Annotated in this window: 184 protein-coding genes, 1 tRNA gene, 7 pseudogenes and 1 riboswitch (2 of these 193 only partly in view); of the genes and pseudogenes, 95 read left to right on the top strand and 97 right to left on the bottom strand. The window is 72.7% G+C overall.

All coding sequences use genetic code 11. The features are described 5' to 3' along the window. Positions 1-959, bottom strand: the 5' portion of a protein-coding gene (locus ACIP84_RS08460) for an NADH:flavin oxidoreductase/NADH oxidase (protein WP_401796151.1). Its footprint begins 127 nt before the window's first position; 959 of the gene's 1086 nt are visible here — the first part of the coding sequence; it begins with the start codon at positions 957-959; the stop codon falls past the left edge of the window. A 125-nt stretch (positions 960-1084) separates the two neighbouring features. Between ACIP84_RS08460 and ACIP84_RS08465 the strand changes: the two genes are divergently transcribed. Next, positions 1085-1468, top strand: a complete 384-nt coding sequence (locus ACIP84_RS08465) for a helix-turn-helix domain-containing protein (protein WP_355959269.1) — start codon at positions 1085-1087, stop codon at positions 1466-1468. A gap of 106 nt (positions 1469-1574) precedes the next feature. Here the strand turns inward: ACIP84_RS08465 and ACIP84_RS08470 are convergent, their stop codons facing one another. Beyond that, positions 1575-2225 carry a DUF305 domain-containing protein gene (locus ACIP84_RS08470; RefSeq protein WP_401796154.1) on the bottom strand — a complete coding sequence of 217 codons (651 nt, stop codon included), beginning with the start codon at positions 2223-2225 and terminating at the stop codon, positions 1575-1577. A gap of 272 nt (positions 2226-2497) precedes the next feature. On the opposite strand from ACIP84_RS08470, the gene ACIP84_RS08475 reads away from it, so the two are divergent. Continuing rightward, on the top strand, positions 2498-3937 hold the full coding sequence (locus tag ACIP84_RS08475; RefSeq protein ID WP_355959282.1) for a hypothetical protein: 1440 nt from the start codon (positions 2498-2500) through the stop codon (positions 3935-3937). 27 nt (positions 3938-3964) lie between these two features. On the opposite strand, the gene ACIP84_RS08480 is transcribed toward ACIP84_RS08475, so the two are convergent. From ACIP84_RS08480 to ACIP84_RS08495, 4 genes are all read right to left on the bottom strand, one after another. Further along, complete coding sequence (locus tag ACIP84_RS08480) at positions 3965-4609, bottom strand: TetR/AcrR family transcriptional regulator (protein ID WP_401796157.1); 645 nt, start codon at positions 4607-4609, stop codon at positions 3965-3967. Positions 4610-4738: 129 nt separating this feature from the next. Then, entirely contained in the window at positions 4739-5422 is a 684-nt protein-coding gene (locus tag ACIP84_RS08485) for a phosphatase PAP2 family protein (protein WP_355959265.1), read from the bottom strand. An 87-nt stretch (positions 5423-5509) separates the two neighbouring features. Continuing rightward, a complete protein-coding gene (locus ACIP84_RS08490; protein WP_401796160.1) occupies positions 5510-6451 on the bottom strand; it encodes a M56 family metallopeptidase in 942 nt (313 codons plus the stop codon). A 119-nt stretch (positions 6452-6570) separates the two neighbouring features. Then, the gene (locus ACIP84_RS08495) at positions 6571-7152 is read right to left on the bottom strand and encodes a DUF5134 domain-containing protein (RefSeq protein ID WP_401796163.1); all 582 of its coding nucleotides are present in this window, start codon (positions 7150-7152) and stop codon (positions 6571-6573) included. 171 nt (positions 7153-7323) lie between these two features. Here ACIP84_RS08495 and ACIP84_RS08500 point away from each other — a divergent pair. The 6 genes and pseudogenes from ACIP84_RS08500 (at position 7324) to ACIP84_RS08525 (ending at position 12723) form a co-directional block, all read left to right on the top strand. After that, positions 7324-7874, top strand: a pseudogene (locus tag ACIP84_RS08500) (GNAT family N-acetyltransferase). A 157-nt stretch (positions 7875-8031) separates the two neighbouring features. Further along, positions 8032-9447, top strand: a complete 1416-nt coding sequence (locus ACIP84_RS08505) for a DUF6421 family protein (RefSeq protein ID WP_355959258.1) — start codon at positions 8032-8034, stop codon at positions 9445-9447. A gap of 35 nt (positions 9448-9482) precedes the next feature. Beyond that, complete coding sequence (locus tag ACIP84_RS08510; RefSeq protein WP_355959257.1) at positions 9483-10244, top strand: SDR family oxidoreductase; 762 nt, start codon at positions 9483-9485, stop codon at positions 10242-10244. Then, entirely contained in the window at positions 10241-11320 is a 1080-nt protein-coding gene (locus ACIP84_RS08515) for a threonine aldolase family protein (protein WP_401797080.1), read from the top strand. Before ACIP84_RS08510 ends, ACIP84_RS08515 begins: the two co-directional genes overlap by 4 nt. Positions 11321-11404: 84 nt before the next feature. Continuing rightward, positions 11405-12004 carry a transglutaminase family protein gene (locus ACIP84_RS08520; protein WP_401797083.1) on the top strand — a complete coding sequence of 200 codons (600 nt, stop codon included), beginning with the start codon at positions 11405-11407 and terminating at the stop codon, positions 12002-12004. Positions 12005-12030: 26 nt separating this feature from the next. Continuing rightward, positions 12031-12723 (top strand): phenylalanine--tRNA ligase beta subunit-related protein, encoded by a 693-nt coding sequence (locus ACIP84_RS08525; protein WP_355959255.1) that lies wholly within the window; start codon positions 12031-12033, stop codon positions 12721-12723. 84 nt (positions 12724-12807) lie between these two features. Here the strand turns inward: ACIP84_RS08525 and ACIP84_RS08530 are convergent, their stop codons facing one another. Further along, complete coding sequence (locus tag ACIP84_RS08530) at positions 12808-13530, bottom strand: lysophospholipid acyltransferase family protein (protein ID WP_355959253.1); 723 nt, start codon at positions 13528-13530, stop codon at positions 12808-12810. A 246-nt stretch (positions 13531-13776) separates the two neighbouring features. On the opposite strand from ACIP84_RS08530, the gene ACIP84_RS08535 reads away from it, so the two are divergent. From ACIP84_RS08535 to ACIP84_RS08555, 5 genes are all read left to right on the top strand, one after another. Further along, entirely contained in the window at positions 13777-14103 is a 327-nt protein-coding gene (locus tag ACIP84_RS08535) for a TlpA family protein disulfide reductase (RefSeq protein WP_401796168.1), read from the top strand. Between the two features lie 197 nt (positions 14104-14300). Continuing rightward, a complete protein-coding gene (locus tag ACIP84_RS08540; RefSeq protein ID WP_209493566.1) occupies positions 14301-14831 on the top strand; it encodes a flavin reductase family protein in 531 nt (176 codons plus the stop codon). Positions 14832-15030: 199 nt separating this feature from the next. Then, positions 15031-15816, top strand: coding sequence for an electron transfer flavoprotein subunit beta/FixA family protein (locus ACIP84_RS08545; protein WP_355959249.1), 786 nt, complete (start codon positions 15031-15033; stop codon positions 15814-15816). An 87-nt stretch (positions 15817-15903) separates the two neighbouring features. After that, a complete protein-coding gene (locus tag ACIP84_RS08550) occupies positions 15904-16866 on the top strand; it encodes an electron transfer flavoprotein subunit alpha/FixB family protein (RefSeq protein ID WP_401796172.1) in 963 nt (320 codons plus the stop codon). Positions 16867-17037: 171 nt separating this feature from the next. Further along, entirely contained in the window at positions 17038-18327 is a 1290-nt protein-coding gene (locus tag ACIP84_RS08555; RefSeq protein ID WP_401796175.1) for a DUF6986 family protein, read from the top strand. 105 nt (positions 18328-18432) lie between these two features. Here the strand turns inward: ACIP84_RS08555 and ACIP84_RS08560 are convergent, their stop codons facing one another. Further along, entirely contained in the window at positions 18433-19467 is a 1035-nt protein-coding gene (locus ACIP84_RS08560) for a LacI family DNA-binding transcriptional regulator (protein WP_355959245.1), read from the bottom strand. Positions 19468-19658: 191 nt separating this feature from the next. On the opposite strand from ACIP84_RS08560, the gene ACIP84_RS08565 reads away from it, so the two are divergent. Then, on the top strand, positions 19659-20606 hold the full coding sequence (locus ACIP84_RS08565; protein ID WP_401796179.1) for an ROK family protein: 948 nt from the start codon (positions 19659-19661) through the stop codon (positions 20604-20606). 170 nt (positions 20607-20776) lie between these two features. Here ACIP84_RS08565 and ACIP84_RS08570 read toward each other — a convergent pair whose 3' ends face one another. Then, entirely contained in the window at positions 20777-20959 is a 183-nt protein-coding gene (locus ACIP84_RS08570) for a hypothetical protein (protein WP_327160675.1), read from the bottom strand. A 156-nt stretch (positions 20960-21115) separates the two neighbouring features. Between ACIP84_RS08570 and ACIP84_RS08575 the strand changes: the two genes are divergently transcribed. After that, complete coding sequence (locus ACIP84_RS08575) at positions 21116-22150, top strand: NUDIX domain-containing protein (protein ID WP_355959241.1); 1035 nt, start codon at positions 21116-21118, stop codon at positions 22148-22150. A gap of 69 nt (positions 22151-22219) precedes the next feature. Here the strand turns inward: ACIP84_RS08575 and ACIP84_RS08580 are convergent, their stop codons facing one another. Then, positions 22220-22921 (bottom strand): MBL fold metallo-hydrolase, encoded by a 702-nt coding sequence (locus ACIP84_RS08580; protein WP_401796183.1) that lies wholly within the window; start codon positions 22919-22921, stop codon positions 22220-22222. Between the two features lie 85 nt (positions 22922-23006). Then, positions 23007-24371 carry a dipeptidase gene (locus tag ACIP84_RS08585; RefSeq protein WP_401796186.1) on the bottom strand — a complete coding sequence of 455 codons (1365 nt, stop codon included), beginning with the start codon at positions 24369-24371 and terminating at the stop codon, positions 23007-23009. A gap of 246 nt (positions 24372-24617) precedes the next feature. Here ACIP84_RS08585 and ACIP84_RS08590 point away from each other — a divergent pair, with 246 nt between their 5' ends. Then, positions 24618-26225: a geranylgeranyl reductase family protein gene (locus tag ACIP84_RS08590; RefSeq protein WP_401797086.1), complete on the top strand. Its 1608-nt coding sequence runs from the start codon at positions 24618-24620 to the stop codon at positions 26223-26225. A gap of 88 nt (positions 26226-26313) precedes the next feature. On the opposite strand, the gene ACIP84_RS08595 is transcribed toward ACIP84_RS08590, so the two are convergent. Further along, positions 26314-26808 (bottom strand): nitroreductase family deazaflavin-dependent oxidoreductase, encoded by a 495-nt coding sequence (locus ACIP84_RS08595; RefSeq protein WP_401796189.1) that lies wholly within the window; start codon positions 26806-26808, stop codon positions 26314-26316. A 187-nt stretch (positions 26809-26995) separates the two neighbouring features. Here ACIP84_RS08595 and ACIP84_RS08600 point away from each other — a divergent pair, with 187 nt between their 5' ends. Then, positions 26996-27691 carry a TetR/AcrR family transcriptional regulator gene (locus ACIP84_RS08600; protein ID WP_355959235.1) on the top strand — a complete coding sequence of 232 codons (696 nt, stop codon included), beginning with the start codon at positions 26996-26998 and terminating at the stop codon, positions 27689-27691. A 20-nt stretch (positions 27692-27711) separates the two neighbouring features. On the opposite strand, the pseudogene ACIP84_RS08605 reads toward ACIP84_RS08600, so the two are convergent. The 4 genes and pseudogenes from ACIP84_RS08605 to ACIP84_RS08620 all read right to left on the bottom strand — a co-directional run. Further along, positions 27712-27858 (bottom strand): annotated as a pseudogene (locus ACIP84_RS08605) (N-acetyltransferase); the annotation flags it as partial. A 3-nt stretch (positions 27859-27861) separates the two neighbouring features. Next, positions 27862-27948, bottom strand: a pseudogene (locus ACIP84_RS08610) (phosphotyrosine protein phosphatase); the annotation flags it as partial. A 15-nt stretch (positions 27949-27963) separates the two neighbouring features. After that, complete coding sequence (locus ACIP84_RS08615; protein WP_401796193.1) at positions 27964-28452, bottom strand: hypothetical protein; 489 nt, start codon at positions 28450-28452, stop codon at positions 27964-27966. A gap of 121 nt (positions 28453-28573) precedes the next feature. After that, positions 28574-28723, bottom strand: a pseudogene (locus ACIP84_RS08620) (aquaporin family protein); the annotation flags it as partial. 259 nt (positions 28724-28982) lie between these two features. On the opposite strand from ACIP84_RS08620, the gene ACIP84_RS08625 reads away from it, so the two are divergent. After that, complete coding sequence (locus ACIP84_RS08625; RefSeq protein ID WP_401796196.1) at positions 28983-30353, top strand: sensor histidine kinase; 1371 nt, start codon at positions 28983-28985, stop codon at positions 30351-30353. Continuing rightward, on the top strand, positions 30350-31015 hold the full coding sequence (locus ACIP84_RS08630; RefSeq protein WP_401796199.1) for a response regulator: 666 nt from the start codon (positions 30350-30352) through the stop codon (positions 31013-31015). The genes ACIP84_RS08625 and ACIP84_RS08630 overlap by 4 nt, the downstream gene beginning before the upstream one ends. A gap of 106 nt (positions 31016-31121) precedes the next feature. Here ACIP84_RS08630 and ACIP84_RS08635 read toward each other — a convergent pair whose 3' ends face one another. Next, on the bottom strand, positions 31122-32672 hold the full coding sequence (locus ACIP84_RS08635; RefSeq protein ID WP_355959233.1) for an MFS transporter: 1551 nt from the start codon (positions 32670-32672) through the stop codon (positions 31122-31124). A gap of 87 nt (positions 32673-32759) precedes the next feature. Here ACIP84_RS08635 and ACIP84_RS08640 point away from each other — a divergent pair, with 87 nt between their 5' ends. Continuing rightward, positions 32760-33158, top strand: a complete 399-nt coding sequence (locus ACIP84_RS08640) for a MarR family winged helix-turn-helix transcriptional regulator (protein ID WP_401796201.1) — start codon at positions 32760-32762, stop codon at positions 33156-33158. Positions 33159-33170: 12 nt separating this feature from the next. On the opposite strand, the gene ACIP84_RS08645 is transcribed toward ACIP84_RS08640, so the two are convergent. Together ACIP84_RS08645 and ACIP84_RS08650 are read right to left on the bottom strand one after the other, a co-directional pair. After that, on the bottom strand, positions 33171-33506 hold the full coding sequence (locus ACIP84_RS08645) for a hypothetical protein (protein WP_401796204.1): 336 nt from the start codon (positions 33504-33506) through the stop codon (positions 33171-33173). A gap of 175 nt (positions 33507-33681) precedes the next feature. Continuing rightward, entirely contained in the window at positions 33682-34911 is a 1230-nt protein-coding gene (locus ACIP84_RS08650; protein ID WP_401796207.1) for an MFS transporter, read from the bottom strand. Positions 34912-35192: 281 nt separating this feature from the next. Here ACIP84_RS08650 and ACIP84_RS08655 point away from each other — a divergent pair, with 281 nt between their 5' ends. Both ACIP84_RS08655 and ACIP84_RS08660 read left to right on the top strand, forming a co-directional pair. Then, on the top strand, positions 35193-35426 hold the full coding sequence (locus ACIP84_RS08655) for a hypothetical protein (RefSeq protein ID WP_355959227.1): 234 nt from the start codon (positions 35193-35195) through the stop codon (positions 35424-35426). A 366-nt stretch (positions 35427-35792) separates the two neighbouring features. Further along, on the top strand, positions 35793-37019 hold the full coding sequence (locus tag ACIP84_RS08660; RefSeq protein WP_073902194.1) for an ROK family protein: 1227 nt from the start codon (positions 35793-35795) through the stop codon (positions 37017-37019). A gap of 74 nt (positions 37020-37093) precedes the next feature. On the opposite strand, the gene ACIP84_RS08665 is transcribed toward ACIP84_RS08660, so the two are convergent. Together ACIP84_RS08665 and ACIP84_RS08670 are read right to left on the bottom strand one after the other, a co-directional pair. Further along, the gene (locus ACIP84_RS08665) at positions 37094-37567 is read right to left on the bottom strand and encodes an SRPBCC family protein (RefSeq protein ID WP_401796211.1); all 474 of its coding nucleotides are present in this window, start codon (positions 37565-37567) and stop codon (positions 37094-37096) included. A 9-nt stretch (positions 37568-37576) separates the two neighbouring features. After that, positions 37577-38242, bottom strand: coding sequence for a DUF4232 domain-containing protein (locus ACIP84_RS08670; protein WP_401796214.1), 666 nt, complete (start codon positions 38240-38242; stop codon positions 37577-37579). 293 nt (positions 38243-38535) lie between these two features. Between ACIP84_RS08670 and ACIP84_RS08675 the strand changes: the two genes are divergently transcribed. Then, positions 38536-39306: an SAM-dependent methyltransferase gene (locus tag ACIP84_RS08675; RefSeq protein WP_401796217.1), complete on the top strand. Its 771-nt coding sequence runs from the start codon at positions 38536-38538 to the stop codon at positions 39304-39306. A gap of 104 nt (positions 39307-39410) precedes the next feature. Here the strand turns inward: ACIP84_RS08675 and ACIP84_RS08680 are convergent, their stop codons facing one another. Both ACIP84_RS08680 and ACIP84_RS08685 read right to left on the bottom strand, forming a co-directional pair. Continuing rightward, on the bottom strand, positions 39411-39995 hold the full coding sequence (locus ACIP84_RS08680; RefSeq protein ID WP_401796220.1) for a DUF4865 family protein: 585 nt from the start codon (positions 39993-39995) through the stop codon (positions 39411-39413). A gap of 35 nt (positions 39996-40030) precedes the next feature. Next, positions 40031-40615 (bottom strand): TetR/AcrR family transcriptional regulator, encoded by a 585-nt coding sequence (locus ACIP84_RS08685; protein ID WP_401796223.1) that lies wholly within the window; start codon positions 40613-40615, stop codon positions 40031-40033. 199 nt (positions 40616-40814) lie between these two features. Here ACIP84_RS08685 and ACIP84_RS08690 point away from each other — a divergent pair, with 199 nt between their 5' ends. From ACIP84_RS08690 to ACIP84_RS08700, 3 genes and pseudogenes are all read left to right on the top strand, one after another. After that, the gene (locus tag ACIP84_RS08690; RefSeq protein ID WP_355959216.1) at positions 40815-41114 is read left to right on the top strand and encodes an SHOCT domain-containing protein; all 300 of its coding nucleotides are present in this window, start codon (positions 40815-40817) and stop codon (positions 41112-41114) included. Beyond that, positions 41111-41872: pseudogene (locus ACIP84_RS08695) on the top strand (ABC transporter ATP-binding protein); the annotation flags it as partial. The gene ACIP84_RS08690 and the pseudogene ACIP84_RS08695, both read left to right, overlap by 4 nt. 161 nt (positions 41873-42033) lie before the next feature. Beyond that, a complete protein-coding gene (locus ACIP84_RS08700) occupies positions 42034-44601 on the top strand; it encodes an FtsX-like permease family protein (RefSeq protein ID WP_401796226.1) in 2568 nt (855 codons plus the stop codon). A 34-nt stretch (positions 44602-44635) separates the two neighbouring features. On the opposite strand, the gene ACIP84_RS08705 is transcribed toward ACIP84_RS08700, so the two are convergent. Further along, the gene (locus ACIP84_RS08705; RefSeq protein WP_401796229.1) at positions 44636-45271 is read right to left on the bottom strand and encodes an ATP-binding protein; all 636 of its coding nucleotides are present in this window, start codon (positions 45269-45271) and stop codon (positions 44636-44638) included. 205 nt (positions 45272-45476) lie between these two features. Then, on the bottom strand, positions 45477-45803 hold the full coding sequence (locus ACIP84_RS08710; RefSeq protein WP_355959209.1) for a hypothetical protein: 327 nt from the start codon (positions 45801-45803) through the stop codon (positions 45477-45479). Positions 45804-45989: 186 nt separating this feature from the next. Between ACIP84_RS08710 and ACIP84_RS08715 the strand changes: the two genes are divergently transcribed. Beyond that, positions 45990-47132, top strand: a complete 1143-nt coding sequence (locus tag ACIP84_RS08715; protein WP_401796232.1) for a PLP-dependent cysteine synthase family protein — start codon at positions 45990-45992, stop codon at positions 47130-47132. Here the strand turns inward: ACIP84_RS08715 and ACIP84_RS08720 are convergent. The 3 genes from ACIP84_RS08720 to ACIP84_RS08730 all read right to left on the bottom strand — a co-directional run bounded on the left by ACIP84_RS08720 (position 47092) and on the right by ACIP84_RS08730 (position 49133). Further along, positions 47092-47592: an SRPBCC family protein gene (locus ACIP84_RS08720; protein ID WP_401796235.1), complete on the bottom strand. Its 501-nt coding sequence runs from the start codon at positions 47590-47592 to the stop codon at positions 47092-47094. The two genes, ACIP84_RS08715 and ACIP84_RS08720, sit on opposite strands and share 41 nt — an antisense overlap. Before the next feature lie 244 nt (positions 47593-47836). Then, entirely contained in the window at positions 47837-48283 is a 447-nt protein-coding gene (locus ACIP84_RS08725) for an SRPBCC family protein (protein ID WP_401796238.1), read from the bottom strand. 22 nt (positions 48284-48305) lie between these two features. Further along, complete coding sequence (locus ACIP84_RS08730) at positions 48306-49133, bottom strand: DeoR/GlpR family DNA-binding transcription regulator (RefSeq protein ID WP_355959202.1); 828 nt, start codon at positions 49131-49133, stop codon at positions 48306-48308. Positions 49134-49267: 134 nt separating this feature from the next. On the opposite strand from ACIP84_RS08730, the gene ACIP84_RS08735 reads away from it, so the two are divergent. Then, a complete protein-coding gene (locus ACIP84_RS08735; protein ID WP_401796241.1) occupies positions 49268-51706 on the top strand; it encodes a hypothetical protein in 2439 nt (812 codons plus the stop codon). Here ACIP84_RS08735 and ACIP84_RS08740 read toward each other — a convergent pair. The 5 genes from ACIP84_RS08740 to ACIP84_RS08760 form a co-directional block, all read right to left on the bottom strand. After that, on the bottom strand, positions 51676-54081 hold the full coding sequence (locus tag ACIP84_RS08740; protein ID WP_401796243.1) for a right-handed parallel beta-helix repeat-containing protein: 2406 nt from the start codon (positions 54079-54081) through the stop codon (positions 51676-51678). The genes ACIP84_RS08735 and ACIP84_RS08740 overlap by 31 nt on opposite strands. A gap of 458 nt (positions 54082-54539) precedes the next feature. Then, positions 54540-55148: a hypothetical protein gene (locus ACIP84_RS08745; RefSeq protein ID WP_355959197.1), complete on the bottom strand. Its 609-nt coding sequence runs from the start codon at positions 55146-55148 to the stop codon at positions 54540-54542. 139 nt (positions 55149-55287) lie between these two features. Then, entirely contained in the window at positions 55288-56112 is an 825-nt protein-coding gene (locus tag ACIP84_RS08750; protein ID WP_401796246.1) for an MOSC domain-containing protein, read from the bottom strand. A gap of 54 nt (positions 56113-56166) precedes the next feature. After that, on the bottom strand, positions 56167-56667 hold the full coding sequence (locus tag ACIP84_RS08755) for a DUF6643 family protein (RefSeq protein ID WP_401796249.1): 501 nt from the start codon (positions 56665-56667) through the stop codon (positions 56167-56169). A 482-nt stretch (positions 56668-57149) separates the two neighbouring features. Next, the gene (locus ACIP84_RS08760; RefSeq protein WP_401796252.1) at positions 57150-58373 is read right to left on the bottom strand and encodes a glycosyltransferase; all 1224 of its coding nucleotides are present in this window, start codon (positions 58371-58373) and stop codon (positions 57150-57152) included. Between the two features lie 58 nt (positions 58374-58431). On the opposite strand from ACIP84_RS08760, the gene ACIP84_RS08765 reads away from it, so the two are divergent. From ACIP84_RS08765 to ACIP84_RS08790, 6 genes are all read left to right on the top strand, one after another. Then, entirely contained in the window at positions 58432-59226 is a 795-nt protein-coding gene (locus tag ACIP84_RS08765) for a glutamate racemase (protein ID WP_401796255.1), read from the top strand. 299 nt (positions 59227-59525) lie between these two features. Beyond that, positions 59526-60098: a hypothetical protein gene (locus ACIP84_RS08770; protein ID WP_355959189.1), complete on the top strand. Its 573-nt coding sequence runs from the start codon at positions 59526-59528 to the stop codon at positions 60096-60098. An 85-nt stretch (positions 60099-60183) separates the two neighbouring features. Beyond that, a complete protein-coding gene (gene lnt, locus ACIP84_RS08775; protein WP_401796259.1) occupies positions 60184-61977 on the top strand; it encodes an apolipoprotein N-acyltransferase in 1794 nt (597 codons plus the stop codon). Between the two features lie 81 nt (positions 61978-62058). Next, the gene (locus tag ACIP84_RS08780) at positions 62059-62541 is read left to right on the top strand and encodes an NUDIX domain-containing protein (RefSeq protein WP_355959185.1); all 483 of its coding nucleotides are present in this window, start codon (positions 62059-62061) and stop codon (positions 62539-62541) included. A gap of 55 nt (positions 62542-62596) precedes the next feature. Then, a complete protein-coding gene (locus ACIP84_RS08785; RefSeq protein WP_401796262.1) occupies positions 62597-63439 on the top strand; it encodes a 3-hydroxybutyrate dehydrogenase in 843 nt (280 codons plus the stop codon). 190 nt (positions 63440-63629) lie between these two features. Then, a complete protein-coding gene (locus ACIP84_RS08790) occupies positions 63630-65522 on the top strand; it encodes a helix-turn-helix domain-containing protein (protein WP_401796265.1) in 1893 nt (630 codons plus the stop codon). 77 nt (positions 65523-65599) lie between these two features. Here the strand turns inward: ACIP84_RS08790 and ACIP84_RS08795 are convergent, their stop codons facing one another. Beyond that, positions 65600-66970, bottom strand: a complete 1371-nt coding sequence (locus ACIP84_RS08795; RefSeq protein ID WP_401796268.1) for an MFS transporter — start codon at positions 66968-66970, stop codon at positions 65600-65602. Positions 66971-67456: 486 nt separating this feature from the next. Between ACIP84_RS08795 and ACIP84_RS08800 the strand changes: the two genes are divergently transcribed. Further along, positions 67457-67966, top strand: a complete 510-nt coding sequence (locus ACIP84_RS08800) for a DUF6924 domain-containing protein (protein ID WP_355959177.1) — start codon at positions 67457-67459, stop codon at positions 67964-67966. A 446-nt stretch (positions 67967-68412) separates the two neighbouring features. Here ACIP84_RS08800 and ACIP84_RS08805 read toward each other — a convergent pair. Beyond that, a pseudogene (locus ACIP84_RS08805) lies at positions 68413-68681 on the bottom strand (HNH endonuclease); the annotation flags it as partial. Positions 68682-69386: 705 nt separating this feature from the next. Here ACIP84_RS08805 and ACIP84_RS08810 point away from each other — a divergent pair. From ACIP84_RS08810 to ACIP84_RS08820, 3 genes are all read left to right on the top strand, one after another. After that, the gene (locus ACIP84_RS08810; protein WP_401796271.1) at positions 69387-69764 is read left to right on the top strand and encodes a hypothetical protein; all 378 of its coding nucleotides are present in this window, start codon (positions 69387-69389) and stop codon (positions 69762-69764) included. 79 nt (positions 69765-69843) lie between these two features. Beyond that, complete coding sequence (locus ACIP84_RS08815) at positions 69844-70437, top strand: VanZ family protein (RefSeq protein WP_401796274.1); 594 nt, start codon at positions 69844-69846, stop codon at positions 70435-70437. A gap of 232 nt (positions 70438-70669) precedes the next feature. Continuing rightward, positions 70670-71737 (top strand): hypothetical protein, encoded by a 1068-nt coding sequence (locus tag ACIP84_RS08820; protein WP_401796276.1) that lies wholly within the window; start codon positions 70670-70672, stop codon positions 71735-71737. A gap of 308 nt (positions 71738-72045) precedes the next feature. Here the strand turns inward: ACIP84_RS08820 and ACIP84_RS08825 are convergent, their stop codons facing one another. Continuing rightward, entirely contained in the window at positions 72046-75507 is a 3462-nt protein-coding gene (locus ACIP84_RS08825; protein ID WP_401796279.1) for a DNRLRE domain-containing protein, read from the bottom strand. 532 nt (positions 75508-76039) lie between these two features. Here ACIP84_RS08825 and ACIP84_RS08830 point away from each other — a divergent pair. Further along, positions 76040-82759 carry an RHS repeat domain-containing protein gene (locus ACIP84_RS08830; RefSeq protein WP_401797089.1) on the top strand — a complete coding sequence of 2240 codons (6720 nt, stop codon included), beginning with the start codon at positions 76040-76042 and terminating at the stop codon, positions 82757-82759. Positions 82760-82863: 104 nt separating this feature from the next. After that, complete coding sequence (locus ACIP84_RS08835; protein WP_401796282.1) at positions 82864-83802, top strand: hypothetical protein; 939 nt, start codon at positions 82864-82866, stop codon at positions 83800-83802. Between the two features lie 25 nt (positions 83803-83827). Here ACIP84_RS08835 and ACIP84_RS08840 read toward each other — a convergent pair whose 3' ends face one another. Together ACIP84_RS08840 and ACIP84_RS08845 are read right to left on the bottom strand one after the other, a co-directional pair. Beyond that, positions 83828-85195 carry a pyridoxal phosphate-dependent decarboxylase family protein gene (locus ACIP84_RS08840; RefSeq protein ID WP_401796285.1) on the bottom strand — a complete coding sequence of 456 codons (1368 nt, stop codon included), beginning with the start codon at positions 85193-85195 and terminating at the stop codon, positions 83828-83830. A 192-nt stretch (positions 85196-85387) separates the two neighbouring features. Next, complete coding sequence (locus ACIP84_RS08845) at positions 85388-86290, bottom strand: UbiA family prenyltransferase (protein ID WP_401796288.1); 903 nt, start codon at positions 86288-86290, stop codon at positions 85388-85390. A 6-nt stretch (positions 86291-86296) separates the two neighbouring features. On the opposite strand from ACIP84_RS08845, the gene ACIP84_RS08850 reads away from it, so the two are divergent. The 3 genes from ACIP84_RS08850 to ACIP84_RS08860 are packed head-to-tail and all read left to right on the top strand — an operon-like array spanning position 86297 to position 89011. Continuing rightward, entirely contained in the window at positions 86297-87454 is a 1158-nt protein-coding gene (locus ACIP84_RS08850; protein WP_401796291.1) for a type III polyketide synthase, read from the top strand. A gap of 13 nt (positions 87455-87467) precedes the next feature. Beyond that, the gene (locus ACIP84_RS08855) at positions 87468-87983 is read left to right on the top strand and encodes an isoprenylcysteine carboxyl methyltransferase family protein (RefSeq protein WP_401796294.1); all 516 of its coding nucleotides are present in this window, start codon (positions 87468-87470) and stop codon (positions 87981-87983) included. Continuing rightward, positions 87980-89011 (top strand): NAD(P)/FAD-dependent oxidoreductase, encoded by a 1032-nt coding sequence (locus ACIP84_RS08860; protein ID WP_401796297.1) that lies wholly within the window; start codon positions 87980-87982, stop codon positions 89009-89011. Before ACIP84_RS08855 ends, ACIP84_RS08860 begins: the two co-directional genes overlap by 4 nt. Before the next feature lie 124 nt (positions 89012-89135). Here ACIP84_RS08860 and ACIP84_RS08865 read toward each other — a convergent pair whose 3' ends face one another. The 6 genes from ACIP84_RS08865 to ACIP84_RS08890 form a co-directional block, all read right to left on the bottom strand. Beyond that, positions 89136-90278, bottom strand: coding sequence for a hypothetical protein (locus tag ACIP84_RS08865; protein WP_401796299.1), 1143 nt, complete (start codon positions 90276-90278; stop codon positions 89136-89138). A 169-nt stretch (positions 90279-90447) separates the two neighbouring features. Next, complete coding sequence (locus ACIP84_RS08870) at positions 90448-91047, bottom strand: pentapeptide repeat-containing protein (protein ID WP_355959155.1); 600 nt, start codon at positions 91045-91047, stop codon at positions 90448-90450. A gap of 28 nt (positions 91048-91075) precedes the next feature. After that, on the bottom strand, positions 91076-95788 hold the full coding sequence (locus tag ACIP84_RS08875; protein WP_401796302.1) for a putative T7SS-secreted protein: 4713 nt from the start codon (positions 95786-95788) through the stop codon (positions 91076-91078). A 2-nt stretch (positions 95789-95790) separates the two neighbouring features. Continuing rightward, positions 95791-96435 (bottom strand): hypothetical protein, encoded by a 645-nt coding sequence (locus ACIP84_RS08880; RefSeq protein ID WP_355959152.1) that lies wholly within the window; start codon positions 96433-96435, stop codon positions 95791-95793. After that, positions 96432-96890 carry a hypothetical protein gene (locus tag ACIP84_RS08885; RefSeq protein ID WP_401796305.1) on the bottom strand — a complete coding sequence of 153 codons (459 nt, stop codon included), beginning with the start codon at positions 96888-96890 and terminating at the stop codon, positions 96432-96434. The genes ACIP84_RS08880 and ACIP84_RS08885 overlap by 4 nt, the downstream gene beginning before the upstream one ends. Before the next feature lie 135 nt (positions 96891-97025). Then, the gene (locus ACIP84_RS08890; protein ID WP_401796307.1) at positions 97026-98183 is read right to left on the bottom strand and encodes a DUF2235 domain-containing protein; all 1158 of its coding nucleotides are present in this window, start codon (positions 98181-98183) and stop codon (positions 97026-97028) included. An 89-nt stretch (positions 98184-98272) separates the two neighbouring features. Here ACIP84_RS08890 and ACIP84_RS08895 point away from each other — a divergent pair, with 89 nt between their 5' ends. From ACIP84_RS08895 to ACIP84_RS08905, 3 genes are read left to right on the top strand one after another with little or no spacing between them, the layout of a single operon-like run. After that, positions 98273-99451 (top strand): caspase family protein, encoded by a 1179-nt coding sequence (locus ACIP84_RS08895; protein ID WP_401796309.1) that lies wholly within the window; start codon positions 98273-98275, stop codon positions 99449-99451. After that, the gene (locus ACIP84_RS08900; protein WP_401796312.1) at positions 99448-100755 is read left to right on the top strand and encodes a hypothetical protein; all 1308 of its coding nucleotides are present in this window, start codon (positions 99448-99450) and stop codon (positions 100753-100755) included. The genes ACIP84_RS08895 and ACIP84_RS08900 overlap by 4 nt, the downstream gene beginning before the upstream one ends. Further along, positions 100755-101795, top strand: a complete 1041-nt coding sequence (locus ACIP84_RS08905; RefSeq protein WP_401796315.1) for a hypothetical protein — start codon at positions 100755-100757, stop codon at positions 101793-101795. The genes ACIP84_RS08900 and ACIP84_RS08905 overlap by 1 nt, the downstream gene beginning before the upstream one ends. Positions 101796-101929: 134 nt before the next feature. Here the strand turns inward: ACIP84_RS08905 and ACIP84_RS08910 are convergent, their stop codons facing one another. After that, positions 101930-103390 (bottom strand): catalase, encoded by a 1461-nt coding sequence (locus ACIP84_RS08910; RefSeq protein WP_355959141.1) that lies wholly within the window; start codon positions 103388-103390, stop codon positions 101930-101932. A 129-nt stretch (positions 103391-103519) separates the two neighbouring features. On the opposite strand from ACIP84_RS08910, the gene ACIP84_RS08915 reads away from it, so the two are divergent. The 7 genes from ACIP84_RS08915 to ACIP84_RS08945 all read left to right on the top strand — a co-directional run bounded on the left by ACIP84_RS08915 (position 103520) and on the right by ACIP84_RS08945 (position 112746). Continuing rightward, positions 103520-103918: an NTP pyrophosphohydrolase gene (locus tag ACIP84_RS08915; RefSeq protein ID WP_401796318.1), complete on the top strand. Its 399-nt coding sequence runs from the start codon at positions 103520-103522 to the stop codon at positions 103916-103918. Positions 103919-104021: 103 nt separating this feature from the next. Further along, positions 104022-105269, top strand: coding sequence for an ABC transporter substrate-binding protein (locus tag ACIP84_RS08920; RefSeq protein WP_401796321.1), 1248 nt, complete (start codon positions 104022-104024; stop codon positions 105267-105269). Between the two features lie 13 nt (positions 105270-105282). Next, a complete protein-coding gene (locus tag ACIP84_RS08925) occupies positions 105283-108030 on the top strand; it encodes an ATP-binding cassette domain-containing protein (RefSeq protein WP_401796324.1) in 2748 nt (915 codons plus the stop codon). Beyond that, positions 108027-108785 (top strand): ABC transporter ATP-binding protein, encoded by a 759-nt coding sequence (locus tag ACIP84_RS08930; RefSeq protein WP_401796327.1) that lies wholly within the window; start codon positions 108027-108029, stop codon positions 108783-108785. The genes ACIP84_RS08925 and ACIP84_RS08930 overlap by 4 nt, the downstream gene beginning before the upstream one ends. A 184-nt stretch (positions 108786-108969) precedes the next feature. After that, positions 108970-109794: a class I SAM-dependent methyltransferase gene (locus tag ACIP84_RS08935; RefSeq protein WP_401796330.1), complete on the top strand. Its 825-nt coding sequence runs from the start codon at positions 108970-108972 to the stop codon at positions 109792-109794. Positions 109795-110005: 211 nt separating this feature from the next. Beyond that, positions 110006-111151, top strand: coding sequence for a PQQ-dependent sugar dehydrogenase (locus ACIP84_RS08940; RefSeq protein ID WP_401796333.1), 1146 nt, complete (start codon positions 110006-110008; stop codon positions 111149-111151). Between the two features lie 164 nt (positions 111152-111315). Further along, entirely contained in the window at positions 111316-112746 is a 1431-nt protein-coding gene (locus ACIP84_RS08945; protein ID WP_401796336.1) for a lamin tail domain-containing protein, read from the top strand. Between the two features lie 137 nt (positions 112747-112883). Here the strand turns inward: ACIP84_RS08945 and ACIP84_RS08950 are convergent, their stop codons facing one another. The 6 genes from ACIP84_RS08950 to ACIP84_RS08975 form a co-directional block, all read right to left on the bottom strand. Then, positions 112884-113546, bottom strand: coding sequence for a deoxynucleoside kinase (locus ACIP84_RS08950; RefSeq protein ID WP_355959130.1), 663 nt, complete (start codon positions 113544-113546; stop codon positions 112884-112886). 318 nt (positions 113547-113864) lie between these two features. Continuing rightward, positions 113865-114437, bottom strand: coding sequence for an antibiotic biosynthesis monooxygenase (locus tag ACIP84_RS08955; RefSeq protein WP_401796339.1), 573 nt, complete (start codon positions 114435-114437; stop codon positions 113865-113867). Between the two features lie 335 nt (positions 114438-114772). After that, positions 114773-117091 (bottom strand): 5-methyltetrahydropteroyltriglutamate--homocysteine S-methyltransferase, encoded by a 2319-nt coding sequence (gene metE / locus ACIP84_RS08960; protein WP_401796342.1) that lies wholly within the window; start codon positions 117089-117091, stop codon positions 114773-114775. Positions 117092-117253: 162 nt separating this feature from the next. After that, positions 117254-117482, bottom strand: a riboswitch (cobalamin riboswitch). 109 nt (positions 117483-117591) lie between these two features. Next, the gene (locus ACIP84_RS08965; RefSeq protein ID WP_355959126.1) at positions 117592-117945 is read right to left on the bottom strand and encodes a UBP-type zinc finger domain-containing protein; all 354 of its coding nucleotides are present in this window, start codon (positions 117943-117945) and stop codon (positions 117592-117594) included. After that, a complete protein-coding gene (locus ACIP84_RS08970; RefSeq protein ID WP_401797092.1) occupies positions 117942-119459 on the bottom strand; it encodes an ATP-binding protein in 1518 nt (505 codons plus the stop codon). The genes ACIP84_RS08965 and ACIP84_RS08970 overlap by 4 nt, the downstream gene beginning before the upstream one ends. Positions 119460-119605: 146 nt before the next feature. Beyond that, the gene (locus ACIP84_RS08975; RefSeq protein ID WP_401796345.1) at positions 119606-121282 is read right to left on the bottom strand and encodes an FAD-dependent oxidoreductase; all 1677 of its coding nucleotides are present in this window, start codon (positions 121280-121282) and stop codon (positions 119606-119608) included. A gap of 400 nt (positions 121283-121682) precedes the next feature. On the opposite strand from ACIP84_RS08975, the gene ACIP84_RS08980 reads away from it, so the two are divergent. Next, positions 121683-123569: an AMP-dependent synthetase/ligase gene (locus tag ACIP84_RS08980; RefSeq protein ID WP_401796348.1), complete on the top strand. Its 1887-nt coding sequence runs from the start codon at positions 121683-121685 to the stop codon at positions 123567-123569. A 198-nt stretch (positions 123570-123767) separates the two neighbouring features. Here the strand turns inward: ACIP84_RS08980 and ACIP84_RS08985 are convergent, their stop codons facing one another. The 8 genes from ACIP84_RS08985 to ACIP84_RS09020 form a co-directional block, all read right to left on the bottom strand. Next, positions 123768-125174 (bottom strand): M1 family metallopeptidase, encoded by a 1407-nt coding sequence (locus ACIP84_RS08985; protein WP_401796351.1) that lies wholly within the window; start codon positions 125172-125174, stop codon positions 123768-123770. A 44-nt stretch (positions 125175-125218) separates the two neighbouring features. Further along, complete coding sequence (locus ACIP84_RS08990; protein ID WP_401796354.1) at positions 125219-129127, bottom strand: Pls/PosA family non-ribosomal peptide synthetase; 3909 nt, start codon at positions 129125-129127, stop codon at positions 125219-125221. A gap of 419 nt (positions 129128-129546) precedes the next feature. Then, entirely contained in the window at positions 129547-131847 is a 2301-nt protein-coding gene (locus ACIP84_RS08995; protein WP_401796357.1) for an alpha-N-acetylglucosaminidase, read from the bottom strand. A gap of 321 nt (positions 131848-132168) precedes the next feature. Beyond that, the gene (locus ACIP84_RS09000; protein ID WP_401796360.1) at positions 132169-133434 is read right to left on the bottom strand and encodes a ThuA domain-containing protein; all 1266 of its coding nucleotides are present in this window, start codon (positions 133432-133434) and stop codon (positions 132169-132171) included. Then, positions 133431-135671, bottom strand: a complete 2241-nt coding sequence (locus ACIP84_RS09005; RefSeq protein ID WP_401796363.1) for an RICIN domain-containing protein — start codon at positions 135669-135671, stop codon at positions 133431-133433. Before ACIP84_RS09005 ends, ACIP84_RS09000 begins: the two co-directional genes overlap by 4 nt. 145 nt (positions 135672-135816) lie before the next feature. Beyond that, the gene (locus ACIP84_RS09010) at positions 135817-137184 is read right to left on the bottom strand and encodes a ricin-type beta-trefoil lectin domain protein (protein ID WP_355959116.1); all 1368 of its coding nucleotides are present in this window, start codon (positions 137182-137184) and stop codon (positions 135817-135819) included. Between the two features lie 274 nt (positions 137185-137458). Beyond that, a complete protein-coding gene (locus ACIP84_RS09015; RefSeq protein ID WP_401796367.1) occupies positions 137459-139171 on the bottom strand; it encodes an ADP-ribosyltransferase domain-containing protein in 1713 nt (570 codons plus the stop codon). Positions 139172-139325: 154 nt separating this feature from the next. Beyond that, entirely contained in the window at positions 139326-139994 is a 669-nt protein-coding gene (locus tag ACIP84_RS09020) for a macro domain-containing protein (protein ID WP_355959114.1), read from the bottom strand. A 269-nt stretch (positions 139995-140263) separates the two neighbouring features. Here ACIP84_RS09020 and ACIP84_RS09025 point away from each other — a divergent pair, with 269 nt between their 5' ends. Together ACIP84_RS09025 and ACIP84_RS09030 are read left to right on the top strand one after the other, a co-directional pair. After that, positions 140264-140566: an ArsR/SmtB family transcription factor gene (locus tag ACIP84_RS09025; RefSeq protein ID WP_401796370.1), complete on the top strand. Its 303-nt coding sequence runs from the start codon at positions 140264-140266 to the stop codon at positions 140564-140566. Then, complete coding sequence (locus ACIP84_RS09030; protein ID WP_355959111.1) at positions 140563-140955, top strand: VOC family protein; 393 nt, start codon at positions 140563-140565, stop codon at positions 140953-140955. The genes ACIP84_RS09025 and ACIP84_RS09030 overlap by 4 nt, the downstream gene beginning before the upstream one ends. A gap of 78 nt (positions 140956-141033) precedes the next feature. Here ACIP84_RS09030 and ACIP84_RS09035 read toward each other — a convergent pair whose 3' ends face one another. Continuing rightward, a complete protein-coding gene (locus ACIP84_RS09035) occupies positions 141034-141177 on the bottom strand; it encodes a hypothetical protein (protein WP_401796373.1) in 144 nt (47 codons plus the stop codon). 95 nt (positions 141178-141272) lie between these two features. Between ACIP84_RS09035 and ACIP84_RS09040 the strand changes: the two genes are divergently transcribed. After that, positions 141273-141662 carry a transposase gene (locus tag ACIP84_RS09040; protein ID WP_401797095.1) on the top strand — a complete coding sequence of 130 codons (390 nt, stop codon included), beginning with the start codon at positions 141273-141275 and terminating at the stop codon, positions 141660-141662. Positions 141663-141929: 267 nt separating this feature from the next. After that, positions 141930-142427, top strand: coding sequence for an RICIN domain-containing protein (locus tag ACIP84_RS09045; protein ID WP_401796376.1), 498 nt, complete (start codon positions 141930-141932; stop codon positions 142425-142427). A gap of 65 nt (positions 142428-142492) precedes the next feature. Here ACIP84_RS09045 and ACIP84_RS09050 read toward each other — a convergent pair. The 3 genes and pseudogenes from ACIP84_RS09050 to ACIP84_RS09060 form a co-directional block, all read right to left on the bottom strand. Further along, a pseudogene (locus tag ACIP84_RS09050) lies at positions 142493-142840 on the bottom strand (transposase); the annotation flags it as partial. A gap of 55 nt (positions 142841-142895) precedes the next feature. Then, entirely contained in the window at positions 142896-143252 is a 357-nt protein-coding gene (locus ACIP84_RS09055; RefSeq protein WP_401796378.1) for a hypothetical protein, read from the bottom strand. Positions 143253-143376: 124 nt separating this feature from the next. Beyond that, positions 143377-143724, bottom strand: a complete 348-nt coding sequence (locus ACIP84_RS09060) for a TIGR02391 family protein (protein ID WP_401796381.1) — start codon at positions 143722-143724, stop codon at positions 143377-143379. Positions 143725-144162: 438 nt separating this feature from the next. On the opposite strand from ACIP84_RS09060, the gene ACIP84_RS09065 reads away from it, so the two are divergent. From ACIP84_RS09065 to ACIP84_RS09085, 5 genes are read left to right on the top strand one after another with little or no spacing between them, the layout of a single operon-like run. After that, positions 144163-145476 (top strand): ATP-binding protein, encoded by a 1314-nt coding sequence (locus tag ACIP84_RS09065; protein WP_401796384.1) that lies wholly within the window; start codon positions 144163-144165, stop codon positions 145474-145476. A gap of 1 nt (position 145477) precedes the next feature. After that, positions 145478-145885 (top strand): roadblock/LC7 domain-containing protein, encoded by a 408-nt coding sequence (locus ACIP84_RS09070; protein ID WP_229312772.1) that lies wholly within the window; start codon positions 145478-145480, stop codon positions 145883-145885. Further along, positions 145882-146238, top strand: a complete 357-nt coding sequence (locus ACIP84_RS09075) for a DUF742 domain-containing protein (RefSeq protein ID WP_355959101.1) — start codon at positions 145882-145884, stop codon at positions 146236-146238. Before ACIP84_RS09070 ends, ACIP84_RS09075 begins: the two co-directional genes overlap by 4 nt. Further along, complete coding sequence (locus tag ACIP84_RS09080) at positions 146219-146842, top strand: ATP/GTP-binding protein (protein ID WP_355959100.1); 624 nt, start codon at positions 146219-146221, stop codon at positions 146840-146842. The genes ACIP84_RS09075 and ACIP84_RS09080 overlap by 20 nt, the downstream gene beginning before the upstream one ends. Continuing rightward, positions 146839-148284 (top strand): cytochrome P450, encoded by a 1446-nt coding sequence (locus ACIP84_RS09085; RefSeq protein ID WP_401796388.1) that lies wholly within the window; start codon positions 146839-146841, stop codon positions 148282-148284. Before ACIP84_RS09080 ends, ACIP84_RS09085 begins: the two co-directional genes overlap by 4 nt. Before the next feature lie 66 nt (positions 148285-148350). Here the strand turns inward: ACIP84_RS09085 and ACIP84_RS09090 are convergent, their stop codons facing one another. Beyond that, a complete protein-coding gene (locus tag ACIP84_RS09090) occupies positions 148351-149403 on the bottom strand; it encodes a hypothetical protein (RefSeq protein WP_401796390.1) in 1053 nt (350 codons plus the stop codon). Positions 149404-149999: 596 nt separating this feature from the next. Here ACIP84_RS09090 and ACIP84_RS09095 point away from each other — a divergent pair. After that, positions 150000-150620: a hypothetical protein gene (locus tag ACIP84_RS09095; RefSeq protein WP_401796393.1), complete on the top strand. Its 621-nt coding sequence runs from the start codon at positions 150000-150002 to the stop codon at positions 150618-150620. A gap of 24 nt (positions 150621-150644) precedes the next feature. On the opposite strand, the gene ACIP84_RS09100 is transcribed toward ACIP84_RS09095, so the two are convergent. Both ACIP84_RS09100 and ACIP84_RS09105 read right to left on the bottom strand, forming a co-directional pair. Continuing rightward, positions 150645-151130: a VOC family protein gene (locus ACIP84_RS09100; RefSeq protein WP_355959095.1), complete on the bottom strand. Its 486-nt coding sequence runs from the start codon at positions 151128-151130 to the stop codon at positions 150645-150647. A gap of 138 nt (positions 151131-151268) precedes the next feature. After that, positions 151269-151940 (bottom strand): hypothetical protein, encoded by a 672-nt coding sequence (locus tag ACIP84_RS09105; protein WP_401796396.1) that lies wholly within the window; start codon positions 151938-151940, stop codon positions 151269-151271. 325 nt (positions 151941-152265) lie between these two features. Between ACIP84_RS09105 and ACIP84_RS09110 the strand changes: the two genes are divergently transcribed. From ACIP84_RS09110 to ACIP84_RS09135, 6 genes are all read left to right on the top strand, one after another. Continuing rightward, positions 152266-154539, top strand: coding sequence for a SpoIIE family protein phosphatase (locus tag ACIP84_RS09110; protein ID WP_401797098.1), 2274 nt, complete (start codon positions 152266-152268; stop codon positions 154537-154539). A gap of 3 nt (positions 154540-154542) precedes the next feature. Beyond that, positions 154543-155226, top strand: coding sequence for a transcriptional regulator (locus ACIP84_RS09115; RefSeq protein ID WP_401796399.1), 684 nt, complete (start codon positions 154543-154545; stop codon positions 155224-155226). A 117-nt stretch (positions 155227-155343) separates the two neighbouring features. Beyond that, positions 155344-158613, top strand: a complete 3270-nt coding sequence (locus ACIP84_RS09120; protein ID WP_401796402.1) for a type 2 lanthipeptide synthetase LanM family protein — start codon at positions 155344-155346, stop codon at positions 158611-158613. Between the two features lie 120 nt (positions 158614-158733). Next, positions 158734-158934, top strand: coding sequence for a hypothetical protein (locus ACIP84_RS09125; RefSeq protein ID WP_187624205.1), 201 nt, complete (start codon positions 158734-158736; stop codon positions 158932-158934). A 73-nt stretch (positions 158935-159007) separates the two neighbouring features. Next, positions 159008-162115, top strand: coding sequence for an AAA family ATPase (locus ACIP84_RS09130; RefSeq protein WP_401796405.1), 3108 nt, complete (start codon positions 159008-159010; stop codon positions 162113-162115). A 236-nt stretch (positions 162116-162351) separates the two neighbouring features. Beyond that, a complete protein-coding gene (locus ACIP84_RS09135; protein ID WP_401796408.1) occupies positions 162352-164214 on the top strand; it encodes a BTAD domain-containing putative transcriptional regulator in 1863 nt (620 codons plus the stop codon). Between the two features lie 174 nt (positions 164215-164388). On the opposite strand, the gene ACIP84_RS09140 is transcribed toward ACIP84_RS09135, so the two are convergent. The 6 genes from ACIP84_RS09140 to ACIP84_RS09165 are packed head-to-tail and all read right to left on the bottom strand — an operon-like array spanning position 164389 to position 172659. Further along, entirely contained in the window at positions 164389-166647 is a 2259-nt protein-coding gene (locus ACIP84_RS09140) for a prolyl oligopeptidase family protein (protein WP_401796411.1), read from the bottom strand. Next, on the bottom strand, positions 166644-168272 hold the full coding sequence (locus tag ACIP84_RS09145; RefSeq protein WP_401796414.1) for an MFS transporter: 1629 nt from the start codon (positions 168270-168272) through the stop codon (positions 166644-166646). Before ACIP84_RS09145 ends, ACIP84_RS09140 begins: the two co-directional genes overlap by 4 nt. Then, positions 168269-169228 (bottom strand): DUF6895 family protein, encoded by a 960-nt coding sequence (locus ACIP84_RS09150; protein WP_401796417.1) that lies wholly within the window; start codon positions 169226-169228, stop codon positions 168269-168271. The genes ACIP84_RS09145 and ACIP84_RS09150 overlap by 4 nt, the downstream gene beginning before the upstream one ends. Before the next feature lie 2 nt (positions 169229-169230). Next, the gene (locus ACIP84_RS09155) at positions 169231-170469 is read right to left on the bottom strand and encodes a radical SAM protein (protein ID WP_401796420.1); all 1239 of its coding nucleotides are present in this window, start codon (positions 170467-170469) and stop codon (positions 169231-169233) included. Continuing rightward, positions 170466-171482 carry a DUF6895 family protein gene (locus tag ACIP84_RS09160; protein ID WP_401796423.1) on the bottom strand — a complete coding sequence of 339 codons (1017 nt, stop codon included), beginning with the start codon at positions 171480-171482 and terminating at the stop codon, positions 170466-170468. The genes ACIP84_RS09155 and ACIP84_RS09160 overlap by 4 nt, the downstream gene beginning before the upstream one ends. After that, on the bottom strand, positions 171454-172659 hold the full coding sequence (locus ACIP84_RS09165; RefSeq protein ID WP_401796426.1) for a glycosyltransferase: 1206 nt from the start codon (positions 172657-172659) through the stop codon (positions 171454-171456). Before ACIP84_RS09165 ends, ACIP84_RS09160 begins: the two co-directional genes overlap by 29 nt. Positions 172660-173286: 627 nt before the next feature. Here ACIP84_RS09165 and ACIP84_RS09170 point away from each other — a divergent pair. The 6 genes from ACIP84_RS09170 (at position 173287) to ACIP84_RS09195 (ending at position 180577) form a co-directional block, all read left to right on the top strand. Beyond that, positions 173287-174504, top strand: coding sequence for a radical SAM protein (locus tag ACIP84_RS09170; protein ID WP_401796429.1), 1218 nt, complete (start codon positions 173287-173289; stop codon positions 174502-174504). Between the two features lie 191 nt (positions 174505-174695). Continuing rightward, positions 174696-175295: an iron-containing redox enzyme family protein gene (locus ACIP84_RS09175; protein ID WP_401796432.1), complete on the top strand. Its 600-nt coding sequence runs from the start codon at positions 174696-174698 to the stop codon at positions 175293-175295. After that, positions 175292-175510, top strand: coding sequence for an aroma-sacti cluster domain-containing protein (locus ACIP84_RS09180; RefSeq protein WP_355959071.1), 219 nt, complete (start codon positions 175292-175294; stop codon positions 175508-175510). Before ACIP84_RS09175 ends, ACIP84_RS09180 begins: the two co-directional genes overlap by 4 nt. Positions 175511-175639: 129 nt before the next feature. Continuing rightward, a complete protein-coding gene (locus ACIP84_RS09185; protein ID WP_401796435.1) occupies positions 175640-179119 on the top strand; it encodes an adenylate/guanylate cyclase domain-containing protein in 3480 nt (1159 codons plus the stop codon). Next, a complete protein-coding gene (locus tag ACIP84_RS09190; RefSeq protein ID WP_401796438.1) occupies positions 179116-179967 on the top strand; it encodes a S8 family peptidase in 852 nt (283 codons plus the stop codon). Before ACIP84_RS09185 ends, ACIP84_RS09190 begins: the two co-directional genes overlap by 4 nt. A 25-nt stretch (positions 179968-179992) precedes the next feature. Continuing rightward, positions 179993-180577, top strand: coding sequence for a GAF domain-containing protein (locus tag ACIP84_RS09195; protein WP_355959067.1), 585 nt, complete (start codon positions 179993-179995; stop codon positions 180575-180577). Positions 180578-180658: 81 nt separating this feature from the next. On the opposite strand, the gene katG is transcribed toward ACIP84_RS09195, so the two are convergent. Then, a complete protein-coding gene (gene katG / locus ACIP84_RS09200) occupies positions 180659-182848 on the bottom strand; it encodes a catalase/peroxidase HPI (RefSeq protein WP_401796441.1) in 2190 nt (729 codons plus the stop codon). A gap of 248 nt (positions 182849-183096) precedes the next feature. Between katG and ACIP84_RS09205 the strand changes: the two genes are divergently transcribed. Beyond that, the gene (locus ACIP84_RS09205; protein WP_401796444.1) at positions 183097-183552 is read left to right on the top strand and encodes a Fur family transcriptional regulator; all 456 of its coding nucleotides are present in this window, start codon (positions 183097-183099) and stop codon (positions 183550-183552) included. 102 nt (positions 183553-183654) lie between these two features. On the opposite strand, the gene ACIP84_RS09210 is transcribed toward ACIP84_RS09205, so the two are convergent. Then, positions 183655-185277 carry a mucoidy inhibitor MuiA family protein gene (locus ACIP84_RS09210; RefSeq protein WP_401796447.1) on the bottom strand — a complete coding sequence of 541 codons (1623 nt, stop codon included), beginning with the start codon at positions 185275-185277 and terminating at the stop codon, positions 183655-183657. 8 nt (positions 185278-185285) lie between these two features. Next, entirely contained in the window at positions 185286-187571 is a 2286-nt protein-coding gene (locus ACIP84_RS09215; RefSeq protein WP_401796450.1) for a DUF4139 domain-containing protein, read from the bottom strand. Between the two features lie 222 nt (positions 187572-187793). On the opposite strand from ACIP84_RS09215, the gene ACIP84_RS09220 reads away from it, so the two are divergent. Both ACIP84_RS09220 and ACIP84_RS09225 read left to right on the top strand, forming a co-directional pair. After that, the gene (locus tag ACIP84_RS09220; protein ID WP_401796453.1) at positions 187794-189275 is read left to right on the top strand and encodes a glutamate--cysteine ligase; all 1482 of its coding nucleotides are present in this window, start codon (positions 187794-187796) and stop codon (positions 189273-189275) included. A gap of 36 nt (positions 189276-189311) precedes the next feature. Then, on the top strand, positions 189312-190664 hold the full coding sequence (locus ACIP84_RS09225) for an MFS transporter (protein ID WP_401796456.1): 1353 nt from the start codon (positions 189312-189314) through the stop codon (positions 190662-190664). Between the two features lie 88 nt (positions 190665-190752). Here the strand turns inward: ACIP84_RS09225 and ACIP84_RS09230 are convergent, their stop codons facing one another. Beyond that, a complete protein-coding gene (locus ACIP84_RS09230; RefSeq protein WP_355959054.1) occupies positions 190753-191670 on the bottom strand; it encodes a S1 family peptidase in 918 nt (305 codons plus the stop codon). Between the two features lie 636 nt (positions 191671-192306). Beyond that, positions 192307-193479, bottom strand: a complete 1173-nt coding sequence (locus tag ACIP84_RS09235; protein WP_401796459.1) for a serine hydrolase domain-containing protein — start codon at positions 193477-193479, stop codon at positions 192307-192309. A gap of 318 nt (positions 193480-193797) precedes the next feature. On the opposite strand from ACIP84_RS09235, the gene ACIP84_RS09240 reads away from it, so the two are divergent. From ACIP84_RS09240 to ACIP84_RS09255, 4 genes are all read left to right on the top strand, one after another. Next, positions 193798-195624 carry a glycoside hydrolase family 15 protein gene (locus ACIP84_RS09240; RefSeq protein WP_401796462.1) on the top strand — a complete coding sequence of 609 codons (1827 nt, stop codon included), beginning with the start codon at positions 193798-193800 and terminating at the stop codon, positions 195622-195624. Positions 195625-195815: 191 nt separating this feature from the next. Next, positions 195816-196385 (top strand): PadR family transcriptional regulator, encoded by a 570-nt coding sequence (locus ACIP84_RS09245; protein WP_355959050.1) that lies wholly within the window; start codon positions 195816-195818, stop codon positions 196383-196385. A gap of 101 nt (positions 196386-196486) precedes the next feature. Continuing rightward, a complete protein-coding gene (locus ACIP84_RS09250; RefSeq protein ID WP_401796466.1) occupies positions 196487-198241 on the top strand; it encodes an acyl-CoA dehydrogenase family protein in 1755 nt (584 codons plus the stop codon). A 313-nt stretch (positions 198242-198554) separates the two neighbouring features. Continuing rightward, on the top strand, positions 198555-200030 hold the full coding sequence (locus tag ACIP84_RS09255) for a SulP family inorganic anion transporter (RefSeq protein WP_401796469.1): 1476 nt from the start codon (positions 198555-198557) through the stop codon (positions 200028-200030). A 28-nt stretch (positions 200031-200058) separates the two neighbouring features. On the opposite strand, the gene ACIP84_RS09260 is transcribed toward ACIP84_RS09255, so the two are convergent. Continuing rightward, complete coding sequence (locus ACIP84_RS09260) at positions 200059-200730, bottom strand: DUF2278 family protein (RefSeq protein ID WP_401796472.1); 672 nt, start codon at positions 200728-200730, stop codon at positions 200059-200061. A gap of 156 nt (positions 200731-200886) precedes the next feature. Here ACIP84_RS09260 and ACIP84_RS09265 point away from each other — a divergent pair. Next, positions 200887-200971: transfer RNA gene (locus ACIP84_RS09265), tRNA-Leu, on the top strand. A 124-nt stretch (positions 200972-201095) separates the two neighbouring features. Here the strand turns inward: ACIP84_RS09265 and ACIP84_RS09270 are convergent. Further along, the gene (locus tag ACIP84_RS09270; protein WP_401796475.1) at positions 201096-201866 is read right to left on the bottom strand and encodes a TioE family transcriptional regulator; all 771 of its coding nucleotides are present in this window, start codon (positions 201864-201866) and stop codon (positions 201096-201098) included. A 58-nt stretch (positions 201867-201924) separates the two neighbouring features. On the opposite strand from ACIP84_RS09270, the gene ACIP84_RS09275 reads away from it, so the two are divergent. Then, on the top strand, positions 201925-203172 hold the full coding sequence (locus ACIP84_RS09275) for an erythromycin esterase family protein (RefSeq protein WP_401796478.1): 1248 nt from the start codon (positions 201925-201927) through the stop codon (positions 203170-203172). A gap of 255 nt (positions 203173-203427) precedes the next feature. Further along, complete coding sequence (locus tag ACIP84_RS09280) at positions 203428-205092, top strand: TROVE domain-containing protein (protein WP_401796481.1); 1665 nt, start codon at positions 203428-203430, stop codon at positions 205090-205092. Positions 205093-205101: 9 nt separating this feature from the next. On the opposite strand, the gene ACIP84_RS09285 is transcribed toward ACIP84_RS09280, so the two are convergent. Continuing rightward, positions 205102-206019: a DUF6891 domain-containing protein gene (locus ACIP84_RS09285; protein WP_401796484.1), complete on the bottom strand. Its 918-nt coding sequence runs from the start codon at positions 206017-206019 to the stop codon at positions 205102-205104. A 78-nt stretch (positions 206020-206097) separates the two neighbouring features. Here ACIP84_RS09285 and ACIP84_RS09290 point away from each other — a divergent pair, with 78 nt between their 5' ends. Then, entirely contained in the window at positions 206098-206886 is a 789-nt protein-coding gene (locus ACIP84_RS09290) for an alpha/beta fold hydrolase (RefSeq protein WP_401796487.1), read from the top strand. A gap of 29 nt (positions 206887-206915) precedes the next feature. On the opposite strand, the gene ACIP84_RS09295 is transcribed toward ACIP84_RS09290, so the two are convergent. The 4 genes from ACIP84_RS09295 to rox all read right to left on the bottom strand — a co-directional run bounded on the left by ACIP84_RS09295 (position 206916) and on the right by rox (position 211095). Further along, positions 206916-208022 (bottom strand): MerR family transcriptional regulator, encoded by a 1107-nt coding sequence (locus tag ACIP84_RS09295; protein WP_401796490.1) that lies wholly within the window; start codon positions 208020-208022, stop codon positions 206916-206918. Positions 208023-208066: 44 nt separating this feature from the next. After that, entirely contained in the window at positions 208067-208738 is a 672-nt protein-coding gene (locus tag ACIP84_RS09300; protein WP_401796493.1) for a HEAT repeat domain-containing protein, read from the bottom strand. 89 nt (positions 208739-208827) lie between these two features. Further along, entirely contained in the window at positions 208828-209526 is a 699-nt protein-coding gene (locus ACIP84_RS09305; RefSeq protein WP_401796496.1) for a 4'-phosphopantetheinyl transferase family protein, read from the bottom strand. A gap of 108 nt (positions 209527-209634) precedes the next feature. Next, positions 209635-211095 carry a rifampin monooxygenase gene (rox, locus tag ACIP84_RS09310; RefSeq protein WP_401797101.1) on the bottom strand — a complete coding sequence of 487 codons (1461 nt, stop codon included), beginning with the start codon at positions 211093-211095 and terminating at the stop codon, positions 209635-209637. Positions 211096-211519: 424 nt separating this feature from the next. On the opposite strand from rox, the gene ACIP84_RS09315 reads away from it, so the two are divergent. Further along, the gene (locus ACIP84_RS09315) at positions 211520-212938 is read left to right on the top strand and encodes an amidase (protein ID WP_401796499.1); all 1419 of its coding nucleotides are present in this window, start codon (positions 211520-211522) and stop codon (positions 212936-212938) included. A 61-nt stretch (positions 212939-212999) separates the two neighbouring features. Here ACIP84_RS09315 and ACIP84_RS09320 read toward each other — a convergent pair whose 3' ends face one another. Further along, on the bottom strand, positions 213000-213329 hold the full coding sequence (locus tag ACIP84_RS09320) for a plasmid stabilization protein (RefSeq protein ID WP_355964492.1): 330 nt from the start codon (positions 213327-213329) through the stop codon (positions 213000-213002). 61 nt (positions 213330-213390) lie between these two features. Further along, the gene (locus tag ACIP84_RS09325) at positions 213391-213906 is read right to left on the bottom strand and encodes a DUF6328 family protein (RefSeq protein ID WP_355964491.1); all 516 of its coding nucleotides are present in this window, start codon (positions 213904-213906) and stop codon (positions 213391-213393) included. A 253-nt stretch (positions 213907-214159) separates the two neighbouring features. Here ACIP84_RS09325 and ACIP84_RS09330 point away from each other — a divergent pair, with 253 nt between their 5' ends. Then, positions 214160-214552 carry an STAS domain-containing protein gene (locus tag ACIP84_RS09330; protein WP_401796503.1) on the top strand — a complete coding sequence of 131 codons (393 nt, stop codon included), beginning with the start codon at positions 214160-214162 and terminating at the stop codon, positions 214550-214552. A gap of 34 nt (positions 214553-214586) precedes the next feature. Then, positions 214587-215258: an ATP-binding protein gene (locus tag ACIP84_RS09335; RefSeq protein ID WP_401796506.1), complete on the top strand. Its 672-nt coding sequence runs from the start codon at positions 214587-214589 to the stop codon at positions 215256-215258. 18 nt (positions 215259-215276) lie between these two features. On the opposite strand, the gene ACIP84_RS09340 is transcribed toward ACIP84_RS09335, so the two are convergent. Next, positions 215277-216260, bottom strand: a complete 984-nt coding sequence (locus ACIP84_RS09340; RefSeq protein ID WP_401796509.1) for a SigB/SigF/SigG family RNA polymerase sigma factor — start codon at positions 216258-216260, stop codon at positions 215277-215279. A gap of 212 nt (positions 216261-216472) precedes the next feature. Between ACIP84_RS09340 and ACIP84_RS09345 the strand changes: the two genes are divergently transcribed. Then, positions 216473-216934 carry an ATP-binding protein gene (locus ACIP84_RS09345; protein ID WP_355964487.1) on the top strand — a complete coding sequence of 154 codons (462 nt, stop codon included), beginning with the start codon at positions 216473-216475 and terminating at the stop codon, positions 216932-216934. A 144-nt stretch (positions 216935-217078) separates the two neighbouring features. Here ACIP84_RS09345 and ACIP84_RS09350 read toward each other — a convergent pair whose 3' ends face one another. The 3 genes from ACIP84_RS09350 to ACIP84_RS09360 are packed head-to-tail and all read right to left on the bottom strand — an operon-like array spanning position 217079 to position 219854. Beyond that, positions 217079-217585 carry a hypothetical protein gene (locus ACIP84_RS09350; protein ID WP_401796512.1) on the bottom strand — a complete coding sequence of 169 codons (507 nt, stop codon included), beginning with the start codon at positions 217583-217585 and terminating at the stop codon, positions 217079-217081. Beyond that, positions 217582-219135: an ATP-binding protein gene (locus tag ACIP84_RS09355; protein ID WP_401796515.1), complete on the bottom strand. Its 1554-nt coding sequence runs from the start codon at positions 219133-219135 to the stop codon at positions 217582-217584. Before ACIP84_RS09355 ends, ACIP84_RS09350 begins: the two co-directional genes overlap by 4 nt. Before the next feature lie 23 nt (positions 219136-219158). After that, positions 219159-219854, bottom strand: coding sequence for a response regulator (locus ACIP84_RS09360; protein ID WP_401796518.1), 696 nt, complete (start codon positions 219852-219854; stop codon positions 219159-219161). Positions 219855-219988: 134 nt separating this feature from the next. On the opposite strand from ACIP84_RS09360, the gene ACIP84_RS09365 reads away from it, so the two are divergent. From ACIP84_RS09365 to ACIP84_RS09380, 4 genes are read left to right on the top strand one after another with little or no spacing between them, the layout of a single operon-like run. After that, positions 219989-220642, top strand: coding sequence for a hypothetical protein (locus ACIP84_RS09365; RefSeq protein ID WP_401796521.1), 654 nt, complete (start codon positions 219989-219991; stop codon positions 220640-220642). Further along, entirely contained in the window at positions 220639-221739 is a 1101-nt protein-coding gene (locus tag ACIP84_RS09370; protein ID WP_401796524.1) for a peptidoglycan-binding protein, read from the top strand. Before ACIP84_RS09365 ends, ACIP84_RS09370 begins: the two co-directional genes overlap by 4 nt. Continuing rightward, entirely contained in the window at positions 221736-222467 is a 732-nt protein-coding gene (locus ACIP84_RS09375; RefSeq protein WP_401796527.1) for an ABC transporter ATP-binding protein, read from the top strand. Before ACIP84_RS09370 ends, ACIP84_RS09375 begins: the two co-directional genes overlap by 4 nt. Beyond that, entirely contained in the window at positions 222464-223657 is a 1194-nt protein-coding gene (locus ACIP84_RS09380) for an ABC transporter permease (RefSeq protein ID WP_401796530.1), read from the top strand. Before ACIP84_RS09375 ends, ACIP84_RS09380 begins: the two co-directional genes overlap by 4 nt. On the opposite strand, the gene ACIP84_RS09385 is transcribed toward ACIP84_RS09380, so the two are convergent. From ACIP84_RS09385 to ACIP84_RS09415, 7 genes are all read right to left on the bottom strand, one after another. Further along, positions 223644-224024 carry a MazG-like family protein gene (locus ACIP84_RS09385; RefSeq protein WP_401796533.1) on the bottom strand — a complete coding sequence of 127 codons (381 nt, stop codon included), beginning with the start codon at positions 224022-224024 and terminating at the stop codon, positions 223644-223646. The genes ACIP84_RS09380 and ACIP84_RS09385 overlap by 14 nt on opposite strands. Before the next feature lie 102 nt (positions 224025-224126). Continuing rightward, a complete protein-coding gene (locus ACIP84_RS09390; RefSeq protein ID WP_355964478.1) occupies positions 224127-225581 on the bottom strand; it encodes a DEAD/DEAH box helicase in 1455 nt (484 codons plus the stop codon). Between the two features lie 231 nt (positions 225582-225812). Then, on the bottom strand, positions 225813-226016 hold the full coding sequence (locus ACIP84_RS09395; protein ID WP_030218719.1) for a cold-shock protein: 204 nt from the start codon (positions 226014-226016) through the stop codon (positions 225813-225815). A gap of 212 nt (positions 226017-226228) precedes the next feature. Beyond that, positions 226229-226999, bottom strand: a complete 771-nt coding sequence (locus ACIP84_RS09400; RefSeq protein ID WP_401796538.1) for a DUF817 domain-containing protein — start codon at positions 226997-226999, stop codon at positions 226229-226231. Positions 227000-227127: 128 nt separating this feature from the next. Beyond that, positions 227128-228573 carry a glyceraldehyde-3-phosphate dehydrogenase gene (locus tag ACIP84_RS09405; protein ID WP_055600755.1) on the bottom strand — a complete coding sequence of 482 codons (1446 nt, stop codon included), beginning with the start codon at positions 228571-228573 and terminating at the stop codon, positions 227128-227130. Between the two features lie 107 nt (positions 228574-228680). Continuing rightward, positions 228681-229712 (bottom strand): serine hydrolase domain-containing protein, encoded by a 1032-nt coding sequence (locus tag ACIP84_RS09410; protein WP_401796541.1) that lies wholly within the window; start codon positions 229710-229712, stop codon positions 228681-228683. 120 nt (positions 229713-229832) lie between these two features. After that, positions 229833-230686, bottom strand: the 3' portion of a protein-coding gene (locus tag ACIP84_RS09415) for a VanW family protein (protein ID WP_401796544.1). The gene runs 937 nt beyond the window's last position; the window shows 854 of its 1791 coding nt (coding positions 938-1791); its start codon lies beyond the right edge, outside the window; the stop codon is at positions 229833-229835.

A 230686-nucleotide genomic window follows, 5' to 3' on the forward strand; every position in this document is an offset into this window, starting at 1 on the left:
TTGGCGACGATCTTCTCGGCCTGGTCGCTCTCGGTGATCAGCCCCACGGCGGCCACCGGCAGCCCGGTCTCGGCCTTGACGCGGGCGGCGAAGGGCACCTGGTAGCCGGGGCCCACCGGGATCTCGGCCGGTCCGCCGTTGCCGCCGCTGGAGACGTCGAGGAGGTCGACGCCGTGCTCGCGGAGGAGCGCGGCGAACCGTACGGTCTCGTCGACCGTCCAGCCCTGCTCCTCCAGCCAGTCGGTGGCGGAGATGCGGAAGAAGACGGGGAGTTCCTCGGGCCACACGGACCGTACGGCGTCGACGACCTCCAGGGCGAGCCGGGTCCGGTTCTCGAAGGAGCCGCCGTACGCGTCGGTGCGGTGGTTGCTGTGCGGGGAGAGGAACTCGCCGATCAGATAGCCGTGGGCGCCGTGCACCTCGATGACCTGGAAGCCGGCGTCGAGCGCGCGGCGGGCCGCGTCCGCGAACTGCCCGGTGATCTCCTGGATCCCGTCGACGGTGAGCTCGGTCGGCACCGGGTAGCCCTCGGCGAACTCGACGGGGCTCGGCGCGACGGGCTGCCAGCCGGGACCGGCCTCGGGGACGGGTCCGCGGCCCTCCCAGGGGCGCTTGGTCGAGGCCTTGCGCCCGGCGTGCCCGATCTGGATGCCGGGGACGGTGCCGTGGTCCTTGAGGAAGTCGGCGATGCGGCGGAGGGCCTCGGTCTGGGTGTCGTTCCACAGGCCGAGGTCCGCCGGGCTGATCCGGCCCTCGGCGGAGACGGCGGTCGCCTCGACCAGGATCAGTCCGGTGCCGCCGGTGGCCCGGGAGGCGTAGTGGGCGAAGTGCCAGTCTGTGGCGACACCCGCGTTCGGTCCGGTCATCTCCGCCGAGTACTGGCACATGGGCGCCATCCAGACCCGGTTGGGAACGGTCAGCGACCGCAGGGTGTAGGGCTCGAACAGGGCGACGCTCATGACGGACTCCGTTTCGGGGTGCCTCGAAGGGACGCTAGTACGGTAACCATCGTAGTACGGCATCTGTCAAACTACGAGGGTTCTCGTACAATGGCCCGTATCCCGGATGAAGTGGAGCCGCCGCCATGACGACCGCCACCAGCCCTCGCGCCCTCGAACACCCCACGCGCGACCAGATACGACTGGAGGCGGTGCTGCACGCGCTCGCGGACCCGGTGCGGCTGCGGATCGTGCGGGACATGGCGCGCGAGCGCACCGAACTGAGCTGCTCGTACTTCGACCTCCCGGTGACCAAGTCCACCACGACGCACCACTTCCGGGTGCTGCGCGAAGGCGGGGTCATCCGGCAGACGTACCGCGGTACGGCCAAACTCAACGCCCTGCGCGAGGACGACCTCGAAGCCCTCTTCCCGGGCCTGCTCGACACGGTCCTGACGGCGGCCGGCGCCCAGGCCGAGCGCGAGGACGCGACCGGCGCCCAGGCCGGCCGCGAGGACGCGACAGCCTAGGCGCCGGGGAGGGGCGCGGCCCGGGGAGGCGCCGCCGGGGACGCGCCGCCGGGGAGGTGCCCCCGGAGACGCGCCCCCGGAGAGGCGCCCGGCGGTGCCGTGCCCCCTACAGTCCCCGCATCCTCCCGATCTCCGCCGACTGCTGGGCGATCACGTCGTTCGCCATCTCCTCCACGAGGACGTTGTTGCCCTCGCTCAGCACCTCGGCGGCCATCGTCACCGCCCCCTCGTGGTGCGTGATCATCAGCTTCAGGAACAGCTCGTCGAAGGCCTTGCCCTTGGCGTTCCTCAGCTGCTCCAGCTGGGCCTCGCTCGCCATGCCCGGCATCGAGTGATGGTCGTGGCCCGCCTGTTCGCGCGGGCCACCGTTGTTTTTCAGCCAACCTTCCATCGCGCCGATCTCCGGCTTCTGCGCCGCCGCGATCCGCTCGGCGACCCCCTTCACCTGAGCCGAGGCCGCCCGCCCAGGGGCCAGCGCGGTCATGGTGAGGGCCTGCCGGTGGTGCACGATCATCATCTGCGCGTAGGTGAAGTCGGCGCTGTTCGGGCTCTGGTCCGGAAGCAGCTTCGCGGCTTCCTCGGGGGATATCCGCCGGGCCGCCTCACCGGGCTTGCCCGGCGCGACCACCGTCCCCGTCGATCCCGCGGCCGCCTCGGGGGCGCCCTTGTCGGGCCCCGACTCGCAGGCTGCCAGGGCGAGTACGGCGACGGCGGACAGGGCCACGGCGACGACGGCACGCTGACGGCGGATCAACAACGCGACCTCCAGATTTTCTTGCGGGGACAGTGACCGTTCCTAGCACTTTTCTCGGGGCTACCGATCAAAAACCTTCATTACGTCTGTGTTGCCATCTGTTGAGATGTGCACGGCAAGGAAGATACTGCCGGGGTCCAACACCCGTTCAACGCTGAACGGATACCAGGGAGGACGGAGTGACTTCGTTGCGTACCCCGCGTACCACGTCCATCACGCGCGACCCGCGTGCCAGGCTCAGACGCCTCGGCGTGGCATCCGCCGCGGCCGGACTGATGGCCACCATGCTCATGGCGGGCCCCGCCACCGCGACCCCCGACCCGGGAGACGTGCCCGCCCAGGGCAAGGTCTCCTCGGCGCAGGCGGCCGAGGCGCGCGCCGCGATACAGAGCGGTGAGATACCCGGCGTGGACGAGATCGTCCACAGCTCGAACATCGAACACCTTGCCAACATCCCCAAGGACGCCCTCCCGGGCACCAACTCGGACCTCGCCTTCCAGGGCAGGTACGCCTTCGCCGGCAACTACGACGGCTTCCGGATCTTCGACATCAGCAACCCGAAGTCCCCGAAGACCGTCGCCCAGGTCCTCTGCCCGGGCTCCCAGAACGACATCTCCGTCTCCGGGGACCTGCTGTTCCTCTCGACGGACTCCTCCCGCAGCGACAACTCCTGCGCCAGCACGACGCAGCCCGCCTCGGTCAAGGAATCCTGGGAGGGCATGAAGATCTTCGACATCAGCGACGTCCGGAACCCGAAGTACGTCGCCGCCGTCGAGACCGCGTGCGGCTCGCACACCAACACGCTGGTTCCCAAGAAGCGGGACGTCTACATCTACGTCTCGTCGTACTCGCCCAACGCCGCGTTCCCGGACTGCCAGCCGCCGCACGACGGCATCTCGGTCATCAAGGTGCCCCGCAAGGCTCCCGAGAAGGCCGCGCTCGTCGGCTTCCCCGTCCTCTTCCCGGGCGAGGGCCCGGACGGTGGCGGCAACCCCGGTGGCCCGACCAACCCGGGCGTCTCCAAGACCACGGGCTGCCACGACATCACCGTGCTCCCGGAGAAGGACCTCGCGGCCGGCGCCTGCATGGGTGACGGCATCCTCTTCGACATCGAGGACCCCGAGCACCCGCGGGTGATCGACCGTGTCCAGGACAACGTCAACTTCGCGTTCTGGCACTCCGCGACCTTCAACCAGAAGGCCGACAAGGTCGTCTTCACCGACGAGCTCGGCGGCGGCGGCGCGGCCACCTGCAACGCCGAGGTCGGCCCGAACCGCGGTGCCGACGGCATCTACGACATCGTCGGCAAGGGCAAGAAGAGCAAGCTCGTCTTCCGCAGCTACTTCAAGATCCCGCGCCACCAGGCCGACACCGAGAACTGCGTCGCCCACAACGGCTCGCTGATCCCGGTCAAGGGCAAGGACATCATGGTCCAGGCCTGGTACCAGGGCGGCATCTCCGTGTGGGACTTCACCGACTCCCGCAAGCCCAAGGAGATCGCCTACTTCGAGCGCGGCCCGCTGTCCGCCACCACCATCGCCACCGGCGGCTCGTGGTCCGCGTACTACTACAACGGCTACATCTACTCCAACGACATCGCCAAGGGCTTCGACGTCCTGAAGCTCTCCGACCGCCGTACCGACCCCGCGAAGCGGATCCGGATGGACGAGCTCAACGTCCAGACCCAGCCGGACTACTTCGACTTCGACCACTGACCGGAGCCGTGACCGCCGGCCGTCGCCTCACGACGGCCGGCTGACGGCCTGACCCACCGGCGCGCCGTCGGGCGGACCCCCGTCCGGCGGCGCGCCCGCCTCCCAGTCCAGGCCGTAGCGGTGGAACAGCTCCGACCGCAGCCGCGCCAGCGGCATCTGCGCCCCCGGCAGCAGCACCGCCACCACCGCGCCCATCAGCAGGGCGCGCAGCATCGGATAGTCCGTGTCCACGTCCTCGGAGCCGTACCGCGTCACCGTGTCGCGCAGCAGGAACGCGAGGCGCTGCTGCTCCGGGCACTGCACGAAGCCCTCGGCCTGCAGGATCCCCGCCATATGGGTCCGCATCAGGGTCGGCCGGGCCGCGGCGAGCCCCAGGATCGCGTCGATCGCGCGGGCCATGCGCTCGCGGCCGTCCTCCGTGCGCGGCTCGCGCTCCAGCGCCTCCTCCAGGGTGAGGTGCATCAGCCGGTGCACCGCCGACTGGAGGAGCTGCCGCTTGCCCGGGAAGTAGTACGAGATCAGCCCGCGCGCCGAACCGACCCGCTCGGCGATGTCACCGAGTGTCGTCGCCTCGTAGCCGCGTGTGTCGACGAGCTCCACCGTGGCCTGCAGAATGCGCTCCCGGGACCTGCGGCGGAGCTCTTCATTGACCGATGGGCTACGCGGGGACATGCTTGACTCCTGCGTTGACTGGCTGCCGGCCAATATACTCGGCGCATCCCGTCGGGCTGCCCTCGTGGCAGACCGCCGGGGATGCCGTCTGTTCTGGGCGACACGGGGGATCGTCCAGAACAGGCGGCTTCATCCTGTTCCTCCCATTCTGCTCCCCTCGCCGTCGCTCTCCGCGGGCCCGGCCGACGCGGCACGACGCTCCCGCCGGCGGTACGTAAGGATCGCGGTCGCCACACAGCACCAGCCGAACAGCCAGCCCCCGAGCACGTCCGAGGGCCAGTGCACGCCGAGATAGACCCGCGTCCATCCCACCCCGAGCACCGAGACGACCGCCAGGCTCGTGAGGGCGCCCCAGCCGCGCCACTCGCGCCGCCACCGCAGTGCGAGGACCCAGAGCAGCAGCCCGCAGGTGACCATGGCCGTCATGGCGTGCCCGGACGGGAAGGCGGCGAAGCGGGCCGAGTCGACCGGATCCGTCCACTGCGGCCGGTCCCGTCCCACCAGCGACTTCAGGCCCTGCTGGAGCGCCACGGCCAGCAGGCTCGTCGCCGCCACCCACAGGGCGAGCCGTCGCTCCCGCTCCCACCACAGCAGCACCACCGTCGCGGCGGCCAGCGCGCGCATCGTCCACGGGTCCCACACCCAGTCGCTGAGGAAGCGGTTCACCTGGGTGAGCCCGGGTTCGGCCACCGCCTCGCGGTGGAGCGCCTCGGTCACCGACCGGTCGAAGGAGAGCAGGGGTGCCCACCCCACGGCGACGAGGACGAGCAGGAGAACGGCCAGGACTCCGGAGATCACGGCGGAGGAACGCATGCGTCGATCCTGCCCGATGACCGCCTCCGGCCGATTCCTCCCGCCCCCCGCGCGCCGTCGCACGCGACCGGACCGGCGATCCTGCCGTCACCCCTGTCCCAGCGCGCTGAGCGCCGGGACGAAGGCCACGAGCACCGGGACCACCGGCACCAGGGAAGCGGCCGCGGTCAGCCGCAGCCGACGGCCCGCGGTGAGCCGGGGCGCCGCGGTCAGCAGCCGGTCGACGCGGCGCGGCAGATCGCCGTACGGGGCCTGGCCCGGCCCGAACACACCCCGGTCCTCGTTCAGTTCGACCAGCGCGAGCGCGATCGTCAGCCGTCCGAACCGGCGCGAGGCCACGTCGTCGGCGGCCAGCTCCACCAGCCGGTGCATCTCCTCGCGGAAGGCCGCGAAGACCGGGATCCCCGGGAATCCCGCGGCCAGCGCCGCCGAGGAGTGCAGCAGCCAGTCGTGCCGGGCGCGCGCGTGCCCCTGCTCGTGCGCGAGGACGGCGTCCAGCTGACGGCCCTTCAACCGCCGCAGCGCCGCCGTGGTGATGACCAGCTGCGGTGTGCTCCCAGGCAGCCACCAGGCGTTCGCCCGCTCGCCCTCGAGGACCACGAGGCGCTCGCCGCCCGGCTGTTCGCCGGGAAGCAGGGGCGCGCGGACGAGGAGGTCGCAGCGGCGCTGTCTGCGCCGCGATCCGGCCTGGCTGAACTCCCGGCCCAGCATCGCCCCGGACCACACCCCGCCGGCCGCCAGTGCCACCGCGAGCACCGCGGACCAGGGCCCGGCGGTCCCCAGTTCGTACGCGTCGATCACCGCGCGCGGCGCGGGCGCGAAGATCTGTCCCCGTACGGCCTGCCAGGCGGTCGACGCGCTGAACGTCATGGAGAGCGCGAAGCTCAGCAGCACGGCGGCGATCACGCACTGCCACACCCAGAGGGCCACCACGGGTTCTCGCTCGACCCAGTCCGCCCGCGACAGCAGCCGGGGGGCCGCGAGGGCGGTCAGAACTCCGAGCAGGAACAGCGCGAGGGAGACCCACATGGCGCCAGCCTATGAGCGCGGTACTGGTCGGGGGTATGCCCCGGGGCGGCAAGTGACGTACGCCACGGTTTGGTTGAGCCGGTCCGCCCCCGGAAGCCCGGTCGGGCGCGGGCCCGGACTCACAGTGTGACGAGCATGGCCAGCATCGCGAGCGCCATCGACAGCCGGCAGGCGAGTGCCAGTTCCGGGCGTGCCGCCCAGTCGGCCCGCGGCCCGCGGCCCGGACCCGGCCCGCCCGCCGTCGCCGGTATCGCCACGGGCACGAGTCTCGTGCCCGCGTGCAGCACGTACACCATGTAATAGAGGAGCAGTCCGCCCGTGAGGACGGGGATGCCGCCCGCCGTGACCGCCGTGTGCCCCGCGTGCGCCCCCGCGCCGGGAGCCGCCATCGACACCGCCATGTAGACCATGGCGAGCGAGCCGACGAAGTGGTGCAGATGGTGTCCGCCCTGCCGGACCGCCGCGAGTCCGTGCAGCGCCGCGCCGCCGAACACCGCCGCGTACACCGCCCAGCTCCACTCCGGCGGGGTGAGCACCGCCGCGGGCAGCGCCATCGAGGCCATCCCGAAGCCCATCAGTGCCTCGCCCGCCGCGGCCCGCCGCTCCTCCCCGGCGGACGCGCGCATCCGCAGCAGGCAGTACACGCCCGTCACCGCGCAGAGCACGACCATCAACCACCCGGACAGGGCCGGTCCGTGCACGGCACACCTCCCCCTCGACGCCGTCCCCTCCCCGGACGATGCCCGCGGCCGGCCGGACACACGCAGGCGCACGGGTGCGCACAGGCGTACGAGGGGGAGTGAACGGGCGGGCGTTAGGCTCGGGACGATCGCGTACGGCGATCGTCAGCACCCGAGGGGAGCCCCGTTCACATGGACACCGCCACGTCGCACGAGACAGGCCGGATCAGCTACCGCGAGGCGGTCCTGGACGACGTCCCGGCCCTCGTCCCGCTCGTCGAGTCGGCCTACCGGGGCGACGCCAGCCGGGGAGGCTGGACCACCGAGGCGGACATCCTCCAGGGGCAGCGCACCGACCCCGAGGGCGTCGCCGCCGTGATCACCATGCCGAACAGCCGGCTCCTGGTCGTCGAGCGCGACGGCGACATCGTCGCCTGCTGCCAGCTGGAGCACCGCGGCGAGGCGGCCTACTTCGGGATGTTCGCGGTCCGCCCCGAACTCCAGGGGGCAGGTCTCGGCAAGCAGATCATCGCGGAGGCCGAGCCCGGGTGCGCGAGCTGTGGGACGTCCGCGAGATGCACATGACGGTGATCTCCGTACGGGAGGAGCTCATCGCCTGGTACGAGCGCCGCGGCTACCGGCGCACCGGGCGGATGACCCCCTTCCCGTACGGCGACGAGCGCTTCGGCCTGCCCCAGCGCGACGACCTGGAGTTCGAGCTCCTGGTGAAGCCGCTGAGCTGAGAAACGCGGCGGAAGGGTGGCTTCCCCCCTGGCTGACAGGAAAAACTTCTGTGATCAGGGGGGTGGCGCAGGATAATTTCCCTTGCCCCCTCTTGTGGCTGAGAACCGTCCACGGTTACGGTGTCTTCACGCGAGGTTCTCCTGTGGAGGAAGAGGCATGACGGAAATTCTTGTGCAGGACGTGACTGGTGGGGGCATATCCACCGCCGCCCGGGTGATCGACCACCCCGCCTGGCCCGAGCTCAAGAATGCCGTGGAGGAGATCCGCACCTGGCAGAGCGCGGACGGTTCCATCGACTTCGAGCGCGAGGACGCGCCCGCCAAGGCCCTGGCCGAGCTGACCCTCGACCGGGTCGTCGCCGCGGTCGAGCAGCTCTCCCCGCTCGTCCCGCACGACGGTGCCTACCACCACGCCCTCGTCTCCGACCTGCGCAAGTGGGCCGAGAGCGGCTTCGCCGTCCCGGACTTCCTGGACTCGCTGCTCGCCTTCCAGCCGGCCGCCGACCGCGTGGACGGGCTCCAGCACCTGGTGCTGTTCCCGATGTACACGCAGAACGGCAACCCCGACCGCAACCTCGAGGCCGTCGTGCTCCGCATGGTGTGGCCGGAGTGGCTCGCCGAGCTCGAGCGCACCCGCTACGACAACCCGCTGTTCTGCGGGATCACCTTCGAGGACTTCACCGCCGGGTACGACACCAACTCGGCCGTCCTCTTCCCGGAGACCATCGCCGTCCGCGAGGCCCCCGAGCGCTTCACCTGGGGCGGGATCTTCTGCGACCGCGAGGCCGCCCGCTTCCGCAAGGTCACCGAGGCCGCCGTCGACACCCTCGGCATCCAGCTGCCCGCCGACATCGCCGCGATGATCGACGACCAGGAGCGCTGCGAGAAGGCCTTCGTGCTCTGGGACATGGTCCACGACCGCACCCACAGCCACGGCGACCTGCCGTTCGACCCCTTCATGATCAAGCAGCGCCAGCCCTTCTGGATGTACGGCCTCGAGGAGCTCCGCTGCGACCTCACCGCCTTCAAGGAGGCCGTGAAGCTGGAGGCCGAGGGCAACACCCACGGCCGTGACGTGCAGTACGCGGTCCTCTTCGACCGGATGTTCCGCTTCCCGCTCTCCGGCGACCGCAACCGCAACTACGACGGTCTCGGCGGCCAGCTCCTCTTCGCGTACCTCCACAAGAACGACGTGGTGCGCTGGACGGACAACACCCTCAAGATCGACTGGCAGCGGGCCCCCGAGGTCACCAACCAGCTCTGCGCCGACATCGAGAAGCTCTACCGCGACGGCATCGACCGCCCCAAGCTCGTCCACTGGTTCAAGGCGTACGAGCTCGTCTCCACCTACCTCGCCCCGCACCCGGGCTCGAAGTGGGCCAAGGGTCCCGACGCCCTCGACCTCTCCCTCCCGCCCCGCAAGCTCGTCGACGACGTGCTTCCGGACGAGTTTCCGCTCAGCATGTTCTTTGAGGCCCTCGCCAAGAAGCTGAAGGGCGTGATCGCCGACACCAAGGGGATCACCGCCGCCGACGTCTCGCGGACCGAGCAGGCCGAGCGGGCTGCCGCGTGAGCGCTCGTACCGACCACACGGAGGAGGCGTCGCCCATGACCGCCAACGGAAACGGCGGGCCGCTCGACGGCGCCGTCATCGCGGTCGCCGGCGCGGCCGGCCCGGCCGGTCGTGCGACGCTGATGCGCCTCGCCGAAGCGGGCGCGACCGTCGTCGGCGCCGACGCCGACCCGGCGCGCCTCGCGGAGGCCGTCGACGCCGCCCGCTACGCCCACGGCGGCGCCAAGGTCGTCGGTGACACCGTCGACCTGCTCGACCTGGACGCCACGCGCGACTGGGCCGCGAAGACCGAGAAGGAGTTCGGCCGGATCGACGGCCTGGTCCACCTCGTCGGCGGCTGGCGCGGCAGCTCCTCCTTCACGGAGACCGACCTCGCGGACTGGAACTTCCTCGAGAAGCTCCTCATCCGCACGGTCCAGCACACCTCGCTCGCCTTCCACGACGTCCTGCTCCGGGCCGGCGGCCGCGGCCGCTACGCCCTGATCAGCCAGGTCGGCGCGCACAAGCCGCTCGCCAACAACGCCGCGTACAACGCCGGCAAGGCGGCCGCCGAGGCCTGGACGCTCGCGATGGCCGACTCGTTCCGCAAGCTGGGGGGCGACGACGGCCCGCAGGCGGCGGCTGCGATCCTGGTGATCAAGGCATTGGTGCACGACGCCATGCGCGCCGAACGCCCCAACGCGAAGTTCGCGGGCTTCACCGACGTCAAGGACCTGGCCGACGAGATCGCCGGGCTCTGGGACAAGCCCGCCCAGGAAGTGAATGGACAGCGTCTGTGGCTGACCCCCAAGCCGTGACCGCGGCCCTCGGCCCCAGGACCGACGCACGTCGTCACCACGACCCGTCGGTCCGGGGCTTCGCCAGCGACAACTACGCCGGCGCCCACCCCGAGATCCTCGCGGCCCTCGCCCTCGCCAACGACGGCCACCAGGTCGCCTACGGCGAGGACCAGTACACCGAGCACCTCCAGCGGATCATGCACAGCCACTTCGGCCCCCTGGCCGAGGCATTCCCGGTCTTCAACGGGACCGGGGCGAACGTGACCGCCCTCCAGGCGCTCACCGACCGCTGGGGCGCCGTCATCTGCGCCGAGTCCGCGCACATCAACGTGGACGAGGGCGGGGCGCCGGAGCGCATGGGCGGCCTCAAGCTGCTCACCGTGCCGACCCCCGACGGCAAGCTCACCCCCGAGCTGATCGACCGGCAGGCCTGGGGCTGGGAGGACGAGCACCGGGCGATGCCGCAGGTCGTCTCGATCACCCAGAACACCGAGCTCGGCACGGTCTACACGGTGGACGAGATCCGTGCGATCGTCGAGCACTCCCACGCCAAGGGCATGAAGGTGCACCTCGACGGGGCGCGCATAGCCAACGCCGCCGCCTCGCTCGACGTGCCGATGCGCGCGTTCACCAACGCCGTGGGCGTCGACGTCATCTCCTACGGCGGCACGAAGAACGGCATGCTCTTCGGCGAGGCGATCGTCGTCCTCAACCCCGACGCGGTCAGCCACATGAAGCACCTGCGCAAGCTGTCCATGCAGCTCGCGTCGAAGATGCGCTTCGTGTCGGTGCAGCTGGAGGCCCTCCTCGCGAAGGACCTGTGGCTGCGCAACGCCCGCCACGCCAACGCGATGGCCCAGCGCCTCGCGGCCGGCGTGCGCGAGCTCGACGGGGTGGAGATCCTCTACCCGGTGCAGGCCAACGCGGTCTTCGCCCGCCTGCCGCACGCGGTCACCCGGCGGCTCCAGGAGCGGTTCCGCTTCTACTTCTGGGACGAGACGGCCGGCGACGTGCGCTGGATGTGCGCCTTCGACACCACGGAGGACGACGTGGACGCCTTCCTCCAGGCCCTGAAGGAAGAGCTGGCACGCTAGCTCTCGCTGCATGAGTATACGGCCGGACGGAAAGTCATTGACTTCCGTCCGGCCGTATTCGTACGCTCCACGCGCATGGAACCCATGGAGCTCGTCCAGGAGAACCCCGACATCACGGCCTACCTGGCCGTGAGTGAGGCGGTCGACCACGATCATCCGGTGGTCCGGGCGGTCGTGCACCGCCTCGCCGCCGCGTACCCCGACGCATACGCATACGCCGAAGCCGCCTACCGATACGTACGCGACACCGTCCCGCACTCCGCCGACGCCGACGACCCCCGCGTCACCTGGCGCGCCTCCGACGTCCTGGAGCGGCGCACTGGCATCTGCTACGCCAAGTCGATCGCGTACGCCGCGCTCCTGCGGGCCCGGGGCATCCCGGCCGCCCTCTGTTATCAGCGGCTCGCCGACGACGACGGTTCGAACCCGGTGATCCACGGTCTCGTCGCCGTGCTGCTGCCCGGCGAGCGGGACTGGGCCCGCCAGGACGTGCGCGGGAACAAGCCCGGAGTCGACGCCCAGTTCTCCCTGGCGGCGGAGCGGCTGGCCTGGTCCGTCCGGCCGGAGTGCAATGAAGTGGATTATCCAGTGCTCTACACTGAACCGCATGCGGCTGTTCTGGACGCGCTGCGCGCCGCGTCCGACCGGCCCCACCTCTGGCGGACGCTCCCCTCGGAGCTCTGACCCCGGACCCCAGCGAACGGCGGACCATGACCCTCACGCTCACCGTCTCCGACGAGGTGCGCACCCTCGTACCCGGCTTCACCGCTCTGGTGATCGAGGCCCACGGCCTGGTCAACGGGCCCAGCGACGAGGCCGGCTCGGCCCTCCTCGACGACGCCGCACGCCGACTCGCCGAGCGGCTCGACGGCCGGACCCCGGACCAGGACCCGCACATCGCCGCCTGGCGCGCCGCGTACACCGCGTTCGGCGCCAAGCCCTCCCGTACGCGCAACTCCGCGGAGGCGCTCGCCAGGCGGGCGCTCGCGGACGGCGGGCTGCCCCGCATCAACCGGCTCGTCGACGCCTACAACGCGGTGAGCGTCGCCCACCTCATCCCGGTCGGCGGCGAGGACCTGGGCAGGATCCGCGGCGCCATGCGCCTGGTCCGCGCCACCGGCGACGAGCCCTTCGTCACCATGGCGGGCGGCGCGGAGACGGTGGAGCACCCGGAGGCGGGGGAGATCGTCTGGTGCGACGAGGAGGGCGTGACCTGCCGCCGCTGGAACTGGCGCCAGGGGCCCCGTACCCGTATCGACGACGACACCGTCGACGCGTTCTTCCTGCTCGAATCGCTCGCCCCGATGACCCGGGACGAGCTCCTCGCGGCGGGCACCGAACTGGCGGAGTCCCTGGAGAAGCTCAGCCCGGGAGCCCGGATCACGGTCCGCGACCCCGAGTGAGGATGCGTCCGCGAACCGGCGTGACGACGTGTCCGCGAACCGGCGTGACGATTCAGCGGGGTGTCGTCCCGCGGCGCCCCGCCGTCAGCCGGCGTCCTTGACCTCGGCCGGCGTCGGAGCCGTACCCCCGAGGTGCGCGGGCACCCACCAGGTGTCGTTCGCGTCCTTGGGGCGCACCGGGTAGGCGCGCTGCGCGGCCTCCAGGAGTTCCTGGACGCGCCCGCGCAGCCGCCGCGTGATGGCGCCCGCGTACTGGTCGGCGGGAGCCTCCACCGGCTCGCCGACGCGGATCGTCACCGGGATGTGGCTGCGCTTGAAGTTGCGGGGGCGGCCCTTGGTCCAGACGCGCTGCGTGCCCCAGAGCGCCATCGGGATCAGCGGGACCCCGGCCTCCTGGGCGAGCCGCGCCGCACCCGTCTTGAAGGCCTTGAGGGTGAACGACTGGGAGATGGTCGCCTCGGGGAAGACGCCGATGATCTCGCCGGCCCGCAGCGACTCCAGCGCGTGCTGGTACGCGTTCTCGCCCGCGGAGCGGTCCACCGGGATGTGCTTCATGCCGCGCATCAGCGGCCCCGAGACCTTGTGCCGGAAGACCGAGTCCTTCGCCATGAAGCGCACGAGACGCTTCTGCGGGAGCGCGGCCAGGCCCGTGAAGATGAAGTCCAGATAGCTGATGTGATTGGAGACGAGTACCGCACCACCCGTGCGCGGGATGTGCTCCGAACCCTGCGTGTCGATCTTCAGGTCGAGCGCCTTGAACATGGTCAGAGCGGCGCCGATGACCGGCCGATACACGAGTTCTGCCATCTGAGAGGAAACCCTTCTTCTGTGCCTGGGGAGGGTGCTCCCGGCGAAGTTACGCAGCCGTAGGTTTTCGGCTTTGGGCAGATCGTGCCCCATGTGGGCCGCCGTGACCAGTCCAGGCGGCTTCGTGCTGGGAGATTCTCGTCACTCGCGGTGGTCGTGGCGGGAATCCAACCCTCCCGTGCGACGCTGCACCGGATGAGACGGCCGACGGGGAAGGAGACAAGGGTGACAGAGAAGGGGGCAGGGGTGACCGAGACACCCGGAACCGACACGCTGGGACCCGAGGAGCTCGGCGTGCCGCTGGGGGAGCGCGCGACCCTCGTCCAGTTCTCCACCGCCTTCTGTCAGCCCTGCCGGGCCACCCGGCGCACCCTCGCCGAGGTCGCCGCGATGGTCCCGGGCGTCGGGCACGTGGAGATCGACGCCGAGGAACGGCTCGATCTCGTACGCGCCCTCGGCATCGCCAGGACCCCCACCGTCCTCGTCCTCGACCGGACGGGCCGCGTCGTCCGCCGGGCCGCGGGACAGCCCCGCAGGGTGGACGTCATCGCCGCCCTGGGGCGGGCGGTCTGACGCGGTGACACTTCTCCCACATCCCGGTACGCACTTGACTGCACGCCGCAACGATCGCCACTCTGACGGGGTGCCCCAAGAACTCCTTCTCTACGGCCGGACCCACGTGGACCTGGCCCGCAACGCGAGCGCGCGCTGTCCGGGTGTCTGACCACCCCCGGACCTCTCTCATGCCGCACTCGCAGAAGGACAACTCCATGACGGTCACGCCCGACCTCCGCCCCGGCACCGTTCCCACCATCGGCGCGCCCCGCCAGGCCTCCCCCGATCTGCTCCGCTCCGTCTTCCGCCGGCACGCGGCCGGTGTCGCGGTCGTCACCGCGCACGGGGAGCGCCCCGTCGGCTTCACCGCGACCTCGCTGAACTCTGTCGCCGCCGAACCCCCGCTCATCTCCTTCGGAGTGGGCACGACGTCCTCCAGCTGGCCCGTGCTCGCCGAGGCCGAGCACATCGGCGTCCACATACTCGGCGAACACCAGCAGGAACTCGCGGCCACCTTCGCCCGCAGCGGGGCCGACCGCTTCGGCGAGGGGACCCGTTGGAGCGTGGGGCCCGAGGGCGTGCCCGTACTCGACGGCGTGCTCGCGTGGCTGGTCTGCCGTGTGGTCGCCCGGGTGCCCGCCGGGGACCACCGGATCGTGATCGCGCAGGCCGTCGCCGGGGACCCGGACGGAGCGGGCCGGCCGCTCCTCTACCACCACGGCCGCTTCAACGCGCTGCGCGACTGAGGGTTCCCGTGCGCGCCGCTCTCCGCGCGTTGGGCAGATCACATCGCTGAGCGCTTGCTTACTGGTAACGGACTGGGTGTACTGGCGAGTAATATTTCGGTCGGGGCGTCCGGTGCCCCGACCGGAAACCCGCCCTTCAGGCGCCTATGCTGCGAGCAACAAGGCAGCCCAGTTATGACGATGCAGTAGGAGAGCCGGCGTGAGCTTGAGGATCGTTGTCTGTGTGAAGTACGTGCCCGACGCGACCGGAGACCGCAAGTTCGCGGACGACCTCACGGTCGACCGCGACGACGTCGACGGCCTGCTGTCGGAGCTCGACGAGTACGCCGTCGAGCAGGCACTGCAGATCGCCGAAGAGGCGGACGACGCCGAGGTCACCGTGCTGACGGTCGGCCCCGAGGACGCCAAGGACGCGCTCCGCAAGGCGCTCTCCATGGGCGCCGACAAGGCCGTCCACGTCGAGGACGACGACCTGCACGGCACCGACGTCATGGGTACCTCGCTGGTGCTCGCCAAGGCGATCGAGAAGACCGGCTACGACGTCGTCATCGCCGGTATGGCCTCCACCGACGGCACCATGGGTGTCCTCCCGGCGATCCTCGCCGAGCGCCTGGGCGTCCCGCAGGTCACGCTGCTCTCCGAGGTCTCCATCGAGGACGGCGTCGTCAAGGGCCGCCGTGACGGCGACAGCGCCTCCGAGCAGCTCGAGGCCTCCCTGCCGGCCGTCGTCTCCGTGACCGACCAGTCCGGCGAGGCGCGCTACCCGTCCTTCAAGGGCATCATGGCCGCCAAGAAGAAGCCGGTGGAGTCCCTGGAGCTGGACGACCTGGACATCGACGCGGACGAGGTCGGCCTCGCCGGTGCCTGGACCGCGGTCGACTCCGCCGCCGAGCGTCCGGCGCGCACCGCCGGCACGATCGTCAAGGACGAGGGCGAGGGCGGCAAGCAGCTCGCCGAGTTCCTCGCGAGCCAGAAGTTCATCTAAGCGGCCGTTCCGTGAGCCGGAAGTCCGTCCAGGCTCGCGCGCACCGCTCAGACCGCCCCTTTTTCGTTCGCAGGAGATTGAAGTCCCATGGCTGAGATTCTCGTCTACGTCGACCACGTCGACGGAGCCGTCCGCAAGCCCACCCTGGAGCTGCTGACCCTCGCCCGCCGCATCGGCGACCCGGTCGCCGTCGCGCTGGGCAACGGCGCCGCCGACACCGCGGCCGTCCTCGCCGAGCACGGCGCGGTGAAGGTCCTCACGGCCGACGCCCCCGAGTTCACCGAGTACCTGGTCGTCCCGAAGGTCGACGCGCTCCAGGCGGCGTACGAGGCTGTGTCCCCGGCCGCCGTGCTCGTCCCCTCCTCCGCCGAGGGCAAGGAGATCGCGGCCCGCCTCGCGGTCCGCATCGGCTCCGGCATCATCACGGACGCCGTGGACCTGGAGGCCGGTGACGAGGGCCCGGTCGCGACGCAGGCCGCGTTCGCCGCCTCCTTCACCACCAAGTCCCGTGTCTCCAAGGGCACCCCGGTCATCACCGTCAAGCCGAACTCGGCCCCGGTCGAGGCCGCCCCGGCCGCCGGCGCCGTCGAGGCCCTCGCGGTCTCCTTCGGCGCGCTGGCCACCGGCACCAAGGTGACCGCCCGCACGCCGCGCGAGTCGACCGGCCGCCCGGAGCTCACCGAGGCCGCAATCGTGGTCTCCGGTGGCCGCGGCGTCAACGGTGCCGAGAACTTCGGCATCATCGAGGCGCTCGCCGACTCGCTCGGTGCCGCCGTCGGCGCCTCGCGTGCCGCCGTCGACGCCGGCTGGTACCCGCACTCCAACCAGGTCGGCCAGACCGGCAAGTCGGTCTCGCCGCAGCTGTACATCGCCTCCGGCATCTCCGGCGCGATCCAGCACCGCGCGGGCATGCAGACCTCGAAGACGATCGTCGCGATCAACAAGGACGCCGAGGCGCCGATCTTCGACCTGGTCGACTACGGCGTCGTGGGCGACCTCTTCGATGTCGTCCCGCAGCTGACCGAAGAGGTCCATTCCCGCAAGGGCTGATCTCACGGCGCGGGCGTGACCTGCGCTTCTGTACGGTCCGGGGGCCGCGTGGTGATGATCACCGCGCGGCCCCCGGCCGTTTCGGACAACCATTGACGCGGGTCCCGACAGACTACTAACTTCGCTATACGGATTGTTGATTCCGTGAAGCGGAAAATAGGAGGATGTGGGATGGGTCAGCAGGAGAAGGTGTCGACGAGCCTCGCGGGCGCGGTCAGCGAGGGCATCAGCGCCTCCCTCGCAGCGGTGGACGCCGAGCTGGACCGCCGCTACCCGGGAGACCCCGGCACCCGCCAGCCCGTCCACACCGTCTACGTCCCCGGCAACGCCTTCGAGGCCGGCACCATCCGCTCCTGGGGCGACCAGGCCCTCTCCGCCCTCGACGAGCACGCCCCCGACGCCGCCTCCTTCGCCGCCGTCCTCGGCCTCTCCGACGACCTCGCCGAGGACGTGTACAGCCGCGTCCGCGCCAAGCTGGAGCGCGAGCCCATCGAGGACCTCCGGGTCGACTTCGAGGACGGCTACGCCGGCGCCGACGAGGACCAGGACGCCGCCCGCGCCGCCCGGCTGATCTCGGAGGCGTACGCGAACGGGACGGCCGCCCCGTACATGGGCATCCGCATGAAGTGCATGGAGTCCGCGGTACGCGACCGGGGCATCCGCACCACCGACGTCTTCCTCACCGGCCTCCTGGAGAACGGCGGCCTGCCCGACGGGCTCGTCCTCACCCTCCCCAAGGTCACCTACCCCGAGCAGGTCTCCGCCTTCGTCCGCCTCCTGGAGGCCTTCGAGAAGGCGCACGGCCTCGACGCCGGCCGCCTCGGCTTCGAGATCCAGATCGAGACCAGCCAGTCCATCCTCGCCACCGACGGCACCGCCGCCGTCGCCCGCATGATCGGCGCCGCCGAGGGCCGCGCCACCGGACTGCACTACGGCACCTTCGACTACAGCGCCTGCCTCGGCGTCTCCGCCGCCTACCAGGCCAGCGACCACCCGGCCGCCGACCACGCCAAGGCGATCATGCAGGTCGCCGCGGCCGGCACGGGCGTACGGGTCTCCGACGGCTCCACCAACGTCCTTCCGGTCGGCTCCACCGAGCACGTCCACGAGGCCTGGCGCCTCCACTACGGCCTCACCCGCCGTGCGCTCGCCCGCGCGTACTACCAGGGCTGGGACATGCACCCGGGCCACATCCCCACCCGGTACGCCGCCGTCTTCGCCTTCTACCGCGAGGGCTTCGAGGCCGCCGCCAAGCGCCTCTCCGCGTACGCCAACCACGCGGGCGGCGACGTGATGGACGAGCCGGCGACCGCCAAGGCCCTCAGCTCCTATCTGCTCCGCGGTATCGACTGCGGCGCCCTCGACACCGCCGAGGTCGACGCGCTCACGGGCATGAACCGCGTGGCCCTCGACCGCTTCGCGGCCCCGCGCCGCGGCGACCTGACGGCCTCCGCCGAGTAGCGGGACCACCCGCTCGGGGTCGACCGCGGAGGCGGCGGCCCCGACGGCCTCGTCCTGGCGGCTCCTGCCCCGACAGCGGACGGCCGCGGCCTCGGCGTACGCCGCTCAGACGGCCGAAGGCGGGATCTCGCCCGAACCGCGGGCCAGCAGCGTGGTGCCGAGCACCACGCGCTCCGGAACGTCGTCGACCCCGTCGAGACGCCGGAACAGACGCTCCGCCGCCGTCCGGCCGAGCGCGGCCGCGTCCTGGGCGATGACCGTGATGCCGAGCAGGTCCGCCAGTTCCATGTCGTCGAAGCCGACCAGGGCCACCGGCCTCGGGTGCCCCGCGAGGGCCCGGACCACGGTGACCATCACCCGGTTGTTCCCCGCGAACAGCGCCGTCACGGGTTCCGGCGCGTCCAGCATCTCCCGTACGGCCGTCCCCACCCGCTCCGGCTCCGTCGAGCCGAGCGAGACCCGGGAGCCGTCGACCGGCAGGCCCGCGTCCTCCATCGCCGCGCGGTAGCCGCGCAGCCGCTCGGACGCGGTGTGGATGCGGGGCCGGTCGCCGATGAAGCCGATCCGGCGGTGCCCGTGGGCGATCAGATGGGCCACGCCGTCGCGCGCCCCGCCGAAGCTGTCGGACAGCACGGCGTCGGCGTCGATCAGCCCCGCGGGGCGGTCGACGAAGACGGTGGCGACACCCGCCCTGATCTCCGGTTCCAGATACCGGTGGTCGTCACCGGCGGGGATGACGATCAGACCGTCGACCCGGCGCGCGCAGAGGGCGAGCGCCAGCTCCTGCTCCCGGGCCGGGTCCTCGGCGCTGGAACCGTTGATGAGCAGCGCCCCGTGCGCCCGCGCGACCTCCTCGATCGCCCGGCTGAGCGGCCCGTAGAACGGGTCGGCGAGATCCTCGAGCACGAGGCCGACCGTCGCCGTCCTGCCCTTGCGCAGGACCCGGGCGCTGTCGTTGCGGCGGAAGCCGAGCACCTCGATGGCCTCCTGGACCCGTCGCTCGGTGTCCGGGGTGACCCCCGGCTCGCCGTTCACGACCCGGGACACCGTCTTCAGGCCGACGCCCGCGCGCGCGGCGACGTCCTTCATCGTGGGCCGGTTGCCGTAGCGGTGCTCGGTGCGGCGGGCGATGTCGGCCACGGTGCGCGGTTCCTCCGTCGAAGGTCGGGGCGTCCGGCCGAAGAGTGGTACGGCCGGTCGTACAGCGGTGTCTGATCGACTCCCTGGCCGAATCATAGAACCTGGACAACGTTGTCATGTGAGGGGAGACTGTACGGAGCGGGACACCATAGACAACGTTCCGCCCGCCGCCGACTGGAGACCCCGCACCCATGCAGACCGATTCCGCCACGGGACCCCTCGACGGACTCGTCATCGCCCTCGACATCGGGGGCACCAAGATCGCCGGGGCCCTGGTCGACCACGAGGGACGCATCCGCGTCCGCTCCCAGTCGCCCACGCCCGCGCGTGAGGACGGCGAGACGGTGATGGGCGCGGTCGAGGAGGTGCTCGCCGAGCTCGCTCGCTCGCCGCTGTGGGAGGCCGCCGGGGCCGTCGGCATCGGCAGCGCGGGCCCGGTCGACGCGCACCGGGGGACCGTGAGCCCGGTCAACGTGCCCGGCTGGCGCGACTTCCCGCTCGTCGAACGGGTCCACAAGGCGACGGGCGGACGCCCCGTCACCCTGGTCGGCGACGGCGTCGCCATGACGGCCGCCGAACACTGGCTCGGCGCGGCGCGCGGCCACGACAACGCCCTCTGCCTCGTGGTCTCCACAGGAGTCGGAGGCGGCCTCGTCCTCGGTGGCAGGCTCCACCCCGGCCCCACGGGCAACGCCGGTCACATCGGCCACATGGTGGTGGACATGGACGGAGATCCCTGCGCCTGCGGCGGACGCGGCTGCGTCGAACGCATCGCCAGCGGCCCGCACATCGCCCGCCGCGCCCTGGAGAACGGCTGGCGCCCGGGGCCCGACGGCGACGCCTCCGCGGCCGCCGTGGCCGCCTCGGCGCGCGCGGGGGACCCGGTCGCCGTCGCCTCGTTCGAGCGGGCGGCCCAGGCCCTCGCGGCGGGCATCGCCGCGACGGCGACCCTCGTCGAGATCGACATCGCGGTCGTCGGCGGCGGGGTGGCGGGCGCCGGAGAGGTCCTCTTCGCCCCGCTGCGCCGCGGCCTCGCGACGTACGCCACGCTCGACTTCCTCCGGAACCTGACGGTCGTCCCGGCCCTCACGGGCACCGACGCGGGCCTCCTGGGCGCCGCCGCGGCCGCGGCGGTCTGAGGCCCCGGCCCGGCCGCCGCGGCTCCGGTGGTCTGAGGCCCCGGTTCGGCCCGGCCGTGAGGTCCCGGCCCGGCCGCCGCGGCTCCGGTGGCCTGAGGCCCCGGTTCGGCGGGTCGGACCTCCGGGTTTCGGTGGCCTGAGGCCCGCGCCCGGCGGGTCGGACTCCCGGCTCACTCCTCCCGTACCCGCTCCGCCGTGCGCTGTTCGACGATCACCAGGAAGGCGTCGGACTCCAGGTCCATGACGACCCGGGCCGGCACCCCCTCGTCCCTGCGCGCCCCGGCGAACTCCTCCGCCGGCCAGCTGCCCCGCGGGCCGCCGGCCGGAAAACGTTCGAGAACCCTACGACTCATCTCTCCGCACCCCCTCGTGCTTGCCGTTCTCAACGACCCCCGCGCGGAAGTGTCACGCTCATGCCCAGGCGGACGCATATGCCAGGACATGTGTTCGTGGTTTTCGTGGCAGGGTGTTGGGGGCAATCCACAGGGGGCTGTCGAAGAGGGGGAATCGTGATCGTCTGGGTCAACGGTGCGTTCGGCGCGGGGAAGTCCAGCACCGCGCGCGAGCTGGTCGATCTGATCCCGAACAGCACGCTGTACGACCCCGAGGTCACCGGCGGGGGCCTGCGGGGCCTGCTGCCGGCCAAGCGGCTCGCCGAGGTCGAGGACTACCAGGACCTGCCGATCTGGCGGCGCCTGGTGGTCGACACCGCCGCCGCCCTGCTCGCCGAGCTCGGCGGGGTCCTGGTCGTGCCCATGACCCTGCTGCGCCAGGAGTACCGGGACGAGATCTTCGGCGGGCTCGCCGCCCGCCGCATCGACGTCCGCCATGTGCTCCTCGCCCCGGAGGAAACGATCCTGCGGCAACGGATCGACGGCAGGTCCGAGTACGCCGACCCCGACGTCGACGCCCGCGTCCGGGAGTGGTGTCACGGCCATCTCGCGCCGTACCGGGCCGCGCTCGACTGGCTCGCCGACGACGCCTACGTGGTCGACACCTCGGCGCTCACCGCGGCCGAGGCCGCCCGGTCCGTCGCCGACGCGGTGCGGGCCGGCCGCGCCGCCCCCTGCGGCATCGTCCAGACCCCCGAGCCGACCGGCGAGACCGTCGCCGCCGGAGTCCTGCTCTTCGACGAGCGGGATCGTTTCCTCCTGGTCGACCCCACCTACAAGCCGGGCTGGGAGTTCCCCGGCGGGGTCGTCGAGGCCGGCGAACCCCCCGCCCGCGCCGGACTGCGCGAGGTGGCCGAGGAGATAGGCCTCGAACTCGACTCCGTACCCCGCCTCCTGCTCGTCGACTGGGAACGCCCCGAGCCGCCCGGCTACGGCGGACTCCGCCTCCTCTTCGACGGCGGCACGCTCGGCCCCGCCGACACCGAACGCCTCCACCTCCCCGGCGCCGAGCTCCGCGACTGGCGCTTCGTCACCGAGGAGGAGGCAGCCGACCTCCTGCCCCCCGTCCGCTACCGCCGCCTCCGCTGGGCCCTGCGCGCCCGCGAGCGCGGCACGGTGCTCAACCTGGAGGCCGGGGATCCGGTGGGCTGACGGCCACGGCCGGAGTCCCGCCGGCGGGCCACCGGCCGCCGGTCGTACCTCCCGGTCGTGGAGCCGCGCTCAAGCCTCCGCCGTCGCCGCCGCCGCGGTCAGTCGCGCCGCCGTGTCCGAGGTCACCGGAGCGCCGTGACCGCAGCACAGCACCGACGGCTCCAGCTCCGCGAGCACCCGCATCGAGTCCAGCGCGCGAGCACGGTCGACATGGAACACGCCGAACATCACGTCCGGCACCGACGCCACCGTGTCCCCGGCGAACAGCACACCGTGGCGCGGGAGATGGACGGCGATCGAACCGGGCGTGTGGCCGGGGGCGTGCACCACCACCGCGCCGCCGCCGAACCCGAGCACCTCACCGTCCCCGACCTCCCGGTCGACCCGGGTCGGCGGCGCCTCCGGCGCGGTCAGGCCGTGCTCGAAGATCGGGATCTCCCAGTCCAGGAGGTGCGGCTCCGGCACCGGCGCCTCGCCCCGGATCACCGGCGCGTCGAGCCCGTGCGCCAGGATCTCGGCCCCGTGCCGGTCCGCGAGCTCCTGCGCCGAGCCCACGTGGTCCCGGTGGCAGTGGGTCAGCACGATCCGGCGCAACCGGTCCGGGTCGAGACCGGCGGACCGTATCGCCGCGGCCGTCCGGTCCGCCATGCCGGCCCAGCCGGCGTCGATCAGGGTCAGCTCCTCCTCGTCCTGCCAGAGATAGGCCTGGCCGATGGAGTAGTCGAGGAGGTGCAGACGCGGGGTGATCCTGGTGAGCTCGATGGATGCCATACGGCGAACCTACGCATCTCCGCAGGTCCGCCGTATACTTCTACGCTCGCGGCGAGCTTCGCCGAGCGCTGAACGTGGCCGCTCGTCAGTTCTGCTTCTGCCGCGCGTAGTTGAGCAGGAAGTGCGCCTCGGCCACGCAAAGCCGCTCCAGCTCGTCAGGCGAGACGGACTCGTTGGGCGCGTGGATCTGCGCCTCCGGCTCGCTCAGGCCGATCAGCAGGATCTCCGACTCCGGGTACAGCGAGGCCAGCGTGTTGCACAGCGGGATCGAGCCGCCCATGCCCGCCGTCTGCATCTCCTGGCCGGGGTACGCGATCCGCATCGCCTCGGCCATCGACGCGTACGCCGGGCTCGACGTGTCCGCCTGGAACGGCTGCCCCTGACCGACCTGTTCGAGGGAGACCCGGGCGTTCCACGGCGTGTGCTTCTCGATGTGCGCGAAGAGCAGCTTCGTCACCTCGGCAGAGTCGAGGCCCGGCGGCACCCGCAGGCTGAGCTGGGCGCGGGCCGACGACGGGATCGACGGGGTCGCCCCGGCCACCGGGTGGCAGTCGATGCCGATGACGGTGACGGCGGGACGCGCCCAGATCCGGTCGGCGACCGTACCGGCCCCCGGCAGGGCCACGCCCGTGAGGACCTTGGCGTCCTGGCGGAAGTCCTCCTCCGGGTACTGCAGCCCCTCCCACACCTGGTCGCCCGGCAGCCCCTCGATGACGGTCGAACCGTCCGGGCCCCGCAGCGAGTCCAGTACGCGGATCAGTGCGGCCAGCGCGTCCGGCGCCGCGCCCCCGAACTGACCGGAGTGCAGATTGCCCTCCAGGGTGTCGATCCCCACCCGGATCATCGTCATGCCGCGCAGGGTCGCGGTCACGGTCGGCAGTCCCACCCGGAAGTTGCCCGCGTCACCGATCACGATCGCGTCGGAGACGAGCAGTTCGGGGTGCTGCTCCGCGTACCGCTCCAGACCGCCGGTGCCCTGCTCCTCCGAACCCTCGACGATCACCTTGACCGTCACCGGAATGCCGCCGTTGGCCTTGAGGGCGCGCAGCGCGAGCAGGTGCAGGATGAAGCCGCCCTTGCAGTCGGCCGCGCCACGCCCGTACCAGCGCCCGTTCCGCTCGGTCAGCTCGAACGGCGGGGTGAGCCAGGCGGACTCGTCCAGCTTCGGCTGCACGTCGTAGTGCGCGTAGAGAAGGACGGTCGGCGCGCCGGCCGGGCCGGGCAGGATGCCGTACACGGCCTGCGAGCCGTCCGGGGTGTCGAGCAGTGCCACGTCCTGGAAGTCCTCGGCGCGCAGCGCGTCCGCGACCCAGTTCGCGGCGCCCTCGCACTCGCTGCGGGGCGCCACGGCCTCGTCCGCCACCGACTCGAAGGCCACCAGCTCCGTGAGCTCGGCCTTGGCACGGGGCATCAGGGACCGGACGGTCTCGGCGATCGGATTCGAGGTCATGGGCACGCTCCTGATGGGTGCGACGTTTACGACGTAAGGACGGCGTTCGGCGTATGTCGTGGTACGGCGAACGCACCGCCGATCCTACGGCGCGGGCCTCTGGCTACCGCGCCGTAGGATGCGTCAGGAGCAGACCCCCGGTCGGATCAGGAGCAGAAGCACATCGTGAGCAGCGAGCAAGCGGAGAACGCCGGTCCGGAGAACACCGCGCCCGAAGGCGCGGCTCCTGAGGGCATCACGGACGGGATGTCGGACGCGGCGCCGGACGCGGCGCCGGACGAGATCACGCACGAGGTCACGGCTGAGGTCACGGACGCCGAGGCGTCCCACGTACCGCACGTACCGCACGACGGGGCGCCCGCGGAGGAGGCCTCGGACGTCGTGGACGCCGACGCCGTGACCGCGCCGGACGGCGCGGACGGTGTCGACGCCGCGGACGGCGAGAACACCGAGATCTGGGACGTCGTGGTCGTCGGCGCCGGGCCCGGCGGCGCGTCCGCGGCCTACGCGGCGGCCGTGGCCGGGCGACGGGTGCTGCTCCTGGAGAAGTCCGAACTGCCTCGCTACAAGACCTGCGGCGGCGGCATCATCGGCCCCTCCCGCGACTGTCTGCCGCCCGGCTTCGAACTGCCCCTCCAGGACCGGGTGCACGCCGTCACCTTCTCCCTGGACGGCCGTTTCGCCCGTACCCGCCGTTCGCGGAAGATGCTCTTCGGGCTCATCAACCGCCCGGAGTTCGACGCCCAGCTCGTCGAGCACGCCCAGAAGGCCGGCGCCGAGCTGCGGACCGGGGTCACGGTGACCCGCGTGGAACAGCACGGCCCGGCGGTGCCGGACCGGCGGACCGTCGCCGTGGTCCTCGCCGACGGCGAGACCGTGCTCGCGCGCGCGGTCGTCGGCGCCGACGGCAGTGCCAGCCGGATAGGCGCGCACGTCGGGGTGAAGCTCGGCCAGGTCGACCTGGGCCTGGAGGCGGAGATCCCCGTACCGCCGTCCGTGGCGGAGGACTGGAAGGGCCGCGTCCTCATCGACTGGGGCCCGATGCCCGGCAGTTACGGGTGGGTCTTCCCCAAGGGCGACACTCTGACGGTCGGCGTCATCTCGGCGCGCGGCGAGGGCGCCGCCACCAAGCGCTACATGGAGGACTTCGTCGCCCGGCTCGGCCTGTCCGGTTTCGAGCCCACGATCTCCTCCGGTCATCTGACGCGCTGCCGCACCGACGACTCGCCGCTCTCCCGCGGCCGGGTCCTCGTCTGCGGTGACGCGGCGGGGCTCCTGGAGCCGTGGACGCGTGAGGGCATCTCGTACGCGCTCCGCTCGGGCCGGCTCGCCGGCGAGTGGGCGGTACGGGTCGCCGAGGCCGCCGACGCGGTCGACGCACGGCGGCAGGCCCTGAACTACGCCTTCGCCATCAAGGCCGGGCTCGGGGTCGAGATGGCCGTCGGGCGGCGGATGCTCGCCGTCTTCGAGCGGCGGCCGGGGCTGCTGCACGCGACGCTGACGGGGCTGCGTCCCGCCTGGAACGCGTTCGCCGACATCACCCGGGGTTCGGCGACGCTCGGCGGCATGGTCCGCTCGAACGGCATGGCTCGGCGGGCCTTGGAGATCCTCGACAAGCGCATGGACACCTCGTCGGGCGTCGGCCCGGCGGGCCGGGGCGTCGGCAAGGGCGAGCGGTCGGCACCCGAGGCCGAGGCGGACACGGACGCGAAGGCGGGCACGGACGCGAAGGCGGACGCGGGCACGGAGGTGCAGGCCGGGGTGGAGGCCGAGGCGCAGACCGGCTCGAAGGCCGGCTCGGAGGCCGAGGTGTCCGCGAAGCCGGAGGCTCCCGAGGCTCCGGAAGTCCTCTGACGCCTGGGATCGGCGCACCAGGCGCACCAGGCGTATGTGACGTTTGCGAAGCGAGTGCAGCGGACGGGCTCCGCCGCTCCGGCCGGTTTCACGCGGCGGGAGTGGTGGGGCCCGTCGGCGTGACGCGGAAGACGGGGTGCTTCGGCGCGATGGCGCGCAGCTCCTCGTCGGAGGAGTCGGGGCCGACGCCGCCGAAGAAGACGCCGACCTCGGCCTTCCAGCGCTTGAGGTAGGCGCGCAGCAGCGCGGGCTTGTCGTCGTCGGCGACCTCGACGACGGTGAAGTCCTGCACGTGCTTGCCGAGGATCAGCTGCCCGCCGCCGGCGGCCCGCATGTTGTGGGTCCACTGGACGTGGCCGCGGGGGGCCACGAGGTAGCGGACCCCGTCCACCGTGAGGAGGTTGACGGGGGTTCGGCGCCATTCACCGCTCTTGCGGCCGCGGACGGCGAGCACGCGGGAGCCCCAGACACTGATGCCGCGGCGGGTCGCCCAGGCGACGGTGCGGTTGAAGACGTTCACGGTGAACCAGCCGGGCTTCATGACGTGGGCGGCGGGGTCGGAGCCGGTGGGCCGTGCGGACATGGGGTCCTCCTGGAGGATCGAGCGGTGCCGAGCGGTTGCGCTCCCGGTCCCGGTAGCGGCAGCGGTGGTGAGAGCCGAAGTGTGAGCACTGCTCTCGCTTGATTCGAGTGTGCAGGAATCGCCGCTCACAATCAAGAGCACCGCTCTCGTTTCGTATCGCCGCTCTGAAAGTGGCACACTGCTCTCCATGACGACCGTTCGAGGAGCCCGCGCCCGCGCCCGTATCGAGATCACCGCCGCCATCAAGGACGAGGCCCGCACCCAGCTCGCCGCCGAGGGCGCCGCCAAGCTGTCCCTGCGTGCGGTCGCCCGCGAACTGGGCATGGTCTCCTCCGCGCTCTACCGCTACTTCCCGAGCCGCGACGACCTGCTCACCGCACTGATCGTCGACGCGTACGACGCGATCGGCGCCGCGGCGGAGAAGGCCGTCGCCGAGACGGCGGGGCAGCGCCCCCTCGACCGGTGGACCGCCGTCTGCCGGGCCGTCCGTGCCTGGGCCGTCGCCCACCCGCACGAGTACGCACTGATCTACGGTTCCCCCGTCCCCGGCTACAGCGCGCCCCAGGACACGATCGTCCCCGCCTCCCGCGTCGGCCTCGTCCTCATCGAGACCGCGCGCAGCGCCCACACCGGCGAGGGCGTCGCGCTGCCCGCGCTCCCGGAAGGGCTCCGTCCCGAGGCCGCCCGGCTGGCGGCCGACATCGCCCCGGACCTTCCGCCGGCCCTCGCGGTCGCGCTCGTGGCCGCCTGGTCGCAGCTCTTCGGGCTGATCTCCTTCGAGGTGTTCGGCCACTTCCACAACATCGTCGAGGACCGCGACGCCTTCTTCGCGTCGGCGGCCCGCCGCCTCGGCCAGGACGTGGGCCTGCTGCCGCGCGGCTGAGAGGGCTCGACCCGCCCCCCGACCACGCCCGCGTACGCGCAGCGGTCGGAGACCGGTGAGACGGCGGCCCAGCCGAGCACCCGACCGTCCTCGCCGAGGGCGACGAGCCGGTGCTCGGGCGCCCGCGCGCTGTCGAACGCCTCCCAGCCGGGGGCGGCCGTCTCGAAGGGGTGGCTGAGGAACGCGGCGGCCATCCGGGACCGCCCGGCGTTGTGTACGCAGACGAACAGCACGGAGGGGATCGGGGCGGCGCTCACGGGCGGGCACTTCTTTCACGGGGGCGAAGGGGGTACGGCGGGTGCAGGGCTGACGACGGCGGGCCGCCCGAGGCGCATGCCGAGGAGCATGCCGAACAGGGCGAGTCCTGCCATGAGCCCGCCGACCTGCGCCACGACGAACATCGGCACGGAGCCCGGGGCGATCCCGGCGAAGGTGTCGGTGAGGGCGCGGCCCACGGTGACGGCCGGGTTGGCGAAGCCGGTCGATGAGGTGAGCCAGTAGGCGGAGCCGATGGAGGACGCGGCGGCGACCGGGGCCGGATGCGCGCGGCGGACCCTGGGCAGGCCGAGGACCAGCACGATCAGACCGGCGGTGGCGACGGCCTCGCCCAGCCACAGGTGCGGGGCGTATCGCTCGTGGCCGGACCATCGGACGAGTGGTTCGGCGAACATCGCGTCCGCGAGGACCGCGCCGCAGAGCGCGCCGGCGGTCTGCGCGGCCACGTAGACGGCGTCCTCGCGCGCGTGCGGCCCGCCGTTCACCCCGCCCTCCCCGGTCCCGGCCCCGGCCCGGCCCCCCGGCCCCGGCCCCGTCGTGGGATCGACGGCCGACGGCCCAGGCCGCCACGGTGACGACCGGATGGAAGTAGGCGCCCGAGACGGGACCGAGCAGGGTGATGAGCACGCCCAGGCCGAACACGGTCTCCGTCGACTCGGCCACGAGCTGGACGCCCACGTCCCGGCTGAGCCGGGTGGCCTGGATGCCGGAGCCGACGACGACCGCGACCAGCGCACCCGTACCGACGAACTCCACTGCCGTGCGCCGCCCGAGTGTCCAGGGCCCGCGCAAGGAGCCCTGGGAGGTCTACGTCGTCAAGGTCGACGCCCCCCGCCGAGGCCGACGCCCCCCCCGCCGAGGCCGTCGGCGCACCGGACGACGGCTGCGTCTGCACCACGTGCTGACCCGCGGCCGCCCCGGTGCGGACGGGACGGCGTCTACTCCGCCGGGAGTACGGGTGACCACCCCGTCGGGCTGACGATTCCACGGGTCCCGCACGGTTAGCGTGGCGGACATGGATCAGGAGCGGAGGCGCGGACACGAGCGCGGACCAGGGCGCGGGCGCGGTGACGCGGGGTCGGCGCGCGTGCCGGGGGAGCGGCGGGCACGCGCGCACCGGTCGCCTGACCACCGGTCCAGCGAACCCGGTGCGAGCGAACCCGGGACGTACGGGCAGCCGGGCCGGGCGCCCGCCCGCGAGGGAGGCCGGTGGCAGCGCGGGGACAGCGGCGGCGGCCTGCCCTGGCGGTCCACGCTCCTGATCGCCGTGGTCGTCATGGCCGGGACCGGGTTCGCCGCGAGGAACCAGCCCGACCGGGAGGCGCTCGACGCGCTCGGACGCGCCCTGCTCCTTCTCGGAGCCGCGCCCCTGCTGTTCCGTCACCGGTGGCCGGTGCCGGTGGTGTTCGGCGTCGCAGCCGTCACCCTCGGCTATCTCGTGGCCGGTTACCCGTACGGCCCGGTGTTCGTCATGGTCGCCGTCGCCTGCTTCGCGGCGGTCGTGCACGGGCACCGGACCGCCGCCGCCTGGGCCCTCGGCCTGCTCTGGGCGGGCCATCTGCTGCTCTCGCACTGGCTCTACCGCTGGCTGCCCCCGGCGGGCGACGGCCCCGCGCCCTGGGGGCAGGAGCTGCCCGCGGCCGCGTTCGCCGTCGCCGTGCTGGCCGCCTCCGAGACGGTCCGCGTACGGCGTGAGCAGCGGGCGCAGCTGCGGGCGGACCGGGCCGCCGCCGAGCAGCGGCGCGCCGACGAGGAGCGGCTCCGTATCGCCCGGGAACTCCACGACGTGCTCGCCCACTCGATCTCCGTCATCAACGTGCAGGCCGGGGTCGGCCTCGCCCTCCTGGACTCCGACCCCGAGCAGGCCCGCACCGCGCTGACCACCATCAAGGCGGCCAGCAAGGAGGCGCTCGGCGAGGTGCGCCAGGTCCTCGACACCCTGCGCACCCGCGGCGACGCGCCCCGCGCGCCCGCCCCCGGACTCGACCGGCTCCCGGAACTCGTCGAGCAGGCCGCCGCAGCGGGCCTCACCGTCACCGTCGCGACGACCGGACCGCGTACCGGCCTGCCGCCCGGCGCCGACCTCGCCGCCTTCCGGATCGTGCAGGAGGCGCTCACCAACGTGGTGCGCCACTCCGGTTCGCGTACGGCCCGGGTACGCATCGGGTACGGCTCCGGGCACCTGGACCTGACGGTCGACGACGACGGCCCGGCCACCGGCACCGAGGCGGGGGGCAGCGGCAACGGACTCGCCGGCATGCGGGAGCGGGCCGCGGCCCTCGGTGGCACCATCGAGGCGGGCGCCCGCCAGGACGGCGGCTTCCGCGTCCACGCCGTACTCCCGTTCCACCAGGAAGAGCCCCCGTCACCGCAGGAGACCCCGTGATCCGAGTGCTGCTCGCCGACGACCAGTCGCTGGTCCGGGCGGGGTTCCGCGCGCTGCTCGACGCCCAGCCGGACATCGAGGTCGCGGGGGAGACCTCCGACGGCGACGAGGCCGTGGAGCGGGTGCGCGCCCTGCGCCCCGACGTGGTCCTCATGGACATCCGGATGCCGCGGCTCGACGGTCTCGAGGCCACCCGCCGCATCACGGACGACCCTGACCTCGCCGAGGTCCGGGTCGTCATGCTGACCACCTTCGAACTCGACGAGTACGTCTTCGAGGCGATCCGCGCGGGCGCCTCCGGCTTCCTGGTCAAGGACACCGAGCCGGAGGAACTGCTGCGGGCCGTCCGCGCCGTCGTCCACGGGGACGCCCTGCTGTCCCCGGGCGTGACCCGCCGCCTGATCGAGGAGTTCGCGGCCCGCTCCAAGGCCCCGGGGGCGACGGCGGCCCTCGGCGCCCTGACCGAGCGGGAGCGGGAGGTGATGGCCCTGGTGGGCATCGGCCTGTCGAACGAGGAGATCGCCCGCAGGCTGGTCGTCAGCCCGCTCACCGCCAAGACCCACGTCAGCCGCGCCATGGTGAAACTCGGCGCCCGGGACCGGGCCCAACTCGTGGTCCTGGCCTACGAGTCGGGCCTCGTACGGCCCGGCTGGCTCGGCTGAGCCCCGACGGAGGCCGGGGCCCGCGGCCGGCCGGCCGACCGGACCGGGACCGGCGGACGCGGATCTCGCCGGGCGGCACATGCCCGGCGAGATCCGGACGCGCTCCCTAGTCGCGGACGGCGACCTTCGCCGGAGCGTCCTCGGTGGCCGTACCGCTCCCGGTCCCCGTGGCGTCCGCCCGCGACGGCGTGGAGCGGGCGACGACGACCGACGGCTCGCCGTCCTGCTTCCGCTTCGTCCGGAGACCCGGCAGCGTGACGAGCAGTCCGGCCAGGGCGATGACCGTGACCACGGCGAGGCCCGGACGGAAGTCGTCCAGGACCGCCTGCGGCGAAGCGGTGCCCTCGCCGCCGTCCGCGGTGATCACGGCGGTGACGACGGCGAGGAACAGTGCGCCGCCGACCTGGATAGAGGTGTTGAGGAGTCCTGACACCATGCCCTGCTCGTCGTCGTCGACCCCGTTCGTGGCCTGGATGTTGAGCGAGGGGAACACGAGCGCGCAGGCCGCGCCGAGCAGCAGCATCGACGGCAGGATGACGGCGGCGTACTGCGGGGTGAGGGAGATCCGCAGGAACAGGGCGTACGCGACGACGAGCAGCGTGAAGCCGGCGGCGATCACCCGTGGGGTGCCGAAGCGGTCCACGATGCCGCCGATCTTGGTGGAGGAGAGCGCCACGAGCACTCCGGCCGGCAGGAAGGCGAGGGCCGTCTGGAGCGCCGACCAGTGGAGCAGTGACTGCATGTACTGGGTGACGATGAACTGGAAGGCGACGTACGAGCCGAAGAACGCCGCCGCGCCGAGCTGGGCCCGTACCTGCGAGCCTGAGCGCAGCACTCCGAGCCGTACGAGGGGGCTCGCGCTCCGGCGTTCGATGAGGACGAAGGAGACGAGCAGCGCGGCGGCCACCGCGAAGGACAGCAGGGTGCGCACGGAGGTCCAGCCCGTCTCGGGCGCCTGGACGACGGTGAAGACGAGCAGCAGCATCGCGGCCGTGCCGGTGACGGCGCCAGGCAGGTCGTAGCCGCCGGAGGCGTTCTCCCGGGCGCTGTGCGGGATGAGGCGGAGCGCGAAGACCAGGGCGACGAGGGCGACGGGGGCGGGGAGCAGCATCGTCCAGCGCCAGCTCAGCTCGGTGAGGAGCCCGGACAGGACCAGGCCCATCGAGAAGCCGGTGGCGGCGCAGGTGGTGTAGATGGACAGGGCCCGGTTGCGCTGCGGGCCCTCCTTGAAGGTCGTGGTGATGATCGACAGGCCGGCGGGGGCGGTGAACGCGGCGCTCAGCCCCTTGATGAAGCGGCTGGCGATCAGGAGGGGCCCGGAGTCGACGAGCCCGCCGAGCAGGGAGGCGAGCGCGAAGACGGCCAGCGCGATGAGGAAGACCCGGCGGCGGCCGAGCAGGTCGGCGGCGCGGCCGCCGAGGAGGAGCAGGCCGCCGTAGCCGAGGATGTAGCCGCTCACGATCCACTGGAGGGTGGCGGTGGAGAGGCCGAGGTCGGTGGCGATCGAGGGCAGGGCCACGCCGACCATGGAGACGTCGAGGGCGTCGAGGAACATGGCGGCGCAGAGCACGAGCAGGGTGCCCCAGAGGCGCGGACTCCAGCGTTCCCGGGCGGAGTCGGACACACCGGTGGGCGCGTCGGTGAGCGGAGAGGTCATGGGCAGGACAGTACATGCACATGCATTGAATGCGAGTGCATTTAATTCCCGTGCAACAAAAGGGGTCGCTTCTGCTACCGTGCGGCCATGGCAGCGAACAAGTCCGAACGCGCGCTCGTGGACGAGTGGCGTGACGTCCTCGCCCTGCACGCCCGTACGACCTGTGAGCTCGACCGGGCGCTCCATCCGTACGGCATCGGCGCCAGCGACTTCGAGGTCCTCGACGTGCTCGCGGAGGGCGCGGCGGAGGACGGCCCGGCCTCCTGGCGCGTCCAGGAACTGGCCGGGCGGGTCCACCTCAGCCAGAGCGCCCTGTCCCGGCTGATCGCACGCCTGGAGAAGGACGGCCTGGTCGTGCGGGGGATGTGTGCCGAGGACCGGCGCGGCGTCCAGGTGAAGCTGACCGAGAAGGGCCTCGCCCGTCATGCCGAGGTCCGGCCCCTCCAGCGCGACGTACTGACCCGGATGCTGGACGGGACGGCCTGAGCGGGCGCTGGTTCAGGACCAGGTGATCCCGGAGGTCTCGCGCCACACCCGCGCGAGCTCCTCGTCGCCGGGGAGCGTCACGGCGTCGACGGGCAGCCGGTTCAACGGGACGAGGCACAGCCGGTCGGCGGCCCCGGCGAGCTCGGTGTCCACCGGCTCCGAGGCCGGTCCGTCCCGCTCGGTGTCCATCGGCTCCGAGGCCGGTCCGTCCCGCTCGGTGTCCATCGGCTCCGAGGCCGGTCCGTCCCGCTCGGTCCGGGGCGGCTCGGTCGCCGAGGGTCGCACCGTCCGCACATCGCCCGTGTCGCTCGCCCGCACCCGCAGGGCCCGGGGCCCGTCCGTCCGCACCCGGCCGCGGCTCCGGCCGTGGAACCGGAAGCGCAGCTCGTCGATGCCGTCGGCCGCGACCTGCGCCTGACCGGCCGCGGCCCCGCCGGGAGCGCCGACTCGGCGTCCGCGTGGTGGACGGCGGTCTCGTGCGCCTGCCGTCGCGCCCAGAAGGCGAACGAGGCGCGCCGGGGGCTCAACTCGTCCGAGAGGCCCCGGCGTTCCGTGCCCAGTAGCCCATCGCGGCGGCCCCGGCCGAGAGCACGGCGACGGTCGTGAGTGCCACCGGCAGGGAGAACCAGTCGGCGAGGAACCCGATGGACGGCGGGCCGAGCAGCATGCCTCCGTAACCGAGCGTGGACGCGGTCGCGACCCCGCCGGGTCCGGCGACGGCACCGGCGCGGGCCACGGCGACGGGGAAGATGTTGGCGAGCCCGAGACCGGTGATCGCGAAGCCGAGCAGGGTGGCCCAGATGCTCGGCGCGAGCGCGCCGAGCAGCATGCCGGCGGCGGCCGTGGTGCCACCGAGGACCAGGGTCCGGGTCTGGCCGAGGCGTTCGAGCAGCGCGGTGCCGGAGAGGCGCCCCGCGGTCATGGTGAGCGCGAACACGGAGTACCCGGCGGCGGCCACCCCCGGGTGCGCGCCGAGGTCCTGCTCCAGGTGGAGGGCGCCCCAGTCGGCGAGTGCGCCTTCGCCGTACGCCGTGCAGAGGGCGATCACACCGAAGACCAGGACGATGCGCCGCGACCCGCCGGACCGCCCGCTCTTCGCACCGGCGGCGGGCGCCAGGGATTCGGGGGCCGGGGCGGGGGAGGGGTGCCGCAGGAGTACGGGCCCGGCGACGGCGGTGAGCGCCAGACCGACCACGGTGAGGCCCAGCAGATGGGCGGTCGGGGACAGGCCCCCGGCGAGCAGTCCGCCGAGTCCCGCGCCGATCATGCCGCCGAGGCTGAACGCGGCGTGGAAGCTGGGCATCACCGGGCGCCGGAGCGCGGTCACGAGATCCACGGCGGCGCTGTTCATGGCGACGTTGATCCCGCCGTACGCGGCCCCGAACACGAGCAGGACGAGGCCGAGGGCGAGCGGCGACCGGGTGAGCGCCGGCAGCGCGACGGACAGCGACAGGAGGACGGCGGTGGCGACGGTGACGGCGTGGGAGCCGTGGCGGCGGCAGAGCCGCCCGGTCAGCGTCATGGTGATGACGGCGCCTGCGGACACCCCGAGCAGGGCGAGGCCGAGGTCACCGGCCGAGGCGCCGGTCTGCTGCTTGACGGCGGGGATCCGGACGACCCAGCCGGCGAACAGGAACCCGTCGAGAGCGAAGAAGAGGGTCAGGGCGACGCGGAGGCGGGACAGGGAGTGGGTGGCGGTGTCTCCGCCGGAGCCCCCCGGAACGGCCGTCCGTACTTTGTTTAGTAGCGGCACAAACTCAGGATAGGGGCATGCCCCGGCCGCAATCAAGCGAGCGGCGGACGAACCGGAGGACGCCCCTTGATCATCGACAGGCGACACGCACCCCCATGACGCTGTCCGGGTGACAAGGCGCAGGTCAGAACTCCCCAACGGGCCACTGGAAAGCATCGTTTCTGCGCTGGATCCGCCCGCCCGGCATTGGAGTGAGACGCCGTGTCTCGCCATTTCCGCAGGCGTTTGACCGGCAGACGAGCACCTTCTGGCACGTCATTCCGAGATCTTGAGGAGTAGTCATGCGTTCTCTCGCCGCGTCTGTCCTGGCCGTGGGCATCCTGCTGGGCGGCGCCGGTTCCGCGCTCGCCAACGACGGATTCGGGGCGGGGTACTTCTCCGCCGGCGGCGCGGGCTTCAGCTCGCACTGCTCGGTGGCCGGCGTCCCGGCCGTCTACGGAACGATCTTCACCGGCTCGTGTCACGAGAAGGGCTGGGAGAAGGGCCCGGAGGGCGCGTTCCTCGGCGCGCACTGACCTGACGGGTCCCGGGCGAGGACGCAGCCCTCGCCCGGGACCGCCCGCACGACGGGTGCGTCGGCGACGCGGCCCTCGCCCGGGACCGCCCGAACGACGGGTCGGCCGGCGCCGCGGCCCTCGCCCGGGACCGAGCCCGCAGCACGGCGGGTCGGCCGGCGACGCAGGAGAGTGGGGGATGCGCAGGGAGAGAAGAAGCCGCCCTCGCGAAGGCCCGGCACGCGCCGTACCCCGCGCAGTCCCGAACACGGTCCCGGCGCGTCCCCGCGTCCGGAGCTCCGAAGGAACCCGCCCGACCACTCGGCGGATACCCCGCACCCCGCCCAGGGGGACACCCCACCCCCTGATCATGGGAGACTCGCCCCCATGAACGGCAAGGCGACGACGACCCGGACACGGCTGGACAGGGGGCGCAACGCGCTCGGCCCCGCGCTGGAGCTGGTGCACACCGGCAGGGCCCCCACCAGGGCCGTCCTCACCGCCGAGCTCGGCGTCACCCGCGCCACCGCCGGCGCGGTCGCCGCGGAACTGGAGGCCCTCGGCCTCATCCGCGTGGACTCCAACCCCGGCGCAGCCGCCGGATCCCAGGGCCGCCCCAGCCATCGCCTCGCCGTCGACGAGAAGGGCCCCGTCGCCCTGGCCGCCCAGGTCCACGCCGACGGCTTCCGCGCCGCCCTCGTCGGCCTCGGCGGCACCATCGTGGCCACCGTCCCCGGCTGTGTCACCGTCTCCGCCGACCCGGCCCAGGTCCTCGGCGAGGTCGTCGAGGCCGGAGTCGCCCTGCTCAGGGAGAGCGGCCGCCGCTGCGTCGGCGCGGGGCTCGCCGCCCCCTCGGCCGTGGCGGAGCCCGAGGGCACCGCGCTGAACCCGCTGCACCTCGCCTGGCCCGCCGGCGCGCAGGTCCGGGAGATCTTCGCCGAGCGGGTACGGGCCGCCGGCATCGACGGCCCGGCTTTCACCGGCAACGACGTGAACCTCGCCGCCCTGGCCGAGCACCGCCACGGCGCCGGCCGCGGCGCCCGCGACCTGCTCTGCGTGGCCACCGGACACCGTGGCGTCGGCGGCGCGCTCGTCCTGGACGGTCGCCTGCACACCGGGAGCGCGGGCCTCGCCCTGGAGGTCGGCCACCTCACGGTGAACCCGGAGGGCCGCGCCTGTCACTGCGGCAGCCGCGGCTGCCTGGACGTGGAGACCGACCCGCTCGCCTTCCTCACCGCCGCGGGCCGGGCCCCCGGCCCCGAGGTGTCCCTGCTCCAGCAGGCCCGCGACCTGCTGCGCACGAGCCCCGACGACCCGGGCGTACGGGTCGCGGTGGGGGAGCTGATCGACCGTCTGGGCCTCGGCCTCGCGGGCCTGGTGAACATCCTCAACCCGGACCGGATCATCCTGGGCGGCCTCCACCGCGAGCTGCTCGACGCCGACCCTGAGCGCCTGCGCGCGGTCGTCGCCGACCGCAGCCTCTGGGGCCGCAGCGGCGGTGTGCCGATCCTTCCCTGCACTCTGGACCACAACAGCCTCGTCGGCGCCGCCGAGCTGGCGTGGCAGCCGGTCCTGGACGACCCGCTGGCGGCGCTGAGCCGCGAGCGGGTCTGACCGGCCACCCGCACGAGCCGGTCCGGCAGCGGGGCCCGGGCAACCCGGTCCGACGGCCCGCCCGGCCAGGGGCGTCACGCCTGAGGGTCGGCCCGCCCCTCGGCCAGCGCGGCCAACCGCTCCAGGGCCGTCCGCGTACCGGCCTCGTTGTCGGCGGGGGCCACGCCGTCGGGCACCCCTTCGTGCACGAGGACCACCTCCGTGCCGCCCTCCAGGGCGATCAGGGTCGTGGTGAGGGTCATGGGGCCCTGAAGCGCCGGGTCGGAGGTCTCGAACTCGGTGACCTCGACGACGCGTTCGTCCGGGAGCAGCTCCACGAAGCGCCCGTGGTACGTGTCCGTGCGGGCCCCCGACTTGCCGGTGCCGTCCGCGGTGTCGTACGTGAGGGAGACCCGGAAGGTGCCCCCCTCGCGCGCGTCGAACTCATGGACCTCGCAGGTCATTCCGTACGGCACGCGCCAGCGCGCGACCGCCTCCGGGTCGAGCAGGGCCCGGTAGACGGCCGAGGGCGGGGCGTCGACATGGCGGGACACGCGCGTGGTGTACACGTCTCCAGGCTAGAGGCTGAGGGCGTCCTCCGCGTTCGTCATCCACGCGGTCACCGAGTTCTTGTCCGGCGACACGTACAGGCCCGGGGTCGAGGCCTTGAGCGGCTTCTGCTCCAGGTCGGAGTCGGTGCTCATCGTCATCGCGATCGAGTGGACGGTGGTGCCCGTGCCGTCCTTGAGGCCGCCCATGAGTCCCGCGTACGCCGACTGTCCCGGCGCGAGCCGGATGGCGTCCTCGATGCCGGGGGCCGGACCCCGCTCGACGGCCTTCCCGTCGAGGTCGCCGAAGGTGACGACCGGGTGTCCCAGCGCCCGGCAGGGCTTGCCGCCCTTGTTGGTGATCTTCAGGAGGTAGCTGCTGGTCGTGGGCTCCGCCAGGGTCGCGGTGAAGGTCACGTCGAAGGTGCTGCACGGGAACACGTCGTAGTCGGGGTCCACCGAGGGCGTCGTGGGCTTGGAGGGGGCCGGGGGCTTCGTGGGAGCCTCGGTCGGCGCGTCGGTCGGGGGCTTCGTGGGGGCCTTCGGCGGTGTGGCCGGCGGTGCCGTGGACTTGGACGGAGTCGCCGACGGTGCTGCGGGACCACCTGCCGCCCCGTCCTCGCCGGGCCCGCAGGCGGTCAGCGTGACGGCGGCGAGGGCGACGAGAACGACGGCGGATCTGCGGACGGTGCTCATGACGATGTCCCCCGATGAGAAGCGCGCACGGCGCGGCGACGAACGAACTGGCCAGACCTGCTCCGACCGATCCGACCGATCCGGCCGATCAGAGAGATCCGGCCGATCAGAGAGATCCGACCCGGTCCGAGCTTGGTCGGTCCGAATTCCCAGGGTCCCGAAGAAACTTCACGGCTTGGTGACGGCGTCTTGCCGAAATCACCACGGCGTATGGACGGGGTGCACCCCGCCGCGCACCTCCTCGACCGGAAACCCCTGGCCCGGGGCCCTTGGACGACGTACCGTTCCGCCTCATGACCATTTCTGATCATGATCTTCCCCCGCGTCTCGGCAGCCTCACCTTCCACAGTCCGCTCTCCGAGGCCCGCGCGACCCGCATGGTCGCGCGGCTCGCCGCCATCGAGCCCGCCGATGTGCTCGACATCGGCTGCGGCTGGGGAGAGTTGCTGCTCCGTGTCGTCGAGGCCGCGCCGACGGCCAAGGGCGCGGGCATCGACATCAACGGCGAGGACCTGGCCCGTGGCCGGGCCCTGGCGGAGGCCCGTGGCCTCGCCGACCGTGTCGAGTTCGTCGAGGAGTCGGCGTTCGGTACCGACCGGGGACCCGTCGACGTGGTCCTCTGCCACGGATCGAGCCAGGCCCTCTGCGACCCCGAGCAGCCGCACGACCTCTCCGCCGCCCTGAGCGAACTCCGCCGTCTCGTCAGGCCCGGAGGGCATGTCGTGCTCGGGGAGTGCTTCTGGGACCGCACGCCCACGGACGAGGAGCTGGCCGGGATGTGGCCGGGCGCGAACGAGGGGGAGCACACCACCCTCGGCACCCTCGTCGACCTCGCGATCGAGGCGGGGTTCCGGCCGGCGTGGATCGAGACGGCGACCGCCGAGGAGTGGGAGGAGTTCGAGTCGGGCTACCGGTACGACACCGAACTCTGGCTCGCCGCCCACCCCGACCACCCGCTCGCCGCCGAGACCCGGGAGCGCGTCGACCGGCAGCGCTCGACGTGGGTGAACGGCTACCGGCGCGTCCTCGGCATGGCCTACCTGACGCTCGTCGCCGTGGCCTGACCGACCCGGCAGCGGCACCCGGCTCAGGCCGCGGCCTGCTCAGACCGATCCGGCAAGGCCACCGGGCTCAGGCCGACCACCCCGGGGTGGTCGCCGGCCCCCGCTCACCACTGCCTCCCAGCCCCCAACAGCCCCCGCCCCGGCGCGGACAGATGCAGGACACGGAAGCGCTCGCCCTCGTCGGCGGGCGCTTCCGCGTCGGCCCACAAGGTGAACGCGAGCAGTTCCCAGTGGCGCGGATCAACCGCCAGGGCGGAGGCCACCACCCCGTCCCGCCGCGCCTCGCGCGCGTGCCGGGCCACCGCGTCCGCCACGGCCTCGCCGGGCGGGACCTCTTCCCCGAGCGGAGTCCTGCGACGCGTCGCGGTGCCCGGCACCGCACCGGACGCGGGCCCCTCCTCGTACGAAAGGCCCGTCCAGTGCTGCACCACGGGCCGGCCGAAGTCGTTCACGATGCCCTGGAAACCAGGGCCCCAGAGGAAGGAGTTCATGCCCTCGGGGGTGGCCCACAGGTAGAACGGCGCGTACTGGTCGACCGGTGACGCGTCCCCGCGCTCCCGCACGAGGTACGCCTTCAGACCGAGCCCCGGGAAGTCGTCGAGCAGATGGCCCCGCGTCGCCACCCGTTCGCGGATGATCCCCATGTCGTAGTCGGCGGGCAGGGTGATCTCGTACTGCATGGCGTGCACTGGCAGGCTCCCATCGCCTCTCGGGAAAGATCTGTTCAGCCGGCGGGGGTACGCGGGGCCAGCAGGCCGAGGATTCCGCGTACGGCACTGTCGAAGGGCTCTCGCGCCCCGGTCGCGCGCGCCAGCACGTACCCGCCCTGCACGGTCGCCAGGACCGTCGCCGCGATGTCCTCCGCGTCGAGGGAGGCGCTCAACTCGCCGCTGTCCAGGCCCTCCTGCGCGACCTCGGTGAGCCGGTCCCGCAGGCGCCCGAGCACCTCGTCGACCGGCGCGCGCAGCACGGGATCGGCGACGACCTCGGGGTCCATCGTCAGCCGGCCCACCGGGCAGCCCCGCAGGACGTCCCGCTCGCGCAGCAGATAGGCCTCGATGCGGGAGTACGCGGTGCCCTCGCCGCTCAGGACGGCCTCGGCGGCGGCGCCCAACTCCTCGGCCGTCCGCCGGATCGCGGCCAGCGCCAGATCGGGCTTGCCCGCGAAGTGGTGGTACATGCTGCCCTGGCCCGCCCCCGCCGCCTGCTGCACGGCCTTGGGGCTGGTCCCCACGTACCCCCGCTCCCACAGGAGCTCGCGGGTCGCCTCGATCAGTCGCTCGGAGGTGCTCATGACCGCACTGTACATACCAGTAGGTACAGATCGAAAGGAGGGCCTGAGCCGTCATGTACTCCCGCCGTCGTACACGCGATGCCGCTGCCCGTACGACGCGCCCGCCCCCCACCCGGAGGGAGCCTCGAACCACGGAAGAAGACCACCACAGCGCACCGGTCACGGCGCACCCGCCACAGGGCTCCGACCGCGGCGCACCGAGGAGCTGAACCCCATGAACACACTCGCCCACGCGGGCCCCGGCCCGTGGGTCCTCCTCTTCCCCCTCGTCTGGGCGGTGGCGATCGTCGGCATCGTCACGATCGCCCGCCGCGCGGGATGGCGTCGCGGCCGCGGCCCGTGGCGCGACGGCGGCCCCGGCCGCGCCGAAGGTCCGGACGACCGCTCGCCCATCGCCCTCCTCGGCCACCGCTTCGCCGCCGGGGAGATCGATGAGGACGAGTACTGGCGCCGGCTGACCGTCCTCGAAGAGCAGTTCGGCCGTCGTACCGACTCCAAGGGGCGCCGGGCATGACCGCCACCGACAAGCGTCTCCGGACCGTGCCCGTCACCGGTCCCGCCGCCGTCCGTGTCGTCGACGCGGTCAAGGTCTACGGGCGCGGCGACACGGAGGTCAGGGCCCTGGACGGGGTGAGCGTCGACTTCCCCGTCGGCCGCTTCACCGCCGTCATGGGCCCTTCGGGCTCGGGCAAGTCCACCCTGATGCACTGCGCCGCCGGGCTCGACACGCTCACCTCGGGCGCCGCCCTCCTCGGCGACACCGACCTCGCGACGCTCGACGACCGCCGTCTGACGCTGCTGCGCCGTGACCGGGTCGGCTTCGTCTTCCAGGCCTTCAACCTGCTGCCGACCCTCACCGTCGCCGAGAACATCACCCTTCCGCTGGACCTCGCCGGGCACACCGTCGACCGGGAGCGGTTCGACCGGATCGTCGACACGGTCGGGCTCCGCGACCGTCTCCACCACCGGCCGAGCGAGCTCTCCGGCGGACAGCAGCAGCGGGTGGCCGTCGCCCGGGCGTTCGCCGGGGACCCGGACGTCGTCTTCGCCGACGAGCCGACGGGCAACCTCGACTCGCGCTCCGGCGAGGAGGTGCTGAGCCTGCTCGGCCGTACGGCACGCGAGACCGGCCGTACGGTCGTCATGGTCACCCACGACCCGGTCGCCGCCGCCCACGCCGACGAGGTGATCTTCCTCGCGGACGGCCGGCTCGTCGACCGGATGACGGCCCCCACGGCCGACCGCGTCCTCGACCGCATGAAGGCGTTCGAGACGACGACCGGGACCGGGGCACGTCCGAGCGACGGCCACCCGGTCGGCGCCTACCCGACCGGTCCGAACTCGACCGGCCCCCACCCGACCACCCCCGACCCGGCCGGCCCGGACCCGACCGGCGGTTACCCGACCACCCTCGCCACCGGGGGCGTGTCCCCATGAGAACTCCCTCCACGCCCGCCTCGCTCCGCCTCGCCCGTTCCTCCCTCGGCGCCCACCGGCGCCGGTTCCTCGGCACCTTCGTCGCCGTTCTCCTCGGCGTCGCCTTCCTCACCGGCACCCTCGTCATGGGCGACACCCTGCGGGCGAGCTTCGACTCGATGTTCACCGGCGCGAGCCGGGGCACCAACGCCGTCGTCCGCAGCGCCGTCACGGTGACGGCCTCGGGCGACGCCCAGGGGACCCGCGGCCCCGTGGACGCGGACCTCGCCGAGCGCCTCGCGCGCGTGCCCGGGGTCGCCGCCACCGCGCCCCGGATCGAGGGCGCCGGCCAGCTCCTCGCCGCCGACGGCACCCCCGTCGGCGGCAAGGGCCCGCCCACCCTCGCCGGGAACTGGATCGACGACCCGGCCCTCAACCCGTACAAGCTCGCGGAGGGCCGTGCCCCGAGCGCCCCCGGCGAGGTCGTCGTCAACCGGGGCGCCGCGAAGGCCGCGGGTCTCGCCCTGGGCGACACGACGGTCCTGCGCACCCCCGACCCGGTGCGCGTCACCGTGGTCGGTCTCGCCACCTTCGGCGGCGCGGACGGCATGGGCCAGGTCACCTGGGCCGGTCTGACCCGCGCCGACGCCGAGCGGTATCTGACGGCGCGCCCGGGCGAGGCGACGAGCATCGCCGTACGGGCCGGTCCCGGCGTCTCCCAGGAGGAACTGGTCGCCGCCCTGGCCCCCGCTCTGCCGGACGACGTCGAGGCGATCACCGGGCAGCGCGCCGCCGAGGAGAACACCGAGATGGTCTCCGGCCGCTTCCTCAGCCTCTTCACGACCTTCCTGCTGGTGTTCAGCGGGGTCGCGGTACTCGTCTCCGTCTTCAGCATCCACAACACGTTCGCCGTCCTCGTCGCCCAGCGGACCCGCGAGAACGCCCTGCTCCGCGCGATCGGCGCCGCCCGGCGGCAGGTCGTCACCGGCACCCTCGCCGAGGCGCTGAGCGTCGGTCTGGCCGCCTCCCTCGCCGGCTTGCTCGCCGGGATCGGCGTGGCGGCCGGCCTCCAGGCTCTCTTCCCCGCCATCGGCTTCCCCTTCCCCGAGGGCGACCTGATCGTGACCGGCACCTCCCTCGTGCTGCCGCTCGCCGTCGGCCTCGCGGTCTGCGCGGGCTCGGCGCTCCTGCCCGCGGTGCGGGCCGGGCGCACGGCCCCGCTCGCCGCGCTCCGCGAGACGCAGGTGGACGCCTCGGGCACGTCACGCGCCCGCGTGGTGACCGGCGGCGTCCTGCTCGCCGTCGCGGTCGGCACGGTCCTCGCCGGGGTGCTCGGCACTCCCTCGCTGTGGTTCGCCGCGACCGGGGCGGCGCTCGCCGTCGCCGCCTTCGTGGTCCTCGGCCCGGTGGCCGCCTCGGTCGCCGTACGGGTCCTCGGCCGCCCCCTGGGCGGCGCCAACCGCGGCCTCGCGCGCCGCAACGCCCTGCGCAGCCCGGGGCGTACGGCAGCGACGGCGACCGCCCTGATGATCGGCGTCGCGGTGGTCACCCTCTTCACGGTCTTCGGCGCCTCCCTCAAGGCGACCATGGACCGCACGGTCGACCGCTCGTTCGCGGGCGACGTCGCCATCAGCGGTGCCGCGTTCGGCGCCGGCGGCGCGGGGCTCAGCCCGCGCCTGGCACCGGCCGTCGGCGCGCTGCCCGAGGTCGACACCGCCGTGGGCTTGGGGCGCGGCGTGGCGGAGGTGGACGGCAGGGGCCGCGCCCTGACCGTCACCGACCCGGCCGCGCTCTCCCGGACCCTCGACCTGGGCGCGGTGCGGGGCTCCCTCACCGGCCTCGGTACGGACGGGCTCGCCGTCGCCGCCGACGAGGCGGCCTCCGCGGGACTGGCCCCCGGGCGGACGGCCGAGCTCACGTTCACGGACGGCACCCGGCACACCTTCACCGTCCGGGCGGTCTACGAACGCTCCGACCTGGCCGGCGACTACCTCGTCACCCGCGAGGCCTGGGCCCCGCACCGCACCCAGGACTCCGACACCCTGGTCGCCGTCTCCTTCGCGGACGGGGTCGGCACCGAGGAGGGCAAGGCGGCCGTGACCGAGGTCGCGGACCGCTACGGGCAGCCCGAGGTGCAGACCCGGGAGGAGTACGCGGAGGCGTCGGCGGGCGGCATCGACATGATGCTCACCCTCGTGTACGCGCTCCTCGCCCTCGCGGTCCTGATCGCGCTGCTCGGCATCACGAACACGCTGACGCTGTCCGTCCACGAACGGACGCGGGAGCTGGGCCTGTTGCGGGCCGTCGGCCAGACCCGGGCGCAGCTGCGGGCCATGGTCCGCTGGGAGTCGGTCCTGGTGGCGGGGTTCGGCACGCTCGGCGGACTCGTCCTCGGCGGCCTTCTCGGCTGGGTGCTGGTCCGCGCCTCGGAGGGCTCGGGCGACAGCGCGTTCGCCTTCGCCGTACCGGCGGTGCAGCTGGCGACGGTGGCCCTGGTGGGGGTGGTCGCCGGGGCCGTGGCGGCCCTGCGCCCGGCGCGCCGGGCGGCCCGTCTGGAGATCCTGCGGGCGATCGCCACGGAGTGAGGGGCCCGGGGAGGGGCCCTCTCGGGCCGCCCCGTCAGCCCGTGCGGCCCGCCGGCACCCGGCGGGCCGTGGCCACGGCGGGGGCCGGTGAGAGCACGGGCTCGAGGGCCGGTGCGGCGGCGGGGTCGGCCGGGGTGCTGAGCGGAACGCCGGGGAACGGCGCGTACTCGCGGAACGGGCCCTCGACCGTCGTGCCCCGCACGGCGTAGGACCGTGTCTCGACCGGGACGGCGGGCGGCGGCGCGGCGAGCGTGAACCACACCACCTTGCCGTCGGCCCCGCACGGGCGGACCCCCCAACTCTCGCTGACCGCACCGACGATGGCGAGGCCGCGACCGGACGTGGTCAGCTCGTCGCAGCCTTCGCCGGCCTCGTACGCGGCGAGCGGGTCCGGACAGCCGACGGCCTCCGGTATGCGGGGGTCGTGGTCCCGTACGGACACCGTGAGGCGGTCGAGCAGCAGCTCGATCTCGACGGTGCAGCGCTTGTCCGGCTGGGCATGCCGGTGGACGTTCGTCAGAAGCTCGGTGACACCGAGCACGGCATGGTCGATCAAAGCGTCGAGCTGCCAATGACGGAGATGCGCGGAGACAATCCTGCGGACCTGTCCGATCCGCGACGGCAGGGCTTGGAGCTCCACCGCGTAGTACCTGCTCGGCTCGCTGATCACGGCTGCGGCTCCCCGAAGTAGTCCGGAAGAAGACGAAGATTCGGATCTCACATGCGGTACAGCAGGGCGGCGACCTGAGCTCGCTGTCACCACCGGTCAACCCTCGGTGAGGTGGTATCAGCGTGAACCAGTGGTGAGCGTCCCGCAACTCACGGCGACTCGCGGCAACCCGCGAGACGCGACCCGCGACGGCCGAGCGGCCGTCTCAGCGCCGCCCTGCCGCCCGCTTCAACGCCGCCAGGAACCGTCCCGACTCCTCCGCCGCGGCGCGGTCGTCGCCCCCGGCGGCGCCGCCCTTGTCCAGGGTCAGCCGGTAGCGCGTGCCGTTCACGGTGGCCACCGCCTCGTCGGGCTTCGCGAACCACGGCCGCCCCGCCCGGACCGCCGTCACGGGCGCGCTGTCGATCTCGCTGCCGTAACTCGTGAGGAGGGCGAGCCGCCCGTCCTCGATCCGCACCTCGCCCGCGCGTGTCAGTGAACGCGGCCAGCGGGCGATCCGTACGCCCCTGGCGCTGAACTCGGGTTCCGACATGCCGATCCGCCCCTTTCACCCGGTTGCCCTCCCAGTGTGCCGGGCCGTCGCGGCCCGCACCAGAGGTCCTTCCGTACGGCGTCCGCAAGTCATCCCTATGGACAGTCAAAGGAAACGTTTGCCCAGGTGAGAGGGGTATTCTCGGCTGCGGGGGAGCACCTGGGACGTGATCGAGGAGAGGCGCGGATGAGCACCACAGGGAACAGTGTGGAGAGCGGTGCCACCGCCGCGGCGGTGACCGTCGACGTCGACCGCACCGATCCGGCGTACCGGTCCTGGCTCAAGGAGGCCGTCCGCAAGGTCCAGGCCGACGCCAACCGCTCGGCCGACACGCATCTGCTGCGCTTCCCGCTCCCCGAGAAGTGGGGCATCGACCTCTACCTCAAGGACGAGTCCACCCACCCCACCGGCAGCCTCAAGCACCGTCTCGCCCGCTCCCTCTTCCTGTACGGCCTCTGCAACGGCTGGATCCGGCCCGGCAAGCCCGTCATCGAGGCCTCCAGCGGCTCGACCGCGGTCTCCGAGGCGTACTTCGCGAAGCTCATCGGCGTCCCCTTCATCTCCGTGATGCCCCGCACGACCAGCCCCGAGAAGTGCCGGCTGATCGAATTCCACGGCGGGCAGTGCCACTTCGTCGACGACTCGCGCACGATGTACGAGGAGGCCGCCGCGCTCGCCGAGCGCACCGGCGGTCACTACATGGACCAGTTCACCTACGCGGAGCGGGCCACCGACTGGCGCGGCAACAACAACATCGCCGAATCGATGTACCAGCAGCTGAGGCTGGAGCGCTATCCGGAACCCGCCTGGATCGTGGCCACCGCGGGCACCGGCGGCACCTCGGCGACCATCGCCCGCTACGTCCACTACATGCAGCACGACACCCGCATCTGCGTCGCCGACCCGGAGAACTCCTGTTTCTTCGACGGCTGGACGCACCACGACCCGCACGCCACCGCCGACTGCGGTTCGCGGATCGAGGGGATCGGCCGTCCTCGGATGGAGCCGAGCTTTGTGCCCGGCGCCATCGACCGGATGATGAAGGTGCCCGACGCGGCCAGCGTCGCCGCCGTCCGCGCCCTGGAGGCGGCGATCGGCCGCAAGGCGGGCGGTTCCACCGGCACCGGCCTGTGGAGCGCCTTCAAGATCATCGCCGAGATGGTCGCCCACGAGCGGACCGGCAGTGTCGTCACCCTGATCTGCGACGGGGGCGAGCGCTACCTGGACAAGTACTACTCCGACGACTGGCTGGCCGCCCAGGGCCTGGACATCGGCCCGTACAGCGCCGTTATCGAACGGTTCCTGGCGACGGGGGCCTGGCCGGAGTGAGCCGGCGGTCGAGCCGGCGCGCGGCGTCCCGGAAGGACAGCCCCACACCCGGTCCCGCGAGGCGCAGGGCCAGCCGGAACGGCGCGGCGCCGTCGGCGGCCATGGTCCACCGCAGCCGGGTGCCCTTGCCGACGGGGGAGAGGGCCCACTCCTCCGCGAAGGCCGCCACGCCGGGGGCGTTGGTCGAGTCGACCCGGTAGGCGTACCGGGTGTCGGGCTCGGCGGCGAGGATCGTCTCCTCGAAGACGATCCCGCCCCTGAGGCGGACCGTCCGACCCGCCCCGTCGCCCGAGGGGACCGCGGAGGAGACCGCGGTGAACCAGGCGGGCAGGCTCCCCACCTCCACGGCGAGCGACCGGTAGACGGTCGGCGGCGGGGCGGCGAGCGTCGCCGTGAAGACCAGACGGACGGGCGCGGACGCGGTGAAGTCGAGCTCCACCGGCCTCAGTCGGCGTGCCATGGACCAACCCTCCCCAGGATGGAACAGGACGGAAGCGGAAGTGCACCCTAGCTGACGGCATGTCAACAGCACAGGGGGTGCGGACGGTGGCCCCCCTCACTCCCCGGAGCAGGCCTCGGCCTGTCGGCAGCGCGCGTCACCGGCCTCCACCGGCGGCAGCACCCGCCGCTGGCCTCCACCGTCGGCAGCACCCGCCGCTGGCCTCCACCGTCGGCAGCACCCTCCGCCGGCGGCCGTGCCCGCCTCATCGCTCCCGCAGCAGCCCGTCCACCGCCCGGCCGAAGAGGGCCCGCCCCGCCCACCCGAGCACCGGGTCGAAGGCCCGCGGCAGGCCCCGCACGGACAGCTCCTCCGTCCACACCACCCGGCTTCCGCCGCCCGGCATCTCTGTCACCTCGACGAGCGCCCACCCCCGTACGACCCGCCCGGACTTCTCCAGGCGGCAGGCGCCCGACCGGTCCGCCCCGGACCCAGGCGGCTCCCACACCACGACCTCCATCGGGTCGTCGAAGGACAGCGGCCCGACGCCGGTACGGGCCGTGAAGCGGGTCCCGACCCGGTTCGGCCCCGGCGTCAGCACCCTCGTCCGGGTCAGCGGCACCTGGCGGCCGTGGGCCGGCCAGTCCGTGAGCCGCCGCCACACCTCGTCGGGCGACGGCGACACGGTCCGCTCGACCCGGAACAGGGTCACGCCCGCACCCCGGCGAGGAGCCTCATGCCTGCTCCTCGCCCGCCACCACGAGCCCCGGCAGATGCTCCGCCACCTCGGCCCGTACGTCCTCGGCGAGGCCCCGGTCCGTCACCCAGGTGTCCACCTCGTCCAGACCGGCGAACGAACTCAGCCCCACCGTGCCCCACTTCGTGTGGTCGGCGACCACGACGACCCGGCGCGCCGACCGCATCAGGCACCCGTTCGTCTCGGCCTCCGCCAGGTTCGGCGTCGAAAGACCCGCCTCCACCGAGATGCCGTGCACGCCGAGGAACAGCAGATCGAAGTGGAGCGAGCGGACCGCCCGGTCCGCCACCGGCCCCACCAGCGCGTCGGACGGGGTGCGCACCCCGCCGGTCAGGACGACCGTGGCCGCCCCGCGCCGCGACTCTCCACCCCCGCCCGTCAGTTGGGCCTCGTGGAACACGTCCGCGACCCGGACCGAGTTCGTCACCACGGTCAGGTCCGGCACGTCGAGCAGATGCCGGGCCAGGGCGTACGTCGTCGTGCCACCCGACAGGGCGATCGCGCTGCCCGGCGCGACCATCGCCGCCGCCGTCCGGGCGATCTCGTCCTTGGCGCTCGGTTCGAGCACCGACTTGGCCTCGAAGCCCGGCTCGTGGGTACTCGCCTCGACCACCGGAACGGCCCCGCCGTGCACCTTCGCGAGCATGCCCTGCCGGGCCAGCGCGTCCAGGTCGCGACGGATCGTCATGTCCGAGACGCTGAGGCGCCGGGTCAGCTCGTTGACCCGTACACCGCCGCGCCGCCGTACCTCGTCGAGGATCAGGGCACGCCGCTGCTCCGCGAGGAGGTTCTGGTTGTCAGTCACCGCCGGGGCCGGTCCTTCCGCAGGAGACAAGGGGATGGGTGTCGGATTCGGTGAGGAACGGTGCGCGGGCGCACCACTGTCCGCGATCCTGGTGCCGACGTCGCATCTTCCCACCCTGAGAGGAAGTCCCCTCAGTGTCCCCTGCCACACCCGCTCCGGAGAGCGGCGGCGCGGCGCTCGAACTCCTCGTCCACGGAGTCGGCGGAGCCACCCCCCAGGACATGCTCGACGACCCGAGGACCGTACGGATCACCGGCGACCGCACCGCCGCCATGCACCGGCGCGCCGAGGACGTCGACGCCGAGGACCACCCGGAGCGGTACGCGGCCCGCCCGGTCCCGGAGGCGTACGTCTGGTCCCATCTGACCTCCGGCGACGGCGCCCGCGCCCTGTGGCTGCTGCTCCTGCCCTTCATGGTCGTCAATCTCGCGCACTGGATGCGCCCGCCCGCCCAGGGCAGGCCGGGTCTCGTCCGGACGTACGGGGTCCTGGTCCGCCTGGTGGCCCTCACCCTCACCGTGCTGCTCACGGCCGCGGCCTGCGAGGTCGCGCTCGACCTGACGGCCTGGCAGTGCGCCGCGAGCACCGCCTGCAGCGCCGAGTACTCCTGGCTCGGCTTCCTCTCCGAGGCGCGCGGCGGCTGGTGGTCGGCCCCCGGCCGCCGCCTGGCCCTCGCCGCCCTGGTGCCGGCCCTGCTCGTCGGCCTCCTCTGGTACCTGTCGAACCGGACGTGGAGCGCGTACGAGGCCCAGCGCCCGCCCACCGGATACGACGACCCGGTGGCGGCACCACAGGCCGCCACCGGGCCGGCCCCGGTCACCGACGGTTCCGCCGACACGGAGAGCGCCGACCGGGGGGACGACGGTCCCGGCCCCGTCGAACTGCGGCCCGCCCTCGGCCGCCCCGGCTTCTGGTACGGCCGCCGGCTCGTCGCGCGCCTCAGGGCCGCCCACACCGCCGCCGGCTTCCTCACCGTCGCCGCCGCTCTCGCCACGGCCGCCGCCCGGCACGACGCCACCACTCCGGGCGCCGGCGCCGTCCTCGGCCGGGCCCTCCAGGCCGCCGTCGCCGCCCTCGCGGTGCTCGTCCTCTGGGTCGTCTGCCGCCGCGGCCGCAGCGAGCGCCGCCTCGACCTCCGCGTCGAACGCGCCCTCGTCTCCTGGCTGCCCGGTCTCTCGCTCGCCGTCCTCGCGCTCACCGCCCTCTACGCCGGCTGGTCCCGCCCCGGCTGGGCCTCCGGCGGCGCCCTGCCCGGCAACCTCGCCTTCGGCGGACTCACCCTCGCCCAGGGCGGCCTCGTCGTCGCCCTCGGCGTCGTCGCCGTGCTCCTCCAGCTGCGGCCCCGCGGGGACACCCGCACCGCACTGCGCGGACTCGGCGGACCCGCCGTCGCCATGCTCGCCTGCGCCCTCGCCGGTGTGATGTCCGGCGGTGTCGCCCAGCGCGTCGCCGACTGGCTCGACGGACCCGCCACCCCCGGCATGGGCGACGGCGGCCCCCGGATCAGCCCGCCCGTCCTGCTCAGCTGGCAGGCGTCCGTCATCCCCGTGCTGCTCCTGCTGCTGCTCGTGCCCGCCGTCCTCCTCGCCGTACGGACCGTGCTCGCCGGACGCAGGCTGCGCGCCCGGGTCGAGGCCGACTACGACGCCGCCGACGAACGCGACCCCGTCCGCACCGGCCGGATCGCGGCCGGCCGGGCCCGGGCGTCGCTCACCGACTCCGCACCCGTCCTCGTCGGCGTCGTCTCCGGAGCCACCCTGCTCCTCGGGGCGGGCTCCGTCGCCGGCGCCTGGGCGAGCGGTAACGTCCCCGGCCGCGCCTTCGACGGAGCCCACCCGGCGATCGCCTCCCTGGCCACCGTCACCCAGGCCATCGGCTCCTGGATGATCGGCTTCGGCTTCCTGCTCTTCGTCACCTGGGGCCGCCGCGCCTACCGGGACGTCCACGCGCGCCGCACCATCGGCATCCTGTGGGACGTCGGCACGTTCTGGCCACGCGCCGCCCACCCGTTCGCCCCGCCCTGCTACGCCGAACGGGCGGTCCCCGACCTGACCTGGCGCATGAGCTCCTGGACCCGGAGCACCGGCGGCCGGCTCGTCATCTCAGGACATTCGCAGGGCAGCGTGCTCGCCGCGGCCGCCGTCTGGCAGCTGCCGCCCGCCACCCGCGGCCGGGTCGCGCTCCTCACGTACGGGTCCCCCCTGGAGCGGCTCTACGGACGCTGGTTCCCGGCCTACTTCGGCCCGGAGGCGCTGCGCGCCCTGAACCGCACGGTCCACTGCTGGAGCAATCTGTACCGCGCCACCGACCCCATCGGCGGACCCGTCCGGGTCCCCGCCGAGGGCGGCAGACCCGCCGTCGACGCCGCGGTCCTCCTCGACCCGGTCGCCTACGGGCGCACCCGCGCCCACCCGCTGCCCGAACCGATCCTGGGCCACTCCGACTACCAGGCCGACCCGGCGTTCGCCCACCGGCGCGGCGCCCTCCTGGACCGGCTCCCGCCCGCCGTACCCCACCAGCGGGAGCCGAACGCGTCGGCTGATCAGGGGAGTTCGGGCAGATCCTCCGGGTAGAGCAGCGTCAGGTCGTCCGTGCTCGCCTCGGCGAGCGCGGAGACCCGGCCCGCGTGCCGCTCCACCATCGACTCGAACGTCTGGCGCGCGGTGCGGCCGTTGCCGAAGGCAGGGCCCTTGGGCAGCTTCGTGAAGTACACGAGAAGCGCCTCGTCGGTGCCCGGGGCGAGCCGGTACTCGTGCTCGTCGGCCTGCTGCCCGACGATCCGCAGCAGTTCCTCCGGCTCGTAGTCCCCGAAGGTGATGGTCCGGGAGAAGCGGGACGCCACACCGGGGTTGACCGTGAGGAAGCGCTCCATCTCCGCCGTGTAGCCGGCGACGATGACCACCACCGCGTCCCGGTGGTCCTCCATCAGCTTCACCAGCGTGTCGATCGCCTCGCGGCCGAAGTCGCGCCCCGAGTCCTCCGGCGACAGGGCGTACGCCTCGTCGACGAACAGCACCCCGCCGCGCGCCCGGTCGAAGGCCTCCTGGGTACGGATCGCCGTCGAGCCGATGTGCTCGCCGACCAGGTCCACCCGGGACACCTCCACGAGATGCCCGCGCTCCAGGACACCGAGGGAGGCCAGGATCTCGCCGTACAGCCGGGCCACCGTCGTCTTGCCCGTGCCCGGGTTGCCCGTGAAGACCAGATGGCGGCGGACCGAGGCGGCCTTGAGCCCCGCCTCCTGACGCCTGCGCCCCACCTCGATCATGTTGGTGAGGGTCCGCACTTCCAGCTTGACGCTCTCCAGGCCCACGAGGGCGTCGAGTTCCCCGAGCACGTCCTGCGACGAGCGGGCGTCCACCGCCGGAACCTCGGCGACGGGTACGGCGGCCGGGACACGCGGCACGGGGACCGTCCCGAGCAGCCCCCCGGACTGGGTGGCCGTCAGGACCGTCCCGCCGTCGGGCACGGAGGACCGGACCGCGCTCTCGTCACTGGTGCAGTCCTCGGCGCTCGCGCCCTCCTCCGGAAACTCGTAACCGCCGCGCGCGCACCGCTCCGTACGGCACTTGCGCAAGGTGGTCCGGCAGCCGTCGGTGACATGGAACCCGTACCCGCCGCTGCCCGTGACCCGGCAGCCGGTGAACGAGCCGCGGCCCTCCGCCGACACGTAGAAGCCGGCCTCGGCGGGCGAGGTGACCGTGCACCGGTCGATCGTGGGATCGGCGCCCTTGGTGACGATGACCCCCGTCTGCACGGAGTCGATCGTGCAGCCGCCGAGCGTGCCGCCGCTGCCGTGGTCCCGGAACCAGGCACCCGTCGACGCCTCCCGGATCCGGCAGTCGTCGAGCTGGGCGGTCGCCCCGTCGCTGACCGACACCGCCGTGTTCCGCACCTGCGACAGATCGCTGTCGACGACGTCCACGCGCGAACCCCGGTCGAGGACGAACAGCGCGTCCGGCACGTCGTGCACCCGGCAGGCGTCGAGGACGGCGGTCGCCCCGTCGCTCACCCAGACCGCCGGGTAGTCGCCCGTACTGTCGTGGATCTCGCACTGGTTGGCGTCCACCCGGGTCCCCGGGTCCCACACCGAGAGGCCGTTGCGGCCGAAGCGGCGGACGGTCGACCGGGTCAGTGTGAGGACCGAGCGCGAGCGCAGGTCGACGGCGTTCTCCGGGACGTCGTGGATGTCGCAGTCGGAGAGCGTGAGCACCGCGTCGGTGTCGAGTGTGATGCCGTCGCCCGAGGTGCGGTGCACCGAGGAGTCGGTGAGATGGGCGGTCGCGCGGGCCGCGATCTGCAGACCCGCGCCCTTGATCTCGTACACCTCGCAGCCGACCCCTTCGAGTCCGCTGCCCTCACCGGTCACGGCGATCCCGGCGCCCGAGGCGTGGTGCACCCGGCAGCGTTCGAGCCGGGGATGCGCGCCGCCCCGCACCGAGATGCCCGCCTGTCCGGCGGAGACCACCTCGCACTCCTCGAACACCCCGCCCGCGCCGTCGACCACGGCGATGCCGACCCCGGCGGGATTGTCGACGGTGCAGCGGCGGACCGTCGGCCTGGCCGCGCCGCGCACCTCTATGCCGGCCGCCGAGCGGGTCATGATCCGCAGGTCGAGCAGCTCGGGGGTGCCGTCCTCGACGAGCAGCGCCGGCGCGGCGACGTCCTGACCCTCGATGTGGAGGTCCTGGACGGTGACGGAGGCGCGCAGCGTCAGCGGCACCCCGTCCGGCGGTGCGATCCGCACCGAGCCGATCGAGCCCTCGGGGCCGCGCAGGGTGACGGCACGCCGCACCACGAGGTTCTCCCGGTAGGTGCCGGGAGCGATGGTGAGCACGTCCCCGTCCCCGGCCGCCTCGAGTGCGGCGGCGAGCGAGGGGTACTCACCCGTGCGGCGCCGCCACCGCGATGTGCCGGTGTGCGTCACCTGGACCGTGCCCTGTGCCATGGGTGTGTCCTGCCCCCGCCTCATGCCTCGCCGCTGATCCGATGCCCCACCGTAGCGCGCGCGAGGGCACGGGGTTGACGGGTCGTGGACGTGCACGGGTACCCGTTGCGGGGTGGGCGCCGGGCGCATGTCACGCCCGGTCAGGGGACGGTCGCCGATGGTCGAGGTCGGTCGGGCTCGGTCGCGCACTGGCGCTGCCGGAAGACGGCCGGAAGCCGGACGGGCGGCGGCTGGAAAGGGGTCTGGAGGGAGTCGGGCGTCGGCAGGAAGCCGGTCGGACGGCGGTCGGGACGGGGGCGGGAGGGCTCGGGCGTCGGCAGAGAGCCGGTCGGACGGCGGCGGAAGGGGGGCGGACATCGGTCGGAAGCCGGTGGGGCGTCGGTCGGACGCTGGATGCCGCCCCGCCTCGGCGGAGGTGGAGCGGATGCCGCCCGCCTCGACGGGGGTACGACCGTGGGTCAGCTGCCTGTTCCGGCGCGGCCCCAGTCCGGGCCGGTCGCCGCCCACGCGCGGTCGAGGCGGGCGTACCGCGTCAGCACCAGTCGGCGGACGGCGAGGCGACGGACGATCTCGACCATGAGTCCAGCGAGCAGAGCCGCCGTCAGACCGGCGACGACCGCGTGGGCGCGGGCGGTGTCCTCGTGCATCGGCGGAGCCACGGGGTGCCCGTACCGATCGGTCCACAGGGGGAACGTGGCGCCCGGGGCGGAGGTCCGCCGGGCCGTCGTCACCGTTCCCGTACGGGCCGAGCCGTCGGGTGCGGTCCACTCGGCCACGACGGAGCGGCGCAGACGCTCCTCGCCGGCCGCCTCGGCGGTCCTGGGGCCGCCCGAGGGCCGGTCGGCCGGCCTGAGCACCCGGGCCGTCGTCGGCACGCGCTGTTCCTGCTGGGTGCGGACCGCGTGCTGGAGCGAGCCGTGCGCGGAGGTGCCGGCGGCCCAGCCGGTGAGGGGCACCACGAGACAGAGGAGCGCGACCGCCGCGAAGGCGACCCAGGCCTCGACGAGATCCGTGGTCCGGCGCAGGGGGTTGTGCCGCCAGCGCCAGAGTCCGATGGCAGCGCGCACGTCGGAACCCCCTCGTTGTTCACAGCTCCTTCAACGAGTGTGCCCCGGGGGCGGGTTCCCCGCCTGCCGGGCCGGAGAAGTGTGACCGGCGTCCCGTGGCGGGTGTCGAGAGGCGCGGAGGGGCGCGGAGGGCGGCGGCTCAGTCCAGGATCTTCACCTCGTCGCCGGCCCGGACCGTGCCGGTGTGCTCGGGGACGAGGTTCTGGCCGAAGACGACCCGGCCGTCGCTCTTGCGGTGCCGCGCCAGGGTCCGCAGCGGCTCCTTGCCGCGTTCGGCGGTGAACTGGTTCGTCGTGGTGACGACACAGCGCCCGCACGGCCGCGCGACCCGGAAGGTGACCTCCCCGACGGCGAGCCGCGTCCAGCCGTCCTCCGCCCACGGGGCGGCGCCCTCGATCACCAGGTTCGGCCGGAACCGGTTCATCGGAAGCGGTCCCTCATGGGCGTGGTCCCCCTGCGCGATCAGGGAGTTGAGCGCGTCGAGCGACGACGTGGTGGTGACGAGCAGCGGATAGCCGTCCGCGAAGCTCACCGTCTCGCCGGGCAGCGCGTAGTCCGGGTCCACCGGACGCCGGTGCTCGGGCGCGTCCATGTGGACGAGCCGGAACTCGCCCTCCAGGTACGTCGAGAGCCAGTCGGCCGCCTCGGGGCCGGCCGGCACGGCCTCCACCGGTTTGTCGAAGATCTCCACCGTGACCGTGGACGAGGGGTGCGGTACCTCGACGGTCAGCGGCGGACGACCGGACGCGGACAGGACGACCCCGCCGCCCGGCAGCGGCTCCGCCGTGGCCAACGCCATCCGGGGGTGACGGCGTTGGGTCACGACCTTGTCCGCCGCGTCGACGACGGCCCAGCGACGGTCCCCGGCCAGCCCCCAGGGCTGGACCTCGGCCTCCGCGGTGGCCAGCGCGCGCATGGCCTTCACCGGGTGGACGTGGACGGAGCGGAGGAGAGGAGTCGGCATGCGGTCATCCTGCCAGCGCTCCGGACCCCACGCCGTCCGGAGAGTGAAAGCCGGTCAGTAGCCTCCGCCCTGGTACGGACGGTTGTACGGGTCGTCGTACTGCATCGGGGCGGGCGCGGGCCGGGGAGCCGCCGGGCGCATCGCCTCGTACCCCGCGGGGGCGGGGCGGGGCGGCTGCGCGTACTGGCCGCCCTGGTAGCCGCGCGGGGCCGCCTGCTGCTGCGGGATGTACGGGGCGGGGGCGTGCTGCAGGGGCACGGGGGCCATCTGCTGCGCGGGCTGCGGGTATCCGTAGCCGTTGCCGTAGGAGGGCGGGCTGGGCGCCGCCGGGAGGGCGGGCAGGGCCGCGGGGAGCGCCGGCAGGTAGGAACCGCTGGAGGGGAAGCTGCTGCCGGTGGCCGGGAAGCTGCTGCCGGTGTCGTAGGCGGCGGGCACTCGGATCGGGGCGATCTGAGGCGTGCCCCGCTCCGCGACCAGGGAGTCGTAGATCGGGGTGTCCGGGAAGGACGGCGCGGTGTGGTAACCGCCTCCATAGGTGGAGCGGGGGGAGGTCATGGCACATAAGTTAAGCCCACGATGTGCTGGTTGGGGAGCCTGATTAGAGGGTTGTTTGACGGGCTTCGTGAAGAAGTGGATCCCCAATCCGAGCGAACGTGCCAAAAACGGGCGGCGGAACGCGCCAAGATCATGTAAAAGCCGAGTTCGGAGGGGGTTACCGGCGGGTCGGGGGGCCCGGACGGGCCGGTCGGCCCCGGGCATGAAGAGCACATAAAGAAAAAGTGCCCGGAAGGCGTGCAGGGAGTGATCATGGGCATGCTTAAGCGTCAATCCGCGGATCTCCGGGGCCTTGTGTACACGCCGAATTGACGGCGCTACTCCCCGTGTCGGGAAAACCTATTTCCGTTAAGAGGGCGGCGCGCTCACCTGAAGCGACGTCACCGTCACGCGACCGAACCGGCGTCGCGGTCACGCGCTCGGCGGGGTCACGGTCATCCGCCGGAGGGCGTCGCCGTCAGCCGGCCGAACCGGCGTCGCGGTCACTCCCCCGGCGCGACGTCGCGGCACCGCTCCGGTGCCGCCTCCGGCCGCGCGTACGTCCGGCCCTTCCACGCCGCGCCGACACCCCGGTAGTGCCGGACCGCCGAGTCCACCGTCATCAGGAGATAGAGGAACGCCGTGAAGGGCAGCAGCGGAGCGAGCCACAGCGGCTGCCGGTAGTAGCGGAGCATCGGCACGTACGTCCCCGCCATCACCGCCCACGCCGCACCACCCGCCCAGGCCGCCGCCCCGTCCCCGCGCGCCGCACCCGCCGCCAGGGCCGCCGGCGGCACCAGATAGACGAGGACGAGACCCGCCACCGTCCCCAGGAGCAGCAGCGGACTGTGCCGCAGCTGGGCGTACGCACTGCGGGCGACCATCCGCCACAGATCGCCGAGCCCCGGATAGGGGCGCACGCTGTCGACCCGCTCCGCGAGCCCCAGCCAGATCCGGCCACCCGCGCGCCGCACGGCCCGCGCCAGTGACACGTCGTCGATCACCGCCTGCCGGATCACCTCCGGCACGCCCGCCGCCACCGCCGTCTCCGTCCTCAGCAGCACACAGCCACCCGCGGCCGCCGTCGCCAGCGGGCGCGGACGGTTGATCCAGCGGAACGGATAGAGCTGCGCGAAGAAGTAGACGAACGCCGGCACGACGAGCCGCTCCCAGAGGCTCTCCACCCGGAGCCGGGCCATCTGTGACACGAGGTCGAGACCGTTCGCCTCCGCCGCCGACACCAGGAGGCGGAGACTGTCCGGCTCATGGGCGATGTCCGCGTCCGTCAGCAGCAGAAACCCGGGTTCACGCGTGCGTGCCAGCGCCATGCCGTGCCGCAGCGCCCAGAGCTTCCCGGTCCAGCCCGGCTCCGGCTCGCCCGGTGCCACCACGGTCAGCGGCAGTCCGCCACGGCTGGCGGCCAGCTCGCCGGCCAGCCCGCCCGTGCCGTCCGTGCTCCCGTCGTCCACCAGGATCACCTCGGCGACGCCCGGATAGTCCTGCGCGAGCAGGGACGGCAGGCTCAGCGGCAGCACCTCCGCCTCGTCCCGCGCCGGCACGACGATCGCCACCCGGGGCCACCGATCCGGCTCCACGCGCGCGCGTCGCGCCTGACCCCTGGAGGCCGACGGCAGCCGCTGGTCCGTGCGCCAGAAGAAGCCCTGACCGAACAGCAGCCAGACCCAGACGGCCAGGGAGACGAGCGCGAACCAGGCGAGGGTGCTCATTCGCGGCAGTCTGCCCCAGATCGGGGGTCTCAGAACGCTCATCGGCTAGGGTGACCGGGTGAAGATCGCGCTCATGGACTCCGGAATCGGCCTCCTCCCGGCAGCGGCCGCGGTGCGGCGGCTCCGGCCGGACGCCGACCTTCTCCTCTCGAACGACCCTGACGGGATGCCGTGGGGACCGCGTACTCCCGAGGACCTCACCAGGCGCGCCCTCGCCGTCGCCCTCGCCGCGGCCGAGCACCGCCCGCAGGCGCTGATCGTGGCCTGCAACACCGCCACCGTGCACGCCCTGCCCGCCATCCGCGCCGCCCTCGAACCGGACATCGCCGTCGTCGGCACCGTGCCCGCGATCAAGCCCGCCGCCGCCGGCGGCGGCAAGGTCGCCATCTGGGCCACCCCGGCCACCACCGGCAGCGCCTACCAGCGCGGACTCATCCGCGACTTCGCCGACGGCGCCGAGGTCACCGAGGTGCCCTGCCCCGGACTCGCCGACGCCGTGGAGCACGCCGACCCCGAGGCCGTGGACCGCGCGGTCGCCGCCGCCGCCGCGCTCACCCCCCGCGACGTCCGCACCGTCGTCCTCGGCTGCACCCACTACGAACTGGTCGAGGAACGCATCCTCGCCGCGCTCGAGGCCCGCGGCCGCGCCGGACTGCCCCCGCTCGTCTTCCACGGCTCCGCCGACGCCGTCGCCGCACAGGCGCTGCGCCGCGTCGGCGCCCGCCCCGCCCCCGACGCGGACCCCACGGGCAGCCTCTCCGTCCTGCTCAGCGGCCGCCCCGGCCCGCTCCCCGCCACCGCGCTCGGCTACGCCGAAGGCCGACTCCTCGCGGCGGTCGCCCCCGCCCACTGAGCGGCGGCCGCCTCCCTCTGTCGAGCGGCGGTCACCCCCCTCTGCTGAGCGGCGCTCGCCTCCCTCTGTCTAGCGGCGGTCGTCATGGGCCGCTGAGCGGCGGACGTCACCCCCCCCGCCGGGTGGCGGACGTATCCGCCCTCCGAGTGCGGACGTGACGGCCCGTCGAGTGGCGGACGTCACCGGACAGCGCGCGCAGGAACCCTCACCTGCCCTCGCCGGAGGGCCGCTCACCGAGCGTGCGTGTGCCCTCTCGCTCCGTCGCGCTGTTCCGGACGATCCTGGGTACTCTTCCCGATATGAGGCACCATGCCCGGAATCGCTACGCCGACGAGCGGACACCCGCCGTCTGGACCGGCCGCGCCACCAACCGCTTCCAGTGGGTCGCGGCGGTCGCCGGTGCCGCCTGCGTGGCCCTCGGCATCGCCCTCGCCGTCGAGTCCGCCTGGACCTCGGGCATCGCGCCCCTGCTGATGGCCGTGATCGGCTGCGTCGCCGTCGGACTCCTCGTCCTCTTCGGCACGCTCGCCTTCGTCCATGTGGCCGTGAAGGTCGACGACAGCGCGATGGAGGTCCGCTGCGGCCACATCGGCGTGCCGCGCCGCCGAATCCTCCTCTCCCATGTCGTCGGCGCCGACTTCGAGCCCAGCGTCACCCCGCGCCACTGGGGCGGCTGGGGCTACCGCTGGCGCCCCGAGAAGGGCACGGCCGTGGTCGTCCGGCGGGGCGAGGGCCTGATCCTGCGCCTCGGCGACGGACGCACGTTCACCGTGACCGTCGACGACGCCGAATCGGCCGTCCGCGTCATCCGCGACCGCCTCCGCGAAGCGGCCCCGCCCGCGCCGCCCACACCGACCGGCCGCCCCCTCTGACCGGAGCCGGAGCGGCTTGACCGGGCCACACGCCCGGCCCGCCCGCCCTGCTCCGTCGACAGGTACGACCCGTAGACTCCGCAAGGTGAGCGCCACCATCACCCCCGTCGACGCGTCCGCAGCCGACACCGCCCCCACGCCGGCTCCCCGGCTGCGGCGGTTCGTACGGCCCGGGGCGGCACTGCTGTCCGGGCTCCTGCTCTACCTGAGCTTCCCGCCGCGCCCCCTGTGGTGGCTCGCGCTGCCCGCCTTCGCGCTGCTCGGCTGGAGCCTGCGGGGCCGCCGGCTCCGCGCCGGATTCGGCCTCGGATACCTCGCCGGGCTCGGCTTCCTGCTGCCGCTCCTGATCTGGACCGGCGAGGAGGTCGGCCCGGGGCCCTGGCTCGCCCTGGCCGCCATCGAGGCGCTGTTCGTGGCCCTCGCCGGGCTCGGCATCGCGGCGGTCTCCCGGCTCCCGTGGTGGCCGTTCTTCGCCGCCGGGGTGTGGATCCTCGCGGAGGCGGCACGCGCGCGCGTGCCCTTCGGCGGCTTCCCGTGGGGCAAGATCGCCTTCGGTCAGGCGGACGGGATCTTCCTGCCGCTGGCGGCCGTGGGCGGCACGCCGGTGCTCGGCTTCGCCGTCGCCCTCTGCGGCTTCGGCCTGTACGAGACGTACCGCCAGATCCAGGCCCGCCGGGCCCCGGGGACGGAGACCGGCACGGTCCGCGACGAGGACACCGCCACCGGCGGGGACACCGAGGCGGGCACCGGCACCGGCATCGAGGCGGGCACCGGCACCGGCACCGGCACGGACTCCGAGGCCGGCGGCGTCGGCCAGGACCGCACGCCTGCCACCCGCACCGGCACCGGGTTCGAAGCGGGCGGCGGCGCCCGCCCCCGTACCCTCCCGCGCGGCCCGCTCGTGGCCGCCGCGCTCGCCGTGCTCGTCCCGGTCACCGGCGCCCTCGCGGCGCTGCCGCTCGTCGACGACTCGGCCGAGGACGGCACCGCCACCGTCGCCGCGGTCCAGGGCAACGTGCCCCGCCTCGGCCTCGACTTCAACTCCCAGCGCCGGGCCGTCCTCGACAACCACGTCGCCCGCACCCGCGAACTCGCCGAGGACGTCAAGGCCGGCCGCGCACCGCAGCCCGACTTCGTGCTGTGGCCCGAGAACTCCTCGGACATCGACCCGTACGCGAACGCCGACGCGGCCGACGTCATCGACGGCGCCGTCCGCGCGATCGGCGCCCCGACCGTGATCGGCGCGGTCATCGCACCCGAGACGGGCAAGCTCCGCAACACCCTCATCGAATGGGACCCGGACCGCGGCCCCGTCGCCACCTACGACAAGCGCCACGTCCAGCCCTTCGGCGAGTACATCCCGATGCGGTCCTTCGTGCGCATCTTCAACAGCAACGTCGACCGGGTGAGCCGCGACTTCGGCGCCGGTACGAAGGTGGGGGTCTTCGACCTGGCCGGTACGAAGGTCGGCCTCGCCACCTGCTACGAGGCGGCCTTCGACTGGGCCGTGCGCGACACCGTCACCCATGGCGCCCAGCTCATCAGCGTCCCCAGCAACAACGCCACCTTCGGCCGCAGCGAGATGACCTACCAGCAGCTCGCGATGTCGCGGGTGCGGGCCGTCGAGCACAGCCGGTCGGTGGTCGTACCCGTCACCAGCGGGGTCAGCGCGGTCATCCGCCCCGACGGCGAGATCGTCGCGGAGACGAGGATGTTCACCCCGGACGTCCTGGTCGAGAAGGTGCCGCTGCGCTCCTCGCTGACCCCGGCGACCCGGATGGGCACCCTGCCGGAGGCCCTCCTCGTGGCGCTCGCGGCCGCTGGTCTCGGCTGGTCGGCCCTCCGTTCGCTACGGGCCCGGCGTACCGGGGCGCAGTAGGGCGGGGCGCGGCCCGGCGGGTCGGAGGAGAGCGGGCCGCCGCCCGGGTGGGGCGGTCCGCGGATGATCTAGGGTCGGTGCATGGCTACCCCTGACTTCATCCGGGCCCTGCGCGAGACAGCCGGCCACCAGCTCCTCTTCCTGCCCGGAGTGAGCGCCGTCGTCTTCGACGACCGGGGCAGGGTGCTGCTCGGCCGGCGCGCAGACAACGGACGCTGGGCGATCATCGGGGGCATCGTGGAGCCCGGCGAGCAGCCCGCCGACTGCGCGGTGCGCGAGGTCTTCGAGGAGACGGCCGTGCACTGCGAGGTCGAGCGGATCGTCCTCGTCGAGACCCTCCGCAAGCCCGTCGTCTACCCCAACGGCGACCAGTGCCAGTTCGTGGACATCTCCTTCCGCTGCCGTGCGGTGGGCGGCGAGGCGCGGGTCAACGACGACGAGTCCACCGAGGTCGGCTGGTTCGACGTGAACGACCTGCCGGAGATGAAGCGCTTCTCGCTGCTGCGGATCGAGAAGGCGCTGGCCGACGAACCCACATGGTTCCGCACCACAGCAACCAGCTGAACTATGGGCCCGGAACACATCGGTGGGGGAGTGGACGGTTCGTAGGGTGCGGAGCATGAGCGCCCCCATCACCGCCCCCCTCGGTGCCGTGCCGGACCTCGGTTCGCCCGCCGCCGCACACCGGCCCCGTGCCGTCGTCCTCGACCTGACCGGCCGCTCCGCGCTCGTCACCGGCGCTGCCGGCGGCATCGGGCGCGCCTGCGCGCTGCGGCTCGCCGCCGCGGGGGCCCGGGTCAGAGCCGTCGACCGGGCGGCTGAAGGCCTGGAGACCCTCGCCGAGGAGGCCGCCGAGCTCCCTGGGAGCCTCGAACCCCGGCTCCTCGACCTCACCGACCTGGACGCCGCCGAGGCGGCCGCCGACGGCGCCGACATCCTCGTCAACAACGCGGGACTCCAGCTCGTCCGCCCCATCGAGGAGTTCCCGCCGGACGTCTTCCACACCGTGCTCACGGTCATGTTGGAAGCCCCCTTCCGGCTGATCCGGGGCGCCCTGCCGCACATGTACGGCCAGGGCTGGGGCCGGATCGTCAACATCTCCTCCGTCCACGGGCTGCGCGCCTCCGCCTTCAAGTCCGCGTACGTGGCCGCCAAGCACGGCCTGGAGGGACTCTCCAAGACCGCCGCCCTCGAAGGCGCCCCGCACGGGGTCACCTCCAACTGCGTCAACCCCGGCTACGTGCGCACCCCGCTCGTCGAACGGCAGATCGCCGACCAGGCCGCCGCCCACGGCATTCCGCCCGAGCGCGTCCTCTCCGAGGTCCTGCTGAAGGACTCGGCGCTGAAGCGGCTCATCGAGCCGGACGAGGTCGCCGAGGCCGTGCTCTATCTCTGCACGTCCCAGGCCTCGTTCATCACCGGCACCTCCCTGACCGTCGACGGCGGCTGGACCGCCCACTGAGGGACGCCTCCGAGGCCCGCTGCTCGCGGGCGCCTCCGAGGCCCCCCGGCTCCCGGCGCCTCCCATGCCCCCCTGCCCCCGTGGCGCCCCCAGGGGCCCCTGCCCCCGGCGCCCCTGGTGTCCCTGCTTCCCCGTGAAGGTCGTCCACAGGGGTGGTGCGACCACACGTTCGGCAGGTATCCCTGTGTCCATGTCCCACGAACACGTCTCCTACCTCGAACTCCTCACCAGGGGAGCCGCGACGGAGGCCTACGACCGGCCCGTGCTGCTCGCCCGCGCGAGCGGCGCGGGCCCCGAGGCGCTGGCCGAGCTCGAAGAGGCCAAGCAGCTCGCCCTGCGGGTGCGGGCCGAGCTGGAGGGGCGGCGACGCCGCGAGGCGGAACTGTCCGCGCTCTTCGCCACCGCCCACGACCTCGCGGGACTACGCGACCTCGACGCCGTCCTGCGCGCCATCGTCCAGCGCGCCCGCGCGCTCCTCGGCACGGAGTGCGCCTATCTGAGCCTCAACGACCCGGCCGCCGGCGACACGTACATGAGGGTCACCGAGGGCTCGGTCTCCGCCCGCTTCCAGCAGCTCAGACTGGGCATGGGAGAGGGACTCGGCGGCCTCGTCGCCCAGACGGCCCGGCCGTACGTCACCGACGACTACTTCGACGACGCGCGCTTCCAGCACACCCGGACCATCGACACGGCCGTACGGGACGAGGGCCTCGTCGCCATCCTGGGCGTCCCGCTCAGCCTCGGCAGCCAGGTCATCGGCGTCCTCTTCGCCGCCGACCGGCGGGCCAGGGTCTTCGAACGCGAGCAGGTCGCGCTGCTCGGCTCCTTCGCCGCGCACGCCGCCGTCGCCATCGACACCGCCAACCTCCTCGCCGAGACCCGCTCGGCCCTCGCCGAGCTGGAGCGCGCCAACGACATCATCCGGGAGCACAGCGGCGTCATAGAACGCGCGTCCGAGGTCCACGACCGGCTCTCCGAACTCGTCCTGCACGGCGGCGGCGTCCACGACGTCGCCCACGCCGTCTCCGAGGTCCTCGGCGGCACCGTCGAGTTCACCGAGGAGGGCGCCGGAACCGCCCGCCGCGCCGGGGGCCACGCCGTCCGCGAGGGCGACGACTGGGTCGCCGCCGTCTCCGCCGGCGGCGAGACCCTGGGCGCCCTCGTGCTGCACGGACAGCCGGACCTCGACCCGGTCGACCAGCGCACCCTGGAACGCGCCGCACTCGTCACCTCCCTCCTCCTGCTCGCCCGCCGCTCGGCGGGCGAGGCCGAACAGCGGGTACGGGGCGAACTCCTCGACGACCTTCTCGACGCCCCCGACCGTGACCGACGGCTCCTCAAGGAGCGCGCCGCCCGGCTCCGTACCGACAGCGAAGCCCCGCACGTGGTGCTCGCCGCACGGATCGACCGGGCCGGGGGCACGGCCGATCAGGACACCGGCGGACGTGAGAGCGCCGACCGCCAACGCCTCTGGTCGGCGGCCACCCACCTGGCCGCCACCCGCCACGGACTCGCCTCCGCCCGCGACGGCGGAACGGTCCTGCTTCTGCCCCTCGGCCCCGGCGAGAGCGCCGCAGAGCTCGCCCGGCAGACCGCGCGCAGCCTCGGCGGCACCCTGCGCGAACCCGTCACCGTGGGCGCCTCCGCTCCCGTACGGGCCCCCCTCGACCACCCGGGCCAGGTGGCCGTCGCGTACGAGGAGGCCCGCCGCTGCCTCGACGCGCTCCGGCTCCTGCACCGGGCCGGCCAGGGCGCCGCTGCCGAGGACCTCGGCTTCCTCGGCCTGCTGCTCGCCGACGGCCGGGACATCGGCGGCTTCGTCGACCGGACGGTGGGTCAGGTCGTCGCGTACGACCGGCGCAGGGGCACGGACCTGATCCGCACCATGGACGCCTACTTCGCGAGCGGCATGAGCCCGGCCCGCACCAAGGACGAACTCCACGTCCACGTCAACACGGTGGCCCAGCGGCTCGAGCGGATCGGACGCCTCCTCGGCCCGGACTGGCAGTCCCCGGCCCGCGCCCTGGAGATCCAGCTGGCGCTGCGCCTGCACGCGCTGGCGGACGCGGTCACGACGCCATGAGAAGGGCCCGGTGCCCCGCTCGTCACGAGCGGGGCACCGGGCCCTTCACGGATGTCCTGGAACGAACGCCCCGGGACTCAGACGTCGGCGCCGACCTTGGCATCGGCGGTGGCGGTCCGCTCCTCGATGTCCCCGAGGTCACGGTCGCGGGTCTCCTTGGCGCAGGCGATGGCGACCACGGTGAGCAGCGCGGCGGCGATCACGTACAGGGCGATCGGAGTCGAGTCGCCGTAGTCGGCGAGGAGCGCGGTCGCGATGAGCGGGGCGGGCGCGCCGGCGGCCACGGAGGAGAACTGGGCGCCGATGGAGGCACCGGAGTACCGCATCCGGGTCGCGAACATCTCGGAGAAGAAGGCGGCCTGCGGTGCGTACATCGCCCCGTGCAGGACCAGGCCGACCGTTACGGCGAGCAGCAGCGAGCCGAAGGTGCCCCGGTCGATGAGCGTGAAGAACGGGAACATCCAGGCGCCGACACCGATCGCACCGATCAGGTACACGGGCCGGCGGCCGAGGCGGTCGGAGAGCGCGCCCCACAGCGGAATCACGGCGAAGTGGACGGCGGAGCCGATGAGGACGGCGTTCAGCGCGGTCTGCTTGGAGAGCCCGACCTGGGTGGTCGCGTAGACCAGGATGAACGCGGTGATCACGTAGTACGAGATGTTCTCCGCCATGCGGGCGCCCATCGCGATCAAGACGTCCCGCCAGTGGTGGCGCAGGACGGCGACCAGCGGCATCTTCTCGACCTGTCCGGCGACGGCCTTGCGCTCCTCGGCGGCGGCGAGGGCCGCCTTGAAGACGGGCGACTCGTCGACGGAGAGCCGGATCCAGAGGCCGACGATCACGAGCACACCGGAGAGCAGGAAGGGGATGCGCCAGCCCCACGAGACGAAGGCGGCGTCGGAGAGCAGCGCGGTCAGCGCGGACAGCACACCGGTCGCGAGCAGCTGACCGGCCGGGGCACCGGTCTGCGGCCACGAGGCCCAGAACCCGCGTCGCTTGGCGTCCCCGTGCTCGGACACCAGAAGGACGGCCCCGCCCCACTCACCACCGAGCGCGAACCCCTGCACGAGCCGCAGCGCGGTCAGCAGCACCGGCGCGGCGGACCCGACGGTCGCGTGGGTCGGCAGCAGCCCGATGGCGAAGGTGGCTCCACCCATCAGCACCAGGCTGAGCACCAGCAGCTTCTTCCGCCCGAGGCGGTCGCCGTAGTGCCCGAACACCAGCGCCCCGAGGGGCCGCGCGGCGAACCCGACCGCGTACGTCAGGAAGGACAGCAGGGTCCCGACAAGCGGATCGGAGTCGGGAAAGAACAGCTTGTTGAACACGAGAGCGGCGGCGGACCCGTACAGGAAGAAGTCGTACCACTCGATGGTGGTCCCGATGAGACTGGCGGCGACGATCTTCTTGAGGGAGTTGGGTGGCGTCGGGGAGGGTGTTGCGGCGGCCATGTGCACCACTTCCAGGCAGGTACGGGGACGATTCGGTGTCGCCACACCGTAGGAAGCGGCAGGTCAGGGGCGTATGTGGTGGGACACCATAGTTCGCTGCCCTTGCATGCGCCCGGCCGCCATGGCCCTGCTTCGTGGGCTCGCGGAGCCCGGCTGGAACGGCCGGATGAGCGCCTGTCCGTGTTGCACTGATCGGGACGATATGGCACCACCGTGCTGACTCCCGTGCTGACTTGGTGCTGACTACGGAGAGTGGAACCTGCGCACATGGGGCAGAGCGGGCATGGTCGTCACAGCAGCGGCCGGCATCATTCCGCTTCGGACCTGGACGGGGCTTCTTGCTTGCCCGCGGAGGCGAAGAGAGCCAGGTCTATGCGGGCGCCGTCCGAAGGGCGTGGGCCACGGCCTGCAGGCGGGGTTAGGCCGTTTCCTTCGGATCACTCCCGAGGAAGCTGGTTGTCGGTGCGGCGTGGGAGAGTCCTGGGCATGACGATGCCGGAAGGCCTTGAGCGAGTGCTGCCTGAGATCGTCGGACGCGACATGTTCGACGCTCTCGTCATCAGGACCGACTTCAGCGACGACGAGTCGTGGACTGCGGTGGTCGGGGAGCTTCGTCGGCCGTGGGGGCCGGACGGCGAGTTTCCCGCACAGGTGCAGGTGGTCGACGCCCCCGCTTGGTCGGGAGCGACGGCTGATGAGGTTCTTGCCGCGGTGGACGAAGACGAATACCTGAGTGTCGTCTTCCTCGCCGACCGCCATACGATGCAGTCCCCGACGCGGTCGCTGCTGGCTCTGTCGACGGTCTGGGAGGACGAGGGCGACCTTGATCCCGTCTACTACCAGGAACTCGTCGAGTCGCCGGAGCCCAGGGAGTTCCGAACCGCGCCCGCCGCAGTGCACTCGGTCCATGTGAACGTGACGCTCGGCAACATGGGCTTCGCCGAGTTCGCCACGGCCGCTTCCGCAGAGCCTGATCAGGTCCTGCGACCTGTCTGACGGGTGCGGCGGGCAGCCGTTGCCTTGGAAGGTGCGGGTCGTTCGTCGGGGCGTGTTGTTGATTCCCGTCGGCTCTTGTCCCGGGCCGACGGCGGGCAGGGCCGCGCCGCCTCCCGACTCCCCACGGGAGGCCACAGGCGCGCCCCGTAGGGACTCCACGCCGATGTCAGTGCCCTGTGTGACTCTGTACGGCCTGGCGGCGCCATCCCTGAAGCCGAGGCCGCCGCCGGGCACACCCTCACCCCAGGACAACGGAGGACACCGTGGAGAGCTACTACCGACTGGCGTGTGCCAGGGCGGCCGTGATGAGCGCCAGGAGTCCGCCCCGTCTCCTACGGCAAGACCGCCGCCGAGGACTACAAGGCCCGCAAGGCCAAGGAGGCTGGTGTCACCGACGTGCAGATCGTCCCGGTGAAGCCCGGCCAGTAGCCCGCCGTGCTCCAGGCCTACGGGGCGGGGGTGTAGTGGACGACGGTGGTCTCGCAGGCCTCGGCGTACACCTCCAGCGTGTCGGCTTCCGCCTGGTCTGCGGTCAGGCCCCAGCGGAGCCGACGTACCGGCAGTGCGCGCCGGGCAGCGGCGGCATCCACTGGGCCGGATCCTGGTCGGCCTTCGACCGGTTCGTGCGCACAGTGACCGCGACGAGCGAGGCAGCGGCGTTCTGGTCGTTGGCGTAGGCCTCCCGGCGCCCGGCCGTCCAGGTGATCGCGCCAGCTGGCAGGAAGCGTCATTCCAAGTGTGCGGTATTCGAGGCTCGGGCCTCGCCCAGTCGCTGACTGGCGGATTTCGTCGAGGTCGGCGCCAGTGAGCCCTGCGGGCGGGTTGGGCACGCCCCAGGTGCGGAGGTTCTGGGTTTCGACGGCGCCCTTGTAGTCGAACCAGAGGCGCACGAAGAGGACTCCGCCGGGGAGACGGAAGCCGAAGGTGCGCCAGTGGAATTCGTCGGCGCCTTCCCAGTAGACGAGCTTCCGACACGGAGTCGCTCTGGCTCGTGGGGAGTGGCTTGTCGACGGATTCGCGGGCCGAGCAAAAGCAGGCGTATGGCAGCGGATCCGGTCCCGAGGCCGGGCGGCATCGACACCGACTGGCGCTTCGGCCCGCAGAGTTACCCGGGCCGCAGCATCGCCGCTGTCCGCGTACTGGTCGATGATTGGCTATGACGGCGTCCAGACGGGTGAGAACGTTGCAGGTCGGGTGCCGGCTGGGGTGAGCTGACATACTTGATCACACGCATTGCGGCCAGGGGCGCAGGGTGCGAAACTCCCGGCAATTGGCGCGTAGTGACGAAGCGTCATTTACGGGCTCAACGCCCCTGACGTCTCCAGTTCGTACTAACTGCATTAACTTCACGACGACCTGGATGAGCAGGCGGCGCATTTGCCCATTCACTCTCACTCCAGGGGAATCTATGAAGCGTATCGTGAGCATCTTGACAGCACTGATTGCAATCGTTGCGGGGGGCATCGTGATGGCTCCGGCCGCGAGCGCGGCGCTTCCCAACGGCTGCGGACAGTTGACCAACGGCCACCTGTGTATCAGTGGTCCGACTCCGAACCCTGGCACGTACACGTCGTCTTACACGCGCTACGGCGCAGACGGTGAAATCACCGTCAGGCTCGGAATCGAGACCAAGATCGAGCGGACCGGCCAGATGAGTGGGACTGCCTGGATCGGTTACAAGAAGACGCAGAATGGCTACGCGGCGCTTACCCGGTACACCATCATGGATACTGAAGTCTGCATCCGGGCTATCATGGAGCACGGAGGTAACAAGTACATCTCGCAGTGGCGCTGCTGATATAGAAGTTTAGGCGTGGCTGCTCTGGGGGGTGGCCACGCCTTGGGCTTAAACCCACAAGTGGCAGACAAGGTAGCAGATGTGGCAGATCGTCCTCTATGTCAACACGCTAAGCGTGTCGCTTTTCGTCCTTATCGCTGCCCTAGTGTCCGTCCTCTTGACAAGGTGGATCGCGTCCGCCCCGGCAGAGCGTAGAAGGATTGCTCGTATTCTGTTCGTTACCAGCCTTGTCGTTGTCCTCTTGGCCACCATCGCGCCTACACAGTTGCCGGGGTCCGGGACCAGGTACGTCTCGCTATCGCCTGGCGGTGCCTTCTTCGGCTCCGAGATCGAGGGCATGTACCCGATGGAACGGCGCATGGCAACCGCCACTTCGATCGCCAATGCCGCGATGTTCGTGCCGCTTGCGATCTTCCGGTACGCGGCAGTCAAGAGGTCATCCGGACTGCAAGTCCTGGCCGAGGGCCTAGCCCTGAGTGTGTGCATCGAACTTGTTCAGCTCATCATGAACGCTGGCCGGGTCGTTGACATCGACGATGTCCTCTTCAATACCACAGGCGCGCTCATCGGGGTACTCGTGGCTGGAGCGTCAGCGCGCTGGGTCGGTAAGGGCCCGAGGAGCGCTCGGCATCGCGCCGATGCTCCCGAGAGTGCTGCCGGCCGTCGGAGGTAATGCGCCGCCACTGAGCCTTTTCCAACCTGCCGATGTGGTGCAGCAGTTGCGAGCCGGAGCGCGATGGTTGTCACCAAAGTAGTGTGTTGTCAGCGGAAACGCCGGACAAGGCCCGCTGCCTGATCGGACCGACGTTGTGGTCGGCCTCATTCTTCTCGTTCGCCTGGTTGGGCCGCCCGGGTGCCGGGCTGGATGGCCCCTGCTGTCAGTGGCTGGTGACAAGATCGCCGGTATGAGTTTCGTACGAACTACTCCGCCGCGGCCTGTCGAGGTGACAGCGGTCTTCCCTGAGCTCGCGCCGTTGGCGCGCCCAGCGATACGGCTGCATCCGCGTCCGGGGTCGCCGTCGGTCAGTGACAGTTCGGTCGGCGGGCCGTTGCTGTGGCCGGCCGGCGAGCCCTGGCCGCACTGCGAAGACGTCCACCTGCACGTGGACACCGGATTTCGCCAGTCGCCGACCGAAGTGCGGCTCCGCCGGATCTTGTCTTCCCGGTGGAGCCCTGACGGCCCGGCTCCCACCCTCACACCCGCAGAGGAGGCGCTCAAGGAGCGCAATGCCGCGTGGCTCGCCGAACGGCTCGAAGCCGGCCCTCCCGGCCCGGCGGAATGCCCGGTCCCGATGCTGCCCGTGGCTCAGCTGTTCCTGCGCGACATACCCCTGTTGCGGCCGCCCGGACAGGCCGACCTGCTCCAGATCCTCTGGTGCCCATACGAGCACGATCCGAACTACAAGCCGGCGACCGCACTGTTCTGGCGGTCGGCCGCGGAGGTCGGCGATGTCCTCATCTCACCACCGGAACCGTACGAGGCGGACTATCCGGGCTACGTGCCGGAGCCGTGCCTGCTGGCGCCAGAAGCGATCACCGAATACCCCAACAGCCTGGACCTGAGCCCCGCACTGCAGGAGATGCTGGAGGACTGGAACAGGTGGCAGGCCGGCGGCGCCGACGTGGACAGCTCCTACGCAGCGTATCCGCGCGATTTCTACTCCACCCATCTGGCCAACGCACCCGGCTGGAAGGTTGGCGGCTGGCCCCCCTGGGGCCGCACCGACCCCTACCCGCAGTACTGCGCCGTGTGCGAGGCACAGATGGTCCCGCTGCTGACGATCGCTTCCTTTGAGTGGGACGGTGACAAAGGCTGGGTGCCGCAAGAAGACCAGGCAAACGCAGTCAACTCTCACTACGCGGGCCAGAACCCCTCGCAGCCGACGGGGGTAGAAGTAGGCAGCACGGACAACATGCAGATCTACGTTTGCCCAACTTCCCCCGAGCATCCGCACACCGACTTGATCCAATGAGCTCTCCCAGCGCGCCGGTGACACCCAACTTGCTTCGCACGCTGCTGGTGACAAGTAGCACGCCGACCCGGTGACAACCACCGCGCCTTGCTCGCTGGATGCCGCAGGCCAGTGGAGGCCGAGCCACTGCCGCGGCACGCGAGGCGACAGCGACCGGTTCGGATGGCTCGGCGGGGCCGGTTGCAGGGAGGGCACGGCTCGTGGGGTGACGGCTGGATGGAGCCGGAGAGGCGAGGAGGCCGCCGCCCGTGGGGGCGACGGCCTGCTCGTCGGGCGAGTCGCCGGTGAGGGCCGGCGAGGGTCTGGTGTCAGCCGATGGCGAGCCGGGTCCGCCAGTAGTCCCTCGGCGTCATGATCTCCGTGCCGCCGCCGGGGAGTACGTTCCTGGCGCCTGCGTAGAGCCGGACGCTGCCGTTGGCGGGGACGGTCCAGACGTCGGGGATTCCGTCGCCCGTCACGTCGGGGGTGCCGATGAGGCGCGGGATGCTGGTGCTGGACCAGCCGGCCGAGCCGTAGACGGTGTCGATTCCGTCCTTGGAGGCTGCCGCTGTGGCGAGTGAGGAGAATGCCACGCCGCTACCGGCGGGCTTGCCCTTGCGGAGGAGGAGGCGGCCGGAGTCCTGGCGGAAGACGAGGTCGGTCACCGCGTCACCGTCGACGTCGAGGACGGTGACGATGTCCTGGGTGTTCCACGGGGTGGAGGCGATCTGCTGGGCCTGCTGGACGGTGGCGCCGTGGTATCCGGTGAAGGCCCACAGCACGTCGCCGGCCGTGACGAGGAAGTCGGCTCTGCCGTCGCCCGTCATGTCACCGGCCGACATGATCTGGGTGAACGTGCTGGGGTTGGGCGCGTTGGCCGGCAGGAGGATCTCCCGGCGTTCGTCGACGTTCACCGCCCCGTACCCGTCACCGGGATAGACCCAGAGTCTGTCGCCGAGCCGGACCACGAGGTCCTGGAGACCGTCGGCGCCGTAGATGTCGCCGTTGTGGGCGATCAGCGGGTTGTTCTTGAAGTGGCCGTTGGGCGCGGCCACGTAGGCGGGCAGGGTGTCACCGTTGGGGTCCTTGTCGGGGTTGCCGCGATAGGCGCCGGACATGGAGTAGCCGAGCTTGCCGCTGGGCTTGGTGATGTCCGCGGTCTGACCGAGGGACGGGTAGAGGGCGAGGTTGCCGCCCTCCGTGACGACCATCAGGTCGGGGAGCTTGTCACCGGTGAAGTCTCCCGGTGTGTCGGCCTCGTCGCGCGGGGTGACGTAGAAGAAGTACTTGGTGGCCTCGGAGACGTTGCCCGCCTGGTCGACGGTGCGCACGAAGAGGACGTTCGGGCCCGCGGTGGGCGGCTTGAGGTCGGTGACGGCGGTCTCGACGCTGGGCGAAGTTCCGGCGGTGCGGGCCTTGGAGAAGTTGTAGGAGGCGGTGTTGAAGCTGTACTCGTACTTGACGACGTCGCTGTTCAGCGCCCGGAGGTGGAAGGTGCCGGGGGAGCCGAACTTGACGGTGCTCCAGACGCTGTCCTCGGCGTCGTTGGCGAAGCCGTTCTCCTTGATGTCGGCGTTCGGGAAGACGTCCGAGCGCACCTTGGGAGGCTTCGGGGCCGCGGTGTCGAGGACGAAGCGGCAGGGTGTGTTGGCGGGGGAGTAGGAGGAGGTGGCGTTCGCGGCGTCGACGGCCCTGACCCGCCATGAGTAGAGCGTGTTGTTGGTGAGGTTGGTCGTGGAGAACGCGGGCGTGGTGCGCAGGGCCTCCGACGTGCTGCCGCCGACGGAAACGGTGCCGGCACCCTTGAGGAGGTCCTTCGTGGTGTCCCACTGGCCGGTCGGCCACAGGTCGAAGTCGAGCTCCTTGAGGTTGGAGTCCTTGTCGGTGGCCTTCGCGGTGAAGTACACGGTGCCGGAGCCCATGCGGACGTACGGCGGAGTCGTCGTGCACTTGGCTTCGGGGCCGAGATCGAGGTTGGTCGGCGGCGTCGGCTTGCGGTTGTAGACGAGGACCAGGACGGGACCGTTCTCACCGTTGGCCTGGAACTTCTTCCAGGCGTACTGGGACTTCTCGTTGCCCGCGCGAAGCCCGAAGGTGATGCTGTTCCAGCTGCCGTCGGCGGCCTGCTGGGCGGTCTTCTTCACGTCGAAGGTCTCGTACGCGTCGCGGCACCCGGACTTGTAGCCGTGGGCGAAACTGCGCGCGGCGATCTGGTTCCCGTCGTGCAGCTTCGGGGCGTTCTTCCAGTTCGTCTTCGAGCTGATCTTGCCGGACAGGTGCACGGTCATCTGGCGCGCACTGCACGACCAGGAGTACGTCTCCAGCAGGCGCAGCTTCGCGCTGGAGATGACCGTTCCCCGCAGCGAGGGGTCGAAGTCGACGGTGAAGAAGGACCGGGAGGTGCCCCAGGAGTCGGATTCGAACCCGACGCGTGCCTCGTGCGTACCGCCCTTGTTGAAGTTGCGCCCGTTGTAGAACGTGGCCTGGGGGTGACGGCTGTACGCGGTCGTCCAGTTCTGCGTGTGCTTGGTCACCGAGGGGTCGATGAACACGGGGTAGACGGTGGCCGGATCGGTCAGGAAGTCCGGGTCGGGCGTCAGGGTCCACTGGTCCGCGGCGAGGTCGGCCTCGACCAGAGCGCCGCGGGTGTCGGGGCCGGGGCCGTCGAGCGAGGGGAGCGCGAGCGTGGCGGCGGAGCCGCTCTGGGAGGGTGCGGGCGTCGGCTCGGTGGGGACCGGCGGAAGCGTCGGCTCCGAGACGGTGGGTGCCGGCTCCTCGGAGGCGGTGGGCAGGACCTCGGACTCGGCGTCGGTCTGCTCGTCGGACTCGACGTCGACGTCGGTCGTGGCCGTCGTGGTGGGTTCCGGCTCGGTGCTCGGCGTGGAGGTAGGGGGCGCTTCCGGGGCGGTCGGCTGCGCACTCGCCCCGACCTGGCCGTCGGTGACCGCGGGCTGACCCGAGCTGTCCCACATCAGGGGCGAGGGGGAGAGGGCGACCTCGTCGCCGTTCTTGTTCTCGGCCGACACGATGTCGGAGAGCGGGTCGACGCGGAAGAGCAGCGTCGGCGACGTCAGGCCGTAGGTGAGCTGGGCGACGCGCGGGTCAGCGGCGGCCTGCCGGTTCTTGACCACCAGCAGCTGGGCGAAGCCGCCGTCGTCGGCGGTCAGCACCAGGTCGGCGCCCGGCAGGATCTCCGGGTAGAGGATGCGCGAACCGTCGACGACGGGCGTGGGGATCGGCCCGGGCCACGTCAGCTGCACGATGCCCTCGCCTACGTCGAGGGAGGCCAGCGGGCTGGGCGTGTCCCCCGCTCGCGCGGGGGCACCCCGTACGAGGGAGACCCGCTGGACCACGCGCGAGGCCCGGGCGTCGCGGCCCGCGGTGTGGGCGGTTCCCGCCGAGAACACCATGTGGGTGTTGGTGGCGGCCGGCTCCCAGCCCGCGTCGGTCCGGCGCAGGGTGGTGTCGATCGGCTTCCACGAGCCGTCGACCTTCGCTCGGATCGGCGAGACGTACTGGCGCCGCTCAAGCAGCCGGTCGGGGCGGGCGAAGGTGCTGGAACTCGGGGTGCGCAACTCGGTGATCTCGACCGGCTTGCCGGTGCGGACGGCCCGGTTCATCGCCACGGCCGTCGTGACCTCCTTGACCACGGGACGTGGCGGCGATGCGTCGTGGTGGCTCTCCTCGCCGCCGCCGAGACCGGCCCAGGTGATGCCGGTCGCGGCGATGGCGGTGGCCACGGCCGCGGCGACGGTGCGACGCCCAGGTCGTCGGCGCCAGATGCCCTTCATACGGGACTGCTCCCCTCCCCCTCGTGCCGGCAGCACGGTCGCGCCGGTGCGCTGCGGCACCGGCCATGACACCGCCGGCGAACGACGACGGGGTGTGGGCAGGGCATGGCGGGGTGGGCAGCGTGCAGATCATGGCCCATCGAGACGTGCCCGTCACCCCGCCCGCCGACCCGGCCGGGGGAGGACGCGCGGAGCGCACAGGGGTGTGGTGAGCAGCCGGAACCGGCGGAACGGAACCCTCCGGCACAGCGTGGCCTGTTTACGGCTTCGGAAATCATGACAACAACGCACGAAGTGACGGTTGTTGAGGGTGGAATCCATGGAAAGCGTCCTGAACATCCCTTTGAGGAGCGGAACTTACGCGCCATCTGAATAGGGTCAAGAGTCGCGTTGGGATCGCTCTGGGAGGGTGCGCCGCCTATGCGCGGTGATGATCACCACACCACCTCCTCTCATGTGGCGGATCTTCATAGGGAGGCCACAGAATCTGCGCCATCTGCCGTCACGCGTGGTCCAGCTCGGGTCCCGCCCAATGTGGTCCGGGGGGACCTTCACCGTGTCTGGTCGTTCTAGGCGTGCGCGCCTGCGTTCCACCCGAAGAGGCGTTGCCGCACTTCTGGGTGCGGCACTGTTCACAGGGCTGTTGCCGGCCCCCGCCCTCGCGCTTCCTCCGGATCCCGCGAGAGTCGAAGTCGGCAGGGAAGCCGTGCAGTTGGAGAGCCTCCAGCAGGACCTTCCGCTGGAGGGCAAGACCCTCGAGAAGCACCTGGACCGTCTCAAGGTCGAGGCCCCAGCCGATCAGACCGAGGCGCCCGCGGGGACCTCGGTCGCGCCGCGCGCCGATACCGGCCAGGTCACCTTCGCCACCTCCGCCCCGGCCGCCATGGCGGCCGGCGGCGGAGCCGTCACACCGGTCGAGGACCTGCCCGTCGGGTTGGGGCAGGCCGAGGGCCAGGCGGCACCCGCCGGCACCTGGAGCGTCTCCATCGACTCCCACGCGGGTGCGCTGGCCCAGGGGGTGAACGGCGTCCTCCTGGAGATCGACACTCCGGCGGGCGGCTCCGTCCCGGTCGACGTCCGGCTCGACTACTCCGCCTTCAAGAACCTCTACGGGGCCGACTGGGCCTCCCGGCTGAAGTTCGTCCAGTTCCCGGACTGCTACCTCAGCACCCCGGAACTCGAGGAGTGCCAGGCGTACACCGAGCTGGCGACCGAGAACGACACCGACTCCGAGACGGCCACCGCGACCATCGACGCCGCTGCCGCGACCGTCGAGGCCCCGGCCGCGGGCGGGGCCTCGACGCAGCTGATGAGCACCGCTGCGGCGGCCGATCCGGCGGGCGACAAGGCCGCCGTCGGTGTGGTCGACTCGGGTGACGGCGCGGGCGGAACGTTCAAGGCGAGCCCGCTCGCCGCCAGCGGCAAGTGGGCCACCACCGGTGCCTCCGGGGCGTTCACCTGGTCGTACCCGATCGCCGTGCCGATCGCGCCGGCCGGCCCCACGCCGAAGATCTCGCTCGACTACAACTCCCAGACGGTGGACGGCCGGACGGCCGTCACCTCGCCGCAGGCCTCGTGGATCGGCGAGGGCTGGGCCTACGAGCCCGGCCACATCGAACGCCGCTACCGTTCGTGCCAGGACGACACGAAGGACATGGCAGCGGGCAAGCCGAACAACGTGGGATCGGCCAACAAGACGTCCGACCTGTGCTGGGTCTCGTACAACGCCGTCATGTCCCTGAACGGCTCGACCACCGAACTGGTCCGCGTCGACGCCGACACCTACCGTCCGGCCAGCGACGACGGCACGCGCATCCAGCTCAAGACCGGTGGCACCAACGGCGACGACAACGGCGAGTACTGGGTCGTCACCACGGTCGACGGCACGGCCTACCACTTCGGGCTGAACAAGGTCGGAGCGGGGCACGCGGACACCAACTCCGTCTCCACCGTGCCGGTGTTCGGCAACCACCCCGGTGAACCGTGCCATGCCACGGCCTTCGCCGACTCGCGGTGCGGCGCCGGCAAGCAGCAGGCCTGGCGCTGGGGTCTCGACCGGATCGTCGACACGCACGGCAACGCCATGGTGGTCAACTGGACCCAGGAGACCAACTACTACGCGGTCCGCAAGAAGTTCAAGACGCCCGAGCGCTACTCCCGCTACGCCTACGCCTCCAGCATCGAGTACGGTCTGCGGCTCGCCGACCTCACCAAGCCCGCGGGCGTGGTCGAGTTCGCCACGCAGCAGCGCTGCCTGCAGTCCGTCGAGTTGTGCGCCGCGACGAACTTCGACAAGACCGACGACCCCGGCGCCTACCGCCCCTGGTGGGACACGCCCGGAAACCTCAACTGCAAGTCCGGCTCCGACCTCTGCCCGCCGTTCCCCTCCTTCTGGACCCAGCGCCGCCTGGAGTCCATCACCACCAAGTCGGAGCGTCCGGGCCAGACCGGACTCGGCAAGGTGGACACGTACACGCTCCACCAGTCCTTCCCCACCGAGTGGTACGACACCTCCCCGGGCCTGTGGCTCAACTCCATCACCCGTCGCGGCTTCGGGCCGGGGGACACCACCGGCACGTTGGAGTCGTCCGACGGCGTGAGCTTCGCGCAGTACCAGGTGGGCCCCCGCGACCCCCTGCAGAACAGGCTGCGCGACCGCCAGCTGCCCAACCTCGTGGCGGGCGACCCGCATCGCCCCGGCTTCACGCGTCCTCGCATCGGCGTGGTCTCCACCGAAGAGGGCGGGGACATCGAGGTCAAGTACACGGGAGGCTGCGCGGCCGAGCCCGCCACGGACAAGGGAAGCGCCAACGGGACCTGCTTCCCCGTGCGCTGGTCCCCGGACGGTGACGAGAAGAAGCCGGCCAAGGCCTGGTTCAACAAGTACGTCGTCGCGAGTGTCGTCGAGACCGACAAGGTCACCACGCACGGTGTGCCGGTCTACACCCAGTACGCGTACAAGGAACCGGCGTGGAGCAAGAGTGACGACGAGTTCACCAAGCCCTCGCTGAGGACGTACAGCGACTGGCGCGGCTACCGCGAAGTCACCACCGTCAAGGGCAAGAAGAACAACATCAAGGCCGGTGATCCCCAGGCCCAGTCCACCTCCACCACCCGGTACTTCCTCGGCGTCGGCGGCGCCGTCAAGGACTCGACGGGCAAGTACACCCTCGCCGCGGACGACGCCCGCCCGTTCGCCGGACAGACCGCCGAGACCCTCTCCTACGACCGCACCGCCGGCCGGGTCGTCAAGCGCGTCCTGACCTTCCCCTGGGTGAAGGAGACGGCCTCGCGCCCCCGCGAGGGCGAGGACGGGACGGCGCTCGAACCGCTGAAGGCGTACCGGACCGGAACGGCACGCACCGACACCGTCCAGACGGTCGGCGCCTCCTGGCAGAGCGTGCGCACCACGACCGACGTCGACACCACCTATGGGCTCCCGACGCGCTCGGAGACCTCGGTCGTCAAGCCCAACGGCACCGGCGAGACGCTGAGCGAGCAGCGCTGCACCACCTATTCCTACGTGCACAACACCAGTGCGTGGCTCATCGGACTGCCGTCCGAGACGAGGACCACGGCCACGCCGTGCACCGGCCACGCCACCGCGGACCCGGCGACCGAGGTCGTCAGCGTCACCCGCAGCAGTTATGACGACCTGGCCTTCGGAGCCGCCCCGGTCAGGGGCCTGGCCACCTCGACCGCGGTCAACGACGGCGCGGGCAACTGCTGTGCGCTGGTCACCACCAGCACGTACGACGCCCTGGGCCGACTGCGCACCGTGGCCAAGCCCGGAGAGGGCACCGTCGAGACCCGGTTCACCCCGGCGGACGGCGGCCCCGTGACCGCCACCACGTCGGTCCAGACGGTCGGCGGCCGGCAGCTCACGACCACCACCACCTTCGACCCCGGCCGCGCGCTGCCGCTGACCGTGACCGACACCAACGGCCGCGTCACCCGGCGTCAGTACGACGCGCTCGGGCGCCTTACCGCCGGATGGATTCCCTCGCGCTCCGCCGGGAACCAGACGCCGAGCGTGAAGTTCGGCTACCAGCCGGCCGTGGCCACCAGCAGCGCGACCAAGCCCGCCGCCGTCACCACCGAGACGCTCCAGGACGACGGCACCTACCACAAGCAGGTCACGCTGTACGACGGGCTCGGACGCGAGGTGCAGTCCCAGGAGGACGCCTTCGGCCCGGGGCGCATCGTCGTGGACACGTTCTACAACGACCACAGCCTCGTCGAGGAGAAGAGCGGGAAGTACCTGGCCAAGGGCAGCCCCACCACGGCGCTCTTCGAGCCCAGGTCGGACAGCGTCGTGCCGAGCAAGACCCGCACGCGCTACGACGGCATGGAACGGCCGGTCCAGGTCTCCACGTACTTCGGCTCCACCTTCAAGTACGCCACCTACACGACCTACGGCGACAACTACACCAAGGTCGACAAGCCCGGTTCCACGGTGCCGGTGACGGACACGTACACCGACGCCCTGGGCCGCGTCTCCTCGGTCCGCAGCTACACCGACGCCGCCGGCACCGCCAAGCGTGTCACCTCGTACGGCTACGACGCCCGAGGCAACCGCACCAAGGTGACGGACCCCGCGGGCAACGTGTGGACCTACGCCTACGACGCGCGCGGTCAGCTCGTCTCGCAGACCGACCCGGACTCCGGCACCTCCCTCTTCGCGTACGACGACGCCGGCCGACGTGTGAAGAGCACGAACGAGGCCACGGCGAAATCGATCTTCACCGAGTACGACGTGCTCGGCCGGACCACCTTCGTCCGCGAGGGCAACGCCACCACGACACCCGCCCAGGCCCCGGCCGAGGCCACCCTGGTGAAGGAGTTCACCTACGACACGGTGGCCGGCGCCGTCGGCAAGCCCGCCGCCTCCGTCCAGTACCAGGGGACGACCGCCTACACCAGCCGCGTCACCGGCTACGACACCGAATACCGGCCCACCGGCAAGCAGTTCGTCATCCCGGACACCGCTGCCACCAAGGGACTGTCCGGCACCTACACCTACGGCTACGAGTACACGACCACCGGCAAGCGGCTGGCGGTGACGCTCCCCGCGGTCGGCGGCCTCGCCGCGGAGAGGGTCGTCACCCGCTACGACGGCGACGGACTCGAGGAGTCCACCTCCGGCCAGGACTGGTACACCTCCGACGTCAGCTACTCGCCCTTCGGCGAGCCGCTCCGCGTGGTCAGCGGCGCACAGCCGGGACGCGTCTGGTCGACCAACTTCATCGACGAGCACACCGGACGTCTGGAACGGAGCGTCACCGACCGCGAGACCGGCGGCCCGCACCGCATCGCGGACAGCCGCTACTCGTACGACTCCGCGGGGCTCGTCTCCTCCCACGCCCGGGAACTCACCGACGCGTCGGGATCCGCCTGGGACACCCAGTGCTTCACCTACGACCGCCTCGGCCAGCTGGTCAACGCCTGGACCTCGAACATCGCGGTCACAGGCAAGGGCGTCGGCTGCAAGTCCGCGGCCGGCACGGTCTGGGGCCCGCGCACCGACGGCGAACCCAGCGGCGCGGGCGCCGCGGACGCGTCCGACACCGCGGCCGACACCAGCGGCAGCCCCGACGCCTCGCTGACCTCGACCCTGGCCTCCGCCGCACCGGCGTCCGGCACGGTCACCTCCGGCGGTGCGTCCTACTGGCAGTCGTTCACCTACGACTGGCTCGGCAACCGGGCCTCCCTCGTCGACCACGGCGCCACCGACACGACCTCCTCCTACACCTACGGCAGGACCGTCACCGGCAACGGCACCGGGCCCTCCACCATCGCCCAGCCCCACACCCTCCAGCGGATCGTCACCACGCCGACGGGAACGGGCAGCACCTACGTCTACGACAGCGCCGGCAACACCACGGACCGGGATCTCCCCTCCGGCTCCCAGGACCTGACCTGGACCCAGGAGAACCGGCTCGCGACGGCCACCACCGCTGCGGGCAAGACCACCTACGTCTACGACCCCGAGGGCAACCGCCTCCTGGAGTCCTCCCCCACGGGCGCGACGCTGTACCTGGGCGAGACCGAGGTCACCACCGACGCCACCGGCAAGGTGACCCGGGCCTCCCGCCTCTACAACCAGACCGGCGCCCCCCACGTGGTGCGCACGACACTCAACGGTGCCACCACCGGGCACAAGCTCACCGTCCTGATCGCCGACAACCTCGGAACGGCCCACACGGCCGTCGAGCTCACCGGCGCGCAGACGGTCACCCGGCGGGAGTCCAAGCCCTACGGCGAATCCCGTGGCACCAAGCCGTCCTCGTGGCCCAACAAGCGCGGCTACCTCGGCGTCGGTGTCGACGACACCGCCACCGGCCTCACCCACCTGGGCGCCCGCGAGTACGACCAGAGCGCCGGCCGGTTCGTCTCCGTCGACCCGGTCATGGAGATGAACGACCCGCTCCAGATCAACGGCTACGCCTACGCGGGCAACAGTCCCGTCGCCCAGTCCGACCCCACCGGGCTCTGCCCGAAGGACATCTGCGACGGGTACGGACAGCACGACAGCGCCAGCCAGGGCGGCGGAAGCACCGGTGGCACCGGCGGTACCGGCAGCACCGGGCAGGGGACCGGCAGCGGTACGACGGACAAGCCCACCAAGGGGCGCACCGGCGCGGAGATGGCGGCCGACAAGCTCCGCCACGACGCGGCCGTACAGGCGATGGCCGCCTTCCTGAGGGCCCTCTGGGCCAAGAACCCCGACGTGCGCGTCGAGACCGAGGTCCACATTCCCGGCGCGGGCCCCAAGGCGGACGGCTTCGCGGACATCGTGATGTACTTCAACGAGGACATCTTCATCTGGGAAGTGAAGTCCGCCAAGACGGCCGAGGAGGCCGGCCCCGCCCAGCTCGACCGCTACGTCAGCACCCTGAACAAGATCGAGCAGAAGAAGACGTTCGGTCGAACCGTCCACAAGGGCTGGGAACTCCCGCAGGTCGCCACCGTCGACCCCATCGACCCGCGCCTCATGCTCGTCGCCCAGTCCACCCGCAGCCGTCCCAACACCAACCGCGCCGGAGCGGAGTACAAGGGCGTCATCGGCTGGTGGACCCGGAACCAGAGCAAGAAGGCGCCCCCGGGAATGGAGCCCGTCCCCGTCTGGGCCCCGATCCCGATCCAGGCATGGCAGCCCACGCCCGAGCAGACGAAGACCATCGGCTGGGGCGCGGTCGCCCTGACGTTCCTCTACGTCGCAGGCAGGATCGTGGCCGACCCCATTCCCTGACGGCACCACCCGGTCGCTGAGGCGGGCCGTCCCCCACTGGGGGCGGCCCGCCTCGGCGTGCGACCTATACTCCCGAGCGAACGAAGAGCATGGAGGACGACCCGATGGACGCGTTCGCGTCGATGAATGCAGGCCTGAGCCACAACCTGTGCGTGGAACTGACCGTCCACGAGCCGGACCCTTCCCGAAGGGCCGACATCGCCTTCCAGTGGCTCACCGAAGGTGTCTCCACCGCCGACACGGACGGGCTCCTTCCCGCCCTGCCGGCGACCCCGCGGGTCTCCGCGGCGGGGTCCAGGAAGCCCTCCGTATCGGCCGCCGCCCAGCGCACCGGAGTCTTCGGCTTCCTCGACGTCTCCCCGGCGGACACCTTCGACGTCCTCTACAACCCCTACACGGCCGCCGCCCTCCCCTGGCTGAGGGACCACCTCGCCCGCTCTCCCGAATCCGCCGGCGCACGGATCGGAACCGTCGACCCCCACACCGGCCGGGAGACCCGCCGCATCAGCCTCTCGGTCACCTTCGACGAGGACCTGCCGGACTACGTCAAGCTCCTCTACACGGTCGACGAAGCCGAGCTCACCACTCCGTCCACCTCAGCCGCCGCCCACACCCGGCTCCTGGACACCGTCCGCTGGGCTGCCCACCGCTTCGACGTCGTCTTTGCCCACACCTCGTACGAACACGCGGGCGGCGCCACGGAACTGGAGCGCTACACCCGCGGCCCTGGCCGTGTCCCGAGCATCAACACCCCTCTGTGGCGCTCCCGACTCCGGGGCTACTCCTGGCTCGGCATCATCTCCGCCGACATCGCCGAAGCCCTCGGCGGTCGGACCGCCCTCGAAACCTCCCGGGCCTTCCACGCCGTCGAACCACTTCCGAACGGCTCGCTCCTCGTCCTCGCCACTCCGCGCTTCCCGGACTACCGCGACGAAGCGGTCGTCGCGGTGAAGCGCGCACTGGGCGACGCACTGATCAGCGGCGAACTGCGTCAGCCCCCACCGGTCCCCGGCCCTCCCACCACCATGATCGTCTTCGAGTGACGGAGACGTGTCGGCCCCGGGGTCGTCAGGCCCCGGCGGCCGCGCGGCGGATGGCGTCGAGCGTGCGCGCCACGTCGTCGTCGCTCGTCGACCAGTTGCTCACCGAGATCCGCATGACGCGTCTGCCGTGCCAGGTGGAGCCGCTGATCCACGCCGTGCCGTCGTCGAGGAGGCGGGCGAGCACCCGGTCGGTGCGTCCGTCGCCGCCGAACTCGGCGCAGACCTGAGTGAACGCGACCTCGTTGAGCACGGTCGCGCCGTCGATCTCTGCGATGCCGGCGGCGAACGCGGAGGCGTGCCGACACAGCCGCTCGACGAGGTCGGAGACGCCTGACCGGCCGAGGGACCTGAGGGCGGCCCACACGGTGAACGCCCTGCCGCGCCGCGAGAGTTCGGGCACCTTGTCGATGGGGTCGCCGTGCTCGTGCTGGATGAGGTAGTCGCCGCGCTGGCCCATGGCCGCCCGGACCGCCGACGCGTCGCGCACGATCGCGAGCCCGCAGTCGTAGGGGACGTTCAACGTCTTGTGGGCGTCCGTCGCCCAGGAGTCCGCGTCCGCGCAGCCCGCCGTCAGGTGGGCGAGGCGGGGCGAGGCGGCCGCCCACAGCCCGAACGCGCCGTCGACATGGACCCAGGCGTCTGCCTCGCGCGCCGCACGGATGCTCGCTGCGAAGGGGTCGAAGGCGCCGGAATGGATGTCGCCGGCCTGGAGGATCACGATCGTGGGGCCCTGCCCGCCGGCCGACAGCGCCCTGCGCAGGGCCTCGGGCTCGATGCGTCCTTGATCGTCCGCCGCGACCAGCTCGGGCCGGCCGAGCCCGAGGTAGCGCAGGGCCAGGTCGATGGCCATGTGCCGGGACTCGCCGGCGACGACCCGCACGGGCGGGCCACCCGTGAGGCCGTCCCCGGCGACGTCCCAGCCGGCGCGCCGCAGCACCGTGTCCCGCCCGGCGGCGAGGCACGTGAAGTTCGCCATCGTCGCACCCGTGGTGAAGCCCACGGAGCTGTCCCTCGGCAGGCCGAGCAGATCGAGCAGCCAGGCGCCGGCGATCTCCTCCGCCGCCGCGTACGCGGGCGAGACGGTGCGCATCACACAGTTCTGGTCCCAGGCGCTGACCAGCCAGTCGGCAGCCAGCGCGGCCGGCTCCGTGCCGCCCACCACGAACCCGTAGAAGCGGCCGCTGGGGAACGCGGTGAGCCCCGGCTCGCAGGCCGTGGCCAGCAGGTCGACGACGTCGGCGGGCGGGCCGGGGCCGGCCGGCAGTTCGGCACCGAGCGCGCTCACGATCTCGTCGACCGAAGCACGGGCGGGAACCCGGCGGTCGGGCAGGCTCCCCAGCCACCGGACAGCATGGTCGTACGCCTGTCGGAGCGCCGCCTCGCGCGGGTCCATACCTCGGACTATGCGACCGTCGCCGCCGCCCCGCAAGCCGACCGCCGAGGTACGTCGTCCCGAACGGAGTGCTCACCGTCGCCGGCGGAGGGGCACAGGCCGGCACCGGCCAGGTGGTCCCCCTTGTGCGTTCGACGGACTCGAAGGCCTCGACACGCGCCGGAGCGGCGCCGGAGCGCCCGCCCTCCCGCCTCAGACGATGACAGAGCCCTGTGACAGGAGCTGCACGACGGCCAGCCCCGCGACCGCGATCGCCGCCCGGAACGGCCATCGGCTGCCTTCACGCCACCTCGGGACCGTACCGACGGCCGCGGCGCATCCCGCCGCCGTCGCACACGCCCAGCCCGCCGCCCCTGCCGTCCCGGGCGGGCACACGGTGACGATCGCGACCGCGGCCAGCATCGTGACCAGGGAGAGCCGGCGGCAGGCCACGGCGCCGAGGCGTTGAGGCAGACCGCGGACGCCCGTCGCGAGATCGTCCGCGATGTCCGGCAGCGCGTTCACCCAGTGGGCGCCGACACCGAGCAGGGCACTCGTGGCCACGGCCCACCAGGCGGGCCAGGAGTGCGTCGGCGGGCCGAGCGTCACGAACGCGGGCAGGGACGCGAACCCGACGGCGTACGGCACGGGGGAGAACGGGGTTCGCTTCAGGACCAGGTTGTACGCCCACCCGCCGGCGATCACGCCCGTGAGGTGGACGGCCGCGGCGGCGAGGCCGCTGAGCAAGGAGAGCGGCACGCAGGCGACGAGCGCCACCACGGCGGCCACGGCGGCTGTCCGCGGACGCAGGGCCCCGGCGGCGATCGGTTTGTCACGCCGGCCGCTGGCGGCGTCCCGGCCCGCGTCCACCGCGTCGTTGCACCAGCCGATCGAGAGCTGACCGGCGAGCACCGCCGCTCCGACCGCCACGACATCCCCCGGCCCCCGCCCCGACACGGCGGCCAGAGCGGTGACGAACACCGTCACCGCGAGCGTCGGCTCCGGGTGGCACGAGTGGAGCAGCGTCACGAGCCGGTGTGTCGCTCGCACCGGAAGACCAGGGAGGTATAGAGACACGGGAGCAAGGTAATCGCGCCGTCGGTCGTGAGGAGACATCCCGGAATGCGTGTCCCCACAGTCGACCGGCTCGCGCCCGGCACACCTCCGGCGGTGCGTGCCGGCGGCGCCGGTCATGCGCGGCCCGATCCCGACGAGTGGCAGAGCGTCGTCGCCGCCGTCCGTACGGCCCTGCCGGAGCATCGATACGCCCAGGACGAGCTCACCGAGCTGATCGGCGACCTCTGTCTGGCCCCCGGAGCGGACCGCACGGTACTGCGCCGCCTGCACGGTGCCGCCGGGGTGCGGACCCGTCACCTCGCTCTCCCCATCGACCAGTACGCGGCTCTGCGGGACTTCGGCGAGACGAACGCGGCATGGATGACGGCCGGCCTGGAACTCGGGGAACGGGCTCTGACGTCCGCGCTCGACGCCGCCGGGCTGGCACCCTCGGAGCTGGACCTGCTGGTGTGCACCTCCATCACCGGTATCGCCGCGCCGTCGCTCGACGCCCGGCTCGCCTCGCGCATGGGCATGCGGCCGGACGTGAAGCGGATTCCCGTGTTCGGGCTCGGCTGCGTCGCGGGAGCGGCCGGTCTGGCCCGGCTCCACGACTACCTGCGCGGCCACCAGGGGGAGGTGGCCGCGCTGCTCAGCGTGGAGCTGTGCTCACTCACCCTGCAGCAGCGTGACGACTCGCCCGCCAACCTCGTCGCCGGTGCCCTGTTCGGCGACGGTGCGGCGGCGGTCGTCGCGCACGCCGCGCGGCCCGGCGAGCACCGGTCCGGTCGCCCGGCGGTGGTGGCCACCCGCAGTCTCCTCTACCCGGACACCGAGCACCTGCTGGGCTGGACGATCGGTGCCGGAGGTTTCCGACCGGTGGTGGACGCCGCCATCCCCGACGTCGTGGGAGCCCGGATCGGGCCCGACCTCCGGGACTTCCTCGCCGTCCACGACCTGGCTCCGGACGACATCGGGACCTGGATCTGCCACCCCGGGGGACCGCGGATCCTCACGGCGGTGGCACACGCCCTGGACCTTCCCGACGGCGCCCTCGCATCGGCTCACCGGGCCCTGGCCATGTCGGGGAACATGTCCTCCGCCTCGGTCCTGCGGATCCTGGAGGACGTCACCACCAACGCCCCTCCCGCGCCCGGCTCGTGGGGTCTGATGATGGCGATGGGCCCCGGCTTCTGCGTCGAGTTCGTCCTGCTGCGCTGGTGAGGGATCACGGAACATGCTCTGGTACACGCTTCTCCTGGCGGCCGTCGCCGCGGAACGCCTCGTCGAACTCGTCGTGGCGCGACGCAACGCGGCCTGGACCCTGGCCCGTCTCGGGGTCGAGTACGGCAGCGGTCACTACCCCGTCATGGTGGCCCTGCACACGGCCCTGCTCGCGAGCTGTCTGACCGAGGCCTGGCTGGCCCACCGGCCGTTCCTGCCCGTGCTCGGCTGGAGCATGCTGGCCGTCGTCGTCCTGGCCCAGGCGCTGCGCTGGTGGTGCGTCACGACCCTGGGCCCCTACTGGAACACGCGGGTCATCGTGGTCCCCGGAGCCCGTCTCGTCCGGGCCGGGCCGTACCGCTTCGCGCGCCACCCGAACTACGTCGCGGTCGTGGCGGAGATCGCGGCGCTGCCCCTGGTGCACAGCGCCTGGCTGACCGCGACCGTCTTCACCGCGGCCAACGCGGCGCTGCTCGCCGTCCGCATCCGGTGCGAGAACACCGCCCTGGGGCGGGTGAGCGTGGCGTGAGCCGCACGCACGATCTGCTGATCGCGGGCGGCGGCCCCGCGGGTCTCGCCACCGCGCTGTACGCGGCGCGGGCGGGGTTGGACGTCGTCCTGGCGGAACCGCGGGGCCTGCCCCTCGACAAGGCCTGCGGAGAGGGGCTGATGCCCGGGGCGGTCAGGGAACTGCGCGCACTCGGACTGGACGTGCCCGGCAGGCCGATCCTCGGCATCCGCTACCGGCAGGGCCGGCACCACGCCCGGGCGGAGTTCCGGCAGGGCCCCGGCCTCGGAGTGCGGCGCACCGTCCTGCACGCCACCCTGCACGCGGCCGTCGTCGCCGCCGGAGTCCCCGTCCTGCCGGTACGCGTGCGGGACGTGCGTCAGGACGCCGCGGGCGTCTCCGACAGTGCCACGGGTGTGCGCGCCAGGTGGCTCGTCGCCGCGGACGGACTCCACTCGCCGGTGCGACGTTCGCTGGGGCTCGGCATGCCCGGCGAGGGCGTCCCGCGCTACGGGCTGCGCCGGCACTACGCCGTGGCGCCGCCTTCCTCGTACGTCGAGGTCCATTGGGGTCCCCACGGCGAGGCGTACGTGACCCCGCTCGGGTCACAGCTCCTGGGCGTGGCGCTCCTGACCTCGCTGCGTGCGCCGTTCGACGAACAGCTGGCCGGTTTCCCCGAGCTCGCGGCCGCTCTGCCCCGCCGGGCCGCGGTCGGCGCCGTGCGTGGTGCGGGTCCCCTCCGCCAGAGGGTCCGCTCGCGCGTCCAAGGGCGGGTCCTGCTGGTGGGCGACGCCGCCGGCTACATCGACGCGCTGACCGGCGAGGGCGTCTCACTGGCTCTCGCCGGTGCCAGGGTCCTCGTCGATCAGCTGCGCCGCGGCTCACCCGGCGCGTACGAGGCCGCGTGGAAGCGGGCGACCCTCCGGCACCGGCTCCTGACCGACTGCCTGCTGCGGGCTCGGCAACGCCCCCGACTGGCGGACAAGATCGTGCCGACCGCGGCCCGGCTTCCCCGCGTCTTCGCCGTCGCGGTGAACGCCCTCGCCTGAGCCCCCGTCCGGTGTCCGTTCGGCGCGGGCGGTGGGAGCCTCGGGGACTCCTGGAGCCGACGGGACCAGCAGCGCCTCGATGACCTCGACGTACAACCTTGGGGGCCACGGGTTCGGTCGGCGCTCAGCCTTCCGGCGCGTCGAGACCCCAGACGTGGAGGACGTCGCGGGTCTCGGACAGTGTCGACCAGACACCGCCTCCCCACGCGGTCGGCTGGCAGGAGACCGGCGAGGGGTAGTCGATCGGCACGAAACCACGCGCGCCCGCGGTGTCGACCAGCCAGTGCCGGCCCTGTCCCCACTCCTCGTCGCTCTCGGCGGTCGAGACGACAAGGGTCGTCTCGTCGAGAAAGCCGCCGGCCCAGTCCCAGCAGACGTCCAGCTCGTCCTCGCCGGCGCCGGCGTCGGGGTCAGCGTGGGTGGGAGCGTCAGGGTGCCGGGGAATCGTTGCCTCGGCGTTCCAGTCCAGCGCCTCGACGACGGTGCCGCGAGAGTCTCGTACGGCGAGGGAGTCCTGGTCGTGGGAGACGGTCATGAGCCGGTCGCCCGAGGGACTGAGGCTCAGCAGGCACAGGTCGCCGTCCAGGCAGTCCACGATCAGTTCCTTCCCGTCCCACCGGCCCCATCGCAGCGGTGCGCCGTCCTGTCCCTCGCCGATGCTCAGCCCCATCTGGCGAGGATCGGTCGGGTGGGGAAGGTGAATGCTGCCGGCCGCTGCGGCCTCGGCGTCGGCCCGCGCGAGCACACGACCGTCCTCGGCGTCGATGACCAGCCACTCGTCGGCCGTGTCGGGGCTCAGCTCGCCCTCGGGCAACGGGCCGCGGACGTGGGCCCAGACGAGCCTGCCGTCCGCCGAGAAGCCGACCGAGCCGCTCTCCGGGTACCGATGGTCCTGCCGGTCCGCGTACGCGTCGTACGACGCGTGCATCTCCTGGCACGCGCCGTACCAGCACCCGTGGCGGACCTCCCAACGCGTCGCCCCCGACGGCTCCACCGCGCGCACGGCATGGACCCCGGCGAAGACGGCCAGACTCGCGTCCGGCGCCACTTCCCACGTTCCGCGACTCCGGGGCCAGGGCGCGGGGAAGCGAACCTCCGTCCCAGCGCGTGCGACGAAGGCGTCGTCCAGCGGCTGGGCCACGATCTCGTCGTCGCTCCGCTGGACGAGCATCCGGCGCCCGGGCGGCCCCGCGATCTCCGGCGGACCGGCCTGCGACGAGGGCAGGAGAGCGGCGACGGTGGCACGGAGCCGAGCGTGAACGGACAAGCGCATCTCCCAGGGAAGTCGAACTCGGGGAAGAGTACGACGCACCTCGGACATCGGCCGTGCGGTGCGGGGTTCGCCCAGGGCCGGCGCCGGGAGAACACGCGTGGCGACCCGGCCGCTGCGGGCCCGACCGGTCACCGGCGCGCGCCGCCGCCACCGCCGCGACGACTCACGGCCTCAGTGAGCCGCGGCGGGTTCCTTCCAGGCGGGCGCCGTCCAGGTTCACGCCCGCCGTCCTCGCCGCGACCAGGACGGCCTCCGACAGGTCCGCGTCGGAGAAGTCCGCGTCGCCGAGTTCGGCCGCGACGAACTTCACCCGGCGCAGGGAGGCGCCGGAGAGCCGGGTGCCGACGAGGCGGGCGCGGGAGAACACGGCGTCGTCCGCGTTCGCTCCGGTCAGGTCGGCGCCGCTGAGGTCGCAGAGCCCGGCGTTGACGCGGGTGAGGGTCGCGTTCACCAGCGTGGCACCGCGCAGGTCGGTACCCGTAAGGAACGCGTCGGTGAGGTCGCAGCCGCTCAGGTCGCAGCCGCTCAGGTCGGCGTAACTGAGGATGACGCCCGTCAGGTCCACGCCGCCGAGGACCACGCCGGCGAGCGGGATGCCGGCCAGGTCGTTCTCGGTGCCCCAGGGCAGGGTCCACTCGCGCACGAGGGCACGCCAGTCCCCGCCGCCGGCGAGGGCGGCGCGGATGCCGTCGAGGGCGGGGGCGTTCTCCGGCCGGGCCCACCGGTCCCGTACCTCGGTGGCGTGGCTGTTCTCGTCGGTCATGGGCGCACTGTTCCGTTTCTGGGGTCGGTCACGGCTGCTGCTTGATCTGGTGCAGGAAGCCTTTCACACGGTCCAGGTGGTAGACGGTCTCGTCGTGTTTCTTGAGGAGCACTTCGAGCCCGCGTTCGGTCATACCCTCCGGTAGCTTCTCCATCTCCTTCCACAGGGCCTTGCGGACGTTCTCCAGCCCGTTCGCGGCCTGTGTGAGGTCCTGGACGTGGTCGAACGGGGTGCCGTCCGGCTTGCGGGCCACCACCTCGCCGTTCGCCTCGCGCCGCGCCGCCGAGTAGTGGTTGTGGTTGGGCTCGGAGTTGATGCGGCCGATCGGGTCGGCCTTGATGTTCTCCAGCTTCTGGATGGCGTTCATCGCCTCGTCGCTGAGGCCGAGCCCGCGGTAGGGGGAGAGGCCGAGCGGGTCGGACCAGGTGACCGGGTTGTGGACGTAGGACGCCGGGTTGGGCGCGGGGAGGAGCCCCAGCGGGTCGGGGGTGAGGTAGCGGGCGGTCTCCGGGTCGTACTGCCGGAAGTAGTTGTGGTGGAGACCGGTCTCGGGGTCGAAGTACTGGCCGGGGAACCGAAGCGGGGTGTAGGCGGTGGCGCCGCTGTTCCAGGTGGTGGTGCCCCAGAGGGTGGCGCGGCTGTGCCAGGCCACCCGGCCGGTCTCGTCGACGAGTTCGGTGGGGGTGCCGACGAGGTCGGTGGCGATGGCGAAGAAGCGCTCGTCGACGGCCTCCCGCGAGGCGTCCGCGCCGAGGACGCGCTCCGTCTGGGCCAGTGGCTTGGCGTGCCGGTGGTCCCAGGTGAGGGCGACGGGGCGGGGCAACTCGGGTGCGGTCGTGACCTGTTCGCACAGGGTCGGGCCGTCCCAGGTGAACAGGGTCTCCTCGACCACCGTCTCGCCGTCGTCGGCGAGCCGCTGCTTCGCGGTGCGGCGGCCGAGCGGGTCGTACCGGTAGCGCCAGCGCGTCCCGTCGGGGGTGGTGACGGCGGTGAGGCGGCTCTCGGAGTCCCAGGTGTACCGCCAGGTGTCCGCCTTCCCGGAGAGCCGGGCGCGGCGGCGCAGGGTGATCCGGCCGCCGGAATCGTGCTCGTACCGGACCGCTCCGGCGCGGGTGAGGGTGGTCCCGGTGTAGCTGCGGGGGCCTGTGGCGTCCTGGCCGGGGTGGCCGCCGGGCCAGGACGCGGAGGTCTGGTTGCCGGAGGCGTCGTAGGCGTACGACTCCTTCCAGCCGGCGGCGGTGACCGTGGTGACGCGGCCGGTGGCGTCGAGGCCGTAGCGGAAGGAGCCGCGCAGGGCGTCGTCGAGCGCGGTGAGGTGGCCGTCGGCGCGATAGGTGTAGGCGCGGCGGTTGACGGTGCTGGTGCCGGCGGTCAGGTGCTGGCCGGCGAGCCGTCCGGCCCCGTCCCAGGACGTGGTGAGCGCGAGGGTGTCCCCGAAGGCGCGGCGCAGCTCCCGTCCGGCCGTGTCGTGGGCGAAGGAGATCCGCCGGGTGCCGCTGGTGAGCCGGGCGAGCCGGCCGGTGGCGTCGTACGTGTAGGTGGTGACGTGTCCGGTGGGGGTGATGCGGCGGGCGAGGCGTCCGGTGTCGTCGTAGGAGTAGGTGAGCGGGCGGCCGTCGACGAGTTCGGCCTTGAGTTCGCCGCGGCGGTCGTACTGCCTGACGAGCTCGCTGTCGGGGCCCTCGGCGCGGACCATCCGGCCGGCGGCGTCGTACGCGTAGGTGGTGACCGATCCGGCGGCGTCCTTGCGGACGACCCGGTCGAGCGCGTCCCGCTCGTAGCGGACGGTCTGGCCGGTGGGGGCGGTGCGGGCGGTGACCTGCCCGACCGCGTTCAGTTCGTAGCCGACGGTCCGCCCGTCGAAGTCGGTCTCGGCGACCGTGCGGCCGGCCCGGTCGTACACGTAGTCCCAGGTCAGCCCCTGGGGGTCGGTGACCCGGGTGAGGCGCAGGGCGGCGTCGTGCTCGAAGGCGTGGCGCGCGCCGTCGGGGCCGGTGCGGGCGGCGAGCAGGTCGAAGTGGGTGTACTCGAAGCGGGTCGTGAGGCCGTTGGGATCGGTGTACGCGGTGCAGTTGCCCTCACCGTCGTAGGCCCATGCCTCGGTGGTGCCGTCCGGGCGGACCCGCCGGGCGAGTTCGCCGTCCTCGGTCCACTCCAGGGTGGTGACGGCGCCGAGCGGGTCGGTGACGCGGACGAGCCGGCCGTGGGCGTCGCGCGCGCACCGTGTGGTGCCGCCGTGGGGGTCGCCGACCTCCAGGGGGAGTCCGGCGGGGTCGCAGCGGAAGGTGGTGACGGCGCCGGAGGGGTCGGTGGTGGCGACGAGGTGGCCCAGGTCGTCGTAGGCATAGCGGGTGGTGTGGCCGGCGGGGTCCGTGACGGCGGTGAGGTTGCCGCGCTCGTCGAACTCCTGGCGGGTCCGCCCGCCGTCGGCGTCGGTGAACTCCACGGGCAGGCCCCGGTCGTCCCGGACGGTGGAGAGGCGGCTGCCGTCGGCCCGGACGACCGCGAGCAGCCGGCCCTCCTCGTCGTACGAGAAGGCGGTCGTCCGGCCGAGGGCGTCGGTGCGGGTGAGGAGGTTCCCGCGGGCGTCGTGGCCGAGCCGGGTGGTGTGGCCGAGCGGGTCGACGGTGGCGAGGACGCGGCAGGCGCCGTCGATCAGGTGGCGGGTGACCCGTCCGTCGGCGGTGGTGAGGGTGGTGGTGCGGTGGCCGGTGGCCGGATCGGGGTGGCCGTAGGCGAGGGTGAGCTGGACGTGGCCCTCCTCGCCGCCCTCGCCGACGACCCGGTCGTGCTCGTCGTAGGCGTAGTCGTAGCGGCTGCCGTTGGAGTCGGTCCAGGTGATCACCCGGTGCCGGTCGTCGTAGGCGAGGGCGAGGGTGGCCCCGGAGGGCTTGATGACCGCGGTCAGGTCGCCGTCGGTGTGGCCGTAGCGGACGAGCTCCTGCCCGGTGCCGTCGGGGAGGCGCAGGGCGAGGCGCGTCACCCGCCCGTTCTCGGTGGTGACGTCGACGTGGTAGCCGGCCGTGTGGACGAGGGCGAGCGGGGTGCCGTCCTCGGTGCGGTCGACGGTGACGGTGTGGCCGTTGCGGTCCACCGTCCGTACGAGCCAGGCCTCTCCGTCGCCGCCGGGTTCGGCGCCGGCGGGCGCGGCGAAGTGCCGGGTCAGGCCGGTGTCCGGATCGGTGAGCGTGTAGTCGCCCGACTCGTGGCGGGCGAGCGGCCGGCGGCCGGTGCCGGACTCGGGGAGCGTGGGGAGGCCGGGCACGGGGTGCGGGTAGGGGAGCAGGAGGCCGTCGTCCGTGACGTGGACGACGCCCCGCGCGTCGATCTCCAGGTGCTCGTCGACGGTGGAGGACCACGAGGGGCCGAAGAAGCGCCCGGCCGTGTAGCCGGATTCGACGCGCCGGGTGAAGGTGAGCGGGAGGGTGCCGGGGAGGGAGACGTCGGTCTGGGGCAGGAACATCCGGCCCGAGGCGAGGTCCACCGGGTCGGTCTCGTCGACGAGTCGGTGGGCGTCCGGGCGGTTGTGGGTGCCGTTCGGCGATCCGTCGATGAGGCGGCGGGCGCGGTTGGCGTCGGACGCCAGGTCCGCTCCCTCGGCCGCGACCCGGACGCCCTTGACGGCCGCCCCACCGCCGGCGGTGGCCGCGGTGAGCAGCAGGTCGGGGACGAGCCGGCCGAAGCCCTCCGCCGGGTCCTTCATGAAGTTGTCGAGCATCTGCTTGCCCGTGCCCCACGGGTCGTTGGCCATGAGGACGAGGCCGGAGGCGAGGCTGTTGAGCTGGGTGAGGTACTCGGCGGGGTGGGTGAGGTTGTACGGGTCGGTGGGGTTGACGCTCCGGACGAAACTGAGCAGCCCGGCCGTGCCCTTGACGATTCCACCGCCGAAGTGGGTCTGCATCACCTGGAGTTCGTCGAGGCCGTCCATGGCCTGTTCGGCGTACGAGGGTTTGGGCGGAGCCGCGTCCCGGGCGGCCCGGACGGCGGTGCGGGCCGTCTCGGCGGCGGCGTTGCGCTGCTTGCGGGCCTCGGCGAGGATCTCCTGCGCCTCCTGCATGCCCGCCTTGCCGGGGTCGGTGAAGGCGCCAGGCTTGGGCGGCAGGGAGGCGGGGTTCCGCTTGTCGGCGGGCTGGGCGTTGTAGCCGTCGACGGCCTTGTTGTAGTCGTTGACGCTCTTGTTGTGCGCGTCGGCCGCGTCGGCGGATGCCTTGGTGCCCGCCTTCCACTTGTCGATGGCGGTCTGGGCCTGTCCCTGGGCCCACTCGACGGTGAGGCCGAAGCTCGCCAGCGCGTCGGCGGCCTTGCCGAAGGCGTCCGCGCCCTTGAACCACTTGGGCGGCTCGACCGCGACCTTCTCCCGGAACGCGTCGGCGGCCTCGCCCTTCACGGCGGACGAGTCGAGGCCCTTCAGCCCCTGTCCGACCTTCTCGAAGGAGGCCTGGAGATCCCGCAGATGGGAGGCGGTGTCCCGCAGCTTGGAGGGGCTGCCGTAGATCAGCTTGGTCTTGTCCTCGGTCTGCCCGAGGTCCATCTCGTCGACCTCCGCGCCCATCCGGTTCGCCAGTGAGCGCGACTGCTCGCGCACCCAGTCGGCGCCGGACTCCCAGCCGACGTCGTCCAGTCGGTCCGCGGTCCAGTTCCCGGCGTCCTCGACCCGGTTGCCGGCCCACTCGACGCCGTCCTCGACCGCGTCCTCGACGACGTCCGGAGTGATGTCGCTGATGAAGTCCCCGATACCCACGCTCAGTTCCCCCCGCTGTCCTGCTGCTGGGCCCTCTCCTCAGGGGACGGGCCGAAGGTCTCGTCCACGGCACGGTCGAAGTCGCCCTGGTCCACCCCGAGGAGTTCGTTGAGGATCCGTGCCCGGCTGCCGCCCTGGCCCTCCGTGAGGACCGCCCGTCCGGTGTCCTTCCAGGTCTGGGCGGCCTCGTCCCCGGCGCGCTGGAAGGACTCGGGGCTCCAGTCGGGGTCCAGGTAGTCCGGGGTGAACACGTCGCCCCAGTCCTGCTTGACGATGTCGGCCTCGGAGGCGTGCGGGTTGCCCACGGCGGAGTTCACCGCGATCTTGAAGGTGCCCTGGAGGTACTGGTCCTCCTCCCAGACGAGTCCGGCGGCGAGGCCCAGCGTCGCCGCGAGGGTGTTGGCGTCCTGGATCTGCGCCCGTACGCCCCATTCCCAGCGCTCGCAGTAGTCCTCGAAGTCCACCGAGAGACCGTGGTGCCCGGCCTCCATGCCGGTCATCGAGAGGTCGGAGAAGCCCTTGCCGAGCACGGCTCCCGTGCCCGTGCCGATGTCCCGGAGCTCGGCGGTGGCCGCGCGGATCCCCTCGGTGATCTTCTTGATGCTCTCCGCGTCGAACCGCAGGTCCTCCGGCCCGCCCCCGCTCATCGGACCCCACCGCCGGCGGACGGCCCGGCCGTCGGCCCGTCGGCCGGGAGGTCGATCGCCACGCCGTCGGGCACGATGCCCCGGACCGGCGGGAAGGCCATCGACCCCTCCGGATCGGCGATGTCGACGGCCACTCCGGCAGGGACGCCCAGGGCGGGGACGATCTCGTCGAGCAGCCGCGCCCCGCGCAGCTCCGCGAACTCCCACGCACCGCCCGCCTCGCGCCCGGCGTCCCCGCCGGCCGCGTCCCGGGCCCGGGCGAACCGCGCGAGGGCCGCCTCGTCGGTGAAGGCGCAGATCCAGCGCACCCCGCCGAACTCCGCCGTCCACAGACCCCCGGAGTCCACCGGGACGAGGACCAGGGCACGCCGAAGCTCCCCGACCAGATCCCTGGGGTCACCGAGCCCGGCCCGCCGCTCGGCGATCCGTTCCGCAAGTACCGTCGCTCCGCCCACCGCCCCGCCTCCCCGACGTCGTACCGGGGGCCTCCCCCGTTTCTCGGGAGTACACGCGTGTTCTCCCCGCCCGGTTCCCGGGATCGACCGCCGGTTCGAGGGGGGCGGTGTGCGTCTCCAGCGGCCCGGTGACCCTCAGTAGCGTGCACCCGGCCCCGGCCCCGGCCCCGCCCTGCCTCCGGCGCCCGCCCCGGCTCCAGCCCCGCTCCCGGCGCCCGCCACGGCTCCCGTCCCGGCCCGGGGATGCGGAGTCAACCACTCCTCGTCGGTCCAGATCACCCCGTCCGGGATCCGCTTCGCGTACCCGGCGTCCGCCTCGATCCGCCGCCGTACGCTCTCGTGCACATGGGCGCCGGAGGGGACGCGGCGCGGTCGGTACGTGAGCAGGGCCCACACGGCGCCCATGCGGTGCACCGTGCCCAGCGCGTGGCCGGCGTCGAGCGTGAGGTGCTTGCCGTACGCCTTCTTCCTGAGCAGGAGGCCCGCGTCGAGGGCGCCGTCCACGATCCACTTGAGCGCGACGGCGGGCAGCCTCGGGTCGTCGTCGAAGGTGCCGCCGACGTCTGAGTGGACTCCGGCGAACCAGGCCTCCTCGACGAGCGGGCCCGGTGCCCCCGGCTCCTCCGGCGGCAGGACGAGGTACTCCTCGTACGGCCGGCGCTTCTCGTCGATGGAGACGGCGTGGCGGACGCGGCCCACGTTGGGGATCCGGCGCGTGAAGAGCCAGCGCAGGTTCCAGCGCAGCAGTCCTGCGGCCTTGACCGAGTCCCAGATCCCCATGAAGTGAACGGGGATTCCGGTGCGGTCGTCCACCTTCCTGCTGAACACGCCCGCGAATCGGTGCAGTTGCCTCCAGTCGTCGTCGGTCCAGGTCCGGTTCTTGGCGTACACGGAGATCGCGTACGGCACGAGGTTCTCGGAGCCGGGCCGCAGCAGACCGACCGCCTTGAGTAGCCCCGCCAGGGCGCGTGCGGTGTACGCGCCGCGGCTGAAGCCGAAGAGGTAGATCCGGTCGCCGGGTTCGTAATGGTGCATCAGGTACGTGTACGCCTCGGCCAGGTTCTCCTTGAGTCCGGCGCCGAAGGCGAGGCCGAGGAGACGCGAGAGCTTCCGCGCCGGGACGGTCCAGGCGCCGGCGGCGGAGAAGGTACCGACGCCGGGGTCGTAGTAGGCGATCTGCGCCGTCGGGTCACCGAGGTCGAGCATCTCGTAGAGGTTGACGACATTGGTGTTGCCGCGGGCCTTCAGCTGGTTGCCCGTCCCGTCCAGGCACACCACGATGTTCTTTCCCATCACGGCCTCCGAGGGACATGAGCCGCTCTTCCTCCTATGCTAGAAGCAAAGCCTCCCACCGGCCTGCCAGTGCGTCACCTGGAGGTTCCATGGCCGGATTCACCGTTCACGTCTCCGATGACGTGGGCGTCGCGGCGACACACGCACTCGTCATCGGGGTCGGGGCGTACGCGCATCTGCAGGGCGGTCGGTCGCCGACGGACCACCCGGGCGCCGTGGGCATGCGGCAGCTCTCCTCGCCGCCCCTCTCGGCGCGCGAGTTCGCGAGCTGGATGATCGGCGGGTACCACGACAGGAGCAGACCCCTGGGGAGCCTCGCGCTGCTGTTGAGCGAGGCCGCGCCCGCGCCCTTCGTCCACCCGGCGACGGGCGCGCAGCACGTCGTGGAAGAGGCAACCATCGACAACATCGTCGCCGCCGTCACGGAGTGGAAGGACCGGGGCGACCACGACGACGCCCGGCTCGTCTTCTACTTCTGCGGGCACGGCGTCTCCCTCGGGATCACCACGTCCCTCCTGGCGTCGGACGTCTTCGCCGACCGCAACAGCCCGATGAACGGCGCTCTGCAGTTCGAGGCGCTGAAGAACGGGCTCAACAACTGCCGTGCCGCGCAACAGGTGTTCTTCGTGGACGCCTGCCGGGCGGGTTCCGACACGCTCGTCAAGCGGGTGGGAACGGACAACCTCGGGCAGGTCCCGCTCAGCGGCAGCACCCTGCGCCCCGACGGCCTCGTGCCGAGGAAGCACGCCGTCTACTTCGCGACACTGCACGGCCAGGAGTCCTTCGGCCGCGCCGGTCGCGTCAGCCTGTTCACCGACGCGCTGCTCCGGAGCTTCGACGGCGCCGGGAGCGAGAACACCCAGGGCCGGGTGTGGCGGGTCACGACCCAGACCCTCATGCACGCGATCAGCCAGTTCATGCGGGCCATCCCCTTCGCGGGCACCCTCGCCGGGGCCGCCGTCCCGGCGAGCCCGGAGTCCTTCGACTTCGACTTCCACGAACTCAGGGGAGACCCGGTCGTCCCCGTGTACGTGGGCTGCGATCCCGCCGAGGACAACGCCCGCGCGGAGTTCGTCTGCCGGCACCCGGCCCAGGAGGAGCGGCGGCGCCCGCCGCCCGCCGACGACGAGGCGGACGACGGCGAGTGGCCCCTGTTCCTGCCGTTCGGACGGTACGAGGTCGAGGCCCTCCTCGGGCCCGGAGACACCCGCCGCGAGACGTTCGACGCCCGCCCTCCGATGTTCCGCGTCGTCCTGGCCAGACCATGACCGCCACGCTCGCCGTGCGGCTCCTCCTGTCTCCCACCGGGGAGTTCAACGAGGCGGTGATCGTCGGCGACATCCGCCCGGCCGACCTCGACGGCACCTCGCTGCGCAACGTCCTCATCCCCTGCGGGCGTTCGCCCGAGCCCACCTCGTACCCCGTCGCCCCCGGACGCTACCTCGTGTCCGCGACCCTGCCCTCGGGGATGGTGCTGACGAAGGACGCGGAGGCCGTGGAGGGCCGGTCGGCGCCGGTGGACTTCGACATGACCGACTCGCCGTACGGGACGCACGCCTGGCAGTACCTCATGGGCAACATCGAGCCCGAGCGCGTCTACCACGGCGCCACCGAGGTCCCGCTTCCCGAGTCGGTCGCCTCGCGGTCCATGGTGGCGCCCGCCGTCGGCGAGGACGGCTTCCTGCCCGAGTCCGCCGTCGAGGTCTCCGCGCGCGCCACCTGGGTCGGCGACTCCCTGCCGGCCCGCTGGTCCTACGCGTCGATGCTGGCCCTCGAACAGGACCCCGCGATGCCGTCGGTCGCCCCGCTGATCGCCCGAAGCGCCCCCCGCCCCCTGCCCGCTCCCGCCGAAAGCGGGGCCGACGTCACCCCGCTCTACCGGTTCGGCCCCGACGGCCCCGTCCCGGCCCCCGGCGGAACGGCGCCGGCCCCCGGCGGGCCGGTCGGCGAGCGGCAGTTCCTCGTCGTGGAGGCGGCCGGAGCCGTACGACTCGTCACCCTCCCCCTGCCCTGGGGGACCAGTGACGTCGAGGTCCTGGTCAACCTGCGGCAGAGCCCGACCGGCAGCGCCGTGGCCGTGACCGTACGCGACCCCCGGCTCGGGGCAGGACTCGCCTATCTGGCCCAAGGCGCCCTCGACAGGGCGGCGCACCTCCTCACCGACGTGGAGAAGGCGCTGCGCTCCGATCCGCCGAACCCGCTCGCCGCGGCCGCCGGATCGTACGTCCTGCTCGGCACCGACCACCGGACCGGGGAGACACACTGGGACCCGTGGCTGCGGCTGCTCGCCGACCGCCACCCCTGGCTCAGCGACGGCGCGATCCTGAGGGCCGTACGGCTGCTGCGCCGGCCCGGGGCCGACCCGCAGGAGGCCCGGAACGGGCTGATCGACGCCTTCGACCGCGGGATCCCCTTCTACACGCTCGGTCTCACCTGGCTCGCCGACGGACTCGCCGCGTACCCCGACGACCCGGAGTGCGCGTCCCGGCTCGACCAGGTCCGCCGGCTGTCCTGGCTGGCCGACATGCGCGAGCCGTTCCTCATCCTCGACCTGCGTCAAGGGAGCGCGTGATGATCCGCCTCAGCATGCTGCCCGCGGAGGACGGCGACTGTCTGCTCCTCGAATACGGCAACGACGACTTCGTCCGGCGGATCCTCGTCGACGGCGGCCGGCGGGGCACCTACCCGCGGATCAGACCGCTCCTGGCCGGACTGGACGGCCGCATCGACGTGCTCGTCGTGACCCACGTCGACCAGGACCACATCCTCGGCGTACTGGCGCTGCTCGGCGACCCCGAGCGGCCGGTGGAGCTCGGTGACGTGTGGTTCAACGGCTTCGACCACCTGCACGACCGCGAGGTCTTCGGCGCCGTCGACGGGGAGCTGCTCACCACCGAACTCATGAACCGGCAGCTCCCCTGGAACGCCGCCTTCGCCGGCCGCAGCATCGAGGTCGACCACCCCCCGACCTGGTTCGACGACGGCTCCACCATGGAGGTCCTCGCTCCGGACCGCCGGCTCCTGGAGTCGCTGATCGACACCTGGAGGACGAAGTGCGAGGAAGCCGGCCTGATCCCGGGAGTCGACCCCAAGGAGAGGCAGCCGGAGGCCGGGATCGAACGCTTCGGGGCGATCGACGTCGACGCCCTGGCCGCAGCGCCCTTCCGGCGCGACGGCTCCCCGACGAACCCGACCAGCATCGGCCTGCTCTTCGAGTTCGAGGGCACCCGCATCATCCTCACCGGGGACGCGGACGACCCACGCCTGGTCGCCTCGCTCCGCCCGCGCGCCGAGGAGGAGAACGGCCGGCTGCGGATCGACGCCCTGAAGGTCGCCCACCACGGCAGCGCCAAGAACCTCTCGAACAACCTCCTCGGCCTCCTCGACTGCGGCCGCTACCTGATCTCCACCAACGGGAGCGTCCACGGCCACCCCGACGACATCGCGATCGCCCGGATCCTGAAGAACGGCGGAGCGACGAAGGACCTCTTCTTCAACTACCGCGAACGAGCCGCGAACTGGGACGTGCCCGACCTCAGGGACCGGTTCGGCTACACCGTGCACGCCCCGGCGCAGGACGACGAGGACGGCTTCATCACGGTGGAGTTCTGAACACGATCCGTCACGGTGGAGCTCCGGACACGACCGGGCCCGGCCCACGGCTCTGACCGGGCCCGGCAGCCCACGCCTCCGACCGGGCCCGGCGGCCCACGCCTCCGACCGGGCCCGGCCCTCGGCCCACGGTCCTACGAGGCCTGCCTGGCCCGGACGCCCTCCGCGATGCTCTTGCCGACGGCCGCGTCGATGTTCGTCCAGTACGTGAAGGCACGCTCCAGGACCGGCTCGCTCACACCCTGGAGGAGGTGGCCGACCACGTTCTCCACGAGCCTGTCGCGGGCGGCGTCGTCCAGGACCTCGCGCACCAGGGTGCCGGGCTGGCTCCAGTCGTCGTCCTCCGGGTGCGATACGTAGGCCGAACGGGTGATCTCGCCGTCGGCGGTCCAGCTCGGCGGGCTTCCGTACCGCTCGGTGTCGGCGGCGGGCCCGCCCTTGGAGTTCGGCGCGTAGACCGGATCGGACGTCTTCCGGTACGCCATCGCCCCGTCCTTCGAGTAGGTGTGGACGTCGACGACCGGCGCGTTCACCGGAAGCTGCTGGTAGTTGACACCGATGCGGGCCCGGTGGGCGTCCGCGTACGAGAAGAGCCGGGCGAGCAGCATCCGGTCGGGGCTCGGCCCGATGCCGGGGACCAGGTTGTTCGGCTGGAACGCGGCCTGCTCGATCTCGGCGTGGTTGTCGGTGGGGTTGCGGTCCAGCGTCATGCGGCCCACCGGGATGAGCGGGTAGTCGCCGTGCGGCCAGACCTTGGTGAGGTCGAACGGGTTGAACCGGTACCCGGCCGCGTCCTCGTACGGCATCACCTGGACGTGCAGCGTCCACGACGGGAAGTCCCCGTCCCGGATGTGCTCGAACAGGTCCCGCATGTGGAAGTCGGAGTCGACGCCCGCCAGACGGTCGGCGTCCGCCTGGGTGAGGAAGTCGACGCCCTGGTCGGTCTTGAAGTGGTACTTCACCCAGAACCGCTCACCGGACGCGTTGATCCACATGTACGTGTGGGAGGTGTACCCGTTCATATGGCGCCAGCTGCGCGGAATGCCGCGGTCCCCCATCAGCCAGGTGACCTGGTGCGCGGACTCGGGGGAGAGGGTCCAGAAATCCCACTGCATGTCGTGGTCGCGCAGGTTGCTGTCGGCGCGGCGCTTCTGGGACCGGATGAAGTGCTGGAACTTCATCGGATCCTTCACGAAGAACACCGGCGTGTTGTTGCCGACCATGTCGTAGTTGCCCTGGGAGGTGTAGAACTTCACCGCGAAGCCGCGCGGGTCCCGCCAGGTGTCCGGGCTGCCGCGCTCACCGGCCACCGTGGAGAAGCGGGCGACCAGGTCGGTGCGGGTGCCCGGCTGGAACAGCGCGGCCTTGGTGTAGCGGCTGACGTCGTGGGTGACCTCGAAGCGGCCGAACGCGCCGCTGCCCTTGGCGTGCGGCTGGCGTTCCGGGATGCGCTCGCGGTTGAACTGCGCCATCTGTTCGATCAGGTACGCGTCCTGCAGAAGGATCGGCCCGCCGGGACCCACGGTGAGCGAGTGCTCGTCGCTCTCCACCGGGGCGCCGGAGTCGGTCGTCGTCGCAGGTCGGTTCTCGGTCATGGGCTGCTGCCTTTCGTCGTCGCCCCCGCCTACCCTCTTTCTCCTCGGTGAAAGCTGCCACCCGAGTCCTCGCCGAACCCGGCGGCACCGGCACCACCCGTCCGGCGGGCTTGCTGACATCCTGAGGCGATGAGCCCTGATGATCCGCCGGTCCGTCCCCTGCTCGTGGTGGACGGCGCCAACGTCGTGGGATCCGTGCCGGACGGCTGGTGGCGCGACCGGCGCGGGGCCGCGGAGCGGCTGCGTGACCGGCTCGCCCTGACGGGCGGCCCAACCGACGGCCCTTTCACGGGTCCGTACGAGATCGTGCTGGTCGTCGAGGGCCGCGCCCGGGGTGTCGCCTCCGTACCGGGCGTGCGGGTCGAGGAGGCCCCCGGCAGCGGCGACGACCTGATCGCCGAGCTGGCCCGGAACGCGAGCGGTCGTGCGTGCCTGGTCGTCACGGCCGACCGCGAACTGCGCCGGCGGGTGGAGGCGGCGGGAGCCCGCTGCGCGGGCCCGCGCAGCATCCCCGCGGCGCCGCACTAGGAGGCGGAAGCGCACCTGACGGAGCGTCAAATGACGGTGCATCAATTATTGACGGTTCGTCAGGACGGTTACAGAATGCGGTCACCCGACGGAGGGATCGCCCGTGCCTCGACCGTTGCGCGTCATCGCCGCCAGCCTCGCGCTGCTCCTCGCCACCGCCTGCAACTCCGCCTCCAGCGGCGGGAGTGACCCCACGTCCGTACGCGGAGTCACCGCCGACACGGTCAAGGTCGGAGGCATCGTCTCGATGACGACCGCCAGCGGCTACTCCAAGAAGGACACCGACCTCGGCGCCCGGGCCCGCTACGACCGGGCCAACGCCGAGGGCGGGGTCAACGGACGGAAGATCGAGTACCTGGGGGCCGAGGACGACGGTCAGGACCCCGCGAGGAACCTGGCCGCGGCACGCAAGCTCGTCCAGCAGGACAAGGTCTTCGCCGTCTCGCCGATGAGCTCGGTCACCTTCGCCGGGGCCGACTTCCTCGACGCCCAGAAGGTCCCGACCGTGGGCTGGGGCACGCTCCCCTCCTTCTGCGGGCCGGCGCATCTCTACGGCTTCAACGGCTGCCTCGTCCCGACGCCCGGCGGCACGCTCAACCAGACCTGGCCCGAGGGCCTCGCGGCCGTCCTCGACGGCTCGCGCGGCAAGTCGGTCGCGCTGATCGCCGGCGACAACGACGCCGGCAAGTTCGGCGTCCGCACCTTCACCCAGGGCTTCAAGGCGGCCGGCTTCCAGGTCGCGTACGCCAAGGCCGTGGTGCCGGCGACCTCGATGCCCAGCGACTGGTCGGCGTACACCAAGGAGATCCTCCGCTCGGGTCCCGGCGGCGGCGCGCCCGACGCCGTCGTCTCCGTGATGCAGACGCCGTACAACATCGGCCTGTTCACCGCCCTCAAGCGGTCCGGCTACAAGGGCGTCATCTCCGACCCGACGGACTACGACCCCGGGCTGCTCGCGAAAGACGCGACGAAGCAGGCCCTCGACGGGGTGCACGTGCTGCTGCAGTTCCAGCCGTTCGAGTCGGACAGTCCCGCGATGCGGCAGTTCAAGGAGGACATCAGGAAGGCCGCCGGCGGGAAGGACGTCCCCCTCAACATGCACATGATGACGGGGTACATGAGCGCCGACCTCTTCCTCTCCGTCGCCGCGAAGGCCGGCAAGGACCTCACCGTCGAGTCCTTCCAGAAGGCCGCGTCCGCGTTCTCCGACACCGGCACGCTCGTCGGCGACCGCGCGCTGCCCAAGGGACGGAAGGAGAGCTTCGGCTGCGGGGCGCTCGTCCAGCTGAAGAACGGGCGGTACGAGGTGGCGGTGCCGTTCACGTGCTATCCGCCGATCCCCTTCGGCTGAGGGGCGCCGTCCCGTGGGTGACCTGCTGGGCTTCGTCCTGAGCGGGCTGGTCTCCGGCGCGCTGTACGCGCTGCTCGCGACCGGCCTCGTGCTGTCGTACTCCGCCTCCGGGCTCTTCAACTTCGCGCACGGCGCCACCGCCTATCTGTGCGCGCTCGCGTTCTACGAGCTCCACTCGGGTTTCGGCTGGCCGGCCGTGCCCACCGCCCTGCTCCTGGTGCTCGTGGTCGCGCCCGGCCTCGGCTGGGGCCTGGACCGGTTGATGTTCAGAAAGCTGGCCAAGGTCGGCGAGACGGCGCAGATCGTCGCCACCATCGGGCTGCTGGTCGCGCTGCCCGCGGCCGGGCTGTGGGTGGTCGAGCTCCTGGAGCGGGCGGGCGCCCCGGTCCTGCCCGCCGAGAACCAGTTCGGACTGCCGGGCGTAGGGCCGAGCCCCGCGGTGTCCTGGCAGCCGCTCGACGGAGTGGGCGTCGACTCCGACCAGCTGATCACCTGGATCGCCACCGCCCTCGCGGCGGCCGGCCTGTGGGTCCTGATGCGGCACACCCGGCTCGGCCTGCGGCTGCGGGCGGCGGTCGACGACCGCGCGCTGACGGAGCTGCGGGGCATCAGCGCGGACCGGCTGTCCTCGACCGCGTGGATGCTGTCGTCCGGTCTCGCGGGCCTCGCCGGTGTCCTCGCGACCCCGCTCCTCGGGCTCTCCGCCCACGACTACACGCTCTTCCTGTTCGTCTCGGCCACCGCGGCGGTCCTCGGGCGCTTCGCCTCGGTGCCGCTCGCCTTCGTCGGCGGTCTCGGGCTCGGGGTGCTGCAGAACCTCGTGGCGGGCTACGCGTCGTTCGCCGAGGGCATCACCGGCTTCCGTACCGCCGTGCCGTTCCTCATCCTCTTCGCCGGTCTCGTCGTCCTGGTGCGGCGGCGCCGCGCGGCGGGCACGGCGGCCGCGGACCCGCCGCCGGGGGAGTACCTCGCCGGGAAGGGGTGGGGGCGCCGCTGGGGAGTGTGGCTGGTGGCCGCCGTGCTCCTCGGTACGGCGTTCTACACCGTCACCACCCCCTTCTGGAGCGGGATCCTGACCCAAGGGCTGGCGATCGGGCTCGTGTTCATGTCGTTCACGGTGGTCACCGGGCTCGGTGCGATGGTGTCCCTCGCCCAGGCGACGTTCGTGACCGCTGCCGCCCTGGTCGCGGGGCTGCTGATGAGCCACGGCTGGCCCTTCGTCGCCGCGGCGGCGGTCGGCACGGCGGCGGCGGCCCTGCTGGGCGCGGTGGCCGCGCTGCCCGCCCTGCGGCTCGGGGGCAGGTCACTGGCCCTGGCCACCCTGGCGCTCGCGTTCCTGGCGGACCAGGTGCTCTTCCAGCTCGGGTGGCTCCGCAACGGCGACACCGGGTGGGAGATCCCGCGGCCGGTGGCCGGCCCCGTGGACCTGGGCGACGACCGGGCCATGGGTCTCGCGCTCGTGCTGCTCAGCGGGGTGCTCGTCGCGCTGCTCACCTGGCTGCGCGGCTCCCGTCGGGGCCGGGCCATGCTGGCGGTCCGCTCGGCCCCGGAGGCCGCCGCCGCGTCGGGGGTGTCGGTGGTACGGACGAAGCTCCTGCTCTTCACGGTGTCGGCCGGCCTCGCGGGCTTCGGAGGGGTGCTCTACGCCTCGTACAACACCAGGATCACGGCCACGGACTTCACGGCGATGACGGGCCTGGTGTGGCTGGCGGTCGTCGTCGCCGCGGGTGTGCGCAGGCCGCAGTTCGCGGTGGTGGCGGGGCTGGTCTTCGCGGTGATCCCGCATCTGATGGCGACCTACGTGACGGAGTCCGCGCATCTGCCGGTGATCCTCTTCGGTCTGGCGGGGCTCGCGCTGGCGAACGACCCGGACGGCTACTGCGCGGCGCTGCCGTCGAGGCGCGCCGCCCGGAGAGCGGCGAAGCGGGGGGCGGGGGCGGCGCGGGAGGCGGAACCGGCGCCCGTGCCGGAGACGCTGACGCGTCCCGTACCGGGTCCCGTGCGGGAGGTCGTTCCGCCACGCCGCGGGACCCGGGGCAACGGCCCCGGCGTGCCGCCGGGTGCGAGCGCGCTCGAACTGGACGGCGTCCACGCCGGATACGGCGGCGCGCCGGTGCTGCACGGCGTGGATCTCGTGGTGCGCGGCGGTGAGGTGCTGGTCCTGCTCGGGCCCAACGGGGCGGGGAAGTCCACCCTCTGCCGGGTCGCGGCGGGGCTGCTGCGCCCGGCCGGCGGGCTCGTGCGGGTGCGGGGCGAGGACGCCACCCGCGACGTGGCGGTCACCCGGGCCCGACGGGGGGTACGACTGGCTCCCGAGGGCCGGGGGATCTTCGCCGGGCTGTCGATCGAGGAGAACCTCGCCCTCCAGCTGCCGGGAGCGGAGGACCGGGACGCCGTGTACGCGCGGTTCCCCGCGCTCGCCGCCCGCCGGTCCGTCGCCGCGGGGTCCCTGTCGGGTGGCGAGCAGCAGCTCCTCGCCCTCGCCCCGCTCCTCCAGCGGCCGCCGGCGGTCCTCGTCGCCGACGAACCGTCCCTCGGTCTCGCGCCGCTCGTCGTGGACGAGGTCTTCCGACTCCTCACCGAACTCCGGGACCACGGAACCGCGTTGGTCCTCGTCGAGGAGAAGGCGGCCGAGGTGCTCGGCATCGCCGACACCGTCGCGTACCTCGCACAGGGCGAGATCGCCTGGTCCGGGCCACGGTCCGAGGTGGACCGGGACCGGCTCGCCGAGGCCTACCTGGGAACGGGAGTCCGCCGATGAGCCACCCCCTGCTGCGCGCGAGCGGGATCGACGTCCGCTTCGGCGGTGTCCACGCCCTGCGCGACGTGACCGTCGACGTGGGCCCCGGGGAGATCTGCGGCCTCATCGGGCCGAACGGCGCGGGCAAGACGACGCTCTTCGACGTGGTGTCGGGGATGCGGCGGCCGGACGCGGGAACCGTCGCGTACGACGGTACGGACATCACCCGCCGTTCGCCCGTCTGGCGGGCCCGGCACGGCATTCGGCGCACCTTCCAGCGTCAGCAGCTCTTCGGGCAGTTGAGCGTCGCGGACAACCTCGTGGTGGCACAGGACTGGCGGGGCGGGGTGCGGCCGGCGGCGCGCCGCCGCCGGGAGCGGGCCGCAGCCGTGCTGCACGAGTGCGGGCTCGACGCCCTCGCCGACGCGTACGCGGGCGGCCTGCCCGTCGGACAGGCCCGCATGGTCGAGTTGGCTCGCGCGCTCGCCGATCCGCCCCGGGTCCTGCTCCTGGACGAGCCCGCGTCCGGGACGACCGCCGAGGAGCGTCGCGGACTCGCCGACGTCATCCGCCGCATGGCGGACGAGGAGAACTGCGCGGTGCTGCTCGTCGAGCACGACGTGGCCTTCGTGATGGAGCTGTGCTCCCGCGTCGTGGTGCTCGACCTCGGCCGGGTGCTCGCCGAAGGGCCGGCGGCGGAGGTCCACGCGGACCCGGCGGTACGGGAGGCCTACCTCGGTAGCGGTAGCGGGACCGGTGGATCGACCGCTCGGTGAGTGGCGAGGTGCGGGCCTCCGCCCCGCGCCCCCGCCCCGCCGACGAGGACGCCCCCCCCCGCGCCCCCGTCCGGGCCCCCCGCCCCCGCCGGTATCGGCGCGTGCGCTCTTTCGGGTTGCGTGGTGCGGGGCGCCGTCGACAGGGGTGGGGCGGGGCGGCAGACTGGACGCGGAGGTGACGCGGGTGAGGGAGCCGGTGGAGATGCGGGCCGCTGTTCGGGAGACGTACGGTCCGGCGGACCTCAGTTCGGTCCCGGTGTTCGCCGGAGGATTCATCAACTTCGGCTACTGGCGCTCGATCGACCTCGCCGGACCGCTCGCGGTCGACGACCGGGTCCGCAGCCAGGAGGAGATGTACCGGCAGGTGCTCGACGCCGCCGGTCCGCTCGACGGTCGGCGCGTCGTCGAGGTCGGCTGCGGGCTCGGGGTCGGCTGTGCGCTCGCCCTGCGCGAGTACCGGCCGGAGCGGGTGACCGGTATGGACATCCATCCGCAGCAGCTGGACCGCGCCCGCCGGGCGAACGCGGACCTGCTGGAGACGTCGCCGTCGGCGCTCCGGTTCGTCCGTGGCGCGGCGGAGGAGATGCCGTTCGGCGACGGTGAGTTCGACTGCGTCTACAGCGTCGAGGCCGCGCAGCACTTCGACGACATGACCGCCTTCGCCCGGGAGGCGGCCCGGGTGCTTCGGCCTGGCGGCCGGGTGGTCGTCGCGAGCTTCTTCACCCCCGACGACGACCCTGACCACGGCGCCCGGCTCGCGTCGTACCTGGAGACGTTCGCCGACGGGCTGGACATCGCCCGTCCCGTCACGCTCGTGACCGACGCGTTGACCCGGGCGGGCCTGACGGACGCGCGGGCCGTGTCCATCGGACCGTACGTGTGGCAGGGCTGGGACCGCTGGCTGTCGGACCAGTGGAAGCCGGGAACCTGGCCGCGCAACTTCCTGAAGGCCTACGAGCAGCACCATCTCGACTACTACCTCGTCACGGCCCGCCGCCCGCAGGACTGATCCCGGATTTCGGCTCCGCAGACGCGCCTCCGTCACCCGTGCGGTGACGCACTTGGCCTATACCAATCGTCCGCGCCCCAGTAGTCTCCTCCGTGGCCAGCGGTACACCCCGTCCCCCCACCCCGGTTGCGTGCTGGCGCGGGCGACGACGACCCCGACCACTGCCCCGAGCAGCCGGGTTCCCCCATGCACCGCCTCCAGGAGGATCACGGTGAACGTTCGCACGAGAAGCTCTGCCCTCCTCTGCACCCTCGGTCTTGTCACCTCCCTCGCTCTGGCAACGGCCTCCGCGGAGGACGCCGACGCCCGGCAGCCGGTCACGAAGGCCGCGAAGATCTCGCTCACGCATGTCGCCACGGCGCGCAATCCGATCGCCGGCGCCGCCGGTCCGGGCGGCGCGATCTGGATCGCCGAACGGGCCGGAACCGTCAGGGTGTTGGGGCCGCGGGGGCTTGGTGAACCGGTGCTCGACATCTCCGCCGAGACCACCACCGACGGTGAACGGGGCCTCCTCGGCATCGCGTTCGACCCCGCACGCACGCACCTCTACATCTCGTACACGAATCTCGAAGGCACCAGCACCATCGACGAGTTCGCCGTACGGAAGGGCAGGATACGGCCGGAGACCCGGCGCACCGTCCTCACCCAGACGCAGCCGTACGCGAACCACAACGGCGGCGACATCAAGTTCGGGCCCGACGGATACCTCTACATCGCGTTCGGGGACGGTGGCGCGGGCGGCGACCCGCACGGCAACGGGCAGAACCTCGACACGCTGCTCGGCAAGCTCCTGCGGATCGACCCGCGCGGAGGCACACCGTACGCGATCCCCTCGGACAACCCCTTCGTCGACGACCCGAACGCGAAGGACGAGATCTGGGCGTACGGGCTGCGCAACCCGTGGCGGTTCTCCTTCGACGCGCGCACGGGCGACCTCCTGATCGGTGACGTCGGCCAGAACGACTGGGAGGAGATCGACCGGGCACCCGCGAGGAGCAAGGGCGGCGAGAACTACGGCTGGTCGCAGATGGAGGGCACCCACCCCTTCCGGGGCGGCACCGAGCCCGCGAACCACGTGCGCCCGATCCACGAGTACGCCCGCACCGGCCTCGGCTGCGCGGTGACCGGCGGATTCGTCTACCGGGGGAGCGCGATCCCGGCCCTCCGGGGTCAGTACGTGTTCAGCGACTACTGCGACGGCACCATCCGCTCCCTCGCGCTCAGGAACGGAAAGGTGACCGGGGTGAACGACCTCGTCGTCAACGGCGGCGAGGTCATCTCGTTCGTGGAGGGCCGCGCGGGCGAGCTGTACGTCCTGGCCCTGGGCGGCGCCATCACCCGTATCGACGCGGCGTAGCCGACGGGGCCCGCCACGGCCCGACCCGACACCGGGGCGGGCCGCGGCGGGCCGCCTGTCGTTCGGCGGGCGTTCATGTGACAACGGGTCCGACGCCGACCGGCGTTCGGCGGCGGGCGTGAGTCTCGTGACGCCCTTCGCCACTCTCTCAGGACGGACACTCCGTGCACGAAGTTCGCGCCCCCCTGGGCCGTCGCCGCCTCAGCCCGATCCGCCTCGCCGTCGTCGCCGGTGCCACCCTGCTCGCCGCCGCGACGCTGGCCGCCCCGGCCGCGCACGCCGCTCCGGCCGACGACATCCGCATCAACGAGGTGGTGACGACCGGCAGCGTCGACGACTCGATCGAGCTGTTCAACAAGGGCGCGGCCGCGGTCGACATCTCCGGCTGGGTCCTCAAGGACGACGACGCGAGCCACACCTTCACGGTTCCGGCGGGGACGACGCTCGCTCCGGGGGCGGCGCGCGCGTTCGCCGTGGCCGCGGCGTTCGGCCTCGGTTCGAGCGACAAGGCCCGCCTCTACCTGCCGGGTGGGAGCACCCTCGTCGACAGCTTCACCTGGAGCGCCCACTCCGCCCCGTCCTGGTCGCGCTGCCCCGACGGCACGGGCGCCTTCGGGAAGGCGGCCCTGACCCTCAGCGCGCCGAACGGCTGCGGCTCCGGTGGCGGGACGAACCCGGCGTCCTGGCCCGGCGGCAGCTCCGTGTCGACCGCCGACGGGTCCCACGTCTTCGGCGAGGACCTCAGCGGCCTGTACCAGGAGGGCTCCGTCCTCTGGGCCGCCCAGAACTCCGGCAGGCTGTGGCGCCTGGTCCGCGACGGCTCCGGCGGCTGGCGGCCGGACACCGCCGACGGCTGGACCTCCGGCAAGTCGCTGCGCTACCCCGGCGGGAGCGGCAGCCCCGACGGCGAGGCGGTCACCCTGACCGCAGCCGGCGCCGGGGGCGGCGCGTACGTTGCCACCGAGCGCGACGGCGACGCCTCCGGCACCAGCCGCCTGTCCGTGCTCCGCTACGAGGTCGCCACCGGCACCGGCAGCACCCTGACCGCCACGAAGGAGTGGAACCTGACCGCCGGGCTGCCGGCCGTGGGCTCCAACCTCGGCTTCGAGGCGATCACCTGGATCCCCGACACCACCCTCGTCGCGGCCGGGTTCAAGGACGAGTCGACCGGCGCGGCCTACGACCCGAACCGGTACGGCGCGCACACCGGCGGCATCTTCCTCCTCGGCGTGGAGGGGACCGGCGCGGTCCACGCGTACGTCCTCCAGGACAGCGGCACCGCCACCCGCGTCGCCACCGTCGCCAGTGGCATGGCCGGCGTGATGGAGCTCCAGTGGGAGCCGCAGGCGGCCCGGCTGTGGACGGTCTGCGACGACACCTGCGGCGGTCTGCACAAGACGATGAAGATCGGCAGCGCGGGCACCTTCGTCCCCGCCGCCTCCTACCAGCGCCCGAGCGGGATGCCCGACCTCAACAACGAGGGCTTCGCCGTGGCCGGTGCCGACGAGTGCGTCGGCGGCACCAAACCGGTGTACTGGTCGGACGACAGCACCACGGGCGGCCACGCCCTGCGCAGGGGCACCCTCGCCTGCTGAGAACCGGACGACGGCGGCGCGGACTCCCCGGACGACGGGTGAGTCCGTCCGGCGGCCGGACCTCCCGGCGGCCGGACCTCCCGGCGGCCGGACCTCCCGACGGCCGGATCTCCCGGCCGCCTGACCCGCGCACCGGATCAGGCGCGCCGGGTGGCCTCCGCCAGCGCGTTCCTGACCTCCTGGGCCACGCGCGCCGCGTCCTCGGCGTTGTTGACGATGTCCGTGTGGTTCATGTCGATGACCAGGACGTCGCTGGCCGAGTAGTGCTTGTGCACCCAGTCGTCGTAGCCGGACCACAGGGTCCGGTAGTACGCGACGAGGCTCTCGTCCTGTTCGAAATCGCGGCCGCGCAGCCCGATGCGGTGCAGCACCGTCTCGAAGTCCGCCTTGAGGTAGACCATGAGGTCGGGAGCCTTGCGGTAGGGCAGGCCGTCGATCTCGCGCATCATCTCGTCGAGCAGCCCCTCGTACACCCGCATCTCGAGAGAGCTGATCCGTCCCAGGTCGTGATTGACCTTGGCGAAGTACCAGTCCTCGTAGATGGACCGGTCGAGGACGTTGTCCCCCCTCTTGTACGCCTCCTTGATCGCGGCGAACCGCGTCTGGAGGAAGTACAGCTGGAGGAGGAAGGGGTACCGCTTCGCCTGGATCTCCTCCGGGCTCGCCGTGTAGAAGAGCGGCAGGATCGGGTTGTCCTCCACGCTCTCGTAGAAGACGTCGCTGCCCAGCTCCTTGGCGATCAGCTCGGCCACGCTCGTCTTGCCGATTCCGATCATGCCGCCGACGCAGATCACGGACATACCTCACTTCTCCCTGGGGGTCTTCTCTAGCGTGGGCGGGTGAGCCGGGTGAGCTGGGAAACCCGCACCGATGAGACGCACGCCGGCGGTCACCCGATTCCCTGGGATCTTTGTGATCAGCGTCATGTGGTCCCGTCCGGGCCGGGGCCCCGGGGGGCCGCCGACCTGGACCGGCCTGACGGTTCCGCGGCCGCCGCGCGCAGCGACGAGCCGCGGCCCCGAGGCCGCCCTGAATTTTAGATGACGAACGCGGCCCGGGTGGGCCGGACCGCGGGCGCCCGCCTCACCGCCCCCGACGCGGGCGGCGACCCCGGTGGGCTACGGCGTGAGCCAGCTGCGCAGGAGCCTGCTCACGGCGGGCATCGTCACGTATGTCATGAGTACGTTGAACACGCAGGCGATGATCGCGCTGCTGAGCAGCAGGGGGAGTCCGGTGAGCCGGGGGACGAGGAGGAGGCTTCCCAGGACCGAGATCGGGTAGATCGCCAGGGTCGCGCCGATCGCCATCTTCCAGCGGGGCGGGGCAGGCCGTGTCGAGCCCGGCTTGGCGAACCAGGTCTCCATGCCGGTCAGCGTGCGTCGGGCGATCTCCGTGTGGTGATGGCCCTCGCAGTCGGCGAACCAGGCCGCCCGCTCGGGAGACTCCTGCCAGGCCCGGCACGCCGCCTCGTCCCGGAAGCGGTGGACGAGGAACCACGGGGCGTCGCCGCCGGAGGAGCGGAACAGGCCGTGGCCGAGATGACCCGGGAAGGCGGCCGCGCTGTCGAGGATGCCCCGGGCCCACAGCTCGAAGGCCGCTTCGTGGCCGGGCTCCACCCGGCGGGCTATGAGGAGGGTCACCTCGCCCGTGTCGGCGGGGACGGTGGCGTGCTCAAGGCTGATCGCGGTCATGGGAACTCCATCTGATCTCACCGCGCCCGGCCGTACTCTACGCGTGGACCGCCGGGGGTGACGCTCGGCACCCTCCGCGGGGGACCGTGGAGAGCGCTCCAGGCGCGTACGCCGTGACCGGCGACGTCAGTCGCTCCCGGGCTTGACCGGGCCGTGCGCCCAGGCGTGAGATCGCCTCCCCGCGCGCTGTTCGGGCCCGGCGTCAGGGCACCGTTCGTCATGGCAGTCGACCCTGCCGGCGCACGACCCTCCCCGACTCGCCGCGCCGGGGGGACCTCGGCCCCGGCCCCGGGCCCGGGCCGGGCGCCGTCGGCGTCCGGCCCGGGCCCACGGGATCAGGAGCTCCCGGAGGCCAGTTCGGCGCGCACCTCACGGGCGGCCGCGACCAGGTTCTCCAGGGAGGCGCGGGTCTCGCGCCAGCCACGGGTCTTCAGACCGCAGTCGGGGTTGACCCACAGACGCTCGGCGGGGATGGCCTCAAGTCCCTTGCGCAGCAGGGCGGCGGCTTCCCCGACGCTGGGGACGCGCGGGGAGTGGATGTCCCAGACGCCGGGGCCGGCCTCGCGCGGGTAGCCGTGCGCGGCGAGTTCGTCGGCGACCTGCATGTGGGAGCGGGCCGCCTCCAGGCTGACGACGTCGGCGTCGAGGTCGTCGATGGCCCGGACGATGTCGCCGAACTCGGCGTAGCACATGTGGGTGTGGATCTGGGTGTCCGGCCGCACGCCGCCGGTGGCGAGGCGGAAGGACCCGGTCGCCCAGGCCAGGTAGGCGGCGTGCTCGGCGGCTCGCAGCGGCAGCGTCTCGCGCAGCGCCGGTTCGTCGACCTGGATCACCGAGGTCCCGGCCGCTTCCAGGTCGGTCACCTCGTCGCGCAGGGCGAGGGCCACCTGCCGCGCGGTCTCCCCGAGCGGCTGGTCGTCCCGTACGAAGGACCAGGCGAGCATGGTCACCGGACCGGTCAGCATGCCCTTGACCGGCTTCGAGGTCTGCGCCTGGGCGTACGTCGTCCAGCGCACGGTCATCGGTTCGGGGCGGGAGATGTCCCCGGCCAGGACCGGGGGCCGGACGTAGCGGGTGCCGTACGACTGGACCCAGCCGTGCTCGGTGGCGAGGTAGCCGGTGAGCTGCTCGGCGAAGTACTGCACCATGTCGTTGCGCTCGGGCTCGCCGTGCACCAGGACGTCGATCCCCGTCTTCTCCTGGAAGGAGAGGACCTCGCGGATCTCGTCCTTGATCCGCTCCTCGTAGCCTGCGGCGTCGATCCGGCCGGCCCGCAGGTCGGCCCGTGCGACGCGCAGCTCGCTCGTCTGCGGGAACGAGCCGATGGTCGTCGTCGGCAGCAGCGGAAGGCCGAGCTGGGCCCGCTGGGCCACGCTCCGCACCGCGTACGACTGCGAGCGCCGCCCGTCGGCGTCGGTGACGGCGGCGGCACGGGCCCGTACGGCGGGGTCCCGGGTGAGGGCGGACCCGGAACGGGACGCCAGGTCGGCCCGGTTCGCGGCGAGTTCGGCCGCGATGGCGTCCGTACCCAGGGCGAGCCCGCGCGCCAGGACGGCGATCTCCGCGGTCTTCTGCCGGGCGAAGGCGAGCCAGCGGGCGATCTGCGGATCGATGCCCCGCTCGGCGGCGGCGTCGAGCGGCACGTGCAGGAGGGAGCAGGAGGCGGCGACGTCCACCCGGTCGGCGAGCCCGAGGAGCGTACCGAGGGTTCCGAGGGACTTGCGGTAGTCGTCGATCCAGACGTTGCGTCCATTGACGACGCCCGCCACCAGGCGCTTGCCGGGCAGCCCGCCGACGCCGGCGAGGTCCTCCAGGTTGGCGGCGCCCGATTCCGTGAAGTCGAGGGCGAGCCCTTCGACCGGTGCCTTGGCCAGCACGCCCAGGGCGTCCCCGAGCCGCCCGAAGTAGGAGGCGACGAGCAGCTGGGGACGGTCGGTGGCGCCGCCCAGCGCTCGGTAGGCACGGGCGGCGGCGTCGAGCTCGGCCGGGGTCCGGTCCTGGACCAGCGCCGGCTCGTCCAGCTGCACCCACTCGGCTCCGGCGGCGCGGAGATCGGCGAGCACCTCCGCGTACACCGGCAGCAGCCGGTCCAGCAGGGTCAGCGGCTCGAAGTCCGGGGCCACGCCCCGCGCGGGCTTGGCGAGCAGCAGGTAGGTGACGGGGCCCACGAGCACCGGGCGGGCGGCATGGCCGAGCGCGAGGGCCTCCTTCAGTTCGGCGACCTGCTTGCCGGAGTCGGCGGTGAAGACGGTGTCGGGCCCGAGCTCGGGCACCAGGTAGTGGTAGTTGGTGTCGAACCACTTGGTCATCTCCAGCGGCGCGACGTCCTCGGTGCCGCGGGCCATCGCGAAGTACCCGTCGAGCGCGTCCGCCTCGACGGCCGCACGGTGCCGGTCGGGGATCGCGCCGACCATCACGCTGGTGTCCAGGACGTGGTCGTAGGACGAGAAGTCACCGGTCGGCACCTCGTGGAGGCCGGCCTCGGTCAGCTCCCGCCAGTTCGACCTGCGCAGCTCGGCCGCGGTCTCCCGGAGCGTGCCGGCGTCGACACGGCCCTTCCAGTACCCCTCGACGGCCTTCTTCAGTTCACGGTTCTCCCCCTGGCGGGGGTACCCGTACACGGTGGCTCGTGCTGGCGCGGGCTTCGGTGTCACGGAACTCTCCTTCGCGAGATGTGTCCTGAGCGCCCCGGAGACGGGACGCGGACGCGAAGGAACGGACAGACCGGCGGACCACGACGCGGAAGTGCCGCACGTGCCGCTCGATATGCGCGCCGACCCGCCCACGAGGTCACCGGGATCTCCGCACGCGGAATCGTCCGCGCGCGGGCAACGGGCAGGTCTTCGGACTCGCGGGCACGCTCTCCGGATGCGACCGGAGGGCACCTACTGGCCGTCGCTTCCCAGGACCGTTGTCCGGTCCCAGTGCGTATGACGGCGGTCGTTCCCGCTCACCGCTGCGGGGCAGTCCCGGATTCCCACCGGGTTCCCTCTTACGACGCATCCCGCCTGGCGGACGGGGCGAACCAGCTGCACGGCCACCTTAGGCGGACGAACGCCCACCGCACACCCCTGACCGCATCGCGGAACGCGAAGGCCACACTTCGGCCACCACCGGGTCGGCCGGCGCGCGGACGGACGGGGGCCGGCGGCCCTCAGCGGTGGAGGTGCCGCTGCCAGTCCTGCGGGACGCGGCCGGCCGGTCCGGGGGCCGGCTGGTCGGCGGGGTGGCCGTCCGGCGGGGCGAGTGCGGGTCCCGCGTCGTACAGGTCGTCGGTGGCGTAGTTCCAGAACCAGCTCTCGCCCGGCTCGAAGCTCTGGACGAGGGGATGCCCGGTGGACTTCCAGTGCGCGGTGGCGTGCTGGGCGGGGGAGGAGTCGCAGCAGCCGATGTGGCCGCACTGGGCGCAGCGCCGCAGATGGAACCACCAGCCGCCCACCGAGTCGCAGTCCCCGCAGCCCGGCCCGCTGGGCGGAACGCTCGGGTCGATTCCCTCGATCTCGGTCATGCCTGCTCCTCGGGTGTGTCGGGTGTGTCGGTGGTGACGCCGGTGCGGGCGGGGGAGTCGGATCCGGTCTCCGCCCCGGGATCCGGCTCGGACTCCGCCGCGGGGGCGGTCAGCGGCAGCAGTACCTGGAACCGGGTGTCGCCCGGTACGGACTCGACCTGAAGGCTTCCGTGGTGCTTGCTCACCACGATCCGCCAGGAGATGTCGAGGCCGAGCCCTGTGCCCTCGCCGACCGGCTTTGTCGTGAAGAAGGGGTCGAAGATGCGGCTGCGGATCTCCTCGGGGACGCCGGGGCCCGTGTCGCGGAACTCCACGAGCAGCCGGTCGCCCTCCCGGGCCGTACGGACCGTCAGGGTGCCGTCGCCGCCGTCGCTCCCGATCGCGGACACCGCGTTGTCGATGAGGTTGGTCCACACCTGGTTCAGCTCCGCCGGGTAGGCGGGCACCTCGGGGAGGGAGCGGTCGTAGTCCTTGACGACGCGCACCCGGTCGCCGATCTTGCCGGACAGCATCAGGAGCGTGCTGTCGAGGAGCTCGTGGACGTCGACCTCGCGGTGCGGGGCGCGGTCGAGCTGGGCGTACTGCTTGGCGGCGTCCACCAGATGGGAGATGCGGTTGGTGGAGTCGTCGATCTCGTCCATCAACAGCTCTGTCTCGACGGTGTAGTTGAGCCAGCCGACGGCCCCCGGCAGCACGTCGTCGGCCACCGTCGCCGCCACCTGCTCCAGCCAGTCCGTGTCCAGACCGGCCTGGACGAAGGTGGGCGCGATGCGCCAGCCCTCCGGGATGCCGTGGTCCTCCAGCCAGTCGGCGAGCTCGTCCTCCCGGTCGGACGCCTCCAGCGGGCTCAGCACCGGCGCCTTGGCGACACGCTCCGCGGTGCGTTCCTGAATCTCGATGAGGTCGGCGAGCGCCTCCCTGGAGTACGGGCCCTTGGCGATGACGGACAGCTTGTGCCGCATCTTGCCGACCCGCTCCCGGAGCGCCGCCGTGGCCCGGACGGCTGCCGCGGCCGGGTTGTTGAGTTCGTGGGTGAGTCCCGCGGACAACGAGCCGAGCGCGAGGAGCCGTTCACGCTGTCCGATGGCGCGCTGGGTGTTCTTGGAGCCGAAGAACAGCCCTTCGAGGAGGTGCACCGCCATCGGGAACCACTCGGCCATGATGTCGGCGAACGACTGCGCGGGCATGACGAAGAAGCGGGTGGGCTCCGTCACCCGCATGGAGTTGTTGTACGTCTGGGGCACCCGGTCGCCGAGATACGCCTGCATGGCGCCCGCGTACACCCCGCGCTGCGAGGTGCGGCTCACCTCCACGTCGTCGCCGCCGACCCGGCGGTACAGGACGACGGTTCCCTCGATCATCACGTAGAAGCAGGTGGCCGGGTCGCCCTCGGTGTAGACGGCGCCGGGCCCGAACCGTTCCACCCGTCCCTCGGCGCACAGCCGCGAGAGCTGTTCGGGGGAGAGCTTCTCGAAGAGGAACAGCGAGCCGATCTCGTGCTGGTCGCAGGGCATGACCTCGCCGCCCGGGTCCGTGCCGCCCGGGTCCGTGCCGCCCGGGTCCGTGCCGCCCGTCTCCGTGCCGCCCTTGTTCCTGTCGCCCGCGTCCTGGCCGGCCGCGTCCCGTCCGTCCATGCCCCGTCCGTCTGCCTCCTGTCCGCTCATGACTGCTCCAGATACCGGTGGACGAGCATCACGGCCATGGCTCCCTCTCCCACGGCCGAGGCGACGCGCTTCGCGGACTGGGCGCGCGCGTCGCCGGCCACGAACACGCCGGGGACGTTCGTCTCCAGGTGGTACGGCGGCCGGTCGAGGGCCCACTCGGCCGGTGGCCGCCCGTCCGGCGTGAGGTCGGGTCCCGCCAGGATGAAACCGTGCTCGTCGCGCAGCACCGTCCCGTCGAGCCAGTCGGTCAGCGGGGCCGCCCCGATGAAGACGAACATCCACTGGGCGTCCACGACGTCGGTCGCGCCGGTCACGGCGTCCCGCAGGGTCAGCCGCTCCAGGTGCTCCTCGCCGTGCGCCGCCCCGACGACCGTACTGGGCCGCACGGTGATGTTCGGCGCCTCCTCGATCTGCTGGATCAGGTAGTACGACATCGACGCCGCCAGCGACTCGCCGCGCACGAGCAGCGTCACCGACTTCGCGCCCCGCGCCAGGAACACCGCGGCCTGTCCGGCGGAGTTCGCGCCGCCGACGATGTACACGTCCTGGTCCTGACAGGAGGACGCCTCGGTGAGGGAGGAGCCGTAGTACACGCCGCGCCCGGTCAGGTCCTCGCAGCCCGGGGCCAGGAGCTGCCGGTAGGACACCCCGGTCGCGAGGATGACGCTGTGGGCGGCGACCTGCGTGCCGTCCGAGAAGCGGACGACGCGGGCCGCGCCGTTCACCTCCAGACCCGTGACCTCCCGCGCGGTCAGGATCTCGGCACCGAAGCGGGTGGCCTGGCGCCGGGCGCGTTCGGTGAGCTGCCCGCCGGAGACACCGTCCGGGAAGCCGAGGTAATTCTCGATCCGGGAGCTCTGGCCGGCCTGTCCACCGGTCGCCGACCGCTCGACCAGCACGGTCCGCAGCCCCTCGGAGGCCCCGTACACCGCCGAGCCGAGCCCGGCCGGGCCGCCGCCGATGACGACGAGGTCGTAGAAGTCGGCGGCCGGTGTCGTCGCGAGCCCCACCCGGGCGGCCAGCTCGGGCGCGTCCGGCTCGACCAGGACCGTGCCGTCCGGCGTGATCACCAGGGGCAGCCGGCGGTTGTCGGCCCCGGCCGCGTCGAGGAGGCGCCGGCCCTCGGGCTCGTCGGAGGAGTACCAGCGGTACGGGACCTGGTTGCGGGCCAGGAACTCGCGTACGGACGACGACCGCGCCGACCAGCGGTGACCGACCACCTTCGTCGCGGGCACCGGCCGGTAGTCACTGGCGCGCCAGGCCGACAGGAGGTCGTCCACGACGGGGTAGAGCTTCTCCTCCGGCGGGTCCCAGGGCTTGAGGAGGTAGTGGTCGAGGTCGACGACGTTGATCGCGTCGATGGCCGCGTTGGTGTCGGCGTACGCGGTCAGCAGGATGCGCCGGGCCCCCGGGTACACGCCGAGGGCCTGTTCGAGGAACTCGATGCCGTTCATCTGCGGCATGCGGTAGTCGGCGAGGATCACGGCGACGAGGTCGCCCCGCAGCTTCAGCTCGCGGAGCGCTTCGAGCGCGGACTCGCCGGATTCGGCGCGCACGACGCGGTACCCGCCGCCGTAGCGGCGCCGCAGGTCGCGGGCGATGGCGCGGGACACTCCCGGGTCGTCGTCCACCGTCAGGATGACGGTACGTGCCGCGTCGGTGACCTGTGCCATGCGTCTCCGCCCCGCTCGCCTCGGACGGCCGGCACGGCGGGCTGCCGACGCCGGCTCCCGCCCATCGTAAGTTCGATCCCGTGGGACCGCCCCGGATGGCGACGGCCCGTGCACCGCCGGCGGCGGTGCGCCACGGACCTCCGGGGGCCGGGTCAGGGGCCGGGTCAGGGGCCGGGGCGGGGCCGAGCGGGGCCGGGGACGGAGCCGAGCGGGGCCGGGGCGGGCCGGGGACGCACCCGAGCGGGGCCGGGGCGGGCCGGGGCCGAAAGCCCGCTGACGCCGTACTTTCTTCGCCCGCTCCCTTACGCACCGGCGCGTTTCCGCCTAGCCTCACCACAGCTCGCAAGTTACCGGCCGGTCAATGATTCGTTGACGGGCAGTCCGGTCCCGGGGGGTTGGGATGAGTTCCGCGCAGCACCTTCTTGAAAGCCGCCCGCAGTCGGTGGCGCACATCTTCCTCGCACGGGTCGAGGCCACGCCCGACCGGGAGGCCTACCGCCATCCCGTGGCGGTCGAGCACGCCGCAGCGGGCGCCGAGGAGTGGCGCTCGCTGACCTGGGCCCAGACCGCGGAGCGCGTGAAGGCGATCGCGGCCGGCCTGCTCACCCTCGGGTTGCGGCCCGAGGAGCGCGTGGCCATCTCCTCCTCGACACGGATCGAGTGGATCCTCGCCGACCTGGGCATGATGTGCGCCGGCGTCGCCGCGACCGCCGTCTACCCGAGCACCAACGCCGAGGAGACGGCGTACATCCTCGCCGACTCCGGCAGCAGGGCGATCTTCGTCGAGAACGCCGAGCAACTGGCCAAGGTGGCCGGCCGCAGGGACGACCTGCCGGGGCTCGACACCGTGATCGTCTTCGACCCGGAGGCGGACATGCCCCGGGCCGAGGGGCTGGACGTGCTGACCCTCGCCGAGCTGGAGAAGCGGGGCACCGCGCACCTGCAGGAGCATCCGGACGCGGTCGACACGGCGGTCGGGGCCATCCTGCCGGACCAGCTCGCCACCCTGATCTACACCTCCGGCACGACCGGCCGCCCCAAGGGCGTGCGTCTGGTGCACGACTGCTGGTCCTACCAGGCGGTCGCGCAGGAGGTCAGCGGGCTGCTGCTCCCCGACGACGTGCAGTTCCTGTGGCTGCCGCTGTCCCATGTCTTCGGCAACGCCCTGATCGCCGGTCAGGTGAAGACCGGCAGCGTGATGGCGGTGGACGGCCGCATCGACCGGATCATCACCAACCTGCCCGCCGTCCGGCCCACCGTGATGGCGTCCGCACCGAGGATCTTCGAGAAGGTCTACAACGGGATCGCCGCCAGGTCGAAGGCCGAGGGCGGCGCCAAGCACAAGATCTTCCTGTGGGCGGCGCAGGTCGCCCGCGACTACGCCAGGACCGGGCAGGAGACGGTGGTGGCGACGGGGCGGCGCTCGCTGCCCCTGTGGCTCTCCGTGCAGCACGCCGTCGCCGACAGACTCGTCTACGGCAGGATCCGGGCGGCCTTCGGCGGCGAACTCCGCGGCAGCGCCTCGGGCAGTGCCGCACTCGCCGCCGACATCGGCTACTTCTTCGCGGGCGCGGGCGTGCCCGTGCTGGAGGGCTACGGCCTGACGGAGACCAGCGCGGCCGTCACGGTCAATCCCGTCGAGGACTTCCGGGTGGGCACGGTCGGCAGGCCCCTGCCCGGCACCGAGGTCCGCATCGCCGAGGACGGGGAGATCCTCCTGAAGGGGCCGGGCGTCATGCGCGGGTACCACAACCTCCCGGAGAAGACCGCCGAAGTACTGGAGAGCGACGGCTGGTTCCACACGGGCGACATCGGCGAGATCGACAAGGACGGCTTCGTCCGGATCACCGACCGCAAGAAGGACCTGTTCAAGACCTCGGGCGGCAAGTACATCGCGCCCACCGAGATCGAGAGCCGCTTCAAGGCCGTCTGCCCGTACGCCAGCAACATTCTGGTCATCGGCAACAACCGCAACTACTGCACCGCCCTGATCACGCTCGAAGAGAGCGTGATCATGCCGTGGGCGGTGTCGCAGGGCCTCGGCGGGCGGAGTTACGCGGAGGTCGTCTCCTCGCCGGAGGCGCACGCGCTGATCGACGGCTTCGTCCAGCGCGTCAACGGCGACCTGCAGCGATGGCAGACGATCAAGAAGTTCGCGGTCCTGCCGCGCGATCTCGACATCGAGCACGGCGAACTCACCCCGAGCCTCAAGGTCAAGCGGCCCGTCGTGGAGCGGGAGTACGCCGAGGTCGTCGAGGCGATGTACGAGGGCGCCCGCGAGGCGTGACGCCCGCCCGCGGGGCCTGACGCTCGCCCGCGAGGCGTGACACCCGTCTGCGGGGCATGACCCGCAGACGGCCCGTACGCACCGGGTGCCCGACCGGAGCACCCCGTGCGGCGGCCGCCTACACGAGGCGAGGGGACCTGCCGGCTGGAACCACCTCGACCGCCGCCCCCGCGCACGCGGGTCCTGGCCCTGCTCGCGCTACGCGGAGGCCCTGCCCAGGCCCCCGGATCCGCCGTTCGTGGGCGGGTACGCGGGCCGTTCCGGGAAGGCCGGGGAGCCGTGGGGGGACGGGAGCGGAGGCAGGGACGGCTGCTGCAGCCATGCCCTGAGCAGGCCGTCCACCGGCTCCGTCGCGTAGCGGGACACATGGGCCGTGAAGGTCGCCGTGGTCACCACGCCGTGGCGGTGCACGGTCGCCCAGTCGCGCAGCATGCGGAAGAAGGCGCCGTCGCCCAGGGCGCAGCGGATCGCGTGCACCGTGAGCCCCCCGCGCTCGTACAGCCGGTCGTCGAACATCAGCTTGCGCCCCGGGTCGGCGAGCTTCAGGTCCTGCGGCTGCGTGGCGAGCAGCCGGTACGCGGTCGCCGCCAGCTCCTGCGCGGTGCGGCCGCCGGAGCGCTCCGACCAGAGCCATTCGGCGTACTTGGCCAGGCCCTCGTTCAGCCAGATGTGCCGCCAGTCGCCGACGGTCACGCTGTTGCCGAACCACTGGTGCGCGAGCTCGTGCGCGACGAGGCGCTCCGAACCGCGTCCGCCGTCGACGTGGTTGGCGCCGAAGAGGGAGAGCCCCTGGGCCTCCACCGGCACGTCGAGATCCTCGTCGGCCACGACCACCGCGTACTCGCCGAACGGATACGGCCCGAACAGCTCCTCGAACAACTGCATCATCGCGGGCTGCCGGGCGAAGTCGCGCGAGAAGCGGGGCAGCAGGTGCGCCGGCACATGGGCGCTCTGCGGCACCCCGCCGAGCCCGGGGTCCCCGAGCAGCACCGTCTGGTGCATGCCGATGGAGAGCCCGACCAGGTAGCTGGACGTCGGCGCGGACTGCTCGTACACCCAGGTCGTCGTGCTGGCCTTGGTCGTACGGGTGAGCAGCCGGCCGCCCGCCACCACGGTGTACGCGGAGGGCGTGTTGACCGAGATCTGGTACGAGGCCTTGTCGGCGGGCCGGTCGTTGCACGGGTACCAGGAGGGGGCGCCGACGGGCTGGCTCGCGACCAGCGCGCCGTCGGTCAGCTCCTCCCACCCGAGCCCGCCCCACGGGCTGCGCACCGGCTTGGGGTTGCCCGCGTAGTGCACCTCCACGGTGAACGCGGCGCCCGCGGACAGCGGCTTGGCCGGCCGGACGCGGAGCTTGCCGCCGCGGTGGGTGTAGTGCGGCGCACGGCCGTTCACCAGGAGCCGGCCGACCTTGAACTCGGAGAGGTTCAGATGGAACTCGGTGAGCGGCGCCCGGCCCGCGATGGCGCTGAGCCGTGCCGTCCCGGCCAGCCGGTTGGGGCCTGGACGGTACTCCAGAGCGAGTTCGTACCGATGCACGCGGTAACGGGAGTCGCCGTGGTCGGGGAAGTACGGGTCCTGTGCCGTTGTCCGCTCGCCGCTCAACTCTGCTCCCGCTCCCTGCCCTGTGCTGTGCTCGTGCCGCCCGTTCAGGCCCGCCACGCCTCGATCGGATTGCCCAGCCAGCGGGTGTCGGCCGGGACGGATTCCCCGGCCATCACGAGAGAGGCGGGACCCAGCGTGCTGCGGGCCCCCACCGAACTGCCGGGCAGGACGATTCCGCCCGGGCCCAGGGTGGCGCCCTCGCGGAGGACCACAGTATCCGTCCTCAAGATCCGGTCGTGGAAGAGGTGAGTCTGCAAGACACAGCCGCGGTTCACGCTGACCGCGTCACCGAGGACGACCAGGTCCGTCTCGGGCAGCCAGTAGCTCTCGCACCACACGCCCCGGCCGACCCGGGCACCGAGCCCGCGCAGCCACAGGTTGAGCAGCGGGGTACCCGGCACCGACCCGACCAGCCACGGCACGGCGAGGACCTCGACGAACGTGTCGGCCAGCTCGTTGCGCCACACGAAGCCGGACCAGAGCGGGTGCTCGCCCGTCCGGTGCCGGCCCACGAGCAGCCACTTCGCGGCCACCGACACCAGGCACGCGGCCGCACCGGCGGCGAGCAGGACCGCCCCGGACAGCAGCGCCGTGCCCCAGATCCCCAGACCGGTCGCGGTGGCCAGGGCGCAGAGGGCCGCCACGGTCAGGACCGCGAGGGCGGCCGAGGCGAACACCGGGAGCAGCCTGAAGAGCTCCACCAGACCGCGCGCCCACAGCAGCCGCGCGGGCGGGTCGTACGTCCGGCTCCGGTCGGAGTCGGACGCGGACCGCGGCAGTCTGACCGGGGGCAGGCCCAGGTACGAGCTGCCCTTCTTGGCCTTCTTCGGCGTCGCCGACAGCACGCCGACCAGTCCGTCGTCCGGCACGGTGCGGCCCGGCGCGGTCATTCCGGAGTTGCCGAGGAACGCCCGGCGGCCGATCTCGGAGTGCCCGATCCGCACCCAGCCGCCGCCCAGCTCGTACGGGGCGGTCAGGGTGTCGTCGGCGAGGAAGGCCCCCTCGCCGACCGTGGTGAGGCTCGGCAGCGCGAGCACCGTGGACACCTCGGCTCCCCGGCCGATCTTCATCCCGAGCAGCCGCAGCCAGACCGGGGTGATCAGCCCGGCGTACAGCGGGAACAGCGTCTCGCGTGCCAGGTCCATCAGCTGGGTGACGGTCCACGCCTGCCAGGCGACCCGGCTGTGCGTCGGATGGCTGCCGGTGCGCAGCCCGAGACTGAGCAGCCGGACCGGGACGAGGACGAGCGAGGCGTACGCGAACCCGTAGGCGAGCGCCCCGGGCACCACGGCGACCAGCGCTCCCCGCAGCGCCTCGGCGAGCCCGGCGTCCGCGGGTACGAAGCGGCTCACCACGAGCAGCGCGGGCAGGGCGGCCAGCACCGGCAGAACCGTGAGGAGGAAACCGGTCGCGCCGTAGACGGCCCGCCAGTGGAGGGGGCGCGCCGGCCGCTCCTTGGGCCAGTTCCGCTTGGCCTTGCCGAGCTTGCCCGCGGGCGCGCCGGCCCAGCGCTGCCCGGTCGGGATCTGTCCCGCCACGGCGGAGCCGGGGGCCACCTCGGCCCGCTTGCCCACCCGCGCCCCGGGGAACAGCAGGCTGCGGGTGCCGACCACGGCGCCCGCCCCGACCTTCACCGGGCCGATCTCCAGCCGGTCACCGTCCAGCCAGTAGCCGGAGAGGTCCACCTCGGACTCCACGGCGCAGCCGCGGCCGAGCTTGAGCATGCCCGTGACCGGCGGCAGCGAGTGCAGGTCCACGTCGGGGCCCACCTTGGCGCCGAGCGCCCGCGCGTACCGCTCCAGCCAGGAGCCGGTGAGCGAGGTCGCGCCGGCGAACTCGGCGAGCCGCTCGGCCGTCCACAGCCGCAGATGGACACTGCCGCCGCGCGGGTGGCGGCCGGCCTTCACCCCGCGCAGCAGCAGCCGTGCGCCGCCCGCGGCGATCGCGAGCCGGCCGGGCGGGCTGAACAGCAGCGCCGCACCGGCGGCCACCACCCACCACGAGGCGGTCGGCGCCCACGGACAGGCCCCGAACCGGTGCAGGACGTTGCCGAGCGCGAGCAGCGCCACCGTCCAGCGGAGCCCGATCACGGTGAACAGCGGAAGCAGCAGGACGGTCTGGAGGAGCCCGGCCCGGAACGGCACCGGCGCGATCGTCCGTACGGCCCCGTCGTCCTGGACGGACTTCTCCAGGCGCCGGGCCAGCTTGCGCAGGGTGGGCTGCTGGTAGATGTCGACGACGGCCGCGCTCGGGTAGCGGGTGCGCAGCCGGGTGGTGAGCTGGGCGGCGGCGAGGCTGTTGCCGCCGATGGCGAAGAAGTCGTCGGCGGCGCCGGTGACGGCCACGCCGAGGGTCTCGCTCCACTGCTCGGCGAGCCAGGCCTCCGTGCCGTACAACTGCTCGGAGGGACCGGTGGTCTCCAGGTCGGGCAGCGGCCAGGGCAGCGCGTCCCGGTCGACCTTGCCCGACGTACGGGTGGGCAGTTCGGCGACGGGCGCGAGGAGCGGAACGAGGGCCGCGGGGAGCTCGGCGCGCAGCCGCTCGACCGCCGCCGCGTGGTCCCAGCCCTCCTGCGTCACGAGGTAGCCCACGAGCAACTGGTTGCCGCTGCGGGCGGTACGGACGGCGGCGGCCGCGCCGGCCACACCGGGCAGGCCCTGGAGGGCGGAGTCCACCTCGCCCAGCTCGATGCGGCGGCCGCCGAGCTTGATCTGCTCGTCGCCGCGGCCGAGGAAGACCAGACCCTCCGGCTCGGCGCGGACGAGGTCGCCGCTGCGGTACGCGCGCTCCCAGCCGAGGGATTCCAGCGGGGCGTACTTCTCCGCGTCCTTCTCGGGGTCGAGGTAGCGGGCGAGACCGACGCCGCCGATCACCAGCTGCCCGCTGCCGCCCATCGGCACCGGCTCGCCGGACTCGTCGACCACGGCCAGCTCCCAGCCGTTCAGCGGGAGACCGATCCTGATCGGCTCCTCACCGGTCAGCAGGGAGGCGCAGGCGACGACGGTCGCCTCGGTGGGGCCGTACGTGTTCCACACCTCGCGGCCCTCGGTGACCAGACGCTGGGTCAGCTCGGGCGGGCAGGCCTCACCGCCGAAGATCAGCAGCCGGACCTCGTCGAGGGTCTCGGGGTCCCAGAGCGCGGCGAGGGTCGGCACGGTGGAGACCACGGTGATCTCCTGCTCCACCAGCCAGGGGCCGAGGTCGGCGCCGCTGCGCACCTGCGACCGGGGGACGGGCACCAGGCAGGCGCCGTAGCGCCAGGCCAGCCACATCTCCTCGCAGGAGGCGTCGAAGGCGACGGAGAGGCCCGCCATGACCCGGTCGCCGGGGCCGATCGGCTCGTCGGCGAGGAACAGCGCGGCCTCGGCGTCCACGAACGCGGCGGCGCTGCGGTGGCTGACGGCGACACCCTTGGGCTTGCCCGTGGAGCCCGAGGTGAAGATGATCCACGCGTCGTGTTCGGGCCCGGGGCGGGCGGCGGCGGCGCCGTCGCCCGCCCGCCCGGTGACGTCGACGCGCTGCTCCGCGCCGACCACGGCCCGCACACCGGCCTCGCCGAAGACCAGCTCGGCCCGCTCGTCCGGGTCCTCGGCGTCGACCGGCACATAGGCGGCTCCCGCGGCGAGCACGGCGAGGACGGCCACGTACAGCTCGTTCGTCCCGGACGGCACCCGGACGCCCACCCGGTCGCCGAGCCCCACACCGGCGGCGGCGAGCGCGCGCCTCCGGCGCTCGACCTCCGCGGCCAGTGCCCGGTAGGTCAGCCGGGCGGTGCCGTCGTCCAGGGCGAGCTCGTCGGGGTGGGCGCGTACCGAGTCCTCGAAGATGTCGACGAGGGTGCGCACCGGGGCGGCGGGCCCGGCGGAGAACCGGGCGGACTTCCCCGACTCCTCCTCCCACGGATCCCCGTCGTGGAGCAGAGTCGCGTCACCGTGCTCTGGTGTGGCTGCCATCGGACCTCGCGTCTCGTTCCCGGCAACGTCCGGGTCGTCGGTCGGAGCCCGGGTCTGCCCGGGTTGTTCCGTTCCGACGCCAAACAGCCCGCCAGTCTAGTGCGCCTGCCAGGATTCTCCGGTCGACACCTTGCGCATGGCTGGTTGGGGACGGTATTGGAGGTGGACTCAGGGTGACCGTACGGTGCCCGGTGACGCTCGGGCGCCCGCCGGCTCAGCCGCCCGCGGACAGAGCGGCCACCCCCGGACCGCGGAGGTCGGCCCACACCGCCCTGCGGCCCGTCACCGCGAGGAGCAGGGACAGCGCGGGGCCCTTGACCTCCGGCCCGGTTCCGGTCGACAGGTCGGTGTCCGTCGCCGTGATCCGGACACGGGACCATCGTCCGTCACGGCTTCTCCCTCGTCCTCGTCGGCTCTCGTCACGCCGCCAGGGCCGCCCGCACCTCGCCCGCCAGGGCGAAGGGGTCGCCCGTGGGCGTCGTCGGGTAGCGCTGGTGGCCGCGCGCCCAGGAATCGTCCCGCGCGAACCAGTCGACGGCGACCGGCGCCGTGCCGGTCACCAGCGCACGGTCGAGACTCGCGAAGTAGGCGGCCCAGCGCGGCGCGTAGACGTCCTGGACGAGACCGGACCATTCACGGTTGGCGTAGTCGCGCAGACCGCCCGTCTCGCTCGGCCCCTTGTCGGCCCAGGTGGTGAGGATCGAGCGGGCGTCGTACTCCAGCTGGTCCCGTTCCTCCGGGTCGGCGCCCCAGGCCCGCGCGTCGGCCAGCCAGGGTCCGAGCAGGAACCGCTGGTCGGAGCCGACGAGCCGCCCCAGTAGCTCCTCGTGCCCCTGCCACTCCCGCACCAGCGCCCGGAAGCCCGTCAGGTCCCCGGCCTCGTAGGCGGCCTTGACGCGCGGCAGCAGGACCCGGCTGCGGTTGGTGAGCGCCTGGCGCGCCACGTCCACGAGGTCGAAGCGGTACGCGTCCGTGGTCCGCAGCCGGGGAGCCACCTGGAGCAGCTCCGCGAGCGCCCGCTCGACCGTCGCGGCGTCGTACCGCATGGCCTTCGGGCTCCATTTCGCGGCGGTGGCCGCCGTCAGACCCGGCCGTGCGGCGAAGAGGCTGTCCTGCGGCTCGCTCCAGGTCCCGGACGCCATGCTGTACGGGCCGAGGCGCAGCTGCTCCCACGCGGCCGCCGCATGGGGATCCGTACCGCCGTAGCGCCGGGCGGCGTACTCGGCGAACCAGCTCTTCTGGTCGATCGGGCCGGACTGCCAGGCGAGTTCGGTGAAGAGGTCGAACGCGGCGGGGCTGGCGCCGGTGGCCTCGGGGAGGTACGCGATGCCGCGCAGAGCGCTGTCCCGCTTGCCGAGCCAGGCGTGGAAGCGGTCCACCCACGCGCCGGTGTTGGCGCCGATGCTGGTGTGGCCGCCGAAGTTGGGGATCGTGCCGAAGGCGTACGGAGTGCCGCCCCACCGGACCTCGCGGTCGAGCCCGTCGTACCGGTCGGAGAGGCCGTCGACGATCAGGACCCGGCGGCGGTCGACACCGCTCAGGAGGGCCGAGGTGGGGTTGTTCTGCCAGCCGAGCATGACCCAGGTGGCGCCGGGGCGCGCGGTGTCCAGGGCTCGCTGGACGGCCGCGGCGGCCGCCGCGACGTCGACCCCGCCCGCGACCCCGCCCTCGTGAAGCAGGTCCATCTTGAACATGTCGCTCTCGCCGAACCGCTCCTGCTGGAAGCGGTAGTAGGCGGCGGCGAGCCGGGCGAAGACGGGCCCGGTCGGATCCAGCCAGTCGGGCCGGTCGAAGCCCACCCACTTGCCCTGCGGAACGGTGACCGCGCCGGGGTTCCGCGTGGCGAAGTCGGCGGGCACGGTGCCGAAGAAGCCCGGCAGCACGGGCGTCATCCCGAGTGAACGCAGGTGGGCCGCGATCCGCCCGCCGAGTGCCGCCCGGGCCTCGACGAGCTGTTCGGAGACGGGCCCGGCGAACCCCGACAGGTTCTGCAGCAGCCACCAGCCCTGATGGGCCGGGGCGGGGATCCAGTCGCGCAGCTCGGCCGCGCTGTAGCCGAACTCCTGGAGGGCCCGGTAGTACGGGTACTCGGCCCCGGTCGGCACGAAGACCTCGTTCACGCCGTGGAGCGCCATCAGGTCGATGTCGTGCTGGTAGGAGGCGAAGTCGCGGTAGGCGCCCGAGTACCCCTCGTCGGTGTCGTTGAGGGCGTAGCGGTGGGGCACGGAGGCCGACCGGGTGAGGGGCGTGGCGACCGCGGGGAGCGTGTCGGGCAGCCGGCCGACGCTGGAGCCGGGCCATCCCAGGTCGACCCCGGCGACCCGCTCCAGGTACCAGCCGACGCCGGTGAGGAGCGTGGCCGGCGACGTGCCCCGGACCTCGATCGCCCCGGCCGTGCCCGAGATGGTGAAGTAGGAGCCCGAGGCGGGCTCCTCGACCGGCAGCAGGGTGAACTGCGACGCCTGGGAGGGCAGCAGCCGCTCCAGGCTCGCCCGGGCGGGCGCCGGGTCGAAGAGGGCGGACGAGGTGTCCGGGGCCGACCGGGCGCCGGCGGCCGGCGGGAGCGACCCGGCGGCGGCGGGCCGCGGGCCGGGGGCGGGTGTGGCCGCCTGGGCGGTCGCCCCCGACAGCGGCACGCCGGGCGCGCTCGCCGCCGCCACGGCGGCGAACACCGTGGTGACGAGGGCGGCACGGCATCGAAGGATCAGGCGGCGGCCCATCTGGCTCCCTGCTGCGGGTCGGGCGGAACGGCGGGGCGTGCTTCGGGGGGTCCGGTCGACGAAGACTAGCGACACCGCGGCCGGCAGGGCCGCGGGCACGCGCTTCTGACGGGGCGCCGGGTCGTCGGCGGCGCCGGTCGGCCGGGGGCGTGGGGGAGTTCCTGCCATGTACGGATGATCGGTCGGGGGCGCCGGGCGCGCATGCGGATACCGCCGCCCGGGGGGCGGCGGTATCCGAGGCCCGGCTGCGTGGTGCCCTCGCCGCGGCCCCCGGGCACGGGTGTGCGCGGGGGCCGCGGGGCGGAGCGCCCTGGGGGACCGTCAGGGCATCGCGGTGGGGCGGAAGCTCTGCGCCGGGGATCCGTCGCAGGGGCGTTGGACGAGGGCGACGCCGACCGCGCTGGTGCCGGTGGTGGCGAGGCACTTGCCGCTGTGGCGGGCGACGAAGTGGTACCGGCCGGAGGGCTCGGCCACCGGCAGCCACTGCTGGTTCGTACTGCCCCCGTAGGCCCACAGCTGCAGGGGTGCTCCGTCGGCCGTCGACCGGTCCGTGACGTCGACCGACTGCTGGGGAGCGGTGCGGACGCCGATCCGGGTGTGGCCGTCGCTCGTCGGGGTGAAGCGGAACTGCTGGGCCTGGGTCCCGTTGCAGGTGTACTGCTGGACGGGTGTGCCGTCGGCGGTGCCCGCGGCCCTCACGTCGACGCAGAGGCCGTTCGCCTCGGCGGCGAGGGTGTACCAGGAGTCCCCGGGGAACGGGCCGGGCGGGGCGGTGCCGGCGCCCGCCAGCCACCGGAGGCCGTCGAGGAGGAGACGGTTCTGGGTGGGGTCGGCGAAGGTGGAGGAGAGCCGGGTGCCGGTGGAGTAGTTCATGGCGTTGTGGCCGAAGTTCGCGTACAGCATGCGGTACTGCGTGTTGGTCCACACGAGCGGGTAGTCACCGCTGTACCAGGACTGGTTCGGGTCGGTGCCCAGCGGGAAGCCGCTCGGGTCGACCGAGGCGAGGACCTTGATCGACGGGTTGGACCGCAGGTTGTTCGACCAGCTGTACCACTCGCTGACGGCGGAGGTCCACGTCGTGGGCAGACCGGCCGCGGCCGGGTGGGATCCGTTCTCCGTGCGGACGACGGCGGTGGTCGGCCCCCAGGTGTTGGAGCGGAAGTTCCCGCTGCCCAGGAACTGGTTGTAGTACCAGTTCCAGCCGGAGGCGTTCGTCGTGAACGCCGAGACGTGGAAGCCGAGCCAGCCGCCTCCGTTGCGCATGTACCGCTCGAATCCAGCGCGTTGGGCGGCGCTCTGCGGAGCGTCGTCGAGGAAGAGGACGACGTCGTACGCGTCCACGCCGCCGTTGGCGAGCAGGTTCCAGTCGGTGGTCGCCGTGTAGGAGAAGTTCTGGGCGGCGGCCGTCCGGGGGAACCAGTCGTTGGCCTCCTTCACGAAGTCGATGTGGGCCGCGTCCCAGGTGCCGTTGTAGAACGCGATCACACGGAAGTCGGGTGCGGCCGGGGCGGCCTGGGCGGGTCCGACGGCGCCGAGGCCGAGGACGAGCGCCATGAGGCCGAGGAGCCGTATCAGGTGTCGTGTCATGGGTGGCTCACCAGGTTCGCCACGTTGGTGGAGGAGTTGGAGGGGCCGCCGCGGTCGTTGACGACGTGCCGGATCGTGCCGGTCCCGCCGAGGGAGACGGTCACCATGCTCCGGAAGCGCACGTCGGGACGGTTGGGTGCCTCGATGGCGTGCTCGGCGGTGACGCCCGGGTTCACGTTGAAGTAGCAGTAGCTGCCGAGCCCGTAGGCCTGGTGGCTGGTGACCGAGTCGGCGACCTTGTAGGCGGCGTAGCCCTGGGTCGAACCGTTCATCCAGGCGGCCTGGTTGGGCGGGTCGTACGGCATTTCGTTCTGGTAGAAGTACGTCCGGCCGCGGTTGCCGTTCCAGACGGTCTGGTGCTTCTGGTAGTGCTCGACGAACAGGCCGTACATGGTGACGTCGTCGCCGTTGACGACGAGGCCGGTGTCGGCGGTGTTGGTGTTCCAGCCGACGCCCGTGCCGTGGTCCGCGCGCCAGACCCACAGGTGGTCGCCGATGACGTGGTCGCTGTTGACGACCAGGCTGGTGGTGGCCTTGCCGACGGCCGCGCCGCCGACGCGGAAGTACACGTCGTGGAGCGAGGTCGGGTCGGCCGCGTGGGAGGCGGACGATCCGGCGGGACCGAGCTCGAGGAGGCTCGGGGAGTTGACCGTACCGGCGTCGAAGAGGACACCGGCGATCTTGACCCCGTCGACGTCGGCGACGGTCATCGCGGTGATGCCGTTGTCGGGGACGAAGGTGGCGAGACCGAGACCGAGGACGACGGTGCCGGGGCGGGTGACCCGGAGGGTCTCGCTGAGGTGGTACACGCCGGGAGTGACCAGGAGGTCCTTGCCCGCGGCGAGGGCGGCGTTGATCTGGGGCGCGGTCGCGCCCGGCTTCACGATGTGGAAGCGGTCGATGGGCAGCCGGGTCGCGGCGGGGGTGCCGCCGGCCGCCCAGGTGGTGCCCGTGGAGTCGGTGCGCGGGGCGGGCACGACGACCTCGTAGGCACCGGTGGCGTCCACGGTGAGGAAGGGCTTCTCGCGGACGACGGGGGAGCGGTCCACCGTCGTGTGGGGCGGGTTGGGGAAGCTCGTGCCGGGGACGCCCTGGCTGCCGACGAAGACCATGTTCCAGTTCGACCCCGTCCAGGAGCCGAGCTGGGAGTTGCGGGTCAGCCACTGCTGCTGGGTGCCGGAGCGGACCTGGCCGTCGATCTTGGTGTCGGCCATGAAGCCGCCGCTGGACCAGCCCCCGTCGCTCAGTTCGAGGTTGCCGCGGACGTGCATCCGGCGGTACGCCGAGGCCTGGGACACGGCCCAGCGGTCGGTGCCGCCGGTCGGGGTGACGGAGAGGTTCTCGGCGCCGCGCCAGAAGTTCTGGGTCGCGTTCTGCGGCGGGAACCAGTCGGCCTCGACGTGCACGGCGCCGTTGATCGTCACGGAGTCGGGCGACTGGCCGAGCCCCAGGACCTGGGTGTAGAAGCCGACGTTGACATCGTTGTTGTACGTGCCCGGCTTGAACAGGACGGCGTACCGCTCCGGCCCGAACTGGTTGGTCTCCTGGCGCTGGAAGATCGTGTTCAGTCGGCCCTGGACGGTCGCCGAGGGCATCGACGGGTCGAGGACGACGACGTTCGGCCCGAGGTCGACGTCGCCGGGCGCGGTGCCGACCGGCGTCACCTGGAAGCGCTGGGCGGCCGTGCCGTTGCAGGTGTACTGGACGAGCTGCACGCTGTCGGCGGTGGACGCGGCGGGGACGTCGAGGCACTTCCCGCTGTTGCGGTTGACGAGGTGGAAGGCGCCGCCTCCCTCGTCGACGGCCCGCCACTGCTGGTTGAGGCCTCCGCCGTAGGTCCACAGGTGGACGGCGGCGTTGTCGGCGGTGGAGACGTCGCTGACGTCGACGGCCTGGGCGGAGTCGTTGCGGGCGCCGATCCGGACGTGGCCGTCCGAGGTCGGTGCGACGGTCCACTGCTGGGCGGTGGTCCCGTTGCACGCGTACTGCTGGACGGCGGTGCCGTTGGCGGTCGACGCGGCGCGGGCGTCGAGGCACTTGCCGCTGCCGGCGTTCACGACGGTGACGGTGCCGGTGGGGATCTCGGCCGCGGCGGCGGATCCGGGGGAGAGGGCGACGAGGGCCGAGCAGAGCACCGCGCCGGTGGCCAGGACCGCCGCGATGCGCTGGGGTCGTGGACGGGCACGGGCCGGGCGCCGGGCTGCGGCGCTCCGCGGCGGGGAGGTGGGGGCGGACATGCGGCTCCTTGGTGGGGACGGGAGGAGGGGTACGGAGGGGGCCCGTGGACTGCGGCCTGTGGCCCGTGAGCCGTGGGCCGTGGGCCGTGAGCCGTGGGCTGCGGCCCTGGCTATGAGCTGCGGCCCGTGGCCGGTGAGCCGTGGGTCAGCCGTTGTAGGCCGCGAGGATCCGGGTGAACTCCCAGGCCTGCTGACCGATCCCGGAGCAGGTGTCGGCGCCGCCGCCGGTGCAGGGGCGGTCGCGGTTGACGGACCAGAAGGTCAGCCGGGCCAGGTGCCGCTGCTGCGCGTAGGCGAGGATCGTGCGGAAGTCGGCCTGGGTGATGGTCTCGCCCACGTCCGTGACGCCGTTCATCGAGGAGATCCCGGTGTGGCGGTAGGCCTGGTCGTCGCTGTAGCCGTACGCGTTCTTCACCGCGGTCTTGAGCCCCTCGGCCGCGCGGACGGTCAGGGTGCCCATGTTCTGTCCGTTGCCGCCGAAGTTGAACGGCATGATGGTCCAGCTGTCGACCGTGAGGCCGGCCGCTGCGGCGCGGTTGACGAGGCTGGTGTCGGGACCGTTCTGGCCGGTCCCGAAGGTGACGTACACCTTCAGGCCGGGGTTGTTCGCCTTGACCGTCCTGAGGGCGTCGACCGTGCGCTGCTGGACGGTGGGGCTGTCGTAGGCGGCGGCCTCGATGTCGATGTCGATGGCCTTCAGGCCGTACGCGTTGATGACCTTCTGGTACGCGGCGGCGAGTTCGCCCGCGCTGGAGCAGGAGCTCTCCAGCTTGTTGCCGCTCCAGCCGCCGAAGGACGGTATGACGTCGCCGCCGGCCGCCCGGACGGTGTTGACCGTCTGCTGGTCGACGCCGCCGACGAGCGGGCGGCCCCCGTCCCACTGCGGGTTGCAGTAGCCGTTGCTGAGGACGAAGGCGAGCGTGAACCACTTGACGCCGGTGGCGTTCATGACGGTGGTCGGGCTCGGCGGGCTGCCCCAGCCGTTGTAGAGGTACGGCGCGACGGCCATGTTCCCGCCGGGGGCAGGCCCGGTGCCACCGGCCGGGGGCGCCGTCCACTTCTGGTTGGCGGCGCCGGTGCACGTCCAGATCTGCAGCCGGGTGCCGTTGGCGGAGCTGTTGCCCGTGGCGTCGAGGCACTTGTCGGCCTGCGGATTGACGATGTCGCGGGCCGCGGTGACGGTCCAGCGCTGCGCGGCGGAGCCGTTGCAGTCCCACAGGCGGACCGCCGTTCCGTCGGCCGTGCCGCCCGAGGTCACGTCCAGGCACTTGCCGAGGGCCTTGAGGGTGCCGTCGGCGCCCACGTCCCAGGTCTGGGCGGCGGTGTCGTTGCAGTCGTACAGCTGGACGGGGGTGCCGTTCGCGGGGTTGGCCCCCGCGACGTCGACGCACTTGCCGCCGATGCCGGTGATCCGGCCGGCGGCGGCCTCGGCGGGTGCGTCGGTGGCGACGGTGAGGCCGCCGGCGGCGAGGGCGAGGGCGGCCACGGTGAGTGGCAGACGGGTCCGGTGCATGTGGGGGGTCCTCTCGGGTGGGGGAGGGTGCGTCGGTGGACGGGGCCGGGCGGCGGCGCCCACCGCGGACCTACCGGGTCGACCAGGCGGTTCAAGGACATGAACGCCGTTCCACTTTCTGAGCGGCAAAAGTAAAGGTATGAACCAGACGCGTCAAGGGTTCGCGCATTCAGGCCTTGAACGCACAACGCCCCCGACAAGAACCCGAGTTGGGTTTTGTCGGGGGCTGGTGTGAAGTGTTGACGACGGGAGCCGTACGGAGCCTCTCCCGGAGCTAGGACACCAGGCCCTCACCCTCCAGCTCGGTCAGCCGCACGGTGCAGAGCCCGCCGCGCTCGGCCTTCACCTCCGTCACCTTCAGCCGGGTGCCCGGCGCGAGGATGTACTCCTCCTCGCCCGTGAACGCGGAGAACCGCCGGATCGCCACCGCCCGCGCCGGCGTGACCTCGAACAGGGTCCGCCGGCCCCGGCTCCCGAGGAACGCCTTCGCCACGCCCAGCTCGGAGGTGCAGGACGACACGCCCCACCACGTCACCGTCTGTCCCAGGGGATACTGCGACCGCAGGTCCAGTGCCACACCGCGCCACAGCGGCCGGGTCTGCGCGGGCAGCGACCCCATCGCGGAGAACAGCAGGCGCAGATACGGCAGATAGGGGATCACCCGCTCCCGGTTCGGGGACCGCAGGACGGCGTTGATCTCGCGGTAGAACGCCGACTCGCAGGTGTAGAGGTGCAGCGCCGAGATCGCGTCGGCGGAGAGCCCCTCTCCGAGTGCGGAATCCCCGAGGGCGGAATCCCCGAGGGCGGATTCCCCGAGCGCGGACTTGCCGAGGGCGGAGTCCCCGAGCGCCGCCTCGGCGACCTTCGATGCGCCGAACGCGCTCGACCTCTCGATGTGCCGGTCCAGCCGGGCGAGGACCCGCGACACCGGCTCGACGGCCTTGCGGAAGTCCATCAGCGGAGTGTCGAACACCCCGGTGATGGCCGGGAGGACGAGCCCCTCGTCCTTGACGCTCGTGAGGCGTTCCAGATAGAGCTGGTGGAGCTCCATCGTCGAGGCGATGAACGCCCCCATCCGCTCCGCGACACCCCCGCCCTCCGCTCCGCCCGCGCCCGTCGTCTTCCGGTCCCAGCCCTTGCTCGGCAGCCAGTCGACCGGCTCGGAGCCCACCGCGGCCAGCGCGTCGTTCACCTGGGCGAAGTGGTCCCCTTCGCAGAAGACGTCGCCCTGGGCGGCCGGGTTCGCGTGGTCGAGGTGCCGGACCTCGACCCCCGGATACTTCTTCTCCAGCCGCTGGACGACCCTCTTCAGGCTCCTGGCGTGCGCGCCCCACCAGGCGAACACCACACCCCGGTCCTCCTCCGCGGCGTCCTGCTTCGCCCGCAGGATCTCCTCGACGATCTGCTCGGCCACCGGCCGCCAGAAGGAGGTGTGGCGATCCGTCGGCACCGCCCCGTCCGCACTCGCCGTGAGAGAGGCGTTGAGCAGCAGCACACCCTGCGTGAGCATCGCCTGGAACCACTCGGGCGGCGCGACGGTGTCCTCCTTCCTCAGCAGCGCGCGGACGTCGCCGATCGGCGTCTTCTTGACGATGCCGTACTTCCACATCGCGGCCGCCTTGATGATGCAGCGGATGCTGACCACACGGCCGAACTGGCTGTCCTTCCAGTCGTTGAAGGTGTTGTCGAACATCGCGATGCCGGTCGCGCTCTCCGCCCGCGGATACGGGTTCTGCCCGAAGGCGACCACCTTCCACTTGTGCGGCGGATGAGGCTTCAACGCCTGAAACGTCAACTCGCGCACCGGAACCACCTCCGGACTGCGCTTCGGGCCGATGAAGTCGCCGGCCGCCGGCTGGGCCTCGATCACCGGAGCCAGCAGCGGAAGCCACGGCTCACCGCCACCGGTGAACAGATCGGCGAGGCCCAGCGGGTCCCCGGCGGAGGAACCCGCGCCGCCGGGGACCGTCACGTCGACATCGTTCACGAGGGTGGAACTCCCAGAACTCGGACCGGCCGCCCCCTCGGGCCCACCGGCATCCTGTACGGATTCGGATTCGGATACGGACGCGGGTGCGGGTGCGGTGAGGCCGCCGCCGGCGGCCCCGCCCTGTGCGGTGCCGGCCTGCGGAGCCTTCGCGTCAGTGACGAAAGGAAGGTCGCTGCGGGACGTCGATCCGGACCCGCCGCGCGGACCCCGCTCCCTCGATGTCGTCGAGCTGCCCGAGCACCGCGGCCCGCAACTCGTCGTAGTCCGCGAACCCGTGGTCGTGGAAGAGCGTGTACCCCGTCCACATCAGGTTGGCGCACACCCCCGCCGGCACCCGGCCCGTCTGCGCTCCCATCCCCACCAGGGCCACCGACCTGATGCTGCCGGGCTTCACCCGGTTCTGCAGGTGCACCGCCTGGAACGCCGCCGCGCACGCCAGCGCCACGTTCAGCGTCTCGCTGACGTTCTGCGAGGACTGCCGCATGGTCGGCGTCGAGATCAGATACCGCGGTACGGCCGCCCCGGACGGGACGCACACCGCGCTGCCCACCGGCAGACTCCCGCCGAACCGGTCGCGGATCGCCCGCTGCACCCTCACCTGGATCCCCGCGCCCAGGTGCCGCTTGACGACGGCGTCGACGCCTCCGTCCATCCGGCCCCTCGCGTTGGTGGGGGACACCCACGCGTCGACATCCACGTCGAGCAGGGATCCGCGCCGGATCTCCACCTCGGGCGTGTCCGCGAACGCGGACCGCCAGGCCGCCACCACCTCGTCGTTGACGTCGACCAGAACGACCCTCAACGCACGTTCGACACCCACGAATTCGCCCCTCTCGCGCAACCGCTCGAACAAGATCGAAGCTATCGCGAGGCACTGACAACGCGGTCGTGGCGGCGGGCGCCCGCACGGGGACCCTCCGCTTCCGGATGTACGACGCGGAGACCACCGGTACGGGGCGGTGGACCACATCCGACTGGGCTGACGAGGGTGCGGGTGCGGCCCTCGGGAGCCGGCCGCTTCGGCGGTCTCGGCCCCCCGGGCTCCGCCTCGACTTGATAGGCAAGTGAATGCTTGCCTATCCTGAGGTGGTGGCCGACGACCTCTTCAAAGCATTGGCCGACCCCACCCGCCGCACCATCCTCGACGAGCTCACGCAGAAGTCCGGACAGACACTGTTCGAGATCTGCGCCCGGCTGAGCATGAAGCACCGGCTCGGCATCTCGCGCCAGGGCGTCTCCCAGCATCTCGCGGTGCTGGAGGCCGCCGGGCTCGTCGAGACCAGACGGGAGGGGCGCTACAAGTTCCACGACCTGAACACGGCGCCGTTGCGGCAGATCGCCGACCGATGGCTCGTACCCCACCCCTCCGGACCGCAGGAGAACACCCCATGAAGATCCACCTGACCAGCGTCTTCGTCGACGACCAGGCCAAGGCCGAGCGCTTCTACACCGAGATCCTGGGCTTCGTGAAGAAGCACGACGTCCCGGTGGGGGAGACGGACCGCTGGCTGACCGTCGTCTCGCCCGACGAGCTCGACGGCACCGAACTCCTCCTGGAGCCCGCCGGCCACCCGGCCGTCAAGCCGTACCGCGACACGCTCGTCCAGGACGGCATCCCGCTCGCCCAGTTCGCCGTGGACGACGTGCGGGCGGAGTTCGAGCGTCTGACCGCCCTCGGGGTCCGGTTCACCCAGGAGCCCCTGGAGATGGGCCCCGTCACCACCGCCGTCTTCGACGACACCTGCGGCAACCTGATCCAGATCGCGACCAAGCCGCAGTAGGACGTACGGAGAGGGACACGCGCGCACGGCGATGGCCCACGCGGCGCCCCGTCGCGCCGCAGCTGCCCCGCGCGCCCGTCAAGGGTGCCGCGGGGTGCGCCGCACGCGGGAGGCGAACACGGCCGTCGTGCCGCTTCCGAACGCGGTGCCGAGCACGGCCCAGGTGGCGGGGTGCGCCCAGGCGGCAGGCGGGAGCTGCCGGGCCAGGACGAGGACTCCCATGAAGACGACGAACCAGCCGAAGGCCGCCCGCAGGGTGTCCTGCGGGAGCCGGCAAAGCGGGCAGCAAACTGCACGTTCTGACCGACGCGCAGGGACTGCCCGTGGTCGTCGGGGTGTCCGCCGCGAACGTCAACGACGTCCAAGCGCTTCGCCCACTCATCCTCGGGATCCCGGCCGTCCGCTCGCGCCGCGGCCCTCGCCGGCGACGTCCCAATAAGGTTCGGGCCGACAAGGCGTACCACTCGGCCGGCAACCTGGCGTGGCTGCGCGAACGCCACGTCACTCCACGGATCGCCCGGCCGGGCGTGGAGTCCTCCGAACGCCTTGGAAAGCACCCATGGAAGATCGAGAGATCGATCTCCTGGCTCTTCGGATACCGCCGACTGACCATCCGCTACGAACGCAAGGGCAGCCACTTCCTCGCCTTCCTCGGCCTCGCCGCAGCCATAGCCTGCTACAAGAAGCTCGCCAAGGTCACCACGTGAGACACCGCCTTAGGGGTCCACCCCATTCCGAGCCGAGTCCATTTTTGGGTGAAATGTAATCAATGCCCTCTATGGGAATTCGAACCGCGAGTCCGGATGGGGATTCCGTTTCCCCTTGCGATACAATCCGTCATTGATTGACACGAGGGCGCTTCCTGTCCTTTTGACACACCCATTTCGGTCCGATGCATCCCGTGCGAGGTGCGCGGCTCCGTTTCACCTGGCAGGAAAGAGGGAGAAATGAAGAGGAATCCAAGGATGTTCACGGTGGCAGGAACACTCACGGGCGTGCTGGCATTGGGGACGCTAAATGCAGGCTCGGCGACTGCAGCCGACTGGGAGGAGATGTACTCGTCTGGGGTGGGCGTTTGCATGACGCCATACGGTGGCGGCACCGGAAACGGCGCAAACATCGTGCAGTGGGATTGCGACCCTATCGACAATGTGCCCGCCCACAACTGGTCATGGGAAACCGTGTCGGGCGGGAACCAGATCAGGAATAGAGTGAGCAATAAGCGTGTGACTCTCTATGGCGGATCCACTGCTAATGGAGTGAATTTGGTCCAGTGGGATTGCAATGGTTCCGCAGCCCAGAAATGGTACAAGGATGGTTCCGCGCCCGATGCGATCATAATTCATGCTGTATCTAGGAAGTGCATGACTTCGAAGGGTGGGAATCAGCGCAGCAATGGCGTCGAGATAACCCTTTGGGATTGCAACGGTCACTACTCCCAGAACTGGTTCGTAAGAGACATTCATTCCTAAGGGTTGTCCCGTGAATGATCTCCAAGTCGTCCCGGGCACCGTTGGTTGCGGTGTGATCCCCTGGTCTATCCGGCGAGGGCGAGGTTGTGCATCCGTGCGATACCGAGCATGGCGTGGCGGACGCCATCGCCTTTGAGGCGGCAGTCGCGGAGGACCTTCCACGTCTTCATGCGGGCGAAGGCGTGCTCGACGCGGGCGCGGACCTGCTCGTGGGACTTGTTGTGTTCCTCTTTCCAGTCCGGCAGTCCGGCAGTCCGGCAGTCCGGCAGTTCGGCCTGGCCGCCGCCGGCGGTGCGGGATGACGAGTCCGGTGCCCGGATAGCCGCCGTCGGCGATCGTGACGGTGTTGCCGACGGCGGCCTGGCGCCGGATTCCTCCCATGCCATGCAGTCGTTGCGGTTCCCGGGCAGAGGCAACCGGTGCCAGGCCGGCCGCGCCCTGGCAGAGGAGGGCACGGCCGACGGGCTTTCAGCCCTGGTTGCCGAGCGGCATACCCCGGGCCTCTCGGTGGATGCGGACCGCGGCGGCTTGGGCCGTACGGGCCCGGTCGGCGGCCTCGCCTCCCATGTGGGCGGGGACGGGCACGGGATTGCCGCACTCGTCCAGAAGGAAACCCGCCTTGTGCGGCAGGGGACGATGCTGTGCCGCGTCGTAGCAGTCCTGCCAGGAAATCGAGTGACCGGTCGGCGGGCAGCAGAAGTCCGCGTGGACGGCAGCCAGAAGATGGTGGGTGACTTCGGGGTCCGGACCGCCGAGTACGGTCTCGTACGGGTCGGGAAGCACACGGGCGATGAAGCTCGCCGCGGTGACGCGAGAGTGACGCATGAACCCTCAATCCTTGTTCGGCCCCGCGCCTTGACCACAGCGTACGGCGCGGCGCCGGCAACGCTCCCTCTCACGGCCGGTCCGCAGCCCGTGAGACCGGGTGCGTTGCCGGCCCGGGCAGGCCCTAACTGGGCTGCGCGACTTCGGCCTTGTCCACCCAGCGGGCCAGGACACTGAATGCGGCCAGCTGCTCCAGTGCCTCGTGCTCAGGCAGCTCGAGCAGGTTGACCTCGTGGCTGTTGGGGTTGCGGATGCCGGCGTAGCAGCCTTCGGCGAAGGCCATGGCCCCGCGGTGGATGCTGCGGAAGGTGTCGCCGCCGTCGTCCTCCATCAGCCGCAGCCGGGGCTCGTCCTGTCCGCGGGGCCCTCGGGGTGGACTCGGGGATCCGGTGGAGTCGGCGCCTCGCGGAGCGGTCGTCTGTTCGGGGGCCGCGAGATCTGATGAATGGTCGTCAGGACGTGATCGGTTCATTGCATTTTTCGTGCAGCGAATAGTCGTTTTATGGGTCGAGATTGACCACTGGAGGCAGCCCTTCCAGCACGGTCACATGGCGAACCCGAACTGACTATGCTCCCCCGTGTGTTGCGCTGCGGTCACAGCGAGTCATGAACGCTGTGGTGCCGGGCGGACGGAACGCGGCAATCGCCCAAAAAGGGCCCGATTCGTTCCCGTCGGTGCATCGCATCACCTCAGTCCGTTCATTCCAGACTGATTAGGGACCCCTTGATGGTTCGTGCAGGTTCAATTTCCAGAGCCCGGCCACCCGCGGTCGATCGCGTCTGGCTCCTCCCCCCTGGAGTTCTGGCCGGAGCCTTCGCCATAGCGTTTCTCCTCTCCTCCGCACAGATACGGACACCGGTCGCCTGGTGCGGTCTCGCCGCCGTCGCGCTGACGGCCGCCACGTCCGCCGTGACCGCGCGCCGACTGCGGTCGGGGGCCGTCGTGCGCTACCAGCGGGCGAGCGCCGACGCGCAGGAGTACTACGCGCAACGCGAGTCCGCGCTCCTCGGACGGCTGGCCGATCAGCGCGCCGCCACCGTCTGGCTCGCCGAGGAGCTGCTCCCGGCCGCGGTCGCCCGGATGAAGAAGGGTGACCCCGCCTCGGAGATCCTGCGGTCCGTCGACTTCGGCGAGCACCTCGACGAGGAGTTCACCGAAGCGGTCCGGGGCGCTCTGCAGACGCTCCTGGAAGCGGTGGAGGCCGAGGAGTACACCAGGGACGCCTCCCAGCGGGCACTCGTCGCCGTCGCGCGCCGCGTCCAGGCGATCGTGCACCAGCTGGCCAAGGACCTGCACCAGATGCAGATCGTCCACGGCACCGACCTCGTGGTCTCCCGCGGCCTCCAGGGCGTCGACCACCGCACCGCCCTGATCGGCCGCCTCGCGGCCAGCATCGCCGTCCTCGGCGACGCGCGGCCCGGACGGCAGTGGTCGAAGGCGATCCCGCTCTACGACGTGCTGCGCGGAGCCATGTCGCGCATCGTCGACTTCCCCCGGGTGAAGCTGCAGTCGGTGACCGCCGTGGCCGTCGTCGGCCCCGGAGCCGAGCCGCTCATGCACCTCCTCGCCGAACTGCTCGACAACGCCACCACGTTCTCGCCGCCGCACACCCCGGTGGAGGTGTCCGCGAGCGAGGTGCCCTCCGGCATCGCCATCGAGATCGAGGACCGCGGCGTCGGACTCACCGAAGAGGTACGCCGGCGCGTCGAGCGCATCATGGCGCAGTCGGCCTCGGGCATCCACCTGGCCGGACTCGGCGAGGTGACGCAGCTCGGTCTGCCCGTCGTCAGCCGGCTGGCCCGCGAGCACGGCTGCGAGGTCGACCTGCGCACCTCCGCCTACGGAGGCGTACGGGCCGTCGTGCTGGTTCCCAGGAACCTGATCACCACGGTGCCGCAGTCCGCCGTGCGGTACCCGCAGCCGCCCGCCCGACGGCGCACGGGAGGCCCGATCCTGCCCAGGCCGACGCCCCCGGGCGACGCTCCGAAGGAATCCGCGGAGGTCAGGAAGACCGTCAACGGACTCCCGCAGCGGCGACGCGACACCCCCGTCCAGACGCCGATCGTCCAGGTGGGCCCCACGCCCCCCGCTCCGGCCGCCACCCGGGGATCCTCCGGCACGACCCGTCAGCCGGGTCTGATGTGGGAGGCCTTCAACGGCGACAAGCGCGCGGCCGCCGAACCTTCCCCTTCACACAGCGAGCCTTCAGATGAGGTCGAGTAACATGCTGCCACTGCCGAACATGGACTGGATGCTCAAGGAGCTCGTGGGCGGCGTCCCGTACGTACGACACGTCGTCGTGCTGTCGGCGGACGGCCTGTGCATCGGGCAGTCGAACACGGAGCCCGACACGGCCGACGCGATCGCCGCGGCCTGCTCCGGCATCCAGAGCCTGGCGAGGGCCATCGCCCAGCGGTTCCCCGAGGGGGACGGCTCGACGCGGATGGTCGGGATCGAGGCCGACGGCGGTTACTTCTCCCTGATGGCGGCCGGACCCGGCGCCTACCTCGCGGTGCTCGCCGACGACCAGGTGGACGCCGGCCTGCTGGGCGACCGCATGCGGACGCTGGTGGTCCGGATCGGACAGCACATGACCAGCCCTCCTCGTGAGGACGTCGGGCAGGCGATGTGACATCGGAGAACCAGGACCCCTGGAATGAGACCGATCCCGTTCCGCTCTACGTCATCACCGGGGGCACAGGGTCCGCGGCGAACGCCTTCAACCTGGTCACCCTCATCGCGACGCGCTCCGAACCGGACGCCGCGATGCAGCCCGAGCAGGCGGCCATCCTCACGATGTGCGCCTACCCGCTCTCGGTGGCCGAGGTGTCCGCGTACCTCAGCCTCCCCTTCAGCGTCGTCACCACGCTGCTCTCCCAACTCGTCGAGGACGAACGGGTCGAGGCCATCGCACCCGTGCCCGTCGCGGCATTCCCCGAACGCGGCCTGCTGGAGGCGGTGATCCATGGACTACGCAAGCTCTGACGTGCGCGTGGCCGGCCCACACGGCACGGACATGCCGCTGCCCCACAGTGCCAGGGGCGTCAAGGTCGTGATCGTCGGAGGCTTCGGCGTCGGCAAGACGACCATGGTCGGAGCGGTCAGCGAGATCCCGCCCCTGACCACCGAAGAGACCATGACGCAGGCGGGCGTGGGCATCGACCACAACCCGGGCGCCCAGGGCAAGAACACCACGACCGTCGCCATGGACTTCGGACGGATCAGCATCAACGAGGAGCTGATCCTCTATCTGTTCGGGACGCCGGGACAGGAACGCTTCTGGTTCCTGTGGAACGGCATCTTCGAAGGCGCGCTCGGCGCCGTCGTCCTCGTCGACACCCGCAGGATCGAAGTCTGCTTCGAAGTCATCACCCGCCTCGAGGACCGCCGCGTCCCGTTCGTCGTGGCCGTGAACACGTTCCCGGAGGCTCCGCACCACCCCGTAGAAGACCTGCGCGCTGCTCTGGCCCTCAGTGAATCCGTGCCCATGGTCACCTGTGACGCACGTGACCGGGCGTCCTGCCGTGACGCCCTGCTGTCGCTGATGGTCTACCTGCGCACCCTCGCCGCCGCCCAGGAGACAGCATGACCCTCCCACCCGCCGAACACACCACCGCCATGCCCGGGGCGATCCCCCCTCCGGGCTGCCCGGCCCACGTCGCCACCGGACCCGGCGGAGCGACCCGCCTCTACGGCGGCGCCGCCGAGACGGACCCCATGGGCCTGTACGAGGAACTGCGCGCCACACACGGTCCGGTGGCGCCCGTGCTGCTCGACGGCGACGTACGCGCCTGGCTCGTCCTCGGCTACCTGGAGAACCGGGACGTGGCCAGCCGCCCGACCCAGTTCTCCCGCGACCCCCGCGTCTGGCACGGCTGGCGCAGCGGCGAGATCGACCCCGCCACCTCGCCGCTGGTGCCGATGATCGGCTGGCGCCCCGACTGCGTCTGCGCGGACGGCGAGGAACACCAGCGGCTGCGCGGCGCGGTCACGGCCGGCCTCAGCCAGTTCGACCACCGCGGCATCCGCCGTCACATCACCCGGTTCGCGCACCAGGTGATCGACACGTTCTGCGAGGACGGCGAGGCGGAACTGGTCGGCCAGTTCACCGAGCACGTCCCCATGCTCACGCTGACCCATCTGCTCGGCATGTCGGACGAGGCGGGCCCCCGGCTCGTCCACGCCGCCCGTGACCTCTTCAAGGCCACCGAGACCTCACTCGCCAGCAACGCGTACGTCCTGGAGAGCCTCGCCCAGCTCGTCGACGCCAAGCGGGTCCGCCCCGGGCAGGACATCGCGTCCGCGCTGATGGCCCACCCCGCGAACCTGTCGGACGAGGAGGTGCAGCACCACCTGCGCCTCATTCTTCTTGCCGGGTACGAGACGACCGCCAACCTCATGTCCAACGTGCTGCGCATGGTGGTGACCGACCCCCGGTTCCGCGGGTCCCTGGCCGGCGGCCAGATGACCCTGCCGGAAGCGGTGGAGCAGGTCCTCTGGGACGAGCCCCCGCTGATGGTGTGCCCCGGCCGCTGGGCCAACGGCGACACCACCCTGGGAGGACAGCAGATCAAGGCGGGGGACATGCTCCTGCTCGGCCTCGCCGCCGGAAACGTCGACGAGGCGATCCGCCCGGATCCGGCGACGCCGGTGCACCACAACCGCGCGCACCTGTCCTTCAGCGCCGGCACGCACGAGTGCCCCGGCCAGGACATCGGCCGCATCATCGCCGACACCGGCATCGACATCCTGCTCACCCGGCTCCCCGACATCGCCCTGTCGATCCCCGAGGAGAACCTCACCTGGCGCTCCTCCACCTGGGCCCGGCACCTGACGGCCCTGCCCGTGAGCTTCGCCGCCCGCGCGCCCCAGGACTTCGACGTCCCGAGCCCGCTGCCGGCCCCGCCGGCCCCGAGTGTCGGAACGCCGGCGGTGCCGCCGTGGCAGACGGCCGCACCGGAGCCCGCGCCCGGGCCGGAAAGCCGGCCCTCGTGGCGGGCGCGGCTCAAGCGCCTTCTGCGGAGGGGCTAGGCGCTGGGGCAGGCCGCAGGTCGAGGGGGCCGCCGACGCCGGTCCGTCGGTGTCCCCCTCGGCGGATCAGGACCGCTGCCGCTGTTCCGGTACGGAGAGGTCCGCGGCGGCGTAGCGGGGCGCTCCCGTGTACCAGGCGTGGAGGCCGGACAGGAAGCCGCAGGCCCCCTGGAGCCAGGTCTCCAGTTCGGCCCGCTCGTCGTGGTCGAGTCCTGATCGCCTTACCAGCTGCGGCAGTTCGCTCTGCCGGAGGTGCTCGAAGTCCCGCAGCCGGGTGTTCACCAGGTTCAGCGCGGCGGGTACGGCGTCGTGGAGGGCGATGCCCAGGGACGTACCGAGGACCACGACCAGGTTGTTGACGTCGTGTTCCTCGTTGACCTCGCGCTCGTACGACGCGAGGTCGTTGGCCAGCCCCATGTAGTCCATGAACGCGTCGAGCAGGGCCCGTACGGTACGGCTGTGCCGAATCTGCTCGGGTATGCGCGCGCCGGTGGCCAGCTCGACGGAGTACGGGGCGGTGTGGGCGGCGAAGCTCTCGCGCCGGAACGGGGCGTACTCGATCAGATGGGGGACGCGGCCGCCGCGGCTGTTGGCCAGCTCCTCGACTCCCGCGTCGACGTAGCGCACCAGGGCCCGGTTGAACTCGTGCCGCCAGTGCGCCAGTCGCGGCGGGAAGAGGTGGCGCTGCAGATCGGCGATGCCCCGCTCGACCGGGTTCGACGGCTCGGGCGGCCGGGCACCGCTGCCGTGGTCCGGTCGCAGGAACTCGTGCAGCCGGGCGGTGAAGGCCACGGCTCCGGGCAGGTCACCGGTCTGCTTGAACGCGGCGGCGAAGTAGTCGTCCCAGGCCAACGCCCATATGTTGAAACGGTGGTTGAGCCGGAGGTCGGCGAACGAGGCGTCGGGCAGGGCCCAGGCGGTCAACTGGTCGACCGTCATGGCGTGGAACTGGGACCGGGTCCATATGGGGGGATGGCCCGACGGTCCTTCCGCGCCGTCCAGCATGCCCATCGCGCGCGCCCATGTCTCGCTCTCCTCGTGCAGGGCCGACAGATACGGATTCACCCGCAGTGGATAGGGCATCCACAGCCGGGGCTGCTCGAGAGCACGCACTGTCATGGGGACCAACCTCCTTCTTCGTTCGGCCGCGGAGGGACGCGGTTGGGCTGTGTGCACTCCCGCACGTGGTGACGGCCGCACTGCCGTGACGCCGGACGATGCCCGGGCCGCGGCCCTCCAAACCTGCCCGCCACCAGCGATCGTCAACCCCTCAACTGTTCCTGACCAGTATTCAGAACAGCTTCATGCGGAAGGAAACGATCCTTCTGGAGAACGTTCCGTAATTCCGCGCAAACTGTCGTCATCCTTCCCGACGGTCTCCGGCCGAGCGCCGTGCGGGCCTCGGACGAGTATGCAGAGGAGGAGGACGGCCATCACGACGCCCCCCGCCCCCATGGCCTGCCGCCGGCCGTCGACGAAGGACTCCCGCGCCGCGCGGATCAGCGCCTTGCTCCGGGAGCCGGCCCCGCCCGCCGCCTCGACGGCGTTCGCGAGGCCCTCGCGGGCGGTGTCGGCCACCCCTGGGGGACGACGTCCCCCGGCGTCCCCGTGGAGCTCACCGTGAGGCCCCTCTGCGTACGACCGGTTCACCCGTGACGGTGGACCCGGTCCGAGCCGCCCACACGACCCCGGCCGGTTCGGGCACGGTGATCCCCATGCACCCCCGCCGTACGACGTTCCTCCTGCTCTCCGTACTCCTCACGGCCGGCTGTGTGGCCGTTCCCCACCCGCCGCCGTACCGGCCCCAGCCCGCGCCGGAAGGGCCGGCGCCGGCCGCCGACCGGCCTCCGGCGCCGATCCCGACCCCCGCCTGGCCCGTACCCGCGCAGCCCGTTCCGCACGAGGAGATCGCCGACACGGAACCGCTCGCCGGCACGCCGACAGGCAGGTCGAAGGGACGGCCGGTCACCCGGGGGGTGGCGGCAGCCGCCGAGGCTCCCGCCGCCGGGCGGTCACCGGAGCGGCGCACGGCGACGCCGGCAGACAGAGGCGCGACCGCCACGCGGAATCCGGCGAAGCCGGCCGAGCCCCCCGCCGGAAAGACCCGTACACGGAAGGAACGCCGGGCGGCGGTGCCGTCCGGGCGGGGGACGCCACGATCCACGGCGCCGTCCGGGCGGGGGACGCCACGGCCGAAGGCGCCGTCCGCCGTGCGGGGTGGGCCGCCGCCGACGAACGCGGGGACTCCGGCGATGCGGCAACTGTGCCGCCAGGCCGAGGACATCGACGCTCCCATGGGCGCGGCCGACCTGTGCCGCGGCATGTACGGCCGCTGACGGCGAGCGGCGCGGCCGGGAGGATCAGGCGGCGTCCGACCCGGAGTCCAGGGACTCGAGGGCTTCCTCGGCCCGCTTGGCCATCTCCTCCGCCGGAACGTCCTCGATGTGCGAGGCGACGTTCCAGCGGTGCCCGAAGGGATCCTCGAACTGACCGGTGCGGTCGCCGTAGAACTCGTCCTTGACCGCCGACAGTTCCTTCGCACCCCGCGCGAGCGCGCGGGCGAAGACGGCGTCGACGTCCGACACGTACACGTGCAGGGTGATCGGAGTGCCGCCGACCGTCCTGGGGGAGCGGAACCCGATCTCCGGGAACTCGTCCGCGAGCATGATGACCGAGTTCCCGACGGCCAGTTCCGCGTGACCGATCCTGCCGCCCGGGGCCGGCATCCTCATGCGCTCCTCGGCACCGAGCACGGCCACGTAGAAGTCGATCGCGGCCGCGGCTCCGTCGACACAGAGGTACGGCGTGACCCGCGGATACCCCTCGGGGATGGGTTGTACGGTCACGGCTTCCGCCTTTCCCGACAGGGCGGTCGCCGTCGACCGCCACCTCCGCCCACTGATATCCCGGCCCCCGTACCACGCGCCGAAGCCGCGCGGCCGGCGACCACGGGATGCCCCGAAGAGCGGCAGCGGCGACGTGGTTCAGCGGCCGGCGCCGCCGACGTACCGCCGCAGGTCGCGGCGGCGCGCGGCATGACCGCGCCAGCCCGCGAGGAGCACCAGCACCGTCCAGGCGACCAGGCCGCCGATGAGCCCGGACAGCCGGCCGGCCGCGTCGACCTGGTCGGCCTGCTCCATGGGCACCTTGCCGCGTGCGTCGCGCACGACGGCGAGGCGTTCGCCGACGGCCGGGGCGCCGCTGCCGCGATAGACGAATCGCTCCGCCAGCTCCTGGCCGTCGGAGCCGCGCAGGGTCAGTTCGTGGTTCTTGCCGCCGGTGCCGGCGGCGCTGTCGGCCACCACGACGACGTTCTCACGGACCCCGTACCGTTCGAGTGCCAGCTCGGGTGCGTACTGGACCGCGCCGACCAGCACGAACAGCGCCGGTGCGGCCGCGAGCAGCACCAGCCAGACGCCCCGGTGCAGCAGCACTCCGAAGACCACGCACAGCACCACTCCGGTGGCGATGGCCACCCATTCCGCGCCGGGGACGAGGAAGGAGACGCCCGAGACGACAGCGGCCGACCCCCAGACGTACAGCACCAGGGCGAGGGTGCGGCCCACCGCCGTCCGCGGTCGGGCGGACCGGCGCACGGAAGCGGGCGGATGGCCGGCGCCGGGTGTTGCCGCGCTGCCGCGCAGGGCCTCTGACATGCACGTTCTCCTGATTCTGGCGGCCCCTGACGGGTGGGGCGGCCGGCGACGGTGCACGATAGCCGACCGGCGGAGGCGGAACCCGTCGGCCCCGCCTCCGTCGCGCGGGTGCCGGGCGGGCGACGTATCGTCCGAATATGCGTGACGAGCGCGTACCCCGCCGTCGACCGCGCTCCGGGCCACCGGGCCCGGACCCGCGGCCCGGTGAGCGCCGCCGCGCTCCGCGCCCGGCCCCGCGCGGTGCCGTACCGGCCGCCGCAGGCGGGTGAGACCCGTGGGCGGGAGCGGGGACAGCGGCACCGAGGACGTCTTCGCCGACGGCCGGATGGCCGCCGTGCTCACCGGTCTCCTGCGGGACACCGACGCCTCGGCGGGTCTGCTCTACCTGCTGATCCCCGGGGACCGGATGCTGCGCCTGGTGCTCCTCTCGGGCGTGTCCCGGCAGATCGCCGCCCCGTGGGTACGGATCCCGGTCGACGCCCCGATACCGGTCGCCGACGCCATCCGCGAGCGGAAGCTCGTATGGCTGAGCGGCCTGCAGGACATCGCCCACCGCTACCCGCGGATCGGGATCGTGCTGCCGTACGACTTCATGCTGGCGGCCGTCCCCATCGCCGACGACACGACCGTATGGGGCGGTGTCACCCTGCTGTGGCCGGTCTCGCACGCGCCGGAGCTCGACGCGCGCGAGCACGAGACGCTCGACGCCCACTGCCGTCTGGCGGCGCGGCTGCTGCGGCGGGCCGCCGACCAGGATCCTCCGCCGCCTCACCCCACGGAACCGTTCGTCGTCCACGCCGAGCGCCCCTCCGAGGCCGACCCGGCCCTCGCGGCGGCCGCACTCGACCTCGCGGAGCGGCTGCCGGTGGGGTGCTGCGCGCTGGACCTCGACGGGCGCATCACCTTCATCAACACCGCAGGCGCCGAGCTGGTGAACGCCGATGCGGCAGCGCTCCTCGGGCAGCGGCCGTGGGAGGCGCTGCCGTGGCTGTACGACCCCGCCTTCGAGGACCGCTACCGGGCCGCGGCCGTGACCCGGCGGCCGACGTCGTTCACGGCGCTGCGAGAGCCGGCGACGTCGTTGCTGTTCGAGCTGTATCCGGACGAGACCGGCATCAGTGTGCTCATCATCCCCAAGGCGGACGGGACGCCGCCCCACGGCGGGCCGCCCGGGCCGCAGGACGGACCCGTCCCCTACGAGGGATCCGTTCCGGGGGCCGCGACCGCTCCCGGGACCGCTGTCCCCCCGGGAACCGCTCCCGCCCCCGGCAAGGGGCCGGACGCGGCGACCGCCCCCGGCTCGGCCGGGGCGTCCGCGGCCCTGCCTCCCGCCGCCCCCGCCTTCGCCACCGTCCCGACGCTGCCGAAACGCCCCGGCGAGCCGGTCGGGGCGACCGCCGTCGTCTACCAGCTGATGCATCTCGCGGCCTCGCTGGCCGAGGCCGCCGGTGTGCGCGACGTCGTCGATCTGGTCGCCGACCAGATCGTGCCCGCGTTCGGGCCGCAGGGCCTCGTCCTCATGAGCGTCGACGACGGCCGGCTGCGTGTCATCGGCCACCGCGGCTACAGCGACGCGTTCATCGAGCACTTCGACGGCAAACCGCTCACGGCTCCGGTCGCCGACGCCCAGGTGCTCTCCACCGGCGTCCCCGTCTTCTTCCGCACGTACGAGGACCTCGTCCGCGCCCATCCCCTGGCCCCCCACTACGAGGGCCGCAACGCCTGGGCGTTCCTGCCCCTGATCGCCTCCGGCCGGCCCGTGGGCTCGCTGGTCCTCTCCTACGGACGGCCGCGGCCCTTCCCGTCGGCGGAGCGCGCGCTGCTCACCTCGCTCGCCGGGCTCATCGCCCAGGCCCTGGACAGGGCCCGGCTGTACGACGCCAACCGCTCGCTCGCCCGGAGCCTCCAGAACGTCCTGCTGCCGCACCATCTGACCCCGCTCCCCGGTCTCGACGTCGCAGCCCGCTATCTGCCGGCGGGGCACGGGATGGACATCGGCGGGGACTTCTACGACCTCGTCCGCGCGACTCCGACCTCCGTCGTCGCCGTCATCGGTGACGTCCAGGGACACAACACGACCGCCGCCGCGCTGATGGGGCAGGTGAGGACCGCCGTCCACGCGCACGCGACGGCCGGCGCGTCACCCGGTGACATCCTGGCGCGCACCAACCGGCTGCTCGACGACCTCGACTCCGACCGCTTCACGAGTTGCCTGATCGCCGAGTTCGACCTCGCGCGACACCGGCTGCGGCTGGCGAGCGCGGGCCATCCGCCGCCCCTCCTGCGCCGGGCGGACGGCGCCGCCGAGGTGCTGGAGGTCCCGCCGGGACTCCTCCTGGGGATCGCGACGGACGTCACGTACGACACCATGGAGCTGCCCTGGGAGCCCGGTTCCGTCCTCGCCCTGTACACGGACGGACTCGTCGAGGCACCGGGCCTCGACATCGGTACGGCCATGACGGACCTGGCGGAGAGACTCGGGGCGTCGGGCGCCCCCGACCTGGACCGGCTCGCGGACGAGCTGACCCTGCACGTCAGGGACGCCGCGCACAGGACCGACGACGTGGCTCTCCTCCTGGTCCGGCGACCTATGCTCTGACGTGTGGTGAACCCCATCGATCCCCAGGACTCCTCGGCCGGCCCCGTCGTCTCCGCCCCCGAGCTGCTCGCCCTGCACGCCGTACGGCTCAAGGGCGTGGCCGACGACGACGAGGCCGCGGCGCGCTACGGGCTCGACACCGAGGTCGTACGGGAAGCGCTGCTCGACCACGAGGCGAGGGGCTGGGTGACCCGTCGGGCGTTCGCCGGGACACGGGGGTGGACGCTCACCGACTCCGGCCGGGCCGAGGGGGAGCGGCAGCTCGCCGGCGAGCTGGCGGTGGCGGGGCTCGGACCCTTCGTACGGGAGCGGTACGAGACGTTCCTCGCCCACAACGCCCGTTGTCTCCGGGCGTGCACCGACTGGCAGTTGCGACCGGACGGAGCGGGGCGGCTCGCCGTCAACGACCACGGGGACGTGGCGTGGGACGGGCGGGTGCTCGACGAACTCACCGAACTGGGCGGGGTCATCGACCTGCTGTCGGACGAGCTGGGGACGAGGATCGGCCGCCTCGGCGGTTACGGCCCCCGCTTCACGGGCGCGCTCGCACGGGTCCGGCGCGGTGAACTGTCGTGGGTCGACAGGGTCAAGGAGGATTCCTGCCACACGGTGTGGATGGAACTCCACGAGGACCTGCTCGCCACCCTCGGCATTCCCCGGGGCGAGGAGCCGGCGGCACGCGCCTAGGAGAAGGGCAGACGCGTGGCGCGGGCTCGACACCCGTCCGGCCGTCGCGGCGCGGCATCCCCCTGCCGGCGCTCCGGTCTCCGGCCTGCGGGGGAGAAACATGGGGGGAAGTTCCCCATGCCCCGCAGGCCTGCTCGTACCAGGATCGGACACGGCCCCGGAGCGGTGGGCCGGTCGGTTCGAGGAGGAGCGGTGGCGGTGAGTGCCGGGCACGAGCGGGCGGCGACGTCGCTGTCGGCGATCGAACGCTGGTGGGACAGCGGGCTGGTCCGCGACGACGGGGACGCGGAACGGCCGGACTGGGCCGTGCTGGCCGAGGAGGCCGTGGCCGCCGCCCCCGCTGCGGCCGAATCCGCCCTGCCTGCGGGGGAGTTGCCGGGACTCAGCGGATTCGAGTGGGTTCTGCGGCCGTTCACCGGCCGCGCCGGGGCACGGCTGGAACGGTGTCTGTCGGGCCGGGCGCGCGGGCTCGTGGACCTGACCGCCGTACGCGACGACCTGGAGCGGCAGCTCGGCGGCAGGCTGGCGCGGGCCGCCGCCCGGACGCTGGTCCTCGAACTGCACGAGGCGCGCGGCGCCGGGCGGCTCGAAGGCGCCGACTCCCGGGCCCGCTTCCGGGACTTCCTGGCGCGTACCGCTTCCCGGCGCGGACTCTCCGACCTGCTGGCCGGGCGTCCCGTACTCGCGCGCATCCTCGGGCGGGCGGCGCTCGACGCGGCGGACGCGATGGCGGAGGCGCTGGAACGGCTCGCGGACGACCACACCCTCCTGACGGCCTCCGGCCTCCTCGCCGAGTCCGGCGGCGGCCCGGGACCGCTCGTGGGCGTCGAGCCCGGCGCCGGCGACGGCCACCGGGGCGGGCGCAGCGTGATGCTGCTGAGCTTCGCCGACGGCACGCGGCTGGTGTACAAGCCGCGCCCGCTCGCCGTACACCGCCACTTCAACGACCTCGTCGCCTGGTTCAACGAGCTTCCCGGCACCGTGGACCTGCGTACCCTGCGGCTGCTCGACCGGGGCGCGTACGGATGGGTGGAGTTCGTCGCCGCCCGCCCCTGCGCCTCCGCCGCGGAGGTCGACACGTTCTACCGCCGCCAGGGCGCGTTGCTCGCCCTGCTGCATCTCCTCGACGGGACCGACCTGCACCACGAGAACCTGATCGCCGTCGGCGCCCACCCGGTCCTCGTCGACGTGGAGACCCTGTTCCACCCCCCGCTGCCGGGCTCCGGCACGTCCGACCCCGCCGCCCGCGCGCTCCACGACTCGGTCTACCGGGTCGGGTTGCTGCCGCAGCTCCTGGTCGGCGACCACAGCGCCCTGGACGTGTCCGCGGTCGGCGGCGGCCGCGAGGGCGTGTCGCCCGTCGAGCGGGCGGACTTCGCCGACGCCGGGACCGACCGGATGAGACTGGTGCGCAGGGCGGGGACGTTCGGCGAATCCGCCAACCGGCCGCGGACGGCGGACGGCGGGCCCGTCGACCCGGGTGCCCACGTCGACGCGCTCTGCGCCGGCTTCCGGGCCGGGTATACGGCCATGGGTGACGCGGTGAGCGGACTGCTCTCGGATTCCGGCCCGTTGGCCGCGTTCGCGGAGGACGAGGTGCGGGTGGTCGTGCGTCCCACCTGGGTGTACTCGCTGCTGCTCGACGAGTCGACGCATCCCGACCTCCTGAAGGACGCGAACGCGCGGCAGCGGGTCCTGGAGACCCTGCGGACCGAGCAGTTCGGACCGGTCCTCGCGCCCGCCGTGATCGACGAGGAGATCGCCCAACTCTGGTCCGGAGACGTGCCGTTGTTCACCGCCAGGCCCGGTCGGGGCGACCTCTGGGGCGTGCCGGGACGCCCCCCGGTGGACCGCACGGACCCGCCGGGCGCCGCCCGCGTCGCCGCGAAGATCGACGCACTGGACACCGTCGACCGGCAGGACCAGGAGTGGATCGTACGGGCCGCGATGGCGACGACCTCCCGCGTCCCCGCACACCGGCCGGTCGCGGGGCGGCGCACCCGCACCGCGGGCCGCGCCCCCGAGCCGGAGCGGCTGCTCTCGGCCGCCCGGTCCGTCGGGGACCAGTTGGTCTCCCTCGCGTACCGCGAAGGGATGCGCAGCAACTGGATCGGTCTGGAGCTTCTCGACGACCGCTACTGGCGGATCGGCCCGATGGCGGCCGACCTGGCCGACGGCTACACCGGACCGGCCTTGTTCCTGGCGCAGCTGGCGGCCCTCACCGGGGCCGCACACTACGCCGAGGCCGCCCGTACGGCCCTGGCGCCGATGCCCGGACTGCTCGAAGCCCTGCAGGCCAGGCCCGAGGAACTCGGCGCGGTGGGCTCGGGGGCCTTCTCCGGCCTCGGCGGCATCGCGTACGCCCTCGCCGAGACGGCACGGCTGCTGGACGATCCGGAGGTCGGCGCCTGGGCGTCGGGCGCCCTGCGGCTGGCGGCCGCGGCGACCGGGGTCGAGCCGGAGTACGGGGTGGGCGCGGGGCTTGCGGGCGGTCTCGTGGCGCTGTCGACCGCGCTCGGCGGTCGTGGCGGTGCGGATTCCCGTACGGGTGGGACGACGGGTGCTTGGGCGGGCGCGGGTACGAGGGGCGGCCCGGGCGCCGATCCGGAGATCGTGCGGGCCGCGCGGGCCTGCGCGGAGCGGCTGGTCGCCGCCGCCCATGCCGCCGCCACTGGTCCTGTGGACACCGAACCGGCCACCCTCGGAAAGGGGTTCACGGAGGGGACGGCCGGGATCGGATGGGCCTTGATGCGGTTCGCCGAGACCGAGGCCAACGCCGGTGACCCTGCCCACGACGTGGTCGGGGGCGCCGCCGGGGCAGGGCACCCGTCCGCCGAGCGGTACCGGCTCGCGGGGCTGTCCGCGATCCGGGCGGCCGTCGTCGCGGACGCGCCGGACGGCGGCCCGGGGCAGGGCGGAGGCCGCAGGGGAGTCTCCGCCCCCACCCCGGACGCCGGGTTCGCGGGCACCGCCAGGGCCTCGGCCTGGTGCCGCGGAGACGCCGGCATCGCACTCGCCGTGCTGGACGCACCCGGCGCCCTGGCCGACCCGCACCTCGCGGCCTGGGCGCGGGGGACCGCGGAGCGGCTGGGGCGGAACGGGGCGGCTCCCGACGACAGCCTGTGCCACGGCGAGGCCGGCCTGTGCGAACTCCTCGGGCACACCGCGCTCCCCGAAGCGCGGCCGCAGTGGCTCCGCCGGGCGGGGGCGCTTCTCGCCTCCGTCGAGGAGAACGACGCCAGGAGCGGCGCCCCGGACGGAGTCCCGCACCCCGGTCTGCTGACCGGCCTCGCGGGGATCGGCCACGGACTCCTCCGGGCGGGATTCCCGGAGCGCGTACCGTCGCTCCTCCTCCTGCGCACCACGGAGGGGCACCACGACCGCTGAGCCGCACCGCTTACGACCGCACGCGTACGACCGCACCGCGTACGACCGCAGGGCACGTACGACCCGCACCACCCACGGCACCACCACCACTCCCGCGGACCCGAAGGACGAGTGAGGACCATGCAGATCAGTGACTCGGTGACGTACGTCAACGGCGGTGCCGGCGCGGAGGCCGCGGCCCAGGACGACCCGGTGGGCGAGGTCACGCTCGGCACCGGCGGCATGCTCGGGCGCCGCAGCCGGCTGCTCAGGACGGCCGACCTGGACACGGTCGCCACGTGGGACATGCCCTACACCACGGGCACCATCACGGTCTCCTGACACGAGGCCTGACGTGGGCCGGGGGCTCCCCGGCCCACTGCCGCGCACGAAAAGGATCAAGTAGCCTGCGGACATGCGTGCGACGTCGTCGGTCATCGTGGGGCGGGACGCCGAGATCGAGTTACTCGACGAGGCCCTCGAGGGTGCCCGCAGGGGTGCCGGCAGAGCCGTGTTCCTCGTCGGTGAGGCGGGGATCGGAAAGTCCAGGCTGGCCGCCGAGTGCGCTCTGCGCGCCTACGACCGGGACATGCCGGTGCTGCGCGGCCGCGCCACGTCCACCGGGCTCGTCGTTCCCTTCCGCCCCCTGGTCGAGGCGCTGTCCTCACGGTTCCGGGCGGCCGGCGCACCGGACGATCCGGAACTCGACCCCTACCGCCCGGCGTTGGCCGGCCTGGTTCCGGAATGGCGGGCCGCAGCGACGGCTCCCGGCTACGCGATCTCGCTCGTCGAACTGGCCGAGGCACTCCTCAGGCTGCTCGCCGTGCTGGGGCGGGAACGCGGCTGCGTGGTCCTCCTGGAGGACCTGCACGACTCCGACACCGAGACGATCGCGGTCGTCGAGTACGTCGCCGACAACGTGGCGGACCTCCCGGTCCTCCTGGTCGGCACGCTCCGACCCGATCCGGGACCGGCGCTGGACCTCGCGCTCGCCGCCGAGCTGCGCAACACCGCCTCGGTGACCGAACTGGGGCCGCTGGACGAGACCGCCGTACGGCACATGGTCGACGCCTGTCTGGACGCCGCCCCGGGCGAGGTGCCCCCGGCCGCGCATCGCCACCTCTCAGAGCGCGCGGGCGGGAACCCGTACCTCGTGGAGGTGCTTCTGGCCGACCTGCTGGACCTGGGGCGGCTGAGCAGGGCGGACGGCGGATGGCTCCTCGCCGATCACGGCGAGGCGACGGTTCCCACGGGAGCGGTACGCAGCTGGGCGCGCCGGCTCGCCCGGCTCGACGAGCCGGTGCGCGAACTGCTCCTCATCGCGGCGACGCTCGGCGGCCGGTTCTCGGTCGGGGCGCTGAGGGTGGTGACCGGGCTCGACGACCGGGCCCTCTTCGCCCACCTCCGGTCCGCGTCCGAGGCCGGGATCATCGCCCCGGACGGGGCGGCCCACGACCACTACACCTTTCGCCACGTCCTGACCGCGGACGCGCTCAGGGCGTCGCTGCCGCCCGCCGAGCAGGCCGCGCTCGCCCGCCGCGCGGCCCAGGCGATCGAGGAGTCCGCCGGCAGGTCGCTCTCCTGTGACCCGCCGGGCGAACTCTCGGGAGAGCAGAGACAGTTGGTGGCCACGCTGCGACTCGCGGCCGGTGACAGGGTGGCGGCCTCCCGGCAGTTCGCCCAGGTCGGCCGGCAGATGCTGGACGCCGGTGCCTCGGGCTCGGCCGCCGTGCTCCTCGAACGGGCCCGGGGCCTCGCGGCCGACGGGGAGCGCGACGACGTCACGGTGCAACTGGCCATCGCCCAGGCCGAGTCCGGGCGGACCGACGTGGCATCCGCTCTGCTCGACGACCTGGCACCGGTGCCTGCCGGCTCCCCCGCGGCGGAGGAGCGGGCCCAGGCGCACACCCAGGTCGCCTGGGTCGCGACGATGGCCGAGCAGCAGCAGGAGGCGCGCCGTCGGATCAGGGCGGCCCGCGCCCTGCTGGGGGCCGAGCCGCGTCCGGAGCAGGAGGCGGCGCTCGTGGTCGTCGAGGGACACCTGGCGCTCCTGCCGGAGCAGGACGGCCGGGGCGGAGAGGACGGCCGGGGGAGCCCGGCAGGCCGGGGCGGAGAGGGCGACGGACGGGGGCCGGCGGGCCGGGCCGGTCGCGAGCGGCTGAAGGAGGCGGAACGTTCCGCCAGGAGCGCCGCGCTCACCGCGGAGCAGCGCGGCCGCCCCGTCGTCGCCTGCCAAGCGTGGCAGCTCCTCGCCCTGCTGTCCCGGCAGCGCGGGTTCGACGAGGCCGACGCCTGTCTGGTGCGGATGCTGGAGGTCGCCGAGAAGCACCGGCTCGCGGTGTCGCGGGCCGAAGCGCTGGTACGGCTCGGCACCAACGCGTTCATGCGGACCGGAGAGGCGACGCAGCTGGAGACCGCCCGCGCGGCGGCGCTCGAACTCGGCTCCCTGACCGTGCTCCAGACCGTCGACGGACTGCTCGCCATGCAGAGCGTGCTCGCCGCACGATGGGACCGGGCCCGGGAGATCGTCGATCGTTCCGTGGAGGCGAGTGCCCGCCTCCAGAACCTGTCGGCGCACCGCTACCTGCTCCTCGTCGACGCCACCCTCGCCGCCCACCAGGGGCGGGGCCGCGAGCAGGAGCGGGCCCTCGCCCGGTTCCGCCGGGCGGGCGGCGAGGAGTCGATGCTCGTACCCCTGCAGCGCGGACTGTGTCAGGCCGTCGGCGCGCTCATGGCGGAGGACCGTGAACGGGCCGCGGCCGAGCTCGACGCGGCCCTCGCCTGGGAGCGGGAGCACCCGAGCTTCTTCTACCTCAGCGGGCGGTACGGGCTCCGCCCGCTGCTGCGGATCCTCGCCGGCGGTCCCGCCGGAGGGGACGCGGAGCCCGGCGGAGACCGGGAGGCGTACCGGGAGGCGCTCACCTCACCGGGTGGTCAGCTGGCCTGGAACCGGATGTTCCTCGGGATGGCGGACGCCGTCCTGCGCGGCCGGGACGGCGACAGGGCCGGCGCGCGGCGCGCGGTGGAGGAGGCCGGCCGCGCGGCAGCGGTGTTCCCGCAGGTCTGGCATCTCGCCCTGCGGCTGGTCGCGGAGGCGGCGCTCGCCGACTCCTGGGGCGAACCGGTCTCCTGGCTGCGGACGGCCGAGGAGTACTTCCACGAGGCGGGCGTACAGCCCGTGGCCGGTGCCTGCCGGGCGCTCCTGCGGCAGGCGGGCGTCAGTGTGCCGCAGCGCAGGGGCGGCCGGGAACGGATCCCGGCCGAGCTCCGCACCGCCGGTGTCACACCGCGCGAGTACGAGGTGTTCGTGCTGCTCATGGAGCGTCCGGGCAATCTGCAGATCGCCCGGCGCCTCTGCATCTCACCCAGGACGGTGGAGAAGCACATGGCGAGCCTGATGGCCAAGACCGGCTGTGCGGACCGCCAGGCGCTCTGCGCGCTGTCCGCCGAGCGGGCGGAGGACGGGGGCCCGGCCGGCCCGGCCGGACCTGCCGGGATCGGGTCCCGGCAGCCGTCGGCCTGATCCGGAACCGGACGGCGGCCGCCCGCCCGCATCCCCCTTCCGGCACCGGTCCGGGGGACGTGGGGGCTCGGCGCGCCCGGCATGGGGGGCATTCCCGACCCCCTGGGGGTCGGGTCCCCCAGGACAGGCTCCGCGGCGGCGCGACTGTGAGGGTTCGGTACCGATGTGTGAAGGTCCGGCGCGGCGGATCATCGAGCGGACCGACCAACTCCCGTCACCATACGGAGGTTCGCTCGATGCCGAGTCCGTCCGCGCAACCCGCCGCCTCACCCGGCACACTCCGGTTCACCGTCCTCGGCCGCCTCACGGTCACCCGGGGCGAACGGGAACTGCCCTTGGGTCCGTTGAAGCAGCGCATGGTGCTGGCGGCACTCCTGGCATCCGCCAACTCCCCGGTCTCCGTCGACGCGTTGACCGAGGCGGTCTGGCCGGAGGAGCCCCCTCGTACCGCTCGCAAGAACATCCAGGTGTACGTCAGCGCCCTGCGAGCGCTCTTCGGACCGGAGGACCGGGACCGGCCACGGCTCACGCACACCGGAGGCGGATACGTCCTGCGCGCCGCGGAGGAGGAACTCGACCTCCTGACGTTCCGCTCCCTGGTGCGGGCCGCCGAGGGGCAGCCGCCCCGGGCGGCGGCCCCCCTGCTGAGACAGGCCCTCGACCTCTGGCAGGGACCGCCCCTGGGCGAGGACCTCCGGCAGTCGCCCACCCTGGCCGAGGAGGCCGAACGGCTCAGGCTGCGGCATGTGACGGCGTACGAGAGCTGGGCGGAGGCGGAGCTGGAGCTGGGCGGCGCGCCGGCCGTGGTCGAGGGGCTGCGCGACCTGGTGGAGCGGCACCCGCTGCGGGAGCGGCTCCGCTCCGCCTGGATGTGCGCGCTGAGCGGCTCGGGCCGACAGCCGGAGGCGCTCGCGGTGTACGACGACTACCGGCAACTGCTCGCCAGGGAGCTGGGCCTGGAGCCGAGCGGCGCGATGGCCGCCCGCTACCGGGCGATCCTCGCGGGGGACACCCGGGCGTCCGGGGCGGGCACGGCCGGCGGGCCGCCGGGCGGGAGACCCGCAGCCGCCCCGCCGAAGGCGACCGTACTGCTGCCGCCCGACCTGGTCGACTTCACCGGACACGGCGAGGAACTCCACGACCTCCTGGACCTGTTGGAGCGCGGCGAAGGGACCGGTGCGGGCGAGGCGGGAGAAGCGGGCGCCGTCGTGCTGCTGTCCGGCCCCGCGGGATCGGGGAAGACCACGCTGGCGGTGAGAGCCGCCCACCTCCTCGCCGGCCGCTTCCCCGAGGGGCGGCTCTGCGTCTCCCTGCGGGACGCGGAGGGGCGTCCCCGATGTATGTCCGCCGTACTCGCGGAACTCGGCGAACGGACGGGTCGGACCGGACTGTCGACCCCTGAGGCGTGGCGGGAGTGGCTGGCGCGGCACCGGGTGCTGGTGATCCTCGACGACGTGCCCGAGGAGCGCGCCGTACGGGCGCTGCTCCCGTGCGGCGGACAGGGCAGGGTGCTGATCACCGCGCGCGGTCAACTGGGCGGCCTCGCACCGGTGCACCGGATCACCGTCCCGCCGCTCGACACGGCGGAGGCCGTACAACTCCTCGCAGGCCTCGTCGGCCCGCGCCGGGTGCGGGCCGACCGGGAGGCCGCGCTGCGGATCGTACGGGCGTGCGGCGGGTCGCCGCTCGCGGTCCGGGTGAGCGGGATGCGGCTCGCGGTGCTCCGCCACGTACCGCTGCGGGAGTTCGCCGACCGGCTGACGGATCCCAGCGGCGCCCTGGACGAACTGACCGCCGGGGACGTGTCCGTACGGCAGCGGCTGGCGCACGGCTGGGAGACGCTCCCGGAGGAGCGGGGCAGGGAGGCGGGGCGGCTGGCCGCGGGAACAGGGGACGGCCCGTTCGGCCTGACGGAGGCGGCCGAGGCGCTCGGCTGCGACGAGCGGCATGCGGTCAGGGTGGTGGAGGCGCTCATCGACGCCGGAATGGTCACCTCACCGGGCGGTGAGGTCACCGCACACGCGGCGCAGTACGACATGCCGCACCTGATACGGCTGTACGCGCGGGGCGCGGGGTACGGGACGCCGGTGCTGACGTAGTCGAGCGGGGGACGGCCGTGGCCGGCGTGGTGCGGCCGGGGGCGCGCCCGGCGGCGGCGACGAGGGGCGGCGCCGGCCTGCGTGGTGCCGTCGGGGGCGTGTGCCCCGGCCGAGCGCGGCGGCGACGCGCCGGTACGCCGACGCGTCGAGGCCGTGACGCGTCGGCGCCGGCGGTCACCGCGTGGGCGCACCCGCGGCGGAGCCCGGAGCCGGGAGGCCCACGTGGGATGCCAGGAAGGCCAGGCACTCCGCCTGGAGTGCCGCCGCGCGGGACGCGGCCCGGTCCCCGTGGCCGACGCCGTGTTCGAGCCGCAGCAGGATCGGGCCGGTGCCCGACGTGGCGTGCTGGAGCGCGGCGCACATCTTGCGGGCGTGCAGGGGATCGGTGCGCGTGTCGCCGTCCGCGGCGGTCAGCAGCACCGCCGGGTACGCGGTCCCGGGCACGACCCGGTGGTAGGGCGAGTAGCCGAGAAGCACCGGCAGCGCGGAGGGGTCCTGCGCGCTGCCGTACTCCGGCGTCCAACTGGGGCCGAGGCCGGACAGTTCGTAACGGACCATGTCCAGGAGCGGGGACGAGCACACCACGGCGGCGTACTTCCCCGGCTCCTGCGTGAGGGCCGCTCCGACGAGCAGCCCGCCGTTGGAGCCGCCCATGATCGCGATCCGGCCGGGTTCGGTCCAGCCGTCCTCGATCAGCCGGTCGGCCGCCGCGGCGAAGTCGTCGAAGGTGTTCTGCTTGTGCGCGCCGCTCCCGGCCCGGTGCCACGCCTCGCCCTCCTCGCCGCCGCCGCGAAGCCCCGCCCAGGCGAACACCCCGCCCGCCCCGACCCAGGCCAGGACCTGGGCACGGTAGCGGGGCGACATCGTGCGGCCGAAGCCGCCGTACCCCGTGAGCAGCACGGGGCGCGGCCGGTCCGGGCGCCCGTCGGGGGAGATGACGAACATCCGGACCGTCGTCCCGTCCCGCGACGGGAACGCGACCTGGCGGGTCACCGCGCCGCGCGTCGCCGGACGGCCGACCGCCCGACCACCCGCCGCCGCGCCGCTCGCCGCCGGGCCACCCGCCGCCGGGCCGACCGGACCGCCCGCCGCGGCGGCGTCCGCGTCCCGCTCCCAGCGGGTCAGGCGGCGGGTCCGGGCGTCGAAGCGGAGCACACGGACCGGAGTGACGAAGTCCGTGTACGCGAACCAGGCCTCGTGACCACCCGACGCCACGGCCGAGAAGTCGCCGACCGCGCCGGTGCCGGGGAGCGGCACGGTGGCCACCTGCCGGCCCTCCACCAGGTCGTGCAACGTCACCTCGGCCACGGTGTCCCGGGTCCAGGCGGCCAGGCCGAGCGGGTTCTTCAGTTCGGGACCGGAGAGCACGACCAGATGGGTCAGCACCGCGTCCGGCCGCTCGGGGACGACCTCGTGCCAGGCGTCCGGGCCCAGGTGGAGCTCGTCCGGCCGGCACGCGACGACGCGACCGCGCGCCGCGCCGCGGTCGGTGCGGAGCCACACCCGGTCCGCCGGGCCCGTACCGGGCACGGCGTGCAGCCGGGTGGCGGCCCCCATGCCCTCCTGGACCGGCCGGAGCAGCGGACGGTCGAGCGGCGCGGCCGACAGATCGGCCAGGTGGACGTCGGTTCCGCGGCCGGTGCCGAGCGTGGCCGTGATGCCGAGCCAGCGGCCGTCCTCGGTCACGGAGACGCTGTAGAACCGGGTCTTGTCCCGCCCCTCGCCGAAGACCACGGCGTCCGCGTCCGGCGACGTGCCGACCCGGTGCAGGCAGACCCTGCGGTGGTAGCGCTCTTCCCCGGGGTTCAGCCGGGGATCCAGCTGCCGGACGTAGTAGAAGGCCCCGCCGCCGGGAAGCCAGCCGACCGACGACTTCCGCACCCGGTCCAACGGCCCGTCCACTACCTCGCCGGTGGCCACGTCGATCACCCGGAGCAGTGAGTCCTCCGTGCCGTCCCGCGACACCTGACAGGCCAGCAGATCGCCCTCCACGGAGGGCTCCCAGGCGTCGAGGACGGTGCGGCCTGACGGGTCGAGGGCGCTGGGATCGAGCAGGACACGCTCCGAGGCCGAGCCCGGGGCCGGGGGCGTCGTCCCGGTTCCGGCGTCGGCCACCACCAGGACCGGGTGCTCCTGGCCGGCCTCCTGTCGCAGCCAGAACACCCTGCCGCCGCGGACTTTGGGCGACCGGACACGGTCGCCGTCGCCGAGCGCCGAGACCGCCGCCTCCCACTGCTCCAGACCGGGCAGGGCCGCCCGCTGCGCGGCGTACAGGGCCTCCTGCTCGGCGCTCCAGCGGCGGGTCTCCGCGGTCTCGGCGTCTTCGAGCCAGCGGTACGGGTCCGGGACGCGCACGCCGTGGAGTTCCTGGACGACGTCCTGCCGCTCGGCGTGCGGGTACGGGCGCCGGGTCCGTCGGGCGTCGGTGGTCACTCCGGTCTCCCTCGTTCGTGGTCGGGCGGACGGTGGCCGCGGGTTCCGGCCGGAGAGGTGACGTCGACCGTGAGCGCGACGGCCTTCTCGGCCGCTGTCCCACCGGCCTGCCCGGCGGGCTTCCCGGAGCCCGTCCGGGCATCCAACGGCGCACCCGGCCCGGCGCCGGACTCGGCGCCGTTCCGGGCGCCCGTCTCCGTGGCCTCCCCCGCGCGCTCTCCGCCGGTTCTCCCCGGGCGCTTCGCAGTGGCCTCGCCGGGCCCCCCGGCGACGTCCTCCCCTGCCTCCTTCCCCGCGTTCCCCGTGCCCGGCAGTGCCAGCCACGCGAAGACGCCCGACAGGACGACGATCACCCCGGACACCGCGAAGATCGTGTCGATGGGTCCGAACCGGACACCGCCGACCGAGCCCGCGACGTCCGTCAGCACCGAACCGGCGAGCCAGCCGGACAGGACCGCGGCGAGCATCGACGCCAGTTTCGTCACCGGATAGAACACCGCCATCACCCGCCCCCTGAGGTCCGGGGGCGCCGCCGCGAGCAGCAGCGGTGCCATCGCGGTGTTGAGGACGGTCAGCGGAACCGTGAAGACGAAGAGCAGCGCGACGCCGCCGAGGAAGGTCGTCTGCCGGGAGTAGGCGATCAGCAGGACCCCGCTCACCAGCAGGCTGATCCAGGTGCTCCGGCGCGCCCCGAGCCACTGCACGACCCGGCCCCCGCTCAACGCGCCCGTGATGCCGCCCACTCCCATCGCCATGCCGATGTACCCGTAGAGGTGGGCGTCGGCGTTCAGGTTGTCCGTGGTGAAGAAGACGTTGAGGGTGCTGAGCGCGCCGAGCCCGAACTGCCCGATGACGGCGAGCAGAAGCAGCACGACCAGGAACCTGCTGCGCGCGAAGAACCGCACACCGTCCGCGAACTCGCGGCCGAGGCTGGGCTTCAGCCCCGCCGGCTTCGCGTCGTTCGGAGTGCGTTCGGAGGCGGGCCGCCTGCGCGCGGCTGTCGCGGCCGAGGCGGGCACGTCGATGGACCGGATCGCCACGTACGACACCGCGTAGGACAACGCGTTGAAGAGCAGGGCCCATTGGATGCCGGCGGCGAACAGCAGCGGCGCCGCGAGCGGAGGTCCGATGATCCAGGCGGTCTCGCCGGTCGCCTGACCGATGCCGGCGGCCCGGGCGCGGTCGGCGTCCCCCTTCACGAGGTCCGCCAGGATCGCGAAGCGCGCCGGTGAGAAGAACTGGCCGGCCGCGTGCAGCAGGAGCACGGTCACATAGACGAGGGCGAGCCAGACGCCTGCCGGGAGCGCGTCGGTCGGCAGGAAGGAGACGACGGTCAGGACCACCACGAGCGCCCCGCGCACCACCTCGGTGCGGAGCAGGGTGGCGAGCTTGTCCCAGCGGTCGACGAACACGCCCGCGAGGGGGCCGATGACCAGGACGGCGACGCTGGACGCCATCAGCACACCGCTGACCGCCATCGGCGCCCACGACTCGTCCTTCGCCAGTACGGTCGCCACCCACAGCACCAGCGTCGTGCTGAAGACGGCGTCCCCGACGGAGGAGACGGCCTGGCCGAACCAGAGGCGGGTGTAGTCGCGGTTGATCAGCGTGAGGCGAGGTGTCATGAGGCGCACCTCGGCGACGCGACGATCGACGCCATGAGGGCCGTCACCAGGGTCGTGTGGTACGCCTTCCGGAAGAACTCGCCGGCCGTGACCCGCGGTCCTGCCCTGAGCTCGGCCGACCGCCCGGGGATCGCCCCGTCGGCCCGCTGGGCGCGCGCCAGGCACTCCACGGCCGCCGCTCCCAAGGGCGTACGCAGGGGATCCTCGCCCAGGACGAACTGCGTGAGGACGAGCTCCGCCGCCAGGTCCCAGAGATCGTGGGCGACGCAGTGGAGCAGCATCCCGCGGGTGAGGTCCCGCGCGTGGTCCAGGTCGGGTCCGGTGATCCGGGGGTCGGCGCGGCCGAAGTCGCCGAGGTAGAAGGCGGTGTGGGTCAGCGCGTATGCCTGCGGGACGGTGAGCGGCCCCACCGCGCCCCGCGCGGTCGCGGGCGCGACCGTGGGACCGTCGGCGCGGAGGGCGACGAGCGGGCTCCGCGGGAGGAGTTCGGCGTACGGCTCGATGGCGTGGCGGACACCCGCCTTGTCCGCGTAGTAGCGGATCTCGATGCGCAGGTACGGTGACTTCCCGCCCGGTGACAGGAAGTGGGGGTCCAGCCGGGCGAGCGCCTCCCGGCACCGCGTGTCGTCGATTCCGTCGGGTGCGAGCGCGGCGTACACCAGCCGGTACGTGGAGGCGTACGCGGGACTGCCGTCGAAGAGCCGCGGGAAGTCCGGATCCTGCCAGAGCTTGCGTACGAGAGCGGTCGCCCCGCCCAGGGGGTCCGGGGCGGTGTCGTCCGGCCGTGCCGCGCGGTGGCAGAGCAGCCCCAACTCCAATGCGGCCTTGGCCTTTCCCTGCGTTGTCGACCGGGTCGTCGCCCCGGCCGCGGTGGAGAACGGGTCGAAGTGGTCGAGATGGCCGCCCAGCCAGTCCAGCGCGCCGGCGGAGAGCTGCTCCAGGAGTGAGGGAGGCATGGCTACAGGCGCCCCGTCTCGTGCAGATGGTCGAGCAGGGCCGTGTCGACGGTGTCGCGGAACCTGGCGAGGGTACGGGCGTCCTCGTCGTAGCTGTAGAGGTCCTGGCAGGCGATCCACCGGTCACCGGTCTCCGTGCCGGGCAGGTAGCCGTCGGCGACCGTGCCGACCTCCCAGTCGGGTTTGCCCGCGGTCTCCCAGCAACTGGCCAGGGTGCCGTCGGCGCTCACGACCGCGCCGTACCGGCCGTCGGTGTGACCGCAGGTGACGCAGGTCTTCCGGCCGCCGGGGCGGTTCACGGCGAAGCCGAGTTCCAGGGCCCTGCGCTGCCACCGGGTGAAGGCGGCGGAGAGCTCGCCGGTGTGCAGGAGGCTGTTGGCGTATCCGACGCCGACATCGCCGATGCGGGCGAAGTACAGCGTGCAGCGCGCGGGGTCGAGGGCGCCCGCCAGCCGGTCGATCAGCGCGTCGACGCCGTGGAAGGTCTCCTGGGAGACGTTGACCCGCAGGGTCCATCGCAGCGGGGTGACCTCGGAGGCCTTGACGATATTGCGGACGATCTTGTCGAAGGTGCCGCTGCCGTCCGCCCTGCCGACCCGGATGCGGTCGTGGTCGTCGCGGTCGCCGTCGAAGGTGACCTGGACGGAGGACAGGCCGCGGTCGTGGAGCCGGCGGGCGAGGGACGGGGTGAGCAGGGTGGCGTTGGAGATCATCCAGGCCGAGGTGGGAGCGATGTCCGCGGCCCGCTCCAGGAGTTCGAGACACCCGCGCGGGTTGAGGAGCGGCTCGCCGCCGAAGAGGAGGATCCTGAGCTTCTCCAGGCCCGCGGCGGCCATCTGGCGCTGGGTGAACCCGAGGATCGAGGTGATCGTCTCCGAGGTGAGCCGGGTCCGGGCGATCCGCGGCGGTCGGCTCCCGCCGGCCAGGTCCTGCGCGGTGTTCTGGAAGCAGTAGCCGCAGCCGAGGTTGCAGTGGGTGCTGGTGAGGACGGTCAGGGCGTAGGCGCGGATCGTGGCGGGGGTGAACAGGCCGCTCTCGCGCAGTCGTCGCTCGGCCTCGGGACGCAGGCCCCCGTCGGGGGTGACATGGCGGTCGGCGAGCCGGGCGACGCCGCCCGGACCGAGGAACCACCAGGTGCGCTCGCCCCGGAGGAGGCGCGCGCCGGAGGAGTCGAGGCCGGTGCCGGCCGGTGCGTCGGGCGCCGCCTGCGGGGCGGGACTCGTCGCTTGGTCGATGCTCACCGTGTCGCCTCCTGTACGGCCGTGGCTCTTGTGGCTTCTGCGGCTGAGGTGGCTCCTGTAGCTGAGGTGGAGCGACCGGCGGGCGTGTCGGGAGCGACCGGGCGGCCGCTTCCGACGATCAGCGTCGTGAGCGCGGTGACGAGGGTCGCCTGGTACGACTTCCGGAAGTACTGCACGGGCGTCGCGTCCGCCGGTGCGCGCCTGACGACGGACTTCCCGGGGATCGCTCCGTCCGGCGCCTGGACCTCGGCGAGCATCCGGATGCCTGCCGCCCCGGAGGGCGTACCGAGGGGATCCGCGCCGAGGCAGTACTGCGCGAGCAGGAGCTTGCCGACGAGGTCCCATTCGCCGAGGCCCAGGCAGTGGTGGGTGAGCCGTTCCACGACCTGGAGGGCCTGCTCGCGGGCCTCGTCGGTCAGGCCGGGATCGCGGAGGCCGAAGTCGCTGAGGTAGAAGACGGTGTGGGTGACCACACAGGCGTCCAGGTCGGCCACGGGCAGGGTGGCGGCCCGGGCGGGCAGGCTGGCCGCGTACAGCTCGTCGTACGAGGCGAACTCGTGCTCAGCGCCCGCGAGATCGGCGTAGAACCTCGCCTCCAGGTGGAGGTAGGGGGCCTTGCGCCCCGGGGCGAGATAGCCGGCGTCCTTCAGTCGGGCCAGGACGGCGCGGGGGGCGTCGGTGACGCTGCCGGAGGGTGCCAGTGCCGAGTACATCAGCTCGAACTGCCGGGCGTACCGCCCGTCGAGGGTCAGAAGACGCGGGAACTCCGGGCGCTGCCAGGCCTGTTCGACGATCGATCTCGCCCCGTGCAGGGCGGTCTCCACCGGGGCGGACTCTCCCCAGTAGCGGCAGAGCAGCGCGAGCTGCAGGAGGGCCTTGACGCGGGGTGTCACCGGCAGTTCGGCGTGTCCGGCGGGGGAGTCGAGGTACCCCGCGTGCCGCGCGATCCAGTGCCGCGTACCCATGGACAGACTCGCCACGGCCTCATCGAGGCCGGCTGATCGCGTACTCATGGTTCTCCTTCGGGGTTGCGGATGCCTGAGCCACCCGCTCGACGATGTCGGCCGCGCGGGCCGCGCCGTCCACCGCGGCCAGCCTGTCGCCGAGCGCGCGGGCTCGGGTCCGCAGTCCTTCGTCGCGCGACACCGACTCCAGCAGCGCCGACAGGTCCACGGACGGGGTCTTCGGGTCGCGCAGGGCCACGCCGGCCCGCACACAGGCGCCGGTGAGCAGCGGCTGTTCGGACCCGTTGGGCGAGAGCACCAGGGGGCGACCGCGCAGGAGCGCCGACAGGACCGGGGCCGAGGTGCCGTTGGCCAGCACCAGGTCGGCCGCGTCGACGAGCGGTCCCATCCACGGCTTCCGTACGAGCAGGATGTCGGCCCCGGGAGCGGGCGCGGGGTCGGTGGACCGGCCCTGCTCGACCACCGCCTGGAACGGTCCGCCGGTGAACGCCTCGTTGAGCCGCGGCCAGAGGGTCCGGCCGCCGAAGAAGCGGCCGAGGTGGACGTAGACGACGGGCTTCCCCCTGCCCGTCCTCGCCACGTGGTCCTCAACCGCCTCCCACTCGCCCCGTCCGGGAGCCGGTTCCCAGGTCAGCGGTCCCACGTACCGCACCCGCTCGGGGAGTTCCGCTCCCGGATACTCGAGTGCCGGATCCCCGCGGAGCAGCAGCGCGTCACCGAGGAGCGGATCGTCCTCCCAGCGGGAAGCGCGCCCGGCCAGGCCGACCTCCTCCCGCGTGGCGGCATGGAGGTCCAGGCTGTCGCGGGTCCGGCTCTCCCGGGTCCTGCCCAGGTGCGGCTCCCCGTCGCCGCCGCTCCGGTAGTTCCACAGATGAACCGAGAGCCCGACCACGGCCACCGGGATGTCCAGGCTCTCGGCGGCGAGCAGGGCCCCGTTGCACAGCACCGAGGTGACGAGAAGGTCGGCCTGCGCCGTCCGGGCCGCACGCAGGACCGCCCGGTACTGCGCGGCACCGGTCTTCCCCCACCACGTGGCGGAGAACGCCCGCTGACCGCCGAAGTCCTCGGCCACCGCGCACGGCAGCCCCGCCTCGGCCGCGACGGGCACTGCGGAGGATCTGGCGAGGACGCTCACGTGATGGCCGCGGCGACGCAGCTCGCGGCCGGCCGCGAGCGCCGGGTAGAGGTAGCCGCCGTCGCTGAGCGGGCAGAGCAGGATCTTCACGACGTGCGCGCTCCCTCGGGTTCGGGCGGGTGGCGGAAAGCGGGGTCCGGAGTGCGAAAGGGGGGTGACGGTGCTGCGGCCCGTGAGTGGCCGCGGGCCCCCCGGTTCCTGGCGTCGTGCGCCGAGAACCGGGTGGCCCGCGAGGTACTCAGGACGAGACGAGTCGCGTCAGGAGATGTCGCTGGAGTTGTTGATGATGCAGCCGGCCTCGTCCTCCTCGGCCTCCCCGTGCGCCACGACCTCGATGTCCTCGTCCTCGACCGGCTTCGGGTTCGTGTTCTCGGGCATGTTCGTCCTCCTCGTTTGACGGCGTCGCTGCGCCGGCTGAGAAGAACGTACGAACGGCGGGTATGGGAACGCCTGGCCGTCGGTTCGACGCCGGTATGCGTCGACGGAGCGGCCGCGGTACGAGCCTGTGACATGGGCCGATACCCGTGCCGGACGGCGGCGCCCGGCCGTCCGCGGGGTGTCCGCACTCTTCCCCGGACCCGTCCGACGCCTACCGCACCCCTCCGGACCTGGGACTTAACCGTTCACCAGGCGTTCGTGAACCGGAAGTCTGCCGCCCGGGGGCACGATCCAGGAACGCTCCGCGCGCGGAGCGCACCCGAGGAGGAGGAGACGGACATGGACCTGGCGGAGCTCATCGGCCTGCGGCCGGTGCCCTGCGGTGGTCTCCTCGTGGCGCTCACCCGCCGCTGCCCCATGAGCTGCGCGCACTGTTCCACGGGCTCGTCCATGACGGCCTCAGAGGAGCCCGACCCGCAGCAACTCCTGAACTTCGTCGGCTCGTTCGGTGTCGAGGACCGCCCCGAGGTGGTGATGCTGACCGGCGGTGAACCGCTGCTCCTCCCCGAGCTGGCCGCTCGCGTGGCCGGTCTCGCGCAGGCCAAGGGGTCCCGGGTGGCCCTGCTCAGCGGGATGTTCTTCGCCCGTGGGGGACGCGTCCCCGACCGGATCATGCGGACGATCACCGCTCTGGACCACTTCTCGGCGAGCCTGGACGTCCACCACGAGCGCGAGGTCCCGCGCGCGGACGTCCTGCGCGCCCTGGGCGCCGTGCTCGACGCGGGGATCCCCGCCAGCATCCACCTCACAGGCACGGGCAGGGGCGGGGGCACAGGAACGGGCACGGGCAGCGGTACCGGCACCGGCACGGGCCCCGGCCCAGGCGCCGGCACGGACATCGACGACCCGTACCTGGCCGACGTCGTCGCGGACGTGCGCCGCGTCTTCGGCGCCCGGATGCCCATGCTGGTCAACGAGGTGCGCCCGCTCGGCCGCGCCGCCGGCCTCGTCCGGCCGACACCGCCGGGCCCCGACGACAGCCTGGCGGCGCCCTGCGCCCTCGCGGCCTGGCCCGTGGTCGCCTTCGACGGGACGGTGGCGGCCTGCTGCAACCAGTGGACCGTCGACCGGCGTCCCGTTCCCCCGCACCTGCGGCTCGGACACCTCGCCGAGGACGACTGGCCGACCGTCCGCGAGCGTTCCCTCGGCTCCCCGGTTCTGCGGATGCTGCGTGCGGTCGGCCCGCGGCGGCTGCACGCCCGCTACGAGACCGCGCCGGCCCCGGCCGGCTACTGCCGCAGCTGCCACGCACTGGCCGACCGCCCGGGCGTCCTGGAGGGCGCGGCCCGGGACGCGGGCGGTCGCGTCGGCGAACTCCTCGACCGGCTCACCACGGCGCAGCAGCGCGCGGCAGGACCCGCCGCCCTGGTGCGACGCATGGGGTGCGCGCGCTATGCGCATCTGGTCGAGCCGCCGTCCGGAGAGGAACGCGTGCCCGCGAACGAGCCCCGACTCACCCAGGCGTCGTCAACCGCAGAGGCGAGGAGCAGCCGATGAACGCCACAGCCACAGCAGACGCAGCCACAGCAGACACAGCCACAGCAGACACAGCCACAGCCACAGCAGACGCAGCCACAGCAGTCACAGCCGCCGGCCTCACAGTCGCGGCCGCAGCGCCTCCCGCCACGGCCACCGCATCCCTGGCGCTGCGCACCAAGCTCGCTCCCACCACCCCCGTCCTGAGGGCGGTGACCGCCGCGCTCTGGCGACCGGACGGTCTGCGCGAGCGGTACGTGCGTTATCTGGCCGCCATGCATCCGCTCGTACGGGCCTCGGTGCCGCTTCTCGTCCGGGCGGCCGAACGCTGCGCCGCCGAGCCCGGCGACCCGGCCGCGCGGTGCCTGGCCGCGTACTACCTCCGTCATGCCGAGGAGGAGCGGGACCACGACGCCTGGCTGCTCGACGACCTGGCCGCCGCCGGTGCGGGTCCGTCGGCCGTGCCGCACCCGATCGTCGTGGAACTCGCCGGCGCGCAGTACTACCGGATCGAGCACGAGCACCCCGTGGCCCTGCTCGGCTACATCGCGGTCCTGGAGGGCAACGCCCCCGGGCCCCGGCTCGCGGACCGCCTCGCCGAGGTCACCGGGCTGCCGGACGGCGCGTTCCGCACGCTCAGGGAGCACGCGGAGCTCGACGGCGGTCACCTGCACGACCTGTACCGGGTGTTCGACGCGCTCGCGCCGAGCCCGGCCCGGCAGACGGCCGTCTCCGTCAGCGCGCTGCACACGGCGAACCTGCTCACCCGCCTGTTCCTTTCCCTCGCCGAGGACAACGGAGGACACCCATGACCGACGAAGCCACCCCGCACGGCCCGGAGCCCACCCTGGAGGCACTCGCCGCCGCGGGCTTCGACGTGGACGCGCTGAGCGAGGAACAGCTCGACGTCGTACGGGCGTTGACGCCGGACGAGCTGGCCCTGCTGGTCGACATCAGGGGGCGACTCGACGCGGCGGCCCCCGAGGTCCAGGCCCACGCGGACGTGGCGGGCGGCGCGCTGTTCTGACGCGGGGGCGCATCACCGCCGCGCCCGGTCCAGTGGCCCCCGCCGAACCCACCGTCCCGCGTCCCTCGCCCGCGTCCTTCGACGCCGTCCCTCCCCCCCTGTCTCTCCCCCCGTCCACCGGAGGAATCCATGCCCTGCGCCTCGTGCGGGAGCGCCCTGCCGCCCGGAGCCCGGTTCTGCCCCTCCTGCGGCAGCCCGTGCGCCCCGGGGCCGGCCACGGCCAGGCCGACGGGCCGCAAGGTGGTGACGGTCCTCTTCTGCGACCTGGTGGGCTCCACCGCGCTCTCCGGGGCGCTGGACGCCGAGACGCTGCGGTCGGTCACGCTCCGCTGGTTCGACCTGATGCGGCTGCGCATCGAGGAGCAGGGCGGCACCGTGGAGAAGTTCATCGGGGACGCGGTGATGGCGGTGTTCGGCGTACCGACGGTCCGTGAGGACGACGCGCGGAGAGCGGCGTCCGCGGCCCTGGCGATGAGGGAGGCGCTCGCCGGGTTCAACACGCGCCTGGAGGAGGCCGTGGGGGTACGACTTCAGATGCGCATCGGCATCAACACCGGTCAGGCGGTGACGGGTTCGGCCACGCAGCGGCAGGCGATGGTCTCGGGCGAGGTGGTGAACGTGGCCGCCCGCCTGGAACAGAACGCGGCCGCGGGGGAGATCCTGCTGGGTCCCGACACCCTCGCCGCCGCCGGGCCCGGCATCCTGACGACGGAGACGGGCCCCCTGCTCCTGAAGGGCAAGAGCGACCGCGTGGTGGCGCACCGCCTGATAGCCCTGGACGATGAGGACGGCCCCGAGGCACTGCGCCGCTTCGACGTCGGCTTCGTCGGCCGTGGGCACGAACTGACCATGCTGGACGAGGTGTTCCACCGGGTGGCGCGAAGGAGGCGTGTCGACCGCCTGGTGGTGGTCGGTGAGGCCGGCCAGGGGAAGACCCGCCTGGTACGCGAGTGGCTCCACCGCGCGACGGCCACGGGCCGGACGGACGGACGCGTGCCGCCGCTCTCCCCGCTCCCCGCTCCCGCCCCCTGTTTCGGCGTCGGTCGTTGCCGGGCCCGGGGCGAACAGCCCAGTCTGGGGGCGCTCGCAGACGCCGTGGCCGGGCTGCTCGAGAACGTCGGCGCGGTCGCGCCGTCCCCCGAACTCGACCTGCTCCATCAGGGTCTGCTCCTCGACGGGACTCCCCATCCCTCCCCGGCGGACACCTGCGCCGCGCTCGCCCGGGTTCTCGCCGAGCTGTCCGAGGAGAAGCCCGTCGTGCTGGTCGTCGACGACTGCCACTGGGCCGCACAGCCGCTGTTCGACGCCCTCGACCGGCTCCTGCGCGCCCTCGCCGACGCAGCCGTCCTGATCGTCCTGCTCACCCGGCCCCAGCTGTTCGACGTGCGGCCCGAACTCGCCCCGGGCGCCGTCCTGCTCGGCGGCCTCTCCGACGCCGAGGCGCAACTCCTCGCCGCCGAGCTGACGGGACAGGCCGCCGACGGCACGCCGCTCGCGCCACAGGTCCTGGCGCGGGTCGGTGGGAACCCGCTGCACCTGGAACAGCTGCTCGTCGCGGGGGACCCCGTCGACGCGGACAGCGTCCCGCTGCCCCTCCAGGCCCTGATCGGCGCCCGGATCGACGCGCTCGAACCGCCCGAACAGCGGGCCCTCGGCCTGGCGTCCGTCCTCGGCGGCGACTTCACCGCCGACGAACTCACGGCGCTCGCCGGACATCCCGCCGAGGCGTGGAACGAGTCAGAGCTGCGGACCACCCTCCACCGGCTCGTCCGGCACCGTCTCATCAGGCCGGACGGCAGGGCGTTCCGCTTCGCCGGCGGGCTGATCCAGGAGGTCGTCCACACCAGCCAGTCCAAGCAGGACCGCGCCGACCGGCACGAACGCGCGGCACGCCTCGACACGGTCCGGCGGCGCGGCAGCGCCGCGGTAGGGGCCCATCTGGAGCAGGCGTACCGCTACCGCGTCGAGCTCGGCGCCCAGGACGCGCACACCGACGGGCTTCGGCGCCGTGCCGCCGACGCCCTCGCGGAGGGCGGTCGTCTCGCGCTGGCCCACGCCGACCCCGTATGGGCCGCCGACCTGCTCGGCAGGGCCACGGTCCGGTACGCCGCCGGCGAGCCGGGCAGCGCGGCCACGCGACGGCGACTCGGCCAGACGCTGCTCGACCTCGGCCGCGTGACGGAGGGCCGGGCCCTGCTCGAAGAAGTCCTCGGCGACGTTCCGGCGGACGGCTGCGGCAGCGATGCGGTGGAGGCCGCACACGCCCGGCTCGGCCTGGCGTCGGCCGGAGGGCCGGCGGGCGGCGGGCCGGCGGGCGGCCGGTCGGACAACGGCCGGGCCGGGACGGGTCGACCTGCGGAGGAATCGCCCGCCAGGGACTCGGAGTCGGAGAACGGCCTCCCCGGGGTGAGCCCGGCGGACGGTACGCCCTCCGGGGAGCCGAGGACCGACGACGACAGCCACTCCAGGGAGCCGGTGACCGACGACGACGACAGCCCGTCCGGGCGCGGTCGGTTCGCTGCCGCCCCCGCAGTCCACGCTCGGCTCCCCATGCGCCGGACCACGCGCCGTATCGCCCCCGGGGGTGAGTCACCGGCCGAGGCCGCCGCCGCCACCCTGCCCGTGTTCGCCGCCGCCGGTGACGAGTTCGGCCAGGCACGGGCCTGCCTGCGGCTCGCCCAGCACGCTCAGGAGCAGGGCCGGCACCGGGAAGCCGAGCGGCTGCTCGACCGGGCCCTCGGCCATGCCGTACGGGCCGATGCCGAACCGGAACGGGCGGCCGCTCTCGGGGCCATGGGGGTGTCCCTCTGGCGCGGGCCTCTGCCCGTCGTGGACGCCGTGACCCGCTGCCGCGCCCTGCTCGCCGAGCAGGGGGCCGGCCGCCGGGCCGTGCGGCTGACGCTCAACTGCCCGCTGGCCGTCGTCCTGGCCCTCCACGACGACCGCGACGGCGCGCGCGCCTGCCTCGCGGAGGCCGAACGACTCGCCCAGCGGCTCGGCTACGCCGAGACCGACGCCTTCCTGCCCCTCTTCACCGCCACCGTCGACGATCTCGCCGGCCGCCGCGAGGAGGCCCTCCTCAGCCTGGAGCGGGCCGCGGGCGCCGCGCGGGCGCTCGGCGCGACCGGGCTCCTGCGCAGCGCCCTCCTCGACGCCACCCGCATCCGGCTCGACCTCGGCGACTGGCGTACCGCACACGACACCCTCGCCGAACTCGCACTGCCGGCAGGGCAGTCCGAATCGGCCCGGCCGCGCGCCGAGTCGGCCGACCTCGACGGCCTGCGTGCCCGGATCGCCGCGGCACGAGGGGAGGCCGCGACCGCCACCCGCCTGGCGGACCGGGCGGTCGCCACCGCCGTCCGTACCGACTCGCCCATCGTCCAGGGTCTCGCCGCACTCGACGCGGCCCGCACCGCTCTGGCGTTGGGACACACGCAGCACGCGGCCGAGGCGGCGGTACGCGCCCGGTGGAGCTTCGCCGCCAAGGGCCACCTCCCCGCCGCACGCGAGGCGGAGGCCGTCGTCCTGCGCTGCCAGGGCCGCCGGACCGACGGGATCCGTTCCGTCGGCGCGACGGCCGACGGAACCGGAAAGGACGCCCAGCGATGACCACCGGCCAGCGACCCGGCCCCGCCCCCGCCCCCGCCCCCGGACTCACCTGGGGTCTCCGGGGTCGCGGTCCCGACGACGTACCCGTGGAGGCCGACCATCCGCCCGAGCCGCCCGAGGGCGGTCTGCTCGGCGGGACCGGGCGTGGCGTGCGCGTCTGCGTGGTCGACTCCGGAGTCGAACGCGACCACCCCATGGTCGGCCCCCTCGCCCGCTCCTGGCGGGTCTTCAAGGACGACGAAGGCGTCCACGTCGAGGAGACCGACGAGGGCGATGCCTGCGGACACGGCACCGCCTGCGCCGGGATCATCCGCCGCACCGCCCCGGACTGCGAGCTGTCCAGCGTCCGGGTGCTCGGCGAGCGGTTCTCCGGCAGCGGGGACATCCTCCTCGAAGGGATCCGGTGGGCCGTCCGCCAGCGCTTCGACGTCGTGAACCTCAGCCTCTCCACCAGCCGCGACCGCTTCGTCGAGGAACTGCGCCGGCTCGCCGACGAGGCGTACTTCCAGCAGACCGTGATCGTCGCCTCCGCGCACAACACCCACGTGGAGAGCTTCCCCTGGCGGTTCTCCTCGGTGATCTCCGTCGGCAGCCACCAGGAGGACGACCCGGACCTCCACCTCTACAACCCCGAGCCGCCGGTGGAGTTCTTCGCCCCCGGCCAACGGGTGCAGGTGGCCTGGCTCGGCGGTACGTCGATCCGTACCTCCGGCAACAGCTTCGCCACCCCGTTCGTCGCCGGGCTCTGCGCGCGGATCCTGTCGAGCCGACCGCGTCTGACGCCGTTCCAGCTGAAGAACGCCCTGTACCTGTCCGCCGCCAACGTCCGTGTCCACGGCAGCCGGTAACGACCGGCGCCGGAAGGGAACCCCCATGGCTCAGACGATCGCCCCCGCCGTCCCCTCCGCACCCCGGCCCGATCCGGCCATGGCGGAGCTTCTGCAGTCGGTCGTGGACACCGCGCGCGCCATCTTCGGCGCCGAGGCGAGCTCCATCCTGCTCCTGGAGGCGGCGGCGGACGAACTCGTCTTCGAGGCCGTCTCCGGGCAGGGACAGGAGTTCCTGGTGGGCCGGCGCTTCCCCGCCGGCCGGGGGATCGCCGGCTGGGTCGCCGCCTCGGGCGAGCCGATGGTCGTCGACGACCTCCACGACAGCACGTCCTTCGACCGGGACGTCGCCCGGTCCACCGGCTTCGTGCCGAACGCCCTGATGGCCGCGCCGCTCGTGCACGGGGACCGCGTCCTCGGCGTGCTGGAGGTCCTCGACCCGTCCCCGCAGGCCCGGTCCAGCCTGTCCGAGCTCGACCTGCTGAGCCTCTTCGCCCGGCAGGCCGCCGTCGCCCTGCACGTCCTCACCACCCACGCGCCTCGCGGGGCGGAGCCCGCCGCCCCCGAGGACCCCGCGCGGGCCGAACTCCTGCGCCTCCTCGGGGAGGCCCGCCGTCTCCTGGAGGAGTGAGGGCCCGAGGGGCGGCGCAGGAGGCCTGCCCACGCCCGCCCCGGCCGGTTGCCGGGCGGCCGGGACAGGCCCGGGTGCGCGTCAGGAGAGGTCGAACCGGTCCAGGTTCATCACCTTGGTCCACGCCGCCACGAAGTCACGGACGAACTTCTCGCCCGCGTCCCGGGACCCGTAGACCTCCGACAGCGCGCGGAGCTGGGAGTTCGAGCCGAAGACGAGGTCGGCGGCGGTGGCCGTCCACCTGACCTCGCCGGTGCCGCGCTTCCGCCCCTCGTAGACGTTCTCGGTGGCCGTCGACGGCTTCCACTCCGTGCCCATGTCGAGCAGGTTCACGAAGAAGTCGTTGGTCAGGGACTCCGGCCGGTCGGTGAACACCCCGTGCTCGGACTTGCGGAAGCCGGTGTTCAGCGCCCGCATGCCGCCGACGAGGACCGTCATCTCGGGCGCCGTCAGCGTCAACAGGCTCGCGCGGTCCAGGAGGAGGGTCTCCGGCGACAGCTTCTCGCCCGCCCGGAGGTAGTTGCGGAACCCGTCCGCCCGCGGTTCGAGCACGGCGAACGACTGCACGTCGGTCTGCTCCTGCGAGGCGTCCGTGCGCCCCGGCGAGAACGGGACCGTGATGTCGTGACCCGCGTTCTTCGCGGCCTGCTCGACGGCCGCGCAGCCGCCCAGGACGATCATGTCGGCGAGCGAGATCCGCACCCCGCCGGACTGGGCGCCGTTGAACTCCCGCCCGATCCGGTCGAGGGCCGCCACCGTCTCGGTCACCTCGGGAAGGGCGTTGGACTCCCAGTCCTTCTGCGGTGCGAGCCGGATTCGTGCGCCGTTGGCGCCGCCCCGCTTGTCCGTGCCGCGGAAGCTCGCCGCCGACGCCCACGCGGTGGTGGCCAGCTGTGAGACGGAGAGACCCGAGTCGAGGATCCGGCGCTTGAGGCCGTCGACGTCCGCCTCCGTGACCAGCGCGTGCTCGACCGCGGGGACGGGGTCCTGCCACAGCTGCTGCTCGGGGATCCACGGGCCGAGGTACCGCGAGACGGGCCCCATGTCGCGGTGCAGGAGCTTGTACCAGGCGCGGGCGAAGGCGTCCGCGAGCTGGTCGGGGTTCTCGTGGAAGCGCTTCGCGATCGGCCCGTAGACCGGATCGAGCTTCAGCGCGAGGTCCGTCGTCAGCATGATCGGAGCGTGCCGCCTCGACGGATCGTGGGCGTCGGGCACCGTGTCCCGGGCCGCGGGGTCCGTGGGCGTCCACTGCTGGGCGCCGGCCGGGCTGGTCGTCAGCTCCCAGTCGTACCGGAAGAGGTTGTCGAGGAAGCCGTTGTCCCATGTCGTCGGCGCGGTCGTCCACGCGCCCTCCAGGCCGCTGGTGAGCGCGTCGGCGCCCTTGCCGCTGCCGCACGTGTTGCGCCAGCCGAGGGCCTGCTGCTCGATGGGGGCGGCCTCCGGCTCCGGACCGATGCACGTGGGATCGACCGCGCCGTGACACTTGCCGAAGGTGTGGCCGCCGATGATCAGCGCGGTCGTCTCCTCGTCGTTCATCGCCATGCGGCCGAACGTCTCGCGAATGTCCCGGGCCGCGGCGATCGGATCCGGATTGCCGTTGGGGCCTTCCGGATTGACGTAGATCAGGCCCATCTGCACGGCACCGAAAGGACCGGTGAGTTCCCGGTCGCCGCTGTAGCGCTCGTCTCCGAGCCAGGTGTCCTCGGGGCCCCAGAAGACCTCGTCCGGCTCCCAGATGTCCTCACGGCCGAAGCCGAATCCGAACGTCTTGAATCCCATGGACTCCATGGCGCAGTTACCGGCGAAAACCAGCAGATCGGCCCAGGAGATCTTCCGGCCGTACTTCTGCTTGACCGGCCAGAGGAGACGGCGCGCCTTGTCCAGGCTCGCGTTGTCCGGCCAGCTGTTGAGCGGTGCGAAACGCTGCGCGCCGGAACCGCCACCGCCCCGGCCGTCCTCGATGCGGTACGTGCCCGCCGCGTGCCAGCTCATCCGGATGAAGAGCGGCCCGTAGTGGCCGTAGTCGGCCGGCCACCAGTCCTGCGAGGCCGTCATCACCTCGAAGACGTCCCGCTTCAGCGCGTCGACGTCCAGGGTCGCGAACTCCGCCGCGTAGTCGAAGTCGTCGTCCATCGGACTGGCCTGGGGTGAGTTCTGGTGGAGGACCGTGAGGTCCAGCTGGTTCGGCCACCAGTCCCGGTTCGTCCTGGGACGCGTGTCCTTCGGGGCCGGGGAGGGGATTGCCGGGTTCTCGCTTTCGCTGCCGGACACGTACGTCCTTCTTCCTGTCGCGATGTTTCCGTCTGCCGACTGCATGCCCGTGACGTCGTCTGCTTTTCAGGTGTCGAGCACGGCGACTCGGCGTCCGTATGGTCGCGCACCGGGGACCGCACTGCTAAGAGAACACGCAGGGCACCGCCGCGTAACAAGCGGGCGGAATCCGAATAGGCGTCGAAGGACCGGTCCGGCGGCCGGTGGAGTTCCCGGTCCCGGAATTCATGCGAGAAGGGTGAAATCCTATGAGCGACCTGCTGGAGCGGCTGCGGGGGCGTGGCTGGAGGATGACCTCCCAGCGGCGTGTCGTCGCGGAGGTCCTCGACGGCGAGCACGTCCACCTCACGGCGGACGAGGTGCACGCCCGCGCCGCGGAGCGGCTGCCCGAGATCTCCCGGGCGACCGTCTACAACATCCTGGGCGAACTGGGCCGGCTCGGCGAGGTCGTGGAGGTCTCCGTGCACGGCCGGGCGAGGCGGTACGACCCGAACGCGCACCGCCCGCACCAGCACCTGGTGTGCTCCGGCTGCGGCACCGTCCGGGACGTCCACCCGACCGGCGACCCGGCGGCCGCGCTGGCCGCCCTCCCGGCCGAGGACCGGTTCGGGTTCACGGTGGCCGAGGCGGAGGTCACCTACTGGGGACTGTGCCCGGAGTGCGTGCCGGGCCGGGCACCGGGCACACCGAACTCCCCGCGGTGACCTCCGCCATCGGCCTCCGGCCCTTGGTCCTTCTGCCGCCTTCGGCCCATTGCCCCCGGCCCTTTGCCCTCGCCCCTCGGCCGCGCGCCGTCGGCGCCTCCGTCAGATCCCGGCGACCTTGGAGTTCGCCGACAGTTCGTACACCAGCGTGACCGTACGCCGCCCGCCGGGCGGCAGGGTGACGTCCCAGCGGGCGATGCCCTCCGCGTCGACCGCGTCGGGCGCCGGGGAACAGGCCTCCTTGCGGAGCCGTACCTCCACCGCCGAGACCTCCGAGACCGGGATCCGCTCCCGGAGCACGACCACCCGGTCGTCCGACTCCCCGGGAGCCGAGAACCGGGACACGTGCAGCCGGACCGTGCGGGTGACCACCGTCCGCTGGGTGAGCCCGGTGGTGTCCCGGGTCTCCTCCGTCTCCCGCACCACCCGGTGGTCGTCGCGGCTGCCGAAGGCGAGCTCGACCGGGGCGCCGGGGGTGGTGAACCCGAGCGTGCCCCGGCCGGCGAAGCCGCTGCCCCGGATCAGGTCGACGGGTCCGGCGAGCAGCACGTGCCCGGAACGGTTGTCGAACCGCGCCACCTGGGTGACCAGCGGAGACACCTCGGGCGAGCAGGAGTACTCGCTGCCGGCCGCCGCACTGAAGACGGAGAGCGGCACCCGGTGCGCGCGGCCGTCCGACGGCACGGACACCGGGGTGGGGGAGTGCAGCACCCGCGTCTCGCCGCCGTCGTCCACCCCGGGCAGCCCGAGGACCGGGACCGGCCCCAGGTCGCTGATGTCCTCCTCGCGCAGCTCGACGTCGACCGTGCGCCGCTCCGCCGCCGTACGGTCCTTGAGCGTCAGCCGGTCCTCGCCCAGCGACGGCGGGTCGGTGGCCAGCGCCGACCTGGCGGTCGACAGCGTCAGCTCGACGCCGGTCCAGTCCTCGCCCGTGCGCTGCCAGACCATCGCGTCGGTCTCCAGGCTCACGGAGCCGCCGTCGAGCACGGCCCGGTAGGCGGGCCGCCACAGCGCGCACGGGACGAGGTGGCTCAGGCGCAGCCCGACCGGCCCGGCGGCCGCGGCCTCCACGGTCAGCTCGATGTGGGCCACCAGCTCGGGGGGTTCTTCCTCGGTGGCTTCCATGGTCCGCCGGACCTCGCCGAGTTCGGCGGTCAGGGCGGACAACCGGGACTCCGCGGCGCGGAGTCGCTCACCGTGCGTGGCGCGCTCGGCGTCCACCCGGTCCAGTTCGCGGGTCCAGCGGGGCCCTTCGGCCTCCCCGGAACCGGCTCCCTCGCCGATGTCCCGCAGGACGTCGGTGGCAAGGCGGCCCAGCACGTCGAGCCGGGTCCGGAGCCGGTCGCGCCGCTGCTCCAGGGCCCTTCGCTCCTCGTCGAGGGCGTGGGCGCGGTGGCGCAGCGCGGAGTCGTCGGCGGCGGGCCGTCGGGGCGCGCGCGGCTCCCAGCTGCGGACGACGCGTAGGTCGAGCACGGTGGCCGGGTGACCGGAGGCCGACTCGGCATGGAGGGTACGGTCGACGGCCAGCGCACTGACGGGCCCGAGCCGCAGCCGCTGGACCCCGCCCACCAGGTCCAGCTCGACGGTGCGCTCGACGTGCGCGCGGTCCTCCAGGCAGGTGACGGCGGTGACAGGGGCGGCGGTGACGGGGGCGGGGGCCGCGGGCACGCGGGACGACGGCGCGGCCGTGCCGGCGCCGGTGATCGTCTTCGAGGCGGTGGACATGGTGTGTCTCAGCTCCTGCGGTTGCCGCCGACCAGGGCTTTGCCGGCCGGGATGCGGATCTCGTAGCCGCCGTCGAGGGCGGTGGTGCCACCGGCGGGCAGGTCCACGCGCCACACGCGGGTGCCCGGGGCGTGCTGCTCGGACGTCCCGCGCTCCTCGGGCGCCGTCCAGCCGGCCCGCTCCTCGATGCGTACCTCCGTGTCGGAGGTGACCGGCACCCGCTCGCGGATCTCGACCGTGGCCGGCCTCGCGAGCCCGTTGACCAGCTCGACGTGGACGCGGTGGTCGAGCACGGTGACGTTGTTCCGCAGGCCGGCGGTCGTCTCGTTCAGGTGCGTGCGGCGGGTGACCCGGATGCCCTCGGCCGGCCCGAGCCCCACCCGGCGTACGCCGCCGGGGGCGAGCGTGGGCAGCGCGGTGGTCAGCAGGAAGTCGTCGTCGACGGTGACCTCCACCGGGCCGGCGAGCAGCGCCTGGTCCGTGGCGTTGGAGAGGACCAGCGTCGCGTACACGGTCTGCTCCACGGAGGGCACGCAGAGGTACTCGGTGCGCAGACCGACCGGGATCTCCCCGACGGTGACGGTGTGCCAGGTGCCGTCCGACGGCACGTCGGCGCGGGCGGCGGCATCGAAGCGGTGGTCGAAGGAACCGGCCGACTCGCGCGGCCGCACCGCATGCCCGGGCAGCGGCAGCGAGGCCACGGCATCGGCACGACGGCGGTACTCGGCCGCCACCGCGTCGAAGGGCGAGGAGGGGAACAGCCGGCCTCTGCGGGCACTCGGCTCGTCGGGGCCGGACAGCACCAGGGAGGCGTAGTCGAGCTCGTCCCCGCTCGGCCGCGGCGGCCCGGGCGGCGGGGGAGGGGGCGGCGCGGGAGCGGCGGGGGCCATCGCCGCGGGGGCCGGGGCGCCCGCGAAGGACTGCCCGCCGCCGCGCGGCATGCCGCCGGGCTGGGCCGGCGCCCTGAGGGCGAAGTCGGGGGAGGCATCACGTCGGAAGGCCTCGGGGGCGGAGCCGTACCCGCCTCCCGGCGCCGGCGGGGGTGCGCCGTAAGCCTGTGGCGCCGGCGGGGGTGCGCCGTAGGCCTGTGGCGCCGGCGGGGGAATCGGCGGCCCGCCGGAGGTCAGCGGCGCGGGCGGCGGTACGGGATCGGCCACGAAGCCTCCCCCGGCCGCGACGGGCAGGGGAGCGCCGCCGCCGGCCGCCCCCGGCGCAGCGGCACCCGGTGCGCGGGGCGCGAGAGGGCGCGGGCCCGCTGACGCGTATCCGGCGAACAGGTCGGCGAGCCCCGCCGGAGGCTCGCGCCAGCCGGACGGAGCGGGGGCCGCCTGACGGCGTCCGATCCGGATCGAGCGGAGCTTCGGCAGATCGGTACGGCGCCGCAGATCGGCGGTGGCCAGGGCGATCCGTACCCCGGTCCAGTCCTCGCCGGTGCGCTGGGCGACCGAGGCGCGCAGCACCAGGCGGCCGGTGCCGTCGCCCTGACGGTGGGTGAGGCGGTAGGCCGGCACCCAGACGGCGCCCGGCACCCCGTACTCCAGCTCCACTTCGACCACCGGCTCCGCCTCGTCCTGCGGCCCACCCTCCACATCGGCGCCGCCCGCTCCCACGAGGGTCAGGACCGCGGACACCGTGGTCTCCACATGCGACGACGGAGTGGCGCTGGAAGCACGGGCGAGCCGGTCCGCCGCGACGGACAGCTCGTGCTCGGCCCGGAGCAGCTCCTCCTCCAGCTCGGCGAGCCGGGCGTGCAGTCCGGTGAGCCGGACGTCGACGAAGTCGGCGAGCTCCAGCCACGCGTCGACGGGGGTGCGGCGGTGCGGGTCGTCGCGCCTGCGGGCGGGCGGCACCGGACGCAGGCCACCGACCTCCGCGATCAGTCCCCGCTGCCGGTCCCGGCGCCCCTCAGCCGCCGCGTACGCGTCACGCAGCCGCTCTACCTCGCGACGCAACCCCTGCGGAGCGCCGGAGGCGGCGCCCAGCGGCTCGGCCTCGACCTCCACCCGGGCCTCGGTGACCCGTATCCCGGTGGCGCCCGGGACCCGGGCCCGCAGCGAGCCGGGGTCCAGCGAGCGCGGCAGCCCCGTGACGCGCACCCGGCCGTCCGGGGGCAGGGGACCCCGAGCCAGGCGGCGGCAGAGCGCCCCCTGCGCGTACACGACGACCGAGTCGAGGACCGATTCCCACGACGGCGCCGTCCCGCTCGTGCCCGTCGAGCCCGTGGTCCCGGTCACCCCGGTCGACCCGCTCGTCCCGGCCACCCCGGTCGTCGTTCCAGCCCCGTCAGCCGTCATCCGTCCCCGCCCCCGTCCCTGTCGCGCCGCCCTGCTTCGCCGGCGGTCTGACGAAGCCTACGCCCGGGCACCGACACGCACCGAGGGCTTTCCGGAGCGCCCGCCGCCGGGTGCACGGGTGCGCCGGGGGAGCTGGTTCCGGTCCGCTTCGGTGGTTGGCAGGCCCCGGGAGTGGGACGCTGGGTGGTGGAGGTCCGTGCCGACGAGACTCGGGAGGGCCCGATGGGACGTGACGTCCCGGCGCTGGAGTTCACCCGTGAAGACCGCCGCCGGTTCCGGAACAAGATGCACACGTGCCTCGACGTGTTCGCGCGCATGCTGCGCGAGTCGCGGTTCGACTTCGAGCGGCCGCAGGTCGGTCTGGAGATCGAGCTGAACGTCGTGGACGCCACCGGCGAACCGGCCATGCGCAGCACCGACGTCCTGGAGGCGATCGCGGATCCCGCCTGGTCCACGGAGCTCGGCCGGTTCAATCTGGAGATCAACCTCGAACCGAGGCGGCTCAACGCGGGCGGCGGCCCCGACTCCTGGGAACAGGAGATCCGTGACGCGCTCAACCACGCCGAGCAGCAGGCCGCCGGGATCGGCGCGCACCTGGTCATGATCGGCATCCTGCCGACCCTCGAACTCAAGGACGCGGGTCCCGCGTCGCTCTCCGAGAACCCGCGCTACCACCTCCTGAACGAGCAGATCTTCGCCGCCCGCGGCGAGGACCTGCTGATCTCCGTGGACGGCGTGGAGCGGCTGCGCACCCACGCGGAGACGATCACGCCGGAGGCGGCCTGCACCAGCACCCAGTTCCACCTCCAGGTGTCGCCGGACGAGTTCGCGGACTACTGGAACGCCGCGCAGGCCGTGGCGGGCGTGCAGGTGGCACTGGCGGCGAACTCGCCGTTCCTGTTCTCGAAGGAGCTGTGGCGCGAGACGCGCATCCCCCTATTCGAGCAGGCCACCGACACCCGGCCCGACGAGCTGAAGGTGCAGGGCGTGCGGCCGCGGGTGTGGTTCGGCGAGCGGTGGATCACCTCCGTCTTCGACCTCTTCGAGGAGAACGCGCGCTACTTCCCGGCCCTGCTGCCCCTCTGCGACGACGAGGACCCGGAGGAGACGCTCGCCGGGGGCGGAACCCCGGGGCTGTCCGAGCTCACCCTCCACAACGGCACCGTCTACCGCTGGAACCGCCCCGTCTACGACGTGGTCGACGGCGTCCCGCACCTCCGCGTCGAGAACCGGGTGCTCCCCGCGGGTCCCACCGTCGCCGACACACTGGCGAACGGCGCGCTCTACTACGGGCTGATCCGGGCCCTGGTCGACGAGGACCGGCCGGTCTGGTCGCGGATGTCCTTCGCGGCCGCGGAGGACAACCTGCACACCGCCGCCCGCCACGGCATCGACGCGCAGGTGTACTGGCCCGGCATGGGCGAGGTCCCGGTGACCGAGCTGGTCCTGCGGCGCCTGCTGCCGCTCGCGGACCGCGGGCTCGAACGGATGGGCCTTGAGGCGTCCCGGCGGGAGCCGCTCCTCGGGGTCATCGAGCAGCGGTGCGTCAGCGGCCGCAACGGCGCGCAGTGGCAGTCCGAGATGTTCCACCACATCCATGACATCGACCACGCGGACCGGCATCAGGCGCTGCGGCGGATGACACAGCAGTACATCGAGTACATGCACCTGAACGCGCCGGCGCACACCTGGCCGGTCGACTGACGCGTACGGCGGGGTGAGCCGGGGCAGGGCGTGATCATGACCGACACGCCTCCCGGGCACCACGACGCCACTTCCCGTGCCACCACGGCCCCGGCCACCACCCTCGAACCCGCGGCCGGGCCGCAACCACCCTCCTCCCGGCGCCCGTTACGTCAGCTGCTCGCGGCCTCCGTCGGCAACGCGGTGGAGTGGTACGACTGGTACGCCTACACCTTCCTGGCCGCCTACCTCGCGAACCAGGTCTTCCCCAAGACCTCGGGGAACTCCCTCGTCCCCCTCCTGTCGACCTTCGCCGTCTTCGCCGTCGGCTTCTTCATGCGCCCCGTCGGCGGACTCCTCATGGGCGCGCTCGCCGACCGGCGCGGCCGGCGGACCGCGCTCACCGCGACGATCCTGCTCATGGGCGGCAGCAGTCTGCTGGTCGGCCTCACCCCGACGTACGCCGCGGCCGGCGTCCTCGCCCCCGTCGTGCTCGTGATCGCCCGGCTCCTCCAAGGCCTGTCGGTCGGCGGGGAGTTCGCGGCCTCGACCACCTTCCTCGTCGAGTCGGCGGGACCCGGCCGGCGCGGTCTGTTCTCCTCCTTCCAGTACGTCTCCACCTCCGCCGGGCAGCTCGCCGCCTCCGGCATCGCCGCCCTGCTGGTCAGCCGGCTCGGCGAGGAGCAGATGAACGGCTGGGGCTGGCGGATCCCCTTCCTGCTCGGTGCCGTGTTCAGCCTCGCCGGCTTCTGGATCCGCCGGGGCGCCGAGGAGACCCGGAGCGCCGCCCAGCGCGAGGCTCCCCGCCCGGGCCTCTTCGAGGCCCTGCGCCACCACCCCCGCGCCTCGCTGCTGATCGGCGGCATCACGGCCGGCGGCACCCTCGCGTACTACACGTGGACCTCCTACCTGCCGACGTACGCGGAGCTCAACACCGGCATGGACAAGGCGGACGCGCTGCTGGCGGGGACCCTCTCCCTGGCGTTCTTCGCACTGCTGCAACCGGTCGGCGGACTGCTCTCCGACCGCTTCGGCCGCAAGCCGTCCCTGCTGTTCTTCGGGATCGGTTTCGCGGTCCTCGCCGTGCCGCTGCTGCGCGTGCTCGACGGCTCGTTCCTCTCCCTCCTGCTGGTGCAGTGCGCGGGCATGGTGCTGCTGACCGGCTTCACCTCGATCTCGGCCGCGGTGAACGCGGAGATGTTCCCCGCGCGCGTGCGGGCGGCCGGGATCGGCTTCCCGTACTCGCTGACGGTGGCGCTCTTCGGCGGCACGGCGCCGTATGTCGGGACACTCTTCAAGGAGTTGGACGTGCCCGGTCTCTTCCCCTGGTACGTGGCCGCCCTGTGTCTCGTCTCCTCGGCGGTGTACCTGCGGCTGCCCGAGACCGCCCACGGGGAACTGGACCGCTGACGCGGAGAGATGCCGACGGCCGGCGGCCCCGAGGGGGCCGCCGGCCTGTGTGCGCGGGCAGCGAGCTCAGATGACGCTCACGGTGCTGCTAGAAGACGCTGACGCCGTACGCGCTCAGCGCCTCCGTCACCGGCTGGAAGAACGTCGTCCCGCCGCTGGAGCAGTTGCCGCTGCCGCCGGAGGTGAGGCCGAGCGCCGTCGTGCCGGAGAAGAGCGCGCCGCCGCTGTCGCCGGGCTCGGCGCACACGTTGGTCTGGATCAGGCCGTAGACGACGTCGCCGCCGCCGTAGTTGACGGTCGCGTTGAGACCGGTGACCGTTCCGCCGTGCAGACCGGTGGTGCTGCCGCTGCGCTGCACCGACTGGCCGACGGAGGCGTTGCCCGCACCGGTGATGTCGCGGTATGTGCCGTTGTAGAGGTAGACGCGGCCGTCCGCCGCCGAGGCGTTGGAGTGCCGGATGATGCCGTAGTCGTTGGTCGGGAAGCTGGTGCCGGCCCGGGTGCCGAGCACCGTGGTGCTGGACGAGTTGGTGTACCAGGTGCTGCCGATGTTGGTGCAGTGACCGGCGGTCAGGGCGTAGTAGGTGGAGCCGCTGCGGACGTTGAAGCCGAGCGAGCAGCGCCCGCCGCCCGCGTAGATGGCCTGGCCGCCGGCGATGAGCTTGTTGAACGTGCCGGGCGTGCGCTTGATCTCCAGGCTGGCGGCACGGTCGCCCGCCGCCTTCTTGATCTTGGCGATCTCGGCGGCGGAGACGGTGGAGTCGGCGGTGAGGACGATCTTCCCGGTCGCCTGGTCGGTGTACCACGCGGTGCCGGGGACATCGGCTCCGCGCACGGCCTGGTCGGCCACGGCGAGCTGGGCGGCGGTGGCCCGGCCTTCCACGGCCGTGGCGGCGGACGAGGCGGGGACGGCAAGCGCTGAGGCGGCGAGCAGGGCGGAGGCCACGGCGATCAGCCGGGCACCCTTGGCCGCGCCGCCGAGGGGGGACAGACGCTTGAGGTTCACTGGATCCTCCGGTGGGGGGAGTGGGGGGAATCGCTGGGGTGGGCGATCCCGTCGGCGCCGAGCGGGCGGGTCCCCGGCGAGGGAGTCTGGCTCGCCATGGACCTGTCAATCTCGACAGGGGAATCCTCGAATCCGCGCGGCCTGGCGGCAAGGATGCCTTTCGGCCTATCTACGCGCGTTCCTGTGATGCGAGCGGCGGGAGGTGTCCATCGGGCCGGGGGGAGCCTCCTGGCGAGCGGGCGCGGTCGAGGGTGTGCAAGTGCTTACGGAAACTTGCTGATGCGCGTTCATCGCCCCTCGTGTGGGCGTGAGTCGCCTGCGATCCGATCGGTGCTGAAAGCGGAAGGATTGATGCCGATTCCCCAGTTCAACCCCTGCGGCATCTCCCGGTCCGTCGCCTGCCGGACCGTCCGCGCCATGGCCCGGTGGGCGAGGTGCCGATGCCCACCCGAGGGGTAGCAGCCGCACAGATCCGGCCGTGCTCGCGGTCGGGTGACGGGGGTCCGGGCCGGCCCTTCGGTGGCGGTGAAGAAAGGCGCCCGCGCGCGCGTGGTCCCGCCGTGGGCGCCCCTCAATGCCGGAATCGTGCCCTCCGTCCGGGCCGACCGAATGGCCGGTTCCCGTCGTGGCGCGTCGTCAGAGCGCCGAGTACACCGCCTCGACCAGGGCCGTCTTCCGGGGGTCGTCGGCGATGCGCGGGCCCATGCGGTTCATCACGTAACCCAGCGAGACCCCCGCCTCCGGGTCCGCGAGGCCGCAGGACCCGCCGAAGCCGTCATGGCCGAACGCGCGCGGATTCGGGCCGTACGAGCCGTTGGGGCCGCTCAGCCAGAGGCCCAGGGCGCACTCGGTGTCGTGGGCGAACCCCGCGCCCAGGACCAGGTCCCGGCAGGCCCCCTGGCCTTCACGGGCCCTCTCTGCCGCGGCCATCGAGAGGATCCCGTGCTCACCGGCCCCGTCCGCTTCGCCGCACCCGGCGAGGAAGCCGTACAGCCGCGCGACCGCGCGCGCCGTCCCGTGGCCGTTGGCCGCGGGCAGTTCGGCGGCGCGCCACTCGGGGCTGTTGGCCTCGGTGACGCCGACGAGCGGGTTGGCCAGGGCGGCCAGCGCCGCGGGCGCCAACTGGGCGAAGACCGCCGCCTGTTCGCTCGCGGACGAGGTGCGGGGGTGGACGAGCTCGGCGGCCCGGCCCGCATCCTTCTCCGGCAGGCCGATCGTGAAGTCGATCCCGAGGGGCCCCGTGATCTCCTCGTGGAGGAAGGCCCCGGGCAGCAGTCCCGTGATGCGCCGGATCACCTCGCCGACCAGGAAGCCGTACGTCATGGCGTGGTAGCCGGACCGGGTGCCCGGCTCCCACCAGGGCTCCGTCGCCGCGAGCCGGGCCGTCGTCACCTCCCAGTCGTAGAACTCGGCGAGCGTGAGCGGCTCGCGCAGGCCGGACAGTCCGGCGCGGTGCGAGAGGAGATGGCGGACGGGAAGCTTCTCCTTGCCGGCGGCGGCGAACTCCGGCCAGTAGGCGGCGACGGGCGCGTCCAGGTCGAGCAGCCCCCGGTCCGCGAGCAGATGGGCGCAGAGCGCCGTCACGCCCTTGGTCGTGGACCAGACATTGACCACGGTGTCGCGTTCCCACGGGCGGGTGCGGGCGGCGTCCGCCCAGCCCGCCCACAGGTCGACCACGGTCTCCCCGTGGACCTGGACCGTCACGGCGGCCCCGAGCTCCTCCCTCGTACGGAAGTTGTCCTCGAAGGCCTCCCGTACGGCGGCGAAGCGGGGGTCGCAGTGCCCCTCGGTCGACGGTGTCTCCTGCATGGCGTCCTCCACGGGAACTCGGCAGTCGCGCGCGACATCCCCGGCAACATACCGACCGGTCGGACCGTGGGGAAGGGTGTGCAGGCGGAGGCGTCCGGAGAGGCGGCGGGGTTCGCCCGGTCGGTCCCTCCGCGTTGCCCGGACGCCCGGCTACCGGTTGCGTGGACCCGAGGGGTGGCACCGAGCACTGGCGCCGAGGTGCCACCAGCGGAGTGGCGCCGGGCACTGGCGCCGACGTGCCACCGGCGGAGTGGCGCCGGGCAGTGGCGCCGAGGTGGCGCCGAAGGCCCGGAGCCGCGGGAGAAATCGAGGTCGCGCGTGCCCGAGTACCCCCCGATCGCCGACCACGGTCTGATCGGCGACCTGCAGAGCGCCGCGCTGATCTCCGCCGACGGCGCCGTCGACTGGTTCTGCGCGCCCCGATTCGACTCGCCGAGCATCTTCGCCTCGCTGCTCGACCAGGAGCGCGGCGGCCACTTCACCATCGCCCCGGTGCACGACGAGGTCACCGTCCGCCAGCTCTACCTGCCCGACACGGCCGTCCTGATCACCCGGTTCCTCACCCCGGACGGGGTGGGCGAGGTCGTCGACTTCATGCCGGTGAGCGACCGGCCGGACGTGCCCACCGACCGGCACCGCCTCGTGCGCGCCCTGCGGGTCGTGCGCGGCACCCTCACCTTCGACGTCGCGTGCCGGCCGCGCTTCGACTACGGGCGCGCCCCGCACACCCTCGCGCTCGACGGCGCCGCCGCCACCTTCCACGGGCCCGACCTCGACGTCCACCTGCGGAGCAGCGTCCCCCTGGAGGCCGAAGGGCAGGACGTGCGCGCCACCGTCAGCCTCCGGCACGGCCAGACCGCCGGAATCGTCCTGGAGACCTCGGCACCGGGAGCCGGCGTCCCCGAGCCGGTCACCGAGGAGGCCGTGCAGGCGGCGCTGGAGCAGACCCGCGTCTTCTGGCACGGATGGATGCGCCGGTGCCGCTACCGGGGCCGCTGGCAGAGCATGGTCAACCGCTCGGCCATCACGCTCAAGCTGCTCATCTACGCCCCGTCCGGCGCCCCGATCGCGGCCCCCACCATGGGGCTGCCCGAGCAGATCGGCGGCGAGCGGAACTGGGACTACCGCTACACCTGGATCCGCGACGCGTCGTTCTCGGTGCGGGTCCTGCTCGACCTCGGATACATCGAGGAGGCCGACGCCTTCCGCCGGTGGCTCGGCGGCCGCGGCCGCGCGGCCCGGCCGCCGGGCGGGGAGCCGATGCAGATCATGTACCGGGTCGACGGCGACCCCCGGCTGTCCGAGGAGATCCTGCCGCACCTGTCCGGCTACCGCGACTCCGCTCCCGTACGGGCCGGGAACGGCGCCGCCGACCAGCTCCAGCTCGACATCTACGGAGAGTTCGCCTACGCGATGACCCACTCGCCGGACCTGGCCGAACTCGCCGGCTACGAGGGGTGGAAGGGGTTCTCGGCGCTCCTCGACTGGCTCTGCGACCACTGGGACCGCCCCGACGAGGGCATCTGGGAGACGCGCGGCGGACGCAAGGACTTCACGTACAGCCGGATGATGTGCTGGGTGGCCCTGGACCGCGGCATCCGTCTCGCCCATGAGTACGCCCGCCCCGCCGACCTCACGCGCTGGACCGCGCAGCGCGACGCGATCCTGGTCCAGGTCATGGAGCGCGGCTGGAATCCGGAGCGCAAGGCCTTCGTCCAGCACTACGGCAGCGAGGTGCTCGACGCGTCCCTGCTGCTCATGCCGCTCGTCGGCTTCATCTCGCCGAGGGCCCCGTCGTGGCTGTCCACGCTCGACGCCATGGACCGCGAACTCGTCACCGACAGCCTCGTCTACCGCTACAACCCCGAGGCGTCGCCCGACGGACTGCGCGGCTCCGAGGGCACCTTCTCGCTCTGCAGCTTCCTCTACGTGGAGGCCCTCGCCCGGGCCGGCCGCCTGGAACAGGCCCGCTTCGCGATGGACAAGATGCTCACGTACGCCAACCACGTCGGCCTCTTCGCGGAGGAGATCGGCCGCACCGGCGAACAACTGGGCAACTTCCCCCAGGCGTTCACCCATCTCGCCCTCATCACCGCGGCGATGGCCCTCGACGAGGAACTCGACCGGGCCGCCGACCGGAGGTGAGTCCGACGGCGGCGCGTCCGGGCCCGCTGCCCGCCCGACCTGGACCGTACGGCGAGCCGCCCGGCGAGGCTCCGCCGGGCGGACCTCGCGCGGTGGGCCGCGCGCGTCTCTCCGCGCCGCCTGGGTGAGCCGCGTCTCACCCGGGCGGTCCCGCTTGCCTATGCAACGAGTTGCATAGAAGGATTCCGGGTGTGGCGATCGAACACGCGATTCTCGTGTCCCTCCTGGAGAAGCCCGGATCCGGCTACGAGCTGGCCCGGCGCTTCGAGCGGTCCATCGGGTACTTCTGGACCGCCAGCCATCAGCAGATCTACCGCGTGCTCAAGCGGATGGAGAGCGACGGGTGGGTCGACGTCCGTGACGTGCCGCAGCAGGGCCGCCCGGACAAGAAGGAGTACACCGTCGCGGACCTCGGGCAGGCCGTGCTGTCCAGCTGGATCCACGAACCCATCGAGCCCGAGAGCATCCGGCACGACCTCGCCGTGAAGATCCGTGGCGCGGCCTTCGACGACCCGGCCGCGCTGATCCAGGAGGTCGAGCGGCACCGGCGCGCGCACACCGAACGCCTCGCCCACTACCTCGCCGGCGAGGAACGCGACTTCCCGCACCCGGAGGAGAACCCGGCCGCCGCCGGTCCGCCCGACGCCGGCCGGGAGCTCCAGCACGTCGTCCTGCGCGGCGGCATCGCGTACGAACGGATGACGCTGGCCTGGCTCGACGACGTCCTCGCCACCCTCCACCGGCTCGCCGCCGCGCGCTGAGACGCGCCCCGAAGCGCCACGACCGCCACGACCACGGCGTCCGCCGCCTCCACCGCACTCCACGCCACCCCACCCGCCCACCGGACCGAAAGACGGAGCCCATGGCCGACTCGCTGCTGTTCAACCCGCACACCTACGACCCGGCGCACTTCGACCCCGAGACCCGGCGGCTGCTCCGCGCCACCGTCGACTGGTTCGAGGCGCGCGGCAAGCGCCGGATCATCGAGGACTACCGCACGCGGGCCTGGCTGGGCGACTTCCTCGCCTTCTCCGCCAAGGAGGGCCTGTTCGAGACCTTCCTGACGCCGTCCGCCGAGGCAGGGGCCGGGGCCGCGTCCGGGGCCGACGCCTCCGAGGGCGCGCGGGACAAGCGCTGGGACACCGCCCGTATCGCCGCCCTCAACGAGATCCTCGGCTTCTACGGACTCGACTACTGGTACGCCTGGCAGGTCACCATCCTCGGCCTCGGCCCGGTCTGGCAGAGCGACAACGCCGCCGCCCGCGCCCGCGCCGCCGAACTCCTCGCCCAGGGCGAGGTGTTCGCCTTCGGTCTCTCCGAGAAGACCCACGGCGCCGACATCTACTCCACCGACATGCTCCTGGCGCCCGAGGCCGACGGAGGCTTCCGCGCCACCGGCTCCAAGTACTACATCGGCAACGGCAACGCCGCCGGACTCGTCTCCGTCTTCGGCCGCCGCACCGACGTCGAGGGCCCCGACGGCTACGTCTTCTTCGCCGCCGACAGCCGCCACCCGGCGTACCACCTCGTCAAGAACGTCGTCGACTCGTCGAAGTTCGTCAGCGAGTTCCGCCTGGAGGACTACCCGGTCGCGGCCGAGGACGTCCTGCACACCGGCCGCGCCGCCTTCGACGCCGCCCTCAACACCGTGAACGTCGGCAAGTTCAACCTGTGCACCGCCTCGATCGGCATCTGCGAGCACGCGATGTACGAGGCCGTCACCCACGCCCAGAACCGCATCCTCTACGGTCGCCCCGTCACCGCCTTCCCGCACGTGCGGCGCGAGCTCGCCGACGCGTACGTCCGCCTCGTCGGCATGAAGCTGTTCAGCGACCGTGCCGTCGACTACTTCCGCTCCGCCGGTCCCGACGACCGCCGCTACCTCCTCTTCAACCCGATGACGAAGATGAAGGTGACCACGGAGGGCGAGAAGGTCATCGACCTGATGTGGGACGTGATCGCCGCCAAGGGCTTCGAGAAGGACAACTACTTCGCCCAGGCGGCCGTCGAGATCCGCGGCCTGCCGAAGCTGGAGGGCACGGTCCACGTCAACCTGGCGCTGATCCTGAAGTTCATGCGCAACCACCTCCTCGCGCCGGCCGACTACGAGCCCGTACCGACCCGGCTGGACGCGGCCGACGACACCTTCCTGTTCCGGCAGGGACCGGCCCGCGGCCTGGGCTCCGTCCGCTTCCACGACTGGCGCCCGGCCTACGACGCGTACGCCGGCGTGCCGAACGTCGCCCGTCTCCGCGAGCAGGCCGACGCCCTCTGCGAGTTCGTCCGCACCGCCGCGCCCGACGAGGAGCAGAGCCGCGACCTCGACCTCCTCCTCGCCGTCGGCCAGCTCTTCGCGCTCGTCGTGCACGGCCAGCTGGTCCTGGAGCAGGCCCGCCTGACGGACCTCGACGAGGACGTCCTCGACGAGCTGTTCGCCGTGCTCGTACGGGACTTCTCCGCCCACGCGATCGAGCTGCACGGCAAGGACTCCGCCACCGAGCAGCAGCAGGCGTGGGCCCTGGCCGCCGTGCGGCGCCCGGTCGTCGACGAGGCACGCTCGGGCCGGGTCTGGCAGCGCGTCGAGGCGCTGTCCGGCACGTACGAGATGGCACCGTAGGGCCCCGTCGAAAGGGGCCGGGGCGGGCACCTTAAGGCCCCGTCGAAAGGGGCCGGGGCCGGCCGCCTTAGGGCCCCGTCGAAGAGGGCCGGGGCGGGCTCGCCCCGGCCCGGCGTCCCCTGTGAGCGGGCCGGCCCCGGTCCGGCCCCGGTAGAATCGCCGATCGGCGAGGGCGGCAGGATGCGCCCCCGCCGTCGTCATGCCGGGGCCGACGGCGCCCCCGGCGCAGATCCGCACATGCCCCGGCCCCGTCCGCCGCGGGGGTGCGCACGTGTGACAGGTCCCCCCTCTGTTGTTCTCTTCGCCCGCCCGAGTGTCCGTCGCACGACTGCGTCCCGACTGGCTCACCGATCCCCAGGTCTGGCGCACCGAGGTGCTGGCCGGTCTGGTCGTGGCCCTCGCGCTGATCCCCGAGGCGATCTCCTTCTCGATCATCGCCGGGGTCGACCCCGCGATCGGCCTGTTCGCGTCCTTCACCATGGCCGTGACCATCGCGATCGTCGGCGGACGCCGGGCGATGATCTCCGCCGCGACCGGTGCCGTCGCGCTCGTCATCGCACCGCTCAACCGTGAGCACGGACTCGGACACCTGATCGCCGCAGTCATCCTGGCCGGGGTCATCCAGGTGATCATGGGGGCCCTCGGAGTGGCGAAGCTGATGCGGTTCATCCCGCGCTCGGTGATGGTCGGGTTCGTGAACGCGCTGGCCGTCCTCATCTTCATGACCCAGGTGTCCGAGCTGCGGAACGTCCCCTGGGCCGTCTACCCGCTCCTGGCGGCGGGCCTGCTTCTCATGGTGGTCCCTCCTAAGGTCACCACGGTCATCCCCGCGCCCCTGGTGTCCATCGTGGCCCTCACCGCTGTGACCGTGGCCGCCGGAATCGCCGTACCCACCGTCGGAGACAAGGGGGAGCTGCCGTCCTCGCTGCCGACGCCCGGCCTGCCCGACGTGCCGTTCACCCCGGACACGCTGATGACGATCGCGCCGTACGCCTTCGCCATGGCGCTCGTCGGCCTGATGGAGTCCCTGATGACCGCCAGGCTGGTCGACGACATCACCGACACCCGTTCCGACAAGACCCGCGAGTCCATCGGCCAGGGCATCGCCAACATCGTCACCGGCTTCTTCGGCGGTATGGGCGGCTGCGCCATGATCGGCCAGACGATGATCAATGTGAAGGTGTCAGGCGCCAGGACCCGGCTGTCCACCTTCCTCGCGGGAGCCTTCCTGATGGTGCTCTGCATCGTGTTCGGGCCGGTGGTCTCCGACATCCCGATGGCCGCCCTGGTGGCCGTCATGGTCATGGTGTGCTTCGCGACCTTCGACTGGCACTCGATCGCCCCTGCGACCCTCCGGCGCATGCCCGTCGGGGAGATCGCCGTGATGGTGATCACCGTCGTGTGTGTGGTCGCCACCCACAACCTGGCCGTGGGTGTGGTCGTCGGCTCGGTCACCGCCATGGTGATCTTCGCCAGGCGGGTGGCCCAGCACGCCGACGTGACCGCCGTGACGGATCCCGACGGCACGACCGTGGTCTACCGGGTGACGGGAGCGCTGTTCTTCGCCTCGGCCAACGAACTCACGGGCCGGTTCGCGTACGCCACGGACCCCGACCGGGTCGTCATCGACCTCTCGGCCGCCCACGTCTGGGACGCCTCGTCCGTCGCGGTTCTCGACGTGATCGAGACGAAGTACGCGCAGCGCGGCAAGACCGTGGAGATCTCCGGCCTGAACGACCCGAGCGCGGCGCTGCACGGCAGGCTCAGCGGGGAACTCGCGGGCAGCTGAGGGGCCGGGGGCGGCGTCCGGCCCCCTGTCAGGCGACGGGGTGCCCCGCGCCGTCCGTCCGCGCCGCCTGGCTGGAGAACTTGTTCAGGAAGACGTCGTACCGGCCGTCCGGGCGCCGGGTGAGCGTCGCGCCGTCCTGCCAGACGCCGTTCTCCGGCCACCACTGGGAGCCGACGGGGTCCCCCTGGTTCTGGTGGATGTTGTGCATGCCGAGGCGTCCCTCGTCGTCGTCGGTGAACGGTTCGCCGAAGACGAGCGTGCGCCGCCCCGGCACGAGCATCGGCTCCAGCGCGTCGGCGGCGTCCTCGTTGGAGCCGGCCTGCCACGGTCGCGAGCCCAGCAGGTCGAGGAGCTCCTGGAGCCAGGACGGGGGACGGCGCTCGAAGAGGCCCCCGGTGTGGTCCACCAGCTCCGGATGGCGCAGGTAGTCCATGGCGCCGGAGTCGGGGGTGGGCGCGAGGTCGAGGTAGCCGGGGGAGAGGGCCGCTGCGGGGCCGACGAGGGAGGCCTTCAGGGTGAAGGTCTTCCACTGCACGCCCACGTTGGACTTGTGGCTGTCGACGTCGATGGCGCAGTGGTACTGCCCGGCGGGCGCGTCCACCTTCAGATTGACGTGGAACCAGCGCCCCTGGTCGTCCGCGTCGTCCCGGAAGTGGTCGTTGAGAGTACCCGCGAGCACGCCGTAGTTCTGGAATGGCATGGCGGCAGCGAATCACCGCGGATCACGCTCCGTAAAGAGCCTATTGCGGTACGTGTGGTGGAGGATTGCGGGAAATGAAGGTGAAGCGCAGGTCAGAGCCCTGATATATTCATCTTGTCGCCGCGAGTGATCATCACTCACCGCGACGCACACCTGGTCCGGGTGGCGGAATGGCAGACGCGCTAGCTTGAGGTGCTAGTGCCCTTTATCGGGCGTGGGGGTTCAAGTCCCCCCTCGGACACGACGAATCGTCGTACGAAGTGGTGGTCGGGAGCGAACCCGACCACCACTTCGCCGTTTCCGTCAAGGGGGCCGGTGCGTGCGTGGGTCGATGGCCCCTGACGCGGGTGCCCGCGGTCGGGGTCTCAGTCGCGCTCTCGCTCGCACAGGTACGCCTCAAGCGCGGCGGCCCCGGCCAGCAGGGAGCGCCCCCGCGTCGACAGGCGGTCGCGCCAGTCGCCGAGTGCGGCCTCGAGTGGCGCGAGACCACCGGCCGCCCGCACCTGGGTGATCAGCGGCGCGATCTGCTCCAACAGGTAGCCGCCGCGCCTGAGTTGGTGGACGAGGCGGACGTCCCGTACGTCGGCCTCGTCGTAGACGCGGTATCCGGTGAGCGGATCGCGGCGCGGGCGCACCAGCCCGGCTCGCTCCCAGGAGCGCAGCGTCGCGGGCCGGATGCCGAGCTCCTCCGCGAGGGGCCCGATGAACACGGCGCCCGGCACGAGAAGCGTTCCGCCGGGTGCGGCGAGCGGGCCACCGGGCCCGGTCGCGGTCGTCGCGGTGGCGGGTTCCAGGTCGCGGAGGGCGTTCTCCACGGCCCGCAGGGTCCGGCGGTCGTCGAGGAGCAGGGCATGGCTCTCGTCGACCAGGCGGAACGCCTCCTCGACCGCGCCCTCGTTCACCGCGCGCATGATCGCCGTCGCCGTCCGGTGCCCGTGGCCGGGCAGCAGCGCGAGGAAGGCGCGGAGCGCGGCCACGTGCAGGGGGGTGTAGCTGCGGTATCCGGAGGGCGTGCGGTCGGCGGCCGGAAGGGCGCCGGCCTCCTCGTAGTTCCGGATGGCTTGCGTGGACAGACCGTGCTCGCGCGCCAGGTCGACGGGCCGAAGTCGCGGGGTGGTTTGAAGGTTACGTCCCATGAGCCCGCCGATCTCGCGCAGAAGTCTCAACCGAGTGTTCAACGATACCGTTGAAGGCATGGCTACCGACATCAAGGACGTCACCCATGCCGTCGAGGCGGCCGCTGTCATGGACCTGCTCCAGAACAGGCCGAGGCTGCTGGCCCTGGGCGAACCCACGCACGGCGAGGACGCGCTGCTCGACGTACGCAACGCACTGTTCCGGCAGCTGGTCGAGCAGGAGGGCTACCGGACGATCACGATCGAGAGCGACTGCATACGGGGCCTGCTCGTGGACGCCTACGTCACCACGGGCGCCGGCACCCTCGACGAGGTCATGGAGCGCGGATTCAGCCACGGTTGGGGCGCGTCGGCCGCCAACCGCGAGCTCGTCCGCTGGATGCGCGCCTTCAACGACGGCCGCCCGGCGGCCGACCGGGTGCGCTTCGCGGGCTTCGACGGCCCGCTGGAGATCACCGGCGCCGAGAGCCCCCGGGAGGCCCTCACCGCACTCCACGGCTACCTGTCCAGCCGGGTGGACGGGGACCTCCTCGACGCCACCTGCGCCATGGAGACGCTCGACCGCCTGCTCGGCCCCGACGACCGGTGGACGAATCCCGCCGCCATGAGGGACCCGTCCCGATCCGTCGGGCAGTCGGCCGATGCCACGGAGCTGCGCCTGCTCGCCGACGACCTGGTGGCGCTCCTCGACGCGCAGGGGCCACCTCTGATCGCGACGAGCTCGCGGGACGACTGGGACCGGGCGCGCCTGTACGGCCGCACCGCCACCGGCCTGCTCCGCTACCACTACTGGATGGCCGACACCTCGCCGAACCGCATGACGCGGCTGGTGAGCCTGCGGGACCGGATGATGGCCGCCAACCTCCTCGCTGTCGCGGGTGTCGCCGACGCCGCTGCCGGGGCCGTCGGCCCGACAGCCCCCGTCGACCGGGCCCCGGTCCTGGTCCATGCCCACAACGGCCATCTCCAGCGGAGCAGGAGCACGATGCGGATGGGCGGCCTGCAGGTCGAGTGGTGGAGCGCGGGCGCGATCGTGAGCGCCCAACTGGGCTCGGAGTACGCCTTCCTGGCGACGGCGCTGGGCACGATCCGGCACCAGGGGGTGGACGAACCGCCGCGGGACACCGTCGAAGGACTCCTGTACGCGGGACCGGAGGAGTGCTCGGTCGTCGACGCCCGCGGTCTGGCCGCCGGCCTCGGCGACTCCGTGCCCGCTCGGCGCGTGTCCCCCTGGTTCGGCTACGCGCCGCTCGACCCGGCGCACCTGGCCGATATCGAGGGTGTCGTGTTCGTGAAGGACGTCTGAGCGGCCCGAGGCGATAAAGAGGTGGTGCGCAGCGGATCGACTCGCCTACGTTGGTCCCGCGACCGCGCCTCCGATGCGCTCGGCTGCGGCTACTTCTTCCGAAAACCAAGTGACGCCGCCGCCACCTCTGATCTCGGTGGGCGCGGCCGCCCCGGCCCCGGTGGACCGTTCCCGGGGCCGACCGTTCCTTTCCTCTGGATCCGGGGGGATTCACTGCCTCGCTACACCCGACGCGTCTCGAAGGTCTGGTCCGAGATGCTCGTGGCCCCGCACGTCTCGGCGGCCGCCCGCGCGATGCCTCAGCAGCCGCCGGTCCACCACCCGCCCACCCCGCAGCCGTTCCACACCTACGAGGGCGGACCGGCCTTCGTCCGGGAGCCCCGTGACGAGCTCTTCCTGCTGGCCGTCGGCAACTTCGTCGCACAGCGGACCTTCTACGAGAGCGGCACGGAGCGCGACGAACGGTACGTCCGGCTCGTCCGCCGACTCGCCGTCGAGGACCCCGCATGGACGGCCGGTCTGCTGCGCTGGCTACGCGGCGAGGGCAACATGCGCACGGCGTCCCTGGTGGGCGCCGCCGCGTACGTACGGGCCCGGCTCGAAGCGCGGGCCTCCGACGGCCCGTCCAACCGCTCCGTGATCGACTCGGTGCTCCAACGGGCCGACGAGCCAGGGGAGTTGCTGGCCCACTGGACCTCGGTGTACGGGCGGAACGTGCCGCAACCCGTGAAGCGGGGCGTCGCCGACGCCGTACGCAGGCTGTACTCGTCGCGGTCCCTGCTGAAGTACGACACCCCGTCCCACGGGTTCCGCTTCGGTGACGTGCTCAACCTGGTGCACGCTTCCCCCGACCCGGAGAAGCCGTGGCAGGGCGCGCTCTTCCGGTACGCCCTCGACCGCCGGCACCACCCGGAGGCGGCGGTTCCGCCGGCGTCCGACACCGTGCTGACGGCGCACCGGGCCCTCATGGACGTGCCCGTGGAGGCGCGGCGGGCCGTGGTGACAGGGCCGGACGGCAGTGAGCGGCTGGCCGCCGCCGGCATGACATGGGAGGCCCTGGCGGGCTGGCTCCACGGGCCGTTGGACGCCGCGGTGTGGGAGGCCGTGATCCCCGCGATGGGCCCGATGGCACTGCTGCGGAACCTGCGGAACTTCGACGCCGCGAAGATCTCGGCCGAGGCCGCGCGCCGGGTCGCGGCCAGGATCTCGGACGCCGAAGAGGTCGCCAGGTCACGGCAGTTCCCCATGCGCTACCTGTCCGCGCGCACCCACGCGCCGAAGCGGCGCTGGGCGGCCGCGCTGGAAGAGGCCCTCGGCCACTCCCTGGCCAACGTGCCGGCACTGCCCGGCCGGACGCTGATCCTGGTCGACAGGTCGGACTCCATGTTCTGGGACACGGTCTCGGAACGCTCCACACTCACCCGGGCGGCAGCGGCGGCCGTCTTCGGCTGCGCGCTGGCCCTGCGGGCCGAACAGGCGGACCTGGTGGAGTTCGGCTGGTCCACCAAGGAGGTCCCGTTCACACCGGGCGAACCGGTGCTCGACGTGCGGAGACGCTTCCACCGCCTGGGCGGCACCCACACCACGAAGGCCCTGCGGGACCGCTACCGGGGCCACGACCGGGTGGTGATCGTCACCGACGAACAGGCCGCCCCGCACCACCCCGGAGGACCACCCGAACCGGTCCCGGCGGAGATCCCGGTCTACACCTGGAACCTCGCGGGCTACCACCCCGCCCACGCCCCCACCGGCCCCCACCGCCACACCTTCGGCGGCCTGACGGACGAGGCCTTCCGCATGATCCCGCTCATCGAATCCGGCCTCCGGGCGAGGTGGCCCTGGACGACACACGACGAGACGGGAGCAGCTGCCGGCGCTGAGAGGCTCTCTTCTGGCGTCGCGGGGCAGACGGGAGTCTGACGACAGGGCCTAGCCGACCAGCCGGCGGCGCCAGTCCAGAGGGGTGAGGGCGATGGCTCGGTCCGGAGTCCCGTCCCACTCGGTGGGGAGGCCGGTCGCCTCCAGGGCGGCCACCACCTCGTGGCCGATGGCCGTCGTCGTCTCGGGCGAGCCGTCGAAGCCGCCGTACAGGAGCATCAGTCCGTGGCCCGCCGCGGCGGAGTCCGTGCACTGCGTGTGGAAGTAGACGAAGCCGCGGGCGTCGGGCTCGCCCTCGGCGCCGATCTCCGACTCGCCGCAGGTACGGCAGCAGGTGAAGTTCTCGCGAGCCGTGATCCCGGACTCCCGCAGGGTCTCGAACGCACGGCTGAGGCGCTCGGGGTCCGTCTCGCCCCGCCAGCCCGACTGCTCCTGCACCCGCTCCAGCCACATCCGGTCGACCAGTGCCTCGGCCTGCTCGCGTGAGACGGGACGGCGGTCCTCGGTGACCAGGTACTCCTCCGCGATCTCGGTCAGTTCGGCACGGGAGGCGTAGCCGCCGGTCAGCACCTCCCGCACGCGCTTCTCCAACTCCTCGCCCTCGCGCCCTTCGAGGTCGAGCGGCGGCACCTTGCGGGCCGGGCCCATGTCCAACAGCGACCAGTCGAGGCCCGCGTCCCAGCCGGCGTCCCGGCGCGCCCAGCCGGCCAGCGCCGCGATCACGGCCTCGGGTCCGTCGGCCGTCACCTGGAAGTGGCGGGTGGCAGTGCCGTCCCGGTGCTCCAGGGTGTAGTCGCCGCCCTTCTTGTGCCAGACCTGGGCGAAGACGTCGGGCAGGTCCGGAATCCGCTGGACCACCAGGAACCGGTCCCCTTCGTCGCCGATGCGCCGGACCAGCCCGGCCAGCTCCTCGGCGGTCACACGGATGTGCCGCTCCCAGTTCTCCGTCTTCACCACGATCTCGAGCATGAGCAGACTCTGGCACACGCGTCTGACAGACGTTCCCGGCCCCGGGCGCCCCCACGCCCCACCCCCTAGCCTGGAGTCATGGCAGTGGTGCGGGTCGGTGGCGTCGACGTGGCCTATACGCGCAAGGGGCGCGGGCCCGTCGTGGTGCTCGCCCACGGGGCCGGGAGCGACGGGCGGATGTGGCAGCCGCAGGTCGAAGCGCTCGCGGACGAGTTCACGGTGGTGGCCTGGGACGAACCGGGGGCCGGGCGCTCCGGTGCGCTGCCGGCGGGGTTCGGGCTGGAGGACTTCGCGCGCGCCCTCGCCGCCGTCATCGAGGACGTGGGGCTCGGGCCCGCGCACGTCGCGGGGTTGTCCTGGGGCGGGACGGTGGTCCTGGAGCTGTACCGGTGGCGGCCGGACCTGGTGCGCTCGCTGCTGATGGTGGACACGTACGCGGGCTGGAAGGGCTCGCTGCCGCCGGAGGAGGTCGCGGCGCGGGTCGAAGGGGCCCGGCGGATGTTCGCGGCACCTCCGGAGGAGTTCGACGCGACGCTGCCGGGGCTCTTCGCCACCGGCCCGCCGGACCGCTTCACGGCGATGCTGGACGCCATGAACCGGGAGGTCCGGCCGGAATCCATGGCCATACAGCTGTCCCTGATGGCCGAGGCGGACGAGACGGACCTGCTGCCCCGTATCACGGTGCCGACCCTGCTGCTGTGGGGCGAGGAGGACGCCCGCTCACCCCTGGACGTCGCCTACGCCTTCCAGGACGCCATCCCCCATGCCGAGCTCGTGGTGATCCCCGCCGTGGGCCACATGAGCAACCTGGAGGCGCCGGAGGCCTTCACCGCAGCGGTGCGCGCCTTCTGCCGCGCGCACGCCTAGGAATCGTCCTGTCGCGCCACCGCGGTGCTTCAAGAACCTGCGGGTCCTGACGGTCCTGCCGTTCCTGACGGTTCCGCCGGTCCTGACGTTCCCGCCGCTCCTGACGGCCCTGACGGTTCCGCCGGTCCCCGGCGCGACTCCCGCAGCGTCAGGACGTACGTCGCCGTCAGGGCCACCCCGCGGTCCTCGTCGTGCGACAGCGCCTCCAGCGCCCGTGACGCCTTGGTCCCCGGGATGTCCGCCAGCGCCTGCGCCAGCCGACGGCGCGCCGCCGCGTCGACGGTGTCGTGCGCCAGGCGGGCGACCAGGCCGGTGGCGATCCGGTCCGCCCACTCGGGGCGAGCCGCCAGGGCGCTCAGCACGTCCGCCGCGTCCACGTCGTTCGTCTCCTCCACGACCGTGTCGAGGAGCGTCGGGATCGCCTCGGCCGCTCCGCGCGCCCCCAGCGCGAGCGCCGCGTGCCTGCGGACCGCGGTGTCGGTGTCCGCGAGCGCCGTGCGCAGGAGCGCCGTCGCCTGGTCGCCCGTGATCTCGGCGACGGCCCGCACGGCGCGCTCCCGTACCTCGGCCGCCGGTGAGCGCAGGCCCTCCTCCAGGAGGGCGATCGAGCCGTCGTCGCCCGACCGGGTCACAGCCCACCGCAGGGCCCCGGCGACGATCGGGTCCGTCTCGCCCAACGCCGCCTCGACCAGGGCCTCCACCGGTACGGTGACCTCCTCGACCGAGGAGAGCGCCGCGCGCTGCCGCCTGCCCGCGCTCTCCGACCCCAGCGCGTGCAGGAGCGCCACGATCTGCAGGACCTCCTCCCAGCCCGCGGGTTCCGCTGCGCCGATCCGCCGGAGCCGTGTGAGCAGCGCCGTCTCGGTCGCGATGCGTTCCCGTGTCCCGCGGATGAGGTCCTCGACGAGCTCGGTCGGCGCGAAGCCGGGATCGTCCAGCGCGCTCGCCACTTCACGCAGCGAAAGCCCCAGGGACCTCAGGCTCTCGATGTGGAAGATCCGCCGGATGTCCTCGCCGGAGTACTCCCGGTAGCCGGACCCGGTACGGCCCGTCGGCCGCACCAGGCCCAGCGACTCGTAGTGCCGGAGCATGCGGGCGCTGACCCCGGACCGCCGCGCCACCTCGCCGATCAGCATGCGCCGACCCCGGACCGCCGTGGCACCTCACCGATCACCATGCCTCACTCCCCCTCCTCGCTGGTCGTTCCGAGGACGGCGACACGCTTCGCCTCCTCGATCGAGAACTCGAATCCGGCATCCGGGTCGTTCAGGAGCCGTTCCGTGGCGATCGCGTGCCGGCGCGCGGCGGGGGCGCCCCGCGTCCTCGCGGCACCGAGCGTCGGCAGGATCACCTCGCCGAGGGCGATCAGCGCCCGGCTGAGGCTCAACCGGGTCTCCCGTCCGCCACGCCCGAGTTGCGTCCCCAGCGCCTCCGCGAGCGCGGCCCGCTCCTCCTCGGGGACCAGGACGACCGCCGCCCGCCACGCACTCCGCGCCACTTCGTCGTCGGCGTCGGACAGCAGCTCCCGCGTGATCGACGGCCACGCCCGCCGGTCGCCGATCTTGGACAGTGTGTGCAACGCCTGACTCCGTGCCTGCGCCCGTTCCGAGCGGACCTCGGCGAGAAGCCCCGGGAGCGTGCGGGACGGCGCGTGCCGGGTCAGCGCCCAGGTGAGCATCTCGCGCACGGAGAAGTCGGGCTCGATCCCGCACCGCTCGACGAGCTTGTCGACGAACCGCGGGTCCGGGGCCGTACCGGCCGCCAGCGCCGCCCGCAGCCGCACCGACGAGCTGCCGTCCTCCAGGCCCTGGAGAGCGCGCGTCGTGTCCTTGTCGTGGGTCGCCATGGTCATCGGGGCCACCTCCTTGCCCGGCAGTCAAGACCTTGTCACCGTGTCAAGGTCAAGCCCGACGCCACGCCGGTGGTGGGGACGAGGCCGCCCTACCGCCGCGGCGCCACCGCCACCGCCGCCGCATACGACGGCGCGACCCGTACATCGGCCAGCGACCAGCCCGCCACGGCGGCCGGCTCGGCGCCCATGCCCACGTACGTACGGTCGAGGCCCCCGGCCAGCCCTTCCCCCGTGCCCTTGAGGTACGCCTCCTTGCGCGCCCAGCACTGCGCGAACGCGGCCGGCCGAGCCTCCGCCGGCAGCCGCGCGAACTCCTCCCGCTCCCGCGGGTGCAGGCTGTCCGCCACGAGGGCCGACACCTCGGCCTCCGGGTGCGCCTCGACGTCCACGCCCACGGGCGTCGCGGCGATTCCGACCAGCGCCAGGTCCCCGCTGTGGGAGAGCGAGAAGTGGAACCCGGCGTCCCGCACCGCCGGCCGGCCGTGCGGGCCTCCGCAGACCGGGCAGTCCTCCCGGACGAACTCGACCTCGTCCGCCCGTATCCCCAGGTAGTGCCCGAGGAGACGCCGAAGCCCGCCGTGCGCGGCGAGGTACCGCGCCCGGTGATCCGCCCGGATCAGGGCCTTCCACCGACGGAGTTCCTCGGCGTCCAGGAGGGCGGGCGCACCGGGGTCCTCCGCCATGGGCAGCAGCCAGAGCGCCACCGTTCCGTCGGCGGCGGGCAGCACGGCCGACTCCGGCGTCTCGCCGGCGCGCAACACCCGTACGGGGGTGATCTCCACGGTCATGCCACCATTCTGCACCGGCGTGCACGTGCGGGAGTTCGGACGCCCGGCGCGGCCGGGGGGCCGCGCCGGGCACCGCATCGCTCCCGCGTCACGGGCTCCCGTGCGGGATCAGCCCGTGGCCGCGCCGAACCACCTCGGCAGGTGTGCGAGCAGGTCCTGCTGGTCCTCGCCGGTCCAGGCCACGTGGCCGTCCGGTCGCAACAGGACGGCGGGCACGTCCAGTTCCTCGCTGACCTCGACGACATGGTCGACCCGGTCCGCCCAACCCTCGACCGAGAGCCGGCCGGTCTGGTCGAGGAGCAGTCCGCGGCCCTCGTGCATCCGCTGGTAGAGACGGCCCTGCTTCAGCTCCAGGTCACGCATCCGCCTGCCCAGCAGGTCGTCCCCCTCGCCGAGGTCGTAGCGCACCGAGATCGCCGTGATCTTCTCGATCAGGTACCGGTTGACGTCGTCGAACTCCACGAGTTCCGCGAGCAGTCGGCGGACCGCCTGCGCGCCCGGCTCGGTCGACATCAGCTGGATCTGCGCGCGGGTGTTGTCCAGGACGTCCGTGGCCACCGGGTGCCGCTCGGCGTGGTAGCTGTCGAGAAGGCCCTCGGGCGCCCAGCCGGCGACCGCGGCGGCCAGCTTCCAGCCCAGGTTGAACGCGTCCTGGATACCGAGGTTGAGCCCCTGGCCGCCGGTCGGCGGGTGGATGTGCGCCGCGTCGCCCGCGAGGAACACCCGGTCGACCCGGTACTGCTCGGCCTGCCGGGTCGCGTCGCCGAAGCGGGACAGCCAACGCGGCGAGTGCGCGCCGAAGTCCGTCCCGGCGATCGCGCGCAGCTGCTGCTTGAACTCGTCGAGGGTCGGCGCGGTCGAACGGTCCTCGGCCACCCCCTCGGCGGGCACGACGACCCGGAACACCCCGTCCCCCAGGGGCATGGCTCCGAACCGCAGTTGGGTCTTGCGGACCTCGGTCATCACCGCCGTCAGCTCCTCCTGCGCGACGGTCAGCTCCATCTCGCCCAGCAGCGTCTCCACCCGGGAGGGCTCGCCGGGGAACGCGACGCCGAGCAGCTTGCGCACGGCGCTGCGGCCGCCGTCGCAGCCGACGACGTACCGCGCGCGGAGCTCCTCGCCGTCGGCCAGCTCGACGGTCACGCCGTCCTCGTCCTGGCTCAGACCGACCACTTCGCAGCCGCGGCGGATCTCGGTGCCGGTCTCGGTCGCGTGCTGGGTCAGCAGCCGCTCGGTGACCTGCTGCGGAATGGCGAGGACGTACGAGTGGGCCGTGTCCAGCCGCTCGGGCCACGCCTTGGCGAGCCCCGCGAAGAAGCCGCCGGCCGTGATCTGCTGCCCGACGTCGAGGAACCGTTCAAGGAGACCGCGCTGGGCCATCACCTCGATGCTGCGCACGTGCAGACCCTGGGCACGCGACTGCCGGGTCGGCTCCGCCTCCTTGTCCAGCACGAGCACGTGGACGCCGTGCAGCCGCAGCTCGCCGGCCAGCATCAAGCCGGTCGGACCGCTGCCCACAACGATCACGTCAAACATGAGAACCGCCCCGTTTCGATTGGTTGCGTCCAGCCGGCCGCCGGTCGTGGGATCCCTGTGCCCCACGAGCGCGACGATCCTGCGAAGAAGTCGATTTCCGCAGGTCACCGGCTACGGCTGGAGATTCTGCACCACGAAGGGGGCCTTGCCGCAAGGCCCCCTGTGCGCTATACATTGAGAGTGGCGAGGAGACGATTAAGCTCCTTGCCCTTCTCTTTGCCCCCCTTCCCCTCTCCGTCGGTCGGACGGCGGCCGTGGAGCGGCGCTCGGCCGCGATCGCCGCACGGACGTCCTCGCCGATGCGTCTGCTCACCTCGAACGGGGAGCGGCCGACGGGGCCCCCGATCGGCTCCGAATCGCCCGACCGGTCGGCTGTCCGGCCCGACCACTCGCGTGTTACTGGTTGGTAGGGCATGCTGGCGGCCAACCATCCACACGGCCGGGGGCTGAGGTAGCGGTGACGACTTTCGAGGAACAGGCGGCGGTGCACGCCTTCCGGGACGACGCACTGGGCGAGCACGACGCCGTCGGGCTCGCCGCGGCGCTCCGGCGGGGCGAGGTCGGCGCCGCAGAGGTCGCACGGGACGCGGCCGCGCGCGTACGGGACGTCGAGGACCGGCTCCACGCCGTCCAGGCCCACATCGACGGCCCCTCGTACGCCACCGGGCCGGGCCACGGCGCCTTCGCCGGAGTGCCGACCTTCGTCAAGGACAACACCGACTACCTCGGCCTGCCCACCGGTCACGGCAGCGCGGCCTTCACCCCGCGCGTCGCCCGGCGCCACGCGCCCTTCGCCCGCCAGCTCCTGAGCAGCGGCGTCACGGTCCTCGGCAAGACCCGGCTGCCCGAGTTCGGATTCAGCCCCAGCACGGAGTACGAGGCCGCCGACCCGGTCCGCAACCCGTGGAACACCGGTTACTCGGCGGGCGGTTCGTCGGGCGGCAGTGCGGCGCTCGTCGCCGCCGGGGCGGTGCCGATCGCCCACGCCAACGACGGCGGCGGATCGATCCGGATACCCGCCGCCTGCTGCGGGCTCGTCGGTCTCAAGCCGACCCGCGGCCGGGTCGTGACGAACGCGCAGAGCCGCCAACTGCGCCTGGACATCGTCTCCGACGGCATCGTGAGCCGTTCCGTACGGGACACCGCCGCGTTCCTCGCCGCCGCCGAGACCCACTGGCGCAACCCGAAGCTGCCGCCCCTCGGTCTGGTCGAGGGACCCTCCGAACGGCGCCTGCGTATCGGCTTCCTGGTCGACTCACCGAACGGCGTGCACGCCGACACGGCGACCCGGGCCGCCGTCATGGACACCGTCGCGAGGCTCGAACGGCTCGGCCACACCGTGGAACCGGTCGAGCTGTACCTCGACCCCCGCTTCACCGACGACTTCCTCACGTACTGGGGCATGCTGTCGTTCCTCCTCGGCGTCACCGGCCGGACCCTCGGTCCGGACTTCGACCGGCACCGGATGGACGGCCTCAGCCGGGGACTGCGGGAGGAGTACCTGAAGAGCTGGCGGCGCACTCCGGGCGTGCTGCGGAGACTGAAGCGCACCAGGGAGGCGTACGCGGCCGCGTTCCGCGGACTCGACCTGGTCCTCACTCCCGTGCTCGCGCACACCACGCCGAGGATCGGTCACCTCAACCCGACCGTGCCGTACGCGACACTGGTCGAGCGGATCCTCGCCTACGTCGCCTTCACCCCGGTCAACAACGTCGTCGGGACACCGTCGATCTCGGTTCCCGCCGCCACCGCGACGGAGGACGGACTGCCCGTCGGCGTCATGTTCTCGGGCCGCCCCGGCAGCGAGCGGACGCTGCTCGACGTGGCCTACACCCTGGAGGCGGACCGCCCGTTCCGGCGCATCCAGGACGCCTGACGGGCGGTGGCCCGGGGGAGGCCGTGGCGCGCAGGACGCCGGCGGCCGGGAGGACGTCCGATCAGCCGTCGCCTCCGAGCGCGCGCTGCAACTGCGCCTTGTTCATCTTCGAACGGCCGTCGATGTTCCGGCGCTTGGCCTCTTCGTAGAGCTGGTCGTACGTGCGCCCCTGGGCGCCGCTGTGGGAGCGCCGGCCGCCGCGCTCACCGGACGACATGTCCTCCAGGGACAGCCGGCTCGACGTCTTGGACTCGCCGTGCCGCGCCCGCTCCTTGTTCACGGTGCGGGCGGCGATCTCCTCGGCGCGCTTCTCGCTCACGCCGCGCTGCTCCGCGCTCTCCTTGATGTGCTCGTACTGCCGCTCCCGCTTCGGGCTGGATCCGCGAGGCATGGGGTGCTCCTCTCCTCGTGCGTTGAGGGGTTCTCCGCTCTGCTACCCGCAGTCCCTCCCCTCACCCCCGCCTCTTCGCGGTGTACCGGCTGCGGGCCCACAGCGGCAGGACGAACCAGCACAGCAGGTACCAGGCCAGCACTCCGGCCACGAGCCACGGAACGATCGCGTTGTCGGTGGCCACGCGGAGGATGAGGATCAGCGCGCTCGTGAGCGTGGCGAGCAGGAGGAGGATCCCGATGAAGGTCAGCCGGGACGCCCACGCGACGGTCTCGGGTTTGATCCGCCGGCCCGCCACGATGCGGTGGAAGGAGACCGGGCCGATCAGCGCGCCGGTCGCGAGCGAGCCCAGGACCACCGTCAGGATGTAGATGCCCTTGTCGGCCGAGCCGAGGCTCTCGTACCGGGGAGTGAAGACGACCGTCAGGAGGAAGCCGAGGAGGATCTGGACGCCGGTCTGGACCACCCTGATCTCCTGCATGAGGTCCTGCCACTGCCGGTCGGCGCGCTCTTCCGGGGTCTCGTCGCGCCCACGTCCGGCACCCGCGTCTCCCTGTCCGGTCTCGTGGTCAGTCATCCGTCCCACCTTCCGGTTCGAGGGGCCCGCGCGGGGCGGAGGCCGTACGCCGCGTCTTCCCTGCCCGCCGCCGTCGCAGCCGTTCCGCCGCGGCTTTTCGTCGCATCGCACGAGTACTCGTTCGAGAGTGGGGCAGGCGTACCGGAGTGAGTGATCCACGCGGCCGGACGACGTCCGCTCGCCCTGCCGGGAACGCCCGGCGTATCGTCGGCGTCAGCTCGGAATTCTGTGCCGACGGGAACCGGAGTGCCGGATGCCAAGGGATGCGAGAGGGTCGGGTGACGCCGGGCTCGTCGGCCCCCGACTGACGGCCGCGGTCCGGTGGAGCGGCGCCACGGCCGTCGTCACGGTGGCGGGAGAGCTCGACCGGGACACCCAGGAGCCGCTGCACACGGCGCTGACGGAGGCCCTGGACCGGCGTCCCGAACGGATCGTCGTGGACTGCGGACGACTGACGTTCTGCGACTCGACCGGACTCAATCTGCTGCTGACCATGAGGCTGGACGCGCTGGAGGCAGGCAGCCGGCTGGAGCTGGCCGCGCTGCGTCCGCCCGTCGACCGGGTCTTCGACGTCACCGGCGTCGTGGCGGTCTTCACGGTGTACGACGAGCTGCCCGCCGAACTGGCCGAGAGGGAGCACCCGTGAGCACAGCGCGACACCGGGCACGGTGGAGGCAGGCATGAGCGAACCCGTCCGGTCCAGGGGCCAGATCAGGCGGCTCGTCCTGCGGAGCGGCGAGTCGGTGGTCGCACGCTGCCGCGACTTCTGCCGGATCGCACTCACCGACTGGGACTGGCCCGGACGGCCGAAGGACACCGGGCTCACCGAGGAGGAGCGGGCCCTCGCGATCGAGGACGTGCTCCTGGTCGTGTCGGAAGCCGTCACCAACGCCTGTCTGCACGCGGGCGGCCCCACGGAGCTGGTCATCCGGCTCGCTCCCGCCGATCCGGCGGGCGCCGGCGCAGGGAGCGGCGGACCGCCCCGTACGGTCTCCGCCACGGCCGGGGACCTGCGGATCGAGGTGAGCGATCCGAGCAGCCGGATCCCGGAGTTCCGGCCACGGGGCGCACCCGGGCAACCCGGGGGCAACGGTCTGCGAGTGATCGACCGGCTCACGCGCGCGTGGGGAGCCGTTCCCGGGGAGACGGGCAAGTCCTTCTGGATGGAGGTGGCGACCCCGGTCCCGGCGAACGGACCGCCGGTCGCACCGCAGTCACCGCCGCCTCCCGCGGCGCCGCAGGCACCTGTCCCGGACGCACCGCGGGCGGCGTCGGGCCGGGGCGGTCCGACCTCGCCGGTGCCGGGGGATCCGTCCGGCGGCGGCGGGGCGGCCCCGGGCGGCGGCCCGTGATGTGCCATCGCCGTGCTGCTACCGGGCTGATCGGTCCGGTGCGTTCACGGCCGTCGTGGTCGGGGACGCGTTCGGGCGGGTCGCCTCCGGCGGCTCCTCCGCCGTCAGGGCCGTACGCAGTTCGCCGAGGATGCGGCTGAGGAGACGCGACACGTGCATCTGCGAGAGGCCGAGGCGCTCGCCGATCTCCGCCTGGGTCAGTTCGTCGCCGAACCGCAGGGCCAGGATCGTCCGGTCGCGCGCGCAGAGGCCGGCGACGAGCGGCTTGAGTGCCTCCAGGTTCTCGATCTTCTCGAAGGAGTCGTCGTCGCTGCCGAGGCGGCGCGCGAGTACGCCGGGACCACCGTCCTCGTCGTCGACGGGGACGTCGAGCGAGCGACTGGTGAATCCGTTCGCGGCAAGCCGGCCCTCGCGCAGCTCGGCCGCCGTGATGTGGAGGTGGGCGCCGAGCTCGGCGTCCGTCGGCGGGCGGCCCAGTTCCTGTTCGAGCGCGTCGTTCGCCTTGGCGAGGTTCAGGCGCAGCTCCTGCAGACGGCGCGGTACGTGCACACTCCAGCTGGTGTCCCGCAGATGCCGCCGTATCTCACCGAGCACGGTCGGCAGCGCGAAGGACATGAACTCGTTGCCCCGCTCCGGGTCGAACCGGTTGATCGCCTTGATCAGACCGACGGTGCCGACCTGGACGATGTCCTCCCAGGACTCGTGGGAGCGGCGGAAACGGGTCGCGGCGTACTTGACCAGGCTCAGGTTCAGCTCGACGAGGGTGTTGCGCACGTACGAGTAGTCCGACGTGCCCTCCTCCAGCGAGCGCAGCCGCTCGAACAGGGCCGTCGAGAGCGAGCGGGCGTCCGTGGTGCTCACCGTGAGGGGATCCGCGATCTCCGGAAGCTCGGCCGGGAGCTCGGGAACGTGAGGGACCGGCCGGCGGTCGCTCGGAGCGGGCCGGCGGCTACTGGGGGCGGGCCCGCCGTGGCCCCGGACGGTGGTGCGGTTGTTCGACATCAACGCTCCTCGTGAGAGCCCCCTCTTGCCTCATACCCCCTTCTGCCCCACACGAGCAGTGTGCCGTGGGTGACGCAGGGGGAGAAGGCAAGGGAATACAGGGGTGCGCGGTGATATCGGGGGCATGCGGGCATGCGAGGTGAATGTGAAGGGGAGGTCGGGGCAGAGGCCTGCTGAAAGCCCGAAACGGGGCCCTGAGGGGTGGAAGACCAGTGACCACACGGCATTGCACGGGACATCCCGGGCCGGGCGGCAACCGGCCCTTCGTCCCGCATGTCGCGGCCGAGGCGCGCGCCAGGGTGGCGGAGGCGCTGCGGGCGGCCGCCACGGGGACGGGTGGCCCGCCGTCCGCCGCCGCCGTCGGAGACGCGCTGCTCGTGACATCCGAACTGGTGACCAACGCGCTGCGTCACGGGGGCGGGCTCACCGGGTTCAGTGTGGAAGTCGACCCGGGCGCGGTGACGATCACCGTCGCCGACACGAGCGTCGAGCTGCCGCATGTCATGGACGGCCGTGGGGTGGAACGCGCCGGCGGCCTCGGGGCCGCACGCGCCACCGGTCCGGCGGAGGGCGGCTTCGGGTGGCCCCTGGTCAGGCTGCTCGCCCAGGAGATCAGGCTGACCCTGCTGCCGGAGGGCGGCAAGACCATCGAGGTACGGCTGCCGCTTCACTGAGGCGAGCCCCGGCCCCGCCCCGGCGCCGTTGCCGCGTCCCGGGCGACCGCGCCCGGCCCGGCGCCGTGCCCCGTCCCGGGGCGGTCGACACGGGCCCTCTGCCCGGGACCGGCGACGTCGTCCCGCCCGGCCCTGTTCCTGGCGCTATCCGCCGAGGAACTCGGCGCATCGGTAGGGGCCCAGCTCCGGGCTCCCCGGCGGACGCAGCGTGACCTCCACGTCATCCGTCCTGACCTTCGGGTCGAGTACGGACTGGGCCCGGGCCAGCGTGCACACCAGCTGTCCCGTTCCCTGGTCCCGGCCCGTCCCCGCGTACGGGCTCTCCAGACGCAGAGTGACCTGGGTGCCCCGGCCCGTGACCGTGTAGCCGCCGAGCTCCACGAGGTTGGTGAGGCCGTCTCGCTGCTCGGCGGGCGGAGGGCCGCTCGCGAGCAGCTTCACCACCGAGGCGAGGTCATCGATCTCCCTGTCGAGTACCGGTACGCCCCGCAGCCCGCCGTCCGACGCGTAGTACAGCCGGATCCCGCGCGTGAGCCCGGTCGCCGGCTCGCCCGCCCCTATCACCCCGGTCGGCTGCACCCCGCAGCCCACCAGGGCGAACCCGAGGGCGGAGACCGGTACGGCGACCAGTACGCGTGCCCGTGCCCTCACTCCGCGTCCTCTCCCGTCCGCCGCAGCGGCAACCACAGGGTGAACACCGAGCCGCCCTCCGGTCCTTCGGCGACGGCGATCGTGCCGCCGTGCAGGCGTGCGTTCTCCAGGGCGATCGCCGTCCCGAGGCCGCTGCCCCGTCCGCCGGTGTCGGCCGCGCTGCGCGTGCGGGCCGCGTCCGCCTTGTAGAACCGGTCGAAGACCCGCTCCCTGGCCTCCGGCGGCAGCCCCGGGCCGTGGTCGGCGACCTCCACCGTCACCCACTCCCCGCCCGCGTCGGCGCTCGCGCCCGTCCCCGTACCCGGCGTGCCCGTCGACGTACTCCCCGTCCTCGTTCCGAGGGTCACGGTCACCGGCGGCGCTCCGTGCCGCAGCGCGTTGCCCACCAGGTTCGCCACGATCACGTCGACGCGCCGCCGGTCGACCACCGCCCGTACACCCTCGTCGAGACGGACCTCCACCCGACCGGTCCAGCCGCGCAGCGCCAGGGAGGCTCGTACCGTGTCGGCGAGATCGGTCTCGGCCGCGTGGAGCCGGATCGCGTGCGCGTCGAAACGGGAGATCTCCATCAGGTCCTCCACGAGCCGCGCGAGCCGCGCCGTCTCCGCGCCCACCGTGCGGGCCGCCCGCGCCGCGTCCGGCGGCAGCTGGTCGGCGTCCTCCTCCAGGACGGTCGCCACCATCGTCATCGCCGCCAGCGGCGTACGCAGCTCGTGCGACACGTCCGCGACGAAGCGCCGCGCCTTCGCCTCCTGCTCGCGCAGTCGCGCGTCCGAGACCTGCAGGGCGTCCGCCGTCTCGTTGAACGTCCGTGCCAGGTCGGCGAGCTCGTCGTGCCCCCTGACCGCGACCCGGCTCCCCAGGTCGCCCTCCGCGAGCTCACGCGTGGCCCGCCCCAGTTTCCGTACGGGACGCAGGACCGTTCCGGCGGCGAGCAGCGCCAGGACGGCGGCCAGCACCACCACGGGCAGGAGGCCCGCCCGTACGGAGTCCAGCAGCGCCGTGGTGTCGTCGCGTTCGGCGCGGAGATCCGTGATCGCGAAGACCTCCAGGCCGGAGAAGCTGCGGTCCCCGTCCGCGTACGTCACGGGCATGCCGACCACCAGGTACGGCTCGTCCCGCCACGTCACCCGCTGGAACCGGGTCCCGTCCCCGGCCCGTACGGCGCTCCGCAGCTCGACGGTGATCCGGCCCTCCGTGTCGGCGAGCGGATCGGACACGGCGACGAGGTCCTGGTGGCGGGCGACGACGATCCGGGCGCCGAGGCCGTCCGAGACCTTCGCCGCGAACCGGGCGAGCGACCGCTGGTCGGGCGGCAGGTCGAAGTCGGCCACCACCGCGGTGACGCGCGTCCGTACGTCGTTCACCGCGGCGTCCTGGGTCCGCCGGAGGACGGCGGTCCGCGCGTCCCGGTAGGCGAGTGCGGTCGCGGTCACCGCGCTGATGAGCGCGACGACGACGAAGGCCACGACGAGCCGGGTCCGCAGCCCTCCGACGAGCCGCCGCGAGCGGCCCCTCGGGGAGCCCCCGGCGGGCGGGGGACCGCCCACGCGACCCGTACCTCCGGTCCCGCTCACAGCGGCCCGAAGCGGTAGCCGAAGCCCCGCACCGTCTGGACGTACCGGGGCTTCGCCGGTACGTCCTCCAGCTTCGCCCGCAGCCGGCCGACCGCCGCGTCCACCAGCCGGGAGTCGCCGAGGAAGGTGTGGTCCCAGACCGAGGCGAGGAGCTGCTCGCGGCTGAAGACCCGGCCGGGCGAGGCGGACAGTTCGAGGAGCAGCCGCAGCTCGGTGGGCGGCAGCGGGATCAGGACGCCGCGCTTGGCGACGGTGAGACCGGCGCGGTCGATCACCAGGCCCGCGGGGTCGGCCTCGGCGGCCCGCGACGGCGCCGACGGCTCCGCGCGGCGCAGTGCCGCCCGGATGCGGGCCTCCAGGACGGGTGCGGTGACCGGCTTGACCACGTAGTCGTCGGCGCCGGCCTCGAGACCCGTCACGATGTCGTGGTCGTCCCCGCGCGCGGTCAGCATGATGACCGGCAGCGTGGTCGTACGGGCGCGGACGCGGCGGCACACCTCGAACCCGTCCATCCCCGGCAGCATCAGGTCGAGGACGGCCAGCTCGATCCTCGCGCCGGCCGGCGCGTCGAGCAGCACGAGCGCCTCCTCGCCGGTGGCCGCGGTGTCGACGTCGTAGCCGTGCCGGCGCAGCACGAGCTCCATCCCGTCCCGTACGGACGCGTCGTCCTCGATGAGCAGTACATGCGGCATGCCGTCGATTATGGGTGCCGCGCGGACCCGGCCGGAGCCCCGGCCGGGGCTCGACGCGCAGGTCGAGGGCATTGTTACGTTCTCATCATGTCGCCATGGAATCGCCGTCACGTGACGTGACGAGGGTGGTGGCCATGACCCCGAAGACAACCTCCCGCATCCCGGTTCGACTGCGGCTGACCGCCCTCGCCGTGCTCCCCGTCCTCGCCCTCTCCGCGGCGTGCGGCAGCGCCGACGACAGCGCCGGCGGTGCCGGGAAGACCGACGAGATCGCCTCGGTGCCCGAGACCGCCACCGCCTCGCCGTCCCCGCGGAACGACACCGCCCCGAGCACCCGGCCCGCCGGGAAGAGCGCCTTCTACGACGCCCAGACGGACTACGTCCGGTGCATGCGCGTCAAGGGCGGCTACAAGGACTTCCCCGACCCCAAGCTCAGCGGACACCTCGACTGGGGGAAGGTCGAGGAGATCTCCTCCCGGCCCGGCCAGATGGAGGCCGCCAAGGGCGGCAGGAACGGCGTGTGCGTCGACGAACTCCAGAAGGTCATGCTGGCCGAGCCCAAGCGGGACCAGCAGAAGGACTACGAGTCGATGCTCGCGCACGCCACGTGCATGCGGGACAACGGCGTCTCCCGGTTCGCCAACCCGACGATGAGCGGCGGCAACGCCCAGCCGGGCGGCGACCCCGACCCGGCGTCCCCGACCATCGACCACGATTCCCCGGCGTACAAGCAGGCCCGCGAGGCGTGCAGGGCGAAGCTGCTCGACGGTCTGGACGGCATGCAGTGAGGCGCCGTACCGCCCTGCGCGCGCTCGGCGCGGTGACGGTCGTCGCCGCGGTCACCGGGGGAGTCGTCCTCCTCGGCGACTTCGGGCTCCTCGACGACGGCGCCGACGGCGCCGGAGCCGCCGGGAAGGGCGGCGATCTGCCGCCCGCCACCGCGACCGTGGTACGGACCGACCTCGTCCGGTCCAAGACCGTCGACGGCCGGCTCGACTTCGCCCAGCGCCGCCCCGTCAGGTCCGCCGTCGACGGCACCGTCACGGTCGCCGCCACCGAAGGCAGGACGCTGACCAGGGGGCATGCGCTGTACGAGCTGAACGACAAGCCCGTCACCCTCCTCTACGGACCCGTCCCGATGTTCCGCGAGATGAAGGCGGGCGACCGGGGCAGCGACGTGCTCCAACTGGAGCGCAACCTGCGCGACCTGGGGTACGGGGCCGGGGTCTACGTCGACACGCGCTACGACAAGGGCACCGAGACGGCGGTCAAGCAGTGGCAGAAGTCCCTGAACCGCGAGCCCACCGGAAAGGTCGGCAGAGGAGACGTGGTCTTCCAGCCCGGCCAGGTCAAGGTGGTCTCCGTCGACGCCGCGCTCGCCGACCAAGTCGCTCCCGGCCAGGCCGTCCTGACCCTCGCCTCCACCCGACCGGTCGTCCGGGCCCACCTGGACCAGACCGACGGCGCGCTCACCGCGGCGGGCACCAGGGTCGAGGTCACGCTGCCCAGCGGGAAGACCGTGGCCGGGCGGGTCGCCGGGACCGTACGCCCCGAGGAGACCGGATCCGGGGACGGTGCCGTGTCGCAGGAGGGCATCGTCGTCGAGGTCGTCCTCGACGGCGGGGCGCGCACGGCGTCCGGCGAGGACGCCAGCGCGTCGGCCAGCGTGAAGTTCGTCAGCGAGGCGCGCGAGGGGGTCCTCGCGGTTCCCGTCGAGGCGGTCCTCGCCCTGCGCGGCGAGAACGGCGGTTACGGCCTCCAGATCGTCCAGGGCACCACCACGAGGACGATACGGGTGGAGACGGGCATGACGGCCGACGGGCGGATCGAGGTCAGCGGCCCCGACGTGAAGGAAGGCCTGAAGGTCGGAATGGCGGCCTCATGACCCCGGACCGCACCACGTCCGCCGCACCCGCCCCCGTCGTGGAACTGCGGGACGCCACCAAGTCGTACCCCGGAGGCGTCCACGCCCTGCGCGGCGTGAACCTCACGGTCGGCGAGGGCGAACTCCTCGCCGTCGTCGGCCCCTCCGGGTCCGGCAAGTCCACGATGCTCCACGTCATGGGCACCCTCGACAAGCCCACCAGCGGCACCGTCAGGATCGCCGGCCACGACGTGTCCGCGCTCTCCGACAACCGCCTCTCCGCACTCCGCGCCCGCCACATCGGCTTCGTGTTCCAGCACTTCCATCTCGCGGCGGGACGCGACGCCGTCGACAACGTCGCCGACGGGCTGCTGTACGCGGGCGTGCCGCCGCGGGAACGCCGGGCGCGGGCGCGGACAGCGCTGGACCGGGTACGCCTCGGCCACCGTCACTCCCACACGCCGGACGAGTTGTCCGGCGGCGAGAAGCAGCGCGTGGCCATCGCCCGCGCGCTGGTCGGGGAGCCCCGGCTGCTGCTCGCGGACGAGCCCACCGGCGCCCTCGACACCGCCTCGGGGGAGGTCGTCATGGAACTGCTCCACGAACTGAACGCCGCCGGCACCACGATCTGCGTCATCACCCACGACAACGAGATCGCGGACTCGCTGCCGCGTCGGGTCCGCTTCAAGGACGGTGAGATCGTCTCGGACGACCGCGGTGTGCTCCGCGGGGAAGGAGCCGCGCGGTGAAAGGCACCCTCAAACCCTCGCGCCTCTCCGCCGGCGACGTCCTCCGGGTCGGCGCGGTCGGTCTCCGCGCGCGCCGCGCGCGCGTGGTGCTGTCCGCGCTCGGCATCGCCATCGGCATCGCGACCATGGTCGCGGTCGTCGGACTCTCCGAGTCCAGCCGCGCGGACCTGATGGCCCGGCTCGACCGGCTCGGCACCAACCTCCTGACCGCCGAGGCGGGCAAGGACGCGCTGGGCAAGGAGGTCGAACTCCCCAGGAACGCGGTCGCCATGGTCGAGCGCATCGGCCCCGTCCAGCACGCCACCGGAACGGGCGACGTGGACGCCCGGATACGCCGCAGCGATCTGGTCCCCGAGGAGCGCACCGCCGGCGTCACCACGCAGGCGGTCCGCACCGACCTCCTGGCCGCACTCGGCGGCGAGGTCGACAAGGGAGCCTGGCTGGACCGCGCCGGCGAGCGGCTCCCCGTCACGGTCCTCGGAGCGGTGGCCGCCGACCGGCTCGGCATCACCCGCACCGGCGAGACGATCATGATGAACGACACCCGCGTGGTCGTCGTCGGCATCCTGAAACCGCTCGAACTGGTCCCGAACCTCGACCGGGTGGCGATGGTCGGATTCCCCGCCGCCGAACGCCACTTCGGCTTCGACGGTCACCCGACGACGATCTTCGAGCGCTCCACCGACGCCTCGGTGGAGGACGTACGGGAGATCCTGGCCCGCACGATCAGCCCCGGCGGCGAGGCGGGCGTCAAGGTCTCCCGGCCCTCCGACGCGCTCGCCGCCAAGGCCGCCACCGACAAGGGCCTGACGGCCCTGATGCTGGGCCTGGGCGCGGTGGCGCTCCTGGTCGGCGGTGTCGGCGTCGCCAACACCATGGTCATCTCGGTCCTGGAGCGCCGTCGGGAGATCGGCCTGCGCCGCTCCCTCGGCGCGACCCGCAACGCGATCCGGCTCCAGTTCCTCACCGAGTCACTGCTGCTGTCCGCGCTCGGCGGGGCGACGGGCGCGCTGCTCGGTGCGGCGGCCACGTACGGCTTCGCGCGGGTCCAGGGCTGGACGGCGGTGGTCCCGCCCTGGTCCCTCGCCGGCGGCCTCGCCGCCACCCTCCTGATCGGGGTGACCGCCGGCCTCTACCCGGCGATCCGCGCCTCCCGCCTCCACCCGACGGTGGCGCTCAACGCGACGTGACCGCCGGGTCGTCGCGCGGGTGCGGGGGCGGGTCCGTCCGCGGCAGGAACGCGGCCGACTTACGGGCGAGTACGGAGGCGAAGAACTCGGGTGCGTCGTCGGGGCGCATCCGGGTGAGGGCGACCATGCCGGTGATCACGGCGTCGACCACCTCCTCCTGCACCTGCTCCCAGTCGTGGCTGCGGCCCTTGCGCGGATTCGCCGCCCGGACCCCGAGGACGGCCTGCGTGGCCTCGCCCACCTCCTCCGAGAGCTTGAGCACCTGCAGCGTCCACTGCTCCTCCGCCGCGAGCCCCCGCTCGGCGTCGAACTCCGCGAACCGCGCGGCGAGCGAACGGATCGTGTCCCACGGGTCGTTGTCCCTCACGGGTCTCCTCCGGACTGCGGGCGACGGCGTGCCGGCCGCTGTCGCGACCGCCGGGGCGGCCACAACCGGCCGCCCCTGCCAGCATGCCCCCCAGTGAGCCGCCTACTTGCCGCGGCGGATGCGGGCTGCCTGCCTCGCCTCGGCCGTCTTGCGGGCCTCGGCGGCCTTGCGGGACTCGTTCTTGGCGCGGCCCGGGCGGCCCGGGACGGTGCCCATGCCGCGGAAGGCCGCCCCGCCGCGCTTGGCGCCCTCCTGGCTGGGCGCGGCGCCGGCGACGGGTACGCCCGAGGGGGTACGGGCGCCGGTGATGCGGCTCAGCTCCGCCTCGCCCGACCGGACCTTGGTGACCTGGGGGCGGATGCCGGCGTCCGCCATGAGCCGGGCCACGTCACGCTGCTGCTCGGGGGTGACCAGGGTGACGACGACCCCGGACTCACCGGCGCGGGCGGTGCGCCCGCCGCGGTGCAGGTAGTCCTTGTGGTCGGCGGGCGGGTCGACGTTGACGACGAGGTCGAGCTCGTCGACGTGGATGCCGCGCGCCGCCACGTTGGTGGCGACGAGCACCGGGACCTCGCCGCTGCGGAAGCGGTCCAGGGTGCGGGTCCGCAGGGGCTGGGACTTGTCGCCGTGCAGGGCGGCGGCGCGCACACCGCTGCCGAGGAGATGCCTGGTGAACCGGTCGACGGAGGCCTTCGTCGCCAGGAACATGATGACGCGGCCCTCGCGGGCGGCGATCTCCGTGGCGGTGGCGAACTTGTCGGCGCCGTGCACCTGGAGCACATGGTGTTCCATCGTGGAGACGGTCGCCGCCGACGGGTCGACGGAGTGGACGACCGGGTCCGTGAGGTACCGCTCGACCAGGAGGTCGACGTTGCGGTCGAGCGTGGCGGAGAACAGCATCCGCTGACCCCCGGCGGGCACCAGGTCGAGGAGCTCGGTGACCTGCGGCATGAAGCCCAGGTCGGCCATCTGGTCGGCTTCGTCGAGGACGGTCGCGCCCACCCGGTCCAGTCGGCAGTCCTTGCGCTCGACGAGGTCCATGAGCCGGCCCGGCGTGGCGATCAGGACCTCGGCCCCGTCGCGCAGCGCCGTGGCCTGCCGGCCGATGGACATGCCGCCGACGACGGTGGCCAGCCGCAGTCCAAGGGCCCGGGCGAACGGGTCGAGGGCGTCCGTGACCTGCTGGGCCAGTTCGCGCGTGGGCACGAGGACCAGCGCGAGGGGCTTACGGGCGTCGGCGCGCCGCCCGGCGATACGGGCCAGCAGGGGCAGGCCGAAGGCGAGGGTCTTGCCGGAGCCGGTGCGCGCGCGCCCGAGGACGTCGCGGCCCGCGAGGGCGTCGGGCAGGGTCGCGGACTGGATCGGGAACGGCGTGTCGACCCCGAGCCCGGTGAGGACCTCGTGGACCTCGGCCGGCAGATCCAGCTCGGCGAAGGTGGCGGCGGGCGGCAGGGCCGGGGTGCCGGCGGGCAGCGCCGCCCATTCGTCCGTGCCGGAGGTGCCGCGTCCCGCCCGGTCCGTGCGGGGTGCGCTCTTCGCGCCGTTCGTGTTGTTCATGGGTCCTCCTCGAAACGGTGCGCTTCGAGGAATTCGCGTGGGGCCGCGGGCCCGATGAATTACTGGAACGTACCGAATGCCACGGGCGTACGGATCCGGCCACGCCGAGGGGATGAAATCGGCGACCGGTCGGTGAAAAGCCCGGGAATATATGAAAAAGCCTGGAAAATGCGACGAGCCGGGGCCCTCACCACACGGGTGAGGACACCGGCTGCGTCGGACGTGTCAACGTCAGGCGGGGAGGATGTTCTCCGCCTGGGGGCCCTTCTGGCCCTGCGTGACGTCGAAGGTCACCTTCTGGCCTTCCTGGAGCTCACGGAAGCCAGAGGTGGCGATGTTGGAGTAGTGGGCGAAGACGTCCGGGCCGCCACCCTCCTGCTCGATGAAGCCGAAGCCCTTTTCAGCGTTGAACCACTTCACGGTGCCGTTAGCCATGTCAATTCTCCTTCGGGGCGTAGCCCTGGGGGCCGCACTGTGCGGACCCCGGCGTCGCCGTGATGATTGCCCCGTCCGGAAAACTGCACCGAAAACACAGAAAGTGCCTGACGATGTCGAATCGTCAAAGGCACTTGTAAGTTTCTTTGGGAACCACGACTGCAACTGCTGTCGACTGTACCACGTCCCCTGGACCGGTGCACGAAATTGCTTCAATTCTCGTGTCGTGCCGAGCGGGAGGGCATTGCCAGGACGAACGTGACCGTCATCAGCAGCGCCCAGGCGCCGAACTTGGCCAGGGACACCGGCTGCCAGCCGTCCAACTGGTGCGGATAGCTCCAGGCGCCGACGTACGTGGCCGCGTTCTCCGCGACCCAGAGGAAGAAGCCGATCAGGACGAAGGACAGGGCCAGGGGCATCCGGTGGTCCCGGTCGCCGACCCGGAACCGCACCCAGGTTCCCGCCGTCGCCGCGAGAAGCAGCGCCGCCAGGGCCCAGCGGGCGTCGGGCAGCCAGTGGTGGCTGAAGAAGTTCACGTACACGGCGGCGGCGAGCGCGGCCGTCGCGCGGGGCCGGTAGCCCGTCAGCCGGAGGTCGAACAGGCGCCGGGCCCTGCAGACGTAACTGCCGAGCGCCGCGTACAGGAAGCCGCCGTACAGCGGCACCCCGCCGACCTTCGTCAGCGCGTCCTCCGGATAACTCCACGAGCCCATCCGCACCTTGACCAACTCGAAGAGCAGGCCCGTGGCGTGGCAGGCGGCGATCACCGCGATGTCCCGCCCCGTGTCCCACCCGACCTTCCAGGCCACCACGGTGAGGCCGATCCCGTACAGGAGCAGCAGGTCGTAGCGGGCGATCGGCAGCTCGGGCAGCAGGGACGAGACGGCGATCCCCCCGACGAGCGCGACGGCGAAGGCGCAGCACCGCGCCTCCAGTACCGCGAACCGCAGGAGCTGGCGTATCCCGTGCGTGAACGTGTCCATGCGGGGAGGGACGCCGGGCGGCGGCGGCCGGTTCGCGCGGCGGGGGAGGGAGCGGGACGGCAGACGGCGGCGCGCCGCACCTCCCGGAGGAAGTGCGGCGCGCCGCCGTGCCGGTGGTCGGGTGGAGATCAGACCGCCGGGGCCGGGAAGGTCGGGTACTCGACGCCGGAGACGTGCTGGACGACCCGGATGACCTGGCACGAGTAGCCGAACTCGTTGTCGTACCACAGGTAGAGGATCGCGTTGTCGCCGTCGACCTTGGTCGCGCCGGCGTCGACGATCGACGCGTGGCGCGAGCCCACGAAGTCCATCGAGACCGCGTCGGGGGCGGTGGTGAAGTCGATCTGACGCTTCAGCGGCGAGTGCAGCGAGACGTCGCGGAGGTACTCGAGGACCTCGTCGCGGGTGGTCTCGCGGCCCAGGCGCAGGCTCAGGATGGCGATCGAGACGTCCGGGACGGGGACGCGGATCGAGCTGCCCGTGATCGGGGCCTTGAGCTCCGGCAGCGCCTTGGCGACGGCCGAGGCGGCACCGGTCTCGGTGATCACCATGTTGAGCGGCGCGGAGCGGCCGCGGCGGTCCGCCTTGTGGTAGTTGTCCAGGAGGTTCTGGTCGTTCGTGAACGAGTGGACCGTCTCCACGTGGCCGCGCAGCACGCCGTACTCGTCGTCCATCGCCTTCAGCGGCGGCACGATCGCGTTGGTGGTGCAGGAGGCGCAGGAGAGGATCTGCTCGTCCGGCTTGATCGTGTCGTGGTTGACGCCGTGCACGATGTTCGGCACGTCACCCTTGCCGGGCGCGGTCAGGACGACCTTGTCGATGCCGGGGCGCAGGTGCTTCGACAGGCCCTCGCGGTCGCGCCACTTGCCGGTGTTGTCGATCAGGATGGCGTTCTCGATGCCGTACGCCGTGTAGTCGACCTCGGAGGGGTCGTTGGCGTAGATCACCTTGATGGTGTTGCCGTTGGCGACGATCGTGCTGTTCGCCTCGTCGACCGTGATCGTGCCCTGGAACTGACCGTGGATGGAGTCGCGGCGCAGCAGCGAGGCGCGCTTCACGAGATCCTGCTCGCCACCGCCGCGGACGACGATCGCGCGCAGGCGCAGGCCGTTGCCCGAGCCGGCCTTCTCGATGAGGAGGCGGGCGACGAGGCGCCCGATGCGGCCGAAGCCGTAGAGGACGACATCGCGTCCGTCGCGACGCTCGATCTTGTTCTCACCGGTGGCACCGGCGACGGCCTCCGCGGTGAACTCCTCCACCGTGAGACCGCGGTTGTCGGTCTTGTAGTCGGCGGCCAGCATGCCGATGTCGATCTGGGACGGGCCGAGATCGAGGGTGGTGAGCGTCTGGAGGAATGGAAGCGTCTCGGTGACCGACAGCTCCTCGCCCGCTATCTGGCGGGCGAACCGGTGGGTCTTGAGGATGCTGACCACCGACTTGTTCACCAGGGAGCGGCTGTGGACCAGGACGGTGATGTCCTGCTCCCGGTGCAGCTTCCCGATGATCGGGATCATCGACTCCGCGATCTCCTCGCGGTTCTTCCAGCTGGTGAACGAGTCGTCATTGACAGTCACAAGTTTATCTTTCGAGCTAGGCGGCGCTCATATGGTAACCCCCGGTCCGACGGCTCCCTCAGAGGGGTGTCCAAGCTCACGACCTGCCCTTCGACGCCCGGGGTGGGTCACGGGAAGGCGAGGGTCCGGAACACCTCCCTGACGCGGGCCAGAGGGCCGGGGTCCCTGGTCAGGTGGAGGCGGTTGGTGAGGAGGACCGCCCAGCGGTCCCGGGCCGGCGAGACCCACATGCCGGTGCCGGTGAAGCCGAAGTGGGACCAGACGCCGTCCGAGGGTCCCGTGCCAGGCGCCGGGTGCCAGAACAGGCCGCGGGGAGGTTCGAGGCCGCCGGTGTGGACACGGAGCGAGCGGGCCGTCCACTCGGCGGAGAAGGTGCCGGGCACCGGGGCGAGGAGGTGGCGCAGGAACCGTCCGACGTCGCCGGTGGTCGTGAAGACCCCCGCGATCCCGCAGGCGCCGCCGAGCAGCCGGGCCGAGAAGTCGTGGACGGTGCCCTTGAGGTGGCGCCCGGTCTCCTCGTCGTACTCGGTGGGCGCGCACCGCTCCCTGAGCGCGGCGGGCAGCGGGCCGTACCGGGTCTCCGTCATCCCCAGCGGGGTCCAGACCCGCTCCTCGGCGAGCCGGGGGAGCGGGCGGCGGGTGAGGTGCTCGGCGAGGTAGCCGAGGATCAGGGCCGCCCGGTCGGTGTACGCGACGGCCTCCCCGGGCCGGTGCCGGAGGCGTTCGGCGAGGACCCCGTCCCGCACGTCCTGCGGATCGGAGCCGTAGAGGTGCCGGAGGTTGGCGCGGAGCGGCATGCCGGCCGTGTGGGTGAGGAGGTGATGTGCCGTCACATCGGCCAGCGGCCGCCCCGCCGCCTCGGGCCAGTAGCTGCCCAGCGGGGCCGCCGGATCGAGCTTCCCGGCGTCGACGAGGGTGCCGATCACGGCCCACACGGCGAGGATCTTGGTGAGGCTCGCGACGTCGAACAGCGTGTCGTGGCGCATCGGTTCGTCCGGCCGCGCCGGGTCGAGCAGACCGACGGCCCCCGCGGAGAGGGGCGTACGGGCGTCGCCCACGGCCCACACCATGCCGGGGCAGACGCCCGCGCGCACGGCGTCGGAGAGGAGCCGCTCGAAGGGGTCGCTGCACTGCGCCAAGGCGGGCCTCCGGACGGTTGAGGGCGGCCCTGGCCTGGTGGGCCGTGCTCCGGAGTCATGCCCCGGCCGTACGGGAAGACACCCTTCCGGGCGTCCGTCTCCCCGCCGGCCACGCGCCGGTCACCTGGCGGCCGTCTCCTGGTCGGGCGTGTCGGCGCCGGGCTTGTCGACCGGCTTGCAGGTGACCTCGTCGCGCGGTGTGTAGTGGGTCTTGAACGTCTCCCGCTTGACCTCGACGCCGTCGTTCTTGAAGACCCGGTCCACCGCTATGTCGAAGCCCTCCAGCGGCGGCTGCGGCACACAGGCCTTGCCGGTGCCCTCGGCCTTCTTCGGCTGCGTGATGTTGGTGCGCTCCCCGGCGACCGCCTCCACGGAGTCGTACTTCTTCGTGCCGAGGAAGCTCACGGTGACGGACGAGTCCGTCGCGCCGGCCTTGATGTAGATCGGCTTCCCGGTGTCGTTGCGGAACTTCAGGTCGAGCTGGCCCCAGGCGACCGTCGCCTCGCGGCCGGCCGGGTAGCGCTCGATGTAGAAGGAGTGGGCGCCGTACTCGACGGGCTTCACCCCGGCGAAGAACATGGCGTTGAACATGGTGGTGGCCATCGCCGACACACCGCCGCCGGGCGCGGAGCGGTACTGGCCGTCCAGGATCATCGTGCCGTCGACGAATCCGTTGTCCGGTGTGCGCTCGCCGACCGTCCTGTTGAAGCTCCAGACCTCGCCGGGCTGCACGAGCGAGCCGTTGATGAGCTCGGCTGCCCGGCCGATGTTGGTCGTCCGGTAGGGGGCGCTCGGGAAGTTCACCGTGAACGTCGACATCTGCTCGGTGATCCCGAGACGCGCCAGGGAGCCGGAGGTGAGCTCGGGCTGCGTGACCGTGGTGGCCACGGCGGCGGTACGCGCGGCGTCGCCCGACCGCGTCAGCAGCGGGCGCACGGCGTCGCCGAGGGCCTTCGCCGTCACCTCGTGCCCCG

The sequence above is a fragment of the Streptomyces sp. NPDC088707 genome (genome assembly GCF_044752725.1).
Lineage (GTDB): Bacteria > Actinomycetota > Actinomycetes > Streptomycetales > Streptomycetaceae > Streptomyces.

Coding starts and splice junctions, on each gene's coding strand:
- ACIP84_RS09110 (WP_401797098.1), top strand. CDS start 152,266: ATGGCCGCCGTGCTCACCGGTCTCCTGCGGGACACCGACGCCTCGGCG.
- ACIP84_RS08790 (WP_401796265.1), top strand. CDS start 63,630: ATGTCCCACGAACACGTCTCCTACCTCGAACTCCTCACCAGGGGAGCC.
- ACIP84_RS08660 (WP_073902194.1), top strand. CDS start 35,793: ATGAACGGCAAGGCGACGACGACCCGGACACGGCTGGACAGGGGGCGC.
- ACIP84_RS09320 (WP_355964492.1), bottom strand. CDS start 213,329: ATGCCTCGCGGATCCAGCCCGAAGCGGGAGCGGCAGTACGAGCACATC.
- ACIP84_RS09085 (WP_401796388.1), top strand. CDS start 146,839: ATGACCCTCCCACCCGCCGAACACACCACCGCCATGCCCGGGGCGATC.
- ACIP84_RS08980 (WP_401796348.1), top strand. CDS start 121,683: ATGAGTTCCGCGCAGCACCTTCTTGAAAGCCGCCCGCAGTCGGTGGCG.
- ACIP84_RS08485 (WP_355959265.1), bottom strand. CDS start 5,422: ATGCGTTCCTCCGCCGTGATCTCCGGAGTCCTGGCCGTTCTCCTGCTC.
- ACIP84_RS08465 (WP_355959269.1), top strand. CDS start 1,085: ATGACGACCGCCACCAGCCCTCGCGCCCTCGAACACCCCACGCGCGAC.
- ACIP84_RS09135 (WP_401796408.1), top strand. CDS start 162,352: ATGCCGAGTCCGTCCGCGCAACCCGCCGCCTCACCCGGCACACTCCGG.
- ACIP84_RS08475 (WP_355959282.1), top strand. CDS start 2,498: ATGGCCACCATGCTCATGGCGGGCCCCGCCACCGCGACCCCCGACCCG.
- ACIP84_RS09210 (WP_401796447.1), bottom strand. CDS start 185,277: ATGTCCACCGCCTCGAAGACGATCACCGGCGCCGGCACGGCCGCGCCG.
- ACIP84_RS08815 (WP_401796274.1), top strand. CDS start 69,844: ATGTGGCAGATCGTCCTCTATGTCAACACGCTAAGCGTGTCGCTTTTC.
- ACIP84_RS09005 (WP_401796363.1), bottom strand. CDS start 135,671: ATGTCCGCCCCCACCTCCCCGCCGCGGAGCGCCGCAGCCCGGCGCCCG.
- ACIP84_RS09330 (WP_401796503.1), top strand. CDS start 214,160: ATGCCAAGGGATGCGAGAGGGTCGGGTGACGCCGGGCTCGTCGGCCCC.
- ACIP84_RS09190 (WP_401796438.1), top strand. CDS start 179,116: ATGACCACCGGCCAGCGACCCGGCCCCGCCCCCGCCCCCGCCCCCGGA.
- ACIP84_RS09105 (WP_401796396.1), bottom strand. CDS start 151,940: ATGTCAGAGGCCCTGCGCGGCAGCGCGGCAACACCCGGCGCCGGCCAT.
- ACIP84_RS09090 (WP_401796390.1), bottom strand. CDS start 149,403: ATGACAGTGCGTGCTCTCGAGCAGCCCCGGCTGTGGATGCCCTATCCA.
- ACIP84_RS09170 (WP_401796429.1), top strand. CDS start 173,287: ATGGACCTGGCGGAGCTCATCGGCCTGCGGCCGGTGCCCTGCGGTGGT.
- ACIP84_RS08970 (WP_401797092.1), bottom strand. CDS start 119,459: ATGCCCTGCGACCAGCACGAGATCGGCTCGCTGTTCCTCTTCGAGAAG.
- ACIP84_RS09160 (WP_401796423.1), bottom strand. CDS start 171,482: ATGAGTACGCGATCAGCCGGCCTCGATGAGGCCGTGGCGAGTCTGTCC.
- ACIP84_RS08565 (WP_401796179.1), top strand. CDS start 19,659: ATGCAGACCGATTCCGCCACGGGACCCCTCGACGGACTCGTCATCGCC.
- ACIP84_RS08900 (WP_401796312.1), top strand. CDS start 99,448: ATGACCGCCACGCTCGCCGTGCGGCTCCTCCTGTCTCCCACCGGGGAG.
- ACIP84_RS09260 (WP_401796472.1), bottom strand. CDS start 200,730: ATGCCATTCCAGAACTACGGCGTGCTCGCGGGTACTCTCAACGACCAC.
- ACIP84_RS09080 (WP_355959100.1), top strand. CDS start 146,219: ATGGACTACGCAAGCTCTGACGTGCGCGTGGCCGGCCCACACGGCACG.
- ACIP84_RS08750 (WP_401796246.1), bottom strand. CDS start 56,112: ATGCCGACTCCTCTCCTCCGCTCCGTCCACGTCCACCCGGTGAAGGCC.
- ACIP84_RS08830 (WP_401797089.1), top strand. CDS start 76,040: ATGTGGTCCGGGGGGACCTTCACCGTGTCTGGTCGTTCTAGGCGTGCG.
- ACIP84_RS09270 (WP_401796475.1), bottom strand. CDS start 201,866: ATGGGACGTAACCTTCAAACCACCCCGCGACTTCGGCCCGTCGACCTG.
- ACIP84_RS09290 (WP_401796487.1), top strand. CDS start 206,098: ATGGCAGTGGTGCGGGTCGGTGGCGTCGACGTGGCCTATACGCGCAAG.
- ACIP84_RS08955 (WP_401796339.1), bottom strand. CDS start 114,437: ATGACCGCGATCAGCCTTGAGCACGCCACCGTCCCCGCCGACACGGGC.
- ACIP84_RS08990 (WP_401796354.1), bottom strand. CDS start 129,127: ATGGCAGCCACACCAGAGCACGGTGACGCGACTCTGCTCCACGACGGG.
- ACIP84_RS08995 (WP_401796357.1), bottom strand. CDS start 131,847: ATGGGCCGCCGCCTGATCCTTCGATGCCGTGCCGCCCTCGTCACCACG.
- ACIP84_RS09055 (WP_401796378.1), bottom strand. CDS start 143,252: ATGCGTCACTCTCGCGTCACCGCGGCGAGCTTCATCGCCCGTGTGCTT.
- ACIP84_RS08580 (WP_401796183.1), bottom strand. CDS start 22,921: ATGGCATCCATCGAGCTCACCAGGATCACCCCGCGTCTGCACCTCCTC.
- ACIP84_RS09305 (WP_401796496.1), bottom strand. CDS start 209,526: ATGACCGTGGAGATCACCCCCGTACGGGTGTTGCGCGCCGGCGAGACG.
- ACIP84_RS08965 (WP_355959126.1), bottom strand. CDS start 117,945: ATGACCGAGATCGAGGGAATCGACCCGAGCGTTCCGCCCAGCGGGCCG.
- ACIP84_RS08870 (WP_355959155.1), bottom strand. CDS start 91,047: ATGACCGACGAGAACAGCCACGCCACCGAGGTACGGGACCGGTGGGCC.
- ACIP84_RS08625 (WP_401796196.1), top strand. CDS start 28,983: ATGGATCAGGAGCGGAGGCGCGGACACGAGCGCGGACCAGGGCGCGGG.
- ACIP84_RS09225 (WP_401796456.1), top strand. CDS start 189,312: ATGACCGACACGCCTCCCGGGCACCACGACGCCACTTCCCGTGCCACC.
- ACIP84_RS08770 (WP_355959189.1), top strand. CDS start 59,526: ATGAGGCACCATGCCCGGAATCGCTACGCCGACGAGCGGACACCCGCC.
- ACIP84_RS09360 (WP_401796518.1), bottom strand. CDS start 219,854: ATGCCGCATGTACTGCTCATCGAGGACGACGCGTCCGTACGGGACGGG.
- ACIP84_RS08855 (WP_401796294.1), top strand. CDS start 87,468: ATGCTCTGGTACACGCTTCTCCTGGCGGCCGTCGCCGCGGAACGCCTC.
- ACIP84_RS09150 (WP_401796417.1), bottom strand. CDS start 169,228: ATGCCTCCCTCACTCCTGGAGCAGCTCTCCGCCGGCGCGCTGGACTGG.
- ACIP84_RS09125 (WP_187624205.1), top strand. CDS start 158,734: ATGCAGATCAGTGACTCGGTGACGTACGTCAACGGCGGTGCCGGCGCG.
- ACIP84_RS09000 (WP_401796360.1), bottom strand. CDS start 133,434: ATGACACGACACCTGATACGGCTCCTCGGCCTCATGGCGCTCGTCCTC.
- ACIP84_RS08540 (WP_209493566.1), top strand. CDS start 14,301: ATGACGGTCACGCCCGACCTCCGCCCCGGCACCGTTCCCACCATCGGC.
- ACIP84_RS09375 (WP_401796527.1), top strand. CDS start 221,736: ATGACCCCGGACCGCACCACGTCCGCCGCACCCGCCCCCGTCGTGGAA.
- ACIP84_RS08720 (WP_401796235.1), bottom strand. CDS start 47,592: ATGGCACGCCGACTGAGGCCGGTGGAGCTCGACTTCACCGCGTCCGCG.
- ACIP84_RS08915 (WP_401796318.1), top strand. CDS start 103,520: ATGAGCCCTGATGATCCGCCGGTCCGTCCCCTGCTCGTGGTGGACGGC.
- ACIP84_RS09400 (WP_401796538.1), bottom strand. CDS start 226,999: ATGGACACGTTCACGCACGGGATACGCCAGCTCCTGCGGTTCGCGGTA.
- ACIP84_RS08700 (WP_401796226.1), top strand. CDS start 42,034: ATGAGAACTCCCTCCACGCCCGCCTCGCTCCGCCTCGCCCGTTCCTCC.
- ACIP84_RS08690 (WP_355959216.1), top strand. CDS start 40,815: ATGAACACACTCGCCCACGCGGGCCCCGGCCCGTGGGTCCTCCTCTTC.
- ACIP84_RS09215 (WP_401796450.1), bottom strand. CDS start 187,571: ATGACGGCTGACGGGGCTGGAACGACGACCGGGGTGGCCGGGACGAGC.
- ACIP84_RS08640 (WP_401796201.1), top strand. CDS start 32,760: ATGGCAGCGAACAAGTCCGAACGCGCGCTCGTGGACGAGTGGCGTGAC.
- ACIP84_RS08820 (WP_401796276.1), top strand. CDS start 70,670: ATGAGTTTCGTACGAACTACTCCGCCGCGGCCTGTCGAGGTGACAGCG.
- ACIP84_RS08510 (WP_355959257.1), top strand. CDS start 9,483: ATGACCGCCAACGGAAACGGCGGGCCGCTCGACGGCGCCGTCATCGCG.
- ACIP84_RS09395 (WP_030218719.1), bottom strand. CDS start 226,016: ATGGCTAACGGCACCGTGAAGTGGTTCAACGCTGAAAAGGGCTTCGGC.
- ACIP84_RS09070 (WP_229312772.1), top strand. CDS start 145,478: ATGCTGCCACTGCCGAACATGGACTGGATGCTCAAGGAGCTCGTGGGC.
- ACIP84_RS08685 (WP_401796223.1), bottom strand. CDS start 40,615: ATGTACAGTGCGGTCATGAGCACCTCCGAGCGACTGATCGAGGCGACC.
- ACIP84_RS09220 (WP_401796453.1), top strand. CDS start 187,794: ATGGGACGTGACGTCCCGGCGCTGGAGTTCACCCGTGAAGACCGCCGC.
- ACIP84_RS08740 (WP_401796243.1), bottom strand. CDS start 54,081: ATGGCACAGGGCACGGTCCAGGTGACGCACACCGGCACATCGCGGTGG.
- ACIP84_RS08825 (WP_401796279.1), bottom strand. CDS start 75,507: ATGAAGGGCATCTGGCGCCGACGACCTGGGCGTCGCACCGTCGCCGCG.
- ACIP84_RS09060 (WP_401796381.1), bottom strand. CDS start 143,724: ATGAACCGATCACGTCCTGACGACCATTCATCAGATCTCGCGGCCCCC.
- ACIP84_RS09280 (WP_401796481.1), top strand. CDS start 203,428: ATGCTCGTGGCCCCGCACGTCTCGGCGGCCGCCCGCGCGATGCCTCAG.
- ACIP84_RS08520 (WP_401797083.1), top strand. CDS start 11,405: ATGGAGCTCGTCCAGGAGAACCCCGACATCACGGCCTACCTGGCCGTG.
- ACIP84_RS09325 (WP_355964491.1), bottom strand. CDS start 213,906: ATGACTGACCACGAGACCGGACAGGGAGACGCGGGTGCCGGACGTGGG.
- ACIP84_RS08530 (WP_355959253.1), bottom strand. CDS start 13,530: ATGGCAGAACTCGTGTATCGGCCGGTCATCGGCGCCGCTCTGACCATG.
- ACIP84_RS09335 (WP_401796506.1), top strand. CDS start 214,587: ATGAGCGAACCCGTCCGGTCCAGGGGCCAGATCAGGCGGCTCGTCCTG.
- ACIP84_RS09340 (WP_401796509.1), bottom strand. CDS start 216,260: ATGTCGAACAACCGCACCACCGTCCGGGGCCACGGCGGGCCCGCCCCC.
- ACIP84_RS08600 (WP_355959235.1), top strand. CDS start 26,996: ATGACGACCGTTCGAGGAGCCCGCGCCCGCGCCCGTATCGAGATCACC.
- ACIP84_RS08840 (WP_401796285.1), bottom strand. CDS start 85,195: ATGGACCCGCGCGAGGCGGCGCTCCGACAGGCGTACGACCATGCTGTC.
- ACIP84_RS09030 (WP_355959111.1), top strand. CDS start 140,563: ATGAAGATCCACCTGACCAGCGTCTTCGTCGACGACCAGGCCAAGGCC.
- ACIP84_RS08715 (WP_401796232.1), top strand. CDS start 45,990: ATGAGCACCACAGGGAACAGTGTGGAGAGCGGTGCCACCGCCGCGGCG.
- ACIP84_RS08480 (WP_401796157.1), bottom strand. CDS start 4,609: ATGTCCCCGCGTAGCCCATCGGTCAATGAAGAGCTCCGCCGCAGGTCC.
- ACIP84_RS08780 (WP_355959185.1), top strand. CDS start 62,059: ATGGCTACCCCTGACTTCATCCGGGCCCTGCGCGAGACAGCCGGCCAC.
- ACIP84_RS08895 (WP_401796309.1), top strand. CDS start 98,273: ATGGCCGGATTCACCGTTCACGTCTCCGATGACGTGGGCGTCGCGGCG.
- ACIP84_RS08905 (WP_401796315.1), top strand. CDS start 100,755: ATGATCCGCCTCAGCATGCTGCCCGCGGAGGACGGCGACTGTCTGCTC.
- ACIP84_RS08755 (WP_401796249.1), bottom strand. CDS start 56,667: ATGACCTCCCCCCGCTCCACCTATGGAGGCGGTTACCACACCGCGCCG.
- ACIP84_RS08975 (WP_401796345.1), bottom strand. CDS start 121,282: ATGGCACAGGTCACCGACGCGGCACGTACCGTCATCCTGACGGTGGAC.
- ACIP84_RS09275 (WP_401796478.1), top strand. CDS start 201,925: ATGGCTACCGACATCAAGGACGTCACCCATGCCGTCGAGGCGGCCGCT.
- ACIP84_RS09095 (WP_401796393.1), top strand. CDS start 150,000: ATGCACCCCCGCCGTACGACGTTCCTCCTGCTCTCCGTACTCCTCACG.
- ACIP84_RS08670 (WP_401796214.1), bottom strand. CDS start 38,242: ATGAGCACCGTCCGCAGATCCGCCGTCGTTCTCGTCGCCCTCGCCGCC.
- ACIP84_RS09185 (WP_401796435.1), top strand. CDS start 175,640: ATGCCCTGCGCCTCGTGCGGGAGCGCCCTGCCGCCCGGAGCCCGGTTC.
- ACIP84_RS09295 (WP_401796490.1), bottom strand. CDS start 208,022: ATGCTGATCGGCGAGGTGGCGCGGCGGTCCGGGGTCAGCGCCCGCATG.
- ACIP84_RS08655 (WP_355959227.1), top strand. CDS start 35,193: ATGCGTTCTCTCGCCGCGTCTGTCCTGGCCGTGGGCATCCTGCTGGGC.
- ACIP84_RS09010 (WP_355959116.1), bottom strand. CDS start 137,184: ATGCACCGGACCCGTCTGCCACTCACCGTGGCCGCCCTCGCCCTCGCC.
- ACIP84_RS08570 (WP_327160675.1), bottom strand. CDS start 20,959: ATGAGTCGTAGGGTTCTCGAACGTTTTCCGGCCGGCGGCCCGCGGGGC.
- ACIP84_RS08595 (WP_401796189.1), bottom strand. CDS start 26,808: ATGTCCGCACGGCCCACCGGCTCCGACCCCGCCGCCCACGTCATGAAG.
- ACIP84_RS08555 (WP_401796175.1), top strand. CDS start 17,038: ATGGGTCAGCAGGAGAAGGTGTCGACGAGCCTCGCGGGCGCGGTCAGC.
- ACIP84_RS08635 (WP_355959233.1), bottom strand. CDS start 32,672: ATGACCTCTCCGCTCACCGACGCGCCCACCGGTGTGTCCGACTCCGCC.
- ACIP84_RS08835 (WP_401796282.1), top strand. CDS start 82,864: ATGGACGCGTTCGCGTCGATGAATGCAGGCCTGAGCCACAACCTGTGC.
- ACIP84_RS09180 (WP_355959071.1), top strand. CDS start 175,292: ATGACCGACGAAGCCACCCCGCACGGCCCGGAGCCCACCCTGGAGGCA.
- ACIP84_RS08930 (WP_401796327.1), top strand. CDS start 108,027: ATGAGCCACCCCCTGCTGCGCGCGAGCGGGATCGACGTCCGCTTCGGC.
- ACIP84_RS08845 (WP_401796288.1), bottom strand. CDS start 86,290: ATGTCTCCTCACGACCGACGGCGCGATTACCTTGCTCCCGTGTCTCTA.
- ACIP84_RS08490 (WP_401796160.1), bottom strand. CDS start 6,451: ATGTGGGTCTCCCTCGCGCTGTTCCTGCTCGGAGTTCTGACCGCCCTC.
- ACIP84_RS09285 (WP_401796484.1), bottom strand. CDS start 206,019: ATGCTCGAGATCGTGGTGAAGACGGAGAACTGGGAGCGGCACATCCGT.
- ACIP84_RS09145 (WP_401796414.1), bottom strand. CDS start 168,272: ATGACACCTCGCCTCACGCTGATCAACCGCGACTACACCCGCCTCTGG.
- ACIP84_RS08880 (WP_355959152.1), bottom strand. CDS start 96,435: ATGAGCGGGGGCGGGCCGGAGGACCTGCGGTTCGACGCGGAGAGCATC.
- ACIP84_RS09365 (WP_401796521.1), top strand. CDS start 219,989: ATGACCCCGAAGACAACCTCCCGCATCCCGGTTCGACTGCGGCTGACC.
- ACIP84_RS08785 (WP_401796262.1), top strand. CDS start 62,597: ATGAGCGCCCCCATCACCGCCCCCCTCGGTGCCGTGCCGGACCTCGGT.
- ACIP84_RS09120 (WP_401796402.1), top strand. CDS start 155,344: ATGCCCCGCAGGCCTGCTCGTACCAGGATCGGACACGGCCCCGGAGCG.
- ACIP84_RS09035 (WP_401796373.1), bottom strand. CDS start 141,177: ATGGGAGTCCTCGTCCTGGCCCGGCAGCTCCCGCCTGCCGCCTGGGCG.
- ACIP84_RS09130 (WP_401796405.1), top strand. CDS start 159,008: ATGCGTGCGACGTCGTCGGTCATCGTGGGGCGGGACGCCGAGATCGAG.
- ACIP84_RS08550 (WP_401796172.1), top strand. CDS start 15,904: ATGGCTGAGATTCTCGTCTACGTCGACCACGTCGACGGAGCCGTCCGC.
- ACIP84_RS08590 (WP_401797086.1), top strand. CDS start 24,618: ATGTCGGACGCGGCGCCGGACGCGGCGCCGGACGAGATCACGCACGAG.
- ACIP84_RS08950 (WP_355959130.1), bottom strand. CDS start 113,546: ATGTCCGTGATCTGCGTCGGCGGCATGATCGGAATCGGCAAGACGAGC.
- ACIP84_RS08505 (WP_355959258.1), top strand. CDS start 8,032: ATGACGGAAATTCTTGTGCAGGACGTGACTGGTGGGGGCATATCCACC.
- ACIP84_RS09390 (WP_355964478.1), bottom strand. CDS start 225,581: ATGAACAACACGAACGGCGCGAAGAGCGCACCCCGCACGGACCGGGCG.
- ACIP84_RS09195 (WP_355959067.1), top strand. CDS start 179,993: ATGGCTCAGACGATCGCCCCCGCCGTCCCCTCCGCACCCCGGCCCGAT.
- ACIP84_RS09250 (WP_401796466.1), top strand. CDS start 196,487: ATGGCCGACTCGCTGCTGTTCAACCCGCACACCTACGACCCGGCGCAC.
- ACIP84_RS08910 (WP_355959141.1), bottom strand. CDS start 103,390: ATGACCGAGAACCGACCTGCGACGACGACCGACTCCGGCGCCCCGGTG.
- ACIP84_RS08525 (WP_355959255.1), top strand. CDS start 12,031: ATGACCCTCACGCTCACCGTCTCCGACGAGGTGCGCACCCTCGTACCC.
- ACIP84_RS09205 (WP_401796444.1), top strand. CDS start 183,097: ATGAGCGACCTGCTGGAGCGGCTGCGGGGGCGTGGCTGGAGGATGACC.
- ACIP84_RS08890 (WP_401796307.1), bottom strand. CDS start 98,183: ATGGGAAAGAACATCGTGGTGTGCCTGGACGGGACGGGCAACCAGCTG.
- ACIP84_RS08760 (WP_401796252.1), bottom strand. CDS start 58,373: ATGAGCACCCTCGCCTGGTTCGCGCTCGTCTCCCTGGCCGTCTGGGTC.
- ACIP84_RS08795 (WP_401796268.1), bottom strand. CDS start 66,970: ATGGCCGCCGCAACACCCTCCCCGACGCCACCCAACTCCCTCAAGAAG.
- ACIP84_RS08675 (WP_401796217.1), top strand. CDS start 38,536: ATGACCATTTCTGATCATGATCTTCCCCCGCGTCTCGGCAGCCTCACC.
- ACIP84_RS08800 (WP_355959177.1), top strand. CDS start 67,457: ATGACGATGCCGGAAGGCCTTGAGCGAGTGCTGCCTGAGATCGTCGGA.
- ACIP84_RS08850 (WP_401796291.1), top strand. CDS start 86,297: ATGCGTGTCCCCACAGTCGACCGGCTCGCGCCCGGCACACCTCCGGCG.
- ACIP84_RS09300 (WP_401796493.1), bottom strand. CDS start 208,738: ATGACCATGGCGACCCACGACAAGGACACGACGCGCGCTCTCCAGGGC.
- ACIP84_RS09235 (WP_401796459.1), bottom strand. CDS start 193,479: ATGCAGGAGACACCGTCGACCGAGGGGCACTGCGACCCCCGCTTCGCC.
- ACIP84_RS08710 (WP_355959209.1), bottom strand. CDS start 45,803: ATGTCGGAACCCGAGTTCAGCGCCAGGGGCGTACGGATCGCCCGCTGG.
- ACIP84_RS08585 (WP_401796186.1), bottom strand. CDS start 24,371: ATGACCTCGAATCCGATCGCCGAGACCGTCCGGTCCCTGATGCCCCGT.